The sequence below is a fragment of the Plantactinospora sp. CNZ320 genome (genome assembly GCF_002846275.1).
Genome location: NZ_PJMP01000001.1, coordinates 7,696,673 through 7,927,358, shown reverse-complemented (window position 1 = coordinate 7,927,358; position 230,686 = coordinate 7,696,673). Strand labels below are relative to the sequence as shown.

The following is a 230,686-nucleotide window of genomic DNA, read 5'->3' as shown; positions in this document are numbered from 1 at the left end:
GGCCACCGTGCTGTCGCTGATCCTGGGCGTGCCGGCGGCGTACGCGATGAGCCGGTTCAACATGAAGAAGTCGGCCCTGGTGGTGCTGATGGCCCGGGTGATCCCCGGTGTCTCGCTGCTGGTGCCGTGGTACTACGTCTTCTCCAACATGCGGCTGGTCGGCGGCTTCACCGTGCTGATCCTGAGCCACATGTTCGTGTCGCTGCCGCTGGTGGTCTACATCCTGATGGGCTTCTTCGACGGACTGCCGCTTGAGTTGGAGGAGTCGGCGCAGGTGGACGGGCTCACCCCGATCGGTGCGTTCCGGCGGATCACGCTGCCGCTCTCCGCGCCGGGCATCGCGACCGCCGGCATCCTGTCGTTCATCTTCTCCTGGAACAACTTCATGTTCGCCCTGGTCCTCTCCGGCGCCGACACCAAGACCCTGCCGGTGGCGATCTTCGACTTCGTCGGCTACGCGAGCATCGACTGGGGCGGCCTGATGGCCGCGTCCACAGTGGTCACCCTGCCGATCATGCTGATCGCGCTCTTCGTGCAGAAGTACGTCGTCTCCGGCCTCACCGCCGGGGCCACCAAGGGCTGAGGGGCGGACGCCGTGACAAAGATCGAACGGGTGGAGACCTTCCTCGTCCCGCCCCGGTGGCTCTTCGTGCGGGTCGAGACCTCGGACGGGACCGTCGGCTGGGGCGAGGCGACCTGCGAGGGCCGCTCCGAGACGGTACGCACCGCCGTGGCGCAGCTCAGCGAGTTGCTGATCGGCCAGGACGCGCTGCGGATCGAGGACCACTGGCAGGTGCTGACGAAGGGCTCGTTCTACCGGGGCGGGCCGATCCTGGCCAGCGCGGTCTCCGGGCTCGACCAGGCGCTCTGGGACATCGCCGGCAAGCACTTCGACGCCCCGGTGCACCAGTTGCTCGGCGGCCCGGTCCGGGACCGGATCCGGGTGTACGGCTGGGTCGGCGGCGACGACCCCGGCGAGGTCGCCGAGCACATCGCCGCGCAGGTGGCGGCGGGGTTGACCGCGGTCAAGATGAACGCCTCCGGCCGGATGAGCGCGGTCGCCTCGGTCGCCGAACTCGACGGGGTGGTGCGCCGGGTGGCCGCCGCCCGGGAGGTGCTCGGCGAGCACCGGGACGTCGCCGTCGATTTCCACGGCCGGTTCACCCTGGCCAACGCCCGTCGGGTCGCCCCGCTGCTGGAGCCGTTCCGGCCGTTCTTCCTGGAGGAGCCGGTCGTACCGGAGAACTCGCACCTGCTCGGCGAGTTCGTCCGGTCGACGAGCACGCCGGTCTCCACAGGAGAGCGGCTCTACAGCCGGCAGGAGTTCCTGCCGGCGCTCCAGGCCGGCATCGCGGTCGCCCAGCCGGACCTGTCGCACGCGGGCGGGATCACCGAGGTCCGTAAGATCGCGGCACTGGCCGAGGTGTACGACGCACAACTCGCGCCACACTGCCCGCTCGGACCGATCGCGCTGGCCGCCTGCCTCCAGGTCGGCTTCGCGACCCCGAACTACCTGATCCAGGAGCAGAGCATCGGGATCCACTACAACGCCGACGCCGAGGTGCTCGACTATCTGGTGGACCGGGCGCCGTTCGGCTTCGCCGACGGTTACATCGCCCGGCTCACCGGTCCCGGGCTCGGCATCCAGATAGACGAGAATGCGGTACGCCGGGCGGACCAACGCGGGCACAACTGGCGTGGGCCCGTCTGGCGACATCCCGACGGCTCCTTCGCGGAGTGGTGAGCCGGCACCCCGGCGCGCCACCCCCTCCACCACCCCTGTGCAGAAAGGCATGTCGTGAAGATCGTCGCCGCGGACGTGATCGTCTCCAGTCCGGATCGCAACTTCGTCACACTGAAGATCACCACTGACGAGGGGATCACCGGGCTCGGCGACGGCACCCTCAACGGCCGGGAACTCTCCGTCGCCTCCTACCTGGCCGACCACGTCGTGCCGCTGCTGATCGGGCGGGACCCGCACCGGATCGAGGACACCTGGCAGTTCCTCTACCGGTCGGCGTACTGGCGGCGCGGGCCGGTCACCATGGCCGCGATCGCCGCCGTCGACGTGGCACTCTGGGACATCTTGGCGAAGGCCGCCGGGATGCCGCTCTACCAGCTCCTCGGCGGGGCGTCCCGGACCGGCATCATGGCGTACGGGCACGCCAGCGGGCGGGACATCCCCGAGCTGTTCGACTCGATCCGGCACCACCTGGAACTCGGCTTCCGGTCGATCCGGGTGCAGACCTCGGTCCCCGGCATCGAGGCGGTCTACGGCGTCGCCGCCCAGACCAGTGTGGACGGCAAGCGTTACGACTACGAGCCGGCGCAGCGCACCGCGTTGCCGGTCGAGGAGGACTGGGACACCCGCGCCTACCTGCGGCACCTGCCCACGGTCTTCGAGGCGGTCCGCAGCGAGTTCGGCCCCGAGCTGCCGCTGCTGCACGACGGCCACCACCGGATGACCCCGATCCAGGCCGCCAAGCTCGGCAAGGCGCTCGAGCCGTACGACCTGTTCTGGCTGGAGGACTGCACCCCGGCAGAGAACCAGGAGGCGCTGCGGCTGGTCCGGCAGCACACCACCACCCCGCTGGCGATCGGCGAGGTCTTCAACACCGTCTGGGACTACCAGACGCTGATCCGCGAGCAGCTCATCGACTACGTCCGCTCCGCAGTCACGCACACCGGCGGGATCACCGCGATGCGCAAGCTGCTCGACTTCGCCGCGCAATACCAGATCAAGTCCGGGATACACGGGCCGACCGACATCTCCCCGGTCGGGATGGCCGCCGCGCTCCACCTGGACCTGGCGATCCACAACTTCGGCATCCAGGAGTACATGCGGCACGGCCCGTTGACCGACGAGGTGTTCCGGCAGTCGTTCACCTTCACCGACGGCTATCTGCATCCCGGCGAGCAGCCCGGCCTGGGGGTGGAACTCGACGAGGAGGCGGCGGCCCGCTTCCCGTACCAGCCGGCGTACCTGCCGTTCAACCGGCTCAAGGACGGCACCGTACATGACTGGTGACGGCGGCACCGGCCGGTCGCGCGGCGGCGACGGGCCGGACCGGTCCACCAGGCACGTGGTGGTGATGGGGGTTTCCGGGTCGGGCAAGACCACAGTGGCCGAGGGAATCAGCGCGCTCACCGGGCTGACCTTCGCCGAGGCGGACGAGTTCCACCCGGAGTCCAATGTGGAGCTGATGCGGGCCGGGGTGCCGCTCGCCGACGACCACCGCTGGCCCTGGCTGCGTGAACTCGCCGCCTGGATGGCCGAGCGCGCCACCGAGGGGACCTCCACCGTGCTGGCCTGCTCGGCACTGCGACGCTCCTACCGGGACGTACTCCGGCAGGGCCCGCCGAGCGTCGACTTCGTCTTCCTCGACGGGTCGGCGGAGGTGATCCGGGAGCGGATATCGCGGCGGGCCGGGCACTACATGCCGGCAAGCCTGCTCGACTCGCAGATCGCCACGCTGGAACGGCCCGGGCCGGACGAGCGGGTCCTCACCCTCGACGTCGCCGCCACCCCGCAGGAACTGGTCGAGGCCGCGGTCGGGGGCCTCGGCCTCCCCCGCCACCGGAGCGCCCCGGAGCGCTGAGCGACCGGGACAGCACAGTCCGCCGTCACCCGCCCCGGCCCGGCCACCGCTCGCCGGCGTCGGGCGGGGCGGCCACCGCTCGCCGGCGTCGGGCCGGCGCGGGTACGTCCTGGCCGCGCGCCGCCCGGTCGGTCGACCGCCCCCGGTCGGGGCGCCGCCCCACCCCGTCCTGCGGGTGCATCGGGCCGCTACGCTGCCGCAAAACCGTCGGACGATCTGGGAGGCGACGTGTTCGGGATCGTACGGCCGTGCCGGCACCGGATGTGCGGGAAACTGCACACCGCCTGGCTCGGCCACCTCTGCGGGCTCTGCCTGACCCTCCGAGACGAGCACGGTCACCGGGCGCGGCTGGTCACGAACTACGACGGTCTGCTGATCTCCGTACTCCTGGAGGCACAGCGCGCCACCCCGACCCCGTACCGTCCGGCGGCACCCTGCGCACTGCGCGGCCTCCAGCGCGCCTCGGTGGTCCCCTCCACCGACCCCGGCGCCCGGCTGGCCGCCGCCGTCTCGCTGGTCCTCGCCGCCGGCAAGACCCGCGACCACGTCGCCGACCGGGACGGCGCGCTGCGGGTCCCCGCCCTCGCCGGGGTGGCCGGCCGGCTGGCCGACCGGTGGGCCGAGGCGGGCGCACGCACCGGCGACGGCGTCGGCTTCGACACCGATGTGCTGCTGGCGGCGGTGGCCCGGCAGTCCGACCTGGAGTCGAGGGTCGTCCCGGGCGTGTCGGTGCTGGTCGCCACCGAGCCGACCGAGACCGCCGTGGCGGCCGCCTTCGCGCACACCGCGACGCTGGCCGGCCGGCCGGGCAACGCCGCCGGGCTGGCCGAGGTCGGCCGGTACTTCGGCCGGATCGCGCACCTGCTCGACGCCGTCGAGGACCACGCCGACGACGCCGCCCGGGGCGCGTTCAACCCGCTGCGGGCCAGCGGCACCGACCTGGCGCAGGCCCGCCGGCTCTGCGAGGACGCACACCACGGTCTGCGGCTGGCCCTGGCCGACCTGGAGCTGCGGGACCGCAGCCTGGTCCGGGCGCTGCTCGACCGCGAGGTCGCCGACGCCATCGACCGGACGTTCGCGCTGGCCGGCATGGCGGACGACCGCCCGAAGCTACCGCTCGCCGGGCACGCCGGTCACCCGGCGGGACATCCGGGCGGGGCTTCGCAGCCGCGCCCGGACGGCTGTGGCGCACCGCTCGTGATCGGCGGCGCCTGTGTGCTGACCACCTGCACCTGCGGGCTGTGGCAGCCGCGCTGGAGCAAGCACCGCCGCAGGTCGTGGGACGACAGGTGCTGGTGCACCCGGCACTGCGACTGCGACTGCTGCAGTTGCTGCGACTGCTCCTGACGCCGCCCCCGCTCATCGGCGGATCGGGCACGGATCGGGCATGGCGTAGAAACCGCAGGTCACAGCGACGACGCCCGATTCAGTCGACCGGGGCACAGTGTTCCCGACGGACCCGATCCGTGTTCACCCGGCATTCAGCCGATCCGGTGAGAGTCACTTGTTGTCACAGCCACGGCTGGCTCAACGAAAGGCTCCACCATGACCGAAGAGGCCGACGGCGCGCAGATCTCGCGGCGCCAACTGGTCCGGTACGCCGGCGTCGGAGCGACGCTTGTCGCCGCCAGTCCCCTGATCGGGGGCAGCGGCACCGCGTACGCACACGAAAAGGACGACGGGCAGCACGGCGGCAACCGACCCGGCGACTCCCGCAACCGGGTGTGGCGGGCCGGCGACCACCACGTGCACTCCGAGTACAGCGGCGAGTTCGACACCTCGACGAACCCGCCGACGTTCCACAAGGGCGCGGACGCGGTCTACCCGATCGTCACCAACGCCATCATGGCGAAGAACTTCGGACTGACCTGGGCAATGTGTACCGACCACGGCGGGCCGAACCACTCGAAGGTGAACCTGGAGCAGGCGTACCCGGACCTGCTGCGGTCGCGCGAGCTGGTCCCCGAGGTGCTCCAGTTCTGGGGGATGGAGTTCGACACCCCCGCCCTGGACCACCACACGCTGATGATCCCGCACCACGAGGACGAGGCGAAGCAGCTCTTCGAGTTGGAGAGCCGGTTCAACAAGTACGACGCCTACCCGACCGACCCGGGCCGGGACACCGAGGCGAAGATGATCGAGTTTCTGAAGGCGGCCCGGGACATGCGGCAGAAGCCGCTGGTCATCGGCCACCACACCTCGCGTTCCGCCCCCGGCTGGGGCGTGTACGGCCAGGACACCCCGCGCGAGTTCCGCAACGGCAACAACGTCGCGCCGGAGATCTACGTCGGCTTCGAGGGTGCGCCGGGGCACCAGGCAGGCCCGCTCAACGGTGGAGCCCGGGGCGGCTACGGCAACTACCCGACGCACGGCGGCTTCGACCAGATGACCGCCCGGGTCGGCGGCATGTGGGACTCGCTGCTCGGCGAGGGCCGGCGCTGGTGGATCACCGCCACCTCGGACTCGCACGTGCACTGGACCCGGGGCGGTTCCGACTTCTGGCCGGGTGAGTACAGCAAGACGTACGTGCACGCCCGGCAGGACTACGCCGACATCATGGACGGGCTGCGCAACGGCCGGATCTGGGTCACCACCGGTGACCTGATCAGCAGCCTCGACCTCACCGCCCGGAGCCAGGGGCGCACCGCGGCGATGGGCGAGACGGTGACGCTGAGCCGGCGCAACCGGACCGACGTCGAGATCGAGATCCGGTTCCGGCCGCCGGCCGGCCGCAACGGCAACGGCCACCGGCCCGAGGTCCGCCGGGTCGACCTGATCGTCGGGCAGATCACCGGCCCGCAGCCGAACCTGGACGCCGACACCAACCCGACCACCAGGGTGGTGGCCCGGTTCGGCCCCCGCGACTGGCGCCGGCAGGGTGCCGAGTACGTCATCCGGCACACCCTGCGCAACGTCGAGGCCGACAGCTACGCCCGGGTACGCGGCACCAGCACCGACGAGGCCGAGCCCCTGGCGGACGGGCTGGAGAGCCCGTGGAGCGACCTCTGGTTCTATTCGAACCCGGTGTTCGTGCACCTGCGCTGAGGCGCTGAGGTCGGGTCCGCACCGGGGTCCCGGCGCCGGTGCGGACCCGACCCGCTGGACGGGCGGCCGATGCCTCAGCTCACGGTGATCGCACCGGTGCCGGAGCGGACGCAGGCGACGGCCCGGTTCGAGGTGGCCGCGGCACCGGCGAGGCACTGCCCGAGCACCGCGTGCCCGGCCGCGTTCGGGTGCCAGGACTCCTGGCAGGTCTGGAAGTACGTGACACAGGCGTTGGCGATCCGCTGAATGGCGATCTTGTCGTAGCCGGAGAGACTGGTCACCGGGATACCGGTCGGGCCGTCCTGCAACCGGATCGGGGTGGCCAGCGCGCCCGTCGGGCTGGAGCCGGTCTCGCAGAGCCGGGCGCCGTCGAAGGCCCGCTGCACGTTCAGGTAGACCAGATCATCGCCGGGGAACTCGGCCCGCATGCTGCCGTGCACCGACTGGACCAGCGTGCCGAGGCCGGTGGAGAAGAGGTGCCCGGCGGCCAGGCTTGCGCGGTGCACCGGGCAACCGGCCGCGTACCGCTCGGCACCGAGCGCCCGGAACTTGTCCCGGGTGTCGTCCCGGTTGTCCTCCTCGTGGAACCGGGACTCCAGCTCGAACGGCAACGGGTTCGTGTAGTCCTGGAAGACGATCCGGTGCTGCCCGTCGGCGTCGACCTGGTCGAGGGTGGCCAGCAGTTGCCGTACCGCGTTCGTGGTCTCGGCGGTCGCCGCCGCGAACTCGGCCGGGGTGCCGAGATCCTCCCCGGCACACGGCGCCTGCTCGACCGGGCCACCGAGGTACGCCCAGAACTCCCACCAGCCGGTCCAGGCGTCCGCGATGAACCGGTTGGCGCAGTCGGAGGCGACATCGCCGAAGGTGAACGAGCTGTTGTTGGAGCCGAGCCCGAGCAGCACCAGGTCGATGTCGTGGGTCTGCGCCACCGCCCGGAGCTGGTCGAGCTGGGCCGCCACCGTACGTCCCTTGGCCCGCCCGGCGGAGGCGTTGACGATGTCGTACGGCTGACCGCCGGAGCAGGCGAGGTTGAACCGGGCCGAGATGCCGGGCAGGTTCGCCTGGTGCAGCGAGGCGTTGGCGGACCGGTGGCAGAAGAAGGCGTTGCTGTTCGGTGCGGACCAGCCGGGGAAACCCTGCGGGCTGCCGTTGGCGTCCACCACCGGCTGGTAGCCGCCGGCACCCTCACCGCTGACGAAGCTGTCCCCGATCGCGACGGCTGCGGTCGGCAGCGCGGCGGTGGCCGTACCCGGTGTGCTGACGACGCCCGACAGCGTGCCGGTGGCGGCGAGCGTGACGGCCAGCGCCGCGGCGGCCGTCCGGCTCAGGGTCCACGGCCGGGTGGTTCGACGGAACCCGAGCATCTGCGACCCCCAAGAGCGTCTGATCGAAATATCGAAGCCTCTTTGCGTCCGGGCATCAGATCACGCACCCGAACGGGGGTCAACGAATGGCACGGATCCCGGCCGTCACCGCCGGGACCGGCCGGCGGAGCCCCGTGCCCGGGCACGGCAGGCGTGCAGGATCTCCGGACGCAGTAGGTGGCCGAAGCCGGCCCGGTCGAGGCGGAGCACCAGCCCGGCCCGGTCGGTGCCGAGCGCGGCGGCGGTGGCGTCCAGGTCCCAGTCGTGCGCGGCGAGCCGGCCGAGCAGGTGCCCCCGGCGGGCCTGCGCGGCGGAGAGCCGGAAGGTCTTCAGGTATCCCAACCGGCCGTCGGCGTCGGTGATGGCCTCGCCGACGTGGTTCTCCCGGTCGGGATGCAACGGCGGCAGGAACCGGGAGAGGGTGAACGGGCCCATCCGGTACACCGACTCGACGGTGCGGTGCTGCACGCCGAAGAGCCCGTCGACGGTCAGCTGACGCGGCTCCACCCAACCGGCCCGAGCGCGGGCCACCTCGGCACGGAGGTCGGCCAGGCCGTACACCCGGGACTCGTCGATCCGGGCCGGGAACTCGGGTACCGCCGGATAGAGCTGGGCGTACTGGTGGACCAGCTCGCCGTAGAGGTCGCCGAGCAGTGTGGGGTGCAGTGCCCGGTAGTCCTCCGGGTGCGGCACCACCAGTGCGGCGGCGAGCGCGTCCGCGACGTACAGCAGCATCCCGCACTGGCCCGGGTGGATCTCGAAGACCCGCAGCGCGTCGGCGAGGCCGGGGATCTCGGTGCCGGCGTACGCCGCCTCGGCCCGGGGCGAGAGGCCACGGCTGACGGCCCGACGGGTCCACTCCTGCCAGGCGATCGGCGGCCCACCGAACTGCAACCCGAGAAAGCCCTCCAGGGCGAGGTGCAGCGGCAGGAAGCGCAGCCGGCGCTTCTCCTCCCGACGGGCCATCCGGCGGTGGAAGTGCAACCCGATGCCCCGGGGCGGAGCACCGGCCGCCGGGTCGACCAGTTGGGTGCCGTACGCGGCAGCCGGGCTGCCGTCACCGGTCCAGGTCGCCACGAAGGCGTGCGGGATGTAGGCGACGTACCCGGTGCGCGGGCCCACGGCGACGACCGACAGCTCGTCCGGGTCGAACAGCCGGGGGTGCAGCCGCAGGTCGGCGAGGGGTTCGGTGCGCAGCAACGGTTGCAGCCGGACGGCGCCCCAGACCTGGTCCGGGCCGGCGTACAGGCCGGTCAGCCGCAGCTCGGGCACGGCCGGTGGGCGCGCGTCGGCACCACCACCGACCTGCTGGGCCGTGCTCACCGGTCCCCGCCCCCTGCCTGTCCACTGTGGTCGACGCCGCCCGGGTGCGGTGCCTCGGCGAGGAACCGGTCGACCCGGTCGTCGAGATGCCGGCGCAGCTCGGCGAAGCTCGCCGAGCCGGTGGCGAAGCGGGCGAGTTCGACGAGTGCCGGGGCGTCCTCGGCGTCGCGTACCCCGACGGTCGCCACCCCGGGCGCGAGGCGACGCACGTCGAAGGTCTCGCTGTCGTACACCGGGTTCAGGTGCACCACGGAGGTCCGCTGCTGCGGGTCGAGCCGGGTACGCCAGACCCGCAGCACCTCCGCCGCCAGCCCTGGTGGCGCGTTGTCCCAACCGTCCGAGACCACCACCAGCCGGTCCGGCCGGTACGCCAACCCGTCCAGCAGCCGCTCCCCCAGCCCGGTCGGCCCGATCGCCCGGACCAGCAACGGGTCGCCCCGGTGGTGCAGCCAGAGTCCGGTGTAGTCGGCGGCGAGTACCCCGAGCAGGAAGTGGGTGGCCAGCGCCACCGCCAGCGGACGACGGCGCTTGACCCGGGAGCCGGACGACGAGTAGCTGTCGTCCAGCACCGCCACCACCCGACCCCAGCTACCGGCCTGCCGACCGGCGGCGCGACGGGCGGCGGCCCGCAACGCGTCGGTCAGCTCGGTGCGCCGCTCGACCCGCTCGGCCGGGGGGAGCGACAGGACGTAACTGGCGAGCCGGGTCAGCGGGGCCCGGGACAGCTCCATACCGACCGAGGCCACCCCGAGCCGGCGGGCCGAGGACTGCAACCGCAGCCGCTCGGCACCGGTCAGCTTCGGTGCGATGTTGCTCAGGAACCGGGCCCGGTCGATGCCGTGCAGCGCGGCCAGCCCCTCGGCGGTGGTGTACGGCAGCCCGTACAGCGCCCGCTGCTCGTAGTGCGCCCGGCGCCAGGTCTCCAGCAGTGGCGTGTCGTACCGCTTCGGGCGGCGCCAGTCGAAGAGCACCGTACCCAGCTCACCGGGGAGCGCCAGATGCGCGTGCCGGGCGGCGACGGCGAGCCCACGCCGGTACTTGACGGCGTCGAGCGCCGGATCGGGCCGGCCCGCCAGCCAGTCCCGGATGATCGCCCGGGTACGCCTGTTGTTCACGCCCAGCCGGCGCAGCTCGCCGAAGACCCGGTACGCCCGCTGCGGCGGAAGCAGCCGCAACCGGGCCGCGATCAGTCGCCCCTCCACCGCCCGCCGCTGCGGATCGGCGAGTCCCGCCGTGCGGAGCAGATTCGTCACCACCAGCGCGGCGTTGAAGTCGTTGACGTCCAGGGCCAGGCTCGCGGCGTACAGGTCGCGATAGTTGCCGAGCACGTAGTCGTGCAGGAACGACAGCGACATCCGCTGCTCGGCGGCGCCCGCCCGGAACTCGTGCTGCCCGGTCGAGGTGACCGCCGCGTTGACGAACATGACCACGTCCTCACACGCGATTCGGTCCGGTAGCGACAGCACGGCGACCTCCGTCCGGCGGGCAGGGAGAAGCCGGCCGGGGAATGAGGGCACGAGCTGCGAATCATCGCTGTAGAGGCGGGTTCCGGAAGTCGTACCTGAGTCCCGCGGCCGGCCGGGTCACCGTACCCGGATCAACGCGACCCGGGCGACACCATTACCGCCGACGGCGATCCGCCGGCCACGTGCGAAGCCGGCCGGGACGGGCGTCGGTCAACCGTGCACGGGCGTCGGGTCAGGTGTAACTGCAGGCGGTGTCGTTCAGTTTGACGTTGGAGATCCAGACGGCGGACTGTTCTCCGACGAACTCTCCGGTGAACCCGATCTCGTGAGCCTGACCGGGATACAGGTCCTCGGCCCACCTCGGGGCGTTGATCCGGACCGGACCGTAGAACGAGATGAGCAGGCCGTTCCAGGCCTGCGTGATGCGGGCGGTGCCGGGCGCCAGGTCGAACGCGAGGCGCCACTCCTCGATCGGTTGGGTGCCGATGTTCGCGATCTTCACCGAACCGGTGAAGCCGACCTGCCACACGTTGGTGATCTGGTATTCGGAACGGCAGGCGATGGCGGCGAGCTCGGCCGACCCGCTCGGCGCCGCGGTGGCCGGACCGGCGGAAACGAGCGCGACCAGTCCGGTCGCGGGAGTGTGTCGATTTCCGTGTTTGGGCCTGTGGTGTGATCGAGGTTGTTAGATGGTGATCCGGTCGCCGTAGGCGAGGATCAGGGCGTTCAGGGCCTTGGCCCAACCGTAGACCCGGCCGGTGATGCTCCCGCCACCCCGGCGTTTCTGCTGGACGACGAGGTAGAGGACTTTCATCGCGGCCTGCTCGGTCGGGAAGTGTCCGCGCCGGCGGGCGGCTTGCCGGAACCGGGCGTTGAGGCTCTCGATGATGTTGGTGGTGTAGAGGACCTTGCGGACCTCGTGGTCGTAGTCGAGGAACGGCACGAACTGCGGCCAGGAGGTCCGCCAGAGCCGGATCACGGCGGGGTACTGGTCGCCGAACTCGGCGGCGAAGGCCTCGAAGCGGGCCTCCGCAGCCGCGACGGTGGGGGCGGTGTAGATCTCCCGCAGGGCGGGGGTGATCTTCTGCCAGTCCTTGCGATTCGTGTAGCGCAGACTCGCTCTGACGAGGTGCACGACGCACTGCTGGTGCACCGCCTGCGGCCACACCTGCTCGATCGCATCGGTCATGCCCTTCAAGCCGTCGGAGCAGACCATGAACACGTCCTCCACACCACGGTTACGCAGCTCGGTAAGGTAGCCGGCCCACTGCTTGGCGCCCTCACCGCCGGTGCCGGCCCACATACCGAGCACGTCACGTTCCCCGTCGAGACTGATGCCGACGACGACGTAGACGGGCCGGTTCGCGACCTGCCCCTGCCGAATCTTCATCACCAGGGCGTCGATGAACACCACCGGATAGATCCGGTCCAGAGGCCGCTGCCGCCACGCTTCCATCTCGTCCACGACGCTGTCGGTGACCCGGCTGATCAACTCCCGGGACACGTCGGCGTCATACACGTCCGCCAGGTGCGCGGAGATCTCCCCGGTCGTCAAGCCCTTCGCGTACAGCGACAGGATCGCCTCGTTGAACCCGTCCAACCTGCGGGCGTGCTTCGGGACGATCCGCGGCGTGAACGAACCCGCCCGGTCCCTCGGGACCTGGATCCGCACCGGCCCGACCTCGGTCTGCACCGTCTTGCCTCCGTGCCCGTTACGGATGTTGACCCGCCGGCCGGTCGCCTCATCGACACCGGCCTCGTCGAGGTGCGCGTCCAGCTCCGCACCGAGCGCTGACTCAAGAACCGTCCGGGTGATTCCCGCGAGGAGCCCACCCGGCCCGACCAACGAGACTCCGTCGGCCTTGGCCCGCTCGACCAGTTGCTGAGCGAACTCCACCTCCGCCGCCGACGGCCGCGGAAGCTGAACAGCGTTCTTCTTGTCTGCCATGACATGGTCCTTCCCGGACAGGATCAACGTCCTGTCCAACGGACCACACCCAGGTCAAACACGGAAATCTACGCAGTCCCCAGCAGAGGCCACCTCAGCAGGTCACGGAGGTCGTTTTTGGTTCAGTGAGGGTACGTTAGCGGCCATCGACAGGCATGAGCAACCAACCGCGCACAGCAAGTGATGAAGGGCGTTCGAGCGCCGTCAGGTGGCGTTTCGCGCTCGCTCGGGTGGGAATGCCGCCCTGGGCAGCGCCGTTGCACCGCCCGTAGAGCCGGCCGCAGGGGCATGACCGGCGTGAGGCGTGGGAGGACGAGATGGCGACGGCCGTGGAATTCGGTCTGGACAGCTTCGGCGACGTGACCGCCGATGCCGAGGGCAACCCCGTGCCGTACGCCCAGGTGATCCGCAACGTGGTGGAGGAGGCCGTACTGGCCGACCGGCTCGGCGTCGACGGCTTCGGGCTCGGCGAGCACCACCGGGACGACTACGCGGTCTCGGCCCCCGAGATCGTGCTGGCCGCGATCGCCGCCCGCACCGAACGGATCCGGCTCGGCACCGCCGTCACGGTGCTCAGCTCCGACGACCCGGTACGCGTCTACGAGCGGTTCGCCACCCTCGACGCGCTGGCCCGGGGCCGGGCGGAGATCACCCTGGGCCGGGGCTCGTTCGTCGAGTCGTTCCCGCTGTTCGGCTACGACCTGACCGACTACGACCGGCTCTTCGAGGAGAAGACCGAGCTGATGTCGCAATTGCTCACCGAGGACGCGGTCACCTGGCAGGGCACCGTACGCGCATCGCTTGCGAAGCAGCACGTCTATCCGAAGACGGAGTCGGGTCGGATCCGCACCAGGATCGGTGTCGGCGGCAGCCCGGAGTCGGTGGTCCGCGCCGCCCGGTACGGCTTTCCGCTGGTGCTGGCCGTGATCGGTGGCGAGCCGGCCCGGTTCGCCCCGTACGTGCAGCTCTACCACCGCGCGCTCGGCGAGTTCGGCCGGGAGCCGCTGCCGGTCGCGGTGCACGCGCCGGGCTTCGTCGGCGAGACCGACCAGGAGGCGGCCGACGTGCTCTGGCCGCACGTGCGGGTGCTGTTCAACCGGATCGGTGCCGAGCGCGGCTGGCCGCCGATGACGCGGAGCCGCTTCGACGCCGACATCGCCAACGGCGCCTGGCACGTCGGTTCCGCCGAGACCGTGGCCCGCAAGATCGCTCGGACGGTACGGGTCCTCGGGGTGCAGCGCTTCGACCTGAAGTACTCGGCCGGCACGCTGCCGCACGAGCACCTGATGGAGACGATCGAGCGGTACGCCACCCAGGTGATCCCCCGGGTCCGGGAGCTGCTCACCACGGATGGCGCCCCGGCGTCCTGATCTCCGGCGGCACCCCCGGCCATCCAGTGCGGTGCGTCTGCTCAGGCCAGGTCGATCCAGTAGTCCAACTCGATCCGATCGGCCGGGATCACGATTTCCGTGGCAACCTCGACCACCCGCTCGCCCACGTACGTCTGCCGGGTGATCGTCAGGACCGGCACCCCACCGGGAATCCGCAACGCCTCGGTCTCGTCACGGGTCGGCATCCTCGACCGGACCCGCTCGCGAATCCCGGTGATCGTGTATCCGAGGCTGTGGAGCTGAGACGTGTTGCCACCCGGCCACGGCTCATTCGTCGGATCCGCTGTTGGCGTCCCGGTCACCATGTCGAGCAGCAGGTAAGAGGTGGACATCTGTTGCGGTACGCCCTGCGAGCGGAACACGAAGCGGCGTTCGAGCAGCATCGTGCCCGGCTCGACGCCGAACAGCTCGGCGGTCGCTGCCTCTGCGGGAGCTTCCCGAAACTCCTTGTCAAGCCGGTAGTCGGACCATCCGATCTGCTGGTCCGCGGTGAACGATGTGCCCAGCTCGCCGGACCGAACCTGCTCCAACTCGCGGCGGTACCGGTCGGAGCCGAGCCGACGAACCGGCATGATGGGCCTGGCGTACGTGCCCCGGCCCATCTCGGTGACTACAAGTCCTTCGCTGCGAAGGAGCCCGATGGCCTCGCGAACGGTGCCACGGGCGACGCCGAACTCGTCAATCAGCGTGGACTCTGACGGCAGGATGGAGCCGGGCGGGATCGCACCAGAGATGATCCGCTGGCGTAGCTCGTCGGCGACCCGGCGGTAGCGGGATCGCCCGGGAGATCCGGGAAGACGACTGACCCGACACACCATAAGGCGACTCCGATCATCCCGTGCGGGACGACTGCGGCCCGCCTTGTACGACATCTCAGGCATCCCCGCAACGGCGTCGGCAGCACCACACCGCTCACACGACTCCTCCCTTTTCTGTCGCATACGAGGCGACGGCTGCCTCGACGTTGCCCGCCATGCTGGCCAGGATCCGGATGGTCTCCTGGTACTGATCTGGAGTGAGGCCGTTGAGGACGACGGCTCGGGCGCGCTCCACGCGTCCGGCGAGTTCGGCGTGAATCGTCACGCCGACCGGGGACAGCATGACCGTGCCGTTGGACCCCTCGACCCAACCACGAGCGGTGAGGTTTGCCAGGACCTGGCCCAGGCTCGGCTGGCCGGCGGTCCAGAACGGGGCCATGGCCCGCTCCAGTTCGGAATATGTGCGCGAACCCTGAGCCAGGGCGTTGAGTAGCTGCCACTCTCTGCGCTCGGTCCCTAGATCGGACAGAACCAGGGCGAAGTGGGTCTCGAGCAGGTTGTGAAGATGTTGGAGCCAGTATCCGAGCGGCCTGGACACGGACATCGGACCTCCCAGTTTCATGTATTCTTACATGTACTTGTCCTTGATTATGTTTGAGGTGATCGTGACAGACAAGGCCACGCAGATCGCCGCCATCGAAGCCGCCCTCGTGGCGCTGAGAAGGGCACAGCGGCGCCGCGCCCTGGCGAGCATGTCGCGACGGCGCGGCCAGCCCACCGGCACCCTCGCCGCTCTTCCGGACGCCGTGTTCGAACTCCTCGACGTGCTGGCGGCGGCCACCGAGCGCGGCGAGAACCTCGCCGTCACCGACGTCGCCGCCCAACTCGGCGTGGACCAACCGCGCGCCAGCCGGCTCGCAGCCGTGGCGTTGGAAGCCACGCTCATCTGCCGAGAAGCCGACCAACGCGACGGCCGCCGTTCGCTACTGCGCCTTACGGCCGACGGCGAGGACGTACTCACCCGAATTCACAGCTTTCGCAGAGACACCATCGCCGAGGCCACCAACGACTGGAGCGAGGACGACCGAGAGGCGCTGGCTCGACTATTGCCCCGCTTCGTCGACGACTTCGGGGCGCTGACCACAGCGGACCGTTGACCCTGGTGGATTATCCGAGCAGCCCCCGGGCCATCGCGGTGGTCACCGCCGCGGTCCGGTCGGAGACGTCGAGCTTGCTGAACGTACGCAGCAGGTGCGTCTTCACCGTCGCCTCGCTGATGTGCAGGGCACGACCGATCTCGGCGTTGGTCCGCCCCTCGGCAACCAACCCGAGCACCTGCACCTCCCGGGCGGAGAGCGCCGGGGCGGCCGGCTCCCGAACCCGCTGCACCAGCCGACCGGCGACCGACGGCGCCAGCGTCGTCTCCCCCCGGGCCGCCGCCCGGATCGCGGCGGTGAGTTCCGCCCTGGTGGCGTCCTTCAACAGGTAGCCGATGGCACCGGCCTCCACCGCACGCAGGATGTCGGCATCACTCTCGTACGTCGTCAGCACCACCACCCGACTGGACCGCGACTCACGCAGGATCGCCCCGGTGGCGTGCACGCCGTCCATGCCGGGCATCCGCAGATCCATCAGGACCACATCCGGCCGGTGCGCGCGGGCCAGGGTGACCGCCTCCTGACCCGAGCCGGCCTCGCCGACCACCTCCAGGTCGGGTTCGGTGTCCAGCATGCCGCGCAGCCCCGCCCGGACCACCGGATGGTCGTCGACCAGCAGCACCCTGATCACCGGTTCACCTCCCACGTCACCCTGCCAGCACCGTGCCCGAACCGCACGGTCAGCGGCTCTCCCGCCCGGTCCACCGGAACGTCAGCAGGCAGAGCAGCAGCCCTCCCAGGCACCAGGCACCGAGCACCAGTGCCGTCCTGCCGTGTTCCCAGGAACCCGCCGCCTCCTGCACCATCATGCCGTCCGGCAGGAAGACCGACCGGAACCCCTGCCCCATCCACTTCACCGGAAAGAACGATGCCACCCGCACCATCTCCTCCGGCAGCGCGTCGTTGAGTACGAAGATCCCGGAGACGAACTGGAGCGCGATGGCCGGCAGGTTGAGCACCGCCGGGGCGCTCTTCGCCGAGCGGGCCAGCGCACTGGCCGCGATGCCGAGCAGCGTGCAGGCGACGACGGAGAGCGCCAGCAACCAGCCGAAGGTGAGCCACCGCCCGGGGTCGGTCGGCAGCCGCAGGTCGAACAGCAGCACCCCGACCGCGAGCAGCAGGGCGATCCCGCCGGCCGTGGAGGCCGCGACCAGGCAGATCTTGCCGAGGAAGTACGCGACCGCGCTGGCCGGCGTACCACGCAGTCGCTTCAGGGTGCCGTCCTCGCGGTCGAGCGCGATTCCCACCCCGACGCTGATGAAGGCGGTGGAGACGATCCCGTACGCGATCATCCCGACCACGAAGACCTGACTGACGGCGACATCCGGTGCGCCGTGCGCCGGCTCGTCGAAGATCAGCCCGAGCATCAGTGCGATGAAGGCCGGGAAGGCGAAGGTGAAGACGACCGCGTCCCGTTGCCGGAAGAACTGCTTCAGCTCGACGGCTCCCCGGGCCAGGCCGACCCGGAGGGTGGAGGGCAGCCGTACCGCCGAGGTCGGCGTACCTGTGGTCGTGGCGGTCATCGGCGTTCTCCAACCAGATCGAGGTAGACGTCTTCGAGGCTGGGCCGGTGCACCCGCAGGTCGGTCAACGTCCCGCCGGCCCGGGCGGTCAGCCGGGCCACCAGGGCGGCCGGGTCGGCGGCCTGCTCGCGGTGTTCGCCGTCGGCGTCCCGCCAGGTGACGGTGGCCGTCGCGGTCGCCCGGCCGCCGATGGTCTCCGGGGTGCCCTCGGCGACGATCCGGCCACCGGCGAGCACCGCGAGCCGGCCGGCCAGCGCCTCGGCCTCGTCCAGATAGTGGGTGGTGAGCAGGATCGTGCCGCCCTCGTCGGCGAGCCGGCGGACCAGCGTCCAGAACTGCCGGCGGGCCTCCGGGTCGAACCCGGTGGTCGGTTCGTCGAGGAAGAGCAGTTCCGGCCGGCCGACGATGCCGAGGGCCACGTCGAGTCGGCGCCGCTGGCCGCCGGAGAGGGAACGGATCCGGGCACCTGCCTTGCCGGCCAGCCCGCACACCTCGATCACCTCGTCCGGGTCGCGCGGCTGCGGGTAGTAGCCGGCGAGGTGCCGCACGGTCTCCCGGACGGTCAGCTCGGCGGCGTCGGTGGCGGTCTGCAACACGATGCCGATCCGGGCCCGCCAGCGCCGGCCGGCGGTACCCGGGTCCTCGCCGAGCACCGAAACCGTGCCGCCGTCCCGCCGCCGGTACCCCTCCAGGATCTCGATCGTCGACGTCTTGCCCGCGCCGTTCGGCCCCAGCAGCGCAAAGACCTCACCACGGTCGACGGTCAGGTCGATCCCGTCCACCGCCACCCGGCCGCCGTACGTCTTGCGCAGCCCGTACGCACTGATGACTGTCATGCCTCGATGCTTCCGCCCGAAGCGGCGGCCGGGGACGACCACTGGACGGAATCCGGTTGTCCACCGACCGGTGGACAACCGGCACCACTCCCCCGGGCGCTGTCGGGTTTCCGGCAGTGGTGACCCGAACAAACCAGGCCGGAGCAGGGACTAACCGGATGACAACCACAGTCAGACCGGAGGGTCCACCATGTACACACCAGCACGACGCCACGTCGCCCGCCTCGGCATCCTGCTCGCCGGCCTGGTCGCCGGCCTCCTCGTCGCCCCCGCCGGCGCCGCCCCCGCCGCAGCCGGCACCCCGGCCGCACGCGCCATTGCCGCCACTCAGCCGGCCGGCGCTGCCGCGCCCGTACCGTTCGCGGCCGCTTCCCGGGACGGGGCCGGCGGGTTCGGGGCGGCCGTCGCGCTCGGCACCGGACGGCAGGGCACCCGCGACATCCTCACGGCCGACGGCATCGGCCCGTACCGGATCGGGGTCTCCACCCGGACCGGACTGCTCGCCGCCGGCCTGATCACCGGCGTCACGGAGGAGCAGGTGTGCAACGGCTTCTACGCCGCCGAGGCCGCCGGCCGGTACGCCGGCAGGCTGTTCTTCAGGTTCCAGGGTGAGCGGCTGGTCCTGGTCTCCACCACCGATCCGAGGATCTGGACCTGGGCCGGTGGCCGGGTCGGGATGACGCTCGACGAGTTGGAGCAGCGGTACGGGCCGCGCGGCGCGATCGAGTACGGCAAGTGGACGCTGCGGGCGTACGTCGTGCCGAGCGGTGACCGGATCGTCGCCTTCTTCGAGGACCCCTACACCCCGTACGTCTACCGGCTGGCCAGCGGGGAACGCGACCGGGTGCTCGCCTCCTTCGTCGGCGGAGACGACCAGTGCTGACCGGCGGATCCGCCGACCGATAGACCCACTCATCGTCGAGTCGGTGGTCGCCTCGTCACCGGAGGTTATCCTGAGCCGGTGACCAGAGGTTTTCGCCTGATGACGCTCGGTGGCACGTCAGGTCCGGCGAGCCCCGAGCGTCGCCAGCCACCCCCGTGAATCCGCCCCGGCGGATCGGTCCCTACCGCGTCGAGCGGCTGCTGGGCTTCGGTTCGTTCGCCACCGTCTGGCTTAGCCACGACCCGGCCCTCGACGCCCGGGTGGCGATCAAGATCCTGGCCGAGAACTGGTGCCACGACCTGCGGGTCCGGGAGCGTTTCCTGGACGAGGCACGCCTGCTGTGGCGGCTGGACCACGAGCGACTCGTCCGGGTCCACTCGGTCGGCGAGTTGCCCGACGGCCGGCCGTACCTGGTGATGGCCTGGGCGGCGGGCGGCAGCCTGCGGGACCGGCTCGCCGCCGGGCCGATGCCGGTCGGGCCGGCCCTCCGGGTACTGCGCGAGATCGCCGCCGGGGTGGGTGTGCTGCACGCGCACGGCATCGTGCACCGGGATCTGACCCCCGGAAACGTGCTGTTCCAGCCACTGTCGTCCACCGCCGAACCCGGTGACACCACAGTGGACGACGACGGTGCGGTGCGCGGCGGCGGGCCGGACCGGGACGGGACCGGCGACCGGGTACTGATCGCCGACCTCGGGCTCGCCAAGGCGCTCGCCGCCGCCTCCGGGCTGACCGCCCGGGCCGGCACCCCCGGTTACATGGCTCCGGAGCAGGACTCCCCGGCGGCACAGGTCGACGCCCGGGCCGACGTGTTCGGGCTCGGCCGCCTCGGCATGACACTGCTTGGCGCGTCCGGTCCCGACGACGCACCGGCGGAGGTTCCGGCGCTGCGAGCCGGCGTACCCCCGCAGGTTGCGGCCGTGCTCCGCCGGGCGACCGCGCGGAGTCCGGCGGAGCGTTACCCGGACGCGGCCGCCTTTGCCGGCGCGCTCGACCGGGCCGTCGGTGCCGGGCCGGCCCGCTGGCCGTTCCGGGCCGGGCCGCGGCGGCGCTGGACCGCCGCGCTGCTCGGCGCCGCCGCGCTGGCGGCGACCGCGTTCGGCACGTTCGGCCCGGGCTGGCCGGACGGCGACAACCGGATCGGCACGGACTCGACCGGCCGGATCACCGTCGCCCTGCCGGAGGGCTGGCAGGCAACGGGCTCGGGCTGGATCGGCCAGCGCGGCCCGGACGGCGAGCTGGAGCCGGCGCTGGTGATGTCACCGGATCCGGAACGCTGGCCGACCGATCCGACCGTGCCGGGGGCGTTCGTCGGACTCTCCCGCAGCCTCGCCCAACGGCACGACCCCGCCGGGTACGTCGCCGGGCACCCGCACGCCGAATGCGCCGCGATCCCGGCCCGCACCGTCCGGCGCGGCGACATCGACTGGTACGTGGCCGCGTTCACCGCCTGCCGCAGCGGCAAACCGGCGATCGTGGAGGCCGCCGGGCTCGCCCCGCAGGCGGCCGGGCTGGTGTACGCGCAGATCGCGCCCCCGCCGGACGCCTCAGCCGACTTCGTCGACACACTGCTGGCAGGCATCCGGACCCGCCGCTGATCCGCCGGCCGCCGACTCGTCCGGTAGCCCCGGCCCGCCCGCCCGACGTCGCCGGTCACTCGACCACCAGCACCGTGATCGTGTGGCTGCCGCCCGTCTCGCCCGCGATCTCGACAGTGACGGTCCCCGGGCGCAGCATCCGGCAGTCGAGCACGCCACCTTCCCAGTGCCGGGCGACCCGCTCCGAAGGGGTGGTGGTGACAGCCTCCGGCCAGACGTTCTGGATCCGCAGGATCGCGGCCGCTGTCAGGCAGAGCGCCTCGGGCATCGCCGCCGGATCGGAGCCGTCCACTGTGTAGATCACCGCTGGTAGGCAGGCCGGGGAGAGTTCGACGGTCGGCGAGATCCGGGGTGGCGGCGTACGGGTGCGTCGGGGTGTACCGGCCGGGGCAGGAACGGTGGCCGGGGCGGCCGGGGTGCCCGCCGTACGGGACGGGGTGCCCGAGGTCGGGCTGCCGGTGGCGGTGGCCGACGGCGTTGGCGTTGGCGTGGGCGTGGGCCACTGGCCGGGCAGCGGGGCGACAGGTGCCGAGCCGCATCCGGTGACCAGCACCGGGGCGAGGATCACGACCGCGACCATCCGCCAGCGGCGCCGACCGGCCGGGGTGGCGGGAGGGGACCGCCTGCGGCGCACCGGCTCAGGCCCCGGCGTCGGTGAGCAGGTCCCGCAACCGCTGCCGCCCCTGGTGGATCCGGGACTTCACGGTGCCCTCCGGCACCCCGAGCAGCCCGGCGATCTCCCGGTACGGCAGGCCGAGAACGTCCCGCAGCGCCACCGGCTCGGCGAGTTCGGGGCCGATCGCGTCCAGCGCGTCGAGCAGGTCCAACCGGGTACCCGCGACCACGCTGGTGCGGCGCGGGTCGGCTGGTTCCGGCATCGCCCCGCCGGAGGTCTCCGCCTCGAACCGTCGACGCAGTACCGCGTACGTCGATCGGGCCCGGTTCGCCGCGATCCGGTGCAGCCAGGTGCGGAACGCCGACCGGCCGTCGAATCCGGTGATCCCCCGGGCCACCGCCAGCAGGGTGTCCTGGCACGCCTCCTCGGCGTCCTCCCGGTTGGGCAGGAAGCGCGCGGCCATCCGCAACACGTCGGGGCGCACCGCGACGAGAAGGTGGTCCAGGGCGTCCCGGTCGCCGAGCGCGGCGGCCCGGGCCAGCCCTTCGAGGTCGACAACGCCGGAGGGCACGGGCCGAGTCTAGGCAGCCCTGTCCAGCCCTGGCCCCGCGTCGCGGTCAGCTCCGGTCGATCGCCCCGACGGCGGCCAGATAGTCGCCGACCGAGGCCGGTGCGACGACGGCGGCCCGGCACCAGTCGACGAGCAGCAGGTCCGCCTCGCGCATCACCCGCTCCAGGGCGGTGGCGATCTCCGGACGGGCTTCCGCCGTCGCCGCCGGCTCGGTGTGCACGCCAAGTACGGCGAGCGAGTCGCCGTCGGCGAGCCCGTACAGCAGCACCCGCCCGGCCGAGATCGCGAACGAGCTGAGCACGATCCCGGGCTGTCCGCGAAAACCGATCCCGCCCCTGTTCTGGGCGCCGGGCGGCAGCAGGTTCAGCAGGCGGTTGCGGGACACCGGTCCGGAGAGCGGGCGGACGGGCTGGCTGCGGATGTGGATGCCCTGGAAGCCGTAGACCCGCCCGTGCTCGTCCCGGCGGGCGTGCTGCTCGAAGCTGCGGCGTACCGCCCGCAGCTCGGCCTGCACCTCGTCGCCGAGGTCGGCGCTGACCAGTTCCACCTGCCGCCAGTCGTCCTCGTGCAGTTCGAGGCGGTCGGCACCGGCCGGTGCGGCGGCGACCGCCGGCACGGCGGCACAGAGCGTCGGCAGCGAGTAGAGGATGTCGCCGGGCGAGACCGACTCCACCCGGCGCAGGGTCAGGGTGAGGATGCCGGTCGTGCCGAACTGTGCCGCAGTCGGTGGCTCGGCGTGTTCGACCGACCAGACGGCACCGGCCAGTTCCAGCGTGGTCGCCGGCTGGAAGCTCGCCGGTAGCTGACCGATCGGCAGTTCGCTGCGGCCGATCTGCGCTCCGGTGTCGGCGTCGAGGAAGGCGACCCGCACCAGCTTTTTCGACATGGCGGGGACCCTATCCGGAGCCCGATCTTGCTCGATCGGAGCCCCTCGGCCGCCCGGGCCGGTGCCGCCCGGTGCCGGTGGGCCGGGCCTGGCGGTCCTGAATAGCGGACACTATTGCTCCCTCGTTGAACAAACGTGCCAGACTCGGTGGCTGCCACCAGGCGGCCGTAGCATGGCGGCGGACGAGGACGGCGAAGGAGACCGGCAGATGGTTTCGATCGAGGCGACCGACGGAGCCCCGGGCGGAGCGGACGACCGCGTGCACGCCCTGGTCGCCGAGTGCGGCCGGCGGGCCCGGGCCGGGGCGGCCGGCTTGGCCGAGGCACCGGATTCGGTGATCGACTCCGCGCTGACGGCAATGGCCGACCGGCTGGTCTCGGCCGAGAGCGAGATCCTCGCCGCCAACCAGCAGGACGTCGAGGCGGCCGGCGCGGCCGGGATGAGCCCGGCGCTACAGGACCGGCTCCGGCTCGACACGGCTCGACTCAAGGGAATGGCAGACCAGTTGCGGCTGCTCGCCGAGGCGCCGTTCCCGGCCCGGGAGACCCCGCTGCGGTCGCTGCCGGGCGGGCTGCGGCTCTCCGAGCGCCGCCGCCCGGTCGGGGTGATCGGGGCGAACTTCGAGGCCCGGCCCAACGTGACCGTCGACGTGGCCTCCCAGCTCGTCAAGTCCCGCAACGCGGGCGTGCTGCGCACCGGGTCCGCCGCGCTGGCCTCGGCGAACGCGCTCCACCAGCAGGTCATCGCCCCGGGGCTGCGCGACGTCGGCCTCGATCCGGACGCGATCCAACTGCTGCCGGACGCCAGCCGGGCGAGCGCGGTCGCGCTGGTCCGGCAGACCGACCTGATTCCGCTGGTGATCCTCCGGGGCAGTGGTGACGCCACCCGCTCGCTCGGCGCCGAGGCGGCCCGGCACGGCGTGCGTACGCTGGCGCACGCCGACGGCGGCGGAGTGCTCTACGTCGACTCGGCCGCCGACCTGGACCGGGCGACCGGACTGCTGGTCGCCGGCCTGGACCGGCTGGGCGTCTGCAACCGGGTCAACCTGCTGCTGGTGCACCGGGACGTCGCCGGGGCGGCGGTGCCCCGCTTCGAGGCGGCCCTGACGGAGCTGGGCGTACGCGTCTCGCTGCCGCCGTACGACCACCCGGTCGGCTACGAGTGGGCGCTGGACAGCGGCCGGGAGGCGACTGTGACGATCGCCGAGGTGGCCGATCTGGCCGAGGCGGTGACGATCGCCAACTCCGAGACCTCGGGGCTCGCCGCGACGATCGTGACCGAGGATCCGGCCGCCGCCGAGCGGTTCATCGCCACCGCGATCGGCACCGGGATCTTCTGGAACGCCTCGACCCGGCTGCTCGACGGCTTCAAGCTGCACGGGGTGCCGGAGACCGGGATCAACGTCGACCACGTGCCGGGGCCACGCGGCCCGGTCACCTTCCAGGACCTCTACCTGCGGCAGTACGTGGTCGTCCCGGAGGACGTGCCGGGCGTCTCCGGCTGACCCGGCGGCGCCCGGCACGGACCCTCTCGTCGAACGGGGCCGTGCAGTCAGAGCAGTCCGTGCCGGACCGCCCAGACCACCGCGGAGATCGGCGCCGGCACGCCGAGGCGGTCGCAGATCGCCCGGGTACGGCGCCGGACCGTCCGCTCCGACATCTCCAGCCGGCGGGCGACCGCGTCGACCGGAAGTCCCTGGGCGAGCAGCCGCAGCAGGGCCAGTTCCTCGTCGTCAAGTGGATGGCGTTGCACGATCGGTACGGCCACGGCGCCACTCCCTCCTCACCGCGCGGTGTTGCCCGTCCCTGCCCCGATCCGTTCCGGTGACGCCGAACCCGGTGCCGCCACCGGGCCGGTCGACGGGATTGGACCCGTCGACCGGCCGACGGCGACGCCGGGGCGGATGCGCCTAGAAGTCGAACTGGTCGATGTTCGAGGCGTCGAAGACGGTCGGCGGGCCGAGCACCACCACGCCGTCGGCGCCGACCGTGTACTCGCCCAGCTTGCCGGCGGTGAACTTGTCACCCTCCTTGCCGGTGATCATCCCGGAGGCGAGCGCGGCACCGGCGTACGCGGCCAGGTAACCGAGGTCGGCCGGGTTCCAGAGCGCGAAGCTCTTCACCGTGCCGTTCTTGACGAACTCGCGCATCTGGTTCGGGGTGCCGAGCCCGGTCAGCGCCACCTTGCCCTTGTACTGCGAGCCGGAGAGATAGCGGGCGGCCGCCGCGACACCGACCGTGGTCGGCGAGATGATGCCCTTGAGGTCGGGGTGCGCGGAGAGCAGGCCCTGGGTCTCCTGGAACGACTTCTCGTCCTTGTCGTCGCCGTAGACGGTCGTGACGAGCTGGATACCGCTGTACTCCGGCTTCTTCAGCTCGGTCTTCATCAGCTCGATCCAGGCGTTCTGGTTCGTCGCGTTCGCGGTCGCCGAGAGGATCGCGATCTTGCCCTGTCCGCCGATCGCATCCGAGATCAGCTTGACCTGGTTCTCCGCGATCCCCTGCCCGGTCACCTGGTTGACGAAGATGTCCCGGCAGTCGGGGTTGGTGTCGGAGTCGAAGGTGACCACCTTCGCGCCGCCCTGCCGGGCCTGGTTGACCGCCCCGCAGATCGCGTTCGGGTCGTTGGCCGACACGACGATCACGTCGCTGCCCTGCTGGGTCAGCGTGTTGAGGTAGCTGACCTGCGACGAGGCGCTCGCCTCGGAGGGACCGACCTCCTTGTACTCGCCCTTGAACTCCTCCACCGCCGCCTTGCCACCGTTGTCCGACACGGTGAAGTACGGGTTGTTCACCTGCTTGGGCAGGAAGACGACGCTCAGCCCCTCCTTGATCGAGCCGCCGCCACCGGCGGAGGCACCGCCGGACGGGGTGCCCTCTTCGTCGCTGGCGCAGCCCGCGCTGAGCAGCAGTGCCGCCAGGGTCGCGGCGGCGGCGCCCATCCGTACGCCTCTGGATCGCATGACGGTCATACCGGTCCTTCCTTCACATACAACCGCCCACATCGCGGGCCGGTGGAAATCGACAGGACTACAACGGGTGGGAGGTGCGAAGGTGCAGCGGTCAGGCGCTCCCGGCGCCCGCCACCGGCGGTGCGGCGGATCGTCGCCGTCGCATCCGCGCCCGGATCATGCCGGCCGCGTTCGGCCCGACGACGGAGATGATGAGTAGGGTGCCGGTGACCACGGTCAGGGTGTCGGCCGGCACGTCGGCGAGTTGGAGTGCGTTGCGCAGGGTCATCAGCAGCAGTACGCCGGCGAGTACGCCGACCAGGGTCCCCCGGCCGCCGAAGATGGAGACGCCACCGAGCAGTACCGCCGCGACCACCGAGAGTTCGAGCCCGGCCCCGTTGTCGGCACGGGCGCTGGCGTACCGCATCGTCCAGAAGACTCCGGCGAGGGCGGCGACCGCACCGGTGACCACGAAGAGCCAGAACTTGGTCCGGGCCACCGCGATGCCGGCGAAGGTGGCGGCCTGGTCGTTGTTGCCCATCGCGTAGAGGCCGCGACCGATCGGGGTGGCGTGCAGCAGCACCCCGAACCCGATCGCGAGGACGGCGAGCGGCAGCACCACCCACGGCACCGTCGTGCCGGGCAGCGCCTCGATCGAGTTGCCGGTCCAGCCGATCGGGAAGTCCGCGACGGCCCGGTCTCCGAGCACCACGTACGCCAGGCCCCGGTACAGCGCCAGGGTGCCGATCGTCACCGCCAGGGAGGGCAGGCCGAAGCCGGCGACGAAGAGCCCGTTGACCGCACCCAGCAACGCGCCGAGCAGCACCACAAGCGGTACGGCCAGCGCCAGCGGCAGGCCGGTCAACCAGAGCTGGCCGAGTACCGCGCTGGACAGTCCGAGCGTGCTGGCCACCGAGAGGTCGATCTCGCCGGTGATCACGATCAGCGTCATCGGCAGCGCGATGAGCGCGATCGGGACGATGTCCAGCAACAGGAAGCCCCAGAACCGGGCGGTGGCGAAACCCTCGACCAGTACCGACGCGCCGACCACCACCACGGCCAGGACGACGATCACCAGTACGTCCCAGGTGCCGAATGTGGAAACCCAGCGGGCCGGCCGGCCCTTCCCCTCAGGCGCCACGGGCCTTCCTTCCTCGAAGCCGGTTAGCCACCCGCGCGGCGAGCGCCCGGTCCAATCCGATCGCGGCCAGGATCAGTGCCCCGACCACCGCCTGCTGCCAGAACGGGTTCACCTTCAGCACCGGCAGGGCGCTGCCGATGGTGCTCAGCAGCACCGCGCCGAGCGCCGCCCCGTACACCGAGCCGCTGCCGCCGAAGATGGCCACCCCGCCGACCACCACCGCGGCGACCACGTTCAACTCGATCCCGCTGCCGGCCGCGGCGTCCAGGGTGCCGAACCGGGCCGCGTAGAGCACCCCGGCCAGCCCGGCCAGGCCGCCGCTGACCACGAGTGCCCCGAAGACCCGCCGGCCGACGGGGATCCCGTACAGCCGGGCCGCCGCCGGGTCGGAGCCGATCGCGTACAGTTCCCGACCGCTGCGGTAGGACTTCAGGTAGAAGCCGGCGACCACCAGTACCGCCACGGCGAAGAGGGCGAGCAGGGGGATCCCGAGCAGGTCGGCGGTACCCATGTTCTTGAAGCCGGCCGGCATGTCGGCGGCGTTGATCTGCTGCCCGGCCGCCCACGAGTAGTCGATGCCCCGAAAGACGTAGAGGGTGCCGAGGGTGACCACCAGGGCCGGTACCCGGGCCACCGCGATCAGCGCCCCGTTGATCACGCCGCAGAGCACGCCGATCCCGATCCCGACCAGCAGGGCGAGCACGATCGGCGCGTCCGGCATCGCCAGGAACAGCTTTCCGGTCGCGAAGGCGGCCAACCCGAGCACCGAGCCGACCGAGAGGTCGACGTTGCGGGTGATGATGACGATCGCCTGCCCGACCGCGAGTACCACCAGGATGGTCGCGCCGAGCATCAGGTCCCGCCGGCCCTGTCCGGAGAGGAACCTCGGGTTCACCGCCGTGGTCACCGCGATCAACAGGATCAGGGCGAGTCCGATGCCGACCTCGCGGGCCAGGAAGAGCCGTTGGCCGAGCCGGACGCCGGCCGCGCCGCTGCGGGCCCTGGTCTTCTCGGCCTCCGGCGCCGGTTCCGGCCGGGTCGTGGTCGTCACGCCTTACCTCCCTGCCCGGTCGCGGCCAGCATCACCGACTCCTCGGTCGCCGCGTCCCGGGCGATCTCGCTGACCAACCGGCCCTCGTGCATCACCAGCACCCGGTCGGCCATGCCGAGCACCTCGGGCAGCTCGCTGGAGACCATCAGCACCGCGACCCCCTCACCGGCCAGCTGTGACATCAACCGGTGCACCTCGGCCTTGGTCCCGACGTCGATCCCCCGGGTCGGCTCGTCGACGATCAGCACCTTCGGGGTGGTGGAGAGCCATTTCGCGAGTACCACCTTCTGCTGGTTGCCACCGGAGAGCGTGGAGACCGGGTCGTCGAGCCGGCCCGCCTTCACCTGCAACCGCTGGGCCCAGGTCTGTGCGGCGGCCCGTTCCGCGCCCCGGCCGAGCAGGCCGAACCGGGCCAGTGGCCAGCGCCGGGTCAGCGTGGCGTTGCGTTCGATCGACAGCTCCATCACCAGCCCCTGCTGCCGACGGTCCTCGGGTACCAGCGCCACTCCGGCGGCCATCGCCGCCGCCGGCCGGCTCCGGGGCAGCCGTACGCCGTCGACAAGCACCTCGCCCGCGTCATACGGGTCGATGCCGAACAGCGCCCGGACCACCTCGCTGCGGCCCGCTCCGACCAGGCCGGCGAGCGCCACGATCTCGCCCCGGCGTACCTCGAAGTCGACGTCGGCGAAGACGCCGCGCCGGGTCAGGCCGCGGACCTGGAGGATCACCTCACCGACGTCGGTCTGCTCCTTCGGGTAGAGCTGCGAGACCTCCCGGCCGACCATCCGGCGCACCACCTCGGCGACATCGAGGTCCTCCGCCGGGTCGGTGGAGACCCACCGCCCGTCCCGCATCACGGTGATCCGCTGGCTGAGCGCGAAGACCTCGTCGAAGCGGTGCGAGATGAACAGGATCGCCGCGCCGGACTCCCGCAGCGAGCGGACGACCGCGAAGAGCCGCTCCACCTCGACTCCGGAGAGCGCCGCCGTGGGCTCGTCCATCACCAGCACCCGGGCCTCGAAGGAGAGTGCCTTGGCGATCTCCACGAGCTGTTGGTCGGCAATGGAGAGTCCGCGCGCCGGCCGGTCCGGATCCAGCGGTACGCCGAGCCGGGCGAAAAGCTCCGTCGCGCGTCGACGCATCGTCGCGGTGTCGATCCGGCGCAGGCCGCGCAGCGGTTGCCGGCCCATGAAGATGTTCTCCGCCACCGACAGGTCGGGGAAGAGCGTCGGCTCCTGGTAGATCACCGCGATCCCGGCCGCCCGGGCGTCGGCCGGACCGGTCAGGGTCAGCGGCGCACCGTCCATAGTCAACTCTCCGGCGTCCGGGGCGTGCACCCCGGCCAGGATCTTCACCAGGGTCGACTTGCCGGCACCGTTCTCCCCGACCAGCGCGTGTACCTCGCCGGCCCGCAGTTCCAGGCGTACGTCGGCGAGCGCGTGAACCGCGCCGAACGACTTCCGTACGCCGGACAGGGCCAGCCGCACCGCAGCCGGGTCTGCACGCTCGGGCATCCGGCCCTCCAGCCATGAAACGTTTCAGCCCAATGTGATGAAGACGCTAGAGGCCGCCTTCCCGGCCGGTCAAGCGTTTCGGCGCGGTTACCGAATCGTTACTCGGAGGTAAGCCCTTTCCTCGCCCCCGAACCCGGCCCTGGGCAGCAGCTATACCGCGATCGCCGCCGCCGCCTTGCCTGGAGGCATCGAAAACCGCCGCCGCGCTGGCCACATCCGGCCAGCTACCCCCCGCCGTTCGGGCCGCCAGGCATCCTTGACACGATTCAGTTACCGGCCAACGCGGAGGAGGAGAGCATGCGGGACACCTCCGTGGTGAGCATCCGTGACGTCGCCAGTCGCGCCGGAGTCTCGATGGGCACCGTCTCCAACGTGCTCAACCAACCCGACCTGGTCTCCAGCGCCACCCGGGCCCGGGTCCTCGCGGCGATCGACGAACTCGGCTTCGTGCCCAACCACGCCGCCCGGCAACTGCGCCGGGGCCGCAGCCGCACCCTCGGACTCGTCGTGCTGGACGTGGCGAACCCGTTCTTCACCGACCTCGCCAAGGGCGTCGAGGACACCACAGGCACCGCCGGGATGGCGGTGATCTTCTGCAACAGCGACGGTGACCGGGCCAGGGAGGACGCCTATCTGGACCTGCTCAAGGAGCAGCGGGTACAGGGCGTACTCATCACCCCGGTCGACGACGCCAGCGCCCGACTGCTCCGGCTGCGCGACCGGGGCATCCAGGTCGTACTGCTCGACCGGCGGTCCCGGCACGCCGACCTCTGCTCGGTCTCCGTGGACGACCGGCTCGGCGGCGAGTTGGCGGTACGCCACCTGCTGGAGGCGGGGCACCAGCGGATCGCCTTCGTCGGCGGCCCGGCCGGGCTGGAACAGGTACGCGACAGGCACGCCGGTGCGGTACGGGCGATGACCGGGGCCGGACTGGGCCAGCGCGACCTGCCCCGGCTCGACACCCCGGCGATGACCGTGGCCGCCGGCCGGGACGCCGCCGCCCGGCTGCTCGGCGCGCCCCGGGAGAACCGGGCCACCGCCGTCTTCTGCACCAACGACCTGGTGGCGCTCGGAGTCCTCCAGGAGCTGACCCGGCAGCGGATCCGGGTACCCCAGGACATCGCCCTGGTCGGCTACGACGACATCGACTTCGCCGCCGCCGCGGCCGTACCGCTCACCTCGGTGCGCCAGCCCCGGCACCGGCTCGGGCAGACCGCCGCCGAACTACTGCTCGGTGAGATCAACGAGCCGACCGAACACCGTCACCAGCAGGTGGTCTTCGAACCCGAACTCGTCGTCCGGGAGTCGAGCCGCCGCCCCGCCGGCCAGCCCACCGGGTAGCCGACCCCCATCGGGTGGTCGACACCCCATCGGGTGGTCGACGCACCGGCGCCCGGTCCCCCCGGCGCGTGAGCCGGGCCGGGGGGACCGGGCGGGGTGTCATCGGCCGGCCGTGGAGGCCGGCGGTGGCGGCGGAGCCGCCGGCAGCGGCATCGACCAGACGTCGGCGATGGACGGGTCGTAGCCCTCGCCGGTGTCCAGGAAACGCACCCGTACCACGCCGTCGGCGGTCGCCTCCGGCCGGTCCACCACGAACTGGTAGCTCACCGTGCCGGCGCCACCGGCCGTACGCTGGTAGACCCGCGCGTGCACCCGCTCCCCGTCGACGAGTACGTCGTAGTCCTTCAACTGCGGACTGTCGTACGTCTCGACGGCCCGGAGCAGGAACGGACGGCCCGGCTCGACGGCGAGGTCGAACTCGAACCAGCCGCCCGGACGGGTGACGTCGGTGTAGCGGCGGGTCAGTCCAGCCTCGACATTGGTGCCGGAGTGTTCCGAGGCGAGCAGCCGGTGCGCCTGCTCGGAGGCTGCCGCGCCGAGGTCGACGTGGTCGAGCGCCGTACCCGGTGGATTGTCGAACCGGACCGCCAGTTCGACGGTACGCCGCTCCGCCTCGGTCGGCCCGGTGGCGACGGTGATCCCGGCCGGGCCCTCGGTCGTGGCCAACGGTACGGTGACGGTGCCGTCCAGGGTGACCTCGGCGCCCGGGGCCAGCTCGAACGACCGGCTGCCGGGCTCGACCCGCCAGCCGTCCGGTGCGCTGCCGGTCAGCTCGCCCCGCACCGGCACGGTGGACCGGTTGCGGAGCACCGTGTGCAGGGTGGCGGTGCCGCCCGGCGCCACCGAGGCCGGCTCGGCGGTGGCCGAGACGACTGTGACGGCCGGCGCCACCGACAGCGAGCCGGCCAGCGGCAGGGTGGCGGTGCCGGACCGGTAGCGGTAGCCGGCCGACGCGGTGAGCGACAGGGTACCGACGGCTTGGCCGGGGGCGAGGCGCAGCTCGTACTCGTGCCGCACCGTCCGGCCCGGCGCGACACTGCCCGGCCGGGTACCGATCGGACGCACCGTCACGCCGTCACCGGCGTCCACCGTGGACTCCAGTCCGGTGAGGGTCTCCTTTCCGCCGTTCTCCAGCAGCACCGCCGCCCGGACCACGCCGCCGGGCAGCACCTCGCCGACCGGCAGGTCCAGCCGGGCCACCGCGCCGACCAGGGCCGACGAGGCGGCGGAGAGCCGCTTGTCGAGTCGGGTCAACGGGGCGGCGAACCTGTCCGCGACCGCCTTCGGCATGCGCCCGGCCCGCACCTGGGTCTCCAGCCAGCGGTCCAGGTCGGCGCCGGTGGCCAGGGCCCGGTGTACTGCGGCACCGCTCACCCGCGCGTCACCCTCGCCGTACCGGTACGCCAGCCGGGCGGCCGCCACGTCGACGGTCAGCCGGGCGAGCCGGAGCCGCAACTGGATCGCCAGCGACAGGTGCAGTTCACCGGCGACCTGGTCGGCGACGGTTGCCGCCTCGGCGACCGCGTCGGCGGCCTCGCCCAGGTCGCCGAGCACCCGGTCGACGGCGAAGGCGTACCTGCCGGAGCCGATCTCGAAGACCGCGTCGCCGCCGTCGAGCCGGACGAACCGTACCCCGTCGGCCCGCTCCGCCGGCCGGTCGCCCTCGGTGACCGCGTGCCGGCTGGCTGCCGGGATGCGTACCGTGGCCGTGGTGTTGCCCGGCACGGTGACCGCGAGGTGGAGCTGTCCCCGGTCGTCCAGTCGCCAGTCGGTGCCGACGGTGCCGCGGATCGACCGGTACGACGCCTTCGCCGAGCGGATGTCGCCGCCGGGGCGCGGCGCGATTGTCAGGTGCGCGTAGCCCGGCTGTCCCGGGTCCGGCTGGATGCCGGCGACGGTGCGGTACATCCAGTCCCCGACCGCGCCGTAGGCGTAGTGGTTGAAGGAGTTCATCGAGACGTCGCCGAAGCTGCCGTCCGGCATGATCGAGTTCCACCGCTCCCAGATCGTGGTGGCACCCTTGCCGATCTCGTAACCCCAGGACGGGTAGGTGTCGTTGAGCAGCAGCCGGTACGCCACGTCGAGGTGCCCGGTGTCGGCAAGTGCCGGCAGCAGGTCCGGGGTGCCGAGGAAGCCGGTGGCCAGGTGCCAGTCGTGCCGTTCGAGGTTGGCGACGAGCCGGTCGGCGGCCTTGCGGCGCAGCGCGTCGGGGAGCAGGTCCATCCCGATCGCCAGCACGTACCCGGTCTGGCTGTCGCCCTGCACGGTGCCGTCGGCGGCGACGTACGCCTCGGTGAATGCCTCGGTGATCCGCTGCGACAGCGCCTCGTAGCGCTGCGCGTCGGCGGTCCGGCCGATCGCGCCGGCCATCTCGCCGAGCAGCCGGATGCTGTAGCCGTAGTACGCGGTGGCGAGCACCCCGGCCGGGGTCGGGTCGTCCAGGTTCAGCCAGTCCAGGTACGGGCCGGCGTTGGTCCGCCGCTGTCCCGAGCTGGTGTTCTCCAGCCAGGTGGCGTAGCGGACCATCGAGTCGTAGTGCTCCTCGATCACCCGGGTGTCGCCGTAGCGCTGCCAGAGCGCGTGCGGGACGGTGATGCCGGCGTCGGCCCAGCCGGTGGCGCCGTCGCCGCAGCAGGCCCTCGGCGCCACGTCCGGGTACGCCCCGTTCGCCGACTGCGCGTCCCGCAGGTCCGCCAGCCACTTGGTCAGGAAGGTGAGACTGTCCATGTTGAACGTCGCGGTCTCGGCGAAGACGTTTATGTCGCCGGTCCAGCCGAGCCGCTCGTCCCGGGCCGGGGTGTCGGTCGGGATGGAGAGGAAGTTGCCGCGCTGCCCCCAGGTGATGTTGCTGTGCAACTGGTTCACCATCGGGTTCGAGGTGGAGAACGTGCTGGTCAGCTCGCCGTCGGTGTGCATCACCAGGCCGGTCACGGTGCCCAGGTCGGGGGTGCCGGGAAAGCCGGTCAGCTCGACGTAGCGGAAGCCGTGGAAGGTGAAGGTCGGCTCGTACACCTCCGGGTCGCCGCCGCGCAACCGGTAGAGGTCGGTGGCCCTGGCCGTACGCAGGTTCGCGGTGTACGCCGTACCGTCCGGGTTGAGCACCTCGGCGTGCCGGATCCGCACCGTCGTACCGGCCGGGCCGGCCACCTTGAGCCGGACCTTGCCCACCATGTTCTGCCCGAGGTCGAAGATCCAGGTCCCCGGGGTGGGTTGGGTCAGCGCCAACGCCTTCAGCTCCTGGGTCACCCGGACCGGCGGGTCGACCTGGGCGACCAGCCGGGCGGTGGCCCCGCCGTCGCCGCCGACCGTCGCCGCCGACCAGCCGGAGTCGTCGAAGCCGGGCCGGTCCCAGCCGGCCGGCAGCCGGCGGGCGTCGTAGGTCTCGCCGTGGATCAGGTCGGTCAGCAGGAACGGTCCGGGGGTCGCCCGCCAGGAACCGTCGGTGCGGACCGTCTCGGTCCGGCCGTCCGCGTAGTCGATCACCAGGGCGGCGCTGAGCAGCGGCCGGGGGCCGTAGTTGTCAGTGCCGAACCAGGCGATGCTGCCGGAGTACCAGCCGTCGCCGAGCATCGCCCCGAACGCGTTGTCGCCGGAGCGGAGCTGCCCGGTCACGTCGTAGCTCTGGTACTGCACCCGCTTGGCGTAGTCGGTCCAGCCGGGGGCCAGCTCGTGGTCGCCGACCCGTTCGCCGTTGAGCGAGAGCTGGTAGACGCCGAGCCCGCTGGCGTAGACCCGGGCCCGAGCCACCTCGCCGGCCACCCGGAAGCCGCGCCGCAGCAGCGGGTTCGCGTCCAGTGCGGCGAGCATCGTCTCGGTGTCGCCGCTGACCCGCAGGCCGTCGGCGGTCGGGGTGCCGGCGCCGAACGGGTTCTCGCCGTCGGTCAGCGGTGCGGCGTAGAGGGTCCGGTCCCCGCTGGTCACCGAGAAGTCGGCGAAGACCGCCGCCTCCTGGGTGGAGGTGCGCAGCCCGACCGAGCCGGCGCGGTGCGCGGCGTGCCGGGTCACGTCGACCTGCACCCCGTCGACCCAGGTGGTGAAGGTGTCACCCGCCGCCGCGATCCGCAGCGTGTGCGGTGCGGTCAGCTTCTCCGCGGGTACGACCGCAGCCAGCGGCACCTCCTTGAGCAGCGTCCACGCCCCGTTGACCCGGACGTGCGGGCGCAGCTTCGCGCTGCCGTTGGTGATGGAGAACTGCCACATGTAGGCGTTGCCGGCCCCGCTGGCCCGGAGGAAGATCCCGGCCGCGTCCCGTTCCACCCGGACGGTGGCCTGCACCGTGTAGTCCACCCAGGACTCGGTCGGCGGGGCCAGCCCGATCCAGTCGCCCTGCCAGCCGTCCGGCCCGCCGACCCCGGTCTCCCAGTACGCCGGCTCGCTCCAGTCGGAGGCGTGACCGGTCGCGTCCCAGACCCGCACCTGCCAGGCGTACCGGGTGCGCGGCTGAAGCGCCGGCCCGGCGTACGGGACGAGGGTGCTGTTCCGGGAGGTGACCCGGCCGCTGTCCCAGACGTCCGGCCGGTCGAGCCGGTTCGGGCTGCTCGCCACCCGCACCTGGTAGGAGTGCTGGAGCACGCCGCGCCGGGTGGAGTCGATCGTCCAGCCCAGCCGGGGCCGTTCGGTGTCGAGCCCGATCGGGTTCGTCGCCCGCTCGGTGGTCAGGCCGGCCACCGTCAGCGCCGGATCCGGGCCTCGCGCGGCGGCCGGCGCCGGTCCGGCGACCGCCGCCACCGGCAGTGCCAGCAGCAGCGCCAGCACCCCCGACAGTCCCGACCGGGACATCCTGAGCAACATGGCCGACTCCCCACTTCCGCACGGCTGGCGACGCGTCTCAATGGACGGACGTTGAGACGATCCTGACCAGCCGCCCGGCCGGGACTCAATGCCTGACGGTGGCCACATCCGGCCAGTTCACCGCGCCACCGGCGACGCAGGGCCGGCCTGCGGCAACCGCTACGGGGTGACCTCGCTCAGCTCCGGCTCCCTCGGCTCCGTCCCGGCCGCGCCGGCCATGAACCGCCGGCTCAGTCGGCGGTACGGCCGACTGCGCAGCGCCAGCCCGGTGGCGACCAGCCCGACGATGCCGGTCAACACGAAGACCAGGGCGAGTCCACGGTCGGCACCGGTGCCGAACCAGCCGCCGATCGCCCGGGCACCCGCCCCGTCGGTCATGAACGGGATGAAGACGAACTGTGCGATCGGCGAGATCAGGAACGCGGTCAGCGGCGAGGCGGCCTGCTCGACGCTCTGCGCGAAGCCGAAGACCCGGCCCTGCCGCTCGTACGGCACCACCTTCTGCAGGATCGTCTGCTCGGCGGCCTCCGCGTACGGCACGAGCAGCATGTAGACGTAGAGCCCGACGGTGAGCAGGATGATCGAGGAGCGCAGCGGGAACAGCATGGTGACCGCCCACAGCACCAGGTTGACCAGCAGTAACAGCCGGATCGGGTTCCTGCCCAGGCCGGTACGGGCGATGAGCAGACCGCCGACGATGAAGCCCGTGCTCAACAGGCCCCAGAGCAGTCCCCAGGTCTGCACCGAGACCAGCGACAACCCGTACGCGTCCATCAGCGCCATGAAAACGCCGCCGAGCAGGTTGTTGAAGGCCGAGAACGCGATCAGGGCGGTGAGCCCCGGCACCTCGCTGACCACCCGGATGGTGCCCCGCAGGTCCACCGTACGTTTCGACGGCGCCGCCGGCTCGGCGGTGACCAGCGGCTCCCCGGGCACCGCCGGGACCGGGACCGGGGCGGGGACCGCCGGCCGGTCCGGCACCGGGACGAGGGCCAGGTGCAGCACGGCGAGCGCGATCACCGCCAGCGCCAGGACCAGCACCCAGAACATCCCGCCGATCGCCACCAGCACGCCGCTGATCACCGACGTCACCAGGAAACCCACCCCGGTGGTGCTGCCGACCAGACCGTTGGCCCGGTCCCTGGTCTCCTCCTCGATCAGCACGGTGACCAGGGTCGGCAGGGCGATGGTCCGGATGTTGCCCGCGATGACCCCGATCATCACCAGCACGACAAGCGTCCACAGCGGCACGCTCGCCGGGTCGCCGAACGACTCCCTCGGGGCGAGCTGGTACACCACCATGGCCACGGCGTACAGCGCGAGCGACACCACCGCCGACGCCTGCATCACCGTCTTCTTCCGGTGGTGGTCGACCAGGCTGCCGAACCAGATGCCGGTCAGCGCCGTCAGCACCAGGAAGATCCCGGAGATCACGCCGGTGGCGAAGACCGAGCGGGTCTCCAGGTAGACGTAGAAGGTGATCGCGAACCAGACGGTGTAGTTGATCACCGACACCAGCAGTGTGTTGCCCAGTAGCTGGAAGAAGGTCTTACGGTCCCCCCGGATCGCGCTCATGGGCCCGACCCTATGACCTGAACCAAACTTGATGTCGAGTCATTTCCACACAGGGGCCGGAACGGTCCGACGTGTGGAGCTGTCGGGGTCGGCGCGGAGTCGGGTGCGGTCTGGGGCCGTCATCGGAGGGCCGCCTCGACCAGGGCGAGAGCGTGCGCGCGGCCGGGGCAGCGACGTGCCCCGGCGCCGAAGGCCAGTTCACCGGCGAGGCTCACCCGCACCACCTCGCCGGCCTCGACGGTGACGCCGCCGACGGTGGTGGTGGCCAGCGCCTGCCGCCGGGTAACCGGGACCGGAGGCTGGTCGCGCAGCACGTCCTCGACCCGACGGTGCCGGGCCCGTTCGGTGAGCGCGACGGTGGCCTCGCACGCCTGCACCAGTACGCCGATCCGGGCCGCGGTTGGCTCGTCAGGCACACCGCCGAGCATCGCGACCAGCCGGTCGACGGCGATGTCGGCCCGGGTCTCGTCACCGGTGCCAGGTTGGTACGCCTGCGCGACCTCCCGAACCAACTCGACCACCGGGCCCTCGATGCCCATCTCGCGGGCGAGGACGGCCACCGGATGCGCTGCGGCGCTGGCCCGGAGCACCTCGGGCGGAATCGCGTCCAGGATGGCGACGGACAACGCCCGCCGACGCCGGTGCGCCTCCCCGGTGCTGAACCGGCCGACCGTGGCCCGCAGCCAGGCGACACCGGCGGAGGCGGGCGGGACGGGCGGCACCACGAAGACCGGGTCGGTCAGGACGGCAAGGGCGGCGTCATCGCCACTGATCTGCTGCATGAGCCGGAACGTACGGCCGGAACGGTTCGGCGGCGGCCGAAGTGTCCCGGCCTAGACTGGCCTGGTGATCCCCGCCTCGGACCTGGCGTCGCTTGCCGGTCTCCTGGCCGACGAGACCCGGGCGGCCATCTGTCTCGCGCTGCTCGACGGGCGCGCGTGGACCGCCGGTGAGCTGGCCGCGCACACCCGGGTCGCGCCCTCCACCGCGACCGAGCACCTGCACCGCCTCGTCGACGGCGGCCTGCTCGTGCAGCGGCGCCAGGGGCGGCACCGGTACGTCCAGCTCGCCGACCCCTCGGTCGCGCACCTGCTGGAAAGTCTGGTGGCCCGGCTCGACCCCCGCCCGGTCCCGCCGCGCGGGCTACGGTCGGCGACCGCGAGCGAGGCGCTGCGGCGCGGCCGGACCTGCTACGACCACCTCGCCGGACGGCTCGGCGTCGCGGTGACCGACGCGATGACCGGGGCAGGACTGCTGGACCAGAGCGGCGGTTTCGCGCTCACTCCGGCCGGTCTCGGCTGGTTCACCGACACGCTCGGCGTGCGTCCGGATGTCCTGCGGTCCGGCGGTCGTCCCCTCGCGCGCGGATGTCTCGACTGGACGGAGCGACGGCAGCACCTCGCCGGGGCGGCCGGGGCGAGGCTCTGCGAGACGTTCCTCGGCAACGGGTGGATAGCCCGGATCGGGTCCGGCCGCGCAGTGCGGCTCACCCCGAACGGGCAAGCCGCACTGCGCGATCTCCTGGGCCTCTCCGACCTCGACTGAGGCGACCGTCAGCGTCCCGGGAGGAACCGGCAGAGTCCCAGGAAGGAACCGGCGAAGTCCCGGGAGGAAGTGGTCAGTGTGCCCGGCCGGTCGGGTTGAAGATGGATCGGCCGGATCCGACCTCGAAGACGGCGCGGCCGTCCTCGACGCCGACGAAGGTCGCCTTGCTCGGCCCGGCCGCCTGGTAGGACCTGCCCGGCACCACCGGCAGCGCGACCCGGGCCGTCATGTTGACCGGCACCTCCAACTCGACCCGCAGCCCGGCACCGGTACGTCGCCAGTCCACGGTCACCGGACCGCGCTGGGTGTGCACCGTGCCGTTGGCGTACGACAGGCCGGTCGCCGGGGGCACGACGTCGACCCGTCCGGCACCCGGGGTCGCGGTGCGCACCCCAAGCAGGGTCTCCTGCACGTCGACCACTGCCTGGGCACCCCAGCCGTGCGACTGGCTGAAGTTGGTGCCCGGGTCGAGGGTCCAGGCCTCCCAGGTGAACGTGCCGCCCTGGGCCAGGATGTTCGCCCAACCGAGGTCGTCCGGGTTGGTCAGCAGGTCGAGTACGGCATCGGACCGGCCCGCCTCGCCGAGCGCGGCCAGCAGCCAGTGCGCCGTCATCGGCCCCTGCCTCATGCCCAGCGAGGCCAGGTACCCGGCCAGCGCCGGCCGGTCCGCCTCCGGCGCCACCCCGTGCGCGATCGCGTACGAGGTGCTGTGCTGGCCGGCGTGCGCGCTCTGCTCACCGGTGGCGGTGAGGCCGTCGACGTAGACACCGTCGGGGCGGCGCAGCTTGGCGTTCATCGTCTCGACGAGCGCGTCGGCCCGGGTCTGGTAACCGGCCGCCTCCTCGGCCGGCCGGCCCAGCGCCTCGGCCGCCCGCGCGACGGTGCGCAGCACGTCCACGCCCTGGGCGTTGATGGTGGTCCGGGCGGCGGCACTCATGTCGTAGCCGAACCGGCCCGGCTCGGGCCAGTCGACGATGCCGTACTGGTAGGCGCCGCTGCCGCCGGAGAGTCGGGTGACCAGTCCGGCGGTCGGCCCGTCGGCCGGGACGTGCCGCAGCACGTAGTCGGCGGTGTTCCGGATCGCCGGGTACGCCTCGGCGAGCAGGCCCACGTCCCCGGTCTCGGAGTAGTAGCGCCAGACCCAGTCGACGAACATCAGCGAGTAGTCGGGGATGTCCCGCTTGCCGTCCCCGTTCGGGTAGACCGCGTTGTAGCGGCCCAGGTCGTTGCCGGTGTGCCAGAAGCGCTTCGCGGAGTAGAGGAACTCCCGGATCGCCTGCTGGGTGGCGTCCCGCTCGCCGAAGGCGCCCATGGTGGCGTACGAGATGTCGACCGCGTCGCCGAGGAACTGCCCCTTCTCCCGGGTCGGCGTGTCGACGAACGCCTCCTGCACCGAATAGATCGCCGAGCGCTTCATCATCTCCCACACCTCGTTCAGGGTGCGGTCGGAGCTGCGGAAACTGCCCTCCTGACCGGCCGGGGTGTCGGTGTGCACAAGTACCGCCGAGACGTCGTTCCGGTCGATCGGCTCGCCCGCGTTCGGGATCTCCAGATAGCGGAAGCCGAGATGGGTGAAGGCCCGGAACTCCTGCTCCCCGTCCTTCTGGGTGTAGGGGAAGCTCATGTCGGTGCCCTGGGAGAGCAGGGTGGAGGTCTCGACCCGGCCGGTGGTCGGGTTCAGGTTGTAGCCGGCTCTGATCGGCACCGTCCGGCCGGCGACACCGGCGTCGAACCGTACCGCCGGACGGGCCGGGACGACCACGCCGAAGTCCGCGACCACCGTGCCGTCGGCGGCGGTGCTCAGCGCGACCGGCCGGATGGTCCGCTCGGCGAGCCGGGTCTCCTGGCCGATCAGGCGCGGGTACTGCGTCGTCGGATGCGCCCCGACGACCACTGCCGGCGCCCAGGGCGCGGCGGAGTCGTCGTAACCGGGCGCGGTCCAGCCGACGATCTCGGCGCGGGCGTCCTGCCGCTCGATCCGGTCCCCCTCGCCGTTGCGCCGACCGGATCCGGCCGGGAAGAACCCGTCCCGGGCGACCCGCCACGACCCGTCGGTGACGATCACCTGCCGGGTGCCGTCGGCGTGCTCGACCACCAGCTTCAGCAGTACGCCGGGTGCCCCGGCGGGACGGCCCTGGCCGCTGCCGTACCAGTGGTAGCGGAGACCTATCGCGAGCGGCTTGCCCGCCCGGACCAGGTCGGTGACGTCGGCGGCCTGGTAGTAGTCCTCACCCGGGTAGCCGAACGAGGTGCCCCGGTCGGCCCGCCGGCCGTTCAGGTAGAGCTCGTAGGTGTGGTCGGCGGCGGTGTAGGCGCGGGCCCGGACCACCTTGCTACGCCCGATCGACACCTCGGTACGGGCCAGCGTGTAGTCGTCGGCGTCCCCGGTGACCCGACGGATCCAGTTCGCCCCCTCCCACTGGTCGTCGGAGATGCCGGTCTCGAAGCTGCCGCTGCCGGCCGGCGAGCTGCGGCCGGTCCGGTCCCAGGTCCGCACCGTCCAGCGGTACGCCGCGCCGGGTGCCAGCGCGGGTCCGCCGTACGGCACGTAGGACTGCTGCGCCGAGTGGACCTTGCCGGAGTCCCAGAGCAGCTGACCACCGGCCGCCGAGACGGTCAACCGGTACGCGGTCTGCGTCTCGCCGGGGTCCCTGTCCCGGGGCAGCCAGCCGAACCGGGGCGTACCCTCGACGTTCAACGGCCGTACCCGGTCGTCGACGGTCAGGCCGGCGGGCGTGCCCGGCGCGTGTCCCCGGGTCGCCAGTGCCGGCGGCGCGGCCGCCAGCACACTCCCCGGCACGAGTACGGCGGTGACGACCAGGGCGGTCCTCAGCCGGGCGGATCGTCGGCGTCGTGACATGTGGCGCTCCTTCTCAGGCCGGGACGGGTTTCGGTGCTGGGCTGGCCGGGACGGGACGGGACGGGTTTCGGTGATGGCTGGCGGTGACGGGTTTCGGTGCTGGGGCTGGCCAGGGCTGCTCAGTGTCGGTCCGGCCAGGTGAGCGCTGTCGTGCCCGGCTCGACCCGGGTCAGCACGAGCCGGCCGTCGGCCACCGCGCGCTCCGGCGCCCGCCCGTCGGAGCGCACCCGTACCTTCAGGGGCTCGGAGACGCCGAACTGGGCGAGGTCGAGCTCGATCCGCCCGGTGACGTTCGGCGGCAGCGTCACGGACAGCTGCCCGCCGGCCCCACGCCCTGCCGGAGACGCCCGGTCGGCCGGGGACTCCTGGTCGGCCGGGGACTCCTGGTCCGGCTGCGGGCCGGAGCGCCGGTCGAGCCGGACCTGGACCGGGCCGCGTACCGTCGGGACGGTCGCGCGCAGCCAGCGCAGCGGGCCGGGTTGCGGTGCGACGAGCACCTCCCGGGCACCGGGGGCGAGCGGGCGGACCCCGGCGACGAACCGGGGCACGATGTTGGCCGGCGCGGATCCCCAGGCGTGCGAGAAGGTGGTGTTCGGCTTGATCGACGGGTCCCACGCCTCCATCACGATGGTGGCGCCGAGGTCGTCCATCATGTGCAGCCAGGAGGACTGCTCGCGGCTGGTGAGCAACCGGTGCGCGGCATCGGCCAGGCCGGCCCGGTAGAGCGCCTCCAGCAGGAACTGCGCCCCGTAGACGCTGACCCGCATCCCGCCGGCCGCCAACCACTCCCCCAGGGCCCGGACGTGCTGCTGCTCGGGCACCCCGAGCGCCACCGGGAACGCCGTGGCGTGCTGTGCGCGGTGGCCGGTGCCGACCCCGTCGCGGTAGGCGCCGGCGACCGGGTCGAGCAGTTCGGCATTCAGCGCGGCGCGCAGCCGGCCGGCCAGTTCGGCGTACCGCTGCTGGTCGGCGGGGCGGTCGAGCACCCCGGCGATCCGGGACAGTGCGTCGAAGGCGGCGTACTGCCAGGCGTTGATCACGGTGTTGACCCGGGTGAAGACGTACCCGTCCCGGTTGCTCGCCGGCCAGTCGACCAGGTCGGCGTTGGCCTGGCTGGAGCTGCCCGGATTCTTCTCCACCAGCCCGGCGGCGTTGAGCGCCTCGTCGAGCTGCCGGTCGACGAAGTGGTCGTAGTCGGCGGCCAGGTTCGACGGGTCACCGGTGGCCAGGTAGTCCTGCCAGGCGGTGAGCACGGTCTGCAACCGGTACTCGGCCGGCCAGGTCGGCCGCCGAGCCAGGTAGGAGGTGGAGTACCGGGCCAGCGCGTACGACCGCTGCGTGGCGTACTCGGAGAGCTGGTTGATGATCGCGTCGCCCTCGTACGGGCCGCGTTCCCGGGTCGGGGTGTCCTGGTAGAGGTCCTGCCGGGTCGCCTCGATCGAGTACCGGCACATCGCCCAGACCCGGTCCAGATCCGGGTCGGAACTGGCGAACGACGCGTCCCCGTCCCGCCACGGCAGTTTCAGCACCGCCGCCTCGACCGCCTCGGAGAGGTCGAGTCCCGGATCGGCGACCAGTTCGATCCAGCGGAAGCCCCGGTACCCCCAGTGTTCGAGCCGCTGCCAGCCGTCCCGCAGGGTCCAGACCTCGCGGTAGGTCTGCCCGGCCCGCAGGTTGTACCGGGCCCCGGTCTCGGTGCGCTCCTCGCCGAGCCGGACCTCGACGGTCTGCCCGTCGACCCCGCGCACCGACAGCCGCACTCCGCCGACCACCTCCCGACCCAGGTCGAAGAGCCAGCGCCCCGGTTCGAGCCGGTGCACCGCGACCGGCCGCAGGTGGTGGTACGCCATGTTGCCGACCCAGGCCGGTGCCAGCGGCCGGGTCAGCGGGGCGCCGACCGCCGGCTGCCAGCCGGAGTCGTCGAACCCGGCGCGGGTCCAGCCGACCGGCTCGCGACGGGCATCCAGATATTCCTGCGGCGCCTGGTAGTAGCCGCCGCCGGTGAAACCGGCCGGTGGTCGCCACGCCCCGGCCCGACGGGTCCGCCAGCCGGTGCCGGTGCCGAAGACCTGCCGGGTGCCGTCGGTGTGGACCACCACGAGTTGGGCGAGGAAGCCGCGTTCCCTGGTCGAGTAGCAGAGTGCGGCGATCGCGTTGCGGCCGGGCCGCAGCAGGTGGGTCACGTCGTGCGTGGCGTACCGGGCCTCGCCGGCCATCGCCCGGACCGGGCCGACCCCGACGATCTCGTCGTTGACCCGGAGCTGGTAGACGTACTGCCGGGCGGGCTCCGGCGACTGCCCGGTGGCGTAGAGGTAGCCGGCGGCGATCCGTTTGCCGGGGAGCACCACCTCGGTACGCAGCAGCGCCCAGTCGTTGCTCTCGCCGAGCGTCGCCAGCACCGACTGTCCACGGTTGACGACCAGGTCACCGCCGTCGACGGTGCCGCCCGGGGCGAAGACCCCGGCACCGGTCGAGAAGTCCTCGTCGACGAGTACCGCGCCGGTCGGGTCGGTGAACCTGGCGGAGTGGAACCGTTGCGCCTCGGTACTCCCGTTGCGGAACCCGATGCTGCCGGCGGCGTACGTGTCGTCCACTGTGGTGTCGATCAGCACGTCACCGAGGTAGGTCCGGATGGTCGAGCCGTCGAGTTCGACCCGCAGCCGCAGCGGGCTGCCCACCGGTACCGGCTCGGTGAGCGGCTTGTCGGCCAGTACGGTGTAGCTGCCGTTGCGCTGCACGTGCGTACGCAGCAGTCCGGGGCTGCCGGCCCGGAGCTGCCAGAGGTAGTTGTTGGCGCTGTCCTGGGCCCGGAACCAGAGGCTGGCGGCAACCGAGGTGATCGTGACCGACACCTCGAAGCTGCCGTCACCGAGCCGGACGGTGCCGTCCGGTGCCCAGATGGGTTCGGCCACCCAGGTGTCCCCGGCGGCGGTGACCACCCGCTGCGGCGCGGACCACTGCGAGACCCGCTTCGGGTCCGCCCAGGTACGCACCCGCCAGTGGTAGACCGAGCCGGGTCGCAGCGCCGGCCCGGCGTACGGCACGGCGGTGGAGTCGGCCGAGACGACCCGGCCGCTGTCCCAGACCACACCGCCCCGGCGGGACAGTTCGCTGGCGGTGTGCGCGACCTGCACCTGGTAGGCGTACTGCCGGGGTGCCCGGACCAGCTCCGGCACGATCCAGCTCAGCCGGGGGTGCTCGGCGGCGATCCCGAGTGGATCGTCCAGCAGGGAGGTGAGCAGTCCGGTCGGGGCACGGTTTCCGCTCGGCCTGCCGGCAGCCGGGGCGGGTGTGCCGACGAGGGTGGCTCCGGTGACGGTGGTGGCGGTGGCGCCGAGGGCGAGGGCGCCTCCGGTGCCGAGGAGTCCCCGGCGGGACAGCCCGGAACCCGGTTCTGTGCGGTGGTCGGCGGTGCGCGCGGCGCTCGGCTGGCTCACCCGTGCCTCCTGCCTGAATCGTTTCAGGCAGGTTAACGCCGCAGCTCACTCCATCGGAAGACGCGGATGCTGGCCGGATCCGGCCACGTGTGGCGGGTTACATCCCGACCGGCCGGGTTCTCCCCCGCCGCCGCAGTACCGTGAAGCCGTGCCGACCATTCTCACCAGCGCAGACCTCACCGAGCTGCGACAGTCCGCGCTCGGCGCGGCCGATCCGCTGGGCATCGCCGCCGAGTTGGCCGAGGCGGTCGAGCAGGGTCGACTCGCCGATCCGACGGATGCCGGCCGGGCGTTGACCCTGGCCGCCGAGATCGCCGAGGCGAGGGCGAAACTCGACGCCGCACAGCGGTACGCGGACAGCGCCGTCGGGGCGTACCGGGACAGTTCGGAGCCGGACGCCGGCTTCGCCAGGGCGCTGCACGCCCGGATCCTGTTCCGGGTCGGCCGCGCCGACGAGGCGCTGGCCGAACTGACCGCGCTGCGCCCGCTGCTCGACTCCCAGCCCGACGCCGCCGCCTATCTCAGCGCCGCGTTGGACGTCGGTGGCCGGACCGACCTGGCCGAGCAGTGGCTGACCGAGGCGGTGGAGACCGCCCTGCGCAACCGGTCCGCCCCGGCGCAGGGCGAGACAGCGCAGGGCGAGACAGCGGGCGCGGACGTCACGGTGACCACCGAGCCGACCGGGCGGGAAGCCTCCGGACTCCTCTTCTTCCTGCTGCAACAGCGCCACCGGGTACGCCGGGTACTCGACCTGCCGCACGACCAGAACGACAACCTGGCCGACCGGCTGGAGAACGAGCTGTTCCGCAGCGCGACCACGCCGGCCGGGGAGCCGGGCCCGGAGGCACGGCTGTTCCTGCCGGAGGGCGAGTTCGACGCGCTGCTGTCGCGCTGGCCCGACCTGGCCGAAGTGGTCGGCCGGGACTGGGCCGAGCATCGGGCCGGGGTCCAGCGCGAACTGGTCCGGCTGACCGAGGCGGGTCGGGTCGGGATCGGCCCGCTGCCCGGCTCGACCGAGGAACTGGCCGGCTACGCCGAACGTACCGGCGGGACGCCGACCGAGGCCCGGTCCGGCTACGCGGCGGAGCTGGTCGGGCGGGGTGCGCAGCTGCGCTGGCCGCCGGAGCGGAACGAGGCGTGCTGGTGCGGTTCGGGCAACAAGTACAAGAAGTGCTGCCTGCCGCGTACCCGAGGCTAGTCCTCCGGCCGGTCAGCCGGACCGGCGTGCCCGGCCGGCGGACCGCTGGTGATCTGTTGCTGGCGTAGTCCGGCGAGGAGAACCTCCACCATGCGCCGGGCGTTGTACCGGGGGTCCCGGTCTGCGCCGATGCAGAGGTTGCCCACGCCCCGCATCAGTTCGAGGGCCTCGACGTCGTTGCGGATCTCGCCGGCCCTGACCCCTGCATCGAGCAGTTCTGCGCAGACGGGCACGAGTCGGTCCAGGAAATAGTCGTGCAGGGTCGCGAAGGTGGCGTCGTCGGATTGCAGCGCCTCGGCGAGGCCGTGCTTGGTGACCAGGAAGTCGACGAAGAGGTCGATCCAGCGGGCCAGCGCGGCGTACGCCGAGTCGCCGCCGGCCAGCAGCGCCGGGCCCGCCTCGGCGCATGCCTCGACCTGATGCCGGTAGACCGCGACGACCAGGTCGGCCCGGGTCGGGAAGTGGCGGTAGATCGTGGCCACCCCGACGCCCGCCCTGGTCGCGATCTCCCGCACCGGCGCGTCGACGCCGGAGGCGACGAAGGCCGCGGCGGCCGCTTCCAGCAGGGTCTCCTCGTTGCGCCGGGCGTCGGCCCGCTTCCGCCGGACCGGGTACGCCGATCCGCTGCCGATCTCAGTCACCGCGCCGTTGCCTCCGTCACTCGTCTTCGTCGCCCTTGCGAACTCGTCTTCGCCACTCTTGCGAACTCGTCTTCGTCGCTCACCTTGCTAACCGGAACGCGGTTCCGTATCGTTGAACCGGAACACTGATCCGGTACTCATGGTGCCATCGCGGACGGCCCTGGACCAGGGCACGCACCGCCACTTCCCCGCGCCTCATCCCTGGAGGAGAGTTTCATGCGCCACCCCGACGAATTCGCCAGCGGACCAGTTCCGGTGGTCTCGGTACGCCCGGTGTCCCTGCCGGTCCCGGGCCGCGATCTCCGGGTACGGATCTCCGCCCCGGTGACCGGCGACGAACTGCCCGTCATCGTCTTCTCGCACGGCTTCGGCGGCTCGCTGGACAGCTACGCCCCACTCGTCGACTTCTGGGCCGCACACGGTTTCGTGGTCCTCCAGCCCACCCACCTCGACTCGCGGACCCTGAACGTCACGCCGGAGGACAGGCGTTACCCGCAGATCTGGCGCTACCGGGTCGAGGACCTCAGGCACGTCGTCGACCACCTCGACCGGATCGAGACCGCCCTTCCCGGCCTCGCCGGGCGCCTCGACCGCGACCGCATCGCCGCCGCCGGCCACTCCTGGGGCGCCCAGACGGCGAGCATGCTGTTGGGCGCGCGGGTTCTCGACTCCGAGGGCAGACCGGGCGAGGACCTGTCCGATCCGAGGATCAGTGCCGGGGTACTGCTCGCCGTACCGGGTACCGGGGGCGCCGATCTGACGCCGTTCGCCGCCGAGCACTTCCCCTTCATGAACCCGAGCTTCGCGGGGATGAGCACCCCGACCCTGGTCGTCGCAGGCGACAAGGACCAGTCCGCGCTCAGCGTCCGGGGACCGGAGTGGTTCACGGACGCGTACCACCTGAGCCCGGGGGCCAGGAGCATGCTCACCCTCTTCGGCGCGGAGCACTCGCTGGGCGGGATCCCCGGGTACGACTCCGCCGAGACGACAGACGAGAGCCCGGAACGGGTTGCCCTGATCCAGCGGCTCAGCTGGGCCTTCCTCCGCAGCGCACTCCACCCCGGGGACACCTGCTGGCCGGCGGCGAGCGCCGAACTCGCGGAACACCCCGATCCGCCGGGGCGGCTCGACACCAGGTGACGATGGCGCAGCGCGACGGTCCGCGCACGGGGCGGACAGAGCGAGTCGACCAGCGAGCAACTAATCGACCTGGGACGCGACGTCACCGAGGAGGAATGGCAGCGTGGCGAGGCATACGTAGATGACGGCGTGAGCGCCAGCCAGTACGGCACCAAGGTTCGGGAGGACTATCAACGGATGCTCGACGACCGGTCGGTTTGGGGCACAGGTGCTCGGCCTGTGGGAGCCGTCGCGCGGTTCGCGGCAGGCTGCCGGCGATGAGGTCGAGACCGACACCCTGAGCGAAGACATCTGCGGTGCGGTCTGGGACTTGGCCGGAAGAACCGAAGTCGAGTCGGCCGACTGACAGTGAGGATGTAGGGGTGGGGTCACCCGGCTTGGTCTGACTCACCGACTGACCGACGTTGCTGTCCTGTAGTGGATTCGTCGGCCTGGTCCGGGTGACCCCGTTCCTGCACGTCACTGGCAGGGGCGTCGTGACCTGATAGGAGCCTGTGCAAGAGGTCCCGTCACTGTCCTGTCCGCCCGTCCCGGCGAGTGCGTGCCGACCCTGTTCGGTGCAAGCGAGAGGGACGACGGTTCCAGCATGACAGCCAAGAAGCGCAAGGTCACCGGTGGCGTCGATACTCACGGCAGGACCCATCACGCGGCGGTGATCGATCAGACCGGACGGGAACTCGGTGATCAGCAGTTCCCCGCCACACCCGCCGGTTACCGGCAGTTGCTGGGCTGGCTACGATCCTTCGGCACGATTATGAAGATTGGTGTCGAGGGCACCGGCGCTTATGGCGCGGGCCTGGCCCGCTACCTGAGCAGCCAAAAGGTCACCGTTGTTGAAGTCGACCGGCCGGACCGCAGGACCCGGCGGGTGAAGGGCAAGTCTGACCCGATCGACGCGCTCGCCGCCGCCCGCGCCGCCCTGTCCGGGCAGGCCAGCGGCATGCCGAAGACCCGCACCGGACCGGTCGAGGCGATCCGTGCCCTGCGGGTGGCCCGCAACGGTGCGGTCAAGGCCCGCACCGCCGCCATCAACCAGCTCCACGGTCTGCTCACCGCCGCCCCCGAGGACCTGCGCGCCGACCTGGTCGGCCACACCGGCATGAGCCTGGTCAACCGCTGCGCCGGCCTCACCAGCGACGACACCCGGCTCAGCGACCCCGTCGAGGCGACCAAAGCCGCCCTCACCGCGATCGCCACCCGCATCCAGGCCCTCACCGCCGAGATCACTCTCGCCGACCGGCGACTACGCCCCGCCGTCACTCAGACCGCCCCCACCCTCAGCGGGCTGTTCGGCGTTGGACCCGACGTCGCCGGTCAACTCCTGACCACCGCCGGCGACAACCCCGACCGACTCCGCAGCGAAGCCGCCCTGGCACACCTCTGCGGCACCGCACCCATCCCCGCCAGCTCCGGACGCACCGACCGACACCGCCTCAACCGCGGCGGCGACAGAGCCGCGAACAAAGCCCTACACACCATCGCCCTCTGCCGCCTGCGCTACGACCCCCGCACCCGCGCCTACCAAGAGAAACGCACCAAACAAGGCCTCAGCAAGAAAGAGATCATCCGCTGCCTCAAGCGCTACATCGTCCGCGAGATCCACACCGCCCTCCTCGCCGACTACACCGCCCTCAACACCCCTTGACATCCATAGGAGCATCCACCGGCCCCGGGACTGCCTCCGACAGGCTTCCCGGGGCCGCTGTCTGCTCGGGGGTGTGTCGATGCCCGGCCGGGGCTCCGAGGCGCTCCCGTGCCCTCCGGGAGGCCACGACGATGCCCCCGGATCAGCCCGGCTCGTCCTCGTCGCCCTTCGCCTTCGGAGGGGCGTGACGGTGTCTCCTGACCCAGGCTTCGACGTCTTTGCGCAACCACACCGAACCGGCAGCCAGCCGCTGGTACGGCTCGGGAAAATTCCGCTGCTGGGTGATCTGCCTCGCGCGGGTTCGTGAGACGCCCAGGAGGTTCTGGATCTCCTGCGTGCCCATCAGTTCCCCAGGCCCGTCCGACATGGGCGCGAAGCTACGCACCCGCTGCGTCTTCCCGATCGGCCCTGTCCGACACGCCCTACCCTCTTGCGCAGGGGGCAACACCCGGGGGACGATCCGAGGACGGCCCCCGCCCGGGTGGCTGTATCGGCGGTCGGGCGGGGTTGCCATCCAAGGCGGGGGCTGCCGCCGGCAGTAAATGAGACCTCCGGCGCCCGGTGGCAGCCCCCGGCCCGAGCCGGAGGAGGAAACGTGCAGATCCGGTCGTTCGCCAGCGACCCAGAACCGGCCACCCCACCGACACTCCAGCAGCAGATCAGGCGGTTGAAAGAGGAGCTGGCTGCCGCCCAACAGGCCCTGCTCGACCGTCAGAGCCGGCTCGACGAGGCCAAACAGCGGCTGGTGCTGATCTCCCGGATCGCCCGGGACGACGAACGGTGCCGACGTGCCCCAACCGTCTCCTGGGCCGCAGTCCGAGCCGCCCTGTATGCCACTCCGAGGAACCTGACCAAGGTCGGGGCCGACCTGCCCATCCTCTGAACTGGAGCAAACACCGTTGAGATCCGGGCATACCACCTATATCGCCCCCGGAGGTGTGCCCTGATCGTCCTGCCCCGGCTTGGTGGCCTTGCCGGGGCAGGCACCGCCCTCCCGGTTGCAGCCGGTGGGGCACCCGGCCCCCGTGGCTGACCCGAACAGCACGGGGGCCGGTCCATGCCCGGGGCCGGGAGGCACCAGTGTCCGGCATAGCTCGGAGGTCGCGCCGCTGTGCGGGGGCGGCCCGTCGCGCTTCGCCATCCGCTCGGAGCGGGTGCGCCAAAGGGGTTGACACCGACCGCCAATGGCACGAGTATTCAACTTACAAGTTGATTAACCGAGCGGTTGAGAAAGGCGGTCGGCGTGGACCGGCTCAGCGAGGTCTTCGGTGCCCTGGCCGATCCGACCCGGCGGGCCATCCTGGCCCGGCTGGCCGAGGGCGAGGCGACGGTCAACCAGATCGCCGAACCGTTCCCGATCAGCCTCCAGGCCGTCTCCAAACACCTGAAGGTGCTGGAGCGGGCCGGGCTGATCAGCCGGGGCCGGGAGGCGCAGTGGCGACCCTGCCGGCTCGACGCGGAGCCGCTGCGCGAGGTGGCCGACTGGATCGCCGACTACCAGCGGTTCTGGGAGCAGCGCTACGACCAGCTCGGCGACTACCTGCGACAACTGGGCAGCGACGGAACACGACCGGAGGAGACCTGAGATGAGCGAGAACCTGACGGTGACCATGCCGTCCGACCTGGAGATCAAGATGGTGCGCGTCTTCGAGGCGCCGCGTGCCCTCGTCTTCGAGGCGCACTCGAAGTGCGAGCACATCAAGCACTGGTGGGGGCGGGGCAACCCGCTCGACTGCGAGATGGATTTCCGGCCGGGCGGCAGCTACCGCTTCGTCGAGCACGCCCCCGACGGGGAGTACGCGTTCCGCGGCGAATACCGGGAGATCCAGCCGCCGGAGCGGATCGTGCAGACCTTCGAGTTCGAGGGCATGCCCGGACACGTCTGCGTGGAGACGCTGGAGTTGACCGAGTCGGACGGCAGGACCACTGTCACCAGCGTCACCCGGTTCGACACAAAGGAGGAGCGCGACGGCATGGCCGCCTCCGGGATGGCCGATGGCGCCCGCGAGTCGTACAAGGCCCTGGCCGCGTACCTGGCGAAGCTCTCCTGACCCGGACGGAGGGGCCACCCCGATGCGAGAACTCACAGTTGACCTGTTCAGCACAGTGGACGGCTGGCTGCGGGGGCGCGACTCCCCCGCCTACTTCGGCTACGACGGTCCGGGCCTCCAGTCGTGGATCGACGAGCAGTCGGCCCGCCCGCAGGTGATGCTGATGGGCGCCAACACCTACCGGGCACTGGCGGAACACGGTGGTGGCGACGACCCGTCGTCCAGACGGATGGCGGAGTTGCCCAAGGTGGTCTTCTCCAGGTCGTTGCGTCAACCGCTGGCCTGGCCGAACACCTCGGTGGTGGCCGAGGACGTCGAGGTTGCCGTACCCGCCATGAAGGCCGCCCCCGGCGACCCGCTGCGGGTGATCGGCAGCAGGTCGCTGGTGCGCAGCCTGTTCCGGCTCGGCCTGGTGGACCGGCTGCGCCTGATGGTGTTTCCGCAGGTACTCGGCGAGACCGGCGAGGAGCGGATGCTGGCCGGCCTGCCCGACCTCGACCTGCGACTCGCCCGCACCGAGGTGCTCGACCGGCGGCTGGTCCTGCTCGACTACACGCTGGAGCGGACCCCGGCGCCGGTCGGGTAGGGCCGGGCCGGGGATGCTCACCGTCCGGGCGCCGGCCGGCCCGACAGGGTGACCGGCGGGGCGTTCAGCGGCGGGCGGGTCGGGCCGCGCAGCACCCGCAGCGCCACCCTCGGATGCGCCAGCGCGGCCGGCGGCCGGACCAGGTGCTGCACGTCGGTCAGCACCCGCAGCACGTAGGCGTCCCGGTCGGCCACGTCCGAGGCCCGGTCCAGATACCAGTGGGAGAGCCGGCCACGCCGTCCCGGCCGGACCGCCCCGGCGGAGAACCGCAGGTCGCTACCGGTGGCGATGGTCCACGCGGTGGCGCTGCACCCGGCCACCGCCGCCTGGGCGGCCCGGCCGAACCGGCGGTGTGCCCGAAGGTGCTCGCCGAGCACCACCGCGGTCTGCGCGGCGACGCTCATCCCCTGCCCATAGACGGGGTTGAAGGCGCAGGCGGCGTCCCCGACCACCAGGAACCCCTCCGGCCAGCGCGGCATCGTCTCGTAGTGCCGGCGGTGGTTCGCGGTCTGCCGGAACCCGTGGATCGGCCCGTCCGGCTCGGCGTCCCGGATCGCCTCGTAGATCAACGGACTGCGCAGGTTGCGGGTGAACTCCAGGAAACCCGCCTCGTCGGTGGGCGGGGTCTCGTCGCCGAACCCGCCGAGGGTCACCATCCACCGGCCGTTCTCGATCGGATAGAGGACCCCGGCCCGCCAGATCTGCGGCGGCTTCGGCATCAGCATGATGTTCTTCCAGCCGTCGGCGACACCCGGGGCCAGCCGGTAGCGCCGGCTCGCGTAGCCCAGGCCGGCGTCGATCCGGGTCTCCTCCGGTCGGCCGTAGCCGAGCGCGGCCAGCCACTGCGGGGTACGCGAGCCGCGCCCGCTGGCGTCGACGACCAGGTCGGCCTCGCAGTCCTGGACCTCCCCGCCACCGTTGCGGACCCGCAGTCGCACACCTGTGACCGAGGCGCCGTCCGCATCGGGCAGCAGTCCGACCACCTCACGGGCGGTCTCGAACCGGATCCGACCGTCGGCGGCGAGCCGCTGCCGGATCGTCCAGTCCAGCAGCTCCCGGCTCGCCCCGACCAGGGTGTGGGTGGCCGGGAAACGCTCCCGCCAGCCGTTCGGGCTCAACGACAGCAGGTCGGTCGGTGCGGCGACCGGGACGGCACCGCGGTCGTACAGTTCGGCCATCAGGCCGGGAAAGAGCCGGTCGAGGGCCCGCTGGCCCGAGGTGACCAGGACGTGCAGGTGACGTGCCTGCGGGATGCCGGTACGCAGCCCCGGCCCGTCCGGAAAGCGGTCCCGATCGAGTACGGTGACCCGCTCGACGTAATCGGCGAGGGTGCGCGCGATACAGAGACCGGCGAAGCTCCCGCCGACGACCACGGCATGGCGGGGCTTGGACAGTGGCGAAGGCATTCCTCCATCCTTACCGACACCGGCGCTCACCAGGCGAAACCGGTTCGGCAACCTGCCGGAGAGTCAGCATCACGACTCTCCGGCAGGTTGGCACCGCCACCGCTTGCTATTCCAGGTGGAAGGTGGCGGACGCCTGCTCGGCAGCGGAGGTCACCGGCTCGACGTAGAGCAGCCCGGAGCGGTGCCGCAGGTACCGGCCGGGAAAGTTCTGTGCCTCCAGTGAGCTGCCGGCGCTGGCGGCCAGGCCGGTACGACGCAGGAAGCTGGCGTCGGCGCGGAACTGCGCGGAACCGTCGTTGCGCTCCACATAGATCTCGTAGTTGCGGTGCCGGAGGTAGTAGCCGGGGAAGTTCGTCGACTCCAGCGACACCGTGCCCGAGCCGGTCAGGCCGGTCACGATCCGGAACTGCGAGTCGGCCAGCGGCGTCACGTTCGCCTCGACCCGGCCCCGGTAGTCGTAGTGCCGCAGGTAGGAGTTGGCGAGGTCGTGTGGACGCAGCCGGACCGGGGTCGCACCGTCCGGCACCGGGATGCCGAGGTTCGGGGTGCCGTCGGCATTCCAGTAGATCTTCTGGATCCGGGTACGCCGGTTGGGGTCGTTGAGCGGGTCGCCGTTGATGTCCCGGTAGTTGCGGTCGTGGTAGACCAGGATGTCGCTCTGGCCGTCCTCGGAGACGGTGAACGAGTTGTGCCCGGGGCCGTACTGCCCGGTGGCGGCGTTGCTGGTGAAAATCGGGGTCGGGCTCTTGGTCCACGACGAGGCGGAGAGCAGGTTCGCCGTCGCCGAGGCGGTCAGCATGCCGAGGCAGTAGTTGGCGTCGGTGGCGCTGGCCGAGTAGGTCAGGAAGATCCGGCCGTTGCGCTGGATCACGGCGGGACCCTCGGCCACCCGGTAGCCCCGGGTCTCCCAGTCGTAGGTCGGTACGGTCAGCCTGGTCACCGTGCCGGTGATCTGCCACGGGTTGGCACCCATCCGGGCCAGGTAGAGGTTGGAGTTGGTGGAGATCCCCGGTTCGGACTGCGCCCAGACCAGATAGCGGACGCCGTTCGCCACGAACGTCGACGCGTCCAGGCTGAACGTGTCCCACGGGGTGCTGATCCGGCCGCGTTCGGTCCACGAGCCGGTCAGCGGGTTGGCGCTGGCGTTCTCCAGCACGTACATCCGGATCCGCCAGATGTCGTCGGTGCGGCCGGCTGCGAAGTAGACGTACCAGCGGTTGTTTATGAAGTGGATCTCGGGCGCCCAGATGTGCGCACCCATCTCGCCACTGGTGTGCCGGCGCCAGATCGTCGTCTCGGCGGCGCCGGCCAGCCCCTGCAGGGTGGTGGCGCGGCGGAGCACGATCCGGTCGTACTCGGGAACGGTGGCGGTCATGTAGTAGTAGCCGTCGGTGTGCCTGACGATGTGCGGGTCGGCGCGCTGGTTGACCAGCGGGTTGGTGTAGTTGACCGCGGGTGAGGCAGCGGCCGGCAACCCGGGCAGCAGGCCGGCCAGCAGTGCCAGTACGGAGGTCAGCGCGACGAACACCGACGTGCGCAGCCGCCGGCCCGGGTGCCGCACGGGTGGGGCGCTGCACGTCGCCGCGCCGGTGCCGGGTGAGAGCGGGTGGCGGGACGTGCTGGGCGGCGTCGGCGGCATGACCAGCGACCTTTCGTCGATCCTGGCGGGGGTCCGGTGGCGTTACCTCTGTGTTACGGGAAAAGTGTTATCGCTCACATCGACGTTAGTCAAGGCTTCGCCACGGAGGGCAAGGAAAGCGCGTTCCGGCTTGACATCGACCGATGTGAGCGCGAACATCATCGATACACCCGGGCCGGACCACACCGCCGCACCGCCGGCCGAACGCCGGCATCCGGGCCCTGCGGCAAGCGCCCACCGGCACGCCGTCGACGAGTCGGTGTCCTGAGCGCCACCCCACCGGTCGCAGGAAGATCCACCACCTCGACCCGCCCTGTCAACCCGCGGGACCGTCGTCCCACGGCACCCGCGGGCTCGGCACCGTCCACCGGACGGACCGACGGAAGGAAGACCATGGAAGCCAGCGCTTCCCGCCACGCCGGGAAACCGGGCCGAGCCCGGATCCTGCGCACCGCCACCGTACTCGTCGCCGCCGCCACGCTCGTCGGCGCCGCGATCACCGTACCGGTCCGGTCGGCCTCGGCCGCGACCGTCGACCCGAACGCCTGGTACGTCCTGGTGTCCCGGCACAGCGGCAAGGCCCTCGACGTCTACGACCGGTCCACCGCCGACGGTGGCCGGATCGTCCAGTGGACCCGCAACGACGGCGCCTGGCAGCAGTGGCAGTTCGTCGATTCGGGCTCCGGCTACCACCGGCTCCGCTCCCGGCACAGCGGCAAGGTCCTCGACATCCGGGACTCCTCCACAGCCGACGGCGCGGAGGTGATCCAGTGGGCCGACCAGGGCAGCACCGACCAGCAGTTCCGGCTGGCCGACTCGGACGGCGGGTACGTCCGGCTGATCAACCGGAACAGCAACAGGGCCCTCGACGTCTGGGAGTGGTCCACCGCCGACGGCGGCCGGATCAGCCAGTACACCGACACCGGCGGCGCCAACCAGCAGTGGCAACTGGTCCGGGTCGGCTCCGGCGGCACTCCGGGCCCGACCCCGACCGGTGACCCGGGCACACCCCCGGCCGGATACCCGGCGCCGATGCGGGTGACCGGGGATATCGGGGTGCACGACCCGACCGTGGTGCGCCGGCCCGGCGGCGACTACCTGGTGGCACACACCGGCAACGACATCTCGCTGAAGACCTCGACCGACCGGGTGGCCTTCCGCAACGCCGGCTCCGTCTTCCCGGGCGGAGCGCCCTGGACCACCAGCTACACCGGAGGCAGCCGCAACCTGTGGGCGCCGGACATCTCGCACCGGAACAACCAGTACTACCTGTACTACTCCGCCTCCACCTTCGGCTCGAACCGGTCGGCGATCTTCCTGGCCACCAGCCCGACCGGCAACTCCGGAAGCTGGACCGACCGGGGACTGGTGATCGAGTCGCGCACCTCGGACGACTTCAACGCGATCGACCCGAACCTGATCGTGGACGACCAGGGCCGCTGGTGGCTCGCCTTCGGCTCGTTCTGGTCCGGGCTGAAGATGGTCGCCCTGGATCCGGCCACCGGCAAGCGCTCGGACAGCACGATCCGGGCCATCGCCGGCCGTAACGGCGGCGCGATCGAGGCGCCGACGCTGGTCAGGCGGGGCAGCTACTACTACCTGTACGTCTCCTTCGACCGCTGCTGTCAGGGCGCGTCCAGCACCTACCGGGTGATGGTGGGGCGCTCCACAAGCGTGACCGGCCCGTTCGTCGACCGGAACGGCACCGCGCTGACCTCCGGCGGCGGCACGCAGGTGCTCGCCTCACACGGTGACATCCACGGTCCGGGCCACCAGACGGTGCTCTCCGACACCGACGGCGACCTCCTCGTCTACCACTACTACGCGAACAACGGCGCCTCGCTGCTCGGCATCAACCGGATCGGCTACGACTCCGCCGGCTGGCCGTACGTCTACTGAACCGCCCCCATCGACCGTAGGGAGTACCCAATGACAGCGCCGAATCCGCGTCGGGGCCGCTGGCGGGCCGCGCTCGCCGCCGGCCTCACCGCCCTGGTCGCCGGCACCGGCGTTCTCGTCGCCGCCGCACCTGTCTCGGCGGCGACCGCCGACCCGAACGTCTACTACGTACTGGTCAACCGGAACAGCGGCAAGGCCCTCGACGTCTACAACCTGGCCACGAACGACGGTGCCCCGATCAACCAGTACGCCCGCAACGACGGGAACTGGCAGCAGTGGCGGTTCCTCGACTCTGGCGGCGGCTACTACCGGGTGCAGTCCCGGCACAGCGGCAAGGTGCTGGAGCTGCCGAACTCCAACGACGGGGTGCAGTTGGTGCAGAACGTCGACACCGGCAACACCCGGCAGCAGTTCCGGCTCGCCGACTCGGCCGGTGGTTACGTACGGCTGATCAACCGGGCCAGCGGCAAGGCGCTGGACGTCTGGGAGTGGTCCACCGCGGACGGTGCGATGGTCTCGCAGTACCAGGACCTGGACGGCGCCAACCAGCAGTGGCAGATGATCAACCTCGGGTCGGTCGGTGGCGGGAACCCCACGCCCGGCACCTTCACCAACCCGATCAAGCGGAACGGGCCCGACCCGTGGCTCCAGCACCACAACGGCTACTACTACCTCGCCACCACCACCTGGAACTCGACGATCACGATGCGCCGGTCGGCCACCCTCGCCGGGCTGGCCAGCGCCCCCGACCAGGTGGTCTTCAACCTCGCCAACCGGCCGAACGGCTGCTGCAACATGTGGGCGCCGGAGTTCCACCTGATCAACGGCCCGAACGGCAACCGCTGGTACCTCTACTACGTCGCGGGGCAGAACGTCAGCGACTTCAACCCGACCCAGCGGCTGCACGTACTGGAGAGTGCCGGCACCGACCCGATGGGCCCGTACACCTTCAAGGCAGACCTGGGCGGCGACTGGCAGCTCGACGCGAGCGTGCTGCGGGTGAACAACAGCCTCTACCTGCTCGGCACCTACAACGCCGGCGGCAGCTACGGGCAGAGTCTGTTCATCACCCCGCTGAGTAACCCGTGGACGATCAGCGGGTCACGGGTCCGGCTCACCTCGCCGACGCTCGCCTGGGAACGGCAGACCCACCCGGTGGCGGAGGGTCCGGAACCGCTCTACCGCAACGGCCGGACGATGATCGTCTATTCGGCAAGCGCCTGCTGGGGCCCGGACTACAAGCTCGGCCTGCTCACCCTGACCGGTAGCAACCCGCTGAGCGCGTCGGCCTGGACCAAGAGCCCGAACCCGGTCTTCCAGCGCAGCGACGCCAATGGCGTCTACGCGCCCGGCCACAACGGTTTCTTCAAGTCACCGGACGGGACCGAGGACTGGATCGTCTACCACGCGAACGACTCGGCCAGCGGCGGCTGCGACATGAACCGCTCGACCCGGGCGCAGAAGTTCACCTGGAACAGCGACGGCACCCCCAACTTCGGCACACCGGTACGGCTCGGCGTGCCGCTCACCGCACCATCCGGCGAGTAGCAGCCGGACGGCTCCGCCCGGGGACTGATCCTCGTCAGTCCCCGGGCACCCGGCCCCGACCGTGCGTCAGAGCGCCACCTCGACCGTCGTCGCCCCCGGTTCGTCGAGCCGGAAGGTCGCGCTACGCCCGCCGGCCGAGACCTCGTACTCGCCGAGGAAGCCGGTGAACCCGACCCGGCCCTGCTCGTCCGTGCCCAGTCGGGTCGGCGCGAGCCACCACTCGTCCCGGACCAGCCGGTGCAGTGCCTCGTACGAGGGCTTCGGCGTACCGTCGGCCCGGACGAAGCCGCCGGGTGCACCGAGCCAGCCGCCGTCGACCATCCCCCAGTAGGTGGTCGCCCGCACCGACGGGTGTGACAGCAGCGTCTTGTAGTGCCGGACGATCTCGTCTGCCTGCCGCTCCTCCCCCTCCGGCGTACTCGGCCAGTCGGCGATCTGGTAGTCGTTCAGGTCGACGATGTCGGCCGGCATGAGGTGCCCGGAGAGCAGGGTCGTCTCGGTGAAGTGGATCGGCAGCCCGTACCGGGCGAACCGGTCGATGATGCCCAGCGTCTTCTCCTCGCCCCAGTAGCCCTGGTGCATGTGACTCTGCAGGCCGAGCGCGTCGATCCGGATCCCCGCCTCCAGTACCCCCTCGATCAGGCACTCGTAGCCGGCGGACATGTCGAAGTCGTTGAGTAGCAGGGTGGCGCCCGGATTCGCCTCGCGGGCGGCGTCGAAGACCATCCGGACCAGCGGGATCCGCCCCAACTCCCGGCAGATCCGGGTGAGGCCGTTGTCGTACCTGTCGAAGATGGGCATGATCACCACCTCGTTGATCACGTCCCAGGTGTCGATCAGGCCGGTGAAGTCGGTCACCTCCCGGCGGATCCGGTCCAGTTGCACCTGGGTGATCTCCGGATTGGTCAGCTCGGTCAGCCACTCGGCGCTGACTGTGTGCCAGGCCAGCGGATGGCCCTTGACCAGGCAGCCCCGATCGGCGAACCAGCGTGCCGTGGCCTGGAGGCGTCGGGTGTCCGGCCGGCCGCGCTCCGGCTCGAAGCGTCCCCAGTAGAACGGCAGGGTGGCGAAGTTGAACAGGTCGAGCCAGAGGTCTGCCAGCGGCGCGCCATCCGGACCGGCCTCGGTAGCCGCCGCCGGTTCGCCGTTGGCCAGCGCGATGAACTCGAAGCCGGTACAGCCGAACAGGAAGGCGTGGTCGCGCTGGGTGACCACCACCTCCCGGCCGGCGAGCGGGGCTCCCGCACTGGTCACGGTCAGGGTGGCGGTGGCGGTACGGTGCTGCCGGATCAGCGCGTCGGAGTCGGACGACATCGAGGATCCTCCATCGGTGGGTGGACGGCGCGGATGGCCCACCGTACGCCCCCGGCTTACCGGCGACGGCCTCGTACGGGCACGATGGGAAGATGCGTCTGGTGTCGTTACTGCCCTCCGCGACCGAGATCGTCTACGCCCTCGGGCTCGGGGACGATCTGGTCGGCGTGACCTTCGAGTGTGACGAGCCGCCGTCGGCCCGGACCGACAAGACGGTGGTGGTCGGCGGTCGGGACACCCGGGGGATGACTCCGGCGCAGATAGACGACTACGTGAAGGGCCAGATGTCGGCCGGAGTCGACCTCTACACCCTGCACGCCGACGCGCTCGCCGGGCTGGCGCCGGACCTGATCCTCACCCAGGATCTCTGCCGGGTCTGCGCACTCCCCTCCGGGCACGTCGAGGACGCCCTCGACCATCTCGGTTGCCGCGCCGACGTGCTGTCGCTGGACCCGTACACCCTGGAGGAGGTCCTCGGCACGATCCTGGCGGTGGGCGAGCGGACCGGCGTACCCGATCGGGCCGAGGCGCTGGTCGGCGCGTTGCGGGACCGACTCGCGGCGGTGGCGTCGGCGGTCCGGGACCGGCCGCGACCCCGGGTCGCGGTCGTGGAGTGGGTCGAGCCGCCGTTCACGGCCGGACACTGGGTGCCCGATCTGGTACGCGCGGCCGGCGGTGAGCCGGTGGCCGCCCGGCCCGGGGCGCGGTCCGTCGAGACGACCTGGCGGGAGTTCGCCGAGGCGGAGCCGGAGATCGTGCTCGTGACGCCGTGTGGCTTCCACCTCGACGGCGCGGCCCGCCAGGCGGAGGTCGTCGCGGACCGGCTGCCCGGGGTCGCGGTGTGGGCGGTCGACGCCGACGGTCTGGTGGTCCGCCCCGGCCCGCGCCTGGTGGACGGGGTCGAGGCGATCGCCTCGGTCCTGCATCCCGGGGCCGTGCCCGAGCCGCCCGACGGAGCCGTCGCCCGGATCGCCTGACCCCGGAGGCCCGGTACCGGCGCCCAGCCGATCCTTCGCGACGACCTACAGTCCCGTTCACGAAGGTGCCAGGAAGTCACCTTGGTGACTTCCTGGCACCTCGCTCAATCGAGACATCGGCACTACCTGGGGGTGAACTCCACCCAGTTGAGGTTCACCAGGCCGGTGGTCGGACCACCGGTGACCGGCTGGAAGACCAGGTAGAGCCGGTGACCGCCGGCCGGCTGGTCGACCGCCACGGACTGGCTGGACCAGCTGTTGTTGCCGGTCGTGGCGTTCAGCGTTGCGGTACCGACCAGCGGACCGGTCGGCGAGTCGAGCCGCAGCTCGACGGTGGCCCGGGGCGTACCGGCGGTGGCGGCCGAGCCGCCGGAGACCCGGAAGGTCACCGCGCTGGCGTCGCCCAGGTTGATCGGGTCGAAGGCGATCGCGTCGCCCGCGTCGATCCCGTTGACGTGCAGGCCGCCGCCGGTGTCACTGGTGTTGGCGACCGTCACGTTCTGCTTGACCTGGGCGAACTCGGCCTGCTGCCGGGGCGTCTGGATGACGACCTGGTTGACCGTGGTCAGCGCCGGCTGGCCGCCCCCGCCGAGGTCGGTGTACTTGGCGCTGATCCCGCCGTACAGGTAGCCGCCGGCATGGTCGGCACCGTCGGCCGGGGAGATCAACGTGCCGGTGCAGCCGGTGGTCGAGCCGTGCTCGTGGCCGTGGGTGTCGTGCCCGAGTACGAAGCTGACCGTCACCCGGGAACAGTCGATGGTGCCGTCCTCCGGGTCGGTGACCGTCACCGTGTACGGCACCGGGTCACCCCAGTTGAAGAAGGAACCCGGCACCGGGCTGGTCACCGTCACCGTCGGGGCGGTGTTGCCGACCGTGATGGTTCGGGTCAGCACCCCGGTCCGGCCGCTGGAGTCGGTCACCGTCAACCGCGCCGTGTACGTCCCGTTTGTGGTGTACGTGAACGAGGTGGTCGGATCGGCCGAGTCGACGGTACCGTCGCTGGTGAAGTCCCAGGCGTAGGAGATCGACTCCCCCGGGTCCGGGTCGTGCGAGCCGACCGCCGAGAACTCCACGGTCAGCGGCGCCTGCCCGGAGGTCGGGCTCGCGTTCAGCACCGCGACCGGCGATCGCTTGCCCTTCACGTAGCGGATCACCGAGAGCTGGGCGTCCGGGTTGGCGGTGAAGAAGCCGTCGCCGTACTCCAGCAGGTAGAGGCTGCCGTCCGGACCGAACTCCATCTCCATCGGGTTGTCGAAGACGAAGCCGGGCAGCAGTTGCTCGACCCCGGTCAGGTTGCCCCGGCCGTCGGTCCGCATCATGAAGATCTTGTCCCGGGTGAACTCACCGAACACCACGGCGTTGTCGTAGTACTCCGGGAACTTCGTCTCCGATGTCGACTCCGGGTCGTAGTTGTAGATAGGTCCGCCGTGCGGGCCGACGCCACCGGTCCCGATCACCGGCCACCTGAAGTCACAGGCGCGCGGCGGCGACTCCAGGTACGCCCCGGGGCACGGGGTACGCGCCTCGTAGGTGTACCAGAACTGCGGGTCCTGCACCGGCGGCAGCACCGTCCGGCCGGTGTTGCGGGGTGAGTCGTTGACCGGGGCACCGCAGTTGAACGGCTCCCCGGAGGTACGGGTGGCGAAGTCGTAGTCGATGTACGGCAGGGCCGGCGAGTAACAGTACGGCCAGCCGTAGTTGCCGGCCTTGTTGGTGGCGAACCACCGGCCCGTCCCCTCCGGTCCCCGGGCCGGGTTGGCCGTACGGCTGTCCGGCGAGTAGTCGCCGACGTAGACCCGTCCCGAGGCGTCCACGTCGAACCGGAACGGGTTGCGCAGCCCCATCAGGAAGATCTCCGGACGGGTCCTGTCGTCGTGGTCCTGCGCCTCCGGGAAGAGGTTGCCGGCCGGGATCGTGTAGGTACCGTTCGGCCGTACCCTGATCCGGAGCAGCTTGCCGCGCAGGTCGTTGGTGTTGCCGGCGGAGCGCTGGGCGTCGTAGCCCGGGCCCTGGGTCGGCGACTCGTTGATCGGGACGAAGCCGTCCGAGCCACCGGCGTTGGTGTCGTCACCGGTGATCAGATAGAGGTTGCCCTTCCCGTCGAACTTCACCTTGCCGGCGACGTGGCAGCAGATGCCCCGGTCCGCCTCGACCCGCAGGATCTGCTGCTCGGTGCTCATGTCCAGGTGCGGGTTCTCGCCGTCGACGAACTTGACCCGGGAGAGCTGGTTGTAACCCTTGAACTTGTCCCAGACCGTCGGGTCGGTGCTGGTGGCCGGCGCGTCGCCCTCGTTGCCCGGGGTGGCCGGGTTGTCGACCGGCGTGTTCAGCGGCGGCGCGTAGTAGAGGTAGACCCACTTGTTGGTGGCGAAGTCGGGGTCGATCGAGATGGTCTGCAACCCGTCCTCGTCGTGGCTGTAGACCGGGATCGTGTTGATCACGGGGCTGGCGTCGCTGTCCGGGTCGTAGAGCCGTACCTGGCCGCCCCGGGTGTTGTGCAGCACCCGGCCGTCCGGCAGCACGGCGAGCGACATCGGCTCGCCCGGCTCGTCGTTGAGGGTGACCTTCTCGTAGTTGCCGGTCACCGTCGCCCCGCAGTCGCCCTCGACCACGCCGGCCGCCCAGCGGATGCCGCCGAGCAGGTGCCGGGTGAACGGCTTCGAGCGATAGGTCTCGATCGAGTGACCGAGCCCGGTGTACCAGGAGCGACCGCCCTGGTAGTCCTTGCACCAGGCGATCGGGTGGTCGAAGCCCATGCTGCCACCGGCGAAACTGCGCTCGTCTGCGGTGGCCAGCACGTGCGAGACGCCCCGGACGTTCGCGGAGAAGTTGTACCACTCCTCGGTCAGGGTCAGCGTGCGCGGCACCGTCTCGGTGGACGGGTGCGCCCGGTCCGCGACGTCGATGTTGCCCGGCTCGACCGGGGATGCCCCGGTGGCCTTCGCGCCGAGCAGGCTCTGGTAGAAGGGCCAATCCGGCTCGGTCTCGGCCGCCGCGTGCACTCCGGCGAACCCGCCGCCGGCCCGGACGTACTTCTCGAACGCCGCCTCCTGGGTCGCGTTCAGGATGTCGCCTGTGGTGTTGAGAAAGACCACTGCCCGGTACGTCCCGAGGTTCTGCTCGGTGAACGCCGCCGCGTCCTGGGTGACGGTGACCCGGAACCCGTGTTCCCGGCCGAGGTCCCGGATCGCCTTCACACCGTCCGGAATGGAGGCCCGCCGCACCCCCGCCGTCTTGGTGAAGACCAGTACGCCGTAGTCGCGTGGCGCCCGCGCCTGCGAGCGGAGCGCCACCGGGCCGTTCTCCTCGGCCACCAGTGGCTCGGCGGGTACGCCACCGGAACCCAGTCCCGGGTCGGGTACCGCCGCCGCAGGGGCCTGCACGGTCAACGGGACGATCGTCGCGGTCGCCGCCAGCACGGTCAACCAGCGCCGCATCCTTGTCGTCATCTCTCCTCCGTTTGCACGCCGTAGGGGTTACGGAAGGTGGGCGGTCACCGGCGGTAGATGGTCAGCTCCGACATGTTCGTGTAGCTGAGCGCCGCGAAGTCGAGCGACTGGCCGGGGTTGGCCGCACCGCCGGGGGCGGTGTCCTGCTCCCAGTTGGCGTGCCGGAAGTCCGGGTCGCCGATGGTCTGGAAGAACTGCTGGAAGTTGATGTCGCCCTCGCCGAGCGGGGTCATCTCGTAGCCGTTGGCCAGCGCGCTGTTCCGGTTGCCGTCCTTGGCGTGGAAGAGCGGGAACCGCTTGCTCTGCGAGACCACGTTGAGGATCGGGTCGAAGAGGTCGGTCTTCTCCCGGCCCCACCTGTCGACGTACTTCTGGTGCTTGAAGCGGGCGACGTAGGCCCAGTAGATGTCCAGCTCGAAGAAGACGTACCTCGGGTCGGTCTTCCGGAAGAAGTACTCCAGCCGGCGGGTGCCGGAGGAGCGGGTCGGCCGGCCGTTCGCGTCGGGCGGCCCGGCGTCGAGCAGGAAGGAGTACGCGGCGTCGTGGTTGTGGGTGTAGAGCCGCAGCCCACGCCGACGGGCCTGCCGGCCGAGTTCGTTCCAGACGTCCGCCGCCGCGTCCCAGTCCGAGGTGTACGCCGAGTTGGTCGGGTCGCTGCCGGTGCCGATGTTCTTCATACCGAGCGTCTCGGCAATGTCCATCTGCTGCTCGAAGGTGGCCGGGTTGATCGAGGTGTGGGTGCCGTTGGCGACCAGCCCGTTGTCGTCGAGGATCTTGCGGATCTCGGCCGGGGTGATCTGCCGGCCCAGGATCTGGGTGTGCTGGTTGTACCCGGCGAACTCCACCTCCTGGTAGCCGAGTTCGGCGATCCGGGCGAGCACCCGCTCGAAGCCGTACGGCACGCCGCTGTCGTCCGGCGCGGCGGAGATCCGGTCCCGGACGCTGTAGAGGATGATGCCCCGTCTGCGATCCGGGATCAGCGGCTCGGCCCGCAGTTGCCCGTGCGCGACGGCGGGGGTCTCGGTCCGGACCACGTTGGCGCCGACCGCGCTGAGCGCGGCGGCCGCGCCCGCCGAGGCGGCCAGGATGCTCCGCCGGGTGAGCCGGCGCCGTTGCGCCGGGTCCATCGGTTCGCGCTGCGTCTTCCCCATGTCCTGCACCTTTCCGATTGGATCGATTCAAGAAGTCCTCGGTGCACAGTCCGGATGCTCCGGCGGGTGCCCGTGCGAAAGAGGGGTCGAGGAGTACGGGCGCGCTCACGTGCCACTCGCGGCGCGCGGGACCTACGTCGCGGCCGTGGCGGGCCGGACGCGAGATATGACGATCAGCGGTCGTCTCTGTTACGAATAGACACACGCTAGAGGCTGCGCAGCGAGAAGAAAAGAGTAGGGCTCGGCAACTTTGGTCGCGATCTACAAAAGTTCGCCGTACGCAGCGAAAAGTTTCGTCAGAAGTACGTGCGCAGCAGGTCCACGATGGTGTGTCCGTCGTCGACCACCGGCAGCACCCGCCACTTGTCGAAGGCGGTGCACGGGTGGGAGATGCCGAAGCAGACCAGGTCACCGGGGCGCGGGGCGACGCCGGGCGGCACCGAGAGATAGCCGTGGTGGTCATTGAGCCGGGTCACCGCCATCCCGGTGACGGGTTCCTCCTCGCCCGAGCGGCGCCGGATCCGCAACGGCACCGGCAGGCCCTCGTCGTACGGGGCGTCCCGCTTGCCCATCCCGACGATCGCCAGCCCCGGCTCCGGAGTGGAGGTGACCTGCGCCCACAGCTCCAGTGCGGCGTCCAGGTGCCCCTGCCCGGGAACCCGCCGGAACGGGGTGTGCTCGGCGTAGAAGCCGTGGTCGTGGGTGACATAGGCGCCACTGCGCAGCACCACCCGCAGGTCGTGACCGGTCAGCCAGGCACCGCCGAGCTCCTCGGCCACCAGGTCGAACCAGGCGCTGCCACCGGCGCTGACCAGCACCTCCGGGCCGACCAGCCCGCGACGGGCCAGCTCGGTCGCCGCCGCGCGGAGCCGCCGCAGGTACGCCGACACCGCCGCGCCGTCCGGCAACCCGCCCTCGTAGCCGGCGACGCCGTCGAGGCGTACCCGCCGGGTGGCGGCGAGCGCCTCGGCGACCTCGACCACCTGCGCCACGGTGCGGCAGCCGGTCCGTCCATTGGGGAAACCGAGTTCGACGAGTACCCGCAGCGGCGTACCGGCCGGCTGGTCGGCGAGCGCCGCGTCGATCGCCTCGACCCCGGCTAGCGAGTCCACGAGGAAGAGTGCCTCGAAGCCCCGGTCGACCTCCCCGGCCAGCCAGCGCAGCGGTGCCGGATCGAGCAGCTCGTTGGCGAGCAGCACCCGGGGTACCCCGAGGGCACGGCAGGCGAGCACCTGGTTGGCGGTGGCCACGGTGATCGCCCAGGCACCGGCGGAGAGCTGGGCGTCGAGCAGCGAGGGAGCCATGCTGGTCTTGCCGTGCGGGGCGAACGAGAAGCCGTGCCTGGCACAGAACCCGGCCATCGTGGCGACGTTGTGCGCGACGGCGGACCGCCGGACCGCGAGTACCGGCCAGCTGACGGCGCCGTCGAAGAGCGAGTGCCCGGCGGCGGCGAACGCCGCGTCCGGGACCGGCTCGTCGGGTTGCCAGAAGCCCTTGGCGCGCCAGTCAAGCGCGGGCCCGTCGAGTTGGTGGCGCACGGCTCTCTCCCGGACAGGTTCGGATGTGGTTCGCTGTCGGCTGCCCAGCCTGCCGGACCCGAACCGCCCTCGTCAACGACTTGACGAGCGAGGTCGCTCGGGTCCAGGCTATCCGCGCCACCGTTAACGGACCATTTTCGAACCTGGGGAGCCGGATGGTGATCGGTCTCGTCATCCACGCCAGCCACCGCGCCGTCTTCGAGGACGCCGCCCGCACGCTGGCCGGGGTGACGCTCGAGTGGATCGTCTACCAGCACGAGGACGCGGTCCGGGAACTTGTCGGCGGCCTGCTCGCCCGGCAACGCGTCGACGGCCTGCTGCTCGGCCCGGTCCCGTACGCCAAGTGCCGGGACCTGCTTCCGGCGGATCTGCCGGTGGCGATCCTCCGCTCGGCCGGGCTGGATCTGTCGCTGGCGCTGTTCAAGGCGCTGTCCCGGGGATGGCGACCCACCCCGGTCAGCATCGACACCTACGACACCCAGACCGTCGACGAGGTGGCCCGGGCCCTGGAACTGGACCGGACGCAGATCAACTGCCTGCCGTACGACCCGGAGCAGAGCGTGGCGGAGATCGTCGCGTTCCACCGGTCGGCACTGGCTCGGACCGGCGCCGACTACGTGATCAGCCTGCGTACGGCGGTCGCCGCCCAGCTCCAGCAGAACACCCCGGTCCTCGGTGGCCTGCCCGGGCCGGCCACCCTGCGGGCCCAACTGCACGAGCTGGCCCTCCAGGTCCAGTCCAAACAGGCGAGTGCGCTGCGCTTCGCCGCCGGAATCTTCCTGGTCGGCCGGGCCGGACCGCAGCTCGACCTGGACCGGGCCCGGGTGGGACTGATGAACCTGCTGCTCAACACGCCCGAGTTCGGCGACGCCTGGATCGAGAACCGGGGCCGGCGCGGCGTGGTGGTCTTCGCCCACCAGGCGCTCTTCGAGCAGGCGACCAACAGCTGGGTGTCGCTGCCCGCGCTCGGCCAGGCGCAGGAGACCCTCGGCATCCGGGTCGCCGCCGGGTTCGGGGTCGGTGCCTCGGCCCGGAGTTGCCTGCACCTGGCCGAGCGGGCGGTCGCCCGGGCCGAGCAGGAGGAGGCGCCGAGCGCGTACCTGGTCGAGGACGGTGGCGTCATCATCGGCCCGATGAGCCCGGCCGGGGGCGCGCTCGCCTTCACCTACCGGGAGCATGGCGCCCAACTCGAACGGCTCGCTGCCGAGGTGGGGCTGAGCGCCGCGACGCTGTCCCGGCTCGCGGCCATCGAACGGTCGCTGGAGGGGCGGGCCATCTCCCCCGCCGACCTGGCCCAGCAGCTCGGCATCACCGACCCGAGCGGCCGGCGGCTGATCCGCAAGCTGAGCGACTCGGGGCTGGTCGAGGTGGAGGGAAGCACCCAGGTGCACCGCAAGGGCCGCCCGGCCCGGCTCTACCGGCTGCGCATCGGCGCCGCCGGCGAGTCGCGGACGGCTGTCGCACCGGTCGAGGCGGGGACTGTCGCACCTGCCGAGGCGGGGACTGTCGCACCTGCCGAGGCGGCCCGGTGACCGGGCCTGCCGTCGAGTCCCCCATCGGGTCCCCCGCCGAGCCCGCCGCCGGGTCGCCCGCCGGGTTCGGCCGGGAGGGCTGGGATCTGCTCTTCACCGGCGCGGAGCTGCTGGACCCGGGTAGCGGCCGGACGGGGCGGCACGACATCGCCGTACGGGACGGCCGGGTCGCGGCGGTCGCCCCGGTACTGCCCCGGGAGCGGGCCGCCGAGCGGATCGAGCTGGCCGGCCGGCTGGTCACGCCCGGCCTGGTCGACCTGCACACGCACGTGCACGCCGGTGCGACGTACTGGGGAATCGACCCCGATCCGGTGGCCTGGCGTTCCGGGGTGACGACCTGGGTGGACGCGGGCTCCGCCGGGGCGTACGGGTTCCCGGCCTTCGCCACCGCCTCGGCCCGGTACACCGTGCGGGTGCCGGCACTGCTGAACATCTCCGCGGTGGGGCTGGTCGCCCCGGTCGGCGAGTCCCGGGAGCTGGCCAACTGCGACGTGGAGCTGGCGGTGGCGACGGTACGGGCGCACCGGGAGCGCATCGTCGGGATCAAGGCACGGATGGACCGGCACAACGTCGGTACGCACGGCCTGGCCCCGTTGCGCCGGGCGGTCGAGGTGGCGCAGGAGTGCGGGTTGCCGGTGATGGTGCACATCGGCGCGGCCCCGCCGACAGTGGCGCAGATGCTGCCGTTGCTGCGCCCCGGTGACCTGATCACGCACTGCGCGAGCGGCATCGCGGCCGGACCGGACGGCTTCGACCCGGCGGCGAAGGAGGCGTACCAGGCGGGGGTGCGCTTCGACCTCGGGCACGGCTCCGGGGGCTTCGCCTTCGACGTACTCGAGGCGCAGTTGGTCGCCGGGATGCCGCCGCACGCGGTCTCCACCGACCTGCACAGCCGCTCGCTGCACGGCCCGGTCTTCGACCTGCCGACCACAATGGCCAAGATGGTGGCGGTCGGGATGAGCCTGCCGCAGGTGGTGGCGGCGACGACCGTCGGACCGGCCCGGGCGCTCGGCCTGGCGGCCGGGACCGGCACGCTCGCGGTCGGCGCCCCGGCCGATCTCGCGGTCTTCTCGATCGAGCCGGGCCGGCACGAACTGGTCGACGTGCACGGGCAGCGCCGGTACGCGCCACTGCGGCTGGTCAACGAGGCGACCTACCGGGCGGGCCGGCTGTTGGCACCCCGGCTGCCCGAACCCGTCCCGCCGTGGATCCCGCTCACCGAGGCGCAGCGCGCCGCACTGGCCGACCGGGACCGGGCGGTACGTCGACTTCTCACCACACCCCTGGTGGGCCCGGACGGGCTCGCCGAACAGTTTCCCCGACACGGAGGTTGACCCATGCCCAAGCAGATCGTGGTGGCCGACCAGGCGGCGCCGCCCGGCGGGCCGTACTCGCACGCGGTGCTCGCCGGGGACTTCGCGTACCTCTCCGGAGCCTGCCCGGTGCGCCCGGACGGCACCTGGGTGCGGGGCGACTTCGCCGAGCAGGCTCGGGCGGCGTTCACCAACCTGGCGAAGGTGGCCGAGGCGGCCGGCGGCGACCTCGGCCGGGCGGTACGGGTCGGCGTCTACCTGCGCGACTTCGCCGACTTCCCGGCGATGAACGAGATCTACCGGGAGTTCTTCGGCACCGAGAACCTGCCGGCCCGGACCACCCTGCCGGTGGCGCTGGAGGGCTTCGACATCGAGATCGACGCGGTGCTCTACCTGGGCGACTGAACCGCCCCGGGCAGTGCCGTCCGGCCCGGCCGGACGGCTGCTCCAGCCTGCCCGCACAGCGGCTCTGAGCAGGGAAATTGTTACTTGACGGGTGGCCGGCGGAACCCCAGCCTGGATGACATCCATATCGACCTAATTACGAACCTAGCTCGTTATTCGAGGAGGAAGCCCGTGCGGAAACTCCTGGCACTTCCCGCGCTGCTCGCGCTGGCGCTCGGCGCCGGCGCCTGCGCGCCCTCCACAGACGCGCCCACCGACAGCACCGACAGCCGGACCGGCACGCTGCGGGTCTGGCTCTTCGACGAGGCCAACCGGGCCGCCAAGGAGGCGGTGGTCAACGAGGCGATCGCCGAGTTCACCGCGAAGAACGCCGACGTGAAGGTCGACGTCAGCTACCTGGCCACCGACACCCGGGCGGAGAAGTACAAGGGCGCGCTGAACGACCCGGCGAGCGCGCCGGACGTCACCGAGGTCGGCAACACCGACCTGGCCAACTTCGTCGCCTCGGGCGGGATGGCCGACGTCACCGAGGAGAACCGGAAGTGGGCCGAGGCCGCCGACCTGCCGGCCGACCTGGTCCAGACGGTGACAGTGGCCGACAAGGCGTACGGGGTGCCGTGGTGGATCGGCGTCCGGGCGCTGTACTACCGCACCGACGTCTTCACCGAACTCGGGCTCAAGCCCCCGACCTCGTACGCCGAACTGGTTACCGCCGCCAGGACGATCCGGGCCGAACGCAGGGACATGCTCGGGATCGCCGTCGGTGGGCTCTACACCTTCGGCGCGCTGCCGTTCGTCTGGGACGCCGGAGGCGACATCGCGACCGACGCGGGTGGGAAGTACACCGCGGCCATCGACTCGCCGGCGTCCAAGGCCGGGATCAAGGCGTACACCGACCTGTTCAGCCCGCAGATCTGCCCGGCACAGCAGTGCGTGGACCTGACCGGTGGCGGGACCGTGGAGGCGTTCGCGGCCGGTCGGGCCGGAATGGGCATCCTCGGCAACTTCAACCGCTCGGCGGTGGAGGCCGGTGCCGTCAAGGGCAGGTACGCCGTCGTGCCGCTGCCCGGCGCCAAGCCCGGCTCGATCGCCCCCGCCTTCGCCGGCGGCAGCAGCCTCGGGGTCTTCCGCTCCACCACGCACCGCAGCCTGGCCGTCGAGTTCATGCACCTGCTGGCGAGCAAGAAATACACCCTCAAGCTCTACGACGCGATGGGCTTCGTGCCGGCGATGAAGTCCGCCCGGACCGAGGTGATCGCCAAGGAGCCGTTCCTGAAGCCGTTCGTCGCCACGATGGAGGCGGGGACGAGGTTCGTCCCGGTCGACAAGGCGTGGACCACCATCGACGCCGAGAAGATCCTGCCGAACATGCTGCAAAAGGTGATCACCGGCCGGGCCACCGTCGCCTCGGCGGCCGCCGAGGCGAACACCCAGATCACCGCGGCGTTCGGGAAGTAGCCACCGGTGCCGTCGTCCGCAACGATCCGCCGGCAGCAGCGGCTGATGCCGCTCTGGCTGCTGCTGCCGGCGCTCGCCGTGCTGGTGCCGATGTTCGCGTACCCGCTCTATCAGCTCGGCCTGCTCTCCCTCTTCGACTACGGGCAGCCGCAGGTCTCCGGCGGCGAGCCGGCCCGGTTCGTGGGGACGGGCAACTTCCGTACCCTCTTCGGCGACCCGACGTTCTGGACGGTGCTCGGCCAGACGGTGGTCTTCGCCGCCGGGTGCGTGGTGGTGACCCTCGCCCTGGGTGCCGCGCTGGCGGTGCTGATGACCCGGATCGGCACGCTGGCCCGGACCCTGCTGTCGTACGCCGCGCTGACCGCCTGGGCCGCACCGGCGATGACCGGCTCGGTGGTCTGGATCTTCCTCTTCGACAGCAACCTCGGACTGGTCAACGAGGTGCTGGGGCTGGACGGCTACAACTGGCTCTACGACCGGACCGTCGCCTTCGCCCTGGTCGGCGCGGTGGTGGTCTGGCACTCCTTCCCGTTCGTGATGATCACCCTGTACGCCGGCATCCAGGCCGTCCCGCCGTCGGTGCTGGAGGCGGCCGCGCTGGACGGTGCCGGTGCGGCGACCACGTTCCGCCGGATCATCATGCCGATGCTGCGGCCGCTCATCGCGATAGTGGTGATCCAGTCGATCATCTGGGACTTCAAGGTCTTCACCCAGATCTACGTGATGACCCGGGGCGGCGGCATCGCCGGCCAGAACATGGTGCTCAACGTGTACGCCTATCAGAAGGCCTTCGCCTCGTCCCAGTACGGCCTCGGCTCGGCGATCGGCATCGTGATGACCCTGATCCTGCTGGTGGTGACCCTCTTCTACCTGCGGGCACTGCGCCGCACCGGGGGTGTGCTGTGAGTGCGAGGAGTGAGCCGGGGTTGCGAGCCCCGCAGTCACGAACGAAAGGCGGCACTATGCTGCGCCGTCGTGTCGCGGACGCCGTCGCCATAGCGGTCGCGCTGGTCACGGTCTTCCCGATCTACTGGATGGTGCTGTCGGCGCTGAAGCCGACCGGCGAGATCCTCTCGGCCGACCCCCGCCCGTGGACGCTGCACCCGACCCTCGACCACTTCCGCTCGGCGCTCGGGGTGAGCGGCTTCGGCAGGTACTTCCTGAACAGCCTGGTGGTGGCGCTCGCCGTGGTCGCGCTGAGCGCGCTCGTCGCGTTCCTGGCCGCGGTGGCGCTGACCCGCTACCGGTTCCGGACCCGCAGCACCGTACTGGTGATGTTCCTGGTCGCCCAGATGGTGCCGGTGGAGGCGCTGAGCATCCCGCTCTTCTTCCAGATCCGTGATCTCGGCCGGACCGTGCCCGGGGTCGGGTTGAACACCCTCGGCTCGCTGGTGCTGGTGCAGCTGGCGTTCAGCCTGCCGTTCGCGATCTGGATGCTGCGCGGCTTCGTCGCCGCGATACCGCCGGAGGTGGAGGAGGCGGCCACAGTGGACGGCGCCTCCCGGTTCACAGTCCTGTGGCGGATCCTCTTCCCGCTTGTCGCACCCGGCCTCGCCGCCACAAGCGTCTTCTCCTTCATCACCGCCTGGAACGACTTCCTCTTCGCCAAGACCTTCATCATCAGCGCCACCGAGAACCAGACCCTCCCCGCCGCGCTGCTGGTCTTCTTCAAGCCGGACGAGAACGACTGGGGCGGCATCATGGCCGCCTCCACCCTGATGACCGTACCGGTGCTGGTCTTCTTCGTCTTCGTCCGGCGTCGGTTGGTGTCGGGGCTCGGCGGGGCGGTGAAGGACTGATGCCGCTCCCCCGCCCCGGCACCGTCCATGGTGGATCGGGCGCGTTCGTTCTCGGCCCAGCCACGGTGCTGCGGGCCGATCCGGCGTGTGCCGGGGTGGCCCGGCTGCTCCGGGAGAGCCTCTCCCGCTCCACCGGACTGCCCCTGCCGGACCCCTCCCCCGGTGACGGCGCTCGCAACGGGGGTGGCTCCGTCGCCGGGGGAGGCAGCATCGCCCTCGCCGTCGACCCGGCACTGCCCGTCGAGGGCTACCACCTGCGGGTACGCCCCGACGGTGTCACAGTCATCGGCGGCGCCCCGGCCGGCGTCTTCTACGGCACCCAGACGCTGCTCCAGTTGCTGCCGCCGGCCGTGCACCGCCGGGCGCCGGTGTCGACCGGTCCGTGGACGGTACCGGCCGTCGACATCTCCGACGTGCCCCGGTTCGGCTGGCGCGGCTGCATGCTCGACGTGGCTCGGCACTTCATGCCGGTGGCCGGGGTGCTCCGCTTCGTCGACCTGCTCGCCGCGCACAAGCTGAACGTGCTGCACCTGCACCTCACCGACGACCAGGGCTGGCGGGTGCAGATCCGGCGCTACCCCCGGTTGACCGAGGTGGGCGCCTGGCGGCCCGAGTCGATGGTCGGCTCCCGCCAGCACGAGCGCTTCGACGGCCGGCCGCACGGCGGCTACTACAGCCAGGACGACCTTCGGGAGATCGTCAGGTATGCGGCGGAGCGCTTCGTCACCGTGGTACCCGAGATCGACCTGCCCGGGCACACCCAGGCGGCGATCGCCGCGTACCCGGAACTCGGCAACGACCCCGGCGAACCGGTCACGGTCTCGACCAGGTGGGGTGTCTCCCAGCGGGTGCTGAACGTCTCCGACGAGACTCTCGACTTCGCCCGGCACGTGCTGGACGAGGTACTGGAGATCTTCCCGAGCCGGCACGTCGGGATCGGCGGCGACGAGTGCGACAAGTCCGAGTGGCGGGCCAGCCCGGCCGCCCAGCGGCGGCGGCGCGAGTTGGGGCTGCGCGACGAGGACGAGTTGCAGAGCTGGTTCGTCCGGCAGCTCCAGCGGCACCTGGCGGCGCGGGGTCGGGTGCTGTTCGGCTGGGACGAGGTGCTGGAGGGCGGCCTGCCCGGCAGGGCGACGGTGGCGGCGTGGCGCGGGCCGGCGCTGGCCGTGGCTGCGGCCCGGGCCGGGCACGACGTCGTCTCCTGCTGGGACACCGCCGCATACCTCGACTACCGCCAGTCGGACCGGCCGGACGAGCCGATCCCGGTCGGCACCGTGCTCACCGTCGCCGACGTCCGGGCCTTCGATCCGGTACCCGCCGATCTTCCGGTCGAGTTGCGGCACCGGATCGTCGGCGGGCAGTGCAACCTCTGGACCGAGCACGCCGACAGTCCGCGTACCGTCGACTATCTGGCGTTTCCCCGGCTCTGCGCGTTCGCCGAGGCGGTCTGGTCGCCGCCGGACTCCTCGGCGGGCTTCGACGACCGGTTGCGGGAGCACCTGGCCCGGCTGGACGCGCTCGGCGTCGAGTACCGCCCGCCGGGCGGGCCGTTGCCGTGGCAGCGCCGGCCGGACGCGGCAGGCTGGCCGCGCGAGCGGGCCGATCGGGACGCCGAGCTGGCCCGGCTCGCCGGCAACGTGCTGCGGCCCCGCCCGGCCGACCTGGATCGCCACCCGGCGCCGACCCGGCCCGATCCCGACTAGCCGGCGGCCTGCCGGAGGGCTCACCTGGCCCGGCTGGTGCAGCTGTCGGCTTGCCGGATGCCTTGCCTGGGCCGGCTCGTGGGGATGTCGGCATGCCCGACGCGGCCGGCACGGCGTCTGTCCTATCTGGAATACTCCTCGCCGGATCCGGCGCGGTGCCGGATCGATCAACCTATGAGGAGCATCCGTGCCGGTTACCGCCGACCTCGCCAAACTGGTCGACAAGGACTACCAGGACAAGAGCGTGGCCGAACTCGTCGACGCCCCGGTCGCCGCCCTGGCCGGGGTGAGCGAGCGCGCCGCGACCCACCTGCGGGAGGCGCTCGGCATCAAGACGATCGGCGACCTCGGCCGTAGCCAGTACTTCCGCACCGCCAGCGCACTGGTCGCGCTCGCCGACAAGTAGTCGGCCAGGTACGTCGGGGCGCCCGGCCCATGACCGGCGGGGCGTCGCGTCGGACGCCGGTGGGCGTGGCGGTTGGGAGGCTCGTCACGCCCACCGGCAACTCCGACAACGAGTGCGGCTCGCACCGCGATCGCCGCTCCGGTCCCGGATCACCGATCCGCTACGCCGCCACCGCCCGGTCGGCCAGGTCGGTACGCTGCGGCGACCGGGGCGTCACCAGATGTCGGGCGTACGCCTCGGTGGTGAAGAAGGCCGGCAGTTCGTCGCCGAGCGCGGTCCGGACGAAGATCTCCGCGGCCCGGGTCGCCCGGTCCCGCTCCGTGACCGACCGTTCCGCGTTCAGCCGGGTCACCTCCTCGACCAGGATCGACCGGACCAGTTCCTCGGTCACCCGGCCGCCCTCGGCCAGTGGCGTCGCGTGGTGCAGCCACTGCCACACCTGGCAGCGGGCGATCTCGGCGGTGGCCGCGTCCTCCATCAGGTCGAAGAGAGCCACCGCGCCGGTGCCGCCGAGCCAGGCGTCGAAGTAGCGCAGCGCCACCGCCACGTTGCCACGCAGGCCCGCAGCGGTGACCCGGCCGGGGGTGCGATCCACCGACAGCAGGTCGTCCGCGCCGACCGCCACCTCCGGGCGGCGCCGGTCGAGCTGGTGCGGCCGGTCGCCGAGCACGGCGTCGAAGGCGTCCCGGCAGATCGGGACGAGGCCGGGGTGGGCCACCCAGGAGCCGTCGAACCCGTCGGCGGCCTCACGCTCCTTGTCGGCCCGGACCTTGTCGAGGGCGGTCGCGCTGACCTCCGGGTCGCGGCTCGGGATGAAGGCGGCCATCCCGCCGATCGCGTGCGCGCCGCGCCGGTGACAGGTCCGGACCAGCAACTCGGTGTACGCCCGCATGAACGGTACCGTCATCGTCACCTCGCCCCGGTCCGGCAGTACGAAGTCGTCCCGCCAGCCGAAGTTCTTGACGATGCTGAAAATGTAGTCCCACCGCCCGGCGTTCAGCCCCGCGCAGTGCTCGCGGAGTTCGTAGAGGATCTCGTCCATCTCGAACGCGGCGGTGATGGTCTCGATCAGCACGGTGGCCCGGATGGTGCCCTGCGGGATGCCGAGCCAGTTCTGCGCGAACCGGAAGACGTCGTTCCAGAGCCGCGCCTCGTGGTGGCTCTCCAGCTTCGGCAGATAGAAGTACGGGCCGCTGCCGGCGTCGAGCTGCCGCTGCGCGCAGTGGAAGAAGTAGAGTCCGAAGTCGACCAGGCTGGCCGAGATCGCCCGCCCGTCGACCACGATGTGCTTCTCCACCAGGTGCCAGCCGCGCGGCCGGACCACGATGGTGGCGAGGTCCTCGCCGAGGGCGTAGCGCTTGCCGCCCGGTGCGGTGAAGTCGATCCGCCGGTCGATCGCGTCGACCAGGCTGAGCTGGCCGCCGATCACGTTGTCCCAGGTCGGCGCGAGCGCGTCCTCGAAGTCGGCGAGCCAGACCTTCGCGCCGGAGTTGAGCGCGTTGACTGTCATCTTCCGGTCGGTCGGGCCGGTGATCTCGACCCGCCGGTCGTGCAGGCCGGGTGCCGGTGGTGCCACCCGCCAGCTCGGATCGGCCCGGATCGCCTCGGTCTCGGGCAGGAAGCCGGGGAGTTGGCCCTCGGCGTAACGGGCCCGGCGGGCCCGCCGGGTGTCCAGCAGGGCCACCCGGCGGGCCGCGAACTCGCTGTCGAGCGCGACCAGGAAGTCCAGCGCCTTCGGGTTGAGGATCTCCTCGTAGCGCTCCCGCAGTGGGCCGTTCACCGATATCCGCATCAGAACTGCTCCTCCTCGGTCGAACCGCGCAGCGCGGTGGTCTCGGCGGCCGGGTTCAGCACCGTACTGACCAGGTCGAAGTAGCCGGTGCCGACCTCGCGCTGGTGCTTGACCGCCGTGTAGCCGTACGCCTCGGCGGCGAACTCCCGCTCCTGCAACGACACGTACGCCGGCATGCCCTCGGTGGCGTACCCCCGGGCGAGGTCGAACATCGAGTAGTTCAGGGCGTGGAACCCGGCCAGCGTGATGAACTGGAACCGGTAGCCCATGTGCCCGAGTTCCCGCTGGAACTTGGCGATGGTGGCGTCGTCGAGGTGCCGGCGCCAGTTGAACGACGGCGAGCAGTTGTAGGCGAGCAGCTGGTCCGGGTACACCGCCTTGATCTCCTCGGCGAACCGCCGGGCCAGCTCCAGGTCCGGGGTGCTGGTCTCCATCCAGAGCAGGTCGGCGTAGGGGGCGTAGGCGAGTCCCCGGGCCACGCAGGCGTCGAACCCGTTGCGGACCCGGTAGAAGCCCTCGGCGGTGCGCTCGCCGGTGACGAACGGGCGGTCCCGCTCGTCGACGTCGGTGGTGAGCAGCGTCGCCGCCTGCGCGTCGGTACGCGCGATGAGCACCGTGGGGACCCCGGCCACGTCGGCGGCGAGCCTGGCGGCGTTCAGGGTACGGATGTGCTGTCCGGTCGGTACCAGCACCTTGCCGCCGAGGTGCCCGCACTTCTTCTCCGAGGCGAGCTGGTCCTCCCAGTGCACCCCGGCGGCACCGGCGGAGATCATCGCGGTCATCAACTCGTACGCGTTCAGCGGCCCGCCGAATCCGGCCTCGGCGTCGGCGACGATCGGGGCGAGCCAGTCGATCCCGGCGTCGTCACCCTCGGCACGGCGGCCCTCGGCGGTCTCGATCTGGCCGGCGCGCAGCAACGCGTTGTTGATCCGGCGCACCACCGCCGGGACCGAGTTGGCCGGATAGAGGCTCTGGTCCGGATAGGTGTGTCCGGAGAGGTTGGCGTCGGCGGCGACCTGCCAGCCGGAGAGGTAGATGGCCTTGAGCCCGGCCCGGACCATCTGCACCGCCTGGTTGCCGGTGAGCGCGCCGAGTGCCGGGACGAAGTCCTCCTGGTGCAGCAGCTCCCAGAGTCGCCGGGCACCCCGGTCGGCGAGGGTGTGCTGCTCCTGGAGTACGCCGCGCAGCCGGACGACGTCCTCCGGTCGATAGGCCCGCTCGACGCCCCGCCACCGCGGGTCGGTGGCCCATTCGGTGTGCAACCGCTCTGCCGGCGTGCTCATGGAAGTCTCCTCCGGTTGGTTCGACGATCGGCGACGCGCCGTCAATCAGGACTTGGCGAAACTGTGGCACGCTGCCCGCCGACGGGTCGAGACACGGAAAGAGCCAACTATTGAAAAGTCGGATCGCCATTTTGCGAAGCTGCGAATGCGCTTCTTAACAGATGTGTTAACGTGACGGGATCCGGGCGGAGGGAGGCGCCGTGGCCAAGACGTTCGCGGGTGCGCGGCTGCGCCGGCTGCGCGAGGAGCACGGCATCAACCAGATCGAGCTGGCCCGGCAGCTCGGGATCTCGCCCAGCTATCTCAACCAGATCGAGCACGACTCCCGGCCGCTGACCGTGCCGGTGCTGATCCGGATCACCGAGGTCTTCGGCGTCGACACCGCCTACTTCGCGCCGCACGACACGCCCCGGCTGGTCGCCGAGTTGCGCGAGGCGCTGCCGACCCGGGCCAGCCTGCCCGACCTCACGGAACTGGCCGGCAAGCTGCCCGAGGTGGCCGAGGCGGTGATCGACCTCTACCGCCGCTACCGGCAGGTCGACGACCAGCTGGCCGAGGTGCTCGGCGACCGCGAGTTGGTGCCCGGCCGCAGCCCGCACGACCAGGTGAGCGACTTCTTCTACCGGCGACAGAACTACGTCCCGGAGCTGGACGAGGCGGCCGAGACGCTGGCGGCGGAGATCGGGATCCGCCGGGGCGAGACCCGGGCCGCGCTCAGCGACCGGCTGGCCGGCCGGCACGGCGTCCGCACGGTGCGTCAGGACCCCGACTCGCTCGCCGGTGACCTGCACCGCTACCGGCCCGAGACCCGCACCCTGCACCTGTCGACGTCGTTGCGCTCGGGCCAGCGGGCGATCCGGATGGGCGCCCAGATCGCACTGCTCGAATTCGCCGACGTCATCGACGAAATCATCGAGGAGGAAAACTTCGCCGACCTTCAGACGCAGATTCTCATGCGGGTCGGATTGGCGAACTATTTCGCGGCCGCACTGATTCTGCCGTACCGGGAGTTCCTCACCGCGGCCGAGTCGATGCGTTATGACATCGAACTGCTCACCGACCATTTCGCGATGGGCTGGGAGAGCGTCTGCCACCGGCTGAGCACCCTGCAACGCCCGAGGGCGCGCGGGGTGCCGTTCTCCTTCGTCCGGGTGGACCGGGCCGGCAACATGTCCAAGCGCCAGTCGGCGACCGGCTTCCCGTTCTCCCGCTCCGGCGGCACGTGTCCACTCTGGAACGTCTACGAGGCGTTCGGCGCACCGGGCCGGGTGATGACCCAGGTGGCGGCGATGCCGGACGGCCAGCGCTACCTCTGGATCGCCCGTACGGTCACCCGGCACCACGGCGGGTACGGCCAGCCGGGCAAGACCTTCGCGATCGGGCTGGGCTGCGAGACCCGGCACGCCGGCCGGCTCGTCTACTCCGCCGGGATGGACCTGCACGCGACCGAGGCGGCTACCCCGATCGGGCCGGGCTGCCGGACCTGCGAGCGGATGACCTGCCCACAGCGGGCCGCCCAGCCCATCGGCCGGCAACTCGACCTCGACGAGAACCGCAGCACCTTCATCCCGTACCCGCTGCGGGAGCGGAGCGCCGGCTAGGCATCTCGGTGGTGGAGGAGGGCCGCGAGGCGGACGCCGACGGCGGCGAAGGCGAACTGGATGGCCAGTTCGGTCCAGTCGAACCCGGATGTGCCGGTGAGGCCCAGCGGGTGGGCGACAAGGGTGCCGAGCAGGGCGGCGACGATCCCGATGGGTATGGCGAGCCAGAGCGGGAGAGGCTGCCTGCTCGGCAGGACGAGCCGGCTGAGTGCGCCGATCACCGGGCCGGTGAGGATCGCGGTGAGGACGTCGCCGATCTCCATGTCTGGGTCTCCTTGCGCAACTTCGTCGGCGGACAGGACCTGGGGCCCGTCACCGATCTTGACAGGCCGAGGCGGCGGCGACGATCGGCGGTCGTCGAGCGGAGGCACCCGCCGGCAGGCGTCAGCGGACGACCCGGAACCAGAGGTTCGTACCGATCGCCGCCTCGGTCACGCTCTTCCGTTCGAGCCTGACGTCCGCGCCGCCGGGCTGGGCGAAGAGTCGGGTACCGTCGCCGAGCAGGACCGGCACGACGCAGACCAGGATCTCGTCAAGTACCCCGGCGGCGAGGCACTGCCGGGCGACGTCGGCACCGAGGACGTTGACGTACCCGTTCCCGGCGGCGGCACCGGCGGCGGTGACCGCACTCGCCAGGTCACCGACGAAGGTGACCCCCGGGACCGGCTGCTCCGGCGGGCGGTGGGTCAACACGAACTGCGGCCCACTCCACCCGCCGCCGAACGCCTCGCCCTCCTGCGGCGTGTCCCGGTACGGGTCGTCGCCGCCGTAGCTGCGGTGGCCGGCGAGGATGGCGCCCACCCTGCCGATCAGGTCGTCGATCGTCGGGTTCGGCCCGAGGTAGCTGGTCAACCAGGACATGTCACCTCCGGGGCCGGCGATGAAGCCGTCCAGGGACATGCTCGCCGAGTAAAGGAACGTGGCCACGGGTTACCTCCGGTTGGTTGGCTCTCGCTCTCCCTGGTTGCGACCGCCGGCCGGCCGGAAACTCATCGGTGCCGGGCCACCGGATGTCAGGGCGGGTTCACCAACGCTCGGTCGCCGGCAGCGCCGGAGGCAGCGCCGGAGGCAGCGCGAACGCCGGAAACAGCCTGGGATCGTGAAACGCGACGATCTCGGTGATCCGACCGGCCCCGAACCACAGCAGGGAGATCGTGCAGGGCTGGTGGTCGCTGTCGCCGGGACCCCGGAGGTACCCGGCCAGCGCGGGCCGCCCGTTCGCCCGGGTCGGCAGGGTCCGGAACCGGCCGACGTACCCAGGCAGCGCCGGATCCCAGCTCGTGGCGAGCGCCCGCATCACCGAGTCGCGCCCCCGGAACCAGGTCGGGTACGGCGGCATCGTCGTCCGGACGTCCTCGGCCAGCAGCCCGGCCATCGTGGCGAGGTCGGCGCGTTCCAGCGCGTCGACGTAGCGGCGCAGCACCGCACGCTCCTCCTCGCTGGGTGCCGCCGAGGGCGCCCAGTCGAGTCGGCGTTCCGGCAGGTGCTGGCGGATCGTGGCCCGGGCCCGTTGCAGGGCGCTGTTCACCGACGCCACGCTCCCGTCGAGCAGGGTCGCGGTCTGGCTGGCCGGCCAGCCGAGCACGTCCCGCAGGATCAGTACGGCCCGCTGTCGCGGTGGCAGATGCTGGATCGCGGCCAGGAACGCCAACTCGATCGTCTCCCGGGTGACCACCACGGCGTCCGGTTCGGTCTCGCTCGGCGCGGCCGGCTCCCACAGCCGGTCCGGGAACGGCTGGAGCCAGTGGATGTCGGTGGGCGGCGCCAGGTCGTCGTCCGGGTCCGAGGGGCCGCCCAGGTGGTGTGGGAGCATCCGACGGGTACGGCCCTCGAGCGCGTCCAGGCAGGCGTTGGTGGCGATCCGGTAGAGCCAGGCCCGGATCGTGGAGCGGCCCTGGAAGCCGGCGATGTTCTTCCAGGCGCGCAGAAACGTCTCCTGCACCAGGTCCTCGGCGTCGTGGTACGAACCGAGCATCCGGTAGCAGTGCACCCGCAGTTCGCGCCGGTGCCGCTCCACCAGGGCCGCGAACGCTGACTCGTCGCCGTCCCGCGCCGCCGCGACGAGGGTGTCGTCGTGCCCGGTAGCCACCCCTCGACCTCCATCTGCCCCGGTCCGGGGGTCTACCAGTTGCCGGCGCGGCGGTCCCGCCAGGCCCGCCCGTCCGGATCGTAGACCAGCCGGTACGCCGGGACGGCCCAGAGTCGCTGGTGCCACGGCAGTCGGCGCGTCTCGTGCGGCACCAGCCGCCCCGGTGGCCGGGGCCCCTGCCGGCCACCCGCGTGCCAGTCCCGCAGCGCGTTCGCGGCCGCCTCGACGGCGTCGACCGCGGATGCCGGGTCGAGGAGATCGTCGTCGTCGCCGGGTGCCCGGTCCAGGTGCTCGCGGAGCAGGGCCAGCCGCAGGTCACGGGGGAAGCGGCGGGCACCGTCACCGAGGCCGGCCGGGTCGCGCGGCTCCCGCTCGTCGCGGGTGTCGTCGAGGACGGCGCAGGAGAGTTCGCTGTCGTGGGTCCAGGAGCGCCTGTTGAAGTTGTCGCTGCCGATGCTGCTCCAGACGTCGTCCACCACACAGACCTTCGCGTGCACGTAGACGGGGGTGCCGGCGTGGTTCTCCACGTCGTACACGTGCACCCGGTCGGCGGCGGCCTCCCGGCAGAGTGCGATGGCCTGCTCCCGGCCGACCTCGTTGGGCGGCAGCGCGAACCGGCCGTCCACGTCCGGATGCCGGGGCACCACGGCGACCAGGTGCAGGTCGGGGTTGTCGCGCAGCGCGTCGGCGAAGAGCTTCGCCACCTCCCGGGACCAGAGGTACTGGTCCTCCAGGTAGACCAGCCGGCGGGCCCGCTTGATCGCCTTGGTGTAGCCCCGGGCGATCGTCTGCTCGCCGAGCTTCGCGAAGCCGTAGGCCGGACGCATCGCCGGATAGGTCCGCAGCACCTGGATCCGGTGCGGCCCGCAGGCCGGCGGGTCGGGTGGCTGCGGCGGCAGCGGGTCGGCGTGCAGGTCCGCACCGGCGAGCTTGTCTCGTACGGTGCTGATCGGCCCGTGCTGGTCCAGCGGGGCCGGGTCGGTCCACCGCTCCCGGAAGGTGAGGTCGAGCGCACCCACCACCGGGCCGCGCAGCGCGAGCTGCACGTCGTGCCAGGGCGGGTGCTCGCCGTAGGCACCGGCCATCCGCACCGCCTGCGGGTCGCCCCGGTGGTCGGCGTCGTCGCGCCGGCTGTGACACAGGTCGATGCCGCCGACGAAGGCGACATCCCGTTCCGGCCGGCCGGGATGCCGGAGTACGACCAGCTTTTGATGGTGTGAGCCGCCGCGACGGACCCGCTGGTCGAGCAGTACCTCGCCGCCGGCCGCCTCGACCTCCTCGCCGAGGTGCCGGTTCTCCTCCTCGCTGTAGGCGAACCGGTCGAGGTGGGAGCGCCAGATCAGGCCCTTGACGACCACGCCGCACCGGGCGGCGCCGGAGAGCAGCTCGGCGATGGTGGGGCCGTCGTCGCGCAGCCGCTCGTCCGGGTCGCCCCGCCAGTCGGTGAAGAAGAGGTGGTCGCCCTCTTCGAGGGCCTCGACCTCGGTGACGAGCCGGTCGAAGTAGGTGGCGCCATGGATCAGCGCCTCGGCCAGGTTGCCCTCGGTCCAGACGGGGATCGCGGAGTCGGGGTTGTCCCGCTCCGCCTCGCTGAGAAACCAGTCCCGAACAGGCACGCGGCATCCTCCGTTAGGCGATCACCCCACCGTAGGACGGAGGCCGCCCACCCGCATCCCGTACCCCGTCTCTGCCTCGGCCACCCCGGGCTGATCCAGCGTGAATTCGGCTCGGCACCCGGGTCGCAACTTCATCTCGAAGAGGGCTCGGCGGGCGCATAGCCGATACAATCGGGTCAATGAATTGCATATGGCCCCGGGAGTGCTTATGCGACAACAGAGTCTCGCCATTCCGGCAGCAGTGCTGGCGCTGACAGTAGGAATCTCGGGATGCGCCGACGACAAGCCACCGCCTCCGGAAAAAACCAAGGAAGCGACTCCTGCCGCACCATCACCAGCATTCGACCCTCCACTGGCTTTCAGTACGAAACCGGTCCGCATAGCGGTGCCGAGCAGAATGTTCCAGACGTGGGGCGGGGCCGTATACCTGCTGCAGAACAACAATGTCCTCGCCGCGTACGATCTGACCACGGGCGGGCTTCGCTGGAGTACACCGCTGCCCAACCCGCCTACCGAGTTAGGTAACACCGGGCCGGTTATCGCGGAGGTGGACGGAAAGCCGACCGCCTTCGTGACCTATCGGGTGGTGGTCGAAGGCAGCGGAACGGTTTCCGACCGCACGGTGCTGCGGGTGGCGAGCTTCGGAGTGGACGACGGCGCGCCCGGCTGGCAGTCGGACGTGGATGACAAGGGCATCCGTCCAGATCACGCCACCCTCGGGGTCGACAAGGTGGTAGCAGCCAACTCCGACCATGTCGTGGTGTCCACCGACTCGCATGACACGGGAGGTCTCGGCAGCGACTTCACTGCCGTTCTCGACGCCAGGACCGGCAAGGTCCGGTGGACGAATCCCGCCTTCCAGGCCCGAGCCCTCGACGGCGACACCGTCGCCGGCCAGGGCTCGGATCCGGATTCGGAAAGGACCCCGCCGTCGACAGTCGGGCTGGCCGCCTCGGACGGTTCCCAGGTGTGGGCCCACAAGCAGACGAGGCCGGCCGGCGTCCTTGGCAGTGGTCCGCTCGGTGGCGGGTTGCTGCTGGTGCACCCGGTCCGTGACAACACCGACGGACCGAACGGGATCGTCGAGATAAAGACTGGTCGCGAGGTCATCCGCCTGGACTCAGGAAGCGGCACCAACACCTGTCGATACGACAACGAAAGTGTCCTCGTTTGCGCGCGGTACCCCAACAGCGCGGGCGCGAGTATGGCCGCCTACGACGCGAAGTCATACAAGCGACTGTGGCAACTGCCCGACAAGGCTTCCGGGCGGGAGGCACCCAAACTCTCGGCGGCACGACGTGGAATGGTCTACGGATTGACCAGCAACGGACCACTCATCCTCGACGCGCGCACCGGGCAGGACAAAGTAACAGATCTCAACTTCCTCCCGGAGGTCGTCATCCCCGGTTTCGGAATCGAAACTGATCTGAGGGAGATAACCGTCTATTCCGCAGTCGGGTGATGTCGGGACGGCCGTCCGGGCCGTCCCGTCCGCCCGTCGCTTCAGAGGAACGACCGCCCGACGCGCCTCGCTCGAGTACGCCCCCGCCGATGCGCGGTCCCGCTGCGTCCGCGGGCGGACCCCGGAGGTGACCCGCTCGGCACGAGGAATCTTTGGAAAGTTCTCGACCGACGGCAACCTGCCAGCCTTCGATCGCTTGTACCCGGATGTAGACAGCCACCACCACCATCCGGGGGGATCTCGAATGTCCGCACGTCACGGTCTGCTGCCCGCCGCCATCCTCTTCGGGCTCACCGCCTGCGGCTCGACGCCGGCTCCCGCTCCGATCCCGGCTGCTCCGCCCTCAATGGCTCCCTCCCCCGCCGCGCCGGAGTCTGCTGTCCCGACTACTCCGGCGACCAGTGCTCCCGCCTCGGCAGGCCCTGCCGTCACCGGGTCACCGGCCCGGGAGCCCGGTCCCGGTCCCGGGGTCGGGGCCGGGGCCGGCAAGTGCCCCTCGGCCAAGACCCTCGCGAAGCTGGCCGACCTGCCGAAGGACTGGCACTTCGTTCCGTCGAGTGTGGAGTGCTGGAAGGGGTGGGCGACAGCCGTCCCGGAGGGTCCGGCCACCGGTGACGGCTTCTACCTGTTCCGGTACAAGGCCGGTTCGGGGTGGCGTTATCACAGCCAGGGCAGCGGATTCCACTGCAAGGAGATCGGCATCCACGAGGCTGCGCCGTTCTGCCAGTATCCCTGAGCTCGCACCGAGAGACAGTGCGATGGTCCACACAGCCTACGATGTTCGGCACGGGCGGCCGGACGTGTCGACGCCGCCGCCTGCGCGACGTTCGGCGCACGGGGAGCAGGAGCCGAGCATGTCCAACTCCATAGACGACCTCTTCTGCGAGTTCGTCCGGACCCGGTCGCGGGCATTGCTGCGGACGGCGTTCCTGCTGACCGGCGACCGGCATCTCGCCGAGGACCTGGTGCAGGATGCGCTGGCCCGTACCCATCGGGCCCGGCACCGGCTGGACGACCCCGGGCATTTCGAGGCTTACACCCGTACGGCCATGTATCACCAGCATGTGAGCTGGTGGCGACGCCGCAAGGTGGCCGAATCCCTGCCCGGCGAACTCGCCGACGTCGTTGAGCCGGACAGTGACCACGCCCGCCGCACCGATCTCAAGCTCGCCCTGCACCAGGTTCTCGACCAGCTCACCCGGCGGCAACGTGCGGTGCTGGTACTGCGGTTCTTCGAGGACCGCAGCGAGGCCGAGGCCGCAGACCTGCTGCACTGCTCGGTCGGCACGATCAAGAGCCAGACCAGCAAGGCGCTGGCGCGAATCCGGGAGATGGCGCCCGAGCTGCTCTCGGCCGTGATGGAGGAAGCCTGATGACCGACAACCTCGGGCGGCTGCGTCAGGCCATGTCCGAACTGGCCGAGCACGGCGGCAGCACCGACATGTACGAGCGAGCCCTGCGCAGATCTCGGCAGGTACAACGACGCGTCCGGGTCGCCACGACCGCCACAGTCGCGGTGGCGGTGTTCGCCGTCGGTGGTGCGGTCGCCCTCACCACCGCCAACCGGCCGAACCCACCCGCCCCGGTGGCGACCCAGGCGCCGTCACCCAGCGTCGCCCCGACCTCGGCGGCACCCAGCGTCGCACCGACTCCCGCGGGGCCGAGCAGGACAGCGCCGTCGCCGCAATCGTCCACCGGCGTCAGTCATCGACCTCAATATCCGGACTGCCCCTCTGCGAAGACCCTGGAGAAGCTCGCCGACCTGCCGAAGGACTGGCACTTCGTTCCGTCGAGTGTGGAGTGCTGGAGGAACTGGGCAACGGCCGACGCAGAGGGTCCGGTTCGCGGCGACGGCATCCACCTGTTCCAGTACAGGGCCGGCACGGGCTGGCGGTTCCACAGCGAGGGCAGCGCATTCATCTGCGAAGACCTGGGGATCACCACCGGCAACCCGCCGTTCTGCGGGAGGAACTAGCCAGGCAGGATCGGGGGTCAGTTCGTCAGCGGCAGGGTGAGCTGGCTCGGCGAGAGCTGCACGGTGACCCCGGCCGCCGACATGTCGGTGGTCAGGTATTCGCCGTGGTTGGCGACGAGCACCAACCCGATCCGGCTGCCGACCGGGAAGAGGTAGTCCTTCGGCTCCAGCCGGATCGTCACCGTGTAGGCGGTACCCGGCGTCAGTGGCGTACCGGTCGTCAGCGAGCTGCGGTTCTTGGTGTCGATGGCACCCCGGCTCACCACCCGGGTCGGCACCCCGTCGGTGTAGTGCACCAGCAGGGCGGTCAACGGGGTGCTGGTGGAGGTGGCGCTGAACCGGACCACGGCCGTGCCGGCCCCGGCCAGGCGCCGCGCGGTGGTCAACGCCGGGGCGAGGAAGACCAGCCGGTTCGGCTTGGCGGTCTCCGGTTGGCTGGTCATCGCGTACTCGAACTGGCCCCGGCTGTCGGTGAACGACTGGCTGACCGCCGGGCCGGGTGCGGTGAGCAGCGTACCGGCGGCACCACTTACCGGCCCGCCGAGGTGGTAGGTGGTCGAGGTGAACGAGCCCGGCCAACTCGGATAGGTGCTCGTCGTGCCGCCCGGCCGCTTGATGGTGGCCTGCGGCTCGCTCATGATCCCGTTGGCGATGCCGTAGAGCCAGTGGTCCATCCAGCGACCCACCGTGTCCCGCCCCACCAGGTCGCTGCCGAACGGGTCGACGTGCCCACCGTCGTGCAGCCACAGCTTGCGCGGCACGCCCTGGGCGGCGATCGCATCCCAGTACCGGCCGAAGTGGGTGGTCTTGGTGTTGTTGTCCTGCTGGCCGTGCACCAGGAAGACCGAGGCGTCCACCGAGGCAGCCCCGTCCCGGTAGTCACGCTGCTGCCAGAAGGCGTTCAGGTCGGCGGTGGCGTCGTCGGCCGAGTCACCGAGCTGGGTGTACCGGGCGTCGCACTCCGCGTCGTGCGCGGGTGAGGAGACGTACCGGGCCAGGGATTCCGGGTACCTGCTGCCGAAGCCGCCGTACGCGATGCCCTGGGCGCGGGCGTAGTCGTACCAGGCGGAGATGCCGGCGATCGGGACGATTGTCTCCAGCCCCTCGATGCCGGTTTCGGCGACGGCGATCGGCAGGGTACCGGCGTACGAGACACCGATCATGCCGACCGCACCGGTGCTCCAGTCGGCGACCGCTGGCGTACCGTCGGAGTAGCTCGCGGTGGCTCGGCCGGCCAGCCAGTCGATGGCGGCGCTCGCACTGCGGACGTCCTCCGGGCCGCCGATGGTGGCGCAGCCGTCCGACCCTGCGGTGCCCTGCATCTCGACCTCGACGACGGCGTAGCCACGCGGCACGAAGTAGTCGTCGTACCAGGCGGTGAAGTGTGCCGGGACGATCAGGTTGCCGCGTGGCGCGGTGCTGTCCCCGAAGTACGGGCTGGCGTGCATCACGGTGGCGACCTGTAGCCCGGTCTCGGTCTCCTCGGGTCGGATCACCTGCACAACGATCCGGTCGGTCGAGCCGTCGCCGTCACTGTCCATTCCGGAGTCGACGTGGACGGTCTCCTGGATGGCCGCGTCCCTGGCGAAGACGGGCTGGGTGGCGCCGTTCTCGATCCGCAGGCCCGGTGGCGCGGCGACGGCTGGTGCCGGGCCGACCAGCACACCTCCCGCCGTCAGCGTCCCGGCCACCAGGGCGGCGGCGAACGATTTGGACATGGCGGTGCCAACGCGACGACGCATGGTCCCTCCCCCGTACCGGACACGTTGCGCCACCATATCGACTCAACACGATCTGATGGAAGTCGATGTGATATCCGCGATGCGGACGGGGACGACGACTGCCGCGCGATGACCACACGCCGCCGGAAGGCGGGAGACCAGCCACCGGAAGGCAGAAGATTGAGCGGGCGGGAGACCCGGCCACCGGGCGCGATCAGCGCTGGCGGCGGCTCCGGCCCTCGTGCTCGTGCAGGTCCTCGACCACCTGGCAGGCGTTGTGCATCGGGTCGAGCCGGTCCGCGTGGATCGCCACGCGTTGCAGCAACTCCTTGAAGGCCGACTCGTCCCGGCCGAGTACGCCGAGGATCTCGGCTTCGGCGCTAGCCAGGGCGGCCTGCCGGTCCCGCCAGAGCGCCTCGCCGGCCTCGGTGGCGACGACCCGGCGGCTGCGCCTGTCAGCCGGGTCGGGCTGTCGGGAGACGAGCCCGGCGGCCTCCAGATCGTCGATCAGGTAGGTCAGGACCGTCCGGTCGATGCCCAGCTGGGCTGCCATCGCACCCTGGTTGGTCGCCAGGTTCTGGCTAGCGGAGGCGACGACCTGGTAGCCCCGGGGGCCACCGGGCACGTCCTTGACGATCTCCTCCGCCGCGCGGAGGTAGCGCCGCATGATCACCCCGAGCGCCCAGGCGAAGTCGTCCTTGAGCAACTCCGCCGCGATCCGACCGCCGCCGCCCTCGGGACGTGCGGCGGATGGCGCGGAAGCAGCGGCATCGGACACGTGACCAGCATACCCGTCAAGAAGATTATCGCCTTCAAGATGTTCTGTGATGCAGAAGTATTTCTGGGAAGATAATCTAACTCACAGTTGTGCTGCACTACGGGTCGTCTGTGGCTAACTTGGTCGGCACTACAGAACTTCTGGAGGTAAGAGTGAGCCTGTTCCGACTCGACGCCAGCATCCAGGGCGAGCGGTCCGTAAGCCGGGCCGTCGCCGACACCGCCGAGGCGGCGTGGGCCCGTACCCACCCGTCCGGGCTGGTCGTCCGGCGCGACCTGGCCGCGACGCCGGTACCGGTCGACGCCTGGAGCGCGGCGGTGAGCGCCGGATTCGTCCCGGCCGACCAGCGCAGCGAGGCACAACTACGGGCCGCCGCCCTCGCCGCCACCTACGTCGACGAGCTCCTGGCCGCCGACTGCTACCTGCTCGCCGTGCCGCTCTACAACTACGGCGTCTCCCAGCACGTCAAGTCCTGGATCGACATGCTGCTCGTCGAACCCCGGTTCGCCCCGGGCCAGGAGTCGCCGCTGCGCGGCCGGCCGGCAGCACTGATCGTCACCCGGGGCGGCGGCTACGGTCCGGGTACGCCCCGGGAGGGCTGGGACCACGCCACGCCCTACTACCGCCGCATCTTCGGCGACCTGCTCGGGCTGGACCTGCACGTCAGCGAGGTCGAGCTGACCCTGGCCGAGGTCACCCCGGCGATGGCGCCACTGCGGGACCTCGCCCGGCAGAACCTCGAAGCCGGCCACACCTCGGCCGGCAAGCACGGTGAACTGCTGGCCCAGCACGCGCTCGGCAGGGTGGCCTGACCGGCTGCGACGGGTACGCGTACGGGGTCGGCCGCCCGGCACACCCCGTACGCGACCGCCGTCGACCTGCGTAGGCTTGCTGGTCGTGCTGATCCTGCTGCCTCCGTCGGAGGGGAAGACCCCGCCCCGCTCCGGCCGGCCGGTGAACCCGGACACGCTGAGCCTGCCGGCACTCAACCCCGGCCGGGAACGCGTGCTCGACGCGCTCGTCGCGCTCTGCACCGGGCCGGACCGGACCCGGGCCAGGGAGGTGCTCGGACTCAGCCCGGGACAGGACGAGGAACTGGACCGCAACGCCCGGCTACGCACCGCGCCGGCCCAGCCGGCGGCCAGGGTCTACACCGGGGTGCTCTACGACGCACTCGGGGTCGGCACCCTGCCCGGTCCGGCCCGAACCCGGGCCCGGCGTCGGGTACTCGTCTTCTCCGGCCTCTGGGGAGCGCTCCGGCTGGACGACCGGATCCCGGCGTACCGGTGCGCGATCGGGGTGAACCTGCCCGGGCCGGGCGGGCTGGCGGCGTACTGGCGCGGGCTGCTCGACCCGGTGCTCACCGAGGCTGCCGGCGGCGGGCCGGTACTCGACCTGCGCTCCAGCGGGTATGCGGCGATGTGGCGGCCCACCGGACGGCTGGCCGAGCGCACCCTGACGGTCCGGGTGCTGCACGAGCAGGTGGTCGCCGGGGAGGTCCGGCGCTCGGTGGTGAGCCACTTCAACAAGGCGAGCAAGGGTCGACTGGTCCGCGACCTGCTGCTGGCCGGCGCGGCGCCCCGGTCGATTGGCAGGCTGGTCGAGGCGCTGCGCGACCTCAAGTACACGGTCGAGGAGCAGCCGGTGGCCGCTGGCCGCCCGCGTCAGCTCGACCTGGTGGTCACCGAACTGTGACGTCGACCGGGACGGCCGGCCGACTGTGCCGGCCACCCGGCGAAACGGCCGACCGGGCGCCCTGTCCCGGTCCGGGGCGCTTGTCGGTGGCCCGGGGACCGTAGGAGGTCATCAGCACCGGCAGGTCGAGCAGCGCCCCGATCGTCGTCGGCCAGTCGTCCGGCCGGAACAGCACCGCCGGCCCGGCCCGACGCAACAGGGCGGTCAGCTCCGCCTGGTGGGCCAGATCGCGCGCCGGCCCGGGGACGAGCCGGAACAGCGGCGCCCGGTCCACCTCGTAACCGGTGCAGACCCGCAGCGCCGGTTCCCGGTCCGGTGCGTCGGCGTGGGTGACGGCCAGCGCGTCGACCCCGCCACAGACCTGTACGGCGTACCGGTGCGCGACCGCGTCGAAGTGCCCGACCCGGAACGGCCCCTGCCATCGTCCCGTGCCGTTGTGCGGCTCGGGCAGGCGCAGCGCCGGATCCTCGGTCACGAACGGACCCGCCCCGTGCCGGGTGGTGTACGTGCGCACCACCCCGAGCCGCAGTGCCGACCGGTCCGCCTCGGCAAGCAGCGTCGCCGCGTTGTCGAAGGTCGTCGTCGACCACGTCGTGTACGGGTGCCAGCCCCGCCACTCGTCCAGCAGCACCCCCTGCGCGCCCTCGAAGACGCACGGCCCGTCCCGCAACAGGCGCCGCCGGATCGCGATCCCGTCCACCACCGCGACCGCCTCGCCGAAGGCCCGGAACGCCGTCAGCACGTCGTCGAGCGGCGGGACGTCGAGCGGACCCAGTTCGTCGGTGAGCCGGTCGCGCAACCGGGTGAGCCGGCGGGCCAGGCGTACCGGGTCGCGCACGTCGGCGACCCGCGGGGCGTCGGGGTGCCGCTGCGCGTACGCCATGGTCTCGCCGACCCCGACCCCGCACGAACCGTGCCGGTCGGCACCGCGCCGCAGCTCCCGGAGCTGGTTCGCCCCGCGGTGCCACGGGGTGGCGAGCAGCGCGTCGCCGTCGACGGTCAGCAGCCCGAGCGGTTCCGGCACCCCCGACCGGGCCAGCGCCGCCGCCTCGGCCGCCAGGGCGAGCGGATCGACCACGACGAACCGCGACAGGTGGGTGGGCACGCCGCGCAGCGTGCCCGAGCCGAACTGGGCGAAGGTGTGGTGCCGCCCGTCGGGCAGCACCACGTTGTGCGCGGCCTGCGCGCCCCCGTTGAACCGGATCACGGCGGTGACCGGCTCCCGGGCGCAGAGCCAGTCCACAGTGGTCCCCTTGCCCGCGTCCCCGTAGCCGAGGTCGACGACAATGGTGTGGTTCACAGCCGGAGGTTCCCGCCGGTGCCGTCGTCGAGCCCGGTCAGGGCGACCGAGCTGCCGACCGGTTCCCGCCGGATCGGCGCCAGCGCCCGGCCGACGCTGGCCCCGGCCGTCGAGCCGAGGTCGTGGAGATCCCGCAGCCCGGCGTCGAGGTCGATGGCCTGCTCACCGAGCCCGACGGTGAGCGCGATGGTCTCGCAGACCGCGTCGAGGTCGTCGAGTTCCAGGACGTTCTGGCCGAGCAGTTTCCGCCAGGCGTTCAGGATGCGCGGGTCGCCGGCATAGCTGGAGCCGCTGGGCAGGATGTAGTAGACCTCGAAGCTGCGCCGCAGCTCACGGACGATCTCGGTGACCGGGATCGGCTCGGTGAGCTGGTCGCCGATCACCCGGCGGACCTCCGCCGGCTTGACCCGGTCGTACGGCAGCTCGTCGCCGATCAGGAACAGATAACCGGGCCGGCCCCGTCGGCGTACGCTGTCCAGCTCGGTGTGCCGGGCCATGAAGTACATCGCCAGCTCGTACGACTCGGTCTGCTGGCCGCCGCCACCGCCCTCCAGCACGATGTTGGCCAACTGGTCGTCCATCCGGTTGTCCGACTCGAACTGGCCGATCTGCAAGGGCACCCGGTCACAGGTGGCGTCGCCGACCGCCCCGAACAGGATCTGCGGATCCCGGGCGTAGCCCTTGCGCAGCAGCAGCCCCAGCAGTTGCGGCAGCTTCGTCTGGAGTACCCGGGGCACGTCCCGCATCGAGCCGGTGACGTCGAAGAGTACGGCGATCGGGGTCGAGTGCGGGTGTTCGGCGCTGTCCCGGCTCTCCCGGGCGGTCACCTTGTAGGGGCTGAGATCGGGATGCGCGGTGCGGGCACCGCCGTCGCTGTAGGCGAACGGGCTCGTTCCGGTGGCCGCGCGGTAGCTCGCGGCAGCCGAGTACACGTCGGTGGACCAGCGTCCACTGCCCATGGTGGTTCCCTTCGGTCGGGCCTGAGGGGATCAGGCCGGCATGGCGAACGGTCGGAATTGGCGGGGTCCGTAGAGGTCGTGCAGCAGGTCGTCGAGTTCGGCGAGGAGCCGCCAGGCGTCGTCGGGGCGCATCGCCGGGCGGTCCAGGCGGCAGCCGTCGGCGAACCGGCGCAGCGCGGGCGGCAGCCGCGGGCCGATCAGCCGGACCATCAGCTCGGCGGCGGCGTAGATGTCGGTGGCCGGGGAGGCGGGTCGGCGGCCGGGCACCTCGGGCGGATAGGCGTCGCGGTGCCGGGCGACGAGCGCGGGTATCCGCTGGCCGGGCGGGACCGAGTAGCACCAGTCGACCAGTGCGAGGCCGTGTTCGGCGGGTTGGATCAGCACGTGCTCGGGAAGCACCGCGCCGTGCACGAGGCCGGCCCGGTGTGCCCAGCCGAGCCCGACGAGCAGCCGGCGCCACATCCAGGCGGCGTCGCGCGGGTCGACGCCGTCGGGGTACCGGCGGGCCACCTCGGCGAGGTCGACGAAGCCGTCGAGCCGTTCCAGCACCGGTCCGGTGCGCCGGATCCCGGTCGCCGGGTCGTCGTGCGTGACGGTGTCCAGCAGCTTCGGCGCGTAGGCCCGGAACCGGTGTTCGCCCCGCCGGGCGAGTTGGTCGAGGGCGTCGATCTCGGCGCGGGCCAGATCGCCGTCGGTCGGGTCGCGGGGCAGTTTCAGCAGGCCGCGCAGGGGCCCGTCGGCGACCTCGCGCAGGGTGCCGACATCACCGCTGGCGAACTCGGCGCCGACGGCCCAGCGGTGGCGCCGGGTCCGGATGACCGCGTTGCTGGCGGCCCAGAGCGCGGCGAGCCGGGCCAGGGCCGCCGTCGCGGTAGCGGTGCGACCGGCCGGCGCGACGTCGGGGTGCAGGATCTTGACCATCCGGCGGTACGTCGTCGCGCCGTCGACGAATATCTCGGCCGGGGTACCCGCCCGCTCCACCAGGGCGACCGCCTCGTCGAAGCCCATCGTCTCCTCGCCTTCCCGCAGGCTTTCGGTGCCGCTCCGCCGGCCCGGCCTGGTCCCCCGGTAGCGACCGTTGCGGCACGACGGCCCCGTCCGGCCGGACCCGCCCGTCGCTTCGGAATCCCGTGGCCGACTCACCGGATCTGCTCCTCCCGGGTCGGCCGGAGCAGGGCCGGATGCAGCAGGGTGGCGTCCCCGGCCCGGTAGAGCCGGGCCCGTGGCCCGCCCCGCTCGCCGCCCCGGCTGGTCGTCGCGCCGGTGCTCTCCACGAAGCCGGGCACCGAGAGCACCTTGCGGTGGAAGTTGCCGGGGTGCAGCGGCTCGCCCCAGACGGCGGTGTAGACGGCGCGCAGTTCCCCGATGGTGAACTCGGCCCCGAGGAACGCCGTGCCCAGCGGGGTGTACTCCAGCTTGGCGCGGGCCCGTTCCAGTCCGTCGGCGAGCACGGCGTCGTGGTCGAAGGCCAGCTCCCGGACGTCGTCGACGGGCAACCACGCAGCGCTGGCGGCGTCGCCACCGGCCCGGGGATCCGGCAGGCTGGGCGCGAAACCGAGGTAGGCCACGGACACCACCCGCATCCGTGGGTCCCGCCCCGGGTCGCCGTAGCTGCGCAACTGTTCGAGGTGGACCCGGGCCAGGGCCGCCTCGCCGGGGCGCAGCCCGGTCTCCTCGGCCAACTCGCGGCGGGCCGCCTCGGCCAGCGTCTCGTCCCGGACGAACCCGCCGGGCAGGGCCAGCCGCCCCCGGTGGGGGTCTTCGGCCCGTTCCACCAGCAGCACGTGCAGCGCACCGTCCCGGATGGTCAGCACCACGATGTCGACGGTGACCGCGACAGGCGGAAACGCCGTCGGGTCGTACCCGGCGAGGATGGTGGAGTCGGCGCGCATCGTCCGTCCCTCGTTATTCTCAGACTGAGTCTTTCTCAGTTCGAGAACAAACTACCGCGCGGTGCTCCACGTTTCAACCCCGGCCGGACCGGCCCGGGACGACGCGCCGTCACCGGGCCGTGACCGTCCATAGAGGCTGGTCGGGAAGGCGTTTCCCCACTGGCCTCCGCGCGGGAACCGATCGACGGGCGGGCTAAGATCTGCTCGCGTTCGCAACCCTCGAACCACATCCCGGGAGTGCCCGTGACAAACCAGGACCGCGTGCCGACCGGCATCGACACCACCCAGATGAGCCACGCCCGCGCCTACGACTACGTGCTCGGCGGCAAGGACAACTTCGCGGTGGACCGGGAAGCGGCCAAGCAGGTCATCGCGCTCGCCCCGGACCTGCCCGCCCTCGGCAAGGCGCAGCGACGCTTCCTGCTCCGGGTCACCCAGATGTGTGCCGACGCCGGCATCAAGCAGTTCCTCGACATCGGCGCCGGCATCCCCACCGCGCCGAACGTGCACGAGACCGCTCGGGCCATCATCCCGGACGCCCGGGTGGTCTACGTGGACATCGACCCGATCGTCTTCATCCACAACCGGGCCCTGCTCGCCACCGACGAGAACGTGGCCTCGATCCAGGCCGACGTACGCCAGCCGGACGCACTCCTCGACGACCCGCAGGTGCAGCGGCTGATCAACCTCGACGAGCCCGTGCTGCTGCTCTTCATCGGCCTGTTCCACCTGGTCACCGACGCCGAGGACCCGGCGGCGCTCATCGCGCGGTTCCGCGAGCGGATGGCGCCGGGCAGCTACGTCTGCATCTCCCAGTTCTGCACCGACGGCAGCGACCCGGCGGCCAAGGCGAAACTGGAGGAGATCTCCGCCAACTCCCCCGCGCCGATGACGTTCCGGCGCCGCGACGAGATCGAACGCCTCTTCGAGGGCTTCGAGTTGCTCCCGCCCGGCGTCGTCGACGTGCAGAAGTGGTGGCCGGACGAGCAGGCCCCGCCGACCATGCTCAAGGTCGCCGCCGGGGTCGGCCGGAAGCTCTAGCTCTAGCCACCGGTAGCGCCGGTCGGCGGCGGGTCAGCCCGACCGGCGCCGGCCGGGCACCGTCGGTCAGCTCCGCTGCGACGCGAGATCGGCAAGTACCTCGAGCATCGCGGTCACCGCCGGAGCGCGGATCTCCGGCCTGGCCGTCACCGCGAGGAGCTGTCGGGTCGGCAGCACCGGACTGGTCGGGCGCAGCACCACGTCGCGGCGCACCGCCACGGCGGCCAGGGTCGGCATCAGCATCACGCCGACACCGGCCGCCACCAGCGCCTGCTTGCCGCTCCAGTCGTCGCACCAGAACCCGATCCGGGGTGCGGCGCCGAGCGCCTCGGTGAGCGGGGCGACCGGCCCGAGACAGTCCGGATGTGCCCCGTCGATCCAGGTCTCGCCGCCCAACTCGGCCAGCCGGACCCGGCGGCGCCGCGCCAGCCGGTGCTGGGCCGGCAGGACGACCTGGAGTTCCTCGTCGAGCAGGGGCACCAACTCGACACCCTCGACGTGCATCCGGGGCGGCTCGGCACCGACCGGGGCGTCCCGGGCCGCCTGCGGTTCGTCGTAGAGGTGCCAGTCGGTCACCAGGGCCAGGTCGATCCGCCCGTCCCGGACCGACGGCAGCAGCGCCGCCTGGTCCAGTTGCCGCAGGCTGAGCGCCACCCCGGGATGGAGCCGGCCGAACCGGCGGACCGCCTCCGGCACGAAGTGCGTGTTGACGCTCGGAAAGGCGGCCAGCCGGAGTTCACCTGACTCCAGCTCCGCGAAGGAGGCCAGCCGGGCCTCCAGGTCCCGCAGCCGGTCGAGACTCTCCCGGGCCATCTCGATCGCGACCGCACCGGCCGGGGTCGGCCGGACACCACGGGCGTCCCGGCTGAACAGCCGTACCCCGAGCCGCCGTTCCAGGCCTGCCACCTGGCGCGAGACGGCGGGCTGGGTCAACGAGAGCGCCGTGGCCGCCGCCGAGAACGAACCGCGTTCGCCGACCGCGACGAGTACCTGCAACGACCAGGGGTCAAGCATGCATCGAGCTTATGGCAGACCCAACCAACCCGCAGTTGTCCGCATGGCAGATCAGGTCGACGCTTGACCGGTGAGTCCAATCCGCACGATCCCGGGGTACGACCCGGACGCCGGCAGCGTCACCGTCGCCCGGATCGCCGACCAGTTGGCCTTCCTGTCCGGGTGGCTGCCACCACCGCCGGCCCGGATCCTCGACGCGGGCTGCGGGCGTGGCCACCTCGCCCGGGCTCTCGGCCAGGCCGGCTACGCCGTCCTCGGCGTCGACGTCGACCCGGTGGCCGTCGCCTCGGCCGCCACGCGCGGCGTCGCGGCCCTCGTCGCCGACCTGGCCGAATACCGGGACGAGTACCAGTTCGACGTGGTGCTCTGTTCGCTCTCCCTGCACCACATGACGGACCTCGCCGCCGCGCTGGGACGGGCCCGGTCGCTGCTGCGGCCGGGCGGGTTGCTGGTGGTCGACGAGTTCGCCTGGGAACGGGCGGATGCCGTCACCGCCGGCTGGTACCACGACATGGCGGCAGTGCTCGGCGCCGCCGGGCTACTCGGACCGGGGCCCGACACCGGGCCGGTCGAGGCGCCGCACGCGCAGTGGGTCGATCGACACCGGGACGAGTACCGCCTGCACTCGGGGGAGGCGGTCACCAGGGCGATCGGCACGCTCTTCGACATCCGCGAGACCGCGCGGGTGCCGTACCTGCACCGCTATCTCGCCGACCGGCTCGGCGACGACGCCGACGGGCTGGCGGTCTTCACCGTACTGCGACACATCGAGCGTCTGCGAGTGGCCGACGGCGGCCTCACCGCGGTCGGCCTGCGGCTGCTCGCCCAGGCCCTTCCGGAAGGGAACTGAAATGCAGATAGCCAACATCGACCAGGCCGAGGCGTGGAACGGGCCAGAGGGTGTCAACTGGGCGGCGCAGAGCGAGCGCGACGACCCGGTCAACGGCGCGGTCACCGACACGCTGCTCAGCACCGCCGCGATCGGGCCGGAGGACCGGGTCCTCGACATCGGCTGCGGTACCGGCGGGACGACCCTGCTGGCCGCCCGGCTGGCCACCCGGGGTCGGGTGCTCGGCGTCGACCTCTCCGCGCCGATGCTCGACCAGGCCCGTGTTGCCGCGGACTCGGCGGGTCTGCGCAACGTCGAGTTCACCCAGGGCGACGTGCAGGTGTTCCCGTTTCCGGACGGTGGGTTCGACGTGGCGATCAGCCAGTTCGGCATCATGTTCTTCGCCGACCCGGTGGCAGCCTTCCGCAACGTCCGTCACGCGCTGCGGCCCGGTGGGCGGCTCGCCTTCGTCTGCCCCCGCGCCATGACCGACAACCCCTGGTACGTGGCCCCGCTCTCCGCGCTCTGCGACCAGCCCGACCCGGACCGGCTGCCCGACTCCTCGATGTTCTCGCTGGCCGATCCGACCCGGCTGGCGGAGGTGCTGGGCGGGGCCGGCTTCACCGACGTGCGTCCCCGACCCCTCGACGTCCCGATGACGTTCGGGGCCGACCCGGAGGAGGCGGCCGACGGGTTCCTCGGTTCGGGACCGGTGCTCGCGGTACTGCAACAGGACGGCGGGCCGAGCGCCGAGACGGCCCGGCGGATTCTCGCCGAGACGCTGCGCTCGTACGAGGGTCCCGACGGGGTACGGATCCCCGGAGCGCACTGGCTGGTGACCGCCCGCCGACCGTAGCGCTGCCCCGAACCGCTGTCGGGGCTTCGGGCGGTCGTGCCCGCCGGTGACCGGGACGTCGCGATCACCGGCGGGGCGGCGACGGTCAACCAGTACCTGCGGGCCGGGCTCATCGACGAGCTGCGTACCCACGTCGCCCCGATCACCCTCGGCGCGGACGAGCGGCTCTTCGTGGACGTACCCCGACTGGAGCTGCGGATCCGGTCGGCCCGGGCCGCGTCGCTGGCCACCCACGTCACCTACCGGATCGTCCGCTGACCCGCTCGCGGCGGTCGCGCCGTGTCTGCGCGCCGCCTGCGGCCGGGATACGCCGCCGCGACCGTACTTTCGGCCGGTTCGGCGCCCGGCCCGGTTCCGTAGCCTGACCGGCGTGAACGTTGCGAACCACGGTCGAGCCCGGGTCGCCGCCGACGTCGCGCTCGGCATCCTCTTCGGCGCGGCCCTGCTGGGCACCGCGACCGCGCTCGCCGCGAGCTGGGGTGGCCATTACTGGCTGTTCGACTGCGCGGTCGGAGCGCTGGCCTGCGGAATCGCGCTGACCCGTCGGCGGCACCGGCTGCGGGCGGCGGTCGCCGGCCTCGCCGTCGCGGCGGTCGCCACAGCGGTCGCCCGGGTCGCCGGGCTGCCCGCCGAGCCCGGCCCCGCCACCGCCCTCGCCCTCGCCGTGCTGACGGGTTCCGCACTCCGGAACCTGCCGACCCGCCCGGCCGCCGGGGTCGCGGTCGCCGGGCTGGGCATCGTGGTCGGCTCCCAACTCGCGTTCCCGTCCTCCTCCGGCACGGGTCTCGGCACCGTCGCCGGGCTGAACGCCCTCGGCTGGCTCGCCGCGCTGACTGTCGGGCTGGGCCTGCGCCTGCTGGCCGCCCGTCGCCGGGCCATGGCTGAGCGGGTACGCCGGGACGAGCGGCTGGAACTGGCCAGGGAGTTGCACGACGTCGTCGCCCACCACATCACCGGCATCGTGGTACAGGCGCAGGCGGCCCAGATCGTCGCCCGCCGGAATCCCGATCGGGCCGGCGCGGCGCTGGCCGGCATCGAGTCGGCCGGGTCGGACGCGCTGGCCGCGATGCGCCGGGTGGTAGGGCTGCTGCGCGACACCGACGACGCCGCCCCGACCAGCCCCAACCCGGAACGCCTGGACGACCTGGTACGGCGCTTCGCCGGTCACGGGCCGGCGGTACGGCTGCGGTTGCCGGACGGCGAGGACACCTCGACATGGCCGCCCGAGGTGACGAGTACCGTCCACCGGGTGGTGCGGGAGTCGCTGACGAACGTCGCCAGGCACGCCCCGCAGGCCCGCTCGGTCACGGTGACGGTCGACCGGGACCGGTCAGCGGTCACCGTGGAGGTGGTCGACGACGCCCCACCTGCCACGACCCGTTATCCCCACCGGGCCGGCTACGGACTGCTCGGGATGCGGGAACGCCTCGAGGCGCTCGGCGGCACCCTCCGGGCCGGGCCGCGTCCGGACGCCGGCTGGGCGGTACGCGCCACCGTGCCCGTCGCGGCCGGGGAGCGTCGGTGACCATCCGGGTGCTGCTCGCCGACGACCAGGCGATGGTACGCAGCGGACTGCGGCTCATCCTCGAGGACCAGCCCGACATCGACGTGGTCGCCGAGGCGTCCGACGGAGGGCAGGCGGTCGCGCTCGCCCGACGGCTGCGCCCCGACGTCAGCCTGGTGGACATCCGGATGCCCCGGCTCGACGGCATCGAGGTGACCCGCGCGCTTGCCGGCCCCGAGGTGCCCGATCCACTCCGGGTAGTCGTGGTCACCACGTTCGACCTCGACGAGTACCTCTACGGCGCACTGCGCGCCGGAGCCGTCGGCTTCGTGCTCAAGGACGCCGGCCCGACGCTGCTGGTCGAGGCGGTCCGGGCCGCACACGCCGGTGACGCGCTGGTCTCGCCCTCGGTCACCGTGCGACTCCTGCGCCACCTGCGGACCATCGGGGCACCCGGCAACGGGCGGCCCGCCCGGGCACTCTCCGAACGCGAGATCCAGGTCGTCCGGGCCGTCGCCGCCGGGCGTACCAATCAGGAGATCGCCGCCGAGCTGTTCATCTCGATCAGCACGGTCAAGAGTCACCTTTCCGGCATCCAGACGAAGCTGGGGCTGCGCAACCGGGTCGAGATCGCGGCCTGGGCCTGGCAGAACCATCTCGTCGGGCTCGGCTAGGGGTTGCACCGTCATCGCGTTGCGGAATTGCGCAACGAATTCAGGAATTGATCTCCGTCCCGTCGGTAAATCGATACTGTCTGACCTCGCGACCCTGTATGTGTACGTCAGGCTGCGTATTTTCGATTGCCCGCTGTTGTGTCAGCCTGTCGTAGACGCGGGGGCGGAGATGACGATGACCAACGGGGTGGAATTCGGGCTGCTCGGGCCCGTCGAGGTACGGGTGGACGACCGGCCGGTGCCGGTCCGGTCGCCGAAGTGCCGGATACTGCTGGCGACGCTGTTACTGGAGCCGGGCCGGCTCGTCCCGATCGGCCGGCTCGCCCAGGCGATCTGGGACGACCGGCAGCCGGACAATCCGCGCCGGGCGGCGCAGTTGTACGTCACCCGGCTGCGCGCACTGCTCGACGAGGCGGGTGCGCCACCAATGATCACCACCGGCTCCGACGGCTACCTGATCGAGGTTGCCGAGGACCGTGTCGACCTCGGGCGGTTCCGAAACTGGCTGCTGGCGGCCGACGGGGCGGCTCGACGCTCCGATCCGGACGGTGCGGGTACGGCACTGCGCGCGGCACTGCGCCAGTGGCGCGGCGATCCGCTCTGCGACGTACCGTCGGAACTGCTGCACCGGGAGTGCGTACCCGGCCTGGCTGAACAGCGACTCCGTGCTCTGGAGCGGCGGATCGACGCCGACCTGCGGCTCGGCCGGTACGCCGATCTCGTCGAGGAGTTGCGCGGACTTACCGCCCGGGACAGCCTGCGGGAACGGCTGTGGCTGCAACTGGTCACCGCGCTGCACCGCAGCGGTCGCCGGGCCGAGGCGCTGGACGCCTATCACCAGGCGCGTCGACATCTGGCCCGGGAGCTGGGGCTCGACCCGGGCGAGGAGTTCCAGCGGCTGCACGCCCAGGTGCTCGCCGGCACCCCGACGGCACCCGCCGAGGCGGTGCGGCTGCCACCGGTACCCCGGCAACTGCCGCCGGACGTCCGCGGCTTCGCCGGGCGGACCGCCGAGCTGGACCGGCTGCACCGCCTGCTCCGCACCCGGGGCCTTCACCCCGGCGGCGCCCCGGGCGTCGTGGTGCTCAACGGTACCGCCGGGGTCGGCAAGACGGCGCTGGCACTGCACTGGTCCCGGCGGGTCGCCGAGTCCTTCCCCGACGGGCAGCTCTGGGTCAACCTGCGCGGTTACGACGACCGGGCCAGGGTGAGCCCCGAGCACGCGCTGACGCTGTTCCTGCGCGCGCTCGGGCTGCCCGCCGCCGAGATCCCCGCCGACCTCGACGGGCAGACCGGGTTGTATCGCTCCCTCATGGACGGTCGCCGGATGCTGGTGGTACTGGACAACGCGGGCGACGCCGACCAGGTCCGGCCGCTGCTGCCCGGCGGGACCGGAAGCTTCGTGCTGGTCACCAGCCGCAGCGAACTCTCCGCACTGGTGGTGACCGAGGGAGCCCGTCCGGTCCGGGTCGACCCGTTCACCGCTGACCAGGCCCGGCAGATGCTCGGTTCCCGGCTCGGGCAGCGGCGGATCGAGGCCGAGCCCGAGGCGGTGAACCGGATCGTCGAGGCGTGCGGGCGGCTGCCGCTGGCCCTGGCCATCGTCGCCGCCCGGGCCGTCGCCCGTCCCGCCTTCCCGTTGGCGGCGCTGCACAGGCAACTGGGCGAAGCCGGGGACGGGCTGGACCGGTTCGCCAGCCCGGACACGGCGGTGGACGTACGCGCGGTCTTCTCGTGGTCGTACCGGACCCTCGGCACGCCGGCCGCCCGGCTGTTCCGGCGGCTCGGCCTGCACCCCACGCCGGAGCTGTCCGCCCCGGCCGCGGCGACCCTGGTCCAAGCCGACGAGCCGCAGAGCCGGGTACTGCTCGACGAACTCGCCGCCGCGCACCTGGTCAGCGAGCACGCCCCGGACCGGTTCGTCGTGCACGACCTGCTCTACGCGTACGCCGCCGAACTCGCCACCGCACAGGATCCGCCAGCGCTGCGCGACGACAGTCAACGTCGGCTGGTCGAATGGTTGACGCGCAGCGCCCTGCACGCCCGGCCACTGCTCCAGCCGAGCGAATCCGAGGTGACGGTGCCCGGGGTTCCCCGGGACGTCACGCCGCTTGTCTTTCCCGGGGAGCGGCAGGCGCGGGAGTGGTACGGCACCGAACGGCACAACCTGGTCGCCGCCGTGGAACTGGCGCAGGCCCGCGGCTTCGACGACCTCTGCTGGCGTCTCGCCTACGCCAGTTGGATCCACCTGCACCTGACCCGGGCCTGGGGCGAGCTGATCCGCACCCATCGGGCCGGGCTGTGCGCCGCCGAGCGGGCCGGTGACCGGGTCGGCCAGGCGCACATGCTCAGCGGCATCGGCACCGCCTACCGGTCGACCCGACAGACCGCGCTGGCGGTGCAGACCCACCGGCGAGCCCTGGAGATCTTCCGGGAGGTGGACGACCCGGCGGGCATCGCGACGGTGCTGAGCAACCTCGGCGCCGCGTACCGGGACGCCGGTGAGCACCACCGCTCGCTGCGGTGCAGCCGGCAGGCGTACGCGCTGGAACGGGCGCACGGCGAGGCCGGGAACATGTCGATCTCGCTCTACCAGATCGCGCTGACCCTGACCGTCGCCGGACGCCCCGCCGAGGCGGTACCGGTGATAGCGGAGTCCCTGGAGATCTTCCGGTCGATCGGCCACCGCCGGGGCGAGGCAAGGGCGTTGCAGGCCGCCGCGACCGCGCAGAGCCGACTGGGCCGGCACGGCGCCGCGATCGACCACTACCGGCGGGCCGCCGAGATCTACCGGGACCTCGACGACCGCTGGTACCAGGCGGCCAGCCTGCACCGGCTCGGCGACGCGCTGCGGACGGCCGGGCGCTGCCAGGACAGCCGGGCGGTCTGGCGGCAGGCCCTCGCCGCCTACGAGGAACTCGGCGCGCCGGACGCCGCAGTCCTGCGCGCCAAGCTTCAGGACTGACTCGCCGCCGATCCGGTCAGCCGAACCGTCGACGTAGCTCCCGGAGCAGCTCCCCGACGTCGGTTACCAGCAACTCTGGTGCGGGGTGCCGCGCTGCCGAGATCGCCGGGTGGGTTGGTCCGGAAACCCGGTCGCCCCACCCGGCGGCCGTTTCCAGCAGCGGGTCAGGCCGCTCCGGCAGGCCGGCTCTCGCCAGTCGGCTCAGCAGTCCCCGACGACTCGGTCGGGCTCGACGACTCGACCGCGCTGGACGACTCGTCCGCGCTGGACGGCTTGGCGTCGCTGGTGGTGGCGGTCGATTCGGCCGGGTCGTTGGTCGCCGCCGACTCCGCCGGGTCGCTGGTCGACTCCGCCGGCTTCACCTGCTCGGTGGTCGCCGGGACATCCACCGGCGCCGGCTCGGTGCTCACCGGCTCGATCAGCCCCGCACCGGCGGTCGCCGCCGCTCCGGTCGACTTCTCGCTCTCCTCGTCGTCGCCCTCTTCGCCCTCGTCGTCGCCCGCTTCGTCCTCGTCCTCTCCGTCTTCCTCGTCCTCGTCCTCGTCTTCTTCGTCTTCCTCGTCGTCTTCGTCATCGTCGGTGGCGTTGGGATCCGTCCAGGAGAACTCGATCTCGACGGAGATCTCGGCGCCTTCGCGCTCGATCTCCAGCTCACACTCGACCTGATCGGTGACGGCGACCGCGCCGCCCGCGCCGTAGAAGATCTTCCCCTCCGAATCGAGCTGGTGGGCCAGCTGGCGCAGCCAGCCCGCCAGGTCCGCCCGCGACACCGTACGCTCGTCCTCGTAGATTTCCATGGCCGACATGCTCGCACTCAAGACAGGGTCCGCCGCGCCTGGGTCCGACAGATCTCGACCGGCCGCGATGCCCCGCCACACACACCGATGCCCCGCCACACAACGCCGATCCCCCGGAACCGCACCGCCCGGCCCGGTGACCGCGACACGGGTCGGTCCCGGCCCGTCGAGCGGCTTCGTGGTAGGCAGTGGCCAGGACCGCGACCGGATCGTCCACCGCCCGATGGCGGTTGGCGCGGCCGCGAGGCAGGAGAGACGAGAGAGCATGACGGGTCAGCGGATCGGCTTGGTGGTGCACGAGGGCCGGGCGGCGGCGGTGGCGGCGGCCGGCGCCGTCCGCCGCTGGGCGGCCGAGCACTCGATCGGGGTCAGCGACATCGACGTCTGGGAGCCGTCCTGGGAACACCGGCAACGGCGCAACGCGGGTGACGAGGCCGAGGCCGCCGGTCATCCGGCGCTGGTGGTCACGGTCGGCGGGGACGGTACGTTCCTGCGGGGCGCGCGGATCGCCGCCAAGGACGGGGTACCCGTGCTCGGCATCAACGTCGGCCGGGTGGGTTTCCTGACCGAGATCGAGCCGACCGAGATCGACACGGCGCTGGAGGCGTTCTTCTCCGGCCGGGTACAGCTCGACGAACGACTGATGCTTACGCTGTGCGCCTCCCGGCCGCTGGAGATCCCCGGCGGGATGGAGGCGCTGCTGCGCTACGGGCGCGGGCCGCTGCTGCCGCCGCCCCCACCCCTGCCCCCTACCGCCGAACCCGCCGACCAGCCCGGCGTGGCGCTGGACGTCACCGCACTCAACGACATCGTCTTCGAGAAGCTGGCCCGGGACCGTCAGGCCGGCCTCGGGGTGTACCTGGACCAGACCCTCTTCGCGTCCTACTCGGCCGACGCCCTGGTGGTGGCCAGTCCGACCGGCTCCACCGCCTACAACTTCGCCGCCGGTGGCCCGATCCTCTCCCCCAGGCTCGCCGCGCTGGTCCTCACCCCGGTCGCCCCGCACATGGTCTTCAACCGCAGCCTGGTGATGGCCGCCGACGAGGCGGTGACGGTACGGGTCCTCGAACAGTCCGGGCAGGTGGCGGTCAGCGTGGACGGGCAGCTTCGCGGCGTACTCGATCCCGGGGACTGGGTGACCGTGCTGCCGGCGCGCGAGCCGGCCCACCTGGTGCGGCTGCGGCCATCCGGGTTCTACTCCCGGTTGCGGGAGCGGTTCTCCCTCGCCGACGCGCCCGCTGCGGTGGCGGACAGCCGACGGCCCGACCAGGCCGACGGCTGACGCACCCGGCGCAACCGCGCCGGCCAGGTGGCGTGGCGCCGGCCCGGTGGTTTAGTTCGGGTCCGGTGGTTTAGTTCGGGTCCGGTGGTTTAGTTCGGGTCCGGTGGTTGATACCGGCCCCGGTGGCCTAGTACCGGCTGGGGTCTGCGCCGTTCGGGCTGTACACCGGCGGCTGCGAGTGCGGGTGCCCCTGGTGGTGCGGCTGGTGCGCCTGCTGCTGCGGCTCGAACATGTTCACGGGCGGCTCCGGCTGCTCGACCGGTTCGAACACGTTCATCGCCGGCTCCGGCTGCTCCACCGGCTCGCGCTGCTCCGGCAGGTCGGGCTGCTCGGCCGGTTCCGCCGGCGGCTCGGCCATGGCCCGGTTGGCCTCCTGGCGCACCGCCACCATCTGGTACTCGCCGGTCTCCCCGGTGATCGCCGCGGCGGCCAGTACCGCGGCGGCGGCCCGGTCGGCCAACCGCTTCGCCTCCCGCTGGGTCCGGGCCCGTACCTCGGCCGCCTGCCGCTCGGCCTGCTCGGCCGCCCGGCGGGCCTCGTCCAGGCGGTTGAGTTCGGCGGTCAGGTCCTGCCGGACCTCACCGAGCCGCTGCTGCAACTGGGCGAACTCCTGCTCCGCCGTGGCACCCTCCTGGCGGGACTGCGCCAGCTTCTGCTGTGTGGTCTCCTGGGCCGCCTGCAACTGGGCGAGCGACTGCTGCCGCGTCTCGATCTTGTCCTGGAGCGCCGCGAGCTGCTGCTGGTGCGCCGCCGCCTGCTCCTCCGCGCGCCGACGCAGGTCGGAGGCGTACTGCTGGGCCTCTGACCGGAGGTTCGCGTTCTCCTCCTCGACCTGCTTCTGCGCCCGGGTCAGCTCCGCCTCGGTGCTGTTGCGCAGCTCGGTCAGCTCCCGCTCCACGTTGGCCTGCCACTGGCCAAGCTCCTGCTGGGTACGCGCCCGGGCCGCCTCGATCTCCTGCTGGATCTGGTTGCGCGCCGCCTCAAGCATGGACTCGGCCTGGGCCTGTGCCCGCTCGGCCTGCTGGGCGCTCCGCTCGCTGACCCGTTGCGCCTCCTGCTCGGCGCGCTCCCGGCTCGCCTCACCCTCGGCCACCAGCTTCTCGGCCTGCTCGCGCGCGTCCGCGAGGACCCGTTCCGCCTCGTTCTGGTGCTCGGTCGCCCGCTGGGCGGCGGCGTCGACGATCACGCCGGCCTGCTTCTCGGCCAGCGCCATGATCTGGTCGACCATCGGGCCCAGGTCGCGGAAGGACGCCCGGTCCACCTGCGGCGGCCGGTCCCGCAGTTCGGTCAGCTCGGCCTGCACCTGCTGGAGATGGACGGTCAGCCCCTGGATGTGGCTGAACGCCTGCTCGCGCTCGGCGATCAGTTTCGAGAGCTCGTTGGCCGTCTGCGCCACGTACTGCTCGACCTGCCGCTTGTCGTAACCGCGCAGCGTGGTCTCGAAACTGGGCCGCGAAGTCTTGTCCTCGTGCAGGTCGAACAGCTCCTGGCCTTGGGACATGCGCCATCCTCCATACGGTCGCGAGCCCGTGCCGGCGTCCGGGGCACACGCCGCAGGGGTAGGGCTCAACCGGCGGAGCATACACCTGCCGACGGCCCGACGGCATGGCCCGGCCTATGTGTACCCCGGCCCGGCAATGCCCCGCCGGCCGCCACTGCGGACGGTCGACGGGGCGTACGGGGCGGTTACCGAGGGCGTACGGTCAGAGCCCGGCGGCGTGCGCGGCAGGGGTACCGCCGACGATCGGCAGTACGATTCGGCTGGTCTTCAACGCCACGTCGATGGTGGCCCGGTTCGGGTCGGCCTGGCTGGAGTACTGCGGGTAGCTTCCGACGATGATCACCCCGATCCGGTGATCCGGCTGGAAGACGTAGTCCTCCGGCAGCAGCGGGAAGTCGAAGTTGTAGAGCTTGCCGGGAACCAACTGGGTGGCCCTGCGGATCGACTGGCGGTTCTGCGCGTCCAGGATGCCCTTGGTGACCAGTTCGAGATCGGCGGTGGCCACCCGCTTGCTGGTCTGCTTGTAGCAGCCGTCGTCGGTCGGGCTGGTCTCGCCCCAGCAGTCCTGGGTCTCCAGGGTGATGATGCCCTCCCCGGATGCCCGGTGTGCCACCCGTTCGGCGGTGCCGTAGTCGACCAGGATCGCCCCGAGGTTGGTGTCGGTGGCGTCGACGCCGGCCCGCAGCCGCACCACGGGTGTACCGGAGACGTGCAGCGGGGCACGCAGCGGCTCCGACAGGTAAGCCAGCCGGTTCGGCGTGACGGTGTCCGGATTGTTGATCATCGCGTCCTGGCGCTGTGCCGGGTCGTCGGCGAAGGTCTCGGTGGCCGGCTTCCTGGCCGGTACCAGCTTGAGGCCCCCGCCGGCACCGGCACCCGGCTGGAGGAAGACCTCGGTCTCGGTCGTCCCCGGGACCGGCCAGTCGGCGTGCGTCTCCCAGACGTCGGCGGAGCGCTCCAGGTCGACCCGGGGGTCCTCCATGATCCCGTTCGGTACCTGGTGCAGCCAGTAGTCGAACCAGCGGTGCAGGGTGTTCACCCAGACCGTCCGGCGGGAGTCGAACGGGTCGACGTGCCCCTCCTGGGAGAGCCAGAGCTTGCGCGGCACGCCGTGCGCGGCCAGCTCGTACCAGAACTTGCTGAAGTGGTCCGGGCGGACGTTGTCGTCGTTGAGCCCGTGGTAGAGCAGCACGCTGGCCTTGATCTTGTCGACTTTCCGGACGTAGCTGCGCTCGGCCCAGAAGGCCGAGTAGTCGCCGGTCTCGTCACCGTCGGCGGCGGCAAGCGCGTCCCGAACCGGTTTGCAGTAGGCCCGCCGGTCCGGGTTGGTCACCGTGTTGGCAAGCGACGCCACATAGCTGTTGCCTCGGGTGATCACCCCGTTGCTGCGGGTGTAGTCGTAGTACTCCGCCGGGCCGCTGATCGGCACGATGGTGGTCAGGCCCCTGACCCCGGTCACCGCCGTCGCCATCGCCAGCGAGCCGTCGTACGACTTGCCGACCATTCCGGTACGGCCGTTGTGCCAGTCGGCCCTGACCACCTGCCCGGCAGCGTTCCGGGCGGTGGCCCGGCCGTTCAGCCAGTCGATCGCCTGCTTGGCGCTGAGGTTGTCCGGCTCGCCGTTGGTGGTGGGGCAGCCGGTGGAGTTGTTGGTGCCGACCATGTCCAGCAGGATCACCGCGTAGCCGCGCGGCACGAAGTAGTTGTCGTAGAAGAGCGGCCACTTGTCGAGCAGGCCGTCACCGTCCAGGTCGGCCTTGCACTCGGACTCGTTGCCCCGGCAGACCGTCGAGTAGTACGGGCTGGCGTCCATGACGACCGGCACCTTGAGCCCGTCGGCGGTGGCCCTGGGGCGCATGACGTCGAACGCGATGATGTCGCGCAGGCCGTCGTTGTCGCTGTCGAACGTCGAGTCGACGAAGAGCCGCTCCCGGATCGCGTCGGCGTACCCGAACACCGGCTGGGTCACCCCGTCGCTCACCACGATCGCGGGTCCGGGCTGGGCGAATGCCGGTGACGTGCCGCCCAGTACGGCCACCGCCGCCATCGGCAGCACGGCGAGTCCGACCCGCCAGATCCTACTGATCCGACCCATACACACTCCTTTTTCGCCGATCAGGGGCGTGGGTAGGCTACGGGCGGAAATCGTGATCGAACAACGTACATATGTCGGAAGCTGACCCGTCCCGGTTCGACGGCCCGCGCAGGGACTCGACGCCCCCGCGCGCCGGGGCCTGCGGTGCGCGAAGCGCAGTAGGGTCGGCGTCCGAGGACCTGTCGACCCGGCGGCGGTGGTGGATGCGGCACAGTGCATCGGAGTCGTCGGCGGGGTTCCGGGTGGTGCCGGGCTCCGCCGACAGCAACGTGGTGCTGCACGTTCCGCACGCCGCTCGGCTGATCCCGCCGGAGGTACGCGCCGGACTGCTGCTCGACGACGCCGCCCTGGCCACCGAACTGGCCCGGATGACCGATGCGCACACCGACCTGATCGCGGCCCGGGCCGCGGGCTCCGCCCGGCGTACTCCGTGGATGTTCGTCAACCTGCTCTCCCGGCTCGTCGTCGATCCGGAGCGCTTCCCGGACGAGCGGGAGTCGATGCGGACGGTCGGGATGGCGGCCGTCTACACCCGGACCAGTGACGGTGCCCGGTTGCGTGCCGACGATCCGGTCGCCGAGGAGTTGCTGCTCGACAGGTGGTACCGCCCCTATGCCCGGGCGGTCACCGACCTGGTCGAGGCCCGGTTGGCGGTACGGGGTCGGGTGACCCTGCTCGACGTGCACTCCTACCCGAGCCGGCGGCTGCCGTACGAGATCGGCGGCATGCAGCGGCCGGCGATCTGTCTCGGCACCGATCCGGCGCACACCCCGGGCTGGCTGCTGGCGGCGGGTCGGGCGGCGTTCGCCGGCATCGGCGAGATCGGCGTCGACACCCCGTTCGCGGGTTGCTACGTGCCGTTGCGGCACTACGGCCGGGACCCCCGGGTGACCGCGCTGATGGTGGAGATCCGCCGGGACGGCTATCTGGTCGAACCCGGAGACGGCCGTCTGGTCGAGCCCGCAGGTCCGCCGACCGACGGCCTGGCCACGCTGGCGGAGGCGCTGGCCACGCTCGTCGACGCGGTGGACGCCGCTCCCGGACCGCCGCACCGGGCCTGACGTCGGGCACGGCGGTACGGCGGTCCGGGAGCGGGCTACACGGCGGCAGCGGCTCGGGTCGGGCTCGGTGACGTCCAGCGCCGCTACCGCACGGTGATCTCGTCTCCGGCCGGTTCCACAGGTACGGCGGTCGACGGCGGGGTCGACTTCGGCCGGAGTACCAGCGCCGCGACGACGGCGGCGGCGACGCCACCGACCACCCCGACGATCGCGGTGCTGGACATCGCCTCGACGAAGGCGTCCCGGGCCAACCGGGCGAGGTTGTCGTCGCCGGTGGCGGTGGCGATCCGCAGCGCGTCCCCGATGGACTCCCGGGCCGGGCCGGTCACCTCCGCCGGCATCGCGGCCCGGTACGTGGCGGCGAGTACGCTGCCCAGCACCGCGACGCTGAGCGCCGTGCCGATCTGCTGCACCGTGTCGTTGACCGCCGAGCCGACCCCGGCACGTTCCGGCGGCAGCGCGGCGAGCAGGGTGCCGACGGCCGGCGGCGCGGTGATGCCACTGCCCGCTCCGATCAGGACCAGCGCGACGGCCAGCGTCGGGTAGCCGTCGGCGGGTCCGATCGAGGCGAGCACGCCGAAGCCGGCGGCCATCAGCGACAGCCCGGTGGCGATCGCGACCCGGGCACCGAACCGCTTGTCGACCACCACCCCGAGGCCGTTGCAGGCCATCACGGTGACCAGCATCGGGATGAACGCCAGGCCGGCCCGCATCGGCCCGTAACCGAGGACGAACTGGAGGTACTGGGTCAGGGCGAGCAGTACGCCGCCGGCCGAGAGCGAGAGCAGCACGATGGAGAGGCTGGCGCCGGCGAAGTTGCGGTTGCGAAACAGCGCCATCGGCAGCATCGGCTCGGCGACCCGACGCTCCCAGAGCGCGAACGCGCTGAGCAGGACGGCCGCGCCGACCAGCCCGACGACCGTCGACGGCGACGACCAGCCCTCCTTGGCCGACGAGATGACCGACCAGACCAGCGCCGTCATCCCGGCGGTGGAGAGCAGCGCACCGAGCACGTCGGGTCGGCTCGCCGGACCGCGCGACTCGGGGACGATCAGCAGCACCGCGACGATGCCGAGGATGGCGATCGGGACGTTGAGCAGGAAGACCGACCCCCACCAGAAGTGCTGCAACAGCAGGCCGCCGAGGGTCGGACCGCCCAGGGCGCCGAGCACCAGCACCGAACTCCAGATCGCGATGGCCTTCTTCCGTTCGGACTCGTCGAAGACCGTGGTGAGGATCGAGAGCGTGCCGGGCATCAGGAAGGCGGCGCCGACTCCCATCAGGGCCCGGGCCGCGACGAGCTGACCGGGAGTCTGGCAGAGGGTGGCCAGCACCGAGGCGCCGCCGAAGACGGCGAGGCCGATCACCAGGCCGCGTCGCCGGCCGTGCCGGTCGGAGAGGCTGCCGGCAGTGAGCAGCAGGCCGGCGAAGACCAGGATGTACGAGTCGAGGATCCACTGGATGTCCGAGGCACTCGCCCCGAGGTCGCGGATCAGTGCTGGGATGGCGATGTTCAGCACCATGTTGTCGATGACGGCCACCAGCAGGCTCAGGCAGAGCACACCGAGGATCCACCAGCGACGCGGGTGGGACGTGGACACGAGGACCTCCGCTCGTACAGCGTTCGAGATTGCTCGCACACCGTACCAGGACTCTCGAACGGCGTACCAGAAAACTCGAACGCCGTACGACGGCCGGTAGACTGGCCGGGTCGAAAGGATCGTCGATGCCCAAGTCCGACCCGTTCACCAACTCGGTGTGGCTACGCCCGCCCCGCAGTCGAGGGGAGCAGCCCTCGCTGAGTCGTGAGCAGATCGTGCGGGCCGCGATCGAACTGCTGGACGCCGAGGGACTGGCCGGGCTGAGCATGCGCCGGCTCGGTACCCGGCTGGGTTCGGGCGCCACCTCGGTGTACTGGTACGTGACGAACAAGGACGAACTGCTCGAACTCGCGGTCGACGAGGTGATGGGCGAGGTCTACGTCCCCGAGGTCGGCGACACGAGCTGGCGGATCGGCGCGTCGGTGCTGACCACCGGCACCCGGGAGATGCTGCTCCGCCACCCGTGGGTCATCAGCCAGCTCGGCCTACGCCCCAACCTCGGTCCGAACGCGTTGCGCATCGGGGAACGTACCGTGGCCCTGCTCTCCGCGGCCGGCTTCTCGGGGCTGGAACTGTCGCACGCCAGTTCGCTGCTGACCTCCTACGCGATCGGCTCGGCGGCGACCATCTCGGCGATGGTCAACAGCATGCGCCAGTCCGACACCTCGGTGGGCGAGATGGCCGAGAAACTGGAGTCGCACCTGGGGCGGATCGCCGGCGACCATCCGCACTACGACAGGTGGCGGCAGGAGGTCGGGGCGGCCGCGTACACCACCGAGCGGATCTGGGACGAGAGCTTCACCTTCGGGCTGGACCGGCTGCTCGACGGGCTGGAGCGGTGGCTGGACCGACCGGACCGCTGACCGCCCCCGCACCGGCTGACCGCTTCGGCAGGCCGACCGGCTCCGCCGGCTGACCGCCCCGCCGGCTGACTGGTTCGGCAAGGCGGGCCGCACGGGCCGTGCGACTGCCGATCCCGGTGGCATGCTTCGGAGCCGGCAAGTCGGGAATGACCGCCCGATGCTGGGCTTCCTACCCGCCACGCCCTGGCCACTCGGCGCCAGTGTCGGCGTCTTCGCCGTCGCCGGCCTGGTCACGATCCTGGGCAGCATCCGGCTCGTCGCCTTGGGCGACGCCCTTTCGGACCGGACCGGCTGGGGCGAGGCCGTCTTCGGGGTGGTCTTCTTCGGCGTCGCCACCGGGCTCTCCGGGATCGTGATGACCGCGGTCACCGCGGCGGGCAACCATCCGCAGCTCGGCTACAGCAACGCGGTCGGCGGGATCGCCGCCCAGACCACCGCGGTCGCGGTAGCGGACGCCTTCCACCGCCGGGTCAACCTCGAACACGCCGCCGCCTCCTCCTCGAACCTGCTCTTCGGCTGCCTGCTGATCGCCCTGCTCACCCTCGCGCTGCTGGGCAGTTACAGCCCGAACGTCACAGTCGTCGGCATCCATCCGATCTCGGTGGTGATCGTCGCCTGCTACCTCGGCGGGCTCCGGTTGATCCGGACCGCCGGCACCAGGCCGATGTGGCAGGCGGTCGGCACCAAGGAGACCCAACCCGACGTACCGCAGGACCACGGCGCGCTCGACCGGCATGCCATGGGCACGCTCTGGCTACGGTTCGCGCTGGTCGGGGCGGTCGTCGCGGCGAGCGGCTGGGCCGTGTCGCTGGCCGCCGAGAGCGTCGTGGAGACCACCGGGCTCACCGCGGGCTTCACCGGCGGGGTGCTGCTCGGCATCGTGAACGGGCTGCCGGAGACGGTCACCGCGATCGCCGCCGTACGCCGGGGCGCGGTAACCCTGGCCGTCGCGGCGGTCCTCGGCGGGAACATCCTCGACGTGATCACGCTGGTGGTCGGCGACATCGCGTACCGGCAGGGCTCCATCTACCACGCCGCCGGCAACGACGACCTGTTCATCACCACCACCGGACTGTTCATGACCGCGATCCTGCTCTCCGGGCTGCTCGTCCGGCAGACCTGCGGCTGGGGGCGGCTCGGCTTCGAGGGCGTACTGCTGCTGGCCACGTACCTCGGGATGACGATCATCCTCGCCACCTGAGCCGTACCGGAACGCCGTCGACCCACTAGGTTTGGTGGCCACACCACGCGGGACGAGGAGGCCGGACTTCCGGTGGACGGCTACGGGCTACAGGTGGCACTTGTTCTGTTCCTGGTACTTGTCAACGCGGCGTTCTCCGGCAGCGAGATGGCGCTGGTGTCACTGCGGGAGAGCCAGATCCAGCGGCTGGAGCGGCAGTCGCGCGGCGGCCGGGTGCTGGCGAAGCTGGCCCGGGATCCGAACCGGTTCCTGGCCACCATCCAGATCTACATCACGCTTGCCAACTTCCTCGCCTCGGCCGCTGCCGCCGTCTCGCTGGCCGCTCCCCTGGTGCCGCTGCTCGGGTTCCTGGGTTCCGCCGCCGAGCCGGCCTCCGTCATCCTGGTGACGGTCCTGTTGACCTTCGTCAGCCTGGTCCTCGGCGAGCTCGCGCCGAAGCGGATCGCGATGCAGCGGGCCGAGGGCTGGTCGCTGGTGGTGGCCCGCCCGCTCGACGTGCTCGCCGCCTTCTCCCGGCCGGCGGTGTGGCTGCTCAGCAAGTCGACGAACGTGGTGGTCCGGCTCGGCGGGGCCGACCCGGAAGGCGGTCCGGAGGAGGTGAGCGCCGAGGAGCTGCGGGAGATGGTCACGGCGCAACGCGGGCTCTCCGCCGAGCACCGCACCATCATCAGCGGTGCCTTCGAGATCGCCGACCGGATCCTGCGGGAGATCCTGGTACCGCGCGGGCAGGTCGTCACGCTGCACGCCGACCTGCCCACCGCAGCGGCCCGGCGACAGCTCGCCGAGTCGGGGCACAGTCGCGCCCCGGTCGTCACCCGGGGCGGCCTCGACGACGTGATCGGCGTCGTACACCTGCGGGACCTGCTCGACGACGGCGGCACGGTCGCCGGGCACGTCGCCCCGGCGCTCTTCCTGCCGGAGACCCTCGGCGTCACCGACGCGCTGCGCCAGATGCGCCAGCAGCGCCAGCAGTTCGCCGTGGTGGTGGACGAGCGGGGGGCCAACGACGGCATCGTGACCATGGAGGACCTCATCGAGGAGATCGTCGGCGAGATCTACGACGAGACGGACCGCGACGTCCAGGCCGTGGTCCGGCAGCCCGACGGTACGCTCCTGGTCGCCGGCACCTTCCCGATCCACGACCTGCCCGACATCGGCCTCGACCTCGACGAGCCCGACGACGGCGACTACACCACCGTCGCGGGGCTGATCCTCGCCCGGCTCGGACACATCCCGACCGCCCCCGGCGAGACCGTCGAGCTGCCGGCCTTCACCGCACAGGTCGCCGAGATCGACAGGCACGCCATCACCAAGGTACGACTCCGGCCCCGACCCACCGGGGCGGACGGCGACGAGGCGGCCGACACCGTCGCCGGCCGTGGTTGAGGAGAGGTCGACCGGAGGGCTGCGTACGGCGGATCGACAATCTACGGTGGAGCGATCGTGTCCGATACGGAATCCTGGGGAACCAAGTGACGAAGGAAGCGCCGCCAGCAGACCACGCACGGCCGGACGGGCTCGACACCGGCGTGCCGCACTCCGCCCGGATCTGGAACTACTGGATGGGTGGCAAGGACAACTTCACCGCCGACCGGGAGGCCGGTGACGCCTATCGGCAACAGTTTCCCGGCATCGTCCCGCTGGCCAAGCAGTCCCGGCGCTTCCTGATCCGGGCCGTGCACCACCTGGCGACGGTGGAGGGCGTCCGCAACTTCCTCGACATCGGCACCGGACTGCCCACTCTGGACAACACTCACCAGGTGGCCCAGCGTGCCGCTCCGGAGTCCCGGATCGTCTACGTCGACAACGACCCGCTGGTGCTGACCCACGCCCGCGCGCTGCTCAGCAACACCACCCCGGAGGGGGTGACCGACTACGTCGACGCCGACTTCCACGACCCCGACCAGATCATCGCCGACGCCCGGAACATCCTGAACTTCACCCAGCCGATCGCGGTCATGTTCATGGGCGTGCTCGGCCACGTCGCCGACCACGAGGAGGCACGGTCCATCGTGGCCCGGGTGATGGCGGCGGTGCCCAGCGGCAGCTACCTGATCCTGTGGGACAGCACCAACACCACCGAGGGATTCGACGAGGCGCAGCAGGGTTACGACGACACCGGCGCGGTGCCGTACGTGCTGCGCAGCCCGGAGCAGATCGAGCGCTGCTTCGACGGCCTGACGCTGCTGGAGCCGGGCATCGTCTCGATCTCGCAGTGGCGCCCGGACAGCGACGACGCGGAGCCGGTCGACGGGTACGGCGGGGTCGGCCGCAAGCCCTGACGGCCGGATCAGGAGGCGGTGCGGGGGCCGAACGCGGTCAGGAACCGGTCCCGGAAGGAGTCCATCCGCCAGACCGGTGCCTGCCGGCCCGGCTTCAGCCCCTCCTGCCAGCCCCATCGGGAGATCCGGTCCAGCACAGCCGGGTCGTGCGCCACGATGCTGATGGGCACGTCCCGGCTGGCACCGATACCGGTGACGATCGGCGAGGGCTGGTGGTCGCCGAGGAAGACCACCACCGTGTCGTCGTCGCCGTACCTCTCCACATAGGAAATCAGGCTGTTCAGCGAGTACTCGATGGACCGCCCGTACTCGGCACGCACCTTCGCCCGGTCGGCCCAGAGGGCGCTTCTCGGCTGGCCCTGGCTCGCCATCGGCGCGAAGACCGATCCGTCGCCGAGGTCGTCCCAGTCCAGCAGCCGGGGCAACGGTGTCCAGGGCGCGTGACTCGACACGAGGGTTATCGCCGCCATCAACGGCGGTCCGCCCGGCGTCCCATGCTCGTACCGCTGGAAGGCGGAGAGGACGAACTGGTCGGGCATGGTGGCCCAACTGAACTTCGGACCGTGGTAGCCGAGGTGCCGCGAGTCGTAGACCTTCTGGTAGTCGTACAGGTCTCCCTCGGGCCAGGCCCGGGTGACGCCCGGCATGATTCCGACGGTGCGCCAGTTCGCCCGCCGGAAGGCGCCGGTGAGGGTGAGCCGGTCGGTGGTGACGATGTTGCGGTACCGCTGCTGGTTGTCGATCCAGAGTCCGGAGAGGAACGTGGAGTGGGCCAGCCAACTGCCGCTGCCCGCCGTCGGTGAGCTGAGCCAGGCACTGCGCGAATCGAAACCGGCCTCCTTCAACCGCCAGGTGCCGATTTCGAGTGTCGTGCGGACCGGCGGCGCGATCGCCGGATCCTCGACGGCGCTGCGCCCGTAGCTCTCGACGAAGACCAGCAGCACGTCCTTGCCGGCCAGGCCGGTGAGCAGCCGGTCACCGGGGACGTCGCGGAAGGCGTCCACGGCGGCCTGCCTGGTGAACTCCTGCTGGCTGCGCAGGCCGTCGCGGATCTGGTGGGCCCGCGCGTGTGCCAGGCCCGCCGTGTTCCGGGCCGCCACGGGTACGCCGGGGACGATCTGTACGCCGAGCACCGCACAGGCGAGCCAGGCCGCGCCGAGCACCACGGCGCCACGCCTCGCGGCGACGTCGTGCCGGACCACCAGACGGGTCACCCGGAGCACCGCCAGCGTCATGAGCAGGAGTACCGCCACGACCAGCAGCACTGCCACGATCGCCGCGCCGACCGCACCGGCCCGGCCGAAGGAGTCGGTGAGGAACGAGATCGCGTCGTCCAGCAGTACCCAGTCGAGGACCGGATCGAACTGCCGGGCGAGTACGGCGTAGAAGCCGATGTCCACGAGCTTCAGCAGTCCCAGCAGGCCGAGGATGACACCGCCGAGTACGGCCGCGACCCGTCGGGGCCCCGGCCGCAGCGCGAGCACGAGGAGGACGCCGAGGAGTGCCTCCACCGGTATCCGCGCGAGCGTCCCGGGGGTGAACTGCTCCGGCCGGTTTCCCGCAGTGAACGCGAGCAGTACGAGCAGGACGGCGAGCCCTGTCGTCAGCCGCGTCGCGATCCGCCGTGCGGGCGAACCGCCCCGCCGTTCCGCCGCCCCGTCGTCCGCCGCCTGGTCGTCGGCCGCCCGTTCGTCGGCCGCCCGGCCGTCCGGCACCTCGCCGACAGGTGGTCGAGCACCGTCGTCGCCGGCCCCGTCGTCGTCACCGCCGCTGTGGTCGTCGACGGCAGTGTCACCGCCACCCTCGGCGGCGGCTGGGGCGTTCTCGGGGTGGCCGTCCGGCAGCGGGCCGCCGGCCGTGCTCGTCGGTTCCGTGCCCTGTGGTTGACGGGAGCGCGTGAAGAGTGACAACCCGAAGATCCTCTCCTGGTGGTCGTGTCGACGAGGCGGGCCGGGCATGCGACGCGTGGCCGCACGTGAGCTAGAACGGGATTCCCGCGCCTGCGGTTCAACGAGGTTCCGCGACAGCCGGACCGTTGCGTGATCGCGCAACGAATCGACCAAGTGATCTTGCCAATCCGAGACATCGATGCCGTCCTGTGCTTGTATCGCGACGTACCGATTCCCCGGGGGGAGGGGGTTGTCCATGACGGGCAGGGACACGGGGGCGCTGGCCGTAGGACGAGCGGTGCCGTTACTGGTCCGCTGGGGCGTCTCCGCCGACGCCGACCTGATCTACCGCTGTCTGGTCACCTTCGGCTCCCGCAGCACGGGCGACATCGCGGCCAGCCTCGGTCTCGCCGTGCGCCGGGTACGGGCCGCGCTGGACGAGCTGGCCGAGGCCGACCTGGTCGTACCGAACGCCGGGCCGTCCGGCCCCGGAGCCGACGCCACCTGGCGGGCCGTGGCGGTGGAGGTGGCGGTGGCGACCCTGCGACGCCGGGCCCTCCGGCGGGCCGCCCCGGTGGCCGAGGGCCCGGCCGGCCTGTTGGGACCGGGCATGGTCCGGCCCTTTTCGGCCCGGCGACTGCCGGACCGCGAGGCGACCCGTCGGCGCATCGCCGAGCTGGTGACACTTGAGCGGGCCGAGCACCTGGCGATGAATCCGGAGGAGGTCTTCAGCACCGAGGCGCTGGCGATCGCCGCACCGATGGACATCGCGCTGTTGCGGCGCCGGATCCGGCTGCGTTCGCTGGGCCGGGCACCCGCCGACGGTGACCGGTCGTCGCGGCACGCGGCGGAGTTCGCCCGGCTGGGCGGGGAGTACCGGGAGACGGGCCGGCTACCACACAAGATGATGATCTTCGATCGCCGCGTCGCGCTGGTCGCCGTCGACCCGTACGGGCTGCACCACGGTACCTGGGAGGTGGTCGAAGCCACGGCGGTCGAGTCGCTCGTCTCGCTCTTCGTCAGGTACTGGTCGGACGCGACGGATCCACGGCGGAACGGAGTACCCGAGGTCGTGCTCACACCACGGGAGAAGGCGATTGTCGCACTGCTCGCCGAGGGGCACACCGACAGCAGCGTCGCGCAGGAACTCGGGATGTCCACCCGCTCGGTCACCTATGCACTGCGGTCCCTGATGGACCGGCTCGGCGTGGAGAACCGCTTCCAACTCGGCCTCGCCCTCGGCGCGATGCAGGCCGCGAGCCCACCGAAGAACAGACCGCCGACAGAGGGAGCACCCCAATGAGACGCCTGGTCACTGCAGTGGCCGCCGCCCTGACGACCTCGCTCGCCGCCGCCATGACGATCCTGACCGTCGCCGCCTCGACGATTCTGACCGCCACCGCGCCGGCGACGGCTGCCGAGCCGGTGTGGGAGCGGATTCCCTGCACCTCCGGGGCGATCGAGGTCGCGGCGGTGGACGAGTCGAAGGAGGGCTCGTTCCTCACCCTCGCGGGCCAGCTCGACTGCGCCGAGGAGAAGACGGCTGCCGCCTTCGGGTACGCCATCTACGAGCCCGGCTACTCGCAGGGCCTCGTGTACGGGTCGCACCTGCGGCCGTACGCGCCGGCCGGGGCCAGCCCGTTCTCCGACCGGAAGCGGGTACCCGCCGGTCCGGTGGACTTCGCGATCTGCGTGGTCACCGACTACCTGGTCCGGGTCGAGTGTGTCCGGGTGGTGTGGGACCTGCTGGACCACCGGGTCGAGGCGCGCTCGCTGGAGACCACCGATCCGCTGGTCGACCGCATGGTCCGACTCGTCTCGCCGGACTGGCGACCCCGGCCGGTCTGCGGGAGCTGCTGGTAGCGGGCCGGCCACTGCGGCACGGCCGGCGGCTGTGACAGAACCATGACATGACCCGCACTCCCCCCGGACCAGCGAGCCGCATCCTTGGCTGGTGCATCCGGTATCGCCGTACCACCCGTCAACGACACCGCCGAGCCCACCGGCCCGGTCCGGGCGCCGGCCGCCACCGACGATCCGGGAGCCGGCCCGCCGGCTGCGTCGCGCCGCCCTCGGGTACCTGCTCGCGTTCGGGCTGACCGCCGTCGGGTTCGTCGGCACCGGTGCGGGACAGGTGCTCGACGGCACACTGCTGCCCCGGGCGGAGCGGGGTGGCGGATACGAGCAGCCGACCGACCTGGTCGAGCCGGCGCGCGCCGTACTGGCCTGGTTCGGCGACCCGGCGCTGCTGGGTCTGCTGCTCGTCGCCGTACTGCTGCTGGGCCTGCTGGGTCGACGGCCCTGGGCCGGGGTGGCCGGGGTGGGTCTGGTCGGCGCCGCGGTGGTCTGCGCGGGTGTCGCCAAAGCGACGATCCCGAGGCCGGAACTCGGGGTGGCCACCTCGACGACGCACAACAGTTTTCCCAGCGGCCATGTCGCGGCGGCGATGGCGCTGCTCCTGGCGGTCCTGCTCGTGCTTCCGGCACCGGCCCGACGCTGGTGTGCCGGGCCGGGGGCGGTGGGTGTCTGCATGATCGCCGCATCCACCATGATCGCGGGTTGGCACCGGTTCAGCGACGTCCTCGGTGGCGTGCTGCTGGCTACGGCGCTCTTCTGCCCGATCGCCGCCGCGCTGGCCCGGTCGCGCCCGAGCAGCGGTACCGCACCTGCCGCCGTGGAGGTCGGCCCGTTCGGGCTGCTCGGCGGGGTACCCCTGGTGGTGCTGCTGGCCGGTGTGCCGGCGCACACCCCCTACACCGCGACCGACGGTGCCGGCGGGCTCTTCGTCGCGATCGTGGCCGCGAGCGGATTCGTGGTCCTGGTCGTCGCCACCGTCCTGGTCCTGCTGCGTCCGGTGGATTTCGTCGGCCCTGCCCCCGGTCGCGGCCTCGCCCCGGGTCACAGCCTCGCCCCGGGTCACAGCCTCGCCCGGGGTCACGGCTTCGGGGCGGACCCGGAACCGGACACCCCGGCAGCAGGAGGTCTGACCCGGGCCGCTGCTCATGATCAAAGAGCGACTTCAACGGAAATGCAATAGTTGGTGACATGTCTCGGGTGCTGTTGATCGAGGACCATCAGACGGTACGGGACGGCCTCCAGTTGGCCCTGACCCGCCAGGGTCACACCGTGGACGCCGTGGCCACCGGCGAGCAGGGCCTGGCCCGGCTGGCCACTGACACCGCCGACGTCGTCGTCCTGGACCTCATGCTGCCCGGGATGGACGGCTTCGAGGTGTGCCGCCGGATCCGGTCTGCCGGCGATCTGCCGATCATCATGCTCACCGCCCGCAACGACGACATCGACGTGGTGGCCGGGCTGGAGGCCGGCGCCGACGACTACGTGGTCAAGCCGGTGCAGGCCCGGGTACTGGAGGCCCGGATCCGGGCGGTGCTGCGCCGCACCGGCGGCGAACCCCGGCGCTCCGGCCCGGAGCCGGCGGTGCAGCGGTACGGTGCGCTGAGCATCGACCGGTCCGCGCTGGTGGTCAGCAAGGCCGGGGTGCCGATCGGCCTCGCCCCGACCGAACTGCGGCTGCTGCTCGAACTCTCCAGCACGCCGGGTCGGGTGCTCAGCCGGCAGCAGCTGCTGGAGGCGGTCTGGGAGCACGGTTACCTCGGCGACTCGCGGCTGGTCGACGCCTGCGTGCAGCGGTTGCGGGCGAAGATCGAGGACGATTCCGCCGCGCCGGTCTATGTGCAGACCGTCCGCGGCTTCGGCTACCGGTTCGGCCCGTTGTGAGCCGCGCCCGACGGCACGGCCGGCACTACGGCGCCACGCGGCACGGCCGACCGTGGGGGCACGGCGCCACGCGGCAGGGCCGGTGCTTGGATCACGACGCCACGCGCCACGGCCGGACCCGGTGGTGAGCCCGCTGCGGTGGCCGGCGGGCCTGCGGCTCCGGCTGCTGCTCGCCTTCGTCTCGCTCGGGCTGACCACCACGGCGGTGGTGGCCGGGGCCGGTTACGTTCAGGCCCGCAACGTCATCCTGCAAACGGCTCAGGATGCCGCCGTCGTGACGTTGAAGGAGCAGATCGCCCAACTCCCCCCGATCCGTACCCTGCCACCGAGCCAGGTCGACCTCGACGCCATCAGCACGGAACTCTCCGGCCGCGACGACACCGCGATCGCCGTGTACCAGGGGCACAGTTCCGCCCGCGACCGGATCTCGGCGGTACTGTCACCGGAGTTGCGCACAGCGGTGCAGGAAGGCCGGGTCGTCTGGCAGCGGCAGACCGCGGACGGCTTCCCGTACCTGGTGATCGGGACCCAACTCATGCTCGACGAGTCGAACGGCGCACCAAGGCCCTCCGGACTGGAGATCTACCGCCTGCACAGCCTGGAGGCAGAGCAGCGCAGCATCGACGAGCTCGCCAGGTCGACCTGGTTGACCGGCGCGCTCTCACTGGCCCTCGCCGTCGCGCTGGCGCTGCTCGCCGCCCGGGGCGTGCTACGGCCGGTCCGGGAACTCGACCGGGCGGCCCGCCGGCTCGGTGACGGTGACCTGAGCACCCGGCTGGCCGTACGCGGCTCCGACGAACTCGCCCGGGTCGCAGACACCTTCAATCACACCGCCCGGCGGCTGGAACGGCAGGTCGGCGAGTTGCGCCGGATGGAGGCGGACGCCCGGCGCTTCGTGGCCGACGTCTCACACGAACTGCGTACCCCGCTGGCCGCGATGACCGCGGTCACCGACGTACTCGACGAGGAGGCGCCCCGGCTGCCCGGCGACGCGGGCCGGGCCGCCCGATTGGTCAGCCAGGAGACGCAGAGCCTGACCCGGCTGGTCGACGACCTGATCGAGGTGAGCAGGTTCGACAGCGGCACGGCGGCACTCGCCCTCGACGACATCGACGTGCCGGCGGCGGTACGCGCGACACTGCGGGCCCGGGGCTGGACCGATCGGGTGCTGACCGACCTGCCGCCGGACATCCGGGCCCGGCTCGACCCCCGGCGGCTGGACGTGATCCTGGCAAACCTGGTCGGCAACGCGCTGCGGCACGGCGCACCGCCGGTGACGGTACGGCTGCGCGCCGAGCCGGACTGGATCGTGCTCTCGGTCTTCGACCGTGGCCCGGGATTCGACCCGCTGGTGTTGCCGCAGGTCTTCGACCGCTTCTACAAGGCGGACAGCGCCCGGAGCCGCTCCGAGGGCAGCGGGCTCGGCCTCGCCATCGCCTGGGAGAACGCCCGACTGCACCGGGCCGGCGCCGAACGGGGCAGCCTGGTCGCGGGTAACGATCCGGCCGGCGGCGCGGTGTTCACCCTCCGCCTGCCGCGCCACTGCACCGATCCGGCGCCGCCCGCCGACTACCGGCCCGGTCCCGGCGGAGGGCGTCCGTGACCGGCCTGCGGCGGCGGGTACCGCTCGTCGTCGTCGCGCTGCTGACGATGCTCGCCGCCGGGTGCGGCGTACGGCCGAGCGCGGTCATCGCCGGCGGAGCCGCCCCGGCGGGACCGATCCAGGGCGTCGGGCTGTACTTCGTGGTGGAACAGCGGCTCACCCTGGTGCTGCGCCCGTCCACACCGCCGGGTTCGGTCGACGACGCGCTGGCACTGCTGCTCGCCGGCCCGGAACGGCGGGAGCGGGAGCAGGGCTACCGCACCGAGATCCCGGCGGACGCCGGGCCGGCGGTGACCCGGTCCGAGCCATCGGCCACCCCGGAGAAGCCGTCGGGTACCACGGTGAACCTCGGCACCGACGTGACCGCGCTGTCGACGACGGCGATCGACCAGATCGTCTGCACCGTCTGGTACGCCCTCGCGGACGGCGGCCCGGCCCAGAGCGCGACGATCACGCTCACCGGTCCGGACGGGCGCCGGGGGCCGTACGGCTGCGACCCGCCGGACTGCCTGGCACCCGCACCCGCAACGCCCTCCCCCGGCGCCGCCCGGTGCCTGCCGCCCGACCTCGGGCCCGGCTCACCCGTGCTGCCCGCCACCACCGCCTCCGCCACCGCTTCCGACTCCTGAGCGGCCTCACCCGGCGCCTCACCCGGCGACGGCGCTCCGGGCACCGTCGATCAGGATGTCGAGCAGCCTCGGAAAGGCGATCCCGGCCCGCGCCCAGATCCGCGGGTACTGCGACTCGCTGGTGAAGCCGGGGAACGTGTTGACCTCGTTGACCACCGGCTCACCCGGCCCACCGTCGCACGACGAGCCGACACCCGGCCCACCGTCGGGTAGGAAGAAGTCGACCCGGAGCAGGCCCCGGCAGCCGAGTGCGTGGAAGGCCCGGACGGCCCGCTCCTGCAACAGCCGGGTGGTGGCGTCGTCGAGCGGAGCCGGAATCTGGAAGACGGCCCCACCGTCGTACTTCGCGGCGTAGTCGAAGAAGGCGGCGGTCGGCGGGACGGCGATCTCCAGCGGCGGTCCCGCCTCGACCCGTCCGTCCGGGTACTGGAGTACGCCGACGTCGATCTCCCGACCGGGTACGGCCCGCTCGACGAGAACCTTCGGGTCGGCCTGGCGGGCCAGCCGGAGCGCGGAGGGCAGTTGCCACCACTGGTCGACCCGGGACACGCCGAGGCTGGAACCCGCTCTGGCCGGCTTGACGAAGACCGGCAGGCCCAGTTGCCGCTGTTCGGCCTGGGAGAGGTACTCCCCGTCCCGCAGCGTCACGCCGGCCGCGACGCGCAGCCCTTCGGCGCCGAGCAGCTTCTTGGTCACCTCCTTGTCCATCCCGGCGGCGCTGGCGAAGACCCCGTTACCGACGTACGGCACGCCGAGCCAGTCGAGCATGGACGCGACGGTGCCGTCCTCGCCGTACGGGCCGTGCAGGGCCGGGAACACCACCTGCTGGGCGGCGAGTACCCGCAGCGCCGCCGGCAACGTGACAGGTACGCCGTCGACCCGCCATCCGCCGTCCCGCTCGACGAGTACCTCGGTCACCCGGTAGGCGTCCCGGTCGAGATGGGCGAGAATGCTCACCGCCGAACGGCGGGACACCTCGTGCTCGCCGCTGCGCCCGCCGTACAGCACCGCCAGCCGAATACTCATTTTCGATACTCCCCTGTGCTCCGGCCGCAACGCGGCACCCGGGCACCGAGCCCGCTGATCCGTACACTCATCGCGCTGCCTGCCTCGCCGGCCGGTACCGGCGGGCGACCCGGGCGCCGATGCCGGTCAGGACCTCGTGCGGGCTGGTCCGGGCCCACGCCGCCCACTCCGCGACGGTCGGCCAGCCGGGTCCGGCCGGCTCCGGGCCGAAGATCACCACTGGGTCGCCGATCTCCACCGGAAGGTCCCCGACGTCGACCACGCACTGGTCCATGGCGATCCGCCCGACGATCGGCCGCCGGGTGCCGGCGAGCCAGACCTCGGCACGGCCCTCCACCGCCCGGGACAGGCCGTCCGCGTAGCCGAGCGGCAGCAGGGCCAGCGTGGTCGCCCGCGCGGTCACCCGGTCCGGTCCGTAGGAGATGCCGGTACCGGCCGGCACCCGCTTGACGTTCACCACAGTGGAACGCAGGGTCATCGCGGCCCGCAGCCGGTACGCCCCGGCGCCGGTCGCGCCGAACGGGTCGACGCCGTACAGCGCCAGTCCGATCCGGCAGAGGTCGTACCGGCTCGCCGGCACGGCCAGCGCCGCCGCCGAGTTCGCCAGGTGGGCGAGATCCGGCCGCAGGCCCGCCTGCCGGGCGATCCGCAGCGCCTCGGTGAAGGCGGCCACCTGCCGGCCGACGCTCCGACCGTCACGCGACTCGGCGCCGGCCAGATGGGACCAGACTCCCCGCACGCGAACGGTCCCCTCGACCTCGTACTTGCGGGCCCAGTCGACCAGGCCCGGCCAGTCGTCCCGGCTGGCGCCGTTGCGGGACAGTCCCGTGTCGGCCTTGAGCTGGACGGTCCCGGGCCGGCCCGACCGGCGCGCCGCCTCGGCGACCGAGTGCAGGTGCGGCACGGTCGAGACACCGAGGTCGACGTCGGCGTCGATCAGAGCGCCGAAGTCGTCGTCAGGACGGTGCAGCCAGCTCAGTACGGGCGCGGTGAGGCCCGCCGCGCGCAGGGCCAGCGCCTCACCGGTCGAGGTCACCCCGAGCCAGCTCGCGCCGGCCGCCAGCGCGGCCCGGGCCACCGGTACCGCACCGTGGCCGAACCCGTCGGCCTTCACCACCGCCATCAGCGCGGTACCGGCGCGTGCCGCGACCGTACCCAGGTTGGCCGCGACCGCCGCGAGGTCGACCTCGGCCTCGGCGAGCCCGCTCATCCGCGCCACCCCTGCGGTACGGCATCCGCGAGCCGCCGCGCCGGAACCTCGCCGTCGCGGCGGTCGGATCCCCGGCGACGCCGACGACCGGCGGGGCGGGGCGCCGGCAGGTCGAACATCCAGCCCGCCCGCAGGGCCAGCAGTCCCCGGTGCAGTGCCAAGGTCACCGCGAGCAGGGCCGAGGTGAGCAGGATCGGATAGCCGAGCGCCAGTGCGAACTGTCCGGACCGTCCCAGCCCGGAGAGCGGGCCGAGCAGTACCCGGTCGGCCAGCGCCAGCAGTGGCAGGTGCAGGACGTACACCGGGAGGGTCCGCCGGCCGAGGGCGGCGAGCGGGTCGGCGACCCAGGGCCACCGGGCCAGCCGGGCGGCGGCGGTCAGGCCGAAGGCCACCGCCGCGACCGAGACCAGCAGCCACACCCCCGGCCAGCCCTGCGCGCCGGCCCAGGCCATCGCACCCAGCGCGGCCAGGTAGCCGGCGGCGGTGCCCAGCAGGCGGCGCCGGGTCGCGGTCGTCACCCAGCGCGACAGGTACGGCCGCAGGTGCAGCCCGCCGAGGAAGAAGACCAGATTCTGGTAGACGCCGGCCCGGTTGCCGGCGGTGGCGAGCAGTCCCGCCGTGCTGGCTGCGGAGAGGCCGGCCGCGGCGGCGATCAGTATCGGCGCGGGGATCCGGCGGCCCAGCTTGGCAACCGCGAAATACAGCGCGAGGGCGTGCAGATACCAGAGGTTGGACGGGCTGACGGTGAGTTCGGCCAGCAGGCCGGTGACCGAGCTGGCCCGGTCGGTCGGGAAGTCCGGCGCGGCGGCGAGCAGCACGGTGTGGATCAGGAGCCACCCGGCGTAGAGGTAGAGGAACCGGGCGATCCGGGACCGGCCGACCTGGCGCCACGGCCGGTCCACGGCGTTCGACGCGAAGAGTCCGGAGATGGTGAAGAAGAGCGGCATCCGCAGCGGCAGCAACTGCTCGCCAATCGTCCCCCACACCCCGGGCAGCGGTACGCCGAGATGCCAGTCGATCCGCAGGTAGTGCTTGACGATGACGTGCCAGAGCACCACGAGGACGATGCAGACGCCCTTGGCGACATCGGCCCAGCGCTGCCGGGACGGCGCCGGGACGGCGGCCACCCGGGCGGCTGGTGGGTAGGGCTCGGAACTCACCCGAGCGAAGGTGCCACCGCCATGTCCGGAGCCGGTCCGCGCATTGTCACGGCCGGGTAATAGCGGTCCGGGCCTCCTCCGGGGTACGCATCGGGTGGCGCGGGTCGGCCGGCCGGTTCCCGATCTCCTCGCCGGAGGTGGGAACCGGCCCGGTCACCGGGGCGCCTCGTCGAGGTCGCGGATGATCCGGTCCAGGATCTGGAAGGTGTCCTTGAGTGGGGCGGCCTCGACGAACAGCCGGTTCACCGCCTCGAAGTAGCGGTCGACGTCCTCCCGCTTGTCGAGATAGAGCGCACTCGTCAACTGTTCGATGTAGACCAGGTCGGCCAGTTCCTGCTGCGGGAAACGCAGGATGGTGAAGGCGCCGCCGGCCGCGGCGTGCCCACCGGCGGCGAGCGGGATCACCTGCAGCTTCACGTTCGGCATCTTCGTGACGATGCCGATCAGTGCCTCGAGCTGGTCGCGCATCACCTGCGGCCCGCCGACCGGGCGGCGCAGCGCGGCCTCGTCCACCACCGCCCAGAACATCGGCGGATCCGGGCGGGTCAGCACCTGCTGCCGCTCCATCCGCAACCGCACCCGGCGCGCGACCTCGTCCTCCCGGGCCGAGCCGTGACCGAGGCGCACCACCGCCCGGGCGTACTCCTCGGTCTGGAGCAGCCCCGGAACGAACTGGACCTCGTAGCTGCGGATCAGGGTGGCCGTCGCCTCCAGGCCCAGGTAGCGCTGGAACCAGTTCGGCGTGACGTCGCTGTACGGATGCCACCAGCTCGACGTGTTCGCCTCGCGTACCCGCGCCAGCAGGGTGGCCCGTTCCTGTTCGTCGTGCACGCCGTAGAGCGAGAGCAGATCGAGTACGTCGCGCTCCTTGAAACCGACCCGGCCCAGCTCCATCCGGCTGATCTTCGACTCGGAGGCACGGATCGGCTCGCCCGCTTCCGCCCTGGTCAGTCCCCGGTCCTCGCGCAGTCGTCGCAGTTGGGCCCCGACCAGGATCCGTACGGCCATCGCACCGTCGCCGGGTCCGTCCGGCTGTGCTGATCCGCTCACCCCACACCTCCGGGTTGCTTCCCGACGCCAAGCATGCCATTGGGTCTTGGCCAGAGCTACCGCTCGGCCACGGTCGGCGACAGGCCGCCGGACGTGCTGATCTTGGGCTCGCCCGGCCGCTTCTCGATCTTTCGCAGGTCACGCCGTTGCCGGCGGGCACCTACCGTCGCGGATGACGGGGCGACACGGATCGAAACTTTTTCAACGGCGTGCCGTGGGGTCGCGCCGCTACGGGATCATCGAGCGGCGTGGCCCGGACCGGGCCTGGCAACTGTCAGCCCCCGCATGCGCGATGCCGTCACCGGCACGGGTCACACGGTCAGCACGATCTTGCCTCGGGCGTGCACGGTCTCGACGAGTTCGATCGCCTCGGCGGTCTCCCGCAACGGGTACGTCCGCTCGATCACCGGCGTGATCTCCCCCGCCGCGACGAGCCGGGCGAGCTGGTCGAGGTCGTCGACCCGGCTGGTGGCGGTCAGCACCCGCAACCGCTGACGTACGAACGGCGCGGTCACCACGACTGCGACGAGCAGGGGCAGCGGCCCCAGCAGCGGTCCGCCGGTACCGGTCGAGCAGACGTACGTCCCGGTCGGGGTGAGCAGCCGGCGGGTGGCGGAGAGGCGCCGGCCGCCCGCGAGGTCGACGACGACGTCGAAGCGGTCCGAGCCCCGGGTGACGTCCTGGCGGGTGTAGTCGACCACATGGTCGGCACCGAGCGAGCGGACCAGTTCGACGTTCCGGGTGCTGCACACGGCGGTCACCACCGCGCCGTACCGCTTCGCCAGTTGCACGGTGAAGGTGCCCACGCCGCCGGAGGCGCCGTTGACCAGTACGGACTGGCCGGCTCGCAGGTCGGCCCGGCGCAGCGCCTGGAGTGCGGTGGTCGCCGCGATCGGCAGCGTGGCGGCCTGTTCGTCGGTCACCCCGGCGGGCCGCCGGGCCAGCCGGTCCACGGCGACCGCCACGTACTCGGCGAATCCGCGCTGGTTCACCTCGCCGAAGACGGCGTCGCCGACCGCGAGGCGGGTCACGCCCGGCCCGACCGCCTCGACGGTCCCGGAGATGGCCCGGCCCAACACCGTCCGGTTCGGGCGCCGGAGCCCGGTCGCAAGGCGGGCGGCACGGGGCAGGCCGTGCAGCCAGACCCGGTCACCGTGGCTGACCGATGCCGCGTGGACCCGGACGAGCACCTCGCCCTCGCCGGCGGCCGGCATGTCGACGTCGCCGTACCGCAGCACGCAGGGCGGCCCGTACTCGTCGTGGATGATCGCCTTCATGATGTCTCCCCGGTCGTCGGAGGGCTTGCGGGCAGCGTGCGGGTACGCGCGGACGTGCGCGTCGAGGGTGGCGGCCGGCGGCGTACCCGATCGGTCGGGACGCTCGCGGCGGTGTGCTGGCGGTGTGCTGGCGGTGTGCTGGCGGTGTGCTGGCGGTGTGCTGGCGGTGTGCTGGCGGTGTGCTGGCGGTGTGCTGGCGGTGCGTCGCCCCGACGTCACCGCCACGGTGGGCCGGTGGTGCGGGCGGTCAGCGGCGGCGGGCCTGTCCGGCGGCCTCGCCGATGGTGTGCAGGATCGTCAGGACGGCGACGACGACGAGGCCGGTGTTGATCCACCGGGCGGCGCCGGTCGACCAGCCGGCCGCCTCGACGAAGGCGGGACTGAGCACCCGGTCGGTGCTGACCAGCCAGATCAGCATGGCCGGGCTGGCGAGGTTGACCAGGGCTCCGGTGATGCCCAGGGCGAGGTTCCACCGTAGGTAGTACTTCACGTACGCGAAACCGAGGCTGACGACCGCGACCGCCAGGAAGGCGTACACGACGCCGGTCTCCCACAGCCAGGGCGAGAGGATGCCGACGGGTCGACCGGCCGCGTCCCGCTCGATGCTCAGTGCTGGCGACAGCAGGATGAAGGTGCTGAAGAGGACCAGTGCCGCGGTCTCGCCGATCAGCTCGACGTACCGGATGCGGCGGCTGGGTGGCTCCGGCAACGCGGCCGGGGTCCACCGACCGGCCCGCCACCCGGCCGGGTGTCGTCGGTGGGCGACGCGTTCCACGATCGCGAAAGCGAGCGTCGTCCAGCAGGCGACGTGGACCGCGACGGTGACCGCCGTCCCGGCGGCGGCGCCGAGCACACCGGCAACGGTGTCGCCCTGGAGCGTCCGGAGCAGTGCCACGCCCACCACGGCGGCCGGCAACACGGTGGCGAGCAGGATCCGCAGCAGCCGGGTGTAGTCCACGAACAGCCCGGGCCCGATCAGGTACGCCGGGCGGTCCGCGTAGCCGGCGGCCAGCCGGGCCGGGTCACCGAGTTCGGTGAGGACCGCCACCTCCGCCTCGGCCGGGTCGGCTCCGGACTCGAGCCGCTCGTCGATCGCGTCGGCGATCGAGGTACGCAGTTCCCGTTCGATGTCGGCGCGCTGCCGCCCGGGGAGCTGGCCGAGAGCCGCCGCCACGTAGCGGTCGGTGAGGGTACCGGAAGCGGTGGTGGTCATAGCTCATCTCTCAGGGTGCGGAAGGCGGCGTCAAGCGTTTCCCAGTCCTGGCTCAGCAACTCGGCGACGTCGAGCCCTTCGCCGCTGGTGCGGTAGAACTTGCGCGGCCTGGACTCCTCGGTGTTCCAGTCGCTGGTCAGCAGTCCCTGCTTCTCCAGGCGGCGCAGCAGCGGATAGAGCGTGTTGGCGTCGACGGCGAATCCTCGCCGGCCGAGCAGTTCCAGCAGGGCGTAGCCGTAGTTGGGCTTCTTGAGGATCAGCAGGCAGGCCAGCACGACGGTGCCCCGTCGTAGCTCCTGTAGATGCGTCGAGAGAAGCTCGTCGTCTGGCATGAATCACACGATACTGTGTGGCGCACACTAATGCTAGATCACACAGCGTCCCGTGGCCGACATTCGGCCGGTCCGACGGGTACGCGAGAATGTCCGGCGTGGGGGTACCGAGTGCGCAGTTCCTGCGGATGGTGGAGAGGCTCGCCGAGGTCGAGAGCGCCCAGGCGCACGACTACACCTCGTACAGCGTCCGGGGCCGGCGCTTCGGCTACCACTGGCCCCGCACCAGCACGGTCGGGCTGAAGCAGACCCTGTCGGAGCAGGCGGCCCTGGTCGCCGAGCGGCCGGACGTCTTCGAGGTGCAGTTCACCTCCGGCGGTTTCGGCTGGGTCGTCGTGCACCTGTCCGGGATCGACGCCGACGAACTCGCCGAACTGCTCTACGAGGCGTGGTGCCTCTCCGCGCCCGAGGAACTCGTCGACCGGCACCCACTCATCCCGGCAACGCCACCCGGAGCGGGCCGGTCGTAGGCGTCCGCGGCTACCGTTGGCCGGGCGACGAATCCGGTCGTTCGATCCGTACCGGGTTGCCGCGCACGAGTTCGTCGTGGATCCGCCAGCGAGCGGTGGTGACGGCCCGGCCCGCCGCCCGGTCGTCGTCCGCGATGCGCTGCCGGATCAGCTCCAGGGCGATCCGCCGGTTCTGGCTGAACTGCCGCTCGGTGTCGACCACCACGACAATCCCCGATGGACGGTGGGTTGCCCGCACGGCGGTACTCGCCTTGTTCCGGTGCTGCCCGCCCGGGCCACCCGTACGGCAGCCGACGATGTCGACGTCGGTCTCCGCGAACGACGTCCGGGCGGCGTCGAGTTGGCAGGGCCGGGCGATGACGTACCAGTTCTTCCGGCCGGCGCTCGCCCGGTAGGGGCTCGGCGCCTGCCAGCAGAGGGTGCCGGTCCACGAGGCGGCGCACTCCCCGGCACCGTCCCCGCGGATCTCCACCACCACCGACAGGTAGGTGCCGGGCCGGTCGCCGGGCACGGTCTCGACCCGCGACGTGCGCAGGCCCCGCTGCCGGGCGTCCGCCTCCAACCGGTGCAGGAGTTGGGCGACCGCCCAGGCGCACTCCTGCGGGCCACGCCCGGCCGAGATCAGCAGGTGCTGCTGTTGCGGCGCCGCGCTCACGACCGGCCCCGGCCACGACGGTGGTCCCGGTGATCCCGTCGGCCGGCCGACCGGGTGCTGCCGCCCCGATCGATCGTCTTGTACGTGACAAGCGGAACCGTGGTGGCGACCGGGGTGGCGAGCCCGTGCTCGACCAGGTCCGCGATCACCTGCTCGATCCGCTTGTACGCCGTCGGCGCCTCCTCGAACAGCAGTTGACGGTCACCGCAGACCACAAGCGACCCCACCGGGGTACGCCGGAGTTCCTCGACCGTGTGCTTGGCCCGGCCCCGGCGCAGCGCGTCGGCGCGGGACATCTTGCGGCCGGCGCCGTGCGCGACGGAGAAGTTGGCGTGCGGCCCGGCGTGCGCGGCCACCAGATACGAGCAGGTGCCCCGGGTACCGGCGATCAGCACGTCCCGGCCGTCACCCGGCGCGGCACCCTTGCGGTGCAGGTACGCCCCGTCGCGGACCTCGACGAGGTTGTGGCACTGGTCCACGATCGGCTCGGTCGGCTTGGCGCCGAGGGCGTGCAGCACCCGGGCTGCGAGAAGTCGACGGTTGACCGACCCCCAGCGCACGGCGGCGTCGTGCAGTTCGAGGTAACCGGCCGGATCGGCGGCCGGGCCCGCGCCGTGCCGCTCGGTGTGTGCCCGCAGGATCCGCTCGCCCAGCCCTCGGGATCCACTGTGCACGATGAGCACGAGGTCGTCGGCGGCGAGCCCGAGCCGGGTGGCGTGGTCGGGGTCGAAGACGGACTGGATCCGCGCCAACTCCACGAAGTGGTTGCCCCGGCCCACCGTGCCCAGGCCGTCGAGGTGACCGGCCGGGATCTCGCCGTCCACGACGGCCCAGGCCGGGTCGTCGGCGTCCCGCTCCGGGTCCAGGGCGACGTCGAGGTCGGGGAACCGGCGGGCGACCTGCTCGGGTACGACCCGCTTCAGGTCGACGGGGAAGACGGCGATCCCGCAGCCGATGTCGGAGCCGACCAGGAGCGGGTAGAGCACTGTCGAGGTCATGGCGGCACCGATCGGGGCGCCCTTGCCGGGGTGCAGGTCCGGCATGCCGGCGACCGACACCATGCCGTCGAGGGCTGCCACCTGGTGGCACTGGTCGACGGCATCGGACTCGATCCAACTGCGGGCGGAGGCGAAGACGGTGACGGTGGCGGGCCCGGCGCTCGGCGCGGACTCCGGCCGGGACATCTGCTGGGACAGCCGGGACTGCTGCTGCTGGGACAAGGAGGCTCTCTTCGAAAGAAGGGTGGGGGACGGACGGCGCTACGGCTCACCCCGGGCGCGCGACGGCGCTGCACAGGGGCTTCGGCTCGGCTGGGTAGTGCCCGTCAGAACGTCATGCCCCCACCCTGGTCGAACCCGCCCGGTGCGGCAACCGTATTTCGGGCTCCGCGCTCCGGATTCCGGGGTCGGCGCACCGGGCTGCGGGCTCCGCGTCCGATGCGCCGTTCGCGGTCGAGCCCCCCGCGCGGCGGGCCGGCCTGGCATCATCGTCGATTGTTCACGGTCGGTGTCACGGGCTATCCGGAGGCGAGCATGTCCCTACGTCGTACGGTCGCAGCGGTGGCGGCCGCCGCCCTGGTGGTCGCCGGGACGGTGCTGCCGTCCACCCCGGCGGTGGGCGCCGTGGCCAGCGGCGCGATCTTCAACAACCCGACCGCGACCGCCGAGCAGTACCGGATCGTCGACCACATCCGGGGGCTGGTGCAGGGCGCCTCGACGGGTTCGACAATCTCCATCGCGATGTACCACTGGACGTCCACCTCGGTCGCCGACGACATCGTGGCGGCCCACAACCGCGGGGTGAACGTACGGATCGTCCTGGACCACCTGTCGGAGCAGTACCCGGCGGTGGACACCATGCGGGCGACGCTGGGCGGCAACCGGGCCAACCGGTCGTGGCTGGTCTTCTGCACCCAGGGCGCGGCCTGCATCGGCAACTCCGGCTCGCCGATCATGCACAACAAGTTCTACCTCTTCTCCAACACCTCCGGCTCGAACAACGTGCTGGTGCAGAGTTCGGCGAACCTGACGGTGAGCAACGCCACGGCGTACTGGAACAACGCCGTCACCCTGGTCGGAAACGCCGGCCTCTACAACGCCTACCTCGACTACTTCGACGACCTGGCGGCGAAGGCCAAGAACAGCGACTACTACCGCACGGTCGGCAGCGGCAACGCGAAGGCGTACTTCTTTCCCCGGGCGGGATCGGACCGGACCACCGACACCATCTACAACATGCTCAACGAGAACGTGAGCTGCGAGGGCAACACCACTGTCGGCACCGAGACCGGTCGGACGATCATCCGGATCGGGATGTGGTATTTCAGCCGGAACGGCATCGCCGAGGAACTCCGCTCGCTTGCCGACCGGAAGTGCTGGATCGAGGTCGTTTACACCACAATGGACGCCGACGTGCTCCGCATCCTGAGCGGCCACTCCCGGATCGTCCTCTACCGAATCAGCGGCGACTACATCGTGCACTCCAAGTACATGCTGATCGAGGGCACCTACGCCGGCACCCGGAACAGCAAGTGGGTGATGACCGGCAGCCACAACTACACGAACGCGGCGCTGCGGGAGAACGACGAGGCGCTGCTCCGGATCGAGTCCGCGACGATCCACGACCAGTACCGGTCGAACTTCTGGGCCCTGCGCGCGGCGGCGTCCTGACCCGACGCCGCCGCCCCGGACGGCCGCAGCCGTGCCGGGCGACGGCAGCAGCGGCAGCCGAGGGTCCCGGGGCCTGCCGGGACCGGCTCGGCCATCCAGTCGCGGCAAGGGCTCAGCCCGTGGCCGCCGGCTCTCCCCGCCAGTCCTCGACCGGGGTGTACGGGACCGGCACGGGCCGCTGCACCACGGTCGTCAGCTCGATCCGCCGCCCCTCGGCGGCCGACCGGAGCAGCGCGGTCATCGCTTCGAGCACGTGCAGGGCGAACCCGCCGTCGGCGCGCGGCGGTCGCCGGCCGTCCGCCCGGATCAGGTCGATCAGGCCCAGTCCCCGGGAGCCGTCGGCGTAGCCGGCCCGTGCTTCGAGCACCCGCCAGCCGGTACCGCCGAGCGGGAAGAGCCGGACCTCGCCCTCGAAGTGGTTCGGGTCGGGTACGGCGAGGCTGCCCGTCTCGCCGTGCACTTCGATCGGGGCGGCCGTCGTCGCCACCCCGTCGAAACTCGTGGTGATGGTGGAGAGGGCGCCGTCGACGTGTTCCAGTACACCTGTCACGTGACTGTCCACCTCGACCGGTACCCGCTCACCGCTGCGCGGGCCGGAGCCGATGACCCGCTCGCTGCGCAGCCGACTGCCGGCGCCGACCACCGCGCGTACCGGCCCGAGCAGGTGGACCAGGGCCGAGATGTAGTACGGCCCCATGTCCAGCAGCGGGCCGCCACCCGGGGCGTAGTAGAAGTCGGGGTGCGGGTGCCAGCGCTCGTGTCCCGGGGTGACCATCACGGCCGAGGCGGAGAGCGGGCGCCCGATGAGGCCGCCGTCGATCGCCGCCCGGGCGGTCTGGGTGCCCGTGCCCAGGACGGTGTCCGGCGCGCAACCGAGGTGGACGCCGGCCGCCGCGGCTCGCTCGACGATCGTGCGGCCGTCCGGGAACGTGACGGCGAGCGGCTTCTCGACGTAGACGTTCTTACCCGCCTCGATCGCGGCGAGCGAGAGCTCGGCGTGCGCCGCGGGAATCGTCAGGTTGAGCACGGTCCGCACGTCGGGATGGGCGAGCAGGCGATCGACGTCGCACGCCTCGGTGCCGGGCAGTTCGGCGGCGACCGCCGCCGACCGGGTGGCGTCCAGGTCGGCCACCGCCGCGATGCGCAGCTCGGCGTGGTTCGCCAGCGTCTCCAGGTAGGCCCGGGAGATGACCCCGAGACCTATGATGCCGACGGCGTGCGGGTCGCCCACACCATCCCCCTCTCGATCACGGTACGTACGCTCGGGTGCTCCAGCACGTCGAGGCTGTGACCCGGAGTCGTCACCACGATCCGCCCGGCACCCCAGTGCCGGGTCCAGATCGCCGGTGAGGTGACCGGCCGGTGCCACGGGTGCCACTCGCGGGTCGGGTGTGTCGTGGTGGCCAGCACGTCGATCAGGTCGTCGTGCAGCACCCAGTACTGTTCGGTGACCAGGTCGAAGTCCTCGATCCCGGCGGTGATCGGATGTTCCCGGCCCAGCTCGGTGATCCGCACCGAGTGCGGCAGGAAGTTGTCCTCCTCGCCGCCGTGCCGCTCGCACGGCTCCTTGCCCGGATGGGTGGCGAACTGCCCGCCCACCAGGTGCAGATAGTCGGAGGAGGCCCGGAAGGAGTCCGCGATGCCACCGTGCCAGCCGGTGAAGCCGGTGCCGGCGATGACTGCGGCGTGCAGCCCGGCCAGTTCTTCCCGGGAGATCTGCGACATCGTCACGCACTGCACGATGAGGTCGGTGTCGGCCAGTTCGGCGGCGTCGGCGTAGACCTCCGTCGACTCCTCGACGCGTACGGCGTATCCGTTGCCTTCGAGAAACGGGATGAACAGCTCCGTCGCCCTGACCGGCTGGTGTCCCTCCCATCCGCCGCGAACCACAAGTGCCCTGCGCTGCGCCACGCTCACTCCCTCCTCCGCCCGTCGCCCGGGCAGGCTCGCGCCGCCGGCGAGGCGGTGTGCCGCGACGCCCGGGCTTGTCGATCACTGAAACCGTAGCCCTCCAGCCTGCTGCGGTCACCGGCCGGTGCGGCGGCGCCCGGGGTGGCCCGCCTTCGCGCGTCGCCCGGGAGCACGCCCGGCTCAGGAGCCGCCCGGGGTCAGCCGGGTGGATCGCAGGAGGTGCAGCGCGCGGGGGAAGTCGCGTAGCCGCTCCGCCATCAGGTCGAATGCGTTGTCCACGGTGCGCAGCGGAACGTTGCGGCTGGCGAGCACCTCACCGAGCCAGGCGGCGAATTCGGTGAAGAGGGTGCCGTCGTCCACATAGACCGCCGCAGCGAGCGTGTCGACGATGTAGCCGAGATCGGCGATGGTGGCGTCGAGCTGCGCAGGGGTGTATTTCGCGACGTCGGGGATCCGGGCCACGCAGAGATCGATCAGCTCGGCCCGGGCGGCGACCAGGCCGGCGTACTCGGCGTCGTGCCCGTCGACGGCCGCGGACGTGTGCCAGGCCGTTTGGGACATCCCGGCCAGCGCCGTGGAGGCGGCCCGGGCGTCCCGAACCCACGGCACGCCGAGCCGCGCCGCCCACCGGCCGTCCGGCCCGAACCCCAGGCCGCCGACCAGCACCGGCACGTCGCTACGCCGGCACGCCTCGACGAACCGGGAGGCGTGCGGCAGCCGCATCGGCAGCGCGCAGCCCAGCGCCACCGCCCGGGGATCGTGCCGGTGCAGGTAGGAGACGAGGTGCGCGGCCGGCACGCTCGCGCCGAGGAAGGTCACCTCCCAGCCGTCCAGGCGGAGCACCTCGGCGACGAGCCGGGCCGGCAGCGCGTGCCACTCGCCGTCCATGCAGGCGACCACCACCCGGTCCCGGTACGGCCGTGGGCGTACCGCCGAGGCGACCGCCGCGACCACCCGCTCGCTGACGTGGGTCGCGGCGTGTTCCTGGGCCACGCTCCACTCGTCGCGCTGCCACCACTCGCCGACCTGTGCCTGCGCCGGTGCGACGAGCGAGAGCAGCACGTCCTCGGCGGGGACGCCGCGCTCCAGCAGCCCCAGCGCCAGGTCGATCGCAGCGTTCTCGTCGGCCTCGTCGAGGTGACGCAGGTAGTCGGGATAGGCGTCCTGCACCGCCCGGTCCAGCACGGCGGTCACGAGACCACCCGGAGGTGCCGCGCCGCCGAGCCGGACGGTACGGCCCGGATGGCGAAGACGGCGATGTCGTCGTGGTCGCGCCCGCCGAGCCAGTCGCCGCACACCTGCTCGACCCGCTCGGCCAGCGCCGGTGCCGGCATGCGGGCACAGCCGCGCAGCGCCTCGACCAGCCGGTCGGTGCCGAACTGCTCGCCACGGATCCCGCCGCGCGCCTCGGTGACCCCGTCGCTGAACAACAGGCAGGTCTCGCCCTGGCCGAGTTGCACAAAGACCGAGGCGATCCGGGGGTCGGGCACCACTCCGACGAGCATGCCGCGCAGCTCGACCGGTTCGACCGTGCCGTCGGCGCGCAGCACCAGCGGAGGCAGGTGCCCGCCGCTGGCCAGCGTCAGCGACAGCCCGCCGGACGGTGCCGGATGTGCCCGGCCGAGCACCATGGTGGCGAAGCGGCCGTGCCCGTGCGCCCGGGTGGTCTCCAGCAGCGAGCCGTTGAGCAGCGAGATCAGTCGAGCGGGATCGGACTCGATCCGGCGCAGCGCCTGGATGCCCTGGCGGATCTGACCGGTGAACACCGCCGCGTCGACTCCCTTGCCCGAGACGTCCCCGAGGAAGAAGAGCGTACTGCCGTCGGGCTGTGCGTGGGCGCCGTAGAAGTCCCCGCCGATCCGCAGCGAACTCTGCGCGGGCCGGTAGGCGGCGCCCCACTGCACGCCGGGGACGGGCGGCGGTTCCGTCGGGGCGAGACTGGCCTGGAGGGTGTCGGCGACCTCGGCCTGGTCGCGGTAGAGCACCGCCGCGTCGAGTGCCCCGCCGGCCCGCGCCGCGTAGCCGCGCAGCAACTCCAGGTCGTCCGCGTCCAGCTCGCCGCCCTCGCGTACCACCAGCAGTGCGCCGGTCGGCGCGGCCCGGCCCGGCAGCGGAACCACCCGTACCGAGACCGAGGCGGGGGCGCGGCCGTCGAGCCAGCCGACGTCGGCGCACTGGTCGGCCAGCCAGTCGACCTCGGAGGGCTCACCGCCCTGCCACGCCTCGATCACCGCCGGCGGCAACTGGTCGGGGGTGAGCAGGCCGCCGTCGACCACGTGCCGCTCGCCGTCGTCGTGTGACGCCCGCCACCACCGGACCCGGCCGCGACGCGGCGTCAGCACGATCACGGCGACCTCACCGAGCCTGGGTACGGCGAGCCGGGCGGCCGCCCGGGCAGTCCGGTCCTCGTGCAGCGGGTTGCCGAGCAGTTGGCTCGCGGTCTCCAGGAAACGCGCCCGCCCCTGTTCGGCAAGCAACGCGTCGGAGCGGGCTATGGCATCGGTCACGTCCTCGACGTACCAGACCGTGCTGGCCACGCCGCCGATGCTCAGGTTCACCTGGCGGCATCGCACCCGGCGGCCGGCGAGGGTCAGCTCACCCGGCACCAGCGCTGGTACGCCGGAGCTGGCGAAGGTCCGGCCGACGGCAAGTCCGGGAAGAAGGTCTCCGGCGGGCTGGCTGAACCCGAGGACGGTGCCGGCGGAGTCGCACACCACAACGCCCTCGCGGAAGTTGTCGACGATCTCGTCACCGAGTGCTGGTGAGCCGACCACGGAAGGTACCGCCGACTGCGTGCCACCAACGCCGTTCGACCGCGCGCCGATCACGCCGTCCGGCGCCGCTGTGGAAGCCTGGCGACTGCCCGACTCCCAGCCGGCGAGATTGGCGGTGTTCACGCGAGTCGTACTCCTGTCCTCTGCCTGCGTCCCACCCTACGCGGTTACTTGTCCCCCGGCATGTATCGGCGACGGCGACCCTGACCTCGACGGTTGGCAGAGGTCGTGCCGTCGGGCAGCACGGCCGCGGGTGTCCTAGAGTTGAGTTGGCGTGAAAGAGCGCGGAGGTGACTACTTGGATCAGGCGATACCGGCACCGATACCGCTGACGATCGATGTCCATCAGGGTGAGCAGACCGTCGTGACGGTCAGCGGCGACCTCGACTTCCCCTGCGCCGAACTGTTGCGGACCGCGTTGGCCTCCGCCCTGGACTCCGCGCCGCGCGCGCTGACCATCGACCTCGAGCGGCTGACCTTCGTCGACAGTACCGGCCTGTCCGTCCTGGTGTACGCCTGGAAACGCGGCCGCGATTCGGGCATTCCGGTCACGGTACGCCCGATCCCGACCTTCCTCTCGGAGACCCTGGAGATAACGGGTCTCACCGAACTGCTGGAGCGCGGGGCGGGACGCCCGGAAGCCTCGGACGAGGCAGCCACCGCCTGAGCACCGCCGGCCCGGCCGCCACCGCCGGCTCGGGCCGAGGTCGGCGCCACCCTTCCCTCCGGCGTCTCCCAGCCCAACGGGACAAGATATAGCCTGACACCGATTGACAAAGTTTGGCTTCCAAACTTAATGTCGGCTCCCCGGGGGCGCGCCACGACGCCTACCCCTGTGGCGCGCCCCTCCCCTGCGGCGCGCCCAGCACCTGCCAGCGCCGGAACCCAGGCAAGGAGTCCCATTGTGAGTGTGCGCAACACGGTGCGAAGAGCCCGGTGGCGGGTCGGTCTGGTCGCGGCGGGCGCCGCCGTACTGCTGGTCTCGACGGTGACGGTGGCGGTCAGCGCCCAGGCGGCCGCCGGCTGCCGGGTGACGTACTCGACCTCGGCCCAGTGGTCGGGCGGCTTCACCGCCAACGTCGGCATCACCAACCTCGGTGACCCGGTCAGCGCCTGGAGCCTGGTCTGGACGTTCCCGTCCGGCCAGCGGGTCACCCAGGCGTGGAACGCCGACGTGACCGCCTCGGGCAGCCAGGTGACGGCGACCAACGTGAGCTACAACGGCACGATCGCGACAAACGCGACGGTGTCGTTCGGCTTCAACGGCTCCTGGACCGGCACGAACACCGCGCCCACCTCGTTCGCGCTCAACGGCGTCGCCTGCACCGGCGACGTGGGCGGACCGACCGGCCAGCCGAGCACCCGGCCGCCGACCAGCGCGCCGCCCACCACCCGCCCGCCGACCACGCCGCCGCCGGCCGGCAACGCCATGGCGGCGGTGGCCGCGATGCAGCCGGGCTGGAACCTCGGCAACTCCTTCGACGCGGTCGGCGCCGACGAGACCGCCTGGGGCAACCCCCGGGTGACCGAGGCGTTGCTGGACAACGTCCGGGCGCAGGGCTTCAACAGCATCCGGATCCCGGTCACCTGGAGCAACCACCACGGCCCGGCGCCGAGCTACCCGATCGACGCGGCCTGGCTCAACCGGGTACGCGAGGTGGTCGACTGGGCGCTCGCCGACGGCTTCTACGTGATGATCAACATCCACCACGACTCGTGGCAGTGGATCAACACGATGCCGACCGACCGCACCAACGTGCTCAACCGCTACAACGCGCTCTGGACGCAGATCGCCGCCGCCTTCCGGGACGCCTCACCCCGGCTGACCTTCGAGAGCGTCAACGAGCCGCAGTTCACCGGCAGCTCCGGCGACGCCCAGAACGCCACGCTGCTGCACGAGCTGAACACGTCGTTCCACCGCATCGTCCGGCAGTCCGGCGGCGGAAACGCCACCCGACTGCTGGTGCTGCCGACCCTGCACACCTCGGCCGACCAGCCCCGGGTCGACGAACTGGCCAGCACCTTCGACGCGCTGAACGACCCGAACCTGATCGCCACCGTCCACTTCTACGGGTACTGGCCGTTCAGCGTGAACGTCGCCGGTGGTACCCGCTTCGACGCCACAGTGCAGCAGGACCTGACCGGCGTCTTCGACCGCGTCCACAACGCCTTCGTCGCCCGCAACATCCCGGTCATCATCGGCGAGTACGGGCTGCTCGGCTTCGACAGGCACACCGGCACGGTGCAGCAGGGCGAGAAGCTGAAGTTCTTCGAGTACCTCGGCCACTACGCCCGCGACCGCCGGATCACCACCCAACTGTGGGACAACGGGCAGCACTTCGGCCGCACCTCGTTCCAGTGGAGCGACCCGGAACTCTTCGCGCAGATCAGGTCGAGCTGGACCGCCCGCTCCGGCACCGCGTCGAGCGACCAGGTGTACGTGCCGCGTACCGGCACGATCACCAGCAAGAGCCTGACGCTCAACCTGAACGGCACGACTTTCCAGGGGTTGCGCCAGGGCAACACCGACCTGGTCAACGGCACCGACTACACCGTCTCCGGCAGCACCCTCACGCTCACCGCCGCCGCCCTCACCCGGCTGGTCGGCTCCCGGGCGTACGGCGTCAACGCGAACCTCCAGGCACGGTTCTCCCAGGGCGTGCCGTGGCGGATAAGCATCATCACGTACGACCCGCCGGTGCTGGCGAACGCGACCGGGCCGGCCAGCTCGTTCGCGGTACCCACCCAGTTCCGGGGTGACCAACTCGCCACAATGGAGGCGAAGTACGCCGACGGCAGCAACGCCGGCCCGCACAACTGGACCTCGTTCAAGGAGTTCGACGTCGCCTTCGCCCCGAACTACAGCGGGAACTCCATCACGCTGAAGCCGGAGTTCTTCGCCGAGGTGAACGACGGCCAGCGGGTCACCCTCACCTTCCACTTCTGGAGCGGCACCACAGTGACCTACCACGTCACCGAGTCGGGCGGAAACGTCACCGGTACGACCTCGTGAGAGCGCGCCGGGGCGCCGGGGCGGCCAGCCCCGGCACCCCGGCCGCAACCGCCCCTACCGCATCACCCGCACGCCGAGCGCCTCGTCGAAGAGGTCGGCGACGCTGAAGGCGGAGACCGTCGCCCCGTTCACCTGCGCGTTGCCCACGTGCGTGCCGTACGCCACGGTGCCGACGAACCAGGGGCCGCCGCTGTCACCGGACTGGGTGATGTTGTCCCGCACCGCCACCTGCCGGTGCGAGGTGCCGCGCCGGTCGGTGATCGAGACGTCCAGGTCGGCGATGAACGAACAGCGGCGCAGGCCGGTGCTCTGGCCGAAGACGCACGCCTGGTCCCCGATCATCATGTCGGCCAGGGCCCGGACGCCTGTCACGTCCCGGGTCTCGGTCGAGCCGGCCACGAAGTCGTCGGTCACCGGCACCCCGGAGGTCGTCGACCACTCGACGTCACCGAAGTCCCCGAGATGCTCGTCGAAGAGGTCGAGCGGATGCCGGGCACCGTTGTGGGCCGCCTGGGTGTTGTTGCAGTGCGCGGCGGTCGTCACCCCGACGAACCCGCCCGGGCTGACCGAGAAGCCGGTGGTGCAGAGCAGCCCGGCGCCGGGGCGGGTGGTGGGCATCCCGCCGAACAGGCTGGTGTGCCGGAGGTTGGCCGGGCCCTCGATCACGTCGAGGTCGAGCCCGGCCCGCAGTGCCGCGGGCAGCGCCGTGACGGTCGCGGCGGCCCGCAGGGCCGAGCCCGGCTCGGCGGTGACCGTCGCCCTCACCTGCCCCGAGGTGATGTCGGCGGCAGTGGTGACGGAGGTGTATCCCATCGCCCTGAGCTGCCCGTGCACCGCCCTGGACCGGTCGGCCAGCTCCCCGGCCGAGTACGGCTGGTGGTCGACGATCCGGATCGGCATCCCGGAGCCGGCGACCATCGTCCGGACGAACTCCGGCGCCGCACCCTTGACCAGGAACCTGGGTGCCTCCCCCGGCGTCTCGGGAAGGACCGCGCCGACGTACGTGTCGGGCAGTCGGGTCGCCAGCGCCCGGTGCAGTGGGCGTACCCGCTCGGCCAGCTCGTGCCGGGCGCGCGCCTGGGCCAGGGTCCAGCCCTGTTCCTTCGCCAGCGTCGCCAGGTCGGCCGCCAGGGCCTGAGCCTCGGTCTGCCGGGTCAGCCGCACCGGATCCGGCTGCGGTGCACCGGGCAGGGCGAGTGCCTGCGCCGGTTGCCCGGACGTCGAGACCAACCCGAGCACCACCGCGGCGACCACTGCCATGCCGGCTCTCGATGTCATCGTCGGATCCTTCCCCTGACCGGGTGCGGCGGATGCGGCAACCTCGATCGCACGGTAGGTCGCAGACCAGCCGCCGAGAGGTCCGAACTGGACACCGTTGGACAGGGTTGGACACCACCGGTCGGCACCGGGGACAGGCGTGGACGCCGGGCGGTTTGGGGTGGTCGGCCGGTCAGCTCGTCGGGATCCAGACCCGCATCGTGGAGGGCCCCCGGTTGGCCCAGGCGTGGTACGGGACCAGCGGAACCTCGACCAGATCCGCCGCCCTTCCGGCCACCAGCCCAGCCCTGTCCACCGGCCCGGCACTGTCCAGCGGCCCGGCACTGTCCAGCGGCCCGGCACGGTCCAGCGGCCCGGCACAGTCCAGCGGCTCAGCCCCGTCCACGCCGTAGGGCCAGTCCCGGTCGGGCGGGTCGAGGCGCCGGCACCGCACCACCACCCGGCTGCCGACCAGGCTGGGCGGCCGGCTCACGTCGACCCGGAGGTCGTCGACGGTGCCACCCCCGGGCAGGTCCACCGACTCCACCGCGTACACCAGCGGGCCGCGTTCCACCACCACGCAGCCGCGTACCGCGTCGATGCGCGGGTCCGGGTGGCTGAACCGGGGCGCCATCGGCAGCCGCAGCACCACCTCGTCGCCGGCTCGCCAGACCCGCCGCTCGGTGGCGTAGCCGGGGCGTACCGGCCGGGTCCGCGTGCCGACGGTCACTGTCGCGCCCTGCTCCGCCCAGCCGGGCACCCGCAACGCGAGCGTCCACGGGCGGTCGTCGGCGTCGTCGACCCGTACCCGGATCTCGCCGTCGGCCGGGTAGCCGGTGGCGATCGTGAGCCGCCGCTGCGGCCCGTCCGCCGGGCGGTGCACGACCGTCCCGGGGACGTACTGGTGCAACTGGAGGCCCTCGTCGTCGGTCGTCGCGACGTACGCCGCCAGGCTGGCCAGGGTACGGGCCACGTTCGTCGGGCAGCACGACACCTCGTACCAGGGTGCCCGCTGGGCGGCGGCGGCCCGGATGCTGGGCCGGTCGTCGTCCGGGACCGTGCCGGGTTCCCGCCGGTGCAGGGTGTTGGTGTAGAAGAAGCTCCTTCCGTCGGCCGCCGGTGAGGTCGACACCACGTTGAAGAGCGTCCGCTCGATCAGGTCGGCGTACCCGGAGTCGCCGCAGGCGAGCAGCAGCCGCCAGGCGAGCATCACCGACCCGACCCCGGCGCAGGTCTCCGAGTAGGCGCGGTCGGGCGGCAGTACCCAGTCCTCGCCGAACGCCTCGTCCTGGTGCCGGGAGCCCTGCCCACCGGTGACGTACGTGCGCCGGGCCACCGCGGTCCGCCACTGGTCGCGTACCGCCTTGAGCAGGCCGGGATCGTCGGTCTCGGTGGCCACGTCGACCGCACCGGCGGCGAGGTAGTTCGCCCGGACCGCGTGCCCACGCAGCACCGTCGCCTGGCGGACCGGGGTCTCGTCCTGGAAGTACTCCCGGCGCCACTCCACGTCGCCGAGCCGGCCGTGGCCGCGCCGTTCCACGAAGAGCGCCGCCTGGTGGAGGTAGCGGTCGTTTCCGGTGACCCGGGCGAACTCCGCCAGCGCGAGCTCGATCTCCGGGTGCCCGCAGAGGCCGTCGATGCCGTCCGGCCCGAAGGTCTCGCAGACGTTGTCGGCGGCCCGCCGGGCGATCGCCACCAGCCCGTCGTCGCCGTCCGGGCGGGTACGCGCCCGCGCGACGGCGGCCTGGAGGAGGTGCCCGACGCAGTAGAGTTCGTGGCCCCAACGCAGGTCCGACCAGCGCGGAGGCTGGCCGGGACGACCGAACCTGGTGTTGAGATATCCGTCGGCGTCCTGGGCCCGGCCCACCCGCTGCACCACGGCGCGGAACCTCGCCTCCAGTCCCGGGTCGTCGCTGCGGCCGATCTCCCAGGCCATCGCCTCCAGGAACTTGTAGACCTCCGAGTCGGAGAACTCCCGCCCCCGGCGCTCCCCGGCCAGGTCGCCGCCGTCGGCCACCAGGTCGAAGTTGCGGATCCAGCCCTCCCGTTCGAGCCAGTGCGCGATGTGTTCGAGACTGGCCGCGGCGTTGACGGACTGGCGTTCGGCCCAGAAGCCGCCGGTGATGCGGACCTCGTCCAGTCCGAGCGGCCGCAGCCGCCCTCGGCTCGGCAGGACGGGGGCCGCCGTGGAGGCGCTGGATGCCATGGTCATCCCTTCAGTGCGCCGGACATGAAGCCGCGCACGTAGTGTCGTTGGAGCAGCAGGAACAGCACGACGCACGGAAGCGCCAGGACGACGACGCCGGCTTCGGTGGCGCCGTAGTCGACGACGCCCTGCACCTGGCCGCGGAGGTTGGCCACGGCGAGCGGCAGCGTCATCCGCTCGGAGTCGTTGATCAGGATCAGCGGCGCCATGAAGTCGTTCCAGGCGGCGAGGAACGCGAAGAGCCCCACGGTGATCAGGCCCGGCTTGACCGCCGGCACCAGCACCCGGCACAGCGCGCTGAACGACGAGCAGCCGTCGACCCTGGCCGCCTCGTCGAGTTCGCGCGGCACCGCCTCGAAGGAGATGCGCATCAGGAACGTGGAGAACGGCAGCTGGAACATGGTGAGCACCAGGGCGACACCGATCAGCGAGTTCTGTAGCCCGACCTGGTTGAGCAGGACGTAGAGCGGGATGAGCAGGGTCGCGTACGGCACCATCAGGATGGCCAGGGTGAGCAGGAAGAGGAGGTTCCGGCCCGGGAAGCGGAACCGGGCGAAGGCGTACCCGCCGAGCAGCGAGATCAGCAGTGTGAGGGCGACCGTCAGCAGCGAGACGAGGGTCGAGTTGGCGAGGTAGCGCCACACCCCGGCCTGGTAGTCGGCGAGGGTGGTGTAGTTGCCGAAGCCCCAGCCGGTCGCCTGGTTGGTGCCCGGCTGCGGGGAGACCGAGGCGACGGCGGTCCAGACCAGCGGGAAGAGGAAGATGACGGCCACCGCTGCGGTGAAGACCCAGTAGGGCGTCCGGTAGGCGACTCCGGCGATGGTGAGACCGCGCGGCCTCCGCCTGGTCGGCACCTGCTCCGGTGTCCGGGGCGGTCCCGCCACGGCGGTCCGGGTGGGCCTGGAATCGACGGTCATCGGGTCAGTTCTCCTCGGACCGGAAGGCGCGCAGTTGCAGCGCGTTGATGAGGACCAGGGCCGCCAGCACGATGACCGAGAGCGCCGCCGCGACGCCGAGGTCGTTCTGGCCCTGGAACGCGATCATGTAGATGAGCTGGACCACGGTGATGGTGCTGTTGTCCGGGCCGCCCTTGGTGAGGATGTAGAACTGCTCGAAGGCGAGCAGGGAGCCGGTCACGCAGAGCACGGTGGTCAGCGCCAGCGTCGGACGCAGCAGCGGCAGGGTGACGCTGCGGAACGTCTGCCAGCGGGTGGCGCCGTCCGAGCGCGCCGCCTCGAAGACGTCGGCCGGAATGCTCTGCAGGCCGACCAGCATCAGCACCATGTAGAAGCCGGCGTAGCGCCAGACGATGAGGAAGACCGTCGAGAAGAGCGCGGCGTTCGGCGAACCGAGGAACGTGATGCCGAGCCGTTCCACCACCGGGGCCAGCGGACTCGCGTACGGCGAGTAGAGCACGTAGAACAGCAGCGACGCCGAGGCCAGCCCGAGCGCGCTGGGCACCAGGAACGACGCGCGGAGCAGGTTGTTCCACCGGCTCGACTCCTGCACCAGCAGGGCCATTCCCAGGCCGAGCGCGAGCAGCAGTACGGTCGCCAGCACCGTGTACTTGAGAGTGAAGACCACCGAGTCGGTGAAGAAGCGGTGGCTCACCGCCTTTGTGAAGTTGTCCGGCGCGTTGATCCCCTGGTCGCCGCTGAGCAACGGCCAGCGAGACAGCGACATCCTGATCACGAGCAGCAGTGGCACCACGAACAGCGCCACCACGAATGCCGCGGTCGGCGTGGCGTAGATCCAGCCGAGCACTGCCTGCCGCCGGCCGGGCCGGAGCCGGCCACGGGTCGCCACCGCACTTGGTGGGCGTGCTGGTGCGCTGACGTTCATCACAACTCCTCGTTCGATCGGCGATGGGCCGGACCGGTGACCGTTCACGGGTGCGGCGCGGCGGGCGTATGCCGGGTCCGCGAGCGGGCGCGGACCGGCACACGCCTGCGGCGAGCCGCCTACTGCTGGAGTACCGCCGTGATTTCCTTGTTGTCCTTGGCCAGGTCCCCGCTGCCGGTGAGCACCTGGTTGCGCACCAGGGTCAGCCAGGGGCTGCCCGGTGCGTTGAACGCCTGCTGGAAGTTGAGCGCGACCGGGGTGTCACCCTTGCCGGCGACCTCGTTGATGGTGACGAGGCGGGGGTCCTGGGCGGCGTAGGTGTTGTTCGCCAGGTCGGAGCGGGACACCACGTCCTTGTTCTTGGCCAGCACCTCCACCTGGGCCTCCTCGGACATCATCCAGCTGAGGAAGTTCCACGCCTGGGCGGCCTTCTTCGAGTCCTTGGAGACGCCGATGCCGTCCCCGCCGACGAAGGTCGAGGCGCCGCCGTCCGGTCCCGGGATGCCGGCGACACCCACGTCGAACGGCGTCGACGACAGCAGCGTCGCCGGGTAGAACATCAGCCCGACCTTGCCCTCGGTGAACGCCGCCGTCCAGGTCGGTCCGGTCTCGCCGGCCGAGGCGGGCAGTACGGCGCCGGACTTCCAGAGGTCGGCCCAGGTGCTGTACACCTTCTGCGCGGTCGCGTCGGCCAGCCTGGCCTCGGTGCCGTCCTCGCTGAGCACCTCGCCACCGGCGGCCCAGATGGACGGGAACCAGGTGAAGACGAGGCAGCCGCCGCAGTTCAGCCCGGCGGCCGTACCGTAGACGCCGGCCTTCTTCGTGGCCTGGACGGCCTTGGCGGCGTTGGCGTACTCCGCCAGGTTCGCCGGGGCCTTCTCCGGGTCCAGCCCGGCGTCCTTGAACAGTTGCTTGTTCCAGAACAGCATCGACAGGTCGAGTACGAAGGGCAGCACGTGCGCCCTGCCGTCCCGGGTACCGGCCGAGAGGTGACCCTTGTTGATGGCGTCCTTGAAAGCGAGCCCGTCGATGTTGGTGCTCAGATCCTGGAACAGTCCCTGGTCGACCCAGTTCGGCACGTAGACGATGTCGGCGGCGAAGAGGTCCGGCAGGCCACCGGAACCGGCCGCCGCGCCCACCTTCGCCACATAGTCGTCGTTGGGTACGACCGTCAGCTTGACCTTGTTCTGGTGACCGGCGTTGTACGCCTCGACGAGCAGCTTCGCCTGCTTCTCCAGCGGGGCGCGGGTCCAGAGCGTCAGTTCGCTGCCGTCGTCGACGCCGGTGGGTCCGGCCTCGGCCACGCCGCCCTGGTCGCCCGGGCCGTCGTCACCGCACGCGGTCGAGCTGAGGATCAGCGTCGCGGCGAGGACTCCGGCCAGGGACCGCCGGACGAACCGCCCGCCCGATCTTCTCTTCATGATTCTCCTTGGATTCGTGTGAGATGTGCGCCGTTCTCCTTGGTTGGTGCGGTAGAGGTGCGGCTAGAGCCGCTGCGCCAGGCGGTGGTAGCCGCTGTTCCAGCGCAGGTGGTTGGCGAACGACCGGTGGTCGGTCCGGGCGTCGATGGTGAGCAGTTCGACGCCGGACATCTCGGCGAGATCGGCGAGCGCCTCCATGCCGACCGCGGTACTGAGTACGGTGTGGTGCGGCCCGCCGGCGAGCAGCCAGCACTCGGCGGAGGTGGCGAGGTCCGGTCACCGGCGACCACCTTGAGGATGCGCAGCAACGCGGCGGTCTTCCAGTCGCCCTCGCCGCCGAACCCGTAGCCGTCGGCCATCAGGTTCTGCACGGCGAGGCCGGGAAGTTGCCGCAGGCCGCCCAGGTCCTCGAAGTTGGTGGTGAAGGCGTCGAATCCGCCGTCGACGAGGAACTGGCGTAGCCCGAGTTCGATCCGGGCGCCGTAGCGCAGCGAGGCGTGGCGCTCGCCACCGCGCCGCAACTGCGGCACGACGTCGTAGCGCTCCTCGTATTCGGCGACCAGCCGGGTGACGTCGGCGTCGGTGACCTCGTCAACCGCCGCGACGAGGGCGTTGACCCCGTAGGCGTTCACCGAGACGCCCAGGGTCGCCTGGGCACCGACCTTGTCCCCGTCGGTCACGGCGACGTCCCGCATGTTGTCGCCGAACCGGGCCATCCGCAGCGACCGCGCCGCCCGGGCGCCGGTCGCCGCGCGGGCCCAGTCGCCGACCCGTTCGTGTACCGACGGATCACCGGCGAAGCCCGCGACGGTCTTGCGGGCCACCCCCAACCGCGACTGGACGTACCCGAACTCGCGGTCGCCGTGTGCCGCCTGGTTGAGGTTCATGAAGTCCATGTCGAGTTCGGTCCACGGCAGCGACCGGTTCGCCTGGGTGCAGGTGCAGCAGCGGCTTGCCGAGTGCACCGAGGCCGGCGATCCACATCTTCGCCGGTGAGAAGGTGTGCATCCAGGCGATCACGCCGACCACCCGGTCGTCGGCGGTGGCGTCCAGACACGTCCTTCGGATCGCGTCGGCGGTGGTCAGCACCGGTTTCCAGACGAGGCGGGGTTGCGCGCGCAGACCGTCGGCGAGCCGCTGGCACACCTCGTGGGACTGCGTGGCGACCGACCTGTTCGAGCACCTCCTCGCCGTACAGCGACTGGCTGCCCGTCAGGAACCAGATCTCCGTCGGATCGTTCGCCATGCCCACCTGGGTCACTCCGTTCCACCCGACCGGCCGGATCCGCATCGGTGGCGGCGACGGTTCCGGTCTAGGTCGCTGGCGGCCAGGGACAGCCGCGGGTCGTCCGGGCGCGGTGCTCCGCGCCGGAGGGCGCCGAGGCGCCGGATGGTCGTCACGGTCACCGGCCCCCTCGATGTGCCGAAAACCTTTTCGGAGGATTCTGGTAGCCGGGTTACGGTCGTGTCAACAGTGGATTTCCCATCGAACTCCCGCACTGCGAGCCCGGGGCTGAAAGCCTTTTCGGCAACCCCTTCCCCCGGCATCCGCCCGAAACAAGATCCACTACCCCGGAGGCGCTGCCGGGACCGATCCACCCGGTCGGTACCCTCGGGTCAGCTCAGCCCGTCCGACCAGGAGCGGGCGGGAGCGCGTCCGACACCCGGGCCATCCGGAAGTACGCCGGGAGACCCCACGCCGTTCGCTCCGGCGGCAGATCGCGATTCGAGGAGAGTGGTGGCCGGAGAGCCGGACCCGCAGGCCGCGGCGGTCAGTCGCTCCAACGCGCTCATCGAGGTGGGGCGCTGGACACAGGCCGAGGCGCTGCTGCGCCCCGTGCTCGCCACCCGGCCCGATCACCCGACCGCACTTGCCGACCTGGCCTGGATCCTGCGCAACACCGGCCGCCAGGACGAGGCGTACCAGGTCTCCCGCAAGCTGCTGGAGGTCGAGCCGGACTGGCCGACGGCGCTGACCGGCATGAGCGACCTGCTCTGCGATCTGCGCAGGGCGGCCGAGGCCGAACCGTACGCCCGCCGGGCGGTGGAACTCGGCCCGGAGGACGCGGCGAACTGGCTCTCCCTGGCCAACGTGCTGGGCAAGCTCGGAGCCGAACTCGGCGAGGAGGCGCTGTACGCGGCACGGCAGGCCGTACGGTACGGCCCGGAGTTGCCACGGGCACACTCCGTACTGTCGTTGACGGAGTTCGGCCACGGTGACCTCGAACGGGCGGAACGGTCGATGTCCAAGGCGATCGCCCTGGCACCCGAGCACGTCGCCTATCACAACGCGCTCGGCATGATCCAACTGGAACGCGGCAGGCTGGCCGAGGCACTCGCCACCTTCGAGCAGGCCGCAGCGGTCTCACCTGACGCGAAGACGGTCGCCAACATGTTCGGGCTGCTGGAGAGCCACGGCGTACCCGAGCCCTTCGTCGAGCTGTACACCCGGCTGCGTACCGCCATCGGTGACCCGGGCACGATCGACCCCACCGACCCGAGCACCGTCGACGCCCGACTGACCTATGTCGACCGGCTCTGGGAGCGCGGTGCCCGGGAGACCGCCTGGATGCTGCTGGAGTCGGTGTACCGCGACAACCCCGACCGGGAGCCCGCGCTCACCGCCTACGCGTACTACGCGCTCAGGGACGGCCGGCCCGACGAGGCACTGACCGCCGCCCGCACCGCCGTACGGGTCGACCCGGACTCGGCCGAGGCACGCCAACTGCTCGACGAGGCGACCCGCGCCGTCGCCGACCGGACCACCTAGCGCCCCGTCTTTCGCAGATCGATCGGTAGCCCGGGTCGGAACGGGTGGTAGGGGTAGCCGTCGGTCGAATGGAGGGGCCAGCTTCAATGCGTTGACCCGCTCCCGTGCCACAGACTCGGTCCACCGACCTGCTCGGACGGCGGTCGCGGTCTCACGGGAGGAAGCATGTCGAACTCGGATCGGCCGATCGTCGGCCGGCGTACGGTGCTCGGTGGCGCCGCCGTCGTACTCGGTGCCGGGCTGGCGGGCACGGAGGCCGCACGCGCCGCCGCCGCGCCGCCCCGGTCCGGTGCTCCGGCGTCCCGGCCGATCGACCCGGGCGCGGTGCACGCCGTGGCGCGCCGGCTCGACCGCGACCTCGTCGAGTTGCGCCGTGACCTGCACCGGCACCCGGAGACGGCGGGCCAGGAGCGGCGCACCGCCGCCGTGGTCGCGCGGCGCCTTCGCGCCGCCGGCCTGCGGGTCAGGACGGGAGTCGGCGGTCACGGGGTCGTGGCGCTGCTCACCGGTGCCCGCCCCGGCCGCACGATCGGCTACCGGGCCGACATGGACGCGGTACCGCCGGGCGACCAGTTCGGTGGCGGCACCCGACCGGCCCACCTGTGCGGACACGACGTGCACACCGCTGTGGGGGTCGGGGTGGCGGAGGTACTCGCACTGCTGCGCGACCGACTCACCGGTTCGGTGTTGTTCGTCTTCCAACCCGCCGAGGAGTCGCTCGCCGGTGCGGCCGCGATGCTCGCCGACGACGTGTTCGGTCAGGTCCGGCCGGCGGAGATGCACGCCCTGCACTGCGGCCCCTTCCCGGTCGGACAGTTCCTCGTCACGCCCGGCTCCGGGCTGCCCGGCCAGGACCGGGGCGTGGTGACACTTACCGGCCCGGACGCGCCGGCCCGGGCGCAGCGGCTCGCCGCCGCGATCAACGCGATCGGTACGGTCTCCCCGCCCGCCTCGCCCGCGGACCTCGAACGCCTCGTCGCTGACCTCCAGACCCCGGACGGGCCGTTGACCGAGTTCGTCTTCATGGGGGCGCAGCCGCCCGCCCCGGACGGCCCGGCCGAGGTCCGGATCTCCTATCGCTGCTGGCCGGAGCAGCGGTACACCGAGATCCGCGAGGAGATCCGTCGGCTGGCGAACTCGTTCGGCGGGGCGTCGGTGAGCTTCCTGGCCGAACCGTTCCCGGCGCTGCTCTGCCCGGAGCCGGAGGGCCTGGCGTTGCAGCGGTACCTGCGACAGAGCCTCGGTGCCGCCCGGGTCGGCAGGCTGCACGCCCCGGTACCGTTCAACGGCGAGGACTTCGCCCTCTTCCTCGACCGGCTGCCCGGCACCTACACCTTCCTCGGCGTCCGGGCCCCGGGGGCAGGCATCGAGACCAGCGCACCGCACTTCGGCACCTTCGACCCGGACGAGCGAGCCATCGGGTACGGCGTCCGCGCGATGGCCGGCTGGCTGGCCCGGCGTACCTGCGGAGGTCGGATGGCCGGACCCGCTCGGGCGGGTCAGCATGTCGACCATCGCATTGGGAGCTACTCCCCTTGCGATCGGCAACACTCCCGCACCGACGTGTCCCGCACGACCCTCCGGCCGGTCGGCTACTGACCGGCGGCTCAGGGCGCGGGACGCTGCGGCGCGGCGCCGGGCGGGTCGGGGTGCGTCGGTGTCGCCCCGCGCCCGGAAGCGCGCAGAACACTCGAATCTCATCATCCACCCGCAATCCGGGCACGATCTTGCCATTCCTATAGACACTTCCCTATCCTCGCTGGAGAAAGCGCTTTCCCTTCCGCTCTGACGCTGGCAGACCGTCCACCAGCGCCAGCGATCTCGCGCGCCCGGTCACGGCCGGGCCGCCGCGGAACCGCGACCCGAGCCATGGAAGGGCACGCCCAGGCTCCGTGCGCCAGCGGTGGCGGGTGCACCGACGGTGGACGACGGATCGGCAACCTCGGCGAACCGCCGGAACGAGCGCGGCAGGTACCGGCACACAAGCATTCGACAGACGAAGGTGAGGCGAAGATGAGACGACGACCGGCCGCATCGCGGCTTCAGGCGGCGCTGGCAACGGCGGCGTTCGGGGTCGCGGTCGGTGTCGCGCTACCGATGCCGCAGGCGTCGGCGGCGGTCGGCACCGCCACCGGCTATGCGACCCAGAACGGTGGGACCACCGGTGGTGCCGGCGGGCAGACGGTCCGGGCCAGCACCGGAACCGCCATCCACGCCGCACTCTGCGGCAGGGCCAGCAGCAGTACCCCGATCATCATCGAGGTCTCGGGGACCATCAACCACGGCAACACCAGCAAGGTCTCCGGGGACAGCTGCAACACCGCCGCCGACAAGATCGAACTCAAGGAGATCAGCAACGTCACGATCATCGGAGTCGGCGGCGGAGCGCTCTTCGACCAGCTCGGCATCCACATCCGGGACTCCAGCAACATCATCATTCAGAACGTCACCATCCGGAACGTGAAGAAGTCGGGATCGCCGACGTCCAACGGCGGTGACGCCATCGGCATGGAGAGCACCGTCCGCAACGTCTGGGTCGACCACGTCACCCTGGAGGCGTCGGGCGGGGAGTCGGAGGGCTTCGACGGGCTCTTCGACATGAAGGACAACACCCAGTACGTCACCCTCTCCTACAGCATCCTGCGCAACTCCGGCCGTGGTGGCCTCGTCGGGTCCAGCGAGAGCGACCGCTCGAACGGCTTCATCACGTACCACCACAACCTGTACGAGAACATCGACTCCCGTACGCCGCTGCTCCGTGGCGGCATCGCGCACATCTACAACAACCACTACGTGAACCTGCGCGAGTCCGGCATCAACTCCCGGGCCGGCGCCCGGGCCAAGGTGGAGAACAACTACTTCCGCGACTCGAAGGACGTGCTGGGCACCTTCTACACAAGCGAGGCCGGGTACTGGCAGGTCGCCGGCAACGTCTTCGACAACGTGACCTGGTCCAGCCCGGGCAGCGACACCAACCCGGCCGGTCCCAACCCGCAGTCCAACACCACGGTCAGCATCCCGTACTCCTACCGCCTCGACGGCGCCGGCTGCGTGCCGGACGTGGTCCGCCAGACGGCGGGCGCGAACACCGGCCTGCGGGTGTCCGACGGCAGTTGCTCGCCGCAGGGACCGACACCCACGCCGACCCGCCCCACGCCGACGCCGACCGGCCCCACCCCCACCCCGACCGCCCCCACGCCGACACCGACCCAGCCCAGCGGCACAAACCTGAGCATCGGGGCCGGCTCGGACGGCTCCAGCAAGGCCTCCGGGACGGGCTACGGAAACGTGCGGGACGGCGACATGAACACCTACTGGTCGCCGGCCGGCTCGACCGGGTCCATCTCGATCAAGTGGGGTTCGGCCACCACCGTCTCCAGGATCAACATCCGTGAGGCGTCGGGCGCGGTCGGCAACATCGGGTCCTGGCGGGTACTCAACCACGACACCGGTGCGGTCCTGACCTCCGGCAGCGGGGCCGGTGTCATCACCTTCCCCGCGACCTCGCTACGCAAGATCACCTTTGATATCACCAGTTCGACGGGTACGCCGAGAGTCGGCGAGTTCGAGACCTACGCCGGATAGCGGCAGCTTCCACCGGCCTCGGGGTCCGGCATTCCGGATCCCGAGGCCGGCGGAGGTCGCAAGTGGACGGTTGACGGCCCGGCTCAGGGGGTGACGGCGGCGTTGAGCCGCGCCGCCAGGGCCGCGACCGCCGCCCGGAGCTCCGGCCCACCCTCGACCCGGAAGGCGAACGGTACGCTCGGCAGCCACTCCTGGGCGTACATCGCGGGATTGTTGGTGCTGCCGACCAGGACACACCCGTCTCCGGCGGGAAACAGCCGTCCCATCGGGGGGCGGATCCAGGCTGCCACCTCGGCCGCCGGAGCGTCGAAGACGACCCGGGTGACGAACGGCCAGCCGCTGCCGAGATTCTCCTCCAGTGCCACGACCGGGTCGAGTCCGTCGGGCGGCTCGAACGGGTACCCGGTCTGCCGGACCGCGCCGATCCGGTCGAGCCGGTAGGTGCGGACCGCGTCCGCCCGGTGCGAGTGGCACAGCAGGTACCAGCGCCCGTGGCGACTCACCACCGCCCACGGATCCACCTCGGCGTCCCACTCGTTGCCGGGCTCGCTCCGGTAGCTGACGAGCACCCGGCGTCGGGCCGCGATGGCGGCGACCAGCGCGCTGGCGACGGCGGGATCGGGACGGCACGAATACCGGTCGGGCGCGGCCGAGGCGTGCCTGCGCAGCGCTGCCGCCTGCCGGCCGACGCTCTCCGGGAGCACCTGGATGACCTTGCCCAGGGCGGTGCCGACCAGGTCGTCGGCGTCCGCCTCGGCGGCTGCCGGCTGACCGTCGAGCACCGCCATGACCAGACCGAGCGCCTCCGCCTCGGTGAAGACGACAGGCGGCAGCCTCGTCCCGCGTCGGAGCCGGTACCCGCCGTACGGGCCCCGGATCGACTCGACGGGGATGCCTGCCTCCCGGAGGATCCCAACGTACCGCCGCGCGGCCCGCTCCGTGACGCCCAGCCGTGCGGCGAGTTCGGTGGCGGTCGTGCCGGGGCGGGTCTGGAGGATCTCCAGCGCACGTAGCGCCCGCGCGGTGGGGCTCAGTTCGGTCGGCACCCGAGCAGACTAGGTCGCGCCTGCCGTGAACCGGTAGTGGATCGTCCGGATCTGGGCCTAGCGTCGTGCCCCGGGAGCACCGGCGTCAGGGCCGGACGCGACCCGACCGTGCCGCAGAGAGGAAAACTGATCATGGACGTACTGCTCGTCGCCGGCCTCTGGCTCGACGGATCTGCCTGGGACGACGTCGTACCCGTGCTCCAGGCACTCGGCCACCGCCCGGTGCCGATCACCCTTCCCGGGCAGGGCGACGGGGCCAGCGCCGCCACCCTCGACGACCAGGTGGCGACGGTGCTCGCCGCCGTGGACGCGGCGCCGGGGAAGCCGATGGTGGTCGGCCACTCCGCCGCCGTCACGCTGGCCTGGCTGGCTGCGGACGCCCGTCCGGAGAAGGTCGCCAAGGTCGTCCTCGTCGGCGGCTTCCCCGTCGCGGACGGCGGCTCCTACGCCGAGTTCTTCGAGGTCAAGGACGAGGTGATGCCCTTCCCCGGCTGGGGTCCCTTCGAGGGCCCGGACTCGGCCGACCTCGACGAGGAAGCCCGGCGCTCCTTCGCGGCCGGCGCGATCCCGGTCCCGGAGGGGGTGGCCAGGGGCGCGGTACGGCTGGTGGACGAACGACGGTTCGACGTCCCGGTCGTACTCGTGTGCCCGGAGTTCACGCCCGCTCAGGCGGAGCAGTGGATCGCCGCCGGGGAGGTGCCCGAACTCGGCAGGGCGAAGCACCTCGATCTGGTCGACATCGAGTCGGGCCACTGGCCGATGATCAGCAAGCCGGCCGAGTTCGCCCGGGTGCTCGACTCGGTCGCCAGCGACTCCTGACCCGGCCACGAGCCCGCCCCGCCGATCCGGTCGCCAACGACTCCCGACCCGAGACTGCGAGCCCGTGCCGCCGACGGTGATCCACCTGCGCCGTCGGCGGGGCGGGCTCGCCGGCTCGTGGGCCGCCACCACCCTCTCTTTTGTCACCACGGACAAAAGTGTGGACGATCCTGCCGAAAGATCTGGACATCGCGACGGCAAGAACTTAGTGTCGGACAACATCAACATATTTAAACGAGCCAACCGGCGACGCGGTCGGCTCGTCGTCTGAGAGTCACGGCTCGACCGGGGGCGCCAACTCTCCGGGTCGCCGCCGTGCCCGCAGGCCCGGCGCGGCCGTCGCGCCCATGTCGTAACGGCGTCGCTCCGCGTCGGCTCGGCAACACGGCCCGTGTCATCCGCTCACCGGTCGACCCCGCCCTCGTCCACCCTCCCCCACCGAAGGCACTCCGCCCGCACACCAGCCGTGACAGGCCGGCAGCCGCAGCACCGGACCCACCGTCGCGGATTGCGCGGTGTGCGGTCTGCCGTCATGCCGTCCGTCGATCCACGCGAAGCCCTCCACGGGTCGTCGGCGTTTGCCCCAAGACTCGCGAAAGGTGTGTTCGACATGCCAGCCTTCCCTGTGCGATGCGGCCCGCCGAGGCGTTCGCGGCTGCTCCCCCGGCTCGGCACCGCCCGGTCCGGACGACCGACCAGGATGCTCGCGGCGATAGTCGTCCTGATCACCGGCTCGGCACTCCTCGCCGCCCCGGCCGCCGCCCGCCCGGTGGACACCGAGCGGAGCAGAGCCAGCGACCCCACCTCGGCCGGACAGCTTCAGGCCCAGGTGCTCACCTGGACGGCCGGCAACAGCACCGAGGCGTACGTCTCCGCGCCCACCACCGCCACCGCCGGGCCGGCCACCCTGGTCTTCGAGAACAGCGTCGCGACCGGCAACACCAGCGGCATGCAGCACACCCTCACCTTTGACACCGGGAATCCGGAGTACAACCGCGATGTCGAGGTGAACATCCTGGCCGACCCGTTCGACAGCAACCAGGGCCGGTGGACCGTCGACGTGGTGCTCACGGAGGGCACCTACCGGTACTTCTGCGCGATACCCGGGCACGGCGCGATGACCGGGCTGCTCGTCGTCACCGGCGGCGGCGAGGACACGACCCCGCCGACGGTGAGCGCGGCGGTCAGCGGTGAACAGGACGAGAACGGGGCCTACGTCGGCGCCGCCACGGTCACCCTCTCCGCCGCCGACACCGGATCGGGCGTCGGTCGGGTCGAGTACTCGTTGGACGGTGGGGCATACGGCACCTACTCCGGCCCGGTCACGGTGAACGCCCCCGGCGAGCACACGCTGACCTACCGGGCCACCGACGTCGCCGGCAACACCTCACCAGTACAGTCGACCACCTTCCAGGTCGTCGCACCGACCGACCCCGACACCACCGCCCCCACAGTCACCGCCGCCGTAACCGGCGACCAGAACGACGATGGCGCCTACGTCGGCGCCGCCACGGTCACCCTCACCGCCACCGACACCGAATCCGGCGTCGAACGCACCGAATACTCCCTCGACGGCGGCACCTACGCCGCCTACACCGCCCCGGTCACGGTGAACGCCCCCGGCGAGCACACGCTCACCTACCGGGCCACCGACGTCGCCGGCAACACCTCACCAGTACAGTCGACCACCTTCCAGGTCGTCGCACCGACCGACCCCGACACCACCGCACCCACAGTCACCGCCGCCATAACCGGCGACCGACGCGACGACGGCGCCTACGTCGGCATGGCCACCGTCACCCTCACCGCCACCGACACCGAATCCGGCGTCGAACGCACCGAATACTCCCTCGACGGCGGCACCTACGCCGCCTACACCGCCCCGGTGATGGTGCACCAGCCGGGCCGGCACACCGTCTCCTACCGGGCGACCGACAAGGCCGGCAACACCTCCGCACCGCAGACGGTCAGCTTCGAGGTGGCCGACGCGTCCACTCCGGACACCACACCGCCGACCGTCACCGGCGCGGTCACCGGGGACCGCGACGACGAGGGTGGTTACCTAGGTGCCGCCACCGTCACCGTCTCGGCCACCGACACCGAGTCGGGTGTGGACCGGATCGAATACGCGGTCGACGGCCAGGCGTACGCCGAGTACACCGCACCGGTCACCGTCAACGCGCCCGGCGAGCACACCGTCTCGTACCGGGCGACCGACAGGGCGGGCAACACCTCCGCACCGCAGTCGGTCACCTTCACGGTGGTCGAGCGGCCGGGTGACAGCACCGCGCCGACCGCGACCGCCACCGTCACCGGCAACCGGGACGGCAACGGGGCGTACGTCGGCGCGGCCACGGTGACCGTCTCGGCCACCGACGCCGAATCCGGGGTCGACCTCGTCGAGTTCTCCCTCGACGGGCAGCCGTACGCGGAGTACACCGCACCGGTCACCGTCAACCAGCCGGGCCAGCACACCGTCTCGTACCGGGCCACCGACACCGCCGGTAACACCTCCACGCCCGGGTCGGTCTCGTTCACCGTGGTCGCCCCGCCCGACCCCGACAACACCGCCCCCACGGTGACCGCCGCGATCACCGGCCAGCAGGACGGCAGTTGGGCGTACGTCGGCAGCGCCACGATCGTGCTCACCGCCGCCGACACCGGATCCGGGGTCCTCCGGGTCGAGTACGCGCTCGACGGCCGGGGCTACGTCGTCTACTCCGGCCCGCTCACCGTCAACACCCCCGGCGCGCACACGATCAGCTACCGGGCCACCGACCGGGCCGGCAACGTCTCGGGAACCGCGTCGGCCACCTTCACAGTGGTGCCGAGCGGTCCGCCGGCACCGAGTTGCCGGGTGACCGACACCCGGCCGACGGTCTGGCTCGGCACGGCGAACAGCGGGGTGCCGAACCGGGTGGTCGAGGGCCGCTGCTCGATAAACGACCTGATCCTCGACGAGCGGGCCTGGCCCAGCCACGCCGAGTTCGTCGAGCACGTCAGGGCGGTCGCTGAACACCTGCACCACCGGGGCAGGATCCTGCTGAAGGAGCAGAACACCCTGATCCGCACCGCCCGCGAGTCCGGCGTCGGTCGGTCCGAGGCGAAGCAGGGCTACCAGCCGCTGCTGGACCGCACCGCCGCCTCGTTCAGGCTCTGGGAGCAGGTCGGGGCGGGTGGCTTCAGGCGCAACGCCGACGGGTCGATCACCAGTCGGGCGGTCGACGGCCTCGGCATGCTCTGGTTCCCGGTCCGCAGCTACGGGGACTTCTCCCTGAAGCTCCAGTGGCGCGACGACGCTCCCGGTGACGGCCGGGCCAACAGCGGGGTCTTCGTCCGCTTCCCGCAGGTGCACCAGCACCCGCAGGAGTCCCGCCCCGAGTGGGTGGCCATCAAGTACGGCCACGAGTTGCAGATCTTCGACCGCACCGACGGCGACCAGTACAAGAGCGGTTCGGTGTACGGCTTCGACCGGGTCGACCTCGATGGCGCCGGGGTCACCCCGAAGGGGACTTGGAACGACTACGAGATCCGCGTCGTCGGCCAGCACTACTCGGTGTTCCGGAACGGTGAGCTGATCAACGAGTACGTGAACGTCCCCGACGCCGTCTTCAACCCGCCCCGGGCGGACGATCCGGGCGGTGCCGGGCGGCAGGGCGCGACCGGCTACATCGGACTGCAGAACCACGGCGCCGGCGACATCGTCACCTTCCGCAACGTCAGGATCGCCCCGCTGACCCCGTGACCCGCACACCGTCCTCTCCCCGCCCAGTCGAGCGATTGGATAGAACGTTGGACAAGGAAACGAAGGAGATCGGCGAGGTCGTGCTCGCGGCACCCGCCGCCGAGCCGGATCCACGGCCGGGATCGCCGGCCCGGCTGCTGGGCACCAGCGGCGGCCGGGCGCTAATGGTGGCGGCCATCATGCTTGTGACGCTCGTCGGCGCGGGCGGGCTGGCCGTGGCCGGCGGCAGCACCACCACGGCCAGACCGGCCGAGCGGGTGGTCGAGGCGGCGGCGGCCGGGGCGGAGCGACCGGCCGGCTGCGTCACCCCGGACCGCCGACTCCAGCTGTACGCGGTCGAGCTGCCGAAGGACCCGGTGACCAACCAGGTCCGGCTCGGTTACGGCCTCACCCCGCAGACGGCCTCCTACCCCGGGCCGACGATGGAGATGATCGAGGGCGAATGCCTGGCGATCACCCTGCACAACCAGGTGCCTGCCGCCACCCTGGAGCAGTTGCGCACCGATCCGGCGCATCCGGTCGGCGTCTCACTGCACGTGCACGGGGTCAAGTACACCCAGATGTCCGACGGCACGGTGCACAGCAACTCGTTCGTGCCGCCGGGCGGGTCGCGGACGTACGTCTGGTTCGCCAAGCCGCGTACCGCGACCTCGCCGGGCACCGCCGGCTACTGGTGGTACCACGACCACGTGGTCGGCGGGCCGCACGGCACCCAGGGCCTGCGCTCCGGGCTCTTCGGCGGCCTGGTCGTACGCCGACAGGGTGACCCGAGGCCCGACCGCACCTACGTGACCGCCTTCGGCGACCGGCAGACCATCAACCTGCGACGCAGCGCCGAGGCCGACACCTGCGACCCGGTCAACCCGCAGCCGGGCCCGACCTGCCTGGTCGCCAAGCTGGGCGAACGGGTCGAGTTCATCGTGATCGGCATCGGCGACGACATGCACACCTTCCACGTGCACGGACACTCCTGGGCGGACACCCGGACCGGCCTGGTCACCGGCACCAACAAGGCGCTCATCGACTCGATCCCGGTGATCGACAACAAGACCCTCGGTCCGGGTGACACCTTCGGCGTGCAGATCGTCGCGGGCGACTCCGTGGGGCCGGGGCACTGGATGCTGCACTGCCACATGCAGTTCCACTCCGACCTGGGCATGTCGACGACGCTGCACGTGCTCGACGAGAACGGACAGATGCCGCCGCACGCCGGTAACCACCGGCCGGCGGCACCGGCACAGGGCGCGGCCGCACCGGCACAGGACGGTGCCGCAGCGGCCGGCGCGCACGGGAACCACCGATGAGAAGGACTCTTCGTACCCCCTCTGGAGGAGGAGAAATGGCTCACCAGCGCCATTTCCGGCTGTTCCGATCGGTCGGGCGACACCGTCCCGGCCCCGTCGACGAACCGTGCGACGTACCCGCCCCGGTGACCCGGACGCGGCGGCCCGACGCCGGACCGCTGCGCCGGGCGGTGGCCCTCGCCTCGGGCGCGCTGCTCACGCTCGGCCTGCTCGGCGCGCCGGCCACCGCCGCCCCGGACGAGAGCGTCGGCGGGGTCGCGCCGGCCTGGGGCGGCCAGGCGGTGAACGTACTCGTCTTCCACGGGCCGGCGGCGTCCCAGGACGACCCGGTCGCCAAGGCCGTCAGCGCGATCCGCAAGCTCGGCAACGAGCACGGCTTCACCGTGCACTCCTCCGCCGACCCGGCGGTCTTCACCCCGGACAACCTGGACCGCTACCGCAGCGTGGTGTTCCTGTCCGCCAACGGGGTGACGCTGGACGACGCCCAGGAGGCGGCGTTCCAGGCGTACGTCAAGGGCGGTGGCGGGTTCGTCGGCATCCACGACGCCGCCCGGGCCCAGCCCAGCTCCGAGTGGTTCACCGGGCTGATCGGCACCCGCCCGGCGGCGAGCCTGCCCGCCGCGGAGAAGATCGAGAGTGTCACCGCCAGCGGCAACAACCCGCCGAACGAGATCGTCGAGAACCTGATCGACGGCTCGACCGGCACCAAGTGGTTGACCCGTACCCCGACCGGCTGGGTCGTCGCCAAGCTCGCCGAGCCGAAGGCGATCGCACAGTACGCGCTGACCTCGGCGAACGACTTCGTCGGCCGTGACCCGAGGGACTGGACCCTGCAGGGCTCGGCCGACGGGGAGACCTGGACGGATCTGGACCGGCAGACCGGTCAGACCTTCTCCGGGCGGTTCCAGACCAAGCAGTACGCGTTCACCAACACCACGCCGTACGAGTACTACCGGCTGAACATCACCGCCAACAGTGGCGAGCCGCTGATCCAGCTCGCCGAGTTGTGGCTGATCGGCCCGGACGCGGGACCGGCGCCGGAGTCCCGGGTACAGGAGGCCGTGGTCGAGGTGGTCGACCGGCAGCACCCGGCGAACAAGGGCCTGCCGCTGACCTGGACCCGCTCCGACCAGTGGATGAACTGGGACCCGAGCCCGGTCGGCCGGGTGCACACCATCGCCCAGATCCGGGAGCGCAGCTACCAGCCGGGGCTGGCCGGCAACGGCGCGTTCCACCCGATCTCCTGGTGCCGGGACTACGACGGCGGCCGGTCCTTCTACACAGGCATGGGGCGTACCGAGGCCAGCTACACCACCGACACCAGGTTCCGTGGCCACCTGCTCGGCGCGTTGCAGTGGACGACCGGAATGGTCCGGGGCGACTGCCAGGCGACGATCGGGGCGAACTACCGGATCGAGCGGCTCACCGCCGCCAACCAGTCCGGCCAGCTCGACCAGATCGGCGAACCGCACGGCCTGACCGTCGCCCCCGACGGCAAGGTCTTCTACATCGGCAAGGCAGCCTGCCCGAGCGGGCCGGTCGTCGACTGGGCCAACCCGGAGGTGGGGCTCGGCTGCGGCACCATCCACCAGTGGGACCCGAAGAGCAAGCAGGTCAAGCTGCTCACCACCCTGGAGGTGATGGGCAACCGGGGCAGCGGCAGCGAGCTGGTGAAGAACGAGGAGGGCCTGGTCGGCATCACCCTCGACCCGAAGTTCACCGAGAACGGCTGGTTCTACGTCTACTGGATGCCGCACGAGTCGATCGACCGGGAGCGCCGGGTCGGCCAGCGTACGGTCTCCCGGTTCACCTACGACCACGAAGCGCAGTCGATCGACCAGGGTACCCGCAAGGACCTGCTGCACTGGGAGACCCAGATCCACAGCTGCTGCCACGCCGGTGGCGGGATGACCTTCGACGAGTCCGGCAACCTCTACATCGGCAGCGGTGACAGCAACTCCTCGGGCGGGTCGAACGGCTACTCCGGGAACAACTGGACCCAGGAGTACGCCGGCATCTCGTTCCAGGACGCCCGGCGTACCTCAGGAAACACGAACGACCTGAACGGCAAGATCCTGCGGATCCACCCGGAGCCGGACGGCACCTACACCATCCCGGACGGCAACCTCTTCACCGGTCAGGAGCAGGGCGGCGGGAAGACCCGGCCGGAGATCTACGTGATGGGTGTCCGCAACATCGCGCGGATCGCCTGGGACCCGGTCAACGACTGGCTCACCGCCGCGTGGGTCGGCCCGGACGCCGGCGCCCCGAGCCCGGAACTCGGCCCGGCGAAGTACGAGACGGCGACGATCATCACCTCGGCCGGTAACCACGGCTGGCCGTTCTGCATGGGCAACCGGCAGCCGTACCGGGACCGCAGCAACACCGACGCCACCGTGCTGACCGGCTGGTACGACTGCGACAACCCGAAGAACGAGTCGCCGCGCAACACCGGTCTGGTCAACCTGCCGCCGGTACGGGACAACATGATCTGGTACTCGCCGCAGGGTGGCGGACCGGTCTTCCCGAAGCGTACCGACGGTAGCGGGCTGCCGACGTACAAGGCCGAGGACGCCACCTACACCCAGCCGTACCTGAGCGGTGGCGGGCAGGCCATCATGGACGGTCCGACGTACCAGCGCGAGAAGGTCGACGTGAACAGCGGCGTCGCCTGGCCGGCGTACTGGGACAACAAGTGGTTCATCGGTGACCAGTCCAACGCCAACAACCGGATCGCCGTCACCGTCGACCCGGAGACGGTCGCGTACGCCGGGGCGCCGGCCTTCGCCGAGGACGTGCGCAGCATCATCCAGGGCGGTACCGGAGCCAACCAGCTCGACTCCTGGATGGACGCGAAGTTCGGGCCCGACGGCGCGCTCTACATGCTCGACTACGGCAGGGGCTTCTTCAGCCTGCACCCGAACCAGAAGCTGGTCCGGATCACGTACCAGGGTGGTCAGGCCACGCCGAACCCGAGCCTGGCCACGGCCCGGTCGGTGACGCCCAGCCAGCCCCGGACCATCGGCTTCTCCGCCGCCCGGGTCGGCGGGGTGGCCTGGGAGTGGGACTTCGGCGACGGCAGCAAGCTGTCGCACCAGGCTCACCCGACGCACACCTACAAGCGGTACGGCACCTTCACCGCGACGCTGAAGGTGACCTACGCCGACGGTGAGGTGGTCACCGGGAAGGTCGAGGTGAACGCCGGTTGCGCCGCCGCCGACGCCCGGCCGACGGTCTGGATGCTGGACACCGACACCGGGATGGCCAACCGGCAGACCGGTGGCGGCTGCACGATCAACGACCTGATCGACGACGAGAGCACCTGGCCGAACAGGGCCTCATTCGTCACCCATCTCGACGCCGTGCTCGCCGAACTGACCGCCGCGCACGTCATCGACAACCGCGAGTCGAGGGCGCTGCGCCGGGCCGGCACGCAGTCCCCGATCGGTGCCACAGACGGCTACCAGCCGATCTTCGACGGTTCGGCGAAGTCGCTCGCCGGCTGGCGCCAGGCACCCGGCGGATCGTTCTCGCTGCGTCCCGACGGTTCGATCCGCAGCTCCGGCGGGCTCGGCATGCTGTGGTACGCCGACCAGCAGTTCGCGGACTACACGATCAGGGCGCAGTTCCGCGACATCTCCCCGGAGAACGTCCGAGCCAACAGCGGCATCTTCGTCCGGTTCCCGGATCCGAGGACTCCGCTGGAGCAGCGGCCGGCGGGCAGCTGCGGCACGGTCGGGTCGGCCCGTACCTCCCAGGCGTGGGTTGCGATCTACTGTGGACACGAGATCCAGATCTACGACGGCGAGACCGGCGAGCCGCAGAAGACCGGCTCGGTCTACAACTTCGCGCCGAACACCCTGGACCGGGCCGGGGTGACGCCGAAGAACCAGTGGAACGACTACGAGGTGCGGGTCACCGGCCAGCACTACACGATCGTCCGCAACGGTGTGGTGATCAGTGAGTTCGACAACTCACCCGGCAAGCAGTCGTCCCGCCAGGGCGACCCGCCGACCGACCTGCGGCAGTTCCTCAGCGGCTTCGTCGGGTTGCAGAACCACGGCAACAACGACGTGATCGAGTTCCGCAACATCAGGGTGCGACAGCTCTGACCACCAGCGGTGCCGGACACGAGTCGAGCGCCCGTGTCCGGCACCGCTGTTCTGCCGCATGCCGCCAGACAGTCGGCCCGGCGAGGGGTGTGGCTCAGTCGCTCACTCCGAGGTGCAGCAGCCACACCCGGTCACGTACCCGGACCGCCACGTCGACGTAGGCCCCCTCGTACCAGTCCTTCGTCTGCACGGTGACGGTCCAGGATTCGGCGGAGGCCGGCCAGATCCGCCCCATCAGCGCCACCGCCCAGTCCGCCAGCGCCTCGGCCAACTCCCGCGCGGCGGCCTGCTCGGCCCAGGCGTGCGGCTGGCGGGTCGGGACGAACAGCCCGGGCAGGGCCGCGCGGACCGTCGTCGACCAGGAGCCCACCGGCTCCAGGCCGGAGACCCGGCAGCTCGCCGGTAGCAGCGCGTTCACCGCCGCGATCACGCCCTCGGCGGTCAGCGGGCCGTCTTTCAGGGTGAACGTGCAGGCGTGGTCGGCATCCTCCAGCAGGTCCTCCAGGACCACGAGGGCATGGTTGATCATCTGCGGAACCGCGTCCGGCCACGCGTATTTCGCCGCCGACAGGCCTGCCCAGTCGAATTCCGTCACGCCGACAGGGTAGTGATCATCGTCGTCCGCTGTCGCGCTCAGGAATGTGCGGGGGCGGGAGCCTCCAGGGTCATGGTGAACCGCTGGAGTTGCGGGACGAGGGCGGCGATCAGGCCCAGCCCGGCCAGACAGGTGACCCCGCCGACCACCAGGGCGGTGCCGGCCGTGCTTCCGCCCGCGACCAGCCCGGCACGGAGACCGCCGAGGTGCGGTCCGGCCGCCCCGACGACGTGTTCCAGTGCGGAGACCCGGCCACGGTGCGACTCCGGCGTACGCGACTGCACGATCGTTCCGCGGGACACCACGGACCAGGTGTCGGCGGCACCGGCAAGTGCCAGCAGGGCGAGGACGACGGGAAGCTGACCGCTCAGGCCGACTCCGGCCAGCGATGCTCCCCACACCGCGGCACAACCCAGGAGTACCAGGCCGGGGCGGTTCCGTCGGGTGATCGTCCCGGAGAGCGCTGAGGCGAGTACGCCGCCGATCGCCACCGCCGAGGTGAGCAGGCCGAGCACCTCCGGCGACCCGCCGAACTTCTCCTGGTTGATCACCGGGAACAGGGCCGTCGGCATCGCCAGTACCGTCGCGCTCAGGTCGACCAGGAAGGCGGCCCGGACCACGGGGGTGCGGGCGGCGTAGCGGATCCCCTCCCACACCGCCCCGGCACCCGGTCGGCCGGCCCCGTCGGTCGCGCCCGTCGGCGGCAGCCCGGTGATCCCGATCAGGGCGGCGACGGCGGCGATCGCGTTGCACACGAAGCAGACCGTGGTGCCCCATCGGGCGGTGAGCAGACCCGCCAGGGCCGGGCCGAGCAGCACCGCCATCTGGAAGGAGAGGTGGTTGAGGGCGAGTCCCGCCGCCAGCCGGTCGGCGGGGAGCAGTCGGGTGACGAAGGTACGACGGGCCGGGGAACCCAACGCGGAGAGCGCTGCCGTGACGGCGACCAGTACCAGCATGGCCCACGTCCCGTCGCCCGGCCGGACGGCGACGGCCGCCATGAGCAGGCTGGTCACGATCTGGCCCCAGGTGGTGGCCAGCGCCAGCCGCCGCCGGTCGACGTGGTCGACGAAGGCGCTGCCGAGCAGGGCGAAGGCGATCATCGGGGCGGCGGTGAAGAGGCCGATGAGCCCGACCATCACCGGGCTGCGGGTGTGCTCCCAGACATAGAAGGTGACCGCGAAGACCCCTAGTTGACTGCCGAGTCCGGAGGCTGTCGTGCCCAGCCAGAGGCGGCGGAAGGTGGGGTGCTCGCGCAGCGGGCGGGTGTCGACCAGGACGCCGGGAACGCTCACCGCAGACGTCCGTCGAGGGCCCGGTCGAGATTGTCGGCGAGGCGCTGTCGGAACGAGCGTGTCGCCAGTACGGCGTTGATGTCCTCGACGACCCGGCTCAGCGGGTACGGGAGTTCCGCCTCCAGTTCCCGCACTGTCGCCTCGGTCGCCCGCCACTCCGCCTCCAGCAGGGGCAGCACCTCCCGGCCCCGGCTGCTCAGCCGGATCCGGCGGGTCCGGCCGTCACCGCTGCGCGCGCTCTCGACGAACCCCGCCGCCCGCATCGCGGCTGCCGTCTGGCTCATCGCCGAGTGGGTCACCTCGACGGCGGTGGCCAGGTCCTGGATGGTCATCGACTCGTGTCGGGACAACTGGATCAGAGGACCCACGAACCGGGTGCGCAGCCCGGTGATGCCCGCCTCGGTGTAGAGCGCGGCGATCTCCTGGTCCATCGCGTGCAGCAGCTGGAAGAGCGGGCGCCAGTGGCTGCTGTCGAGCAGGTCCTGGCGCTCTTCCCCGTTTTTCTCGTCCTTGGCCACGGAGACACGTAACAGCACTTATATAAGCGCTGTCAAACTGATTTACGCCCTCAGCGCTGGGTGTCCTCCAGATAGCGCAGGACCGCGGTGACCCGCCGGTCCGCGCGGTCGTCCGGCGGCAGGTCCAGCTTCGCGAAGATGCTGCGGATGTGCTTGTGCACGGCGCCCTCGGTGACGAACAGGCGCTCGGCGATGGCGCCGTTGCCCAACCCCTGCGCCATCAACCCGAGCACGTCACGCTCGCGCGGACTCAACCGGCTCAGCGTGCTGTCGGGACGGCTGCGGGAGAGCAGCTGGCCGACCACCTCCGGGTCGACCGCCGTACCGCCGTCGGCGACCCGGTGCAGCGCGGCCAGGAACTCGTCGACCCGGCCGACGCGCTCCTTCAGCAGGTACCCCAGCCCCACCGTGCCGGCGGCGAGCAGCTCGGTGGCGAAGGCCTGCTCGACGTACGCCGACAGGACCAGCACGGCGAGTCCCGGCTGCCGGCGCCGGGCCTCGACCGCGGCGACGATCCCCTCGTCGGTGTGCGTGGGCGGCATCCGGACGTCGACGATGGCCACGTCCGGGGTGTGCGCGTCCACGGCCGCCAGGAACGCGCCCGGCGCGTCGGTGGTCGCGACCACGTCGAGCGACTCGGCCCGAAGCAGCAACGCCAGACCCTCGCGCAGCAGAGGGTCGTCCTCGGCGATCACGATCCGCACGGCAGCTCCGCCTCCATCGTCGTGGGCCCCCCGGCCGGGCTGGTGAGCCGGAAGCGCCCGTCGTACGCCTCGACCCGTCGCCGGATGCCCACGATGCCCGACCCGTCGCGCTCCTCGGCACCGCCGTGCCCGTCGTCGTCCACCCGCAGCAGCAGCCGGTCACCGGCCCGGCGGACCGCGACGGCGGCGCTGGTCGCCCCGCTGTGCCTGGTCACGTTGGTCAGCGCCTCGGCCACCACGAAGTAGGCGGTCGCCTCGATCGAGGCGGCACACCGACCGGGCACGTCGATATCGAGCCGACAGGGCACGCCACAGTTCGCGGCGAGCCCACCGAGGGCACCGGTGAGCCCCCGGTCGGCCAGGACCGGCGGCAGGATGCCGCGCACCACGGTACGCAACTCGGCCAGCGCCTGCTCGGCGGCGTCCTGCGCCCGGTCGAGTACCTCATCGGCGAACGCCGGATCCCGGGCCAGTGCCCGCCGGGCGGCGCCCAGCAGGACGGTGACCGCGACCAGCCGGTTCTGCGCACCGTCGTGCAGCGACCGCTCGATGCGGCGCAACTCGACCGCGTGCGCGTCCAGCGCCGCCGCGCGGGTGGAGGTCAGCTCGGCCACCCGCAGCGACAGGTCGGCATCCGCGGCCGGTGCCAGCAGGCGACGCCCGGGCCACGCCTGAAGTCGCGCCAGACCCGGGCCGACGCCGACGACCACTGCCAGCCAGCCGACACCGATCAGCCCGACGGCCAGCGCGTCCAACACCCCCTCGATCTGCCAGAACACCACCCCGGGACCACCGGCCCCGGGCGGCAGCAGCCAGAACCACAACGGGAAGGTCAGACTCTGCACCGCGTAGAGCGGCAGGCCCAGGCCGACCAGGCCGATGACGAAACCGCCGGTGGCGTGCACCACGAGCCAGACCAGCTCACGCCGTACGGCGGCATCCCGGATCGCCGCACGCGCTCCGGCAGGTACCGGCTTCGGGCCGATGATTTCGGGGCCCCACCGGGACAGCCGGGCCCGCTCCCGATCCGCCACCGCCCGCACCACGCGCAGGGCCGACGGCACCAGCAGCAGCCCGACGCCGAGGGGAACGGCCAGCGCCACCGCGACCAGGTAGCTCAACCCGCCGAGCGCCAGCAGCGCCGTGCCGAGGCCGCCGACCAGATGCTCCAGGGCGTCGACCGAGACTCGCACCCGGTCCCGCAGATAGTGCCGGGCCGAGCGCCACCGGGCACCGGCCGGGTCGTCGGTCGTCATCCCACCTCCCGGCCAGACCCTAGGACACCCGGTGGCGTGCACGCGAGGTGGCGGGCCGAGAAGTACAGCCTGCTGTACTCCGGTCGACGCGCTGGCGGGATCGTCGCTAGCCGGATCCGCTCCTAGCGTTGGTGACACCACCGAGTACCCGAGGAGCACGTCATGACCGACCAGTACCGCATCTCGCCGCCGACCGACACGACCACCCCGCCGGAGCGTACCGGCGGACGGGGGTTTCTGCGTCCACTGCTCTGGACGGTGCTGATCGTCAGCGCCGCCGCCAACGGGACCGCCTCGATCGCCGGGCTACCCACGCTGGTGGGGGTCGCCTTCGGCGTCGTCACCCTGATCTCCATCGCCGCCCTGATCGTCCACCACTACCGGCACCGCCGCTGAACAGGCCGGCGCGGCTCGCCGTGATCCACCGGCCCGCCGATCACGGTCAGGGGGTGACGACGGGTCGTGCCGCCGACGCGAACGACCGACGGTAGTGGCCCGGACTCACCCCGACGACCTGCCGGAACCGCTCCCGGAACGCCGTCGCCGAGGCGAACCCGGCCAGCTCGCCGACCCGCTCCACCGGCTGGTCGCCGGTCTCCAGCAGGAGCTGCGCGTGCCGGACGCGTTGCCGGTTGAGCCACTGCATCGGGGTGCTGCCGGTCTGGTCGCGGAAGTGCCGGCTCAACGACCGGGTACTCATCGACGCCCGCTCGGCGATGGCGGCCAGGGTCAGCGGGTGGTGCAGGTTGTCGGTCAGCCAGGCGAGCAGGGGCTGCAGGGAGATTCCGGCCGGTGCGGGTGGCTCGTGTGCGATGAACTGCGCCTGGCCGCCGGCCCGTTCGAGCGGCATGACCGAGCTTCGGGCGGTCCGCGCGGCCACCGCGGCGCCGTGGTCCCGGCGTACCAGGTGCAGGCAGAGGTCCAGTCCGGCAGCGGCACCCGCCGAGGTGAGTACCGATCCGTCGTCGACGAAGAGCACCTCCGGGTCCACCAGCACGGCGGGGTGCCGGCGGGCCAGTTCCGCGGCGGCGGCCCAGTGCGTGGTGGCGCGACGCCCGTCGAGCAGCCCGGCGGCGGCCAGCAGGAAGGCCCCGGTGCAGATCGAGACCACCCGGCCGGTGGCGGCGGTGAGCGCCGCGACGAGTCGGGTCGGGACCGGAGCGTCGATGTCGGCGACACCGGGGACGACGACGGTGTCGGCCTCGGCCAGCGCGGCCAACCCCTCCGGTACGCCGATGGCGATCGGCCCGGCGCGAACCTCGGCGGCCTCGGCACAGACCCGCACCTGGTACGCCGGACGGCCGTCGGCCAGCCGGGCCCGCCCGAAGACCTCGATCGGCACGGAGAGGTCGAAGGGAACCACACCGTCGAAGGCGACGATCACGACGCGATGCATACGGCCATTCTGGCGAGAACCCGTCGGTGGCTGTCTCGGCAGCCACTGCCGCCGGACGACCGTCCTGCCTAGGTTCGGTGGCCATGACCGTCGTCGTACCGCTTTCCATCGGTGTGCTCTACGTCCTGCTGAACTCCCTGATCGCCGAGCCGCAACGTCGCCGGCTCAACGCGGTGGTCGTCGCCGGAGCCGGTGCGGCCTACCTCAGCGGCGGCGGGCTGGGGATCGGGGAGTTCGCCTTCACCGCCATCGTCACGTACCTGGCCTATCGCGGGCTGGAGTCGTGGAGGTTCATCGGGGCCGCCTGGCTACTGCACACCGCCTGGGACGTCGTGCACCACCTGCGCGGCGAGCCGATCATCCCGTCGGCTCACGACTCCTCGCTCGGCTGCGCGATCTGCGACCCGGTGATCGCGATCTGGTGTCTCGCGGGCGGCCCTTCCGTCTGGCAGTACGGCAGGGACCGGCTCTCCGGCATCCGCCGTCCGGGTCGCGCTGAGCCGTTCGCCGAGAACCAGCAGCAGAGCGACGGCACCGAGCAGGGCGCCGATCAGCGCGGTGCTCCGCACGCCGTACCCGGGCAGCACCAGGCCGCCGACGAAGGCGCCACCGGTGATGCCGACGTTGACCGCGGCGGAGACGGTGGCGGCGGCGAGGTCGGAGCGTCCGGGCGCCACCTGTAGCACGAGGCCGCCGAGTGCCGCGGTGAACGCGGCGAAGGCGAGGCCGGCCAGCGCGAGCAAGCCGACCGCTGTCGCCGGCCGGTGCCCGAAGGTGTACAGCCCGAGCAGTGCCACCGACTGCACCGCGACGGTCGCGACCAGGGCGAGCCACGGGCTGCGGTCGACCATCGCTCCGATCACGAGGATGCCGAACACGCTGGCGACGCCGCGCGCCAGCAGCACGGCGCCGACCGCCGAGGCGGAGAACCCGCTGACCTCGGTGACGAAGAGGGCGACGTAGGTGTAGGCGGCGATGGCTCCGGCGGTCCCCAGGACCGCCACCGCCACCAGCAGCCAGAAGCGGCGGGCGTCGGGGGTCGCGCCACGGGCGGCGTGTCCCGCCTCGGGCGGCGTCGAGGGGAGCAGCGAGGCCAGCACGACGAGCGCGACCGCGCCGAGTCCGGCCACCGCCAGGAACGACGCCCGCCAGCCGGCGCGCTCGCCCAGCCAGGTGCCGGCGGGTACGCCCAGGACCAGCGCCACGGTGCCACCGGCGAAGACGACCGCGACGACCCGCCCGCGTAGCCCGGGCCGGAACAGTTCGGCGGCGGCCGGCACCACCACCGCCCAGAAGAGCGCATGGGTGAGCGCGGTGGCCATCCTGGCGGCCAGCAGCAGCGCGAAGGTGCCGGCGAAGACGGTGATCGCGTTGCTGACCACGAAGCCGGCCAGCAGCGCCGACAGCAGCCATCGACGAGGGACTCTGCGGACCAGCGCCGTCAACGGGACCGAGGCGACCATCACCACCGCGCCGTACACGGTGACGAGCGCACCCACCTGTGCCGGTGAAACCGCCAGATCCGCGGCCATCGGGAGCAGCAGCCCGATCGGCAGCGCCTCGGCCGTGGTGTAGAGGAACGTCCCGCCGGACATCCCGATCAGCGCCCCCACTGCCCGCCCGTTCCTCATCCGACCCTCCGACTGTTACCACCTAACGAAGCTATGACGGCAACAGGCTAGTGAGGCCCCGGGCATCGGTCAACTGGTAAAGTGGGTTTCGATGGAAACAGTCGAGGACGTCAAGCGGGTACGCCTGGTCGGCGGCAACCTCGCCCTGGACTTCGTCAACACCCGCACCGGCCCACCCGACGGAGCACCGGACGACGACGTGCTCACCGGCTATCCCCAACTGCTCGCCTGGGCGGTGTACGCCGGCGCCCTGACCCAGTCGGCGGCGACGGCACTGGGCCGGCTGTCCCGGGACGACCCGGACGGCACCGGAGCCGCCCTCGGGCGCGCACTGCGCAGCCGCGACTGCCTGGACGAGATATTCCGGGCGCTGGCCACCGGCCGAAACCCGAGCGGCTCCGCCCTGGCCCTGCTGCGGGACGACGAGGCGGACGCGCTCGGCCACGCACGGCTCGAACGAGCCGACGGTTACGCCTTCACCTGGCGGGACGACCGCACTCTCGACCGCCCTCTCCGGCCGGTGGTGCACGCGGCGGTCCAACTCCTCACCACCGGCACGCTGGACCGGATCAAGGGATGCGGCGGCTGTCGCTTCCTCTTCAACGACGAGAGCAAGAACCGCAGCCGCCGCTGGTGCAGCATGGACGACTGCGGAACCGCCGAGAAGATCCGGCGCTACGTCACCGCCCGACGCTCCCGGGCGGCCCGGTGAGCGCCGACCGGCCGCAGGGAGCGGTCGGGTTCAGCCCGCGGTCGACCGCAGCGCGATCGCCTTGAGGAAGACGTCACCGATCTTCGCCGGGTCCTCGGTGACCAGCACCCCACCACCGGTGGTCTTCGTGATCCGGTCGAGCGCGTCCCGGTCGACCGCGTCCCCGATGCCCACGATGATGACCTGGACCGGCCGGTTCTCGTCCTTGAGCCGCTCCAGTTGACCGATCAGGTCCTCCAGCGAGAGCCCTTCCCGGTCGTCGTTGCCGACGCCGTCGGTGAGCACGACCACCGAGTTGACCCGGCCCGCCTGCCAGCCGTCGCGCACCTGCCGGTACGCGGCGAGGACGGTGTCGTAGAGACCGGTGCCGCCGTCACGCTTCGGCGTGATCCCCGCCAGCGCGTCGCGCAACTCGGCGCGCTGGGCCGACAGCGGCCCGACGGGTACGAGTTCCCGGTAGTCCCGGGCACCGTCCAGTTGTCGGGAGAAGGTCCAGAGGCCGACGGCCCAGTCGTCGTTGAAGAGCGCCAGACCGTTCTCGGCCGCGCGCAGGGTGACCTCCATCCGCGAGACGTTGCCGGCGGTCGGCACCCGGCCGCGCATCGATCCGGAGACGTCGATCGCGGCGAGCATCCGCCCCGGAGCGGTGATCGCCGACCAGGCCGCCAGCGCCCGGTCGACAGGCGCCGGATCGGCCGGGCTGCCCGGCGACGCCTCGGCGCCCGATGTCGCCGGCTGCGGTTCGGCCGACGGGCTCGGCGCGCCGGCCGGGGTGGGAAAGCCCGCCCCCCGGCTGCCGTCGGCGGCCCGCACCCCCTGCCGGGCGAGGTCGTCGCGGAACCGCTCCGTGGCCAGGGCCTGCCGCAGTCCGTCGGCGGCGGTGGCTTTGACCGGGTCGTCGCCGGCCAGCACCGAGAACGGGTAGTCGAGCGGCATCGGCGCCGGGTCGACGTACAGCGCGGCGAGCGGCACCGGCGGGCGGGCCGAGTTGTAGGCGATCACGTCCTCCTCGGAGAGGACCGCCAGACTCAACCCCGAGCTGACCGCACCGGCACCGCTCGACCGGGGGAACTGGGCCAGTAGGTCGTCGCGGAGCACGGAGGGCCGGGTCGCCAGCGCCCGGAGTACCGCCGTGCTCGCCCGTCGGGCAGCGGCGTCGCCGGTGCCCGACGCCGCACCGAACGACATCAGCCCGGACAGGCCCGCGGCGTCGCGAGTGGGCTCGACGATGCCGGACCGCAGGCCGACGCCGGTCGTGATCCTCCGCACCAGGTCCGCCAGGGTGGGTGTCTGGTGCGGCCAGCCGAGGCTGGAGGCGACCGGCTCGGGCATCGCCGCGACCACCGGGCTGCGGGCGATCGAGGCGCGGTCGGTCGGCCTGAAGTCGGGGGCCGCGCCGCCCAGCCGCAGCAGCCAGGTGGAGGAGTCCGGCACCCAGACGTCCGGGACGGCGGTCACGGCGCCGCTCTGGCCCACCCCGGCCAGCCCGATCCCGTACGTCCCGGCGAGCGCGGCGGCCACGTCGGCCGGCTCCGCCGCGCTGACCTCGACAGTCACGCAGGGGGCGTCGGGGTCCGCCTCCCGCTGGTCCCAGGCCTCGGCGGCGGAGCGCACGGCGGCGGCGACCTCCGTCGCGGCGGCGACGGTGAGCCTGACCTGCCCCGTGCAGCCGGAGTGGGCCAGTTGCCGGTATCCGACCGACACCCCCGACATCACGGCGACAACCGCCACCGCCACCGCGATGGCACCAGCCCTGGGGGAACGTCGACGCATGCGATGGCGGCCAGACACTGGCCAATACTGAACAATCCACCCCCGTGGCGCCAGCCCGTGGGCCGGAAAAATACGCTCTCGAACGACTTCGTCGCCCAGCGTCGCCAGACGGCCTCGGACCGTACCGGAAATCGGCTCGACGCCCCGGCCCGGACGCGTGCCGCGGTTTCTCGCCCGCCCCACCGCGCCCGGCGCCCGGCTCAGTGCACGACGTCGTAGACCAGTTTGGTGATGCCGTTGGCGTAGGTCTGCGACTCGACCAGCTTCAGCATCTGCTTCTCCCGGTCGGTGTCGCTGAACATCCGCTTGCCCGCGCCGAGCAGCACCGGGAAGAGCAGCAGGTGGTAGCGGTCGATCAGACCGGCGTCGGAGAGGTTGCGGGCCAGGGTGGCGCTGCCGTGGATGAAGATCGGGCCGCCCTCGGTCTCCTTCACCTTCGCGACGTCGTCCAGCGAGCGCAGGATCGTGATGTCGCCCCAGTTGTCGACGAGGTCGTCCTGGTCGAGGGTGGTCGAGACGACGTATTTCGGCAGCTCCTTGAGGGCGGCGAAGTCCTGCATATCCGGCCACACCGGCGAGAACGCCTCGTAGCTGGTCCGGCCGAACATCAGCGCGGTCGCCTCCTCGGTCTCCCGGCCCTTGATCTCGTACGCCTCGGGCACGACCTGGATGTCCTTGTAGGTCCACCCCCCGCTGCGGTGGCCCTCGTGGTGGCTGCCGCCACCGGGCGAGTCGACGACGCCGTCGAGCGAGACGAAGGCGGTGTAGATCAACGTACGCATCCGCGGTGTCCAATCTGCCGGGTGGCTGTCCTGGGTCCTCTGGGGCGGCGGTCGGCTCTCCGTCGGCAGGCGGTGTCACCGGTGCGACCGCAGGCGCCACCTGCGCAGCACGGCACCCGACCTTACCCGAGTACCCGCCGCCTCCGGCGTCCCGTGAGGCCGTCGCCCGCCGGTGTCTCCGCCCGGGGGCGCGGGCGGAACTATCGGGCGCCGAGGGACTCCGCGATCGCGGCAGCGATCTGTTCCGCGTCGAGTCGCTCCGAGTCGAACGTCAGGTCGGCGGGAATCCCCGGCAGCAACTCCCGGAAATGCCTGTGCCTGCGGTGGTGGAACCCCGGTTCGCGGGAGAGCCCACGTCCCGGATCGGCCTGTGCCCGGGCGAACGTCACGGAGACCGGGGCGTCGATGACCACCCACAGCACGGCCGACCCGTCCGGGAGGGTACGGGTGAGCGCGGCCCGTTCCTCCTCGCTGTGGAACGGCCCGATCGCCAGGACATAGTCGACGTCCGAGCGCATCCACTGGCCGACCAGGGCACCGTGTGCCTCGTGCGCGGCGAACCAGAGGCCGGCCCTGCCCGCACCGGGTGGACCCACCGTCGCCGCCACGTCGTCCACGTCCGCGACCACCACGGTGCGGCCGCCGGCGGTCAGCCGCCGGACCAGCCCTTCCGCCACGGTGTTCTTTCCCGCCGCGATCGGCCCGGTGAGGATCACGAGTTGAGGCATGCCTCGAATCTGCCAGGCCGCCCAAACGCTTTTTCCCGCCGGTCCGGCAATAGCGGACAGGATCTGGCCGCTATCGGCCGTAGCGTGCGGGTTGCCAGTACGGCGAGGCGGATTCGAGACGAGGGACAGGGCGAGATGACGACAACTCTGGAAGAGACCGTGACCGGCGAGCGGGCCGACCTGCTGGAGTCGCTGGGCAACGCCCGGTTCTTCCTGCGCCACACCGCGCACGGGCTCACCGACGAGCAGGCGGCCACCCGCAGCACGGTGAGCGAACTCTGCGTCGGCGGGCTGATCAAGCACGTCACCGCGATGGAGCGGCAGTGGGCCCGGTTCATCGTCGAGGGTGGCTCGTCGATGCCGGCCGGCGACGACCCCGCCGCGTACGAGGAGCACGCCGCCGGGTTCCGCATGCTGCCCGGGGAGACCCTGGCCGGACTGCTGGCCGAGTACGAGGAGGTCGCGCGGCGGACCGACGAGCTGACGCGTACGCTGCCCGATCTCGACGCGGCGCACGAACTGCCGCCCGCACCGTGGTTCAAGCCGGGTGCCCGGTGGAGCGCGCGTCGGGTGCTGCAGCACATCATCGCCGAGACGGCACAGCACGCCGGGCACGCCGACATCATCCGCGAGTCCATCGACGGCGCGAAGTCGATGGGATAACCGACCCGCCCCGGTTCCGTCGTCAGGTCCGCACCGGATCGTCGCCGGTCCTGCGGTCCGGCGCGCCACCCGTCCCCGAGCGGCGCGCCGGACCGGCTGGCGGGATCAGCTGTACGACACCGAGAAACTGTTCGTGGTGAAGTTCAGCCCGCCCGACGACGAGGTGATCTCGTATCCGAACTGCACGTCACCGACCAGGACGTCGCCGTACCAGCCGGCGTTGCGGATCCAGTTGAGCACGGCGCGGATGTCGACGGTCCCCGAGTTGGTGTTGCTGGTCCGGATGAACGAGAAGACCTCGTTGGCACCGTTGGAGCCGCGGTAGATCTGCCAGGTGTGTCCACCGACCGACGCGGTGGTCTGGAGCGATCCCAGTGGTCCGACCGGCCCGGTCTTGTTCATCCACAGCATGATCTCGTACGCGTGGTTGTTGGCCCAGATGTCGTACGTGCTCGCGTACGCCCCGCTGCTCGGCACCGTGACGTTGAAGCTGCTGGTGAGGCTGCCGATCGCGCTGAGGTTCCGGTTCACGTTCCGGGTGGCGTTCGGATAGGACTTCACCCCGCCGGTGTTCGGGTGGTTGGCGGTGACGCCCCAGTTGCTGTACGAGTTCGCCCAGATGGTCTGGGTGCCGGCGCCACTGCCCCAGATGTTGTTGTAGAGCGTGTATCCGCCGTTGGTCCACGTCCCCCACTGCTCGGACGACGTCCAGGCGACGCCACCGGGTCGGGTGGGGGTCGGGGTGGGCGCGGCGCTGGTCGGCGGCGCTCCGGTGGCGGGCGAGCCGGTGCAGGACACCCCGTTGAGGGTGAACGAGGTGGGCGGGCTGTTCGTCCCGGTCCAGCTGCCGTTGAAGCCCGGCGTGACCGTGGCGTTGGTGCCCAGCTGGGCGTTCCACGACGTGTTCGTGACCGTCACCCGGGCGCCGCTCTGGCTGAACTCGCCACCCCAGCCCTGGCTGACCGTCTGGCCGTTCGGGAAGCTCCAGGCCAGCGTCCAGCCGTTGAGCGGGTCACCGAGGTTGGTCACCGCGACGTTGGCGCTGAAGCCGCCCGGCCACTGGTCGACTGTGTAGTTCACCCGGCAGCCGACGGCGGCGCTGGCCGGTGCGGTGAGCACCGCCGTGAGGCCGACGCCCAGCAGCACCGTGGCGGCTACCGCGAGTCCGGCGCGCAGCCGTCGTCGCCGTCCCCCGCGCAGGCGGATGGATCTCATACGCACCTCCTGGTGGTCTCGAGTCGGCAGGACCGGGTCGGCAGAAACCGGTGCCCCAGCCTGCGACTTTTAGTTGGGTATCCCAACTAACTCATACTGCCACTCGCGCCTTGATTACGACAGTCGTCGATGTCGGAGTGGTCGAACCCGTTGCGGGTACCGCCGTTTCGCGCGATCGGCGCCTAGTGCAAGGGCGACAGGAAACGACAAAAGGCAGGGAGTCAGCTCCCTGCCACTCCTAACGTATACCGCACCGGGGGTCTTGCGGCAAGACCCGGGTCGTCCCGCAGAATCTCCAGCCGACGCCCGAACCTGCGGAAATCAGTAGTGCCATCGGGCGTCCAATCTCTGTCGACGGGCACGCGCGGACCGATTCGCCGGCCGCGCGTACCGGCCGAAGAACAATGGGGGGCTCATGATTGACGTGATCGTTGCCGGCGGCGGGCCGACCGGCATGATGCTGGCCGGCGAGTTGCGGCTGCACGGGGTGCGGACACTCGTGCTGGAGAAGGAGCCGGAGCCGACGCCGTACGTCCGGGCGCTCGGCCTGCACGTACGCAGCATCGAGGTGCTGGACCAGCGCGGTCTGCTGGACAGGTTCCTCGCGCACGGCCAGCAGCACCCGCTCGGCGGCTTCTTCGCCGGCATCGCCAAGCCCTCGCCCGACCGGCTGGAGACGACGCATCCCTACGTCCTCGGCATCCCGCAGACCATCACCGACCGCCTGCTGGCCGAGTACGCCGCCGAGGTCGGCGCAGAGATCCGGCGCGGCTGCGAACTGGTCGGGCTGAGCCAGGACGACCACGGGGTGACCGCCGAACTGGCCGACGGCACCCGGCTGCGCGCCCGCTACCTGGTCGGCTGTGACGGCGGGCGCAGCACCGTACGCAGGCTGCTCGGCGTCGACTTTCCCGGTGAGCCGTCCACTGTCGACACCCTGCTCGGCGAGATGGAGGTGGCCGTCCCGCCGGAGACGGTGGCCACCGTGGTGGCCGAGGTCCGCAGGACCGAGCTGCGGTTCGGCCTCGGGCCGCTGGGCACCGGGGTGTACCGGGTGGTGGTGCCCGCCGAGGGGGTGGCCGAGGACCGCTCCACCCCGCCGACCCTCGACGAGTTCCGGCGACAGTTGCGGGCCGTCGCCGGTACCGACTTCGGCGTGCACTCGCCACGCTGGCTCTCCCGTTTCGGCGACGGCACCCGGCTGGCCGAGCGCTACCGGGTCGGCCGGGTGCTACTGGCCGGCGACGCGGCGCACGTCCACCCGCCGACCGGCGGGCAGGGGCTCAACCTCGGCATCCAGGACGCGTTCAACCTCGGCTGGAAACTCGCCGCCGAGATCGACGGATGGGCACCGGAGGGGCTGTTGGACAGCTACCACACCGAGCGGCACCCGGTGGCCGCCGACGTCCTGCACAACACCCGCGCACAGATGCACCTGCTCTCCACCCAACCGGGGCCACAGGCGGTACGTCGGTTGCTGTCGGAACTGATGGACTTCGAGGAGGTGAACCGGTACCTGATCGAGAAGATCACCGCGATCTCGGTCCGGTACGACTTCGGCGAGGGACCCGAACTGCTCGGCCAGCGGATCCGGGACGTACGGCTCAAGCACCGGCGGCTCTACGAGTTGATGCGCGGCGGCCGGGGCCTGCTGCTCGACCAGACCGGCCGGCTCTCGGTGACGGGCTGGGCGGACCGGGTCGACCACGTCGTCGAGGTCAGCGAGGAACTGGACGTACCGGCGGTGCTGCTGCGCCCGGACGGCCACGTGGCCTGGGCCGGTGCGGATCAGCGGGAGCTGCTCGGCGCGCTGCCCCGGTGGTTCGGAGCCGCCGGGCGCTGACCATGGTGCAGGCGGTCCACTCTCGACGGTCTTCGGTCGGTCCGGCTCAGATGCGGCCGGTGGTCGCGATCCTCGCGAAGACCTGGGCGCTAAGCTTGGGAACCCGCGCGAAGTCGTTGGCGTGGTCGACGCCGATCAGCCCGAACCTCGGCCGGAGGCCGGGCTGCGGGTGCCCCAGGACATCTCCGTCACCGGCTACGACAACACCACCTTCGCCGCCTTCCGCCCCATCTCCCTGACCAGTGTCGACCAGGCCGGGCACCAGATCGGCGTCAACGCCGCCCGGCTGCTGCTCGAACGGATCGCCGACCGGCAGCGTCCCGCCGCACAGGTCAGGCTCTCCCCCACCCTGGTCGTCCGGCACACCACCGCCCCGCCACCCACGCCGTGAGCCAGCGCCAGAGGGTGCACTGGGCAGTTCGGGGAGCGTCGACCCCGTTCCGGGCGGCCCGCCAGGGCGGCCGCAGGCCGTGGATAACGTTTCCCACGGCCTCCTCCGACGCGCTGCCCGGCGCAGGCGCGGTAGGTCAGTACGGCGGTGGTGCGGTGCTCTGCCGGACGGTGAGGGTGGTCGCCAGTTCGAGCCCGACCTGCGGCGCCTTCTCCCCGCGCCCGAGTGCCAACGCCAGTTCGGTGGCGGCCACCGCCATCTCGACGAGCGGCTGGTGGACGGTGGTGAGCGCCGGATCGACGAGCGCGGTGACCGGCAGGTCGTCGAAGCCGACCACGCTCAGGTCGGCGGGAATGCGCAGCCCGGCCGCGCGCGCGGCCTGGTAGACGCCGAGCGCCTGCAGGTCGTTGCAGGCGAAGATCGCGGTGGGCCGCTGCGGGCGGGCCAGCAGGTCGACGGCGGCCTGGTAGCCGCCCTGCTGGGTGAGCGCGGTACGCACCAGAAGGTCGCTCTCCAGCGCCAGACCGGCACCCTCCATTGCGGAGCGGTAGCCGTCCAGCCTGGCCCGGCAGCAGAGGATCTGGTCCGGCCCGCCGATCATCGCGATCCGTCGGTGTCCCAACTCGACGAGGTGCCGGGTGGCGGACCGGCCCCCGGCCCAGTTCGTCGCCCCGACGAACGGCACATCGTCGGGCAGCTCGGCGGTGGGGTCGAAGACCACGAAGGGGATGCCTCTGGCCCGGAGCTGGTTGCGCTGCTCCGGCGACAGTTGGGCGACCGTCACGATGCAGGCCGGACGGCGGGCGAGGGTGTCGTCAATCCAGTAGCGGATCGCGTTTCGCTGCGGCCCGAACTCGGTGAGAACCACACCCACCCGCTGCCGGCGGGCCACCTGCTCGACCCCACGGATGATCTCAAGCCCCCACATGTGCTCCAGCTCGTCGAAGACCAGTTCCATCATGTTGCTGCGGCTGACCGGTGCCGGCTTGCGGTAGCCGTACCGGTGGATCACGGCCTCAACCCGCGCCCGGGTGTCCGCCGCGACACCGGAACGACCATTGATGACCTTGGACACGGTCGGGATCGAGACGCCTGCCGACTCGGCGATGTAGGAGATCGTCACCGGCGTGCTCGGGTCGCCCCGCGGGTAATCCCGGTCGCTGGCCGGTCCGCCCGACTCGGCGCTCGACAAGGTGGCCCCCTCCGTCGCCCGTCCCGCGCTGGCGCCACCGCGACGCCGACCGGACGGCCGGCCACGGGCGCCGTTCCCGGCGCAAGGATAGCCGGTCGACCATGTCCGGGCGTGGCCGCGCAGCGGCCCCAGGCCGCCTGCGTCCCGGGGATCAATCGAGGCGTACGGCCGCACCACCGCAAGAAACTTTCTGGACATTGCATCGATACTTTTCAGACCCAGGGCGCCACGATGGACATCGACTCAGCTCAACAAACAGCACAAGGCCGGGCAGCGTTCCCCACCTACGTCGCTTACATTGACGTACATCTTAGAAAGGCGTAGCGTCTCTGCACAGAAACTTTCGAAGCGGAGATCCGCGAGTTTCTACGCTGTGTGGGAGCCAAGCAGCGTCTCCGGGCAGGCATCGGGCAGCCCTCGGAGAACATCCCCGATCAGTCGCTCGCGCGTGGGCAGGCCGGGCCGATCGGTCGTCGCGGTAACGCCGCACATCATCCACCCGTCACGAGCGCTGGAGGCTCCATGTCCTCGTCCGCCAGGGCGCGCCGGTCGTCGGTGCCGCGCCCGCTCGCCGTCGCCACGACGGCCCTGGACAACCCCCGCCCCGCACCCGTGGGGCAGCCCGGCATCCCCGGACGGGGCCCAAACTACGGCAAGGATGAGTACCGATGGATCTGCTGAACACACGAAGAGCGCGCCTGCGGCTCGGCCTGGTCGCCGGTGGCGCCGCCGCAATCCTGGTCGCCGGGATGACGGTGGCCGTCGGCGCCCACGCGGCGGCCGGTTGCCGGGTCGGATACGCGGTCTCCGCGCAGTGGACGGGTGGTTTCACCGCCGACGTGAGCGTGACGAACCTCGGCGACCCGGTCAACGGCTGGAACCTGGCCTGGACGTTCCCGTCCGGCCAGCGGGTCACCCAGGCATGGAACGCGACGGTGACCTCCACGTCGAGCGGGGTGACCGCGACGAACGCGAGCTACAACGCGACCATCGCGACGAACGCGACCGTTTCGTTCGGCTTCAACGGCACCTGGGCCGGCAGCAACGCCGCGCCGACCTCGTTCGCGCTCAACGGGACCGTCTGCACCGGCAGCGTCGGCGGGCCGGCATCGCCGTCCGCCACTCCCCCGGCGAGCCCGACGCCGACGTCGTCCCCGTCGACCCCTCCGCAACCGGGCAACCCGATGGACATGGTGGCCGCCATGCAGCCGGGCTGGAACCTGGGCAACACCCTGGACGCCATCCCGGACGAGACGGCCTGGGGCAATCCGCTGACCACCCAGGCCCTGCTGCGCCACGTGCGGTCGCAGGGCTACAACAGCATCCGGCTACCGATCACCTGGAGCAACCACCACGGGCCCGCACCGGACTACGCCATCGACCCCGCCTGGCTCAACCGGGTCCGCCAGATCGTCGACTGGTCGTTGGCCGAGGGCTTCTACGTAATGATCAACCTGCACCACGACTCCTGGCAGTGGATCAACTCCTACCCGGCCGACCGGGCAGGGGTACGCGCCCGCTACGACGCGCTCTGGGCCCAGCTCAGCGCCACGTTCCGCGACCACTCCGCCCGGCTCGTCTTCGAGAGCGTCAACGAACCACAGTTCGCCGACAGTACCGACGAGCAGGGCTACACCCTGCTGCACGAACTCAACACCGAGTTCGTACGGATCGTCCGCCGCTCCGGCGGCGCCAACGCGACCCGGCTACTGGTGCTGCCGACCCTGTTCACCAGCGGCGATCAGGGCCGGCTCGACGCGTTGAACGCCACCTTCGACCAGCTCCGCGACCCCAACCTCGCCGCCACCGTGCACTTCTACGGCTGGTGGCCGTTCAGTGTCAACATCGCCGGCGGTACCCGCTACGACTCCAACGTGGAGCAGGACCTGATCGGTTCGTTCGACCGGGTCCACGCCTCGTTCGTGGCCCGTGGCATCCCGGTCATCATCGGCGAGTGGGCCCTGCTCAACTGGGACCACAACCGGCCGGGCGTCATCGAACGGGGCGAGTTCCTCAAGTTCCTGGAGGCGGTCGGCTATCACGCCCGAATCCGCAACCTCACCACGATGGTCTGGGACGCGGGCCAGTTCCTGGAGCGTACCGAGCTGCGGTGGCGTGACCCGGGCGTCTTCGCCATGATGAGGGCGAGCTGGACCACCCGCTCCGGCACCGCCTCCTCCGATCAGGTGTACCTGCCCCGCACCGGCACCATCACCGCGCGGACGCTGACGCTCAACCCCAACGGCACCTCGTTCCAGGGGCTGCGACAGGGCGGCACGAACCTCGCCCGAGGCACCGACTACACCGTCTCCGGCAACACCCTCACCCTCACCCCGGCCGCCCTCACCCGGCTGGCCGGCAACCGCGCCTACGGCGTCAACGCCACCATCGAGGCCAGGTTCTCCCAGGGCGTGCCGTGGCAGATCAGCATCATCACCGCCGACCCGCCGATCCAGGCCGCCAGCACCGGTACCACGGCCTCGTTCGCCATCCCCACCCAGTTCCGCGGCGACCAGCTCGCCACGATGGAGGCCAGGTACGCCGACGGAACCCCCGCCGGGCCGGCGAACTGGACCTCCTTCAAGGAGTTCTGGCAGCACTTCCAACCCGACTACACCGCTAACACCATCATCCTGAAGCCCGAGTTCTTCGCCGAGGTCAGGGACGGCGCGGTGACCCTCACGTTCCACTTCTGGAGCGGCGTCCAGCTCAGCTACCGCAGCACCAGATCCGGCAACTCGGTGACCGGCACCACCACCTGAACGCCCGGCCTGCCCCCGGTGTCGACAGGCGCGTCCGCGTCGTCGACACCGTGGGCCCGGCGCCGGGACGTCACCCCCGACCGGAACCGTTCAGCGGGAGTGGTGCGGATGGGTGACCACCAGTACCGGCCGGGACGATTTTCCGATCAGCGCCATCGGCAGGCTGCCGAGCAGGCGTTCGGCCACCGCCGGACGGGTGCTGGACCCGACCACGATCAGGTCGGCCCGCTGCTCGTCGGCGAAGCCCAGGATCTGTTGCAGGGGGCGGCCGGACCGTACCGTCACGGTCGCCTCGATTCCGGCCGCGGCCAACCGCTGGGCCGCCGCCGAAGCGGCCCGTTCCGCCCGCTCGGCGAAGACGCTGCGCGGCGCCGGAGCCAGGCGCTCGAGTTCGACCTCGTCGACGGCGACCACCGCGACCGATCCGCCGCTCTGCCTGATCAGGTCCACGACCGCGTCGGCGACCCACGGCTGATCGGCCTCGGGATTGGCAGCTAGCACGATGTGCATGTCGTCCTCCGATCACGGGGTCGGCTTCGGTGCTCCGCCCGGCTCGTGACGTCCGGGGCGATGTCGCGCGGCGGGTACCCGGGACAGGCCCGCTCTCGTGGCGCGCCCGGGCGGTGGATCGAATACCGTGTGGCTCTGCACATCGATGAGGTTTAGCACGCTTCGCCCCGGGTCACACCTCGGAGACGGCGCAGCACCTCGGCGGCGAGGGTCAGCGGCAGCATGGGATCGAGGGGAGGGGCTGTGGCGGACGCACCGGCAGCCGGGGAGAGCATCGAGCGCGACGAGCCGACTCTCAAGCGGGTGATCGGCCCCGGACTGTTGCTGCTGTTCGTCGTCGGCGACATTCTCGGCACCGGGGTCTACGCGCTCACCGGCAAGGTCGCCGCCGAGGTGGGCGGGGCGGTGTGGCTCCCCTTCCTGGTGGCGTTCCTGGTGGCGGTGCTGACCGCCTTCAGCTACCTGGAGCTGGTGACGAAGTACCCGAGGGCGGCGGGTGCCGCGCTCTACACGCACAAGGCCTTCGGCATCCACTTCCTGACCTTCATCGTCACCTTCGCGGTGATGTGCTCGGGCCTCACCTCCGCGTCGAGTGCCGCAAAGGCGTTCGCCGGCAACTTCGTCGAGGCCTTCGACCTGTCGATCGGCGACGGGCTCGGGCTCACCGCGCTGGCGGTCGCCTTCATGACGCTCATCGCCCTGGTCAACTTCCGGGGCGTCGCCGAGAGCGTCAAGCTGAACGTGGTGCTGACCTGCGTCGAGCTGACCGGTCTGCTCATCGTCATCTTCATCGGGGCCTGGGCGCTCGGCGGCGGCGACGGCGACATGTCCCGGCTGCTGGAGTTCGAGTCGCCGCCGGGCGAGCACGCGTTCTTCTCGGTCACCGCGGCCACCGCACTGGCATTCTTCGCCATGGTCGGATTCGAGGACTCGGTGAACATGGCCGAGGAGACCAAGGATCCGGTCCGGATCTTCCCGAAGATCATGCTGATCGGGCTCTGCGTCACCGGGCTGATCTACGTCCTGGTCTCCATCTCGTCGGTCGCGCTGGTCTCCCCCGAGGAACTCAGCCAGGGCGACGCCCCGCTGCTCAAGGTCGTCGCGGCCGGGGCGCCGGCCTTCCCGCTCACCGTCTTCGCCTTCATCACGATGTTCGCCGTGGCGAACTCCGCCCTGATCAACATGCTGATGGCGAGCCGGTTGCTCTACGGCATGGCCCACGAGGGCGTACTGCCCCGCGTGCTCGGCTGGATCCACCGCACCCGGCGTACGCCCTGGGTGGGCATCGTCTTCACCACCCTTGTCGCCTTCGGGCTGATCTGGTTCGCCGACCTGACCGCGCTGGGCGGTACGACGTCGCTGCTGCTGCTCGCCGTCTTCACGGTCGTCAACATCGCCGTACTTGTGCTGCGGCGCGACCCGGTGGAACACAGGCACTTCCGGGCGCCCACCGCCATCCCGATCGTCGGTGCCGTCGCCTGCGCCTACCTGGCCAGCCCGCTCTCCGGCCGGTCGGTCGACGACTACCGGGTGTCCGGGGTGCTGCTCGTCATCGGCGTCGTACTGTGGGCGATCACCTACCTGACCAACCGGTTCCTCCTGCGCCGGCGCGCCACCCGGGGCAGCTAGACCAGACCGGCCAGATACTTCCGACGCCGCTGCGGTTCGAACTTCTCGATCGCGTACCGCAGCATGACCCGGGGCATGTCCCGGTAGTGCCGGGAGAGGAACTCCTCCGCCGCCGTCCGGTCCCGGTTGCCCACCTCGCGCAGCATCCAGCCCACCGCCTTGTGCACGAGGTCGTGCGGGTCACGCAGGAGCCGTTCGCCGAGCCGGAAGGTCCAGTCGAAGTCGCCCGCCCTGACGAAGGCGAAGGTTGCCATGACTGCGATCCGCCGGTCCCAGAGCAGGTTCGACCCGGCCAACCGATCCAGTACGCTCCGGTCCCTGTCGAGCAGCCACGGACCGACGATGTACGGCGCGGACGAGTCGACCAGATCCCAGTTGTTGATGTGGCCGGTGTTGGCCAGCACGAGGTCGAAGATCCGGCCCCGTTCCCGCTCGTCTCCCCTGCCGAACTTCCGCACCAGGATGAGCAGCGACGTCAGCCGCTCCTCGTGCACGTCGCTGGTCAGCAGCTTCGCTGTCTCGGCCAGCGAGAGGTCCCGCCAGTACCTGCCGGCCACCCTGCGCTGTTCCGGTACGGGGACGCCGATGGCCCGGTCGCCCTCGCCGTACCCGCCCGGAACCATCTGCAGGAACCGGCTCACCGCCACCGCCCGCTCCGGGTCGGCGAGGCGGGCGAGTTCGTGCCGGACGTCCTCGGTGGTGGCCATGATTGTGCAACCTACCGCGATCGATTCCCGGCGCCACGTACCTTCGCTCCGCCGCCCCGGACGACCCGGCCGTGACGACCGGGCCCGGACGACCCGGCCCGATGCGGTCAGTGACCTGCGGGATCGGGCCGGACGCTCGCGCGTCGGGGGTGCCCGCCGGGATGGCGGTCGCCGACCCGGTCCGGTCGCAGGTAAAGGTGGGTGCGGACGGCGTCCCGGGGGTGCCGGGGGCGGGTGCTCGACCTGGCGAGCCGCAGGCTGGCCTGGCTGCCGGCGGCACGATCCCCGATCCGCTCGGCCATCCGCGCCGCCGACAGCCAGTGTTCCCGAGCGCGGGCGGCGGCGACGGCCGGATCACCTGTGCCGTCACGCGCCACGACCTCGTAGGCGGTGGCCAGGTCGGTCAGCGCGGCCAGTTGCCAGTGCGGGCGGCCCAGCATCCTCGGCACCAACGCCTCGATCTCCCGCCGGGCCTCCTCGGTGCCGTCGCGGCCGAGCCGGATCCGGGCCTCGGCGTACTCCGCGTACGCCCGGTAGGTCGGAGAGTTCGCGAGGTCTGCGCGCTCCAGCGCGGAGGTGGCCACGTCGGCCGCCTTCGCCCACCAACCGCAGTCGGCGAGCGCCATGCTGAGTTCGCTGAGCACGCAGACCTCGCCCACCACGTCGCGCTGCCGCTCGACCAGCGCCAGGCTCTCCATCAGCGTGCCGACCGCAGCCACCACGTCGCCACGGCGCCGCTGCCAGAGGGCAAGTTCGCGCAGCCCCTGCGCGAGCTGCCGGGTGGCCCTGGTGGTCCGGAGCAGGCTGATCCCCCGGGCCAGGGTGTCACCTGCGCTGGGCTCGTCCGCGAGCAGTTCGAGCTTGCCCAGCAGGGTCGTCTTCAACCCGGCCGAGCCGTGGTCGCCTGTGGACTCGTACAGCGCGATGGCCCGGTGCAGCGAGGCCCGTTGCGCGGCCGGATCGCCGAGCTGGTAGTGGACCTGGTGCGCGACGCCGTGGATCTCGGCCTGCAACCAGGTGTCGGTCCCGCCGGCCGCGATCGCCGACTCGACATGCCGTTTGGCGCTGGGCAGGTCGTCGTTCATCAGGAAGCCGAAGGCGATGCAGAGTCGCATCGCCGCGATGTCGGTCGGGTCGCCGAGTCGCTCGGCTGCGGCCAGCCCGATCTCCCCGGAGCGGACCAGCGCGTCGAGGCGGGAGTCGAGGTGGAGGAAATAGTCGTAGTTCCAGGCCAACGCCCAGGAATAGGGCTCACAGCCGGGGGTGTCGGCGGCCTGCTGGATCGCCGCCAGGATCCCGGGCGCCTCGATACTGCACCAGGTGTACGGGTCGGCCTGGTGCGCCACGGTCGCCCGGGCCGGTCGAGGCAGTTCGGGAGTGATCTGGAAGAACCGTCTCGTACGCTCGTCGTCGAGCAGCGACCGTGCTTCCTCGACCAGGGTCAGCCAGGCGGCGAAGACGGTGCCGAGCACCCGCGCCCGATCGGCTGGCGTCTCCTCCTCCTCGACCCGTTCCCTGGCGAAGTGCCGCACGAGATTGTGCAGCCGGTAGCGGAACTGGCCCGCCTCGTCCGTGCCACCCGAGTCCACCAGGCTCGCCTCGACCAGCGTGGCGACGGCCTGGTCGACGGCTTCCTCGTCCGCCTCCAGCAACAGCGGCAGCAGCCAGTACGGGAAGGTTTCGAGGTTGAGCAGTCCCATCCGGCGCAGCAACCGTCGGGCGGCCGGGTCGATCTCCTGGTATCCGGAGATGAGCACGGCCCGGACGTTGCGCTCGGCGTGTTGCAGGTGGTCGAGTCGCCGCACCGAACTGGCCAGCTGCTCGCAGGACTCCCGCAGGGCGAGGTGGGGGCGACCGGCGAGCCGAGCCGCGAAGAGCCGTACGGCGAGGGGCAGCAGGCCGCACTGCCGCGCCAGCGTCGCCGCCGAGGCGCGATCGCCGTCCACCCGGTCCGCGCCGATGACCCCGGCGAGCAGGCGGACCGCCTCGGCGACGGTGAGCGGCGGCAGCCGCACCTGGAGGGCGCCGTCGATGCCCACCAGGGCGTGCCGGCTGGTGACCAGGACGATCGAGTCCATTCCGGGGAGCAGCGGTCGGATCTGCGCCGCGTCCGACGCGTCGTCCAGCACCAGCAGGCAGCCTCCGGTCGCCACCTCGGCGCGGAACATCGCCGACCGCTGGCTCAGATCGGCCGGGATCTGCTGGCTCGGCACCCCGAGGGCGAGCAGCAGCCGCTTGAGGGCGTCCTCGGGGCTCAGCGGCCGGTCGTTCTCGCGCAGCTTCAGATAGAGCTGGGTGTCGGGATAGTGGCCGGACATCCGGTGGGCGAGCCGCACCGTCAGGGACGTCTTCCCGATTCCCGGCATGCCGGTAACGACCGCGGTCCGGACCCCGGAACCGGTGGAGAGCTTGCTCAGCAGCTCGGCCGTCTCGCGCTCGCGGCCGACGAAGTCCTGTAGTTCGGCGGGGAGCATCCGCACGGCCCTCCGCCCGGATGCCGGAACCGGCTGCCCGGCGGAGTCCGGCTGCGGATGAGCCGGACAGGACGCCGGAGGTTCGGTGGCGGTGGCTCGTGACTCGGGCGGATCCGTCCCCTCCACCACCTGGTCGGAACGCTGCTCGGCGGGCCGGTCAGGTGCCGGGCCGGCCCGGACCACACCGGACGGGTGCGCCGGGAAGGCAAGGTCGGGATCTTCGCGGATTATCGCGACCTCCAGGTCCCGCAGTTCGGGAGCGGGATCGAGGCCCAGTTCCTGGTTCATCGCCGTGCGATACCGACGGTACGTGTCCAGCGCGTCCGCTCGACGTCCACACCGGTAGAGCGCCAGCATGAGCAGTTTGACCAGCTGCTCGTTGAGCGGTTGGGACTCGGTCAGCCTGGTCAGTTCGACCACCACCTGTTCGTGGCGCCCGAGTCGCAGGTCGGCCGCGACACAGAGTTCGAGGATCTGCCGATGGATCTCGATCAACGGACCGCCGACCCGGCGTCGCAGCTCTTCCGAGGCGACGTCGGCCAGCGGTTCGTCCCGCCACAGGGCCAGCGCCGCCCGCCCCAGCCGGGCCCGCTCGGCGGGGAGACCTCCATTCCGGGCCTGCTCCGCCAGGGTACGGAAGCGGTGCGCATCGATCTGCTCCGGCTGTGCCAGCAGGGTGTAGCTCTGCCCCTCCCGCACCAGCCGGACTGCCGACCCGGCCGGGGCCAGGCAGCCGCGTAGCCGGGCAGCGGCGGTCTGCACGGCACCCCTCGGATCCGAGACGCGTCGGTCCGCCGTCAGGAGTTGAGCCAGCCGGTCCGCCGAGAGCGGCTGATTCGGCTCGAGCAGCAGGAAACCGAGGAACAGTCGTACCTGCCGGCGCGGTAGGTCGAGTTCGCGGCCGTCCAGAAGGGCTCTAACCGGTCCCAGAACCAGAAATTGCACGTCCACAGGCCATCCTCTTTTCAATCCGGGCCAGCACGAGGGTGCCGATCGGGTCGAGCAGGGGCACTGTCATCAGGGCTTCCGGTGGTCGTCCGGGGTGCGCCACCGCCTCCCGCCGCAGCCGGGCGGGTTGGTGGCGGCGAGCCGCGACCGCACGTCGGGCCGGTCGGGCACCGGCTCCGGGGTTTCGGCGCCGCCGCCTACCCGGCGCGGCGCCGCCAGCGGACGTCCACGGTCGACAGTGTCGGAACGTGGCCAAGGTCGTCTCCGGCTGGCATCCAGCCGTACCTCATCCCCCATGTTGATCACCTCGAACAATTTGACTTTTGCTCAAATTTCTGTCAACCGGCAATCGATCACGGCGAGGTAAAGCGGAGTACCCACAGCAGGTGCGCACGACGACGGCCACGTCGGACGGTGCGCTCCCGCAGCCGGTCGACGGAATCCGTCACGGGTCGACCGAATCCGCCGCGGCGCCCGGAAAAGCGGGGTCGTATCGGCAGCCCGGCCGAGCCGCGGAAACGTCCTGGCATGCGGATGGCAGAGCAGTGGCAAGGCCGCGCTGCCAGGCTGGCGGCACGAAGCGACTGCGGTTCCCGCCTCGGGACACGTTTGCCGCTTCGCCAGCCGACAGGGAGGTGAAACATGATCCGAATGCTAGAGAACATCGGGTACCGGGCGCTGTCGCGCCTCGTACCGACCGCTTCCGCCGCCGCCTACCCGTGCGTGTGTGAGGCCGGCTCCCGGTGGCCGTACAAGAACGGCTACTGCTACTGCTCCACGGACTGCCGGAGCTACCACTGCGTCTCCGGCCCCAAGTAGTCGTCAGGCCGGTGGTGGGACCTGCGCCCACCACCGGCCTACGGCCCGGCCCGTCACCCAACCCAGATCGGAGGCCATCGTGCTGACCTCGTTACTGGTCACGGTCGTGATACTGACGGTGATCTCGCTGCTCAACCTCGTACTCGCGCTGGGCATCATCCGGCGCCTGCGGGAGCACGCCGAGATGTTGTCCGGCTCCTCCGGAAGCCCCGAGGGTCTTGCCTCGCCGGGACACCGCATCGACGACGTGGCGGTGACCACCGTCGCCGGCGCCACGTTCGCCCGGGAGAGTCTGGTCGGCCCCACCCTGGTTGCCTTCTTCATGCCGGGATGCAAGGGATGCGAGATCGCCCTGCCGGCTTTCGTCGAGGCGGTCGGCGAGAACCGGTACGCGGGACATCGGCTCCTCAGCGTGGTGAACGGCACCGGCGAGGAGGCGGACGCGCTGCGCGCGCAGCTCAGCTCGGTCGTCGACACCGTGGTCCCGGCTGCCTCGGCCGACGTCATCAGGGCGTTCGACAACTCGGTGTACCCCGCCTTCTACCTGATCGACGACACCGGAACCGTCCAGCAGAGCACCGCCCAGGTGGAGCAGATCGTCGTACCGACTCCGGCCGTGGCCGGGATCTGACCAGCGACGAGAAGGCCGGAGCGAAGGTGATGTCAGCGACGTCAGGCAGTCAGGCCACTGCCAGTCTGCGGCGTGTCGGGCCCGTGCTGGCCCTGGCCTGGCGGGCCGGGCCGGGTCTGCTCGGCGCACAGGCCGGTACCGGCCTGCTCCAGGCCGTGACTCCGGTGGCGATCGCCTGGTTCACCAAGTCGGCGGTCGACGGGGTGGGAAGCCGGAACGCGAGTCTTGCCGCGGGCGCGACCGCCGGTCTCGTCGCCGCCGGACTGCTGATGGGTGTCACCGCCCACCTCTCCTCCTACCTCGACAAGCGCTGCGGCTACCGGTCCACCCTGTACGCCCAGGATCTGCTCTACCACGCCGTCAACCGGTTCTCCGGCCTGAGTCGGTTCGAGAGCCCCGCTCTGCAGGACAGGCTGAGATACGCACAGGCGACGGCCGGCCAGACGGCGAGCCGGGCGGTGTCCGGGATCCTCGCCATCGGTGCCGGCATCCTGACGACCGCGGCGCTGCTTTACTCCGTGGCGGTGATCAGTCCGGCGACGGCGGCCTTCCTGGCCCTGTCGGCAGTGCCGGCGGCGGCCGCCGAATTCCTGCTGGCCCGGCAGCGGGCGGCGCTGCTGTGGGACCTCGGCCCGCTGGAGCGACGGGAACTCTTCTTCGCCGGCCTGATCACGACCGTCGGCGCGGCGAAGGAGGTGCGGCTCTACGGGATCGGGGACTACCTGAAGGGCCGGGTACGCAGCGAACGCCTCCAGATCAACGCGCTTCACGGCGCCCAGGACCGGCGGGAGTTGCTGACGCTCACCGCCCTCGGCCTGCTCAGCGCCCTCGGCGCCGGTGGGGGGTTCGCCTGGATCGTGGCCTCGGCCATCAACGGCTCCGCCACCGTCGGCGACGTGGCGCTGTACATCGCGGCGGTCGGCGCCGCCCAAGCCGCCGTCATCGCGCTCTCCGGAAGCCTGGCCCGGACCTACCAGGACCTGCTGACCTTCGAGCACTTCCAGTCGATCGTCGACGCCGAGCCGGACCTGCCGCACCCGGTACGGCCGCGCACGGCCGGCGCGCTGCGCGAGGGCATCGAGCTGCGGGACGTCTGGTTCCGCTACTCGCCGTCGCACCCGTGGATCCTGCGCGGGGTGAACATGCGGATCCCGGCCGGCACCTCGGTGGCACTGGTCGGCCGGAACGGCGCGGGAAAGAGCACCCTCGTCAAGCTGCTCTGCCGATTCTACGACCCGACCCGGGGACAGATCCTCTGGGACGGGGTCGACCTTCGGGAGCTGGATCTGGCCTCGCTGCGCGCCGGGATCAGCGCGGTGTTCCAGGACGCCATGCGCTACGACCTGACCGCGCGGGAGAACATCGGACTCGGCGACATCGACCGGATCGACGACCTGCCCGCCGTCCGAGGCGCCGCAAAGTTGTCCGGAGTGGACGACGCGATCACCGATCTCCCGCACGGCTACGACACCCTGTTGACCCGGCTGTTCAAGAACGCCGCGGACCGGGACGACACCGCCACCGGCGTGGTCCTCTCCGGTGGCCAGTGGCAGCGGCTGGCGCTGGCCCGAGCCTTCCTGCGTGGCCGTCGGCAGTTGTTGATTCTCGACGAGCCGAGCAGCGGACTCGACGCGATCAGTGAGGCGGACCTGCACGAGCGGGTACGGAGCGTGTGGCACGGGGTGGCGACCGTGGTGATCTCGCACCGGCTGTCGACCGCGAAGGCGGCGGATCTCGTCGCCGTACTCGACGAGGGCCAGATCGTCGAAGCCGGTACGCATGCCGACCTCATCGCCCGGAACGGGATCTACGCCGAGATGTTCAGCCTGCAGGCCAGGGGCTACCAGGAATCCGATGCGGTGGTGGGCTGAACAGTGTCCGGACTCGCCCACCTGGAATTCGGCTGCCGCGTCACGGTCGGCCTGATCTTCCTGATCTCCTCGATCGGCAAGGCCGGCTCCCCGACCCGGTTCGCCGCCTTCCTGGCCGAGATCGCCGAGCTGCGCCTGGTCGCGCCGGGCTGGATCCGGACCGTCGCGGTCTCGGTCTGCGTCGCCGAGGTCTGCGTGGTCGGCCTCGTGCTGAACCCCCACACGACGCTCCTCGGGTTCGTCGCCGCAGCGGTCCTCTTCGGCGCCTTCAGCGTGGCGATCATCCACTCCGTACGGTCCGACAACGGCGCCCGCTGCCAGTGCTTCGGGTTCCGCTCCGGCCGGCTCGGAGCACGACACGTGTACCGCAACGGCTTCCTGTTGACGGTCTCCGCCGCCGGCACGTTGGCCGCGGTCGCGGGACCCGACCGGGGACCTGCGTGGCCCGACCTGCTGCCCGCGACCCTGCTGGCACTTGTCGTGGTGGCACTCGTGGTCTTCCTGGACGACCTCGTCGACCTGCTGCGGGTGGGCCCGACCCCCGGGCGGAGGCAGTGGCGATGACATCGGTGGCAGCTCTGGCGGGCGCGCTGGCGTTGCTGGGCGGCACGGCGGTCTGGGTCGCGCGCCGCCGGCTGGTCGTCGTCAGTGTCACCGGCACCAGCATGCGGCCCAGCCTGCACGAGGGGGAACGGGTACTGGTCCGGAGGGTACCGCTGAACGCGATCCGCGCCGGCATGGTGGTCGTGTTCGCGCATCCGGACCGGGCCACCGAGCCGCCACCCGGACCGGTGGTCGGCGCTGCCGCTGGGCGCCTTCACCCCCGTGCTGCCGCCGACGACGCCAAGGGCTGGTTGATCAAGAGGGCCGTCGCCGTACCCGGCGAGCCGGTACCGCCGGAGCTGGGCTGGGGCGACGAGACGGTACCGGCCGACTGCCTCGTGGTGTACGGCGACAACCTTCCGGTCAGCCACGACTCGCGGCACTTCGGATACGTACGCCGGGGCGATGTGCGGGGCGTCGTGGTAGGGCGTGCCGGCCGGTCTCCCGCGCCCGACCGGACACGGCTGGGCGAAGGCCGGGCGCGGCAGCGTCCGCCATCGCGGGATGGCGCCGTAGCGAGCGAGTCACATCTACCGGGAGGGCCGTAGCCGATGTTGCCGCAGCTGAAGGGGGTCGTGTGGAAGCGATCCGGGGCGGACCTGCAGATCGTGTACGACCTTCGCGACTCGTTCATCGTCACCGACCACGACAGTAGCGTGGAGGCCCTGCTCGAACTGCTGCGCGAGGGCGGGCGCTCTCCCGAGGCGTTGGCCCGCGAGCTGTCCGGCCGCTGCGGGCGCGAGGTGTCGGTCGACGACGTACTCGCCGCGATCGGGACGTTCGACGCGTACGGCCTGATCGAGGACGGTGCCCGGCTGGGGCGACTCGGAGACAGGGCGAACGGCCGGTACCTCTCCAACCTCGCGTTCTTCGAGTCGTTCGCCACCCTGGACCGCAGCCGGGAGGACTTCCAGGTGCGGCTGAACCGCTCCCACGTCCTGGTGCTGGGTACCGGCGGGCTCAACTCGAACACCATCCCGCACCTGTGCGGTCTGGGCGTCGGCCGGCTCACCGTCACCGACCGCGACACGGTCGAGGAGCGCAACTTCGCCAGGCAGTACCTCTACCGGGCCAGCGATGTCGGTAGGAGCAAGGTGGAGTGCGCGGCGGCCTGGGTGCGGGCGTTCGATCCGAGCATCGACGTACGGGCGATCGAGGCGAGCATCGACGGCGTGCAGGACGTGCTCAGGCTGATCGACGAGACGAGTCCGGACGTCGTGATGTCGGGAGTGGACAGTCCGGACGGGATCGACGACTGGGTGAACGAGGCGTGCGTGAGCCGGGGCGTACCGTACGTCCGGGCCGGAATCTGGGTCACCCAGGGAATCGTCTGGTCGGTCGACCCCGGACACAGCGCCTGCCGGGCCTGCGCGCGCACGGCGGCGGACCGCAGCCGCGACGAGGCCACCGGTGACACCGCCATCGGGTTCGCGGGTGCCGACCTCTACCGCACGGCGCCGCGAAGCAATCGCGGGATCGGCCCGGTGGCCGGGCTGCTCGGCTCGCTCGCGGCGTTCGAGGTACTCCGCTATCTCACCCGGTTCGAGCCGCCCGCGTACGCCGGCAATCCGCTCGAAATCGACTTCGCCGCCGGCTGCGCGATGCGGACGACCGCCTGGCAGCGCCAGGACGGGTGCGCGTGCGCCGGCCCCCAGACCAGCGGCTTCCCGGGTACGGATCCGTACCCGGGGAGCTGACCGGATCAGGACAACCGTTGAGAGGAGGCGAAATGAAGATCGAGATTCGGCGCGTCGAGAGCGCGCGGGTCACCGCGCACGTCGGCGGCCCCACCGACAGCTGACCGGGGCGACCGGTCACGACACCGAGCGGACGGCCCGGGAAGCCCTGAGATGTCCCGGGCCGTCCGCCACGATCCGAGGGAGTGGGCGATGGTCGATCGGGTGTTGGCCGCCGACGTGCCGGCGGCGGTACGACTGCTCGTGGTCGCGCCGGACGGTGCCGAGTTCGTCCTCGGCCGACACGACCTCGGCGTGTACGTCGCGGTGCCGGAGCCGGGAGCGGTGTTCGTCCGCGCCCTGCAGGCGGGTTCCTCGATCGCGGAGGCGACCGCGCTGGCCGGTGCGGCGGCCGGCACCGAGGTGGACGGCGCGGACTTCCTCGACGGGCTGGCCGCGGCGGGCCTGCTGGAGGAGAGCGCCCCGGCGACCTCCGGGGCCACCGCACCGACCCGGAACTCGATCCGCTGGATCGAGGGCGTCAGCCCGCGGACGGCCCGGATGTTGTTCGGCCGGCCGGCATGGCTGCTCTACGGTTGCGCGGCCGTCGCCTGTTTGGCCCTGCTGGCGACCCAGCCGACACTGCGCCCCTCCTACGAACACGTCTGGTGGCTCGCCGACCCCGTGCTGTCGGTGCTGGTCTACCTGCCGATCGGCCTCGGGTTGGCCGCCCTGCACGAGATCTGGCACTGGCTCGCCGGCCGCGCCGTCGGGGTGCCCGCGACGTTCCGGATCAGCCGCCGGGGCGCCTATCTGGTCTTCGAGACCGACCTCAGCCAGATCGTCACCGTCGACCGGCGGGCGCGTTACGGCCCCTTCCTGGCCGGGATGGCCTTCGACGTCACCGTGCTGGCGGTGGCACTGGCGGTGCGGTACGCCCACGTGGCCGGCCTGGTCACCATGCCGGCCGTCCTGGATCGGCTCCTTCGGGTGGTGGTCCTCTACCTGGTCGTCGGTGTGGTGTGGCAGTGGGCCGGGGTGTTCCTGCGCAGTGACGGGTACGCCGTCCTGGCGAACGCGTTGCGCTGCCACAACCTCTACCGCGCCACGGTGCTGACCACGAAGTGGCGGATCTGGCGGCTGACCGACGAGGAGTACGCCGAACTGGACGCGATCGGGCCGCACGACCGCGCCGTGGCGCGCTGGTTCGGCCTCGTCTACCTGGCCGGAATCGTGGTGATGTGCTGGATGGTGGTGACCTTCGCAGTGCCGTTCGCCGTCTCGATGGGTGCCTGGGTGACGGCGAACCTGGCGGCGTTCTCGCCCGCCTCCGTCGCGTTCTGGGAGTCGCTGGCCGTACTCGCCTACCTGGTGATCACCCTGCTCGCGCCGATCGCCATCGCCTGGCGCGAGCGTCGGCTCCGGCGGACGGGAGTACTGCTGTGAACCTGCATCCGCACCGCTGGTGGTGGCGCACGGCGACGTTGTCGGTGGTCGGGATGGCGATCGCCACCCTGGTGGCGGGCACCGGGACGCTGTTCGGATCCGGCGCCGCTCCGGCGGTCGCGCAGCCGCGACCGTGTCCGGCCGGCGAGACCGTACCGGTGCTGGAGAGTCCACACATATCGCAGGCGGAGGCGGCCTCGGTCAGGTACTCGTCGCAGCCGCCGACCTCCGGCCCGCACTTCCCGTTCAGCCTGGCGCCGGGCGTCTACGACGGTCCGGTACCGGACGCGCTGACCCTGCACGCGCTGGAGCAGGGCCGGGTCGCCCTGCTGTACGCCTCGGACACCTCCGCCGGGGTCGTCCAGGAGATGCGCCGGTTCGCCCACGCCAACCCGGGTCGCGTACTGCTGGCGCCGCATCCGGCCGTCGAGGACGGTGTGGTGCTGACCGCGTGGGGTTGTCTCCAGCGGCAGCCGACGTACGACCCGGTGGCGGCGGCGAGCTTCGTCGCCGAGGTGACCCGACGGCGGGAGCACGGATAGCCCGCACTTCACATCGAGCAATCTCTATGCGAAGGTGACTGCCTGACCCTGGAGACCTGTGTCGGAGTCCTCAGCCCAGTTGCGACCTCCGGCCGCGAGCCGACGGGAGAGCGCCATGGTCACCCGAAGATCCGTACTCGGCGGGGCCGGCGCCGTCGCGGGCGCCAGCGCGGCGGGCGTGCTGCTCGGCGCGGGCGCCGCCCGGGCGGATGCCACCATCACCGTCACCCCCGCCGCCGACTTCGGCGTCTGGGAGGGCTGGGGCACCTCGCTGGCCTGGTGGGCCAATGTTTTCGGCAACCGGGACGACTTCGCCGACATGTTCTTCACCACCGGGTCCGTGCCGTACAACGGGGTCACCCTGCCCGGTCTCGGGCTCACCATCGCCCGCTACAACCTGGGTGCCTGTAGTTGGAACTCGGTCGACGGGGCCAGGATGGTGGCCTCGCCCAACATCCCCTCCTTCAAGCAGATCGAGGGCTTCTGGCAGGACTGGCGCAACACCGACCCGGCCTCCTCGGCCTGGAACTGGAACGCCGACGCCAACCAGCGGGCCGCCCTGACGAAGGCCACCGGGCGGGGCGCGGTGAGCGAACTCTTCGCCAACTCGCCGATGTGGTGGATGTGTCTGAACCACAACCCGTCGGGTGCGGCGGGCGGCGGCAACAACCTCCAGTCCTGGAACTACGCCCAACACGCCTACCACCTGGCGGTGACCGCCCGGCGCGCCCGGGACACCTGGGGAGTGACCTTCCGGACCGTCGACCCGTTCAACGAGCCGTCGTCGACCTGGTGGACCGCGACCGGGACGCAGGAGGGGTGCCACATCGACGCGGGCATCCAGCGGACCATCCTGACCCACCTGCGCGCGGCGCTCGACAACCAGGGCCTTTCCGGTGTCGCCATCTCGGCCTCCGACGAAACCAGCTACGACCTCGCCAGAACCACCTGGAACAGCTTCGACTCGGCCACCAGGGCGGTCGTCCGGCAGGTGAACGTGCACGGCTACCAGGGCGGCGGCGGCCGGCGGGACCTGCTCTACAACGACGTCAGATCGGCCGGCAAGGTGCTCTGGAACTCGGAGACCGGCGACAGCGACGGCACCGGCATCACCATGGCCAAGAACCTGTGCCTCGACTGGACCTGGCTGCATCCCACCGCCTGGGTCTACTGGCAGGTGATGGATCCGAGCCCGGGCTGGGCTGCCATCGCGTACGACCCCGCCACCCGTACCCCCGGAGCGGTCCAGCCGAAGTACCACGTCCTGGCGCAGTTCACCCGGCACATCCGCCCTGGCATGCGGATCCTCAACACCGGCAACGGCAGTGCGGCGGCGGCGTACGACGCGGCGGCACGGCGCCTGGTCATCGTCGCGGTCAACACCGGTGCCGCGCAGACGCTCACGTTCGACCTCACCGCCTTCGGCACGGTCACCGGCGGCGTGACCCGCTGGACCACCGTCCCGGCCGGTGCCGACCGCTACACCCGGCGCACCGACGTCCGGCTCAACGGCAGGTCGGTGAGCCTCGCGTTCCCCGCCGCATCGGTGCAGACGCTGGAGATCGACGGGGTGAGCCCCTGACCGGCAGACCGGCTCGGTACGCCGCCACGCCGCAGCCCCGCACGTGCGACCGGCGGCACGTGCGGCCCCGGCGCGGGGCGACGGCTCGCACCTCGATGCGGGCCGACGCCTCCGCGACGTACTCGCCCGGGACCCGACCAACCTGGCCGCCAGGCGTCGGGTCCCGCCCGGTTCAGCTGTTGCGGGCCTGTTGGCAGGGCATGCAGTAGCGGGCGTGCGGAAGGATCTCCAGCCGCTCGGTGGGGATGTCCCGCTGGCACTGCTCGCACGTTCCGTAGGTGCCGTCGGTCATCCGTTTCAACGCCTCGCTGTTGTCGGCCACGGCCCGCTGGGTGGAACTGATCAGAGCGGTGAGAGTCTGCGGGTCCAGACCGATCTGCTCAGGGTTCGTACGGTGTGCCGTGAGCTTGGTCAGCTCCGCGGTCTGCTGGTCGAGCTGGGCTTGCAGCACCTGCTGGAGGTTCTGGAGACTGGCGTTGCCAACGGTGGTCATGGGGCTCCCTTTCTCTGCGATACCAAGGCTGGTGTTGCCGCGCGCTGCGGCGTGGATGTGTTGAGGCGGACCGGTCGGCGTCGGTGCCGGCCGGTCGACGTCGGTGTGGACCGGTCAGCGTCGGTGCGGCCCTCGGCGTACCGCCGCGAGGGCGGACAGGCCGGCACCGTGCACGGCGGCGACCCGAGGGCGTCTGGCCGACCGCACCGGTAGTCGCAGTGCGGCGGCGGTACGCGTGGCCAGGTCAGGCGCGTTGGCGCCGCCGCCGACCAGGACCATGCCGCGGTGCGCGGCGGCCGCATCCACGTCGCGCGCCTGTGGATCGCGACGTAGGTCCTGGACGAGTTCGGTGATGGTGTGCACGACGATGTCGTCGGCGGTGGGACCGGTCAGGTCCCGGATGCCGATGTTGGCCTGTCGTGCTGTTATCAGGCCACCGTCGGCCAGGAGTGCGACCTCGATGAGGTGCGCGCCGACGTCCGCGATGAGCAGGGGACCCGGCGCCGCGCCGGCACCGATCGCGGCGGCCCGGATGGTGGGGGTGACGAGCAGCCGGGACGGCTCGAAGACCGTGCGGAGCAGGTCCCGCATGGCGTCGTCGTCGGCCGCTCGGCTCAGGACCGGCCGGCAGGCGACCACGACCGCACCGGCGGGCAGCGGTCGCTGGTAACGGGAGAGGACCCGGGCGAGCAGCGTCCGCAGGCCGTTCGTGTCGACGATGCGGCCGCGCCGCAGCAAGGGCCTGGGGTTGCTCAGGCTGTCGTTGAGACTGGGTAGCTGGACCAGTGGGCGTCCCGAGGCCCAGATTCGGGTGTAGCCGCTGCCCAGGTCGATCCCGACCGCTGCCGGCTCGGTGCCGGTCTCCGCCAAATCCGAAGGCCCGGTCACCGCGATCGCGGAAGGCCTGGCGGTCGCCACGGTGGAGGACCCGGCGGTCGCGATTGCGGAAGGCCCGGCGGTCGTCACGGCGGAAGGGCCGGCGGTCGCCACAGCAGAAGGCCCGGCGGTCTCCACGGCGGAAGGGCCGGTGCGGAAGGCAGCCGCGTCGGCAGCCGGTTCGAGGGCACCGCGTTGATCGATGGTGTTCACCGTCAAAGCCCCTTCCACATCGGATGCGATCGGTCGCCGTGGTCGACCGAGACGAATGCTCGTAGCGCCGATCGCCTGCCAGGTCATGGCAGGTATGTCAGGACGCTGCTGCTAGCGGTTGATGCCTCTGGGCGCGGTGCGGGCGACGACACGCACTCGGGCCGCTGAGCTGTCCGTCACCGGACCGCCAGAACCTGGTGGCGCGACCGGTTCACTGCCGGCCGACGCATCGACGGTACGCGCGCGCAGGCTGGTGACGCCGAGATGATCGGGGACCTTACCGGTCGTCATCACACCTCCTCGCACCTCCGCGACCAGATAGAACCTCGAGCATCCGCCGCCGACGCCGCTGCGGCACGGGTCGCTGTCGGTAACGTCCTGGCCTCCTCACTGCCGACGACCGGCAAGCGGGCTTCGGGTACCCGGAATTGCGGGTACCCGCGAACGCGGCACCGGCCTTCCACGGATGCGGCTCCCGAACTGATCCGCAAAGTGCTTCGTCGGGTTTCTTCGATGCGTGCATCCCCGAGAACGGCTCCGGAATCGGAGGTCTCCGCCGACGAGACCGTGCGCCTGGCACCTCCGCGTTCGGTCCGGGTTGGCTTCTTGCCGACCATCGGCAGTTTGGCCGGGACCGGTCTACACGCCGCGCCCCTGTCCGGGCCGGGCGGACCGGGCGATCATGGGGAGATGGCACGGCACCCGGACCGACGCGTCGCCAGTTGGGCACCGCCCGGGACCGACGCCGGCCATGCTCCGGGAAGCCGCCGCGTCGGCAGGGGTTCCTGATGGCGTCACCGCTTCCGGCACCTGATCGCTCGGACAGGAGGAGCACCATGCAGTGGCGGGTACGCGATGTGATGACCAGCGACGTGATCGCGGTGCCCGAGGACACGCTGGTGACGCAGATCGCGTCGCTGCTGACCGAGCGGCAGATCAGCGCCGTTGCGGTCGTCGACAGGTACGACACCGTCACCGGCGTGGTGTCCTGGACCGATTTGCGCGACACGGTACGGACCGAGGAGGCCGGCGACGACGCCACGGGTCGTTGGCGGCCGTGGCGGTTCGCTCGGCTGCGCTGGCCCGAGACGAGGGCGGTGGACGTGATGAGCGCTCCGGCGGTGACCATCCCGCCCGAGGTGTCCCTGGCGACCGCGGGCCGGCTGATGCACCACCGGAGGGTCGGCCGGCTGCTTGTCGTCGACGCCCGTCGGCGACTGCTGGGCATCGTCACCCGCAGCGACCTGTTGAAGGTGCACGATCGCCTGGACGCGGTCATCCGCGCCGAGGTGACCCAACGGGTTCTACAGAGCGGCCTGGGGATCCCGGCCGGGGACGTCCGCGCCGAGGTGGACGGCGGCCTGGTCACCCTGGCCGGCCGCACCGAACGCAGGACGACCGCGATGGCGGCGGTCGCGATGACCGCCCTGGTACCCGGGGTCACCGACGTCGTCGACCTGATCACCTACGACGTCGACGACGTCCCATCGGCGCCGGAGCCGCCGACTCCCGACGCAGCACCGGCCGGCTGGCAGCAGAACGCCTCGATACCGGTCAACCGGGCACGCCGGTTGCGGCATCCCGGGTTCGACCACAACGTGGCCGCGTACGGCGAGCAGCGGCGCACCGAGGACACCGAGTTGACCTGACCGATCCACGAGAGCGAGCCGGCGGGCGCTGCCAGGTCAGGGCGCGAATGCCCGCGCGGCAGGCCGGGCGGCGGCTGACGGCGGGGTCAGCCGCCGCCCCCGGCGACTGCTCAGGGGTACGGTGCCGCCGGTCGAGTGACCGGGCCTGCGATCCCGCCGGCGGCTGGCGGTGGGCCGGCCCGGGCCTGGCCATCGGCGCCCGCCCCACCGGTGCTGGACAGTGAGTGCACGATGCACGATAGTGATCGTCGATCGTCGATCGTCGATCGTCGACCGTCGACCGTCGACCGGCGGACTGCGGCCTGCGAACAGGACGAGGACATGACCAGGAGCGGGGACTGGGTGGCGAGCCTGCCCTTCTCGTCGGGTCCCTCCTTCGCCGGCCGGTTGGCGATGCTCGGCGGGACACTCGAACTGACCGACGCGGAGATCACGTTCCGGCCCCTGGGCGGCCTCGGCCGGAGCCGACGGCTCGCGTTGTCGGAGATCGAGAGTGTCACCGCGTTCGCCGACCGGCCACCCCGGCTGCGCCTCGCCCCGAAACGGGGCAGGGCACTGGTACTGATAGTCGTGCCGAGCCGGACCACCGGCGTGGGGACGGCGGACACCTCGGCCCGGGACGACGCGCTCGCCGCGATCAACGCCCGCCTCGCGGCGCGTTAGGCCGTAGCACCGCCCGGCCGCCCAGCCGCCCGGCCGACGGGCCCGCCGCCCGGCGGGTACCCTCGGCGGGTGTTCTCGGCTCAAGGACCTTCGCTGCGCGAACTCTGCGTCCAGGCGATGTCCTCGGTCGAGCGCGGTTACGACCTGCTGGCTCCGAAATTCGACCACACCCCCTTCCGCACCTCGGAGCAGATTCTCGACGCGACCACCCGGGCGCTTGCCGAACTCGGTCCGTTCGATCGCGGACTGGATGTCTGCTGCGGTACCGGCGCGGGCATGCTCGTGCTCAGGTCCCTGTGTCGAGGCGGGATCACCGGCGTGGACTTCAGTGCCGGCATGCTCGCGCAGGCGCGGAAGGCGCATCCCGACGCGTCATGGGTACGGGCCGACGGCCGGGCCCTGCCCTTCGCCGAGGGCTTCGACCTCGCGGTCAACTTCGGAGCGCTCGGGCACTTCCTGCCTGCCGAACGACCCGCTCTCTTCGAGGGGGTGTACCGCGCGCTGCGGCCCGGTGGGCTCTTCACCTTCGCGATCGGCACACCGTCGCCGCCGACCTCGCTCTGGCACTGGGCGACGCTCGGTTTCGACCTGGCCATGCGGGTCCGTAACGCCGTGTGGCGCCCCCCGTTCGTCATGTACTACCGCAGCACCCCGGCTCGCGCACTCCAGCACGACCTGACAGCGGCCGGCTTCAGCACGACTGCCGTCCCGCTTACCGCGCTAGGCCAGCACCGCAACGGCAACCCCCGGTATCAACTCTTTCTCGCCAGGAAGCCCGCGGCCCCGCGCTGACGCCGACCGCGCCCACGCGGCACCGGCCCCACTCCCCGCTCACGTTGGTTACCGCCGCCACACCCACAGGTGATGTTCGGCGCGCGGGCGTGCGGGTATAGGACAGGCGTTCGAGAGAGAGGAGATGAGCGCCATGACCGATCACAACCCGGCGAAGGATCCCGAGCAGTGGGTGACCGGCGACGAGCCGCCGACCGGACCGCAGGAGTCGTACCTGGCAACCCTCGCCCGCGAGGCTGGCCGGGAGGTCCCAGACAACCTGACCAAGGCAGAGGCCTCACGGCTCATCGACGAGTTGCAGGAGCAGACCGGTCGCGGGAGCCGCTCCTGAGTCGGGACGCGTCGCGCCTGCCCGGCACCGAACCGGATTCCGGCCTCGTCGCATGCTCGTCGGCGCTGCGGGGCAGTACGGATCACCCAAGGGTCAGCACGACGGAGGTTCGCTGATGGTCGACAGCACGGTCCGGGCGATGACGTGGAACATCTGGTGGAGGTTCGGGCCGCGCTGGCGTGACCGACAGCCGGGGATCCGCGCGACGCTCGAGCGGATCCGCCCCGATGTCGTGGCGCTCCAGGAGGTGTGGGCCGGTGGTGGGACCACCCAGGCGCACGAGCTTGCCGAAACGCTGCGGATGCACGCCGTCTTCGCCTCGCCCTCCTACCCGCCCGCGCCGAAGGACCCGGACGTCGCCGACCAGCGCGACATCGACCTCGGGATCGCCGTGCTGAGCCGGTGGCCGATCCTCGATCACGAAGCCCTGGTGATGCCGGCCCGGCACCGCGGTTGGGATCCGGTCGCGCTCAGCGTCCGGGTCGACCACCCGGCCGGCCCGCTGCCCATCGTGGCGGCCTGCCTCGACTACGGCGTCCCGTACACCGACGACCGCATCGCGCAGGGCGCCTTCGTCGCGGATCTCGCCACCGACCCCCGATTCGACGGCCCGTGTCCGGTACTGCTGATGGGTGACCTGAATGCGGCGGTCGACTCACCTGTCCTGCGGCCGGTCCGGGACGTGTTGACCGATGCCTGGGCCGCCGGCAACGGACCGGTCGACGCGGTCACGCTGCCGTCGACTCATCCGTCCGCGCCGCTGACGGCCGGACCCCAGATGATCGACAAACGTATCGACCACATCTTCTTCCGCCCCGGCCGCGAGGACCAGCAGGTTCAGGTCGAGGGGGTACGGCTGGCCGGTGAGCCGGTCGAGGGCGTGCATCCCTCCGACCACCGGGCCGTGGTCGCAGACCTGCGCTGGCACGGCTGAGCCACCGGGTCCCGATGGCCGCCCGGTTCGACAACGGCCGTCGCGACCACTGCTGTCGATAGAATTCCGGCCCATGGAGGGCTCTCTCATGCCCAGCGAGGTCGGTTCGTCACTGCACGGCGTCAGAACCGCCGAGCGTGTCGTGGCGCTGACCTTCGACGACGGGCCGCGCAGCGGTGACACCGAGCCGGTACTCGCCGAACTCGCCCGCGCCGGGGCGTACGCGACCTTCTTCACCCTCCTCGTCCGGGTCCGCCGCGAACGGCTGCTGCTCGCCGAGATCGTCGCCGCGGGGCACGAGATCGCGCTACACGGCTTCGACCACCGTCGACTCACCCGCACCGACCCCGCAGTGGTACCGGCGCTGTTGCGCGACGCCCGCGCCGAACTGGAGGACCTCGCCGGGCAGCCGGTGCGGTTCTTCCGTCCGCCCTACGGGGCACAGAACACCTTCGTGTGGCAGGCGACCGTGGACGCCGGTCTGATCCCCGTGGTATGGCGGCGGGAGTGCCGCGACTGGGACAGGGTCGCGCCCGATCTGGCGTTCGCGGAACTCGACCGTCTCGAACCCGGCATGGTCGTGCTCGCGCACGACACCGTCGCGCTCCCGGACGACGGTGCCGAGCCCTTCGACGCTCCGGTCGTCGACCGGGGCGCGGTCACCGCCGCCATCATGTCCCGGCTCGGCGCGCAGGACCTGGTCGCCACGTCGATCGGGCGCGCACTGCGCAGCGGCGAGCCGGACTGGCGCATCTGGCTGGACGCGCCTGCCGTACCAGCGGCGCCGCCGGAAGCTCCGGTATAGCTCGAATATCGGACCTCACCGGAGGGTGTCGGTGGGCCGGAGCCGATCCCGACCGGCATCTCCGACACCCCGGTGAGGACGGCGGCATGCAACCCATCACCCGTGCCGCCGGTCAGGCGCCGCTGGCGTCCCTGCTGAGCTACGTCCGCCCGCACGCCCGTGGACTGCTCGGCGGAGCGGCCCTGATGTTCGTCGGCGGACTGGCCAACCTCGCCCAGCCGATGGTGGTCAAGAGCCTTGTCGACGCGCTGACCGGCGGCACCCCGTACCGCGAGCCGATGCTGCTGCTGGTGTCGCTGCTGCTGGTCAGCGTGGTCGTCGGGGTCTGGGGCATGTACCTCGTCGAGCTGACCGCCGAGAGCGTCGTGTTGACCGCGCGCCGCCGGCTCGTCGCCCGGCTGCTGCGGCTGCGCGTCGCGGTCGTGGACGGCGCCGAGCCCGGGGACCTGCTGTCCCGGGCGACCGCAGACACCACCCAACTGCGTGCGGCGGCCACCAGCAACGTCGTCGACCTGGTCGCGGGGATCCTCCAGATCGCCGGCGCGGTGCTGCTGATGGCCCGGCTCGACGCGGTCCTGCTCACGGTGGTCCTTGTCGTACTGCTGATGCTCGCCGCCGCGACCCTGGCTCTGGTCCCGAGGATCCGTGGTGCCGGGGAGGCGGCACAGGAGGCGGTCGGCGGGATGGGGGCGGTCCTCGAACGTACCCTCGGCGCCTTCCGGACGGTCAAGGCCAACGGCGCCGAGGAGCGGCAGGCCGCCGCCGTGCACGCCGCGGCCCGGCAGGCGTGGCGACGGGGACGGCAGGCGGCGCGGTGGGTCTCGCTGGCCGGCATCGCCACCGGCCTCGCGGTCCAGGTCGCCTTCATCGTGGTACTGGGCGTCGGTGGGGCGCGGGTCGCCGCCGGTGGTCTCGCCGTCTCCTCCCTGGTGGCCTTCCTGCTCTACCTCTTCTACCTCGGCGGCCCGGTGACCCAACTGGTCGGCGGCCTCACCGGGCTACAGGCGGGGCTGGCCGCCGTGCGGCGCATCGACGGGATCGCCGAACTCGCCGCCGAGGACCTCGACCGGCCCGTGCCGGCCCCGACGGAGAGCACGGCGGAGAGCACGGCGGCGCCCGTGACCGTGGTGTTCCGGGACGTCTCGCTGCGACACCGGCCCGGCGGTCCGGCGATCCTGGAGCACGTCGACCTGCGGCTGCCGGCGACCGGTCTCACCGCCGTCGTCGGACCCTCCGGAGCCGGGAAGACGACCCTGCTGGCGCTGATCGAGCGCTTCTACGACCCGACCACCGGTCGGGTCGAGATCGACGGCCGCGACGTACGGGACTGGCACCTGGCCGACCTGCGCGCCCGGATCGGCTACGTCGAGCAGGACGCCCCGGTCCTGTCCGGAACGCTGCGGGACAACGTGACGATGGGCTGGGCACACGCACCGGAGCCGTGGCTGGCGGAGGTCCTCGAACGGACCCGTCTCGTTCCGCTCCTGCGGCGGCTGCCGGACGGCCTCGACACCACCGTCGGCCAGCACGGTGCGACGCTCTCCGGCGGGGAGCGGCAGCGCATCGCGATCGCCCGTGCCCTGCTGCGCCGGCCAGGGCTGCTGCTGCTCGACGAGCCGACCTCGCAGCTCGACGCGATGAACGAACGGGCGCTGGGTGAGATCGTCGCCGCCGTCTCCCGGACCACCACTGTGGTGATGGTGGCGCACCGACTCTCCACTGTGACCCGGGCCGACCGCATCGTCGTGCTGGACGCCGGCCGGATCCGCGCGGTGGGCAGCCACGCCGAACTCGTGGACGGCTGTGAACTCTACCGAGGACTGGCCGCTACCCAGTTGCTCACCGGATCCGCCGCGCGGCCGAGGAAGCAAAGTGCCGATATCGCACCAATATAGATCGACCTCGGATAGTGCTTGCACGACGGGCTCGGAACGCCGGAGCCCGACCACACCGAGGAGGTACGAGATGGTGAAGAAGACCGCCTACGAGCGGCCCACCCTGTCGAAGCAGGGCAGCTTCGCCCGCAAGACGGCCGGCAGCCTGTTCACCAGTTGCCGGGAGTCGTTCGTCACCCAGAAGCCGCGTTCGATCTGCAGCTGAGGGCACGGGTCCACCGTATCGACGCAGAGGGGTAGTGCCCATGGTGGTCGTTCCGGACCTGGCATCCGGGCTCTCGTGGTTCGTGGTCGTTCCGGACACCGACGCCGGTCGGCTGCTCGTCGAGCCGCTCCGGCAGCGGGTTCCGGAGCTGCGGACGCTCACCCACGCCTCCGGGCGTCCATGGCTGCTCGGTCGGTGGACCGACGACGAGGTGGCGGTGGCCGAGATGGGCGACCGCCGCCTCGTCGCGCTCGGCGAGCACCGGCTCTCAACGGGTGAGTTGGAACGACGGGCGGCGGGCGTCCACGACGCCGGGCAGATGTGCGCCGCCCTACAGGGCCTGCCCGGCAGCTTCCACGCGCTCGCCACTACTGCGGCGGGGACGGCGGTGCAGGGCAGCCTGTCGGGGTACCGCCGGGTCTACTTCGTCTCGGCGGGCGAGCAGGGCGTCGCCAGCGATCGCGCCGACGTACTGGCCGGACTCGTCGGTACGGGGCTCGACGACGAGGCACTCGCGCTGCGGATGCTCGCCCCGTACGCCCCCTGGCCGATCTTCTGGCAGCCGGTCTGGCGCGGCGTGCACGCCGTACCCCCGGACAGGCGCCTTCTGCTGGACCGTGCCGGGGCAGCGCGCACCGTCATCCGGTGGCGCGCGCCGGAACCCGTGCTCGACCTGGCCACCGCCGCCGACCGGCTACGTCGGGCGCTCACCGAGGCCGTGGCGGTGCGCGCGGGCGGCCACGGGGTGCTGGCGAGCGACCTGAGCGGGATGGACTCGACGTCGCTGTGCGCGCTGGCCGCCCGGAGCGGCAGCCGGGTGGTGGGGCTGACGTGCGTGAGCCCGGACCCGCTGGACGACGACCTTCCGTGGGCGAGACGCGCCGCCGCCGAACTTGGCCCGGTGACCCACGAGGTGGTGGAGGGCGAGTCGAACCCCCTGCCGTACGAGGGCATCCTCGGGGCGGAGGACCGCTTCGACGAGCCGACCGCCGCCGTGCTGTACCGGGCGAGCTTCCTCGCCGTGTCCCGCCGGGCCGCCGCGCACGGTGCGCAGATCCGGCTCACCGGGTTCGGCGGTGACGAGCTGCTCAGCGCCGACCCCGCGCTGCAACTGACCCTGCTGGCGACGCATCCCCGGCAGGCGCTCCGGCAGCTGCGGCTGCTGCGTGCGGCGTACCGGTGGGGACGCCGGGACACACTGCGGGCGATCGTGGACCGACGCTCGTACGGCCGCTGGATGGCGTCGCTCGGCGACCAGCTCGACGGTGCCGGGACCGGCCGCCCGCGTCCACTCCTCGACTGGGGGGTACCGGTGGCGACGGCGCCGTGGCTCACCGCCGACGCGAGGGCGGGACTGCGCGAGACACTGCGCCATCGGGCGGCCGAGGCGGTGCCGCTCGCCGAGGACCGCGGGCTGCACGGCCGGCTCGCCGGGGTGTACGCCGGGGCCGCGAACGCCCGGCACCTCGCCCAGTCGACCCGGCGGACCGGGGTGAGCGCGGCCCTGCCGTACCTCGACGACCAGGCCATGGAGGCATGTCTGGCGGTGCACCCCGCGCACGTCACCTCGCCCCGGGACTACAAGCCGCTGATCCGGGCCGCCATGACCGGGGTACTGCCGCCGGCACTGCTCGCCCGCGACACCAAGGCCGACACCTCGATCGCCGCCGCCCGGGGCGCCGACCGGCACCGCGACGACCTGCTCGCACTCGCCGACGGTTCACGGCTGGCCGGGCGCGGCCTGGTGGACGCCGCCGCGCTGCGGGCGGCGCTGCGCAGTCCCGACGACCGCACCTGGTACGACCTCGACCAGACCCTGGCCTGCGAGACCTGGCTACGCACCGTGGAACCCGCACCCGCCGTGGAACCCGCACCCACGCCCGCACCCGTCGTCCGATGAGGAAGAAACCATGAGCTGGAAGCTGCGCGACCGGGTGTCCTGGACACCTACCGAGTACGGCGGGGTGCTGCTCGACTCCGCCTCCGGCCAGTACTGGACGCTCAACCCGACCGGGGCGGCGGTGCTCGCCTCGCTGCTCGCCGACGGGGATCCCGAACACGCGGCCGCCCGACTCGCCGAGGAATTCGACGGCGACCCGGCAACGATGGCGTCGGACGTGCCGGAGCTGATCGCCGAGCTGGCGGCGGCCGGACTGGTGGTCGCGGGGTGACCTCGGAACAGGTGCTCCGGCACGATCCCGGGCGGCTGGGCCTGCGGCGGCGCGTCGTGGTGCGCCTGGTCGTCGCGGTGGCCAGGCTGCTGGCCGTGCAGCGACCCGATCGGATTCACCGGGTGCTGCACCGGCTCAGCCGTGGTGCGCGTCCGGCGAGTCGTGCGCAGGCGGCAACGGCACGCCGGGACACCGTTGCGACAAGCGCCTTCTGTAGCGGTCCACTGGGTTGCCTGCCGCGTTCGATCGCCACCGTGCTGCTGTGCCGGCTGAACGGGTGCTGGCCGACCTGGCACGCCGGCGTACGGCGCTATCCGCCCTTCGGCGCGCACGCCTGGGTCTCGGTGGACGGCGTCGCGGTCGACGAGCCGTACCCGGAGGACTTCCACATCCCGCTGCTGACGGTCGCGATCGAGAACCGGGGAAACTCGGATGGGTGACGTGCTCCCGTACCTCTCCCTCGTCTGCCGGGGCACCGTCGCCGTGGTGTTCGCGTTCTCCTCGGTCGGCAAGCTTCGCAGCCGGGCGGCGTACGCCCGGTTCCGCCGTTCCACCGGGGCCTTGACGGGCCTGCCGGCGGCGCCGGCGGCGGTGCTCGCGTGGCTGGTCGTCGCCGCCGAGCTGACCGTGACGCTGACCGCAGCCGCCGGCCCGCTCCCCTCCGCCGGCCCGATCTCCGTCGCTGGCCCGCTCTCCGTCGCTGGGCTCGGCGTGGCCGGCGTGCTGTTGTGCGGCTTCACCTGGGCGCTGGCGCGGTCCCCGAGGTCCGGGCAGGCGTTGGAGTGTGAGTGCTTCGGCTCGTCGGCCTCGATCACCCGCCGAACCGCCCTCGTCCGCAACCTCCTGCTGCTGGGTGTCGTCTGCGCTGGGCTGGTGAGCACCCGGATCACCGCCGGAGCCGGGGCACTGCGCTGGGACGCCGCGCTGGTCTGCGCGGTGGGTGCCGTCGCGCTGGCCGGTTGCATCACCCGCCTGCACGAGATCACGTCCCTCTTCACCGCTCGTCTGTGAGGTGCCATGTCCGTGCTCGTCGCCGTCGTCGTGCTCAGCAGTACCGTCTGCGCGTTCAACACCGCCCTGCTGGTGGCGGTCGTGCGGCGTCTGCGCTATCAGTCCGAACTGCTCTCCGAGGTGGAGCGGCAGGGCGTTCCCGCGCGGGCGCTCGCACGCGGTGCCACGGTTGGCGGCTTTCTCGCCTCCGACACCCACGGCCGGCCGGTCACCCTGGAGGTGGCGGCGGCCACGCTGATCGGCTTCTTCAGTCCCACCTGCGCATCCTGCCGTCGGGAACGGACACGGTTCCGGGAGGTGGCGGCCCGCTGGCCTGGCGGTCCGGCGCGGGTGCTCGCCGTGGTGACCGGACCGGACGCGTCCGCCCGGTTCCTCGACAGGCTCGATCCGGTGGCCCGGATCGTCGTCGACACGGACGGCACGATGCGACGCGCGTTCGGTGTCGAGGGATTCCCGGCGATCTTCGTACTGGCGGAGTCCGGACGGTTGAGCTGGACCGGCATCCACGCCGACGCGGTCCCGGTCCCGGCCACAGATCCGATCGCCGCCACAGACCCGGTCGCCCCGCAGCCCCGATGACCGTTGCACCGCAGCGCCGATGACCGCTCCCCCGCAGCTCGGTGACCGGACGGCGGCAGCCCCGATGGCCGGACGACGGCGGCCGGCGCGGCCGTAACCCTCTCCTGCACCGCCACCGGCAGCCGACCGGCGAGTCGGGTCAGTCCAGCACCTCCACAGTGTCACCGACGCTTAAGGTAGGGCCGTCCGACGATTCGCCGGGTTCGGCAAGCACCAGCAGCTGGAGACCGAACCGGAGCTTCCGGTCGATGTTCCGCCGTGCGGCGAGCATCCGTAGCGGCTCCCGTCCCCGCTGCCCGGTCTCCTGGTCGATCGTCGCGATCAGACAACGGCCGCACTCGGCGGCGCCGTGGAACATCGCCGGGCCGATCCGGATCCGCCGGCCGACCCAGCCGGCCTCGGCCCACGGCTCGGCGCCGTCGATCACCAGGTTCGGGCGGAACTGGCTCATCGGCAGCGGACCCTCGCCGCTGCCCGACTCCAGCAGCCAGCCGTTGAACGCGTCCAGCGACGCGGTGTTCGCCAGCAACAGCGGGGTACCGTCGGCAAAACTCAGTTCGGCACTGGTGCCGGCCGGAACCTGCCAGGGCACGAGGTTGGCGGTGGGGTCACCGAGCCAGACCAGCCGGGCGGGGCGGCCCAACAGCCGGTTGAGCCAGTCGTCCGCCTCGGGACCGGCGGCGCGTACCGGTGCGGGCGGCCGTCCCCGGTAAACCCGGACCTCGATCAGCTCGCCGCCGGTCGGTTCGGCCAGATCGAGCGGGGCCAGCCCCGGCGCGTCCAGGGTCAGCCCGCCCGGCCGGGAGACCGCCCGCATCGTCACCAGTTCCCGGTGCTGGCGCTGGGTCAACCCGAGCCCGTGCTCGTCCACGATCAGCCAGCGCCGGTCGCCGTCCAGACCCCACGGCTCGACCCGCGCCGTGTCGCGGTCCATCCGCCGGCAGGCCTTTATCGGATACGTGTGAATCGATGCGACTCGCATCCGGTCAGGATGACATGACGCGGTGTGACACTGATACCCCTCGCGCCACGGCTTCTCGGCTGGCTCCACAACGGCAGTGTGACCGCCCGGCCGGGGCCGAACCGGTTACTGCGTCGGGAGATTGGGGCCGAGCACCTGCTCGATCTCCTCGACGAGCCGGTCCGCGGGACGTACCCCGAGCAGCACGCGCTGCATGACGCCACGGTCGAGCAACACCGAGGTCGGAGTCTGGGTCACGCCCCACCCCTGCGTGACGGCCGGGTTGGTGGTCACGTCGACGGTGGCCACCACCAGCCCGTCGCCCAGGCGCTGGGCGACCTCGGCGAGCACCGGCGAGAACGCCCGCCGGACCTCCCCGGTGTCGGGCAGGAACACCAGCAGGACGGGTGTCGGGCTGTCCACGACGCGGGCGCGGTACGTCGCGTCGGTGACCGGAACGACGTAACTCATAGCTCCTCTTCCGGTTGACGCCTCCACTCGAAGGCGGTGCGCCATCGGTTGTCGTCGTACAGGTAGCTGAGGAATGCGTCGGTGACCGCGTCCTTGGGCTGGGGGAACGGCGAGACGTAGGCCCGGTCGGGCCCGCCCTCGCGGTAGTCCACATCCAGCCGGCCATCGTCGAGCGCATAGGTCTGGATGTAGTAGTGCGGCCGGACCCTGAGCACTGCGAACCTCGGGCCACGACTGTTCAGGCGGGCTATCCCGGCGCGGATGTCCGCCTCGGTCGCGCCCTCGATCGGGTCCTGGTCCTCGACCTCAAGATTCATCGTCGACACCCTCGGTGAGGAACCTGTGCGCGTACAGCAGCAGGTCGTTCAACTCTGTCGGCCGGCCCTGCCCATCCTCGGCGGCCAGCCGCAGACCGTCCTCCCAGTACGCTCGGCGCAGCTTGTTCTGGAAGTTCTGGAAGTCGATCCACGCACCCTCGGCCTGGTCGAGCTTGCGTAGCTCGCTGTACAACAGGTCCGTCCTGGCGAGGCCGAGTTCGCTGCCGATGCTGCCGCCGCCGGTCTTCGGATTGTCGAAGCGCATCTTGAGAAACGGCCTCGGTAGGCGATGGATGTCGGCGGATTCCAGGAATTTGCCGAACCTGTCCGCCGCCTCGATCTGCGACTCGCGCCCGGAGAACTCGCAGCGCCACGCGGGAAAGACCTGATAGGTGACCTCAGCCAGCTCGGGAATCTTCTTGTGCAGGCGATAGACGACGGGAATCACACCGCCGACGGTGTCGAACTCGTAACCGGAGCCCTCCGGCGGCGTGTAACCCTCGAGCACCGCGAACGGCACGGCGGCCAGCACCTCCGTGCTGCGATCCCGAGCGAAGGACAGGACGCTAGTCATGAGTTCCTCGTCCCCTTCGCCGCGCACGTTCATCTGCACCGCGTGCGCGCCGTCGGGGGTGATGGCCAGGCCGTAGGTGAACATGGTGCCCAGCGACCAGGTCCACGCGTCCTGCATCCCGGGCAGGGGCCGGACGCCAGCGAAGCCCTGGACGATATTGGCGATATCTACCACGACACTCCAGTTCGGTTACCGGCAGCTACGGGTCCTCGGGGCCGGACATATCAGTCGGCAGTATACCCCGGGCCCGTTTCCTGCTCGTATCTCAACCCCAATGTCGCGCCGCCCCGGGAATTCTCCGACCGGAGCATGGGCTGGAGATTATCGACGTTGTTGTACCAGTCATTTCGATACTGCCTGGAATTGAACCGGCCATCGTCGTTCCAGTCCTGGACGACCGGCCTGTTGTGTTCGTAGGTGATCTCGTCGCCGTCCGGGACGTCGATGACCTCACCGTTCTCGTCGAGCCAGGTCAGATCTTCCTTGGGCATCCGTTGCCCGTTGGGCAACCGTGGCCACTCCCCGGCGAGGGCGCCTTCCACCGTGTATCTGCGAGCCATTTCGTCGTGCGTGGACTCGCGGTAACCACCGGGATATTCGGTGTCGCGGTTGTGCGCACCGGGTGGCGCCGTCGGATCCTTGGCGTACCCGCCGTCCGGGCCGTGCAGGCGCCCGTTGGCGTCGTACTTGTAGCCCGGCGGAAGCGGTTCACCGCTGATCGTGCTGGTGACCGGCGACCCGGTGGTGGAACTCGGCGCGCTGCCACTACCGACCCGACCTGCCTGGAACGCCGCCTGTACGGCTGTCTGGCCGGCGTCCACACTGCCGGCGTTCCCGCCGGGAGTTCGCCGCCCCGACGGAGTGGCGTCGCCGTCGCTTCCGGTGCGGCCGGTCGAAGGGGTGTCTCCCCCGCTGCCCCTGGCCATCGACGCCCTACCGACCCTCGGCGGCGGGGCGAACGCCCGGCTCGGTCAGCACACCCACCGGCGGTCGTACCGAAGGTCCGCGCAAGCTCATCGTCAGCCGCCCATCAGGGTCTTCAGGTTGGTGAGGCTGGTGATCAGTGCGCTGGTGTAGCCCGCGATCCGGCCAGCCCACTTCAACACCGCGGAGACGATCTGCGCCGCGACCACCGGGATCGTGACGATCAGCAGTGCCTCCGCCGCCCAGACGATCACCCGGGCGACCAGGTCGCAGATCAGGTCCCGGACGATGTCGCGGGTGAACTGCACCAGGTTGCCCGCCGCCTGGGTCGCCGAGGCCATGGTGGCCGCCAGCACGGAGAGGCCGCCGAGCCCGTCGACGTTGTTGGCCATCTTGTTCTGGTACGCCTCGGCCGCGGTTCCGCTCCAGTCAGGCAGGTCGGAGGCGAGGGTGGAGTAGAGGTCCTCGGCCATCGTCTGCAACGCACCGGCCATGTTCTTCCAGGTCTCGGCGTGCGCGACCACCAGGTCCGGAATCCCGGCCAGCTTGTCCAGTACCTCGCGCAACGGCTCGAAGTGCTCCATCGCCCAGCCGAGCCCGTTGGCCAGCAGGGCGCTGAAGGGATCGATCACCGTGGCGGCGGCCTCCAGCGCGAACGCGCCGCCGGCCAGCATCCCGTCGACCCACGAGCCGCTGTTGACCGACTGGTGGAGGCCCTGGAACCCCTCGGCCAGCGACGATCCCGTCCAGGCCGTACGTGACGACGTAGGTGTGGCTACCAGCGCGTTGTCGGCGACCATGACCGCGTCCTCACCCCGCCCCGCCGGCCCGGCGGACCCGGTCCGAGGACGACCTGTCGGCCGACTCGTACGCCCGGGCAGCGGTCGTCAACGCGTCCGACGCCAACGACAGGTTCTCCTCCACGTAGGCGTACAACGCGTCCTGCCGTTGGTGCCGGGCCTCCAGAATTCCGGAGATCCACCCGCACAACAGCCCGTACGCCGCGTCGTTCTGGCTGATCGCACGGCTGGCGCCCTTGATCGCCTCCAACTGGTCCCGCACCGCGAGCACCTTCGCCGCATGCCTGTGCAACTGCGCCGGGTCGACGTTGAACGCGTCGGCCATCGCCTACCTCCTCCCCAGACCTGGAGGCCCCGGAACATCGTCGGTGGACTCCGGACCCTCCAACAGCTGCTGCATCCGGTCACCGATCGTGCGCGCCGCCACCGAGTCCGGCCCCATCGTCTCGATCGCGATCTCCCGTGACCGGTCCGCCGCCGTCACCCGCGCCTGGCGCAGGGCGGACATCACGGCCCGGGCCACCACCTCCGGATCGAACCGGTGGATGCGCTCCGTGAGCTTCAGGTCGACGAGCACACCCGTGGAGTCGACGGTCACCTCGGCCAGCCCGTTACCGTCCCTGGCGCTGGCCCGCAACTGTCCGATCTGGTCGCTCATGGCCTGCGTCTTCGCCGCCATCGCCTCGACGCGCTGCTTCCAGGACCGCAGATAGTCCCGCGCGCTGTCCGGATCCAGAAACGCCTCGCCGTCCGGGTCCCCCACCATGGCCGCCACCCCCCGCTCACCCCTCGACGACCTGGCGAAGTCTAACAACGACACACACACAGATGATCACGTGGCTCTGCCCCGCGACCAGAGGCGATCAGCCGGTGGGGATCGGTCGGTCGAGCAGGTCCGGATCAGCCGGCGGGAAACCGTCGGTTGACCAGGGTGACGTCACCCTCGACGAGGTCGGACAGGCAGGTGGCGTTGTCGGGGCAGGCGTAGACCTGCACCCAGGCGGTGGCTCGACCGCTCAGGAACCTCTCCGGCCCCCGCACCTCGGCTGCCCACCGCCGGACCGTCCCGTCACAGGTGGGCGCATCCAGGCCGAAGATGCGACCGTTGTCCCGGCCGCCCACCCGCTGCCGGAGCTCCCCTTCTATCCGGGTGTAGTAGGTGGCCCGGCAGGTGACGGTGCCGGAGAGCCGGGCGAACCCGGTGCGCGGATCGACCCAGCCCTGCGGGTCGAGGGTGACGTCGAGCACAGTCGGCCCGTCCAGCTCGAAGACGAACTCCCCGCCCGGGGGCGACCAGGGAAAGGCGCTCACCATCAGGTGGTAGGTGGTCCCGGCCTCGGCGGTCCAGCCGCCCTTGTTGGAGCCGCAGACAACAGGCGTCAGAGCGCCTCGGGTGCCGGTGAAGATGCTCACGAAGGCGCCGTACGGTTGGGCCGTACCGGTGGCCACGTAGAAGCCGCTCTCGGTCGGGGTGAACCGGTACCAGACGGAGGAGACAGCGCCCGCACAGGACTCCGGGTCGTCGGCCGCCGTCGTCGCGTCCGTGCTGGAGACCGTGTCGGTGAACGGCAGGGCTCCGCCGACCGGGATCGCGTTGTCGAAGTCGTCGTTGCCGGGCGGCGCCGCCAGTGCGGTGCCCGGCCAGCCGAGCAGCACGATGGCGACCGTGATGACAGCAATTGTCGTTCGTTTCATGAAGGACCTCGTCTCTCGGCTCCATCCAGCGACCGGCATTGGCTCACTTCTATGAATTCAGTACTCCTACCTGGCGTGTCCGCATAGGAGTGTTCTACCGTCGCTATATGGTCTCGCGTCGATCCCTGCTGCGGACGGTACCGCTCGCTGCCGCCGCCCTTGCCGCCGCCCCAAGCGATCCCCGTCGGCTCGCCGACCCGTCCACGTCGACGGATCCGACCCGGGTGCCTCCCGATCCAGCCACGACACAGGCCGCCGCGACCGCACTCCGTGGCTTCACGGCCGACCTCTATCTGACCCTGGCGTCGACCCGACCGGGCGGCAACCTTGTGTGCGCACCGTACTCGGTCGGGCACGCGCTCGCGATGACCAGAGCGGGCGCCGGCTCGACCACGGCGGACGAGATGGATGCCGTGCTGCACGCCCCGCAGCCGCGGCCCGGAGCGCTCGACAGCGGGTTGAACACCGTCGATCAGTCGCTCGCCGGGCGGTACCAGGACGGCGACGGCACCAAACGGCCCCGGCTGACCACTGCCAACGCCCTGTGGACCCGGCTCGATCTGGGCCTGCGCCCCGGGTTCCGGGACACCCTTGCCGGCTACTACGGTGCCGCACCGCACCCGGTCGACTTCCGGGGCGCACCGGAGGCCGCCCGCCAGGAGATCAACACCTGGGTCTCCGACCGGACCAACGCGAAGATCCCGCAACTGTTGCCGTCCGGCACCGTGGGCTCCGACACCAGCCTGATCCTCACCAACACGACCTACCTGATGGCGGCCTGGCAGTACCCGTTCAAGGCGACCGCCACGGCGGTGGAACCGTTCACCCGGGATGACGGCAGCGTCGTCGACGTCCAGATCATGCGCGGGCCGTTCGACCGGATGGGCTATCTGGAAGGGGACGGGTGGCGTGCGGTCGACGTGCCCTACGCGGGCGGCGCGCTGGCCATGGCCATCGTCATGCCGACTCGGGACGATCTCGCCGCGGTCGAGGCGAACATCGACGTGACCTGGCTGGGTGCCTTGTTGACCGGGTTCCGGTCCGTCGACGTCCAACTGCGGCTGCCCCGGTGGACGTTCCGGCTGCCGGTCGAGCTGGGCGCCGCACTGAGCAATCTCGGCATGCCCACGGCGTTCACCACGCGGGCCGACTTCACCGCGATGAGCAGCGAGCCGACCCTGTGCATCGACAACGTGGTGCACGAGACGTTCATCGCGGTGGACGAGAAGGGTACCGAGGCCGCGGCCGCCACCGCCGTCGTCGTCCGGCCGCCGTCGATCCCGCAGGGGCCGCAGTTCTTCGTCAACCGGCCATTCCTGTACGTCATCCACGACCGGCTCACCGGCGTACCGCTGTTCCTCGGCCGGGTGCACGACCCGCTGGTCACCGCCGTGCACTGACCGGAGATCCCGGCCGGTCAGCCGGAGGTTGTCACCAGCGGTGCGCGAACGTCGGTGGGCAGCCCTAGACTTCCGGCCCGTGACGACATCCCTCACTCCGGTCGAGGTGGCCTTCGCGCTGTTGCGGGAGGGTCGCATGGGCGACGCCGAAAATCTCATGACGCGCGAGTTGCAGGCCGTCACGGACCGGCACGGTCAGGGCAGCCCGGAATGGGCCTCGGCCCAGTGCGACCTCGGCAACGTGCTGCTCAACGTCGATCAGCGCGACCGGGCGATCGAGTGCTACCGCCGCGCCGCCTCCGCGACACCCCGCGACCACGAGTCCCGCAAGGACCAGTTGACCTACCGACTCAATCTGGGCCTGGCACTACGGATGGTCGGACGACTCGACGAGGCCGAGACGGAGTTGCGCCAGGGCGTCCAGGAGCGGCTCGCCTTCTACGGCCGCGAACATGCCGGTTACGCGTTCGGCCTCGAACCGCTGGCGGACCTGCTGCGGCACCGTGGCGACCTGGCCGGCGCCCGGGAGGTGGTCGAGGAGGCGGTGGCCAACCTGTGGCGCAACGGGCACGAGCGGGTGGCCACCGCGTTGGCGTTGCGAGCGGTGATCGTGCACGCCGCTGGCAGCCACGAGCCGCTCTTCGTGGGGCTGCACCAACTGCCCGACGAGGTCGTCGAGCAGATCGGGCAGGCCGTCACGCAGTCGCTGGACCACGAGGATCCGGCGTCCAAGGCCCTGCTCACCCGCTTGGTCGCCGCCCTTGAGGAGCGGCTCGGCGTCGACCACCAGGCGACGCTCAACGCCCTGTCGACGATGGCGAACCTCGGCCGTGATCTCGGTGACCAGGCGGGACGGGTCGACGCGATCGAGCGGGTGCTCGCCTCCTACGACCGGCAGGGGCGGCAGGAAGAGGCGCTGATGGCAGCGCTCGGCCTGGCGATGGCCCAGGACGAGGCCGGCGACGTCGAGGCGGCACTGCGCACGTACGGGTCGGCGCTGGCGAGGGCGGAGCGCATCGGTCGCCCCGAGCTGCGCAGTCAGGTACTGCGCAACTGGGGCCTCGCGCTGAAGGAGGCCGGCCAGGTGGGTCCGGCCGAGCAGCGGCTGACCGAGGCGGTGACCGAGGCGCGCCGCGGCGCCGACTACGACACGGTTGGCAGGGCCTGCATCGCCCTCGGCCTGTTCCTTCAGCACGAGGCGCGGTTGGCGGAGGCGCGCACGGTCCTGGAGGAGGGCCTGGCCGTGATGGACCCCGTACACCCGGACGCGATCGTCGGCCGCAGCCACCTCGGCGCGGTGCTGGACGGCCGCACCTGCGGGTGTGGTGACATGGCGGGCACGATCGCCGAGGCGTTCCGCGAGTTCGCCGTCACCAGGATTCCCACGGACCTGCTCGACCACCTCGACGTGGCGGTCGTGGACGGCGACTTCAAGATCGACGTCACGTTGCGGCGAGAGCCGACCGAGTCCGAACTCGAGCGGCTCAACGAGGTCTTCCAGACCGCTCACGCGGAGTTCCGCAGCCGGCTCAGCGAGCCCCGCTACGCCAGATGACCGGCCGGCCGAAGGGTGGCCGCCCGAAGGGCGGGCGCCCGGCATCATCGGGCTGACTGTCACCGCACCGGGCGGTCGGCTTCCGCCATCCGGTGCCGCCCCGCTGTCATGTGATGTTGGACTACTGGTCGGTCGGTCGAGTGCTGTGGGCGTAAGACTGATTCGCGGTCGTGCATGGCGGGCGTCTAATGCGGACATGCGACTTGCGAGGTTCGCCGGGCCTGCCGTGTTGACCCTGCTGGCGACGATGCTTGTGACACCTGTGCAGGCGGCTGCTGCGGCGGAGTCGGCGTACCAGGTGGACCGGTTGTGGGGGCAGGATCGGTTCGCCACGGCTGTCGCGGTGTCGAAGCGGGCCTATCCGGAGCCGAACGTGCCAGTGGTGTACGTCGCGAACGGCCTGGACTTCCCCGACGCGCTCAGCGCCGCCGCTGCGGCCGCCTTCGAGGGCGGCCCGCTGCTGCTGGTGTTGAAGGACTCGGTTCCCGATGTCGTAGCGGCCGAACTGGACCGGCTCGATCCACAGCGGATCGTCATGGTCGGCAGCCGCGCCGTAGTCAGCGACCAGGTCGAGACCCAGCTGTGGCGGTACACGAACAGCATGGCCCGGGCGGAGGGGCGGGACCGGTACGAGACCTCGCTGCGGGTCTCCGAGTACGCCTTTCCGGACCGGGTGGTCAGCCGGGCGTACCTCGCCTCCGGACGCAACTTCCCCGACGCGCTCGCCGCGGCCGGTGCCGCCGGAGCGGCCGGAGCACCGGTGATCCTGCTCGACGGGCTCAGCACGACCGGCCCGACCTCGGGGGTGACCGCCGAGCTGCGACGGCTCGGGGTGACCGAGGTCGTCATCTCCGGCGGCACCCCGGTGGTCTACCCGCAGATCGAACGCAACCTGAAACGCTCCTACCAGGTGCACCGGTACGCGGGCGCGGACCGGTACGGCACCTCAGGGGTGATCAACCGGGAGAGCTTCCCCAGCAGCGGAGAGGTGTTCCTGGCCACCGGGGCGGCGTTTCCGGACGCGCTGACCGCGGCGGCGGTCGCCGGTGCCCGGCACGCCCCGCTGTACGTCGTACCGCCGAACTGCGTGCCGCCGTACGTGCGGGAGGACCTGGAGACCCGGGGTGTCACCTCGGTGACCCTGGTCGGCAGCTCCGCCGTCCTCGGTCGCGACGTCGAGACGCTCACCCCGTGCCCGCTGCCGGGATGGCTGACCAAACTCAACCAGGTCCGCGCCGAAGCCAACCTGCCCGCCCCGGTGCAGGACGCCCGGTTCAGCGGCGACATCGCCGCGCACGTCTTCTACATGGAACGCACCGGCCATTTTCAGCACCATGAGGACCCGAACAACGAGTGGTACACCGAACGCGGTGTCATGGGTGGCCAGGCGAACCTGATAAACACCGGGGACCTGCGTACCGAGAACTGGCTCAACGGCCCGTTCCACCTCGCCGAGTTCCTGGACGGCGGCGTCAACGCCGCCGGCGGGTACGGGCACTTCTACTCCGGGATCGGCACCCACTGGATCGAACCCGGCGCCACCGGAGTACCCGCCGAACCGGTCACCACCGGCTGGCCCCGCACCTGGCCGTCGTCCGCCACGGTGCTGCCGGCCGAGCTGACCGTGATCGGGAACGAGTGGCCGAACCCGGTCAGCTCCTGCGGCCGGCCCTACACCGACCGGTTCCAGGAGATGTTCCCGCAGATCGGCATCCCGCTCTACGTCGCGTTCGACCCGAACGGCCCCGCCATCACCACCGCCACCGCCACCTTCCGACGGGGGTCGACCACCCTGCCGGCCTGCGTCGTCACCGGCGCCAGCTACACCAACCCGGATCGCGCCTCGCAGGACCTCGGCCGAGCGATCCTCAACGGCCACAACTCGCTCTTCGTGGTGCCCCGCGACCCGCTGGCCCTGAACACCAGCTACTCGCTGACCGTCACCACCAACCTCGGCACCGTCTCCACCACCGTCCGGGTCGGCAGCCGCTAGCTGTAGTGACCAGCACCGTTGTTGACGCGGCTGATGGGTGGTGGGCGCCGCGTGGTGGGGCGTGAGCAGGGGGCCCTTCTACAACAGAATGCGATAACGGGGGGCCCTTCCTTACACGTCAGTTTGGGGTGCGCAGGTCTAGGGCGATGTCCGCAATCATGTCCTCCTGGCCGCCGACGAGGCGTCGCCGGCCGGCCTCGACAAGGAGTTCGCGTACGTCCACGCCGTGCTCTCGGGAGGCCGTCTCGGCATGCCGGAGGAAGCTGGAGTAGACCCCGGCGTACCCGAGGGTGAGCGTTTCCCGGTCGACCCGTACCGGCCGGTCCTGCAACGGCCGGACGATGTCGTCGGCCGCGTCCATCAGCGCGTAGAGGTCGCAGCCGTGCTTCCAGCCCTGCAACGTCGCCACCGCCACGAACGCCTCGATAGGGCAGTTGCCGGCACCGGCGCCCTGCCCGGCGAGCGAGGCGTCGACCCGGCGCACGCCCTCTTCGACGGCGACGACGGAGTTGGCCACCCCGAGCGCGAGGTTGTGGTGGGCGTGGATGCCGATCTCGGTGCCGTCGTCGAGGACGTCCCGGTAGGCCCGGACCCGTTCGCGTACGCCGTCCATGGTCAGCCGGCCACCGGAGTCGGTCACGTAGACGCAGTGCGCGCCGTAGGACTCCATCAGTTTCGCCTGTGCCGCCAATCCCTGGGCGTCGTTCATGTGCGACATCATCAGGAAACCGGCGACGTCCATGCCCAGCTCGCGGGCGGTGGCGATGTGCTGCGCCGCGATGTCGGCCTCGGTGCAGTGCGTGGCGATCCGCACCGAGGTGACCCCGAGGTCGGCGGCGCGCCGCAGGTCCTGCACGGTACCGATGCCGGGCAGCAGCAGCGTGGTGAGGCGGGCGCGCCGTACCGCGTCCCGGGCCGCGCCGATCCACTCCCAGTCGGTGTGGCTGCCCGGGCCGTAGGTGAGACTTCCACCGCCGAGCCCGTCGCCGTGCGAGACCTCGATCGCGTCCACCCCGGCCTCGTCCAGCGCCACCGCGATCCGGGTGACGTCGTCCAGGGTGTACCGGTGGCGGATGGCGTGCATGCCGTCCCGCAACGTCACGTCCTGTACGAAGATTTCGGTCACCGGGGGGCCACCTTCCGGGTCGCGGCCAGACGTTCGGCGACCCGCAGCGCCGCCGACGTCATGATGTCGAGATTGCCGGCGTACGCGGGCAGGTAGTGCGCGGCTCCCTCGACCTCCAGGAAGATCGACACCCGCCACAGTGAACCTTTTTCAACCTGGACCGCGCGGCGCTCACGCACCGCGTCTGACCCTGCGGTCCGCCGGACCGCAAGTGGAGGTTGAGAAAGGTTCAGTGGACGCCCCTGCGTTGGCCGGTCCGGGTCGGTGCGCGGCACGGGTCCGAGGGTGTGCACCGGTTCGTCCGGCCCCACCCGGCTGAACTGGACCTCCTGTTTGAGCCGGTACCCCGGCACGTACGCCCGCACCGCCTCGACCGCGCCGCGCACCGAGTCGGCGATCGCCTGCTGGTCCGGCTCGTCGACGAGGCAGAGCACGGTGTCTCGCATGATCATGGGCGGCTCGGCCGGGTTGAGCACGATCACCGCCTTGCCCCGGGCGGCGCCGCCGACCTGCTCGATCGCCAGCCGGGTCGTCTCGGTGAACTCGTCGATGTTCGCCCTGGTGCCGGGGCCGGCCGAGCGGGAGGCGATCGACGCCACGATCTCGCCGTAGTGCACGGGGGTCACCGCGGCGACAGCGGCCACGATCGGGATGGTCGCCTGGCCACCGCAGGTCACCATGTTGACGTTCGGCGCGTCGAGGTGGGCGTCGAGGTTGACCGACGGCACGACGTACGGGCCGAGGGCGGCCGGGGTGAGGTCGACCAGCCGCTTGCCGTACGGCCGCAGCACCGCCTCGTTCGCCTTGTGCGCCGCCGCCGAGGTGGCGTCGAGCACGATCTCGATCTCGTCGAAGCCGGGCATCTCGACGAGGCCGCGCACCCCGTCCGAGGTGGTCGGCACGCCGAGCCGGCGGGCCCGGGCGAGCCCGTCCGAGGCCGGGTCGATGCCGACCATCGCGGCCACCTCCAGGGTCGGTGAGACCCGCAGAATCTTGATCATGAGGTCGGTGCCGATGTTGCCCGACCCGATGATCGCCACCCTGGTTCTGTTCATCGTCGCCTCCACCTCAGACATCCAGCACCAACCTCGGCGTCAGCGCCCGGGAGACGCACGGCAGCATGACCTTTCCGGCCGCCCGCTCCTCCTCGGAGAGCAGCGAGTCGCGATGGTCCGGCACCCCGTCGATCACCCGGGTCTCGCAGGTGCCGCAGATCCCCTCCCGGCAGGCGCTCGGCACCCAGATGTCCACCGTCTCCAGCGCGTCCACCACCGACGTACCGGGATCGACCCGCACCGTCACGTCGGAGCGCTGGCAGACCACCTCGAAGGGTGCCCCCGGGCCGAAGTCCTGCGGCCTGGCGGCGAACCGCTCCAGCCGCAGGCACCCCGGCGACCAGCCCGCGCAGCGCGCCTCGACGGCTTCGAGCAGCGACTCCGGCCCGCAGCAGTAGACGAGCGTGTCGGGCGACGGCGTACCGAGCAGGGCGTCCAGGTCGAGCAGCCCGTGCTCGTCCTGCGGCACGATCTCGACCCGGTCGGCGTACCTGGCCAACTCGTCCCGGAAGGCCATCGAGCGCAGGCTCCGGCCGCCGTACCCGAGCCGCCAGTCGCGCCCCTCGGCGGCGACCTGGCGGATCATCGGCAGGATCGGGGTGATGCCGATCCCGCCCGCCACGAAGACGTACCTCGGGGAGGGCTCCAGGGTGAAGTGGTTGCGCGGCCCCTCGATCCGGACCGTCTGGCCCGGCCGCAGCCGCTCGTGCACGTAGCTCGACCCGCCCCGGCTCTGCGCCGCGCGCAGCACCGCGACCCGGTAACGGCCGCGGTCGGCGGGGTCGCCGCAGAGTGAGTACTGCCGAACCTTGTCGCCGAGCTGCAGGTCGAGATGGGCGCCGGGGGTCCAGCCGGGCAGTTCGGCCCCGTCCGGATGCACCAGTTCCACGGACAGGACGTCCTGGGCCTCCCAGGTGGTCCGTTGCACCAGGGCGTCCACCGGGTCAGCCCCGCCCGGTCAGGAACGGGATGTTCAGCGCGTCGAAGCGCTCCGAGTGCTCGTGCTGCGGCCAGTGCCCGCACTCGGCGAAGATCTCCAGCTGGGAGCCGGGGATCGCGGCGTTCATCCGCCTGGCCTCCGGGATCTCACCGAACGGGTTCTCCGCCCCCCACACGATCAGCGTCGGCGCGGTGATCCGGCCGAGCTGCTCCTCGGTGAGCAGGTCCGGCTGGCGGTTCACCATCTCCTGGAGGCAGAGCAGGTTGTCCAGCCCGACCTTGAACTCGGGACGGTGGTAGATGTCGTGCCGGACCTCGACGAGTTCGTCGCTGACGTCCTTGGCCGGGTTGTGCATGAGCAGTTCGAGGCGCTTGCGGGTCAGCGCGATGTCGTCGTTCTCCACCGCCGCGCGGGTGCTGGTCCTGATCCGCTCCATCACGGCCGGGTTGGCCACGGTGCCGCCGGGCGCGACGAGCGTCAGCCGGGCCACCCGGTCGGGGTGGTCGGCGGCGAGCCGGCCGGCGACCCAGCCGCCGAGCGACTCGCCGACCAGGTGCGCCCGCCCGATGCCGACCGCGTCCAGATAGGACAGCAGGTGGTCGACGTAGCGGGCGATCCGGTACGGCGCGTCGATGCCCTCGGTGTAGCCGTGCCCCAGCATGTCGATGGCGTGGCAGTCGAAGTGCCGTGCGTGTGCCGGGATGTTGCGGACGAACGCCTCCAGGTGCCCGCTCGTGCCGTGCAGGAAGACGACCGGTTCGCCCTCGCCGGCCCGGAGACTGCGGGTGCGTACCCCACCGGCGTCGACGTACTCCAGCCGGAACGGGGTGCCGGTCAGGTCGGTCCAGAACGTCATCGGTCGCCTCCGGGAGAGAGCACGGCCACACCCATGCCGGTGAGCCACTGTGGAATGGGTGCGTAGGCGAGGGTGCGCCCCTGCGCCGG

Annotated in this window: 201 protein-coding genes and 3 pseudogenes (2 of these 204 cut by a window edge); 101 read left to right on the top strand and 103 right to left on the bottom strand. The window is 71.5% G+C overall.

Annotation, left to right across the window (positions count from 1 at the left end; genetic code table 11):
* The 4 genes in view from CLT71_RS35505 to CLT71_RS35490 are tightly spaced (at most 54 nt apart) and all read left to right on the top strand, a layout consistent with a single transcriptional unit that may run on beyond the window.
* Positions 1–583: the 3' portion of a carbohydrate ABC transporter permease gene (locus CLT71_RS35505; protein WP_101370953.1), read on the top strand. Its footprint begins 242 nt before the window's first position; the window shows 583 of its 825 coding nt (coding positions 243–825); the start codon falls outside the window, past its left edge; its stop codon occupies positions 581–583.
* A gap of 12 nt (positions 584–595) precedes the next feature.
* Positions 596–1,744, top strand: a complete 1,149-nt coding sequence (dgoD, locus tag CLT71_RS35500; RefSeq protein WP_101370952.1) for a galactonate dehydratase — start codon at positions 596–598, stop codon at positions 1,742–1,744.
* Between the two features lie 54 nt (positions 1,745–1,798).
* Positions 1,799–3,028 (top strand): D-mannonate dehydratase ManD, encoded by a 1,230-nt coding sequence (gene manD / locus CLT71_RS35495; protein ID WP_101370951.1) that lies wholly within the window; start codon positions 1,799–1,801, stop codon positions 3,026–3,028.
* Positions 3,018–3,599 (top strand): gluconokinase, encoded by a 582-nt coding sequence (locus CLT71_RS35490; protein WP_101370950.1) that lies wholly within the window; start codon positions 3,018–3,020, stop codon positions 3,597–3,599. The genes manD and CLT71_RS35490 overlap by 11 nt, the downstream gene beginning before the upstream one ends.
* Before the next feature lie 25 nt (positions 3,600–3,624).
* On the opposite strand, the gene CLT71_RS37275 is transcribed toward CLT71_RS35490, so the two are convergent.
* Entirely contained in the window at positions 3,625–3,780 is a 156-nt protein-coding gene (locus CLT71_RS37275; RefSeq protein WP_158242393.1) for a hypothetical protein, read from the bottom strand.
* A gap of 47 nt (positions 3,781–3,827) precedes the next feature.
* Here CLT71_RS37275 and CLT71_RS35485 point away from each other — a divergent pair, with 47 nt between their 5' ends.
* The gene (locus CLT71_RS35485; protein ID WP_101370949.1) at positions 3,828–4,946 is read left to right on the top strand and encodes a DUF5685 family protein; all 1,119 of its coding nucleotides are present in this window, start codon (positions 3,828–3,830) and stop codon (positions 4,944–4,946) included.
* Positions 4,947–5,144: 198 nt separating this feature from the next.
* Positions 5,145–6,644, top strand: a complete 1,500-nt coding sequence (locus CLT71_RS35480) for a CehA/McbA family metallohydrolase domain-containing protein (protein WP_101370948.1) — start codon at positions 5,145–5,147, stop codon at positions 6,642–6,644.
* A 74-nt stretch (positions 6,645–6,718) separates the two neighbouring features.
* On the opposite strand, the gene CLT71_RS35475 is transcribed toward CLT71_RS35480, so the two are convergent.
* The 5 genes from CLT71_RS35475 to CLT71_RS35455 form a co-directional block, all read right to left on the bottom strand.
* The gene (locus CLT71_RS35475) at positions 6,719–7,972 is read right to left on the bottom strand and encodes an SGNH/GDSL hydrolase family protein (protein WP_486483756.1); all 1,254 of its coding nucleotides are present in this window, start codon (positions 7,970–7,972) and stop codon (positions 6,719–6,721) included.
* A gap of 141 nt (positions 7,973–8,113) precedes the next feature.
* Complete coding sequence (locus CLT71_RS35470; protein ID WP_486483629.1) at positions 8,114–9,331, bottom strand: ARPP-2 domain-containing protein; 1,218 nt, start codon at positions 9,329–9,331, stop codon at positions 8,114–8,116.
* Positions 9,328–10,755, bottom strand: a complete 1,428-nt coding sequence (locus tag CLT71_RS35465; RefSeq protein ID WP_486483628.1) for a hypothetical protein — start codon at positions 10,753–10,755, stop codon at positions 9,328–9,330. The genes CLT71_RS35470 and CLT71_RS35465 overlap by 4 nt, the downstream gene beginning before the upstream one ends.
* Positions 10,756–11,029: 274 nt before the next feature.
* Positions 11,030–11,359, bottom strand: coding sequence for a cellulose binding domain-containing protein (locus CLT71_RS35460; protein WP_486483755.1), 330 nt, complete (start codon positions 11,357–11,359; stop codon positions 11,030–11,032).
* 123 nt (positions 11,360–11,482) lie between these two features.
* The gene (locus CLT71_RS35455; protein ID WP_101370702.1) at positions 11,483–12,745 is read right to left on the bottom strand and encodes an IS256 family transposase; all 1,263 of its coding nucleotides are present in this window, start codon (positions 12,743–12,745) and stop codon (positions 11,483–11,485) included.
* 317 nt (positions 12,746–13,062) lie between these two features.
* Here CLT71_RS35455 and CLT71_RS35450 point away from each other — a divergent pair, with 317 nt between their 5' ends.
* Positions 13,063–14,115, top strand: a complete 1,053-nt coding sequence (locus tag CLT71_RS35450) for an LLM class flavin-dependent oxidoreductase (protein ID WP_101370944.1) — start codon at positions 13,063–13,065, stop codon at positions 14,113–14,115.
* A gap of 41 nt (positions 14,116–14,156) precedes the next feature.
* Here the strand turns inward: CLT71_RS35450 and CLT71_RS35445 are convergent, their stop codons facing one another.
* The 3 genes and pseudogenes from CLT71_RS35445 to CLT71_RS35440 all read right to left on the bottom strand — a co-directional run bounded on the left by CLT71_RS35445 (position 14,157) and on the right by CLT71_RS35440 (position 15,498).
* Positions 14,157–14,708, bottom strand: a complete 552-nt coding sequence (locus tag CLT71_RS35445; protein WP_486483754.1) for a UTRA domain-containing protein — start codon at positions 14,706–14,708, stop codon at positions 14,157–14,159.
* Between the two features lie 24 nt (positions 14,709–14,732).
* Positions 14,733–14,954, bottom strand: a pseudogene (locus CLT71_RS38465) (GntR family transcriptional regulator); the annotation flags it as partial.
* Positions 14,955–15,048: 94 nt separating this feature from the next.
* Positions 15,049–15,498: a MarR family winged helix-turn-helix transcriptional regulator gene (locus CLT71_RS35440; RefSeq protein ID WP_101370942.1), complete on the bottom strand. Its 450-nt coding sequence runs from the start codon at positions 15,496–15,498 to the stop codon at positions 15,049–15,051.
* Positions 15,499–15,553: 55 nt separating this feature from the next.
* Between CLT71_RS35440 and CLT71_RS35435 the strand changes: the two genes are divergently transcribed.
* On the top strand, positions 15,554–16,051 hold the full coding sequence (locus CLT71_RS35435) for a MarR family winged helix-turn-helix transcriptional regulator (protein ID WP_486483627.1): 498 nt from the start codon (positions 15,554–15,556) through the stop codon (positions 16,049–16,051).
* A gap of 10 nt (positions 16,052–16,061) precedes the next feature.
* Here the strand turns inward: CLT71_RS35435 and CLT71_RS35430 are convergent, their stop codons facing one another.
* Genes CLT71_RS35430 through CLT71_RS35420 form a run of 3 tightly spaced genes read right to left on the bottom strand, consistent with a single transcriptional unit; the run spans position 16,062 to position 18,410 of the window.
* Entirely contained in the window at positions 16,062–16,682 is a 621-nt protein-coding gene (locus tag CLT71_RS35430; RefSeq protein WP_101372058.1) for a response regulator transcription factor, read from the bottom strand.
* A gap of 49 nt (positions 16,683–16,731) precedes the next feature.
* Complete coding sequence (locus tag CLT71_RS35425) at positions 16,732–17,574, bottom strand: ABC transporter permease (RefSeq protein ID WP_101370941.1); 843 nt, start codon at positions 17,572–17,574, stop codon at positions 16,732–16,734.
* A complete protein-coding gene (locus CLT71_RS35420) occupies positions 17,571–18,410 on the bottom strand; it encodes an ABC transporter ATP-binding protein (RefSeq protein WP_101370940.1) in 840 nt (279 codons plus the stop codon). Before CLT71_RS35420 ends, CLT71_RS35425 begins: the two co-directional genes overlap by 4 nt.
* Before the next feature lie 190 nt (positions 18,411–18,600).
* On the opposite strand from CLT71_RS35420, the gene CLT71_RS36810 reads away from it, so the two are divergent.
* On the top strand, positions 18,601–19,293 hold the full coding sequence (locus CLT71_RS36810) for a hypothetical protein (RefSeq protein ID WP_143743754.1): 693 nt from the start codon (positions 18,601–18,603) through the stop codon (positions 19,291–19,293).
* 155 nt (positions 19,294–19,448) lie between these two features.
* Entirely contained in the window at positions 19,449–20,891 is a 1,443-nt protein-coding gene (locus CLT71_RS35405) for a serine/threonine protein kinase (RefSeq protein WP_101370937.1), read from the top strand.
* Positions 20,892–20,946: 55 nt separating this feature from the next.
* Here the strand turns inward: CLT71_RS35405 and CLT71_RS35400 are convergent, their stop codons facing one another.
* From CLT71_RS35400 to CLT71_RS35390, 3 genes are all read right to left on the bottom strand, one after another.
* A complete protein-coding gene (locus CLT71_RS35400) occupies positions 20,947–21,459 on the bottom strand; it encodes a hypothetical protein (RefSeq protein ID WP_143743753.1) in 513 nt (170 codons plus the stop codon).
* Positions 21,460–21,529: 70 nt separating this feature from the next.
* The gene (locus CLT71_RS35395) at positions 21,530–22,078 is read right to left on the bottom strand and encodes an RNA polymerase sigma factor (RefSeq protein WP_101370935.1); all 549 of its coding nucleotides are present in this window, start codon (positions 22,076–22,078) and stop codon (positions 21,530–21,532) included.
* 46 nt (positions 22,079–22,124) lie between these two features.
* A complete protein-coding gene (locus tag CLT71_RS35390; protein ID WP_101370934.1) occupies positions 22,125–22,964 on the bottom strand; it encodes a hypothetical protein in 840 nt (279 codons plus the stop codon).
* A gap of 208 nt (positions 22,965–23,172) precedes the next feature.
* On the opposite strand from CLT71_RS35390, the gene CLT71_RS35385 reads away from it, so the two are divergent.
* Positions 23,173–24,468, top strand: coding sequence for an aldehyde dehydrogenase family protein (locus CLT71_RS35385; RefSeq protein ID WP_101372057.1), 1,296 nt, complete (start codon positions 23,173–23,175; stop codon positions 24,466–24,468).
* A 47-nt stretch (positions 24,469–24,515) separates the two neighbouring features.
* Here the strand turns inward: CLT71_RS35385 and CLT71_RS35380 are convergent, their stop codons facing one another.
* From CLT71_RS35380 to CLT71_RS35360, 5 genes are all read right to left on the bottom strand, one after another.
* Entirely contained in the window at positions 24,516–24,731 is a 216-nt protein-coding gene (locus CLT71_RS35380) for a helix-turn-helix domain-containing protein (RefSeq protein ID WP_199187823.1), read from the bottom strand.
* 142 nt (positions 24,732–24,873) lie between these two features.
* Positions 24,874–25,935, bottom strand: a complete 1,062-nt coding sequence (rhaS, locus tag CLT71_RS35375) for a rhamnose ABC transporter substrate-binding protein (protein WP_101370933.1) — start codon at positions 25,933–25,935, stop codon at positions 24,874–24,876.
* Positions 25,936–26,026: 91 nt separating this feature from the next.
* Positions 26,027–27,055 carry an ABC transporter permease gene (locus CLT71_RS35370; RefSeq protein ID WP_101370932.1) on the bottom strand — a complete coding sequence of 343 codons (1,029 nt, stop codon included), beginning with the start codon at positions 27,053–27,055 and terminating at the stop codon, positions 26,027–26,029.
* Positions 27,045–28,106, bottom strand: a complete 1,062-nt coding sequence (locus tag CLT71_RS35365) for an ABC transporter permease (RefSeq protein WP_101370931.1) — start codon at positions 28,104–28,106, stop codon at positions 27,045–27,047. The genes CLT71_RS35370 and CLT71_RS35365 overlap by 11 nt, the downstream gene beginning before the upstream one ends.
* Positions 28,103–29,620, bottom strand: coding sequence for a sugar ABC transporter ATP-binding protein (locus CLT71_RS35360; protein ID WP_101370930.1), 1,518 nt, complete (start codon positions 29,618–29,620; stop codon positions 28,103–28,105). Before CLT71_RS35360 ends, CLT71_RS35365 begins: the two co-directional genes overlap by 4 nt.
* 297 nt (positions 29,621–29,917) lie before the next feature.
* Here CLT71_RS35360 and CLT71_RS35355 point away from each other — a divergent pair, with 297 nt between their 5' ends.
* The gene (locus CLT71_RS35355; RefSeq protein WP_101370929.1) at positions 29,918–30,961 is read left to right on the top strand and encodes a LacI family DNA-binding transcriptional regulator; all 1,044 of its coding nucleotides are present in this window, start codon (positions 29,918–29,920) and stop codon (positions 30,959–30,961) included.
* A 99-nt stretch (positions 30,962–31,060) separates the two neighbouring features.
* Here the strand turns inward: CLT71_RS35355 and CLT71_RS35350 are convergent, their stop codons facing one another.
* From CLT71_RS35350 to CLT71_RS35340, 3 genes are all read right to left on the bottom strand, one after another.
* Complete coding sequence (locus CLT71_RS35350) at positions 31,061–35,752, bottom strand: family 78 glycoside hydrolase catalytic domain (RefSeq protein WP_199187822.1); 4,692 nt, start codon at positions 35,750–35,752, stop codon at positions 31,061–31,063.
* 159 nt (positions 35,753–35,911) lie between these two features.
* Positions 35,912–37,327 carry an MFS transporter gene (locus CLT71_RS35345; RefSeq protein WP_101370927.1) on the bottom strand — a complete coding sequence of 472 codons (1,416 nt, stop codon included), beginning with the start codon at positions 37,325–37,327 and terminating at the stop codon, positions 35,912–35,914.
* Positions 37,328–37,446: 119 nt separating this feature from the next.
* Positions 37,447–38,109 (bottom strand): cytochrome P450, encoded by a 663-nt coding sequence (locus CLT71_RS35340; RefSeq protein ID WP_101370926.1) that lies wholly within the window; start codon positions 38,107–38,109, stop codon positions 37,447–37,449.
* Positions 38,110–38,173: 64 nt separating this feature from the next.
* Here CLT71_RS35340 and CLT71_RS35335 point away from each other — a divergent pair, with 64 nt between their 5' ends.
* Positions 38,174–38,872 carry a winged helix-turn-helix domain-containing protein gene (locus CLT71_RS35335; RefSeq protein WP_101370925.1) on the top strand — a complete coding sequence of 233 codons (699 nt, stop codon included), beginning with the start codon at positions 38,174–38,176 and terminating at the stop codon, positions 38,870–38,872.
* A 73-nt stretch (positions 38,873–38,945) separates the two neighbouring features.
* Here CLT71_RS35335 and CLT71_RS35330 read toward each other — a convergent pair whose 3' ends face one another.
* Positions 38,946–41,732 carry a family 78 glycoside hydrolase catalytic domain gene (locus CLT71_RS35330; protein ID WP_101370924.1) on the bottom strand — a complete coding sequence of 929 codons (2,787 nt, stop codon included), beginning with the start codon at positions 41,730–41,732 and terminating at the stop codon, positions 38,946–38,948.
* Positions 41,733–41,851: 119 nt separating this feature from the next.
* Complete coding sequence (locus CLT71_RS35325; RefSeq protein WP_101370923.1) at positions 41,852–45,169, bottom strand: family 78 glycoside hydrolase catalytic domain; 3,318 nt, start codon at positions 45,167–45,169, stop codon at positions 41,852–41,854.
* A gap of 148 nt (positions 45,170–45,317) precedes the next feature.
* On the opposite strand from CLT71_RS35325, the gene CLT71_RS35320 reads away from it, so the two are divergent.
* Positions 45,318–46,367 carry an SEC-C metal-binding domain-containing protein gene (locus CLT71_RS35320; protein ID WP_101370922.1) on the top strand — a complete coding sequence of 350 codons (1,050 nt, stop codon included), beginning with the start codon at positions 45,318–45,320 and terminating at the stop codon, positions 46,365–46,367.
* On the opposite strand, the gene CLT71_RS35315 is transcribed toward CLT71_RS35320, so the two are convergent.
* Positions 46,364–46,999 carry a TetR/AcrR family transcriptional regulator gene (locus CLT71_RS35315; RefSeq protein WP_101372055.1) on the bottom strand — a complete coding sequence of 212 codons (636 nt, stop codon included), beginning with the start codon at positions 46,997–46,999 and terminating at the stop codon, positions 46,364–46,366. The genes CLT71_RS35320 and CLT71_RS35315 overlap by 4 nt on opposite strands.
* A 225-nt stretch (positions 47,000–47,224) precedes the next feature.
* On the opposite strand from CLT71_RS35315, the gene CLT71_RS35310 reads away from it, so the two are divergent.
* Positions 47,225–48,148, top strand: coding sequence for an alpha/beta hydrolase (locus CLT71_RS35310; protein ID WP_101370921.1), 924 nt, complete (start codon positions 47,225–47,227; stop codon positions 48,146–48,148).
* A 586-nt stretch (positions 48,149–48,734) separates the two neighbouring features.
* Positions 48,735–49,793 (top strand): IS110 family RNA-guided transposase, encoded by a 1,059-nt coding sequence (locus tag CLT71_RS35305; RefSeq protein ID WP_101371573.1) that lies wholly within the window; start codon positions 48,735–48,737, stop codon positions 49,791–49,793.
* Between the two features lie 142 nt (positions 49,794–49,935).
* Here the strand turns inward: CLT71_RS35305 and CLT71_RS35300 are convergent, their stop codons facing one another.
* Positions 49,936–50,178, bottom strand: coding sequence for a helix-turn-helix transcriptional regulator (locus CLT71_RS35300; protein ID WP_486483626.1), 243 nt, complete (start codon positions 50,176–50,178; stop codon positions 49,936–49,938).
* 210 nt (positions 50,179–50,388) lie between these two features.
* Here CLT71_RS35300 and CLT71_RS35295 point away from each other — a divergent pair, with 210 nt between their 5' ends.
* The 4 genes from CLT71_RS35295 to CLT71_RS35280 all read left to right on the top strand — a co-directional run bounded on the left by CLT71_RS35295 (position 50,389) and on the right by CLT71_RS35280 (position 52,430).
* On the top strand, positions 50,389–50,676 hold the full coding sequence (locus CLT71_RS35295; RefSeq protein ID WP_101370920.1) for a hypothetical protein: 288 nt from the start codon (positions 50,389–50,391) through the stop codon (positions 50,674–50,676).
* A gap of 360 nt (positions 50,677–51,036) precedes the next feature.
* Positions 51,037–51,378, top strand: a complete 342-nt coding sequence (locus CLT71_RS35290) for an ArsR/SmtB family transcription factor (protein ID WP_486483625.1) — start codon at positions 51,037–51,039, stop codon at positions 51,376–51,378.
* A gap of 1 nt (position 51,379) precedes the next feature.
* Positions 51,380–51,844, top strand: a complete 465-nt coding sequence (locus CLT71_RS35285) for an SRPBCC family protein (protein ID WP_101370918.1) — start codon at positions 51,380–51,382, stop codon at positions 51,842–51,844.
* 22 nt (positions 51,845–51,866) lie between these two features.
* On the top strand, positions 51,867–52,430 hold the full coding sequence (locus tag CLT71_RS35280; protein WP_158242391.1) for a dihydrofolate reductase family protein: 564 nt from the start codon (positions 51,867–51,869) through the stop codon (positions 52,428–52,430).
* Between the two features lie 17 nt (positions 52,431–52,447).
* Here the strand turns inward: CLT71_RS35280 and CLT71_RS35275 are convergent, their stop codons facing one another.
* Together CLT71_RS35275 and CLT71_RS35270 are read right to left on the bottom strand one after the other, a co-directional pair.
* Complete coding sequence (locus tag CLT71_RS35275; RefSeq protein ID WP_101370916.1) at positions 52,448–53,836, bottom strand: FAD-dependent monooxygenase; 1,389 nt, start codon at positions 53,834–53,836, stop codon at positions 52,448–52,450.
* Between the two features lie 106 nt (positions 53,837–53,942).
* Positions 53,943–55,475: a family 43 glycosylhydrolase gene (locus CLT71_RS35270; protein ID WP_101370915.1), complete on the bottom strand. Its 1,533-nt coding sequence runs from the start codon at positions 55,473–55,475 to the stop codon at positions 53,943–53,945.
* A gap of 393 nt (positions 55,476–55,868) precedes the next feature.
* Here CLT71_RS35270 and CLT71_RS35265 point away from each other — a divergent pair, with 393 nt between their 5' ends.
* Together CLT71_RS35265 and CLT71_RS35260 are read left to right on the top strand one after the other, a co-directional pair.
* Positions 55,869–57,374 (top strand): family 43 glycosylhydrolase, encoded by a 1,506-nt coding sequence (locus CLT71_RS35265; protein WP_101370914.1) that lies wholly within the window; start codon positions 55,869–55,871, stop codon positions 57,372–57,374.
* Positions 57,375–57,404: 30 nt separating this feature from the next.
* Positions 57,405–58,922, top strand: coding sequence for a family 43 glycosylhydrolase (locus CLT71_RS35260; protein ID WP_101370913.1), 1,518 nt, complete (start codon positions 57,405–57,407; stop codon positions 58,920–58,922).
* Between the two features lie 66 nt (positions 58,923–58,988).
* Here the strand turns inward: CLT71_RS35260 and CLT71_RS35255 are convergent, their stop codons facing one another.
* Entirely contained in the window at positions 58,989–60,236 is a 1,248-nt protein-coding gene (locus CLT71_RS35255) for an endo-1,4-beta-xylanase (RefSeq protein ID WP_101370912.1), read from the bottom strand.
* Between the two features lie 92 nt (positions 60,237–60,328).
* Here CLT71_RS35255 and CLT71_RS35250 point away from each other — a divergent pair, with 92 nt between their 5' ends.
* A complete protein-coding gene (locus CLT71_RS35250; RefSeq protein WP_101370911.1) occupies positions 60,329–61,213 on the top strand; it encodes an ABC transporter substrate-binding protein in 885 nt (294 codons plus the stop codon).
* Between the two features lie 122 nt (positions 61,214–61,335).
* Here CLT71_RS35250 and CLT71_RS35245 read toward each other — a convergent pair whose 3' ends face one another.
* From CLT71_RS35245 to CLT71_RS35235, 3 genes are all read right to left on the bottom strand, one after another.
* Positions 61,336–64,662: a ThuA domain-containing protein gene (locus CLT71_RS35245; RefSeq protein ID WP_143743752.1), complete on the bottom strand. Its 3,327-nt coding sequence runs from the start codon at positions 64,660–64,662 to the stop codon at positions 61,336–61,338.
* Positions 64,663–64,706: 44 nt separating this feature from the next.
* Entirely contained in the window at positions 64,707–65,813 is a 1,107-nt protein-coding gene (locus CLT71_RS35240) for a sugar phosphate isomerase/epimerase family protein (RefSeq protein WP_486483624.1), read from the bottom strand.
* Between the two features lie 296 nt (positions 65,814–66,109).
* Positions 66,110–67,351, bottom strand: a complete 1,242-nt coding sequence (locus CLT71_RS35235; RefSeq protein WP_101370909.1) for an alanine racemase — start codon at positions 67,349–67,351, stop codon at positions 66,110–66,112.
* A gap of 155 nt (positions 67,352–67,506) precedes the next feature.
* Here CLT71_RS35235 and CLT71_RS35230 point away from each other — a divergent pair, with 155 nt between their 5' ends.
* The 8 genes from CLT71_RS35230 (at position 67,507) to CLT71_RS35195 (ending at position 75,967) form a co-directional block, all read left to right on the top strand.
* Positions 67,507–68,883: a MarR family transcriptional regulator gene (locus tag CLT71_RS35230; protein ID WP_199187821.1), complete on the top strand. Its 1,377-nt coding sequence runs from the start codon at positions 67,507–67,509 to the stop codon at positions 68,881–68,883.
* A complete protein-coding gene (locus CLT71_RS35225; protein ID WP_486483623.1) occupies positions 68,880–70,217 on the top strand; it encodes an amidohydrolase/deacetylase family metallohydrolase in 1,338 nt (445 codons plus the stop codon). Before CLT71_RS35230 ends, CLT71_RS35225 begins: the two co-directional genes overlap by 4 nt.
* A gap of 3 nt (positions 70,218–70,220) precedes the next feature.
* Positions 70,221–70,601 carry a RidA family protein gene (locus CLT71_RS35220; RefSeq protein ID WP_101370908.1) on the top strand — a complete coding sequence of 127 codons (381 nt, stop codon included), beginning with the start codon at positions 70,221–70,223 and terminating at the stop codon, positions 70,599–70,601.
* A gap of 171 nt (positions 70,602–70,772) precedes the next feature.
* On the top strand, positions 70,773–72,059 hold the full coding sequence (locus tag CLT71_RS35215) for an extracellular solute-binding protein (RefSeq protein WP_101370907.1): 1,287 nt from the start codon (positions 70,773–70,775) through the stop codon (positions 72,057–72,059).
* Positions 72,060–72,065: 6 nt separating this feature from the next.
* Complete coding sequence (locus CLT71_RS35210) at positions 72,066–72,965, top strand: carbohydrate ABC transporter permease (protein ID WP_486483622.1); 900 nt, start codon at positions 72,066–72,068, stop codon at positions 72,963–72,965.
* A gap of 56 nt (positions 72,966–73,021) precedes the next feature.
* The gene (locus CLT71_RS35205; RefSeq protein WP_101370906.1) at positions 73,022–73,858 is read left to right on the top strand and encodes a carbohydrate ABC transporter permease; all 837 of its coding nucleotides are present in this window, start codon (positions 73,022–73,024) and stop codon (positions 73,856–73,858) included.
* The gene (locus tag CLT71_RS35200; RefSeq protein ID WP_101370905.1) at positions 73,858–75,561 is read left to right on the top strand and encodes a beta-N-acetylhexosaminidase; all 1,704 of its coding nucleotides are present in this window, start codon (positions 73,858–73,860) and stop codon (positions 75,559–75,561) included. Before CLT71_RS35205 ends, CLT71_RS35200 begins: the two co-directional genes overlap by 1 nt.
* 187 nt (positions 75,562–75,748) lie before the next feature.
* The gene (locus CLT71_RS35195) at positions 75,749–75,967 is read left to right on the top strand and encodes a hypothetical protein (protein ID WP_101370904.1); all 219 of its coding nucleotides are present in this window, start codon (positions 75,749–75,751) and stop codon (positions 75,965–75,967) included.
* Positions 75,968–76,127: 160 nt separating this feature from the next.
* On the opposite strand, the gene aceB is transcribed toward CLT71_RS35195, so the two are convergent.
* Together aceB and aceA are read right to left on the bottom strand one after the other, a co-directional pair.
* Positions 76,128–77,759 carry a malate synthase A gene (aceB, locus tag CLT71_RS35190; protein WP_101370903.1) on the bottom strand — a complete coding sequence of 544 codons (1,632 nt, stop codon included), beginning with the start codon at positions 77,757–77,759 and terminating at the stop codon, positions 76,128–76,130.
* Entirely contained in the window at positions 77,759–79,042 is a 1,284-nt protein-coding gene (gene aceA, locus CLT71_RS35185) for an isocitrate lyase (protein WP_101370902.1), read from the bottom strand. Before aceA ends, aceB begins: the two co-directional genes overlap by 1 nt.
* Positions 79,043–79,242: 200 nt before the next feature.
* Between aceA and CLT71_RS35180 the strand changes: the two genes are divergently transcribed.
* Complete coding sequence (locus CLT71_RS35180; RefSeq protein ID WP_101370901.1) at positions 79,243–80,643, top strand: helix-turn-helix transcriptional regulator; 1,401 nt, start codon at positions 79,243–79,245, stop codon at positions 80,641–80,643.
* On the opposite strand, the gene CLT71_RS35175 is transcribed toward CLT71_RS35180, so the two are convergent.
* From CLT71_RS35175 to CLT71_RS35160, 4 genes are all read right to left on the bottom strand, one after another.
* Complete coding sequence (locus tag CLT71_RS35175; protein ID WP_101370900.1) at positions 80,640–80,906, bottom strand: GlsB/YeaQ/YmgE family stress response membrane protein; 267 nt, start codon at positions 80,904–80,906, stop codon at positions 80,640–80,642. The genes CLT71_RS35180 and CLT71_RS35175 overlap by 4 nt on opposite strands.
* A gap of 121 nt (positions 80,907–81,027) precedes the next feature.
* On the bottom strand, positions 81,028–81,570 hold the full coding sequence (locus CLT71_RS35170; RefSeq protein WP_101370899.1) for a dihydrofolate reductase family protein: 543 nt from the start codon (positions 81,568–81,570) through the stop codon (positions 81,028–81,030).
* A 97-nt stretch (positions 81,571–81,667) separates the two neighbouring features.
* A complete protein-coding gene (locus CLT71_RS35165) occupies positions 81,668–82,732 on the bottom strand; it encodes a sigma-70 family RNA polymerase sigma factor (RefSeq protein WP_101370898.1) in 1,065 nt (354 codons plus the stop codon).
* Between the two features lie 32 nt (positions 82,733–82,764).
* Positions 82,765–84,348: a phospholipase D family protein gene (locus CLT71_RS35160; protein ID WP_101370897.1), complete on the bottom strand. Its 1,584-nt coding sequence runs from the start codon at positions 84,346–84,348 to the stop codon at positions 82,765–82,767.
* A gap of 208 nt (positions 84,349–84,556) precedes the next feature.
* On the opposite strand from CLT71_RS35160, the gene CLT71_RS35155 reads away from it, so the two are divergent.
* From CLT71_RS35155 to CLT71_RS35145, 4 genes are all read left to right on the top strand, one after another.
* Positions 84,557–85,810 carry an outer membrane protein assembly factor BamB family protein gene (locus CLT71_RS35155; RefSeq protein WP_158242390.1) on the top strand — a complete coding sequence of 418 codons (1,254 nt, stop codon included), beginning with the start codon at positions 84,557–84,559 and terminating at the stop codon, positions 85,808–85,810.
* A 244-nt stretch (positions 85,811–86,054) separates the two neighbouring features.
* Positions 86,055–86,546 carry a hypothetical protein gene (locus CLT71_RS36805; RefSeq protein ID WP_143743751.1) on the top strand — a complete coding sequence of 164 codons (492 nt, stop codon included), beginning with the start codon at positions 86,055–86,057 and terminating at the stop codon, positions 86,544–86,546.
* A 118-nt stretch (positions 86,547–86,664) separates the two neighbouring features.
* A complete protein-coding gene (locus tag CLT71_RS35150; protein WP_101370895.1) occupies positions 86,665–87,183 on the top strand; it encodes a SigE family RNA polymerase sigma factor in 519 nt (172 codons plus the stop codon).
* A complete protein-coding gene (locus tag CLT71_RS35145; RefSeq protein ID WP_101370894.1) occupies positions 87,183–87,785 on the top strand; it encodes a hypothetical protein in 603 nt (200 codons plus the stop codon). The genes CLT71_RS35150 and CLT71_RS35145 overlap by 1 nt, the downstream gene beginning before the upstream one ends.
* A 17-nt stretch (positions 87,786–87,802) precedes the next feature.
* Here CLT71_RS35145 and CLT71_RS35140 read toward each other — a convergent pair whose 3' ends face one another.
* Complete coding sequence (locus tag CLT71_RS35140) at positions 87,803–89,527, bottom strand: CocE/NonD family hydrolase (protein ID WP_158242389.1); 1,725 nt, start codon at positions 89,525–89,527, stop codon at positions 87,803–87,805.
* A 193-nt stretch (positions 89,528–89,720) separates the two neighbouring features.
* The gene (locus CLT71_RS35135; protein ID WP_486483621.1) at positions 89,721–90,284 is read right to left on the bottom strand and encodes a MarR family winged helix-turn-helix transcriptional regulator; all 564 of its coding nucleotides are present in this window, start codon (positions 90,282–90,284) and stop codon (positions 89,721–89,723) included.
* Positions 90,285–90,436: 152 nt separating this feature from the next.
* On the opposite strand from CLT71_RS35135, the gene CLT71_RS35130 reads away from it, so the two are divergent.
* A complete protein-coding gene (locus tag CLT71_RS35130; protein WP_101370892.1) occupies positions 90,437–91,096 on the top strand; it encodes an NAD(P)H-dependent oxidoreductase in 660 nt (219 codons plus the stop codon).
* Positions 91,097–91,181: 85 nt separating this feature from the next.
* On the top strand, positions 91,182–91,979 hold the full coding sequence (yaaA, locus tag CLT71_RS35125) for a peroxide stress protein YaaA (RefSeq protein ID WP_101372049.1): 798 nt from the start codon (positions 91,182–91,184) through the stop codon (positions 91,977–91,979).
* Here yaaA and CLT71_RS35120 read toward each other — a convergent pair.
* From CLT71_RS35120 to CLT71_RS35105, 4 genes are all read right to left on the bottom strand, one after another.
* Positions 91,966–93,279, bottom strand: coding sequence for an adenylosuccinate synthetase (locus CLT71_RS35120; protein WP_101370891.1), 1,314 nt, complete (start codon positions 93,277–93,279; stop codon positions 91,966–91,968). The genes yaaA and CLT71_RS35120 overlap by 14 nt on opposite strands.
* On the bottom strand, positions 93,276–94,238 hold the full coding sequence (locus CLT71_RS35115) for a DNA replication complex GINS family protein (RefSeq protein ID WP_101370890.1): 963 nt from the start codon (positions 94,236–94,238) through the stop codon (positions 93,276–93,278). The genes CLT71_RS35120 and CLT71_RS35115 overlap by 4 nt, the downstream gene beginning before the upstream one ends.
* 30 nt (positions 94,239–94,268) lie before the next feature.
* Entirely contained in the window at positions 94,269–95,246 is a 978-nt protein-coding gene (locus CLT71_RS35110) for a protein kinase family protein (RefSeq protein WP_101370889.1), read from the bottom strand.
* A gap of 131 nt (positions 95,247–95,377) precedes the next feature.
* The gene (locus CLT71_RS35105) at positions 95,378–96,130 is read right to left on the bottom strand and encodes an NUDIX hydrolase (RefSeq protein WP_101370888.1); all 753 of its coding nucleotides are present in this window, start codon (positions 96,128–96,130) and stop codon (positions 95,378–95,380) included.
* Between the two features lie 243 nt (positions 96,131–96,373).
* On the opposite strand from CLT71_RS35105, the gene CLT71_RS35100 reads away from it, so the two are divergent.
* A complete protein-coding gene (locus CLT71_RS35100) occupies positions 96,374–97,171 on the top strand; it encodes an SAM-dependent methyltransferase (RefSeq protein ID WP_101370887.1) in 798 nt (265 codons plus the stop codon).
* Positions 97,172–97,237: 66 nt separating this feature from the next.
* Here the strand turns inward: CLT71_RS35100 and CLT71_RS35095 are convergent, their stop codons facing one another.
* On the bottom strand, positions 97,238–98,185 hold the full coding sequence (locus CLT71_RS35095; RefSeq protein ID WP_101370886.1) for a LysR family transcriptional regulator: 948 nt from the start codon (positions 98,183–98,185) through the stop codon (positions 97,238–97,240).
* A gap of 70 nt (positions 98,186–98,255) precedes the next feature.
* Between CLT71_RS35095 and CLT71_RS35090 the strand changes: the two genes are divergently transcribed.
* The 6 genes from CLT71_RS35090 to CLT71_RS35065 all read left to right on the top strand — a co-directional run bounded on the left by CLT71_RS35090 (position 98,256) and on the right by CLT71_RS35065 (position 105,013).
* Entirely contained in the window at positions 98,256–99,035 is a 780-nt protein-coding gene (locus CLT71_RS35090) for a class I SAM-dependent methyltransferase (RefSeq protein ID WP_101370885.1), read from the top strand.
* A gap of 1 nt (position 99,036) precedes the next feature.
* Complete coding sequence (locus CLT71_RS35085; protein ID WP_101370884.1) at positions 99,037–99,870, top strand: class I SAM-dependent methyltransferase; 834 nt, start codon at positions 99,037–99,039, stop codon at positions 99,868–99,870.
* Positions 99,871–99,906: 36 nt separating this feature from the next.
* The gene (locus tag CLT71_RS35080) at positions 99,907–100,128 is read left to right on the top strand and encodes a dihydrofolate reductase family protein (RefSeq protein WP_486483620.1); all 222 of its coding nucleotides are present in this window, start codon (positions 99,907–99,909) and stop codon (positions 100,126–100,128) included.
* 112 nt (positions 100,129–100,240) lie between these two features.
* Positions 100,241–101,395: a histidine kinase gene (locus CLT71_RS35075; RefSeq protein WP_101370882.1), complete on the top strand. Its 1,155-nt coding sequence runs from the start codon at positions 100,241–100,243 to the stop codon at positions 101,393–101,395.
* Complete coding sequence (locus tag CLT71_RS35070; protein WP_101370881.1) at positions 101,392–102,048, top strand: response regulator transcription factor; 657 nt, start codon at positions 101,392–101,394, stop codon at positions 102,046–102,048. Before CLT71_RS35075 ends, CLT71_RS35070 begins: the two co-directional genes overlap by 4 nt.
* A 175-nt stretch (positions 102,049–102,223) precedes the next feature.
* A complete protein-coding gene (locus tag CLT71_RS35065) occupies positions 102,224–105,013 on the top strand; it encodes an AfsR/SARP family transcriptional regulator (protein ID WP_158242388.1) in 2,790 nt (929 codons plus the stop codon).
* A 164-nt stretch (positions 105,014–105,177) separates the two neighbouring features.
* On the opposite strand, the gene CLT71_RS36800 is transcribed toward CLT71_RS35065, so the two are convergent.
* Positions 105,178–105,891 (bottom strand): amphi-Trp domain-containing protein, encoded by a 714-nt coding sequence (locus tag CLT71_RS36800; protein WP_158242387.1) that lies wholly within the window; start codon positions 105,889–105,891, stop codon positions 105,178–105,180.
* A 184-nt stretch (positions 105,892–106,075) separates the two neighbouring features.
* Here CLT71_RS36800 and CLT71_RS35050 point away from each other — a divergent pair, with 184 nt between their 5' ends.
* Positions 106,076–107,092 (top strand): NAD(+)/NADH kinase, encoded by a 1,017-nt coding sequence (locus tag CLT71_RS35050; RefSeq protein ID WP_101372048.1) that lies wholly within the window; start codon positions 106,076–106,078, stop codon positions 107,090–107,092.
* A gap of 127 nt (positions 107,093–107,219) precedes the next feature.
* Here CLT71_RS35050 and CLT71_RS35045 read toward each other — a convergent pair whose 3' ends face one another.
* Both CLT71_RS35045 and CLT71_RS35040 read right to left on the bottom strand, forming a co-directional pair.
* Positions 107,220–108,593: a coiled-coil domain-containing protein gene (locus tag CLT71_RS35045; protein ID WP_101370877.1), complete on the bottom strand. Its 1,374-nt coding sequence runs from the start codon at positions 108,591–108,593 to the stop codon at positions 107,220–107,222.
* A 202-nt stretch (positions 108,594–108,795) separates the two neighbouring features.
* The gene (locus CLT71_RS35040; protein WP_486483619.1) at positions 108,796–110,688 is read right to left on the bottom strand and encodes a CocE/NonD family hydrolase; all 1,893 of its coding nucleotides are present in this window, start codon (positions 110,686–110,688) and stop codon (positions 108,796–108,798) included.
* Between the two features lie 203 nt (positions 110,689–110,891).
* On the opposite strand from CLT71_RS35040, the gene CLT71_RS35035 reads away from it, so the two are divergent.
* The gene (locus tag CLT71_RS35035) at positions 110,892–111,749 is read left to right on the top strand and encodes an N-formylglutamate amidohydrolase (protein WP_199187820.1); all 858 of its coding nucleotides are present in this window, start codon (positions 110,892–110,894) and stop codon (positions 111,747–111,749) included.
* Positions 111,750–111,832: 83 nt separating this feature from the next.
* On the opposite strand, the gene CLT71_RS35030 is transcribed toward CLT71_RS35035, so the two are convergent.
* Positions 111,833–113,350 (bottom strand): MFS transporter, encoded by a 1,518-nt coding sequence (locus tag CLT71_RS35030; protein WP_101370875.1) that lies wholly within the window; start codon positions 113,348–113,350, stop codon positions 111,833–111,835.
* 125 nt (positions 113,351–113,475) lie between these two features.
* Here CLT71_RS35030 and CLT71_RS35025 point away from each other — a divergent pair, with 125 nt between their 5' ends.
* The 4 genes from CLT71_RS35025 to CLT71_RS35010 all read left to right on the top strand — a co-directional run bounded on the left by CLT71_RS35025 (position 113,476) and on the right by CLT71_RS35010 (position 117,696).
* Positions 113,476–114,213, top strand: a complete 738-nt coding sequence (locus CLT71_RS35025; protein ID WP_101370874.1) for a TetR/AcrR family transcriptional regulator — start codon at positions 113,476–113,478, stop codon at positions 114,211–114,213.
* Positions 114,214–114,370: 157 nt separating this feature from the next.
* Positions 114,371–115,414, top strand: a complete 1,044-nt coding sequence (locus CLT71_RS35020) for a cation transporter (RefSeq protein ID WP_101370873.1) — start codon at positions 114,371–114,373, stop codon at positions 115,412–115,414.
* 72 nt (positions 115,415–115,486) lie between these two features.
* Positions 115,487–116,800: a hemolysin family protein gene (locus CLT71_RS35015; protein WP_101370872.1), complete on the top strand. Its 1,314-nt coding sequence runs from the start codon at positions 115,487–115,489 to the stop codon at positions 116,798–116,800.
* Between the two features lie 74 nt (positions 116,801–116,874).
* Entirely contained in the window at positions 116,875–117,696 is an 822-nt protein-coding gene (locus CLT71_RS35010; RefSeq protein ID WP_101372046.1) for an SAM-dependent methyltransferase, read from the top strand.
* Positions 117,697–117,704: 8 nt separating this feature from the next.
* On the opposite strand, the gene CLT71_RS35005 is transcribed toward CLT71_RS35010, so the two are convergent.
* Positions 117,705–119,606, bottom strand: coding sequence for an alkaline phosphatase family protein (locus CLT71_RS35005; RefSeq protein ID WP_101370871.1), 1,902 nt, complete (start codon positions 119,604–119,606; stop codon positions 117,705–117,707).
* Positions 119,607–119,883: 277 nt separating this feature from the next.
* Between CLT71_RS35005 and CLT71_RS38460 the strand changes: the two genes are divergently transcribed.
* The 6 genes from CLT71_RS38460 (at position 119,884) to CLT71_RS34975 (ending at position 125,555) form a co-directional block, all read left to right on the top strand.
* Positions 119,884–120,888 (top strand): helix-turn-helix domain-containing protein, encoded by a 1,005-nt coding sequence (locus CLT71_RS38460; protein WP_101370870.1) that lies wholly within the window; start codon positions 119,884–119,886, stop codon positions 120,886–120,888.
* Complete coding sequence (locus CLT71_RS34995) at positions 120,885–121,448, top strand: hypothetical protein (RefSeq protein WP_143743749.1); 564 nt, start codon at positions 120,885–120,887, stop codon at positions 121,446–121,448. Before CLT71_RS38460 ends, CLT71_RS34995 begins: the two co-directional genes overlap by 4 nt.
* 91 nt (positions 121,449–121,539) lie before the next feature.
* Positions 121,540–122,622, top strand: a complete 1,083-nt coding sequence (locus CLT71_RS34990; RefSeq protein WP_158242386.1) for a phosphatase PAP2 family protein — start codon at positions 121,540–121,542, stop codon at positions 122,620–122,622.
* A gap of 8 nt (positions 122,623–122,630) precedes the next feature.
* Complete coding sequence (locus CLT71_RS34985) at positions 122,631–123,323, top strand: response regulator transcription factor (protein WP_101370867.1); 693 nt, start codon at positions 122,631–122,633, stop codon at positions 123,321–123,323.
* 124 nt (positions 123,324–123,447) lie between these two features.
* The gene (locus CLT71_RS34980) at positions 123,448–124,926 is read left to right on the top strand and encodes a sensor histidine kinase (RefSeq protein WP_486483618.1); all 1,479 of its coding nucleotides are present in this window, start codon (positions 123,448–123,450) and stop codon (positions 124,924–124,926) included.
* Positions 124,923–125,555, top strand: a complete 633-nt coding sequence (locus CLT71_RS34975; protein ID WP_199187819.1) for a hypothetical protein — start codon at positions 124,923–124,925, stop codon at positions 125,553–125,555. Before CLT71_RS34980 ends, CLT71_RS34975 begins: the two co-directional genes overlap by 4 nt.
* An 18-nt stretch (positions 125,556–125,573) precedes the next feature.
* On the opposite strand, the gene CLT71_RS34970 is transcribed toward CLT71_RS34975, so the two are convergent.
* The 7 genes from CLT71_RS34970 to CLT71_RS34940 form a co-directional block, all read right to left on the bottom strand.
* Positions 125,574–126,581, bottom strand: a complete 1,008-nt coding sequence (locus CLT71_RS34970) for a D-alanine--D-alanine ligase family protein (RefSeq protein ID WP_101370865.1) — start codon at positions 126,579–126,581, stop codon at positions 125,574–125,576.
* Positions 126,582–126,648: 67 nt separating this feature from the next.
* Complete coding sequence (gene alr / locus CLT71_RS34965; protein WP_101372045.1) at positions 126,649–127,791, bottom strand: alanine racemase; 1,143 nt, start codon at positions 127,789–127,791, stop codon at positions 126,649–126,651.
* Complete coding sequence (locus tag CLT71_RS34960; protein ID WP_486483617.1) at positions 127,788–128,951, bottom strand: acyltransferase family protein; 1,164 nt, start codon at positions 128,949–128,951, stop codon at positions 127,788–127,790. The genes alr and CLT71_RS34960 overlap by 4 nt, the downstream gene beginning before the upstream one ends.
* Positions 128,952–129,104: 153 nt before the next feature.
* Positions 129,105–129,959, bottom strand: coding sequence for a Scr1 family TA system antitoxin-like transcriptional regulator (locus CLT71_RS34955; protein WP_101370863.1), 855 nt, complete (start codon positions 129,957–129,959; stop codon positions 129,105–129,107).
* Between the two features lie 353 nt (positions 129,960–130,312).
* The gene (locus tag CLT71_RS34950) at positions 130,313–131,278 is read right to left on the bottom strand and encodes an NAD(P)-dependent alcohol dehydrogenase (protein ID WP_101370862.1); all 966 of its coding nucleotides are present in this window, start codon (positions 131,276–131,278) and stop codon (positions 130,313–130,315) included.
* A 247-nt stretch (positions 131,279–131,525) separates the two neighbouring features.
* Positions 131,526–132,491 carry a permease prefix domain 1-containing protein gene (locus tag CLT71_RS34945; RefSeq protein ID WP_101370861.1) on the bottom strand — a complete coding sequence of 322 codons (966 nt, stop codon included), beginning with the start codon at positions 132,489–132,491 and terminating at the stop codon, positions 131,526–131,528.
* A complete protein-coding gene (locus CLT71_RS34940; RefSeq protein WP_101370860.1) occupies positions 132,488–132,823 on the bottom strand; it encodes a PadR family transcriptional regulator in 336 nt (111 codons plus the stop codon). The genes CLT71_RS34945 and CLT71_RS34940 overlap by 4 nt, the downstream gene beginning before the upstream one ends.
* A 98-nt stretch (positions 132,824–132,921) precedes the next feature.
* On the opposite strand from CLT71_RS34940, the gene CLT71_RS34935 reads away from it, so the two are divergent.
* Positions 132,922–133,293 carry an MmcQ/YjbR family DNA-binding protein gene (locus tag CLT71_RS34935; protein ID WP_101372044.1) on the top strand — a complete coding sequence of 124 codons (372 nt, stop codon included), beginning with the start codon at positions 132,922–132,924 and terminating at the stop codon, positions 133,291–133,293.
* 10 nt (positions 133,294–133,303) lie between these two features.
* Here the strand turns inward: CLT71_RS34935 and prfH are convergent, their stop codons facing one another.
* A complete protein-coding gene (prfH, locus tag CLT71_RS34930) occupies positions 133,304–133,948 on the bottom strand; it encodes a peptide chain release factor H (RefSeq protein WP_101370859.1) in 645 nt (214 codons plus the stop codon).
* Positions 133,945–135,144, bottom strand: a complete 1,200-nt coding sequence (locus CLT71_RS34925; RefSeq protein ID WP_101372043.1) for an RNA ligase RtcB family protein — start codon at positions 135,142–135,144, stop codon at positions 133,945–133,947. The genes prfH and CLT71_RS34925 overlap by 4 nt, the downstream gene beginning before the upstream one ends.
* 336 nt (positions 135,145–135,480) lie before the next feature.
* Between CLT71_RS34925 and CLT71_RS34920 the strand changes: the two genes are divergently transcribed.
* Positions 135,481–136,617 carry a phospholipase D-like domain-containing protein gene (locus CLT71_RS34920; RefSeq protein ID WP_158242385.1) on the top strand — a complete coding sequence of 379 codons (1,137 nt, stop codon included), beginning with the start codon at positions 135,481–135,483 and terminating at the stop codon, positions 136,615–136,617.
* A 112-nt stretch (positions 136,618–136,729) separates the two neighbouring features.
* On the opposite strand, the gene CLT71_RS34915 is transcribed toward CLT71_RS34920, so the two are convergent.
* The 4 genes from CLT71_RS34915 to CLT71_RS34900 all read right to left on the bottom strand — a co-directional run bounded on the left by CLT71_RS34915 (position 136,730) and on the right by CLT71_RS34900 (position 141,425).
* Positions 136,730–137,848, bottom strand: a complete 1,119-nt coding sequence (locus CLT71_RS34915) for a Gfo/Idh/MocA family protein (RefSeq protein ID WP_101370857.1) — start codon at positions 137,846–137,848, stop codon at positions 136,730–136,732.
* Complete coding sequence (locus CLT71_RS34910) at positions 137,818–138,528, bottom strand: ThuA domain-containing protein (protein WP_101372042.1); 711 nt, start codon at positions 138,526–138,528, stop codon at positions 137,818–137,820. Before CLT71_RS34910 ends, CLT71_RS34915 begins: the two co-directional genes overlap by 31 nt.
* 180 nt (positions 138,529–138,708) lie before the next feature.
* On the bottom strand, positions 138,709–139,722 hold the full coding sequence (locus CLT71_RS34905; RefSeq protein ID WP_101370856.1) for a cobalamin B12-binding domain-containing protein: 1,014 nt from the start codon (positions 139,720–139,722) through the stop codon (positions 138,709–138,711).
* The gene (locus CLT71_RS34900; RefSeq protein ID WP_101370855.1) at positions 139,719–141,425 is read right to left on the bottom strand and encodes a PP2C family protein-serine/threonine phosphatase; all 1,707 of its coding nucleotides are present in this window, start codon (positions 141,423–141,425) and stop codon (positions 139,719–139,721) included. The genes CLT71_RS34905 and CLT71_RS34900 overlap by 4 nt, the downstream gene beginning before the upstream one ends.
* Before the next feature lie 175 nt (positions 141,426–141,600).
* Between CLT71_RS34900 and CLT71_RS34895 the strand changes: the two genes are divergently transcribed.
* Complete coding sequence (locus tag CLT71_RS34895; protein ID WP_158242384.1) at positions 141,601–141,969, top strand: STAS domain-containing protein; 369 nt, start codon at positions 141,601–141,603, stop codon at positions 141,967–141,969.
* 237 nt (positions 141,970–142,206) lie between these two features.
* Complete coding sequence (locus tag CLT71_RS34890; protein ID WP_486483616.1) at positions 142,207–144,315, top strand: cellulase family glycosylhydrolase; 2,109 nt, start codon at positions 142,207–142,209, stop codon at positions 144,313–144,315.
* Between the two features lie 54 nt (positions 144,316–144,369).
* Here the strand turns inward: CLT71_RS34890 and CLT71_RS34885 are convergent, their stop codons facing one another.
* The 6 genes and pseudogenes from CLT71_RS34885 to CLT71_RS34860 all read right to left on the bottom strand — a co-directional run bounded on the left by CLT71_RS34885 (position 144,370) and on the right by CLT71_RS34860 (position 152,287).
* Entirely contained in the window at positions 144,370–145,593 is a 1,224-nt protein-coding gene (locus CLT71_RS34885) for a S1 family serine peptidase (protein ID WP_143743748.1), read from the bottom strand.
* 172 nt (positions 145,594–145,765) lie between these two features.
* On the bottom strand, positions 145,766–147,778 hold the full coding sequence (locus tag CLT71_RS34880) for a beta-L-arabinofuranosidase domain-containing protein (protein ID WP_101370851.1): 2,013 nt from the start codon (positions 147,776–147,778) through the stop codon (positions 145,766–145,768).
* A gap of 2 nt (positions 147,779–147,780) precedes the next feature.
* Positions 147,781–148,695 (bottom strand): carbohydrate ABC transporter permease, encoded by a 915-nt coding sequence (locus tag CLT71_RS34875; protein ID WP_101370850.1) that lies wholly within the window; start codon positions 148,693–148,695, stop codon positions 147,781–147,783.
* Between the two features lie 4 nt (positions 148,696–148,699).
* Complete coding sequence (locus CLT71_RS34870) at positions 148,700–149,620, bottom strand: carbohydrate ABC transporter permease (protein WP_101370849.1); 921 nt, start codon at positions 149,618–149,620, stop codon at positions 148,700–148,702.
* Between the two features lie 119 nt (positions 149,621–149,739).
* Positions 149,740–151,041 (bottom strand): ABC transporter substrate-binding protein, encoded by a 1,302-nt coding sequence (locus tag CLT71_RS34865; protein WP_101370848.1) that lies wholly within the window; start codon positions 151,039–151,041, stop codon positions 149,740–149,742.
* Positions 151,042–151,104: 63 nt separating this feature from the next.
* A pseudogene (locus tag CLT71_RS34860) lies at positions 151,105–152,287 on the bottom strand (L-arabinose isomerase family protein).
* Positions 152,288–152,779: 492 nt separating this feature from the next.
* On the opposite strand from CLT71_RS34860, the gene CLT71_RS34855 reads away from it, so the two are divergent.
* The 3 genes from CLT71_RS34855 to CLT71_RS34845 all read left to right on the top strand — a co-directional run bounded on the left by CLT71_RS34855 (position 152,780) and on the right by CLT71_RS34845 (position 157,396).
* The gene (locus tag CLT71_RS34855; RefSeq protein WP_158242383.1) at positions 152,780–153,811 is read left to right on the top strand and encodes a tetratricopeptide repeat protein; all 1,032 of its coding nucleotides are present in this window, start codon (positions 152,780–152,782) and stop codon (positions 153,809–153,811) included.
* Positions 153,812–153,976: 165 nt separating this feature from the next.
* Complete coding sequence (locus CLT71_RS34850; RefSeq protein WP_486483615.1) at positions 153,977–155,410, top strand: M20 metallopeptidase family protein; 1,434 nt, start codon at positions 153,977–153,979, stop codon at positions 155,408–155,410.
* Between the two features lie 414 nt (positions 155,411–155,824).
* Positions 155,825–157,396: a pectate lyase family protein gene (locus CLT71_RS34845; RefSeq protein ID WP_101372040.1), complete on the top strand. Its 1,572-nt coding sequence runs from the start codon at positions 155,825–155,827 to the stop codon at positions 157,394–157,396.
* 83 nt (positions 157,397–157,479) lie between these two features.
* Here the strand turns inward: CLT71_RS34845 and CLT71_RS34840 are convergent, their stop codons facing one another.
* A complete protein-coding gene (locus tag CLT71_RS34840) occupies positions 157,480–158,442 on the bottom strand; it encodes a WYL domain-containing transcriptional regulator (protein WP_101370846.1) in 963 nt (320 codons plus the stop codon).
* Between the two features lie 132 nt (positions 158,443–158,574).
* On the opposite strand from CLT71_RS34840, the gene CLT71_RS34835 reads away from it, so the two are divergent.
* From CLT71_RS34835 to CLT71_RS34820, 4 genes are all read left to right on the top strand, one after another.
* A complete protein-coding gene (locus CLT71_RS34835) occupies positions 158,575–159,261 on the top strand; it encodes an alpha/beta fold hydrolase (protein WP_101370845.1) in 687 nt (228 codons plus the stop codon).
* A gap of 610 nt (positions 159,262–159,871) precedes the next feature.
* The gene (locus CLT71_RS34830; protein ID WP_143743747.1) at positions 159,872–163,006 is read left to right on the top strand and encodes an OmpL47-type beta-barrel domain-containing protein; all 3,135 of its coding nucleotides are present in this window, start codon (positions 159,872–159,874) and stop codon (positions 163,004–163,006) included.
* A 47-nt stretch (positions 163,007–163,053) separates the two neighbouring features.
* Positions 163,054–164,310 carry a multicopper oxidase domain-containing protein gene (locus CLT71_RS34825; RefSeq protein ID WP_199187817.1) on the top strand — a complete coding sequence of 419 codons (1,257 nt, stop codon included), beginning with the start codon at positions 163,054–163,056 and terminating at the stop codon, positions 164,308–164,310.
* A 35-nt stretch (positions 164,311–164,345) separates the two neighbouring features.
* Positions 164,346–168,422, top strand: coding sequence for a ThuA domain-containing protein (locus CLT71_RS34820; protein ID WP_101370843.1), 4,077 nt, complete (start codon positions 164,346–164,348; stop codon positions 168,420–168,422).
* A 94-nt stretch (positions 168,423–168,516) separates the two neighbouring features.
* Here CLT71_RS34820 and CLT71_RS34815 read toward each other — a convergent pair whose 3' ends face one another.
* The 5 genes from CLT71_RS34815 to CLT71_RS34795 are packed head-to-tail and all read right to left on the bottom strand — an operon-like array spanning position 168,517 to position 172,787.
* Entirely contained in the window at positions 168,517–169,017 is a 501-nt protein-coding gene (locus CLT71_RS34815) for a hypothetical protein (RefSeq protein WP_101370842.1), read from the bottom strand.
* A 38-nt stretch (positions 169,018–169,055) separates the two neighbouring features.
* Positions 169,056–170,309, bottom strand: coding sequence for an MFS transporter (locus CLT71_RS34810; protein WP_101370841.1), 1,254 nt, complete (start codon positions 170,307–170,309; stop codon positions 169,056–169,058).
* Complete coding sequence (locus CLT71_RS34805; RefSeq protein WP_486483614.1) at positions 170,306–170,827, bottom strand: MarR family winged helix-turn-helix transcriptional regulator; 522 nt, start codon at positions 170,825–170,827, stop codon at positions 170,306–170,308. Before CLT71_RS34805 ends, CLT71_RS34810 begins: the two co-directional genes overlap by 4 nt.
* Before the next feature lie 50 nt (positions 170,828–170,877).
* A complete protein-coding gene (locus tag CLT71_RS34800; RefSeq protein ID WP_101370840.1) occupies positions 170,878–171,531 on the bottom strand; it encodes a response regulator transcription factor in 654 nt (217 codons plus the stop codon).
* Positions 171,519–172,787: a sensor histidine kinase gene (locus tag CLT71_RS34795; protein ID WP_101370839.1), complete on the bottom strand. Its 1,269-nt coding sequence runs from the start codon at positions 172,785–172,787 to the stop codon at positions 171,519–171,521. Before CLT71_RS34795 ends, CLT71_RS34800 begins: the two co-directional genes overlap by 13 nt.
* A gap of 162 nt (positions 172,788–172,949) precedes the next feature.
* Here CLT71_RS34795 and CLT71_RS34790 point away from each other — a divergent pair, with 162 nt between their 5' ends.
* Positions 172,950–173,183, top strand: a complete 234-nt coding sequence (locus CLT71_RS34790; protein WP_199187816.1) for a hypothetical protein — start codon at positions 172,950–172,952, stop codon at positions 173,181–173,183.
* A gap of 46 nt (positions 173,184–173,229) precedes the next feature.
* Here the strand turns inward: CLT71_RS34790 and CLT71_RS34785 are convergent, their stop codons facing one another.
* On the bottom strand, positions 173,230–174,183 hold the full coding sequence (locus CLT71_RS34785) for a helix-turn-helix domain-containing protein (RefSeq protein ID WP_101370838.1): 954 nt from the start codon (positions 174,181–174,183) through the stop codon (positions 173,230–173,232).
* An 83-nt stretch (positions 174,184–174,266) separates the two neighbouring features.
* Between CLT71_RS34785 and CLT71_RS38455 the strand changes: the two are divergent.
* Positions 174,267–174,566 (top strand): annotated as a pseudogene (locus tag CLT71_RS38455) (DUF6010 family protein); the annotation flags it as partial.
* Here CLT71_RS38455 and CLT71_RS34775 read toward each other — a convergent pair.
* Complete coding sequence (locus tag CLT71_RS34775; RefSeq protein ID WP_486483753.1) at positions 174,492–175,778, bottom strand: MFS transporter; 1,287 nt, start codon at positions 175,776–175,778, stop codon at positions 174,492–174,494. The pseudogene CLT71_RS38455 and the gene CLT71_RS34775 sit on opposite strands and share 75 nt — an antisense overlap.
* Before the next feature lie 127 nt (positions 175,779–175,905).
* Between CLT71_RS34775 and CLT71_RS34770 the strand changes: the two genes are divergently transcribed.
* A complete protein-coding gene (locus CLT71_RS34770; protein WP_101370836.1) occupies positions 175,906–176,526 on the top strand; it encodes an ABATE domain-containing protein in 621 nt (206 codons plus the stop codon).
* Positions 176,527–176,556: 30 nt separating this feature from the next.
* Here CLT71_RS34770 and CLT71_RS34765 read toward each other — a convergent pair whose 3' ends face one another.
* The 3 genes from CLT71_RS34765 to CLT71_RS34755 form a co-directional block, all read right to left on the bottom strand.
* Positions 176,557–178,299 (bottom strand): substrate-binding domain-containing protein, encoded by a 1,743-nt coding sequence (locus CLT71_RS34765; protein ID WP_101370835.1) that lies wholly within the window; start codon positions 178,297–178,299, stop codon positions 176,557–176,559.
* Positions 178,300–178,499: 200 nt separating this feature from the next.
* Complete coding sequence (locus tag CLT71_RS34760) at positions 178,500–179,081, bottom strand: dihydrofolate reductase family protein (RefSeq protein ID WP_101370834.1); 582 nt, start codon at positions 179,079–179,081, stop codon at positions 178,500–178,502.
* 200 nt (positions 179,082–179,281) lie between these two features.
* Positions 179,282–179,809 carry an AAA family ATPase gene (locus CLT71_RS34755; protein WP_143743746.1) on the bottom strand — a complete coding sequence of 176 codons (528 nt, stop codon included), beginning with the start codon at positions 179,807–179,809 and terminating at the stop codon, positions 179,282–179,284.
* Positions 179,810–179,944: 135 nt separating this feature from the next.
* On the opposite strand from CLT71_RS34755, the gene CLT71_RS34750 reads away from it, so the two are divergent.
* Positions 179,945–180,472, top strand: a complete 528-nt coding sequence (locus CLT71_RS34750; protein WP_101370832.1) for a DinB family protein — start codon at positions 179,945–179,947, stop codon at positions 180,470–180,472.
* Between the two features lie 105 nt (positions 180,473–180,577).
* Here the strand turns inward: CLT71_RS34750 and CLT71_RS38450 are convergent, their stop codons facing one another.
* Positions 180,578–181,687 carry a cellulose binding domain-containing protein gene (locus CLT71_RS38450; protein WP_101370831.1) on the bottom strand — a complete coding sequence of 370 codons (1,110 nt, stop codon included), beginning with the start codon at positions 181,685–181,687 and terminating at the stop codon, positions 180,578–180,580.
* A gap of 415 nt (positions 181,688–182,102) precedes the next feature.
* Between CLT71_RS38450 and rox the strand changes: the two genes are divergently transcribed.
* Both rox and CLT71_RS38445 read left to right on the top strand, forming a co-directional pair.
* The gene (gene rox / locus CLT71_RS34740) at positions 182,103–183,530 is read left to right on the top strand and encodes a rifampin monooxygenase (RefSeq protein ID WP_101370830.1); all 1,428 of its coding nucleotides are present in this window, start codon (positions 182,103–182,105) and stop codon (positions 183,528–183,530) included.
* A 121-nt stretch (positions 183,531–183,651) separates the two neighbouring features.
* Positions 183,652–183,921 (top strand): substrate-binding domain-containing protein, encoded by a 270-nt coding sequence (locus CLT71_RS38445; protein WP_486483613.1) that lies wholly within the window; start codon positions 183,652–183,654, stop codon positions 183,919–183,921.
* Between the two features lie 136 nt (positions 183,922–184,057).
* On the opposite strand, the gene CLT71_RS34730 is transcribed toward CLT71_RS38445, so the two are convergent.
* Positions 184,058–185,044, bottom strand: a complete 987-nt coding sequence (locus CLT71_RS34730) for a LacI family DNA-binding transcriptional regulator (protein WP_486483612.1) — start codon at positions 185,042–185,044, stop codon at positions 184,058–184,060.
* 737 nt (positions 185,045–185,781) lie between these two features.
* Here CLT71_RS34730 and CLT71_RS34725 point away from each other — a divergent pair.
* Positions 185,782–187,875 (top strand): cellulase family glycosylhydrolase, encoded by a 2,094-nt coding sequence (locus CLT71_RS34725; RefSeq protein WP_101370828.1) that lies wholly within the window; start codon positions 185,782–185,784, stop codon positions 187,873–187,875.
* Positions 187,876–187,965: 90 nt separating this feature from the next.
* On the opposite strand, the gene CLT71_RS34720 is transcribed toward CLT71_RS34725, so the two are convergent.
* Positions 187,966–188,385, bottom strand: coding sequence for a universal stress protein (locus CLT71_RS34720; protein WP_101370827.1), 420 nt, complete (start codon positions 188,383–188,385; stop codon positions 187,966–187,968).
* Positions 188,386–188,628: 243 nt separating this feature from the next.
* Between CLT71_RS34720 and CLT71_RS34715 the strand changes: the two genes are divergently transcribed.
* Positions 188,629–190,014, top strand: a complete 1,386-nt coding sequence (locus CLT71_RS34715) for an APC family permease (RefSeq protein WP_486483611.1) — start codon at positions 188,629–188,631, stop codon at positions 190,012–190,014.
* On the opposite strand, the gene CLT71_RS34710 is transcribed toward CLT71_RS34715, so the two are convergent.
* Together CLT71_RS34710 and CLT71_RS34705 are read right to left on the bottom strand one after the other, a co-directional pair.
* On the bottom strand, positions 190,011–190,721 hold the full coding sequence (locus CLT71_RS34710; protein ID WP_101370825.1) for a DNA alkylation repair protein: 711 nt from the start codon (positions 190,719–190,721) through the stop codon (positions 190,011–190,013). The two genes, CLT71_RS34715 and CLT71_RS34710, sit on opposite strands and share 4 nt — an antisense overlap.
* Positions 190,722–190,828: 107 nt before the next feature.
* Positions 190,829–194,140, bottom strand: a complete 3,312-nt coding sequence (locus tag CLT71_RS34705; protein WP_158242382.1) for a BTAD domain-containing putative transcriptional regulator — start codon at positions 194,138–194,140, stop codon at positions 190,829–190,831.
* A gap of 645 nt (positions 194,141–194,785) precedes the next feature.
* Here CLT71_RS34705 and CLT71_RS37270 point away from each other — a divergent pair.
* From CLT71_RS37270 to CLT71_RS34665, 9 genes are all read left to right on the top strand, one after another.
* Entirely contained in the window at positions 194,786–194,962 is a 177-nt protein-coding gene (locus CLT71_RS37270; protein ID WP_158242381.1) for a hypothetical protein, read from the top strand.
* Between the two features lie 79 nt (positions 194,963–195,041).
* Entirely contained in the window at positions 195,042–195,593 is a 552-nt protein-coding gene (locus tag CLT71_RS34700; RefSeq protein WP_101370823.1) for a redoxin domain-containing protein, read from the top strand.
* A 29-nt stretch (positions 195,594–195,622) separates the two neighbouring features.
* Positions 195,623–197,464, top strand: coding sequence for an ABC transporter ATP-binding protein (locus CLT71_RS34695; RefSeq protein WP_101370822.1), 1,842 nt, complete (start codon positions 195,623–195,625; stop codon positions 197,462–197,464).
* Positions 197,465–197,467: 3 nt separating this feature from the next.
* Positions 197,468–198,028 carry a MauE/DoxX family redox-associated membrane protein gene (locus tag CLT71_RS34690; protein WP_101370821.1) on the top strand — a complete coding sequence of 187 codons (561 nt, stop codon included), beginning with the start codon at positions 197,468–197,470 and terminating at the stop codon, positions 198,026–198,028.
* Positions 198,025–198,615: a S26 family signal peptidase gene (locus CLT71_RS34685; protein ID WP_101372036.1), complete on the top strand. Its 591-nt coding sequence runs from the start codon at positions 198,025–198,027 to the stop codon at positions 198,613–198,615. Before CLT71_RS34690 ends, CLT71_RS34685 begins: the two co-directional genes overlap by 4 nt.
* Before the next feature lie 3 nt (positions 198,616–198,618).
* The gene (locus CLT71_RS34680) at positions 198,619–199,764 is read left to right on the top strand and encodes a ThiF family adenylyltransferase (protein WP_101370820.1); all 1,146 of its coding nucleotides are present in this window, start codon (positions 198,619–198,621) and stop codon (positions 199,762–199,764) included.
* 192 nt (positions 199,765–199,956) lie between these two features.
* The gene (locus CLT71_RS34675) at positions 199,957–201,189 is read left to right on the top strand and encodes a hypothetical protein (protein ID WP_143743745.1); all 1,233 of its coding nucleotides are present in this window, start codon (positions 199,957–199,959) and stop codon (positions 201,187–201,189) included.
* Positions 201,186–201,731 carry a DUF3105 domain-containing protein gene (locus CLT71_RS34670; protein ID WP_101370818.1) on the top strand — a complete coding sequence of 182 codons (546 nt, stop codon included), beginning with the start codon at positions 201,186–201,188 and terminating at the stop codon, positions 201,729–201,731. Before CLT71_RS34675 ends, CLT71_RS34670 begins: the two co-directional genes overlap by 4 nt.
* Positions 201,732–201,846: 115 nt before the next feature.
* A complete protein-coding gene (locus CLT71_RS34665) occupies positions 201,847–203,313 on the top strand; it encodes a glycoside hydrolase family 30 protein (RefSeq protein WP_101370817.1) in 1,467 nt (488 codons plus the stop codon).
* Positions 203,314–203,485: 172 nt separating this feature from the next.
* Here CLT71_RS34665 and CLT71_RS34660 read toward each other — a convergent pair whose 3' ends face one another.
* From CLT71_RS34660 to CLT71_RS36795, 3 genes are all read right to left on the bottom strand, one after another.
* Positions 203,486–203,806 carry a TraR/DksA C4-type zinc finger protein gene (locus tag CLT71_RS34660; protein WP_101370816.1) on the bottom strand — a complete coding sequence of 107 codons (321 nt, stop codon included), beginning with the start codon at positions 203,804–203,806 and terminating at the stop codon, positions 203,486–203,488.
* Between the two features lie 114 nt (positions 203,807–203,920).
* Positions 203,921–204,694, bottom strand: coding sequence for an acetate and sugar kinases/Hsc70/actin family protein (locus CLT71_RS34655; RefSeq protein ID WP_158242380.1), 774 nt, complete (start codon positions 204,692–204,694; stop codon positions 203,921–203,923).
* A gap of 312 nt (positions 204,695–205,006) precedes the next feature.
* A complete protein-coding gene (locus CLT71_RS36795) occupies positions 205,007–205,186 on the bottom strand; it encodes a hypothetical protein (protein ID WP_143743743.1) in 180 nt (59 codons plus the stop codon).
* Between the two features lie 545 nt (positions 205,187–205,731).
* Here CLT71_RS36795 and CLT71_RS34645 point away from each other — a divergent pair.
* The 13 genes from CLT71_RS34645 to CLT71_RS34590 all read left to right on the top strand — a co-directional run bounded on the left by CLT71_RS34645 (position 205,732) and on the right by CLT71_RS34590 (position 215,930).
* Positions 205,732–206,544, top strand: coding sequence for a CBS domain-containing protein (locus tag CLT71_RS34645; protein ID WP_158242379.1), 813 nt, complete (start codon positions 205,732–205,734; stop codon positions 206,542–206,544).
* Between the two features lie 321 nt (positions 206,545–206,865).
* On the top strand, positions 206,866–207,207 hold the full coding sequence (locus CLT71_RS34640; protein WP_143743742.1) for a hypothetical protein: 342 nt from the start codon (positions 206,866–206,868) through the stop codon (positions 207,205–207,207).
* A 69-nt stretch (positions 207,208–207,276) separates the two neighbouring features.
* The gene (locus tag CLT71_RS34635; RefSeq protein WP_101370811.1) at positions 207,277–207,999 is read left to right on the top strand and encodes a class I SAM-dependent methyltransferase; all 723 of its coding nucleotides are present in this window, start codon (positions 207,277–207,279) and stop codon (positions 207,997–207,999) included.
* Between the two features lie 133 nt (positions 208,000–208,132).
* Positions 208,133–208,330 (top strand): DUF3072 domain-containing protein, encoded by a 198-nt coding sequence (locus tag CLT71_RS34630; RefSeq protein ID WP_486483610.1) that lies wholly within the window; start codon positions 208,133–208,135, stop codon positions 208,328–208,330.
* Positions 208,331–208,445: 115 nt separating this feature from the next.
* Positions 208,446–209,264, top strand: coding sequence for an endonuclease/exonuclease/phosphatase family protein (locus tag CLT71_RS34625; RefSeq protein ID WP_158242378.1), 819 nt, complete (start codon positions 208,446–208,448; stop codon positions 209,262–209,264).
* Between the two features lie 73 nt (positions 209,265–209,337).
* Positions 209,338–210,069 (top strand): polysaccharide deacetylase family protein, encoded by a 732-nt coding sequence (locus tag CLT71_RS34620; RefSeq protein ID WP_101370808.1) that lies wholly within the window; start codon positions 209,338–209,340, stop codon positions 210,067–210,069.
* Positions 210,070–210,155: 86 nt separating this feature from the next.
* Positions 210,156–211,964, top strand: coding sequence for an ABC transporter ATP-binding protein (locus tag CLT71_RS34615; RefSeq protein WP_101370807.1), 1,809 nt, complete (start codon positions 210,156–210,158; stop codon positions 211,962–211,964).
* A gap of 70 nt (positions 211,965–212,034) precedes the next feature.
* Entirely contained in the window at positions 212,035–212,169 is a 135-nt protein-coding gene (locus CLT71_RS36790) for a keywimysin-related RiPP (protein ID WP_143743741.1), read from the top strand.
* A gap of 40 nt (positions 212,170–212,209) precedes the next feature.
* Entirely contained in the window at positions 212,210–214,069 is a 1,860-nt protein-coding gene (locus CLT71_RS34610) for an asparagine synthase-related protein (protein WP_101370806.1), read from the top strand.
* A 10-nt stretch (positions 214,070–214,079) separates the two neighbouring features.
* Positions 214,080–214,340, top strand: a complete 261-nt coding sequence (locus tag CLT71_RS34605) for a lasso peptide biosynthesis PqqD family chaperone (RefSeq protein WP_101370805.1) — start codon at positions 214,080–214,082, stop codon at positions 214,338–214,340.
* Positions 214,337–214,780, top strand: a complete 444-nt coding sequence (locus tag CLT71_RS34600; protein ID WP_101370804.1) for a lasso peptide biosynthesis B2 protein — start codon at positions 214,337–214,339, stop codon at positions 214,778–214,780. The genes CLT71_RS34605 and CLT71_RS34600 overlap by 4 nt, the downstream gene beginning before the upstream one ends.
* Entirely contained in the window at positions 214,773–215,351 is a 579-nt protein-coding gene (locus CLT71_RS34595) for a MauE/DoxX family redox-associated membrane protein (RefSeq protein WP_101370803.1), read from the top strand. Before CLT71_RS34600 ends, CLT71_RS34595 begins: the two co-directional genes overlap by 8 nt.
* 6 nt (positions 215,352–215,357) lie before the next feature.
* Positions 215,358–215,930: a TlpA disulfide reductase family protein gene (locus CLT71_RS34590; RefSeq protein ID WP_101370802.1), complete on the top strand. Its 573-nt coding sequence runs from the start codon at positions 215,358–215,360 to the stop codon at positions 215,928–215,930.
* 139 nt (positions 215,931–216,069) lie between these two features.
* Here CLT71_RS34590 and CLT71_RS34585 read toward each other — a convergent pair whose 3' ends face one another.
* The 9 genes from CLT71_RS34585 to CLT71_RS34545 all read right to left on the bottom strand — a co-directional run bounded on the left by CLT71_RS34585 (position 216,070) and on the right by CLT71_RS34545 (position 221,672).
* Positions 216,070–216,912, bottom strand: coding sequence for an MOSC N-terminal beta barrel domain-containing protein (locus CLT71_RS34585; protein WP_101370801.1), 843 nt, complete (start codon positions 216,910–216,912; stop codon positions 216,070–216,072).
* 105 nt (positions 216,913–217,017) lie between these two features.
* On the bottom strand, positions 217,018–217,362 hold the full coding sequence (locus CLT71_RS34580) for a thioredoxin domain-containing protein (protein WP_158242377.1): 345 nt from the start codon (positions 217,360–217,362) through the stop codon (positions 217,018–217,020).
* Positions 217,359–217,679, bottom strand: coding sequence for a hypothetical protein (locus CLT71_RS34575; protein WP_101370799.1), 321 nt, complete (start codon positions 217,677–217,679; stop codon positions 217,359–217,361). The genes CLT71_RS34580 and CLT71_RS34575 overlap by 4 nt, the downstream gene beginning before the upstream one ends.
* Positions 217,669–218,427, bottom strand: coding sequence for a hypothetical protein (locus CLT71_RS34570; RefSeq protein ID WP_143743740.1), 759 nt, complete (start codon positions 218,425–218,427; stop codon positions 217,669–217,671). Before CLT71_RS34570 ends, CLT71_RS34575 begins: the two co-directional genes overlap by 11 nt.
* A 50-nt stretch (positions 218,428–218,477) precedes the next feature.
* A complete protein-coding gene (locus tag CLT71_RS34565) occupies positions 218,478–219,074 on the bottom strand; it encodes a hypothetical protein (RefSeq protein ID WP_101370797.1) in 597 nt (198 codons plus the stop codon).
* 198 nt (positions 219,075–219,272) lie between these two features.
* The gene (locus tag CLT71_RS34560) at positions 219,273–219,977 is read right to left on the bottom strand and encodes a WXG100-like domain-containing protein (RefSeq protein WP_101370796.1); all 705 of its coding nucleotides are present in this window, start codon (positions 219,975–219,977) and stop codon (positions 219,273–219,275) included.
* 10 nt (positions 219,978–219,987) lie between these two features.
* On the bottom strand, positions 219,988–220,302 hold the full coding sequence (locus CLT71_RS34555; protein ID WP_101370795.1) for a type VII secretion target: 315 nt from the start codon (positions 220,300–220,302) through the stop codon (positions 219,988–219,990).
* A 3-nt stretch (positions 220,303–220,305) separates the two neighbouring features.
* On the bottom strand, positions 220,306–220,743 hold the full coding sequence (locus CLT71_RS34550) for a YbaB/EbfC family nucleoid-associated protein (protein ID WP_101372035.1): 438 nt from the start codon (positions 220,741–220,743) through the stop codon (positions 220,306–220,308).
* A 134-nt stretch (positions 220,744–220,877) separates the two neighbouring features.
* Entirely contained in the window at positions 220,878–221,672 is a 795-nt protein-coding gene (locus CLT71_RS34545; protein ID WP_143743739.1) for a hypothetical protein, read from the bottom strand.
* Positions 221,673–221,779: 107 nt separating this feature from the next.
* On the opposite strand from CLT71_RS34545, the gene CLT71_RS34540 reads away from it, so the two are divergent.
* The 3 genes from CLT71_RS34540 to CLT71_RS34530 all read left to right on the top strand — a co-directional run bounded on the left by CLT71_RS34540 (position 221,780) and on the right by CLT71_RS34530 (position 226,620).
* Positions 221,780–223,072, top strand: coding sequence for a serpin family protein (locus CLT71_RS34540; RefSeq protein ID WP_101370793.1), 1,293 nt, complete (start codon positions 221,780–221,782; stop codon positions 223,070–223,072).
* Between the two features lie 79 nt (positions 223,073–223,151).
* Positions 223,152–224,627, top strand: coding sequence for a tetratricopeptide repeat protein (locus tag CLT71_RS34535; protein WP_101370792.1), 1,476 nt, complete (start codon positions 223,152–223,154; stop codon positions 224,625–224,627).
* A 196-nt stretch (positions 224,628–224,823) separates the two neighbouring features.
* Complete coding sequence (locus CLT71_RS34530) at positions 224,824–226,620, top strand: cell wall-binding repeat-containing protein (RefSeq protein ID WP_101370791.1); 1,797 nt, start codon at positions 224,824–224,826, stop codon at positions 226,618–226,620.
* A gap of 118 nt (positions 226,621–226,738) precedes the next feature.
* Here CLT71_RS34530 and dmpG read toward each other — a convergent pair whose 3' ends face one another.
* The 5 genes in view from dmpG to CLT71_RS34505 are tightly spaced (at most 16 nt apart) and all read right to left on the bottom strand, a layout consistent with a single transcriptional unit that may run on beyond the window.
* Positions 226,739–227,746: a 4-hydroxy-2-oxovalerate aldolase gene (gene dmpG, locus CLT71_RS34525; RefSeq protein WP_199187814.1), complete on the bottom strand. Its 1,008-nt coding sequence runs from the start codon at positions 227,744–227,746 to the stop codon at positions 226,739–226,741.
* Entirely contained in the window at positions 227,743–228,801 is a 1,059-nt protein-coding gene (locus CLT71_RS34520; protein ID WP_101372033.1) for an acetaldehyde dehydrogenase (acetylating), read from the bottom strand. Before CLT71_RS34520 ends, dmpG begins: the two co-directional genes overlap by 4 nt.
* Before the next feature lie 13 nt (positions 228,802–228,814).
* A complete protein-coding gene (locus CLT71_RS34515) occupies positions 228,815–229,729 on the bottom strand; it encodes a PDR/VanB family oxidoreductase (protein ID WP_486483609.1) in 915 nt (304 codons plus the stop codon).
* Between the two features lie 16 nt (positions 229,730–229,745).
* Positions 229,746–230,597 carry an alpha/beta fold hydrolase gene (locus CLT71_RS34510; RefSeq protein ID WP_101370789.1) on the bottom strand — a complete coding sequence of 284 codons (852 nt, stop codon included), beginning with the start codon at positions 230,595–230,597 and terminating at the stop codon, positions 229,746–229,748.
* Positions 230,594–230,686 carry the final stretch of a DODA-type extradiol aromatic ring-opening family dioxygenase gene (locus CLT71_RS34505; protein ID WP_101370788.1) on the bottom strand. The gene runs 849 nt beyond the window's last position, so the window shows 93 of its 942 coding nt (coding positions 850–942); its start codon lies beyond the right edge, outside the window; its stop codon occupies positions 230,594–230,596. Before CLT71_RS34505 ends, CLT71_RS34510 begins: the two co-directional genes overlap by 4 nt.

Bases quoted from the DNA above. Each gene is read 5' to 3' on its own strand.
- CLT71_RS34720 (WP_101370827.1), bottom strand. From the start codon at position 188,385: ATGCACATCGTGCTAGCTGCCAATCCCGAGGCCGATCAGCCGTGGGTC.
- CLT71_RS35220 (WP_101370908.1), top strand. From the start codon at position 70,221: ATGCCCAAGCAGATCGTGGTGGCCGACCAGGCGGCGCCGCCCGGCGGG.
- aceB (WP_101370903.1), bottom strand. From the start codon at position 77,759: ATGCGGATATCGGTGAACGGCCCACTGCGGGAGCGCTACGAGGAGATC.
- CLT71_RS35105 (WP_101370888.1), bottom strand. From the start codon at position 96,130: ATGCGCGCCGACTCCACCATCCTCGCCGGGTACGACCCGACGGCGTTT.
- CLT71_RS36805 (WP_143743751.1), top strand. From the start codon at position 86,055: ATGTCCGCACGTCACGGTCTGCTGCCCGCCGCCATCCTCTTCGGGCTC.
- CLT71_RS34940 (WP_101370860.1), bottom strand. From the start codon at position 132,823: ATGCCAGACGACGAGCTTCTCTCGACGCATCTACAGGAGCTACGACGG.
- CLT71_RS34850 (WP_486483615.1), top strand. From the start codon at position 153,977: ATGTCGAACTCGGATCGGCCGATCGTCGGCCGGCGTACGGTGCTCGGT.
- CLT71_RS35250 (WP_101370911.1), top strand. From the start codon at position 60,329: ATGCGTCTGGTGTCGTTACTGCCCTCCGCGACCGAGATCGTCTACGCC.
- CLT71_RS35305 (WP_101371573.1), top strand. From the start codon at position 48,735: ATGACAGCCAAGAAGCGCAAGGTCACCGGTGGCGTCGATACTCACGGC.
- CLT71_RS34575 (WP_101370799.1), bottom strand. From the start codon at position 217,679: ATGAATCTTGAGGTCGAGGACCAGGACCCGATCGAGGGCGCGACCGAG.
- CLT71_RS34835 (WP_101370845.1), top strand. From the start codon at position 158,575: ATGGACGTACTGCTCGTCGCCGGCCTCTGGCTCGACGGATCTGCCTGG.
- CLT71_RS34665 (WP_101370817.1), top strand. From the start codon at position 201,847: ATGGTCACCCGAAGATCCGTACTCGGCGGGGCCGGCGCCGTCGCGGGC.
- CLT71_RS35035 (WP_199187820.1), top strand. From the start codon at position 110,892: ATGCGGCACAGTGCATCGGAGTCGTCGGCGGGGTTCCGGGTGGTGCCG.
- CLT71_RS35145 (WP_101370894.1), top strand. From the start codon at position 87,183: ATGACCGACAACCTCGGGCGGCTGCGTCAGGCCATGTCCGAACTGGCC.
- CLT71_RS34710 (WP_101370825.1), bottom strand. From the start codon at position 190,721: ATGGCCACCACCGAGGACGTCCGGCACGAACTCGCCCGCCTCGCCGAC.
- CLT71_RS34775 (WP_486483753.1), bottom strand. From the start codon at position 175,778: ATGTCCGGCGGGACGTTCCTCTACACCACGGCCGAGGCGCTGCCGATC.
- CLT71_RS35095 (WP_101370886.1), bottom strand. From the start codon at position 98,185: ATGCTTGACCCCTGGTCGTTGCAGGTACTCGTCGCGGTCGGCGAACGC.
- CLT71_RS35115 (WP_101370890.1), bottom strand. From the start codon at position 94,238: ATGGGCAGTGGACGCTGGTCCACCGACGTGTACTCGGCTGCCGCGAGC.
- CLT71_RS34660 (WP_101370816.1), bottom strand. From the start codon at position 203,806: ATGACCACCGTTGGCAACGCCAGTCTCCAGAACCTCCAGCAGGTGCTG.
- CLT71_RS34770 (WP_101370836.1), top strand. From the start codon at position 175,906: ATGGAAACAGTCGAGGACGTCAAGCGGGTACGCCTGGTCGGCGGCAAC.
- CLT71_RS35175 (WP_101370900.1), bottom strand. From the start codon at position 80,906: ATGGAGATCGGCGACGTCCTCACCGCGATCCTCACCGGCCCGGTGATC.
- CLT71_RS34995 (WP_143743749.1), top strand. From the start codon at position 120,885: ATGAGACGCCTGGTCACTGCAGTGGCCGCCGCCCTGACGACCTCGCTC.
- CLT71_RS37275 (WP_158242393.1), bottom strand. From the start codon at position 3,780: ATGCACCCGCAGGACGGGGTGGGGCGGCGCCCCGACCGGGGGCGGTCG.
- CLT71_RS34510 (WP_101370789.1), bottom strand. From the start codon at position 230,597: ATGACGTTCTGGACCGACCTGACCGGCACCCCGTTCCGGCTGGAGTAC.
- CLT71_RS34820 (WP_101370843.1), top strand. From the start codon at position 164,346: ATGGCTCACCAGCGCCATTTCCGGCTGTTCCGATCGGTCGGGCGACAC.
- CLT71_RS35275 (WP_101370916.1), bottom strand. From the start codon at position 53,836: ATGCCTTCGCCACTGTCCAAGCCCCGCCATGCCGTGGTCGTCGGCGGG.
- CLT71_RS35360 (WP_101370930.1), bottom strand. From the start codon at position 29,620: ATGCCCGAGCGTGCAGACCCGGCTGCGGTGCGGCTGGCCCTGTCCGGC.
- rhaS (WP_101370933.1), bottom strand. From the start codon at position 25,935: ATGACCGTCATGCGATCCAGAGGCGTACGGATGGGCGCCGCCGCCGCG.
- CLT71_RS34845 (WP_101372040.1), top strand. From the start codon at position 155,825: ATGAGACGACGACCGGCCGCATCGCGGCTTCAGGCGGCGCTGGCAACG.
- CLT71_RS35230 (WP_199187821.1), top strand. From the start codon at position 67,507: ATGGTGATCGGTCTCGTCATCCACGCCAGCCACCGCGCCGTCTTCGAG.
- CLT71_RS34585 (WP_101370801.1), bottom strand. From the start codon at position 216,912: ATGCGAGTCGCATCGATTCACACGTATCCGATAAAGGCCTGCCGGCGG.
- CLT71_RS35455 (WP_101370702.1), bottom strand. From the start codon at position 12,745: ATGGCAGACAAGAAGAACGCTGTTCAGCTTCCGCGGCCGTCGGCGGCG.
- CLT71_RS35420 (WP_101370940.1), bottom strand. From the start codon at position 18,410: ATGACAGTCATCAGTGCGTACGGGCTGCGCAAGACGTACGGCGGCCGG.
- CLT71_RS35255 (WP_101370912.1), bottom strand. From the start codon at position 60,236: ATGTCGTCCGACTCCGACGCGCTGATCCGGCAGCACCGTACCGCCACC.
- CLT71_RS35350 (WP_199187822.1), bottom strand. From the start codon at position 35,752: ATGTTGCTCAGGATGTCCCGGTCGGGACTGTCGGGGGTGCTGGCGCTG.
- CLT71_RS34755 (WP_143743746.1), bottom strand. From the start codon at position 179,809: ATGCCTCAACTCGTGATCCTCACCGGGCCGATCGCGGCGGGAAAGAAC.
- CLT71_RS35085 (WP_101370884.1), top strand. From the start codon at position 99,037: ATGCAGATAGCCAACATCGACCAGGCCGAGGCGTGGAACGGGCCAGAG.
- CLT71_RS34630 (WP_486483610.1), top strand. From the start codon at position 208,133: ATGACCGATCACAACCCGGCGAAGGATCCCGAGCAGTGGGTGACCGGC.
- CLT71_RS35260 (WP_101370913.1), top strand. From the start codon at position 57,405: ATGACAGCGCCGAATCCGCGTCGGGGCCGCTGGCGGGCCGCGCTCGCC.
- CLT71_RS35445 (WP_486483754.1), bottom strand. From the start codon at position 14,708: ATGCCGGTTCGTCGGCTCGGCTCCGACCGGTACCGCCGCGAGTTGGAG.
- CLT71_RS35385 (WP_101372057.1), top strand. From the start codon at position 23,173: ATGGTTTCGATCGAGGCGACCGACGGAGCCCCGGGCGGAGCGGACGAC.
- CLT71_RS34985 (WP_101370867.1), top strand. From the start codon at position 122,631: ATGTCTCGGGTGCTGTTGATCGAGGACCATCAGACGGTACGGGACGGC.
- CLT71_RS35330 (WP_101370924.1), bottom strand. From the start codon at position 41,732: ATGTCACGACGCCGACGATCCGCCCGGCTGAGGACCGCCCTGGTCGTC.
- CLT71_RS34760 (WP_101370834.1), bottom strand. From the start codon at position 179,081: ATGCGTACGTTGATCTACACCGCCTTCGTCTCGCTCGACGGCGTCGTC.
- CLT71_RS35490 (WP_101370950.1), top strand. From the start codon at position 3,018: ATGACTGGTGACGGCGGCACCGGCCGGTCGCGCGGCGGCGACGGGCCG.
- CLT71_RS35340 (WP_101370926.1), bottom strand. From the start codon at position 38,109: ATGCAGCAGATCAGTGGCGATGACGCCGCCCTTGCCGTCCTGACCGAC.
- CLT71_RS34595 (WP_101370803.1), top strand. From the start codon at position 214,773: ATGGGTGACGTGCTCCCGTACCTCTCCCTCGTCTGCCGGGGCACCGTC.
- CLT71_RS34945 (WP_101370861.1), bottom strand. From the start codon at position 132,491: ATGACCACCACCGCTTCCGGTACCCTCACCGACCGCTACGTGGCGGCG.
- CLT71_RS35345 (WP_101370927.1), bottom strand. From the start codon at position 37,327: ATGAGCGCGATCCGGGGGGACCGTAAGACCTTCTTCCAGCTACTGGGC.
- CLT71_RS34750 (WP_101370832.1), top strand. From the start codon at position 179,945: ATGACGACAACTCTGGAAGAGACCGTGACCGGCGAGCGGGCCGACCTG.
- CLT71_RS34830 (WP_143743747.1), top strand. From the start codon at position 159,872: ATGCCAGCCTTCCCTGTGCGATGCGGCCCGCCGAGGCGTTCGCGGCTG.
- CLT71_RS34675 (WP_143743745.1), top strand. From the start codon at position 199,957: ATGGTCGATCGGGTGTTGGCCGCCGACGTGCCGGCGGCGGTACGACTG.
- CLT71_RS35050 (WP_101372048.1), top strand. From the start codon at position 106,076: ATGACGGGTCAGCGGATCGGCTTGGTGGTGCACGAGGGCCGGGCGGCG.
- CLT71_RS34620 (WP_101370808.1), top strand. From the start codon at position 209,338: ATGGAGGGCTCTCTCATGCCCAGCGAGGTCGGTTCGTCACTGCACGGC.
- CLT71_RS34550 (WP_101372035.1), bottom strand. From the start codon at position 220,743: ATGGTGGGGGACCCGGACGGCGAGGCGTTTCTGGATCCGGACAGCGCG.
- CLT71_RS34605 (WP_101370805.1), top strand. From the start codon at position 214,080: ATGAGCTGGAAGCTGCGCGACCGGGTGTCCTGGACACCTACCGAGTAC.
- CLT71_RS34765 (WP_101370835.1), bottom strand. From the start codon at position 178,299: ATGCGTCGACGTTCCCCCAGGGCTGGTGCCATCGCGGTGGCGGTGGCG.
- aceA (WP_101370902.1), bottom strand. From the start codon at position 79,042: ATGAGCACGCCGGCAGAGCGGTTGCACACCGAATGGGCCACCGACCCG.
- CLT71_RS34725 (WP_101370828.1), top strand. From the start codon at position 185,782: ATGGATCTGCTGAACACACGAAGAGCGCGCCTGCGGCTCGGCCTGGTC.
- CLT71_RS34685 (WP_101372036.1), top strand. From the start codon at position 198,025: ATGACATCGGTGGCAGCTCTGGCGGGCGCGCTGGCGTTGCTGGGCGGC.
- CLT71_RS35480 (WP_101370948.1), top strand. From the start codon at position 5,145: ATGACCGAAGAGGCCGACGGCGCGCAGATCTCGCGGCGCCAACTGGTC.
- CLT71_RS35450 (WP_101370944.1), top strand. From the start codon at position 13,063: ATGGCGACGGCCGTGGAATTCGGTCTGGACAGCTTCGGCGACGTGACC.
- CLT71_RS36790 (WP_143743741.1), top strand. From the start codon at position 212,035: ATGGTGAAGAAGACCGCCTACGAGCGGCCCACCCTGTCGAAGCAGGGC.
- CLT71_RS35285 (WP_101370918.1), top strand. From the start codon at position 51,380: ATGAGCGAGAACCTGACGGTGACCATGCCGTCCGACCTGGAGATCAAG.
- CLT71_RS35390 (WP_101370934.1), bottom strand. From the start codon at position 22,964: ATGTCGAAAAAGCTGGTGCGGGTCGCCTTCCTCGACGCCGACACCGGA.
- CLT71_RS35200 (WP_101370905.1), top strand. From the start codon at position 73,858: ATGCCGCTCCCCCGCCCCGGCACCGTCCATGGTGGATCGGGCGCGTTC.
- CLT71_RS35155 (WP_158242390.1), top strand. From the start codon at position 84,557: ATGCGACAACAGAGTCTCGCCATTCCGGCAGCAGTGCTGGCGCTGACA.
- CLT71_RS35150 (WP_101370895.1), top strand. From the start codon at position 86,665: ATGTCCAACTCCATAGACGACCTCTTCTGCGAGTTCGTCCGGACCCGG.
- CLT71_RS35205 (WP_101370906.1), top strand. From the start codon at position 73,022: ATGCTGCGCCGTCGTGTCGCGGACGCCGTCGCCATAGCGGTCGCGCTG.
- CLT71_RS35065 (WP_158242388.1), top strand. From the start codon at position 102,224: ATGACCAACGGGGTGGAATTCGGGCTGCTCGGGCCCGTCGAGGTACGG.
- CLT71_RS34530 (WP_101370791.1), top strand. From the start codon at position 224,824: ATGCGACTTGCGAGGTTCGCCGGGCCTGCCGTGTTGACCCTGCTGGCG.
- CLT71_RS34640 (WP_143743742.1), top strand. From the start codon at position 206,866: ATGACCAGGAGCGGGGACTGGGTGGCGAGCCTGCCCTTCTCGTCGGGT.
- CLT71_RS34865 (WP_101370848.1), bottom strand. From the start codon at position 151,041: ATGAAGAGAAGATCGGGCGGGCGGTTCGTCCGGCGGTCCCTGGCCGGA.
- CLT71_RS34885 (WP_143743748.1), bottom strand. From the start codon at position 145,593: ATGACATCGAGAGCCGGCATGGCAGTGGTCGCCGCGGTGGTGCTCGGG.
- CLT71_RS34555 (WP_101370795.1), bottom strand. From the start codon at position 220,302: ATGGCCGACGCGTTCAACGTCGACCCGGCGCAGTTGCACAGGCATGCG.
- CLT71_RS34545 (WP_143743739.1), bottom strand. From the start codon at position 221,672: ATGAAACGAACGACAATTGCTGTCATCACGGTCGCCATCGTGCTGCTC.
- CLT71_RS35465 (WP_486483628.1), bottom strand. From the start codon at position 10,755: ATGTTCGTCAACGCGGCGGTCACCTCGACCGGGCAGCACGAGTTCCGG.
- CLT71_RS34870 (WP_101370849.1), bottom strand. From the start codon at position 149,620: ATGAACGTCAGCGCACCAGCACGCCCACCAAGTGCGGTGGCGACCCGT.
- rox (WP_101370830.1), top strand. From the start codon at position 182,103: ATGATTGACGTGATCGTTGCCGGCGGCGGGCCGACCGGCATGATGCTG.
- CLT71_RS35245 (WP_143743752.1), bottom strand. From the start codon at position 64,662: ATGACGACAAGGATGCGGCGCTGGTTGACCGTGCTGGCGGCGACCGCG.
- CLT71_RS35025 (WP_101370874.1), top strand. From the start codon at position 113,476: ATGCCCAAGTCCGACCCGTTCACCAACTCGGTGTGGCTACGCCCGCCC.
- CLT71_RS35040 (WP_486483619.1), bottom strand. From the start codon at position 110,688: ATGGGTCGGATCAGTAGGATCTGGCGGGTCGGACTCGCCGTGCTGCCG.
- CLT71_RS34520 (WP_101372033.1), bottom strand. From the start codon at position 228,801: ATGAACAGAACCAGGGTGGCGATCATCGGGTCGGGCAACATCGGCACC.
- CLT71_RS35280 (WP_158242391.1), top strand. From the start codon at position 51,867: ATGCGAGAACTCACAGTTGACCTGTTCAGCACAGTGGACGGCTGGCTG.
- CLT71_RS35045 (WP_101370877.1), bottom strand. From the start codon at position 108,593: ATGTCCCAAGGCCAGGAGCTGTTCGACCTGCACGAGGACAAGACTTCG.
- CLT71_RS34955 (WP_101370863.1), bottom strand. From the start codon at position 129,959: ATGGCCGTACGGATCCTGGTCGGGGCCCAACTGCGACGACTGCGCGAG.
- CLT71_RS34920 (WP_158242385.1), top strand. From the start codon at position 135,481: ATGTCCCTACGTCGTACGGTCGCAGCGGTGGCGGCCGCCGCCCTGGTG.
- CLT71_RS34950 (WP_101370862.1), bottom strand. From the start codon at position 131,278: ATGAAGGCGATCATCCACGACGAGTACGGGCCGCCCTGCGTGCTGCGG.
- CLT71_RS35110 (WP_101370889.1), bottom strand. From the start codon at position 95,246: ATGGGCTTCGACGAGGCGGTCGCCCTGGTGGAGCGGGCGGGTACCCCG.
- CLT71_RS34795 (WP_101370839.1), bottom strand. From the start codon at position 172,787: ATGACGACCGACGACCCGGCCGGTGCCCGGTGGCGCTCGGCCCGGCAC.
- CLT71_RS34880 (WP_101370851.1), bottom strand. From the start codon at position 147,778: ATGGCATCCAGCGCCTCCACGGCGGCCCCCGTCCTGCCGAGCCGAGGG.
- CLT71_RS34875 (WP_101370850.1), bottom strand. From the start codon at position 148,695: ATGACCGTCGATTCCAGGCCCACCCGGACCGCCGTGGCGGGACCGCCC.
- CLT71_RS34580 (WP_158242377.1), bottom strand. From the start codon at position 217,362: ATGAGTTACGTCGTTCCGGTCACCGACGCGACGTACCGCGCCCGCGTC.
- CLT71_RS34790 (WP_199187816.1), top strand. From the start codon at position 172,950: ATGACCGACCAGTACCGCATCTCGCCGCCGACCGACACGACCACCCCG.
- CLT71_RS34625 (WP_158242378.1), top strand. From the start codon at position 208,446: ATGGTCGACAGCACGGTCCGGGCGATGACGTGGAACATCTGGTGGAGG.
- CLT71_RS34970 (WP_101370865.1), bottom strand. From the start codon at position 126,581: ATGAGTATTCGGCTGGCGGTGCTGTACGGCGGGCGCAGCGGCGAGCAC.
- CLT71_RS35140 (WP_158242389.1), bottom strand. From the start codon at position 89,527: ATGCGTCGTCGCGTTGGCACCGCCATGTCCAAATCGTTCGCCGCCGCC.
- CLT71_RS34680 (WP_101370820.1), top strand. From the start codon at position 198,619: ATGTTGCCGCAGCTGAAGGGGGTCGTGTGGAAGCGATCCGGGGCGGAC.
- CLT71_RS35240 (WP_486483624.1), bottom strand. From the start codon at position 65,813: ATGGGGAAGACGCAGCGCGAACCGATGGACCCGGCGCAACGGCGCCGG.
- CLT71_RS34610 (WP_101370806.1), top strand. From the start codon at position 212,210: ATGGTGGTCGTTCCGGACCTGGCATCCGGGCTCTCGTGGTTCGTGGTC.
- CLT71_RS34560 (WP_101370796.1), bottom strand. From the start codon at position 219,977: ATGGTCGCCGACAACGCGCTGGTAGCCACACCTACGTCGTCACGTACG.
- CLT71_RS34590 (WP_101370802.1), top strand. From the start codon at position 215,358: ATGTCCGTGCTCGTCGCCGTCGTCGTGCTCAGCAGTACCGTCTGCGCG.
- CLT71_RS34645 (WP_158242379.1), top strand. From the start codon at position 205,732: ATGCAGTGGCGGGTACGCGATGTGATGACCAGCGACGTGATCGCGGTG.
- CLT71_RS36795 (WP_143743743.1), bottom strand. From the start codon at position 205,186: ATGACGACCGGTAAGGTCCCCGATCATCTCGGCGTCACCAGCCTGCGC.
- CLT71_RS34695 (WP_101370822.1), top strand. From the start codon at position 195,623: ATGTCAGCGACGTCAGGCAGTCAGGCCACTGCCAGTCTGCGGCGTGTC.
- CLT71_RS37270 (WP_158242381.1), top strand. From the start codon at position 194,786: ATGATCCGAATGCTAGAGAACATCGGGTACCGGGCGCTGTCGCGCCTC.
- CLT71_RS35270 (WP_101370915.1), bottom strand. From the start codon at position 55,475: ATGCCGCCGACGCCGCCCAGCACGTCCCGCCACCCGCTCTCACCCGGC.
- CLT71_RS35355 (WP_101370929.1), top strand. From the start codon at position 29,918: ATGCGGGACACCTCCGTGGTGAGCATCCGTGACGTCGCCAGTCGCGCC.
- CLT71_RS36810 (WP_143743754.1), top strand. From the start codon at position 18,601: ATGTACACACCAGCACGACGCCACGTCGCCCGCCTCGGCATCCTGCTC.
- CLT71_RS34540 (WP_101370793.1), top strand. From the start codon at position 221,780: ATGGTCTCGCGTCGATCCCTGCTGCGGACGGTACCGCTCGCTGCCGCC.
- CLT71_RS34785 (WP_101370838.1), bottom strand. From the start codon at position 174,183: ATGCATCGCGTCGTGATCGTCGCCTTCGACGGTGTGGTTCCCTTCGAC.
- alr (WP_101372045.1), bottom strand. From the start codon at position 127,791: ATGAGCGGGCTCGCCGAGGCCGAGGTCGACCTCGCGGCGGTCGCGGCC.
- CLT71_RS35425 (WP_101370941.1), bottom strand. From the start codon at position 17,574: ATGACCGCCACGACCACAGGTACGCCGACCTCGGCGGTACGGCTGCCC.
- CLT71_RS35020 (WP_101370873.1), top strand. From the start codon at position 114,371: ATGCTGGGCTTCCTACCCGCCACGCCCTGGCCACTCGGCGCCAGTGTC.
- CLT71_RS35310 (WP_101370921.1), top strand. From the start codon at position 47,225: ATGCGCCACCCCGACGAATTCGCCAGCGGACCAGTTCCGGTGGTCTCG.
- CLT71_RS34615 (WP_101370807.1), top strand. From the start codon at position 210,156: ATGCAACCCATCACCCGTGCCGCCGGTCAGGCGCCGCTGGCGTCCCTG.
- CLT71_RS35440 (WP_101370942.1), bottom strand. From the start codon at position 15,498: ATGTCCGTGTCCAGGCCGCTCGGATACTGGCTCCAACATCTTCACAAC.
- CLT71_RS35265 (WP_101370914.1), top strand. From the start codon at position 55,869: ATGGAAGCCAGCGCTTCCCGCCACGCCGGGAAACCGGGCCGAGCCCGG.
- CLT71_RS38450 (WP_101370831.1), bottom strand. From the start codon at position 181,687: ATGAGATCCATCCGCCTGCGCGGGGGACGGCGACGACGGCTGCGCGCC.